This window comes from Mumia sp. zg.B21 (assembly GCF_019550855.1).
Lineage (GTDB): Bacteria > Actinomycetota > Actinomycetes > Propionibacteriales > Nocardioidaceae > Mumia.
On sequence record NZ_JAHWCJ010000001.1, the window covers coordinates 612,109 to 842,794 of the forward strand.

The 230,686-nt window shown below is 69.6% G+C and carries 200 protein-coding genes and 1 riboswitch (1 of these 201 cut by a window edge); of the genes, 105 read left to right on the plus strand and 95 right to left on the minus strand.

Annotation, left to right across the window (positions count from 1 at the left end; translation table 11 throughout):
* Window positions 1-217: 217 nt before the first annotated feature.
* From KV100_RS03085 to KV100_RS19995, 5 genes are all read left to right on the plus strand, one after another.
* Window positions 218-439, plus strand: a complete 222-nt coding sequence (locus KV100_RS03085) for a hypothetical protein (protein WP_220341431.1) — start codon at window positions 218-220, stop codon at window positions 437-439.
* Window positions 440-969: 530 nt separating this feature from the next.
* Window positions 970-2,229, plus strand: coding sequence for a hypothetical protein (locus KV100_RS03090; RefSeq protein ID WP_220341432.1), 1,260 nt, complete (start codon window positions 970-972; stop codon window positions 2,227-2,229).
* 176 nt (window positions 2,230-2,405) lie between these two features.
* Entirely contained in the window at window positions 2,406-3,620 is a 1,215-nt protein-coding gene (locus KV100_RS03095) for a DUF6361 family protein (RefSeq protein ID WP_220341433.1), read from the plus strand.
* Window positions 3,620-5,455 carry a phospholipase D family protein gene (locus tag KV100_RS03100; RefSeq protein WP_220341434.1) on the plus strand — a complete coding sequence of 612 codons (1,836 nt, stop codon included), beginning with the start codon at window positions 3,620-3,622 and terminating at the stop codon, window positions 5,453-5,455. The genes KV100_RS03095 and KV100_RS03100 overlap by 1 nt, the downstream gene beginning before the upstream one ends.
* Window positions 5,452-8,598, plus strand: coding sequence for a helicase-related protein (locus KV100_RS19995; protein ID WP_220341435.1), 3,147 nt, complete (start codon window positions 5,452-5,454; stop codon window positions 8,596-8,598). The genes KV100_RS03100 and KV100_RS19995 overlap by 4 nt, the downstream gene beginning before the upstream one ends.
* A gap of 75 nt (window positions 8,599-8,673) precedes the next feature.
* Here KV100_RS19995 and KV100_RS03110 read toward each other — a convergent pair whose 3' ends face one another.
* The 3 genes from KV100_RS03110 to KV100_RS03120 are packed head-to-tail and all read right to left on the minus strand — an operon-like array spanning window position 8,674 to window position 11,857.
* Window positions 8,674-9,165, minus strand: coding sequence for a hypothetical protein (locus KV100_RS03110; protein WP_220341436.1), 492 nt, complete (start codon window positions 9,163-9,165; stop codon window positions 8,674-8,676).
* Window positions 9,162-9,539, minus strand: coding sequence for a hypothetical protein (locus tag KV100_RS03115; protein WP_220341437.1), 378 nt, complete (start codon window positions 9,537-9,539; stop codon window positions 9,162-9,164). The genes KV100_RS03110 and KV100_RS03115 overlap by 4 nt, the downstream gene beginning before the upstream one ends.
* Window positions 9,536-11,857: an AAA family ATPase gene (locus KV100_RS03120; RefSeq protein ID WP_255565992.1), complete on the minus strand. Its 2,322-nt coding sequence runs from the start codon at window positions 11,855-11,857 to the stop codon at window positions 9,536-9,538. Before KV100_RS03120 ends, KV100_RS03115 begins: the two co-directional genes overlap by 4 nt.
* Window positions 11,858-12,349: 492 nt before the next feature.
* Here KV100_RS03120 and KV100_RS20000 point away from each other — a divergent pair, with 492 nt between their 5' ends.
* From KV100_RS20000 to KV100_RS03150, 6 genes are all read left to right on the plus strand, one after another.
* Window positions 12,350-14,551, plus strand: coding sequence for an ATP-binding domain-containing protein (locus KV100_RS20000; RefSeq protein WP_220341439.1), 2,202 nt, complete (start codon window positions 12,350-12,352; stop codon window positions 14,549-14,551).
* Window positions 14,551-20,049 carry a DUF3320 domain-containing protein gene (locus tag KV100_RS03130; protein WP_220341440.1) on the plus strand — a complete coding sequence of 1,833 codons (5,499 nt, stop codon included), beginning with the start codon at window positions 14,551-14,553 and terminating at the stop codon, window positions 20,047-20,049. Before KV100_RS20000 ends, KV100_RS03130 begins: the two co-directional genes overlap by 1 nt.
* Window positions 20,050-20,164: 115 nt before the next feature.
* Entirely contained in the window at window positions 20,165-22,420 is a 2,256-nt protein-coding gene (locus KV100_RS03135; RefSeq protein ID WP_220341441.1) for a DUF262 domain-containing protein, read from the plus strand.
* 2 nt (window positions 22,421-22,422) lie between these two features.
* Complete coding sequence (locus tag KV100_RS03140) at window positions 22,423-25,176, plus strand: Z1 domain-containing protein (protein ID WP_220341442.1); 2,754 nt, start codon at window positions 22,423-22,425, stop codon at window positions 25,174-25,176.
* A complete protein-coding gene (locus tag KV100_RS03145) occupies window positions 25,166-26,257 on the plus strand; it encodes a PD-(D/E)XK motif protein (protein ID WP_220341443.1) in 1,092 nt (363 codons plus the stop codon). Before KV100_RS03140 ends, KV100_RS03145 begins: the two co-directional genes overlap by 11 nt.
* A 68-nt stretch (window positions 26,258-26,325) precedes the next feature.
* On the plus strand, window positions 26,326-27,702 hold the full coding sequence (locus KV100_RS03150; protein WP_220341444.1) for a DNA cytosine methyltransferase: 1,377 nt from the start codon (window positions 26,326-26,328) through the stop codon (window positions 27,700-27,702).
* On the opposite strand, the gene KV100_RS03155 is transcribed toward KV100_RS03150, so the two are convergent.
* The 4 genes from KV100_RS03155 to KV100_RS03170 all read right to left on the minus strand — a co-directional run bounded on the left by KV100_RS03155 (window position 27,685) and on the right by KV100_RS03170 (window position 37,731).
* A complete protein-coding gene (locus KV100_RS03155; protein WP_220342479.1) occupies window positions 27,685-28,056 on the minus strand; it encodes a very short patch repair endonuclease in 372 nt (123 codons plus the stop codon). The genes KV100_RS03150 and KV100_RS03155 overlap by 18 nt on opposite strands.
* 640 nt (window positions 28,057-28,696) lie before the next feature.
* Window positions 28,697-33,877, minus strand: coding sequence for a DEAD/DEAH box helicase (locus KV100_RS03160; protein WP_220341445.1), 5,181 nt, complete (start codon window positions 33,875-33,877; stop codon window positions 28,697-28,699).
* Window positions 33,878-33,888: 11 nt separating this feature from the next.
* A complete protein-coding gene (locus tag KV100_RS03165; protein ID WP_220341446.1) occupies window positions 33,889-36,915 on the minus strand; it encodes a hypothetical protein in 3,027 nt (1,008 codons plus the stop codon).
* Between the two features lie 270 nt (window positions 36,916-37,185).
* Entirely contained in the window at window positions 37,186-37,731 is a 546-nt protein-coding gene (locus KV100_RS03170; RefSeq protein WP_220341447.1) for a CGNR zinc finger domain-containing protein, read from the minus strand.
* A 26-nt stretch (window positions 37,732-37,757) separates the two neighbouring features.
* Between KV100_RS03170 and KV100_RS03175 the strand changes: the two genes are divergently transcribed.
* Complete coding sequence (locus tag KV100_RS03175; protein WP_220341448.1) at window positions 37,758-37,970, plus strand: hypothetical protein; 213 nt, start codon at window positions 37,758-37,760, stop codon at window positions 37,968-37,970.
* Window positions 37,971-38,030: 60 nt separating this feature from the next.
* Window positions 38,031-38,375: a YciI family protein gene (locus tag KV100_RS03180; protein ID WP_220341449.1), complete on the plus strand. Its 345-nt coding sequence runs from the start codon at window positions 38,031-38,033 to the stop codon at window positions 38,373-38,375.
* Window positions 38,376-38,404: 29 nt separating this feature from the next.
* Here the strand turns inward: KV100_RS03180 and KV100_RS03185 are convergent, their stop codons facing one another.
* On the minus strand, window positions 38,405-39,196 hold the full coding sequence (locus KV100_RS03185; RefSeq protein WP_220341450.1) for a hypothetical protein: 792 nt from the start codon (window positions 39,194-39,196) through the stop codon (window positions 38,405-38,407).
* 183 nt (window positions 39,197-39,379) lie between these two features.
* On the opposite strand from KV100_RS03185, the gene KV100_RS03190 reads away from it, so the two are divergent.
* Genes KV100_RS03190 through KV100_RS03200 form a run of 3 tightly spaced genes read left to right on the plus strand, consistent with a single transcriptional unit; the run spans window position 39,380 to window position 41,850 of the window.
* Window positions 39,380-40,351 (plus strand): hypothetical protein, encoded by a 972-nt coding sequence (locus KV100_RS03190; protein WP_220341451.1) that lies wholly within the window; start codon window positions 39,380-39,382, stop codon window positions 40,349-40,351.
* Window positions 40,352-40,386: 35 nt separating this feature from the next.
* On the plus strand, window positions 40,387-41,208 hold the full coding sequence (gene ppk2 / locus KV100_RS03195) for a polyphosphate kinase 2 (RefSeq protein ID WP_220341452.1): 822 nt from the start codon (window positions 40,387-40,389) through the stop codon (window positions 41,206-41,208).
* Between the two features lie 60 nt (window positions 41,209-41,268).
* Window positions 41,269-41,850 (plus strand): GNAT family N-acetyltransferase, encoded by a 582-nt coding sequence (locus tag KV100_RS03200; RefSeq protein WP_220341453.1) that lies wholly within the window; start codon window positions 41,269-41,271, stop codon window positions 41,848-41,850.
* A 3-nt stretch (window positions 41,851-41,853) separates the two neighbouring features.
* On the opposite strand, the gene KV100_RS03205 is transcribed toward KV100_RS03200, so the two are convergent.
* The 5 genes from KV100_RS03205 to KV100_RS03225 form a co-directional block, all read right to left on the minus strand.
* On the minus strand, window positions 41,854-42,282 hold the full coding sequence (locus KV100_RS03205) for a hypothetical protein (RefSeq protein WP_220341454.1): 429 nt from the start codon (window positions 42,280-42,282) through the stop codon (window positions 41,854-41,856).
* 33 nt (window positions 42,283-42,315) lie between these two features.
* Entirely contained in the window at window positions 42,316-43,254 is a 939-nt protein-coding gene (locus KV100_RS03210) for a hypothetical protein (RefSeq protein ID WP_220341455.1), read from the minus strand.
* The gene (locus KV100_RS03215; RefSeq protein ID WP_220341456.1) at window positions 43,251-43,589 is read right to left on the minus strand and encodes a PadR family transcriptional regulator; all 339 of its coding nucleotides are present in this window, start codon (window positions 43,587-43,589) and stop codon (window positions 43,251-43,253) included. The genes KV100_RS03210 and KV100_RS03215 overlap by 4 nt, the downstream gene beginning before the upstream one ends.
* 84 nt (window positions 43,590-43,673) lie before the next feature.
* Complete coding sequence (locus KV100_RS03220; RefSeq protein ID WP_308291323.1) at window positions 43,674-44,195, minus strand: GNAT family N-acetyltransferase; 522 nt, start codon at window positions 44,193-44,195, stop codon at window positions 43,674-43,676.
* A gap of 41 nt (window positions 44,196-44,236) precedes the next feature.
* Entirely contained in the window at window positions 44,237-47,665 is a 3,429-nt protein-coding gene (locus tag KV100_RS03225) for a helicase-related protein (protein WP_220341457.1), read from the minus strand.
* A 135-nt stretch (window positions 47,666-47,800) separates the two neighbouring features.
* Between KV100_RS03225 and KV100_RS03230 the strand changes: the two genes are divergently transcribed.
* A complete protein-coding gene (locus tag KV100_RS03230) occupies window positions 47,801-50,464 on the plus strand; it encodes a DEAD/DEAH box helicase (protein ID WP_220341458.1) in 2,664 nt (887 codons plus the stop codon).
* Window positions 50,465-50,539: 75 nt separating this feature from the next.
* Here the strand turns inward: KV100_RS03230 and KV100_RS03235 are convergent, their stop codons facing one another.
* Window positions 50,540-53,941, minus strand: a complete 3,402-nt coding sequence (locus tag KV100_RS03235; RefSeq protein ID WP_220341459.1) for a M14 family zinc carboxypeptidase — start codon at window positions 53,939-53,941, stop codon at window positions 50,540-50,542.
* Between the two features lie 158 nt (window positions 53,942-54,099).
* Between KV100_RS03235 and KV100_RS03240 the strand changes: the two genes are divergently transcribed.
* From KV100_RS03240 to KV100_RS03255, 4 genes are all read left to right on the plus strand, one after another.
* Window positions 54,100-55,197, plus strand: coding sequence for an NAD(P)H-binding protein (locus tag KV100_RS03240; protein WP_220341460.1), 1,098 nt, complete (start codon window positions 54,100-54,102; stop codon window positions 55,195-55,197).
* Between the two features lie 143 nt (window positions 55,198-55,340).
* Window positions 55,341-55,808 carry a hypothetical protein gene (locus KV100_RS03245; protein ID WP_220341461.1) on the plus strand — a complete coding sequence of 156 codons (468 nt, stop codon included), beginning with the start codon at window positions 55,341-55,343 and terminating at the stop codon, window positions 55,806-55,808.
* A gap of 82 nt (window positions 55,809-55,890) precedes the next feature.
* Window positions 55,891-56,820, plus strand: coding sequence for a MurR/RpiR family transcriptional regulator (locus tag KV100_RS03250; protein ID WP_220341462.1), 930 nt, complete (start codon window positions 55,891-55,893; stop codon window positions 56,818-56,820).
* A gap of 13 nt (window positions 56,821-56,833) precedes the next feature.
* On the plus strand, window positions 56,834-58,756 hold the full coding sequence (locus tag KV100_RS03255) for a hypothetical protein (RefSeq protein ID WP_220341463.1): 1,923 nt from the start codon (window positions 56,834-56,836) through the stop codon (window positions 58,754-58,756).
* Between the two features lie 27 nt (window positions 58,757-58,783).
* Here the strand turns inward: KV100_RS03255 and KV100_RS03260 are convergent, their stop codons facing one another.
* The 5 genes from KV100_RS03260 to KV100_RS03280 are packed head-to-tail and all read right to left on the minus strand — an operon-like array spanning window position 58,784 to window position 62,455.
* Complete coding sequence (locus KV100_RS03260; protein ID WP_220341464.1) at window positions 58,784-59,413, minus strand: 4Fe-4S single cluster domain-containing protein; 630 nt, start codon at window positions 59,411-59,413, stop codon at window positions 58,784-58,786.
* Window positions 59,397-60,158: a helix-hairpin-helix domain-containing protein gene (locus tag KV100_RS03265; RefSeq protein ID WP_220341465.1), complete on the minus strand. Its 762-nt coding sequence runs from the start codon at window positions 60,156-60,158 to the stop codon at window positions 59,397-59,399. Before KV100_RS03265 ends, KV100_RS03260 begins: the two co-directional genes overlap by 17 nt.
* Window positions 60,139-60,354 carry a DUF2997 domain-containing protein gene (locus tag KV100_RS03270; RefSeq protein ID WP_220341466.1) on the minus strand — a complete coding sequence of 72 codons (216 nt, stop codon included), beginning with the start codon at window positions 60,352-60,354 and terminating at the stop codon, window positions 60,139-60,141. The genes KV100_RS03265 and KV100_RS03270 overlap by 20 nt, the downstream gene beginning before the upstream one ends.
* Window positions 60,354-60,806, minus strand: a complete 453-nt coding sequence (locus tag KV100_RS03275) for a hypothetical protein (RefSeq protein ID WP_220341467.1) — start codon at window positions 60,804-60,806, stop codon at window positions 60,354-60,356. Before KV100_RS03275 ends, KV100_RS03270 begins: the two co-directional genes overlap by 1 nt.
* Before the next feature lie 11 nt (window positions 60,807-60,817).
* On the minus strand, window positions 60,818-62,455 hold the full coding sequence (locus KV100_RS03280; RefSeq protein WP_220341468.1) for an AAA family ATPase: 1,638 nt from the start codon (window positions 62,453-62,455) through the stop codon (window positions 60,818-60,820).
* 98 nt (window positions 62,456-62,553) lie between these two features.
* On the opposite strand from KV100_RS03280, the gene KV100_RS03285 reads away from it, so the two are divergent.
* From KV100_RS03285 to KV100_RS03310, 6 genes are all read left to right on the plus strand, one after another.
* Window positions 62,554-63,303 (plus strand): VOC family protein, encoded by a 750-nt coding sequence (locus KV100_RS03285; protein WP_220341469.1) that lies wholly within the window; start codon window positions 62,554-62,556, stop codon window positions 63,301-63,303.
* Between the two features lie 137 nt (window positions 63,304-63,440).
* Window positions 63,441-66,581 carry an amidohydrolase family protein gene (locus tag KV100_RS03290; RefSeq protein WP_220341470.1) on the plus strand — a complete coding sequence of 1,047 codons (3,141 nt, stop codon included), beginning with the start codon at window positions 63,441-63,443 and terminating at the stop codon, window positions 66,579-66,581.
* A 156-nt stretch (window positions 66,582-66,737) separates the two neighbouring features.
* Window positions 66,738-68,765: a sulfatase gene (locus KV100_RS03295; RefSeq protein ID WP_220341471.1), complete on the plus strand. Its 2,028-nt coding sequence runs from the start codon at window positions 66,738-66,740 to the stop codon at window positions 68,763-68,765.
* 94 nt (window positions 68,766-68,859) lie between these two features.
* Window positions 68,860-69,144 carry a Fe-S cluster assembly protein HesB gene (locus KV100_RS03300; protein WP_220341472.1) on the plus strand — a complete coding sequence of 95 codons (285 nt, stop codon included), beginning with the start codon at window positions 68,860-68,862 and terminating at the stop codon, window positions 69,142-69,144.
* A 246-nt stretch (window positions 69,145-69,390) separates the two neighbouring features.
* Window positions 69,391-71,355 carry a translation factor GTPase family protein gene (locus tag KV100_RS20005; protein WP_220341473.1) on the plus strand — a complete coding sequence of 655 codons (1,965 nt, stop codon included), beginning with the start codon at window positions 69,391-69,393 and terminating at the stop codon, window positions 71,353-71,355.
* 19 nt (window positions 71,356-71,374) lie between these two features.
* Window positions 71,375-72,058 (plus strand): TIGR00266 family protein, encoded by a 684-nt coding sequence (locus KV100_RS03310; RefSeq protein WP_220341474.1) that lies wholly within the window; start codon window positions 71,375-71,377, stop codon window positions 72,056-72,058.
* Between the two features lie 7 nt (window positions 72,059-72,065).
* On the opposite strand, the gene KV100_RS03315 is transcribed toward KV100_RS03310, so the two are convergent.
* Window positions 72,066-72,491, minus strand: a complete 426-nt coding sequence (locus KV100_RS03315) for a hypothetical protein (protein WP_220341475.1) — start codon at window positions 72,489-72,491, stop codon at window positions 72,066-72,068.
* Window positions 72,488-73,453, minus strand: coding sequence for a hypothetical protein (locus KV100_RS03320; protein ID WP_220341476.1), 966 nt, complete (start codon window positions 73,451-73,453; stop codon window positions 72,488-72,490). The genes KV100_RS03315 and KV100_RS03320 overlap by 4 nt, the downstream gene beginning before the upstream one ends.
* Window positions 73,454-73,597: 144 nt before the next feature.
* On the opposite strand from KV100_RS03320, the gene KV100_RS03325 reads away from it, so the two are divergent.
* Window positions 73,598-74,335, plus strand: a complete 738-nt coding sequence (locus KV100_RS03325; RefSeq protein WP_220341477.1) for a D-Ala-D-Ala carboxypeptidase family metallohydrolase — start codon at window positions 73,598-73,600, stop codon at window positions 74,333-74,335.
* 48 nt (window positions 74,336-74,383) lie between these two features.
* Here KV100_RS03325 and KV100_RS03330 read toward each other — a convergent pair whose 3' ends face one another.
* Window positions 74,384-74,773 carry a PIN domain-containing protein gene (locus tag KV100_RS03330; RefSeq protein WP_220341478.1) on the minus strand — a complete coding sequence of 130 codons (390 nt, stop codon included), beginning with the start codon at window positions 74,771-74,773 and terminating at the stop codon, window positions 74,384-74,386.
* Complete coding sequence (locus KV100_RS03335; RefSeq protein WP_220341479.1) at window positions 74,770-75,054, minus strand: type II toxin-antitoxin system Phd/YefM family antitoxin; 285 nt, start codon at window positions 75,052-75,054, stop codon at window positions 74,770-74,772. Before KV100_RS03335 ends, KV100_RS03330 begins: the two co-directional genes overlap by 4 nt.
* Window positions 75,055-75,207: 153 nt before the next feature.
* Here KV100_RS03335 and KV100_RS03340 point away from each other — a divergent pair, with 153 nt between their 5' ends.
* The gene (locus KV100_RS03340; RefSeq protein WP_220341480.1) at window positions 75,208-75,981 is read left to right on the plus strand and encodes a hypothetical protein; all 774 of its coding nucleotides are present in this window, start codon (window positions 75,208-75,210) and stop codon (window positions 75,979-75,981) included.
* A gap of 27 nt (window positions 75,982-76,008) precedes the next feature.
* Here KV100_RS03340 and KV100_RS03345 read toward each other — a convergent pair whose 3' ends face one another.
* The 13 genes from KV100_RS03345 to KV100_RS03405 all read right to left on the minus strand — a co-directional run bounded on the left by KV100_RS03345 (window position 76,009) and on the right by KV100_RS03405 (window position 95,245).
* The gene (locus KV100_RS03345) at window positions 76,009-79,302 is read right to left on the minus strand and encodes an exodeoxyribonuclease V subunit beta (RefSeq protein WP_220341481.1); all 3,294 of its coding nucleotides are present in this window, start codon (window positions 79,300-79,302) and stop codon (window positions 76,009-76,011) included.
* On the minus strand, window positions 79,299-82,421 hold the full coding sequence (locus KV100_RS03350; RefSeq protein WP_220341482.1) for a PD-(D/E)XK nuclease family protein: 3,123 nt from the start codon (window positions 82,419-82,421) through the stop codon (window positions 79,299-79,301). Before KV100_RS03350 ends, KV100_RS03345 begins: the two co-directional genes overlap by 4 nt.
* A gap of 59 nt (window positions 82,422-82,480) precedes the next feature.
* Window positions 82,481-83,050, minus strand: a complete 570-nt coding sequence (locus KV100_RS03355; RefSeq protein ID WP_220341483.1) for a hypothetical protein — start codon at window positions 83,048-83,050, stop codon at window positions 82,481-82,483.
* Entirely contained in the window at window positions 83,047-84,261 is a 1,215-nt protein-coding gene (locus KV100_RS03360) for a heparan-alpha-glucosaminide N-acetyltransferase domain-containing protein (protein ID WP_220341484.1), read from the minus strand. The genes KV100_RS03355 and KV100_RS03360 overlap by 4 nt, the downstream gene beginning before the upstream one ends.
* A 75-nt stretch (window positions 84,262-84,336) precedes the next feature.
* Entirely contained in the window at window positions 84,337-85,188 is an 852-nt protein-coding gene (locus tag KV100_RS03365) for a fumarylacetoacetate hydrolase family protein (protein WP_220341485.1), read from the minus strand.
* Window positions 85,189-85,201: 13 nt separating this feature from the next.
* Window positions 85,202-86,107, minus strand: a complete 906-nt coding sequence (locus tag KV100_RS03370) for a dihydrodipicolinate synthase family protein (protein WP_220341486.1) — start codon at window positions 86,105-86,107, stop codon at window positions 85,202-85,204.
* A complete protein-coding gene (gene lhgO, locus KV100_RS03375; protein ID WP_220341487.1) occupies window positions 86,104-87,327 on the minus strand; it encodes an L-2-hydroxyglutarate oxidase in 1,224 nt (407 codons plus the stop codon). The genes KV100_RS03370 and lhgO overlap by 4 nt, the downstream gene beginning before the upstream one ends.
* On the minus strand, window positions 87,324-88,070 hold the full coding sequence (locus tag KV100_RS03380) for a glucosamine-6-phosphate deaminase (protein WP_301021790.1): 747 nt from the start codon (window positions 88,068-88,070) through the stop codon (window positions 87,324-87,326). The genes lhgO and KV100_RS03380 overlap by 4 nt, the downstream gene beginning before the upstream one ends.
* A complete protein-coding gene (locus KV100_RS03385) occupies window positions 88,067-90,901 on the minus strand; it encodes a sugar-binding protein (protein WP_220341488.1) in 2,835 nt (944 codons plus the stop codon). The genes KV100_RS03380 and KV100_RS03385 overlap by 4 nt, the downstream gene beginning before the upstream one ends.
* A gap of 48 nt (window positions 90,902-90,949) precedes the next feature.
* Window positions 90,950-91,759: a carbohydrate ABC transporter permease gene (locus KV100_RS03390; RefSeq protein ID WP_220341489.1), complete on the minus strand. Its 810-nt coding sequence runs from the start codon at window positions 91,757-91,759 to the stop codon at window positions 90,950-90,952.
* Window positions 91,756-92,691, minus strand: a complete 936-nt coding sequence (locus KV100_RS03395; protein WP_308291324.1) for a sugar ABC transporter permease — start codon at window positions 92,689-92,691, stop codon at window positions 91,756-91,758. Before KV100_RS03395 ends, KV100_RS03390 begins: the two co-directional genes overlap by 4 nt.
* A gap of 35 nt (window positions 92,692-92,726) precedes the next feature.
* A complete protein-coding gene (locus KV100_RS03400; protein WP_220341490.1) occupies window positions 92,727-94,073 on the minus strand; it encodes an ABC transporter substrate-binding protein in 1,347 nt (448 codons plus the stop codon).
* Window positions 94,074-94,087: 14 nt separating this feature from the next.
* A complete protein-coding gene (locus KV100_RS03405) occupies window positions 94,088-95,245 on the minus strand; it encodes a carbohydrate kinase family protein (protein WP_220341491.1) in 1,158 nt (385 codons plus the stop codon).
* Between the two features lie 38 nt (window positions 95,246-95,283).
* Between KV100_RS03405 and KV100_RS03410 the strand changes: the two genes are divergently transcribed.
* The 3 genes from KV100_RS03410 (at window position 95,284) to KV100_RS03420 (ending at window position 98,047) form a co-directional block, all read left to right on the plus strand.
* Entirely contained in the window at window positions 95,284-96,096 is an 813-nt protein-coding gene (locus tag KV100_RS03410; protein ID WP_301022015.1) for a DeoR/GlpR family DNA-binding transcription regulator, read from the plus strand.
* The gene (locus tag KV100_RS03415; RefSeq protein WP_220341493.1) at window positions 96,093-97,430 is read left to right on the plus strand and encodes a 6-phospho-beta-glucosidase; all 1,338 of its coding nucleotides are present in this window, start codon (window positions 96,093-96,095) and stop codon (window positions 97,428-97,430) included. The genes KV100_RS03410 and KV100_RS03415 overlap by 4 nt, the downstream gene beginning before the upstream one ends.
* A gap of 104 nt (window positions 97,431-97,534) precedes the next feature.
* On the plus strand, window positions 97,535-98,047 hold the full coding sequence (locus KV100_RS03420) for a hypothetical protein (protein WP_220341494.1): 513 nt from the start codon (window positions 97,535-97,537) through the stop codon (window positions 98,045-98,047).
* Window positions 98,048-98,121: 74 nt separating this feature from the next.
* On the opposite strand, the gene KV100_RS03425 is transcribed toward KV100_RS03420, so the two are convergent.
* Window positions 98,122-98,472: a DUF4352 domain-containing protein gene (locus KV100_RS03425; RefSeq protein ID WP_220341495.1), complete on the minus strand. Its 351-nt coding sequence runs from the start codon at window positions 98,470-98,472 to the stop codon at window positions 98,122-98,124.
* A 238-nt stretch (window positions 98,473-98,710) separates the two neighbouring features.
* Between KV100_RS03425 and pepE the strand changes: the two genes are divergently transcribed.
* A complete protein-coding gene (gene pepE, locus KV100_RS03430) occupies window positions 98,711-99,430 on the plus strand; it encodes a dipeptidase PepE (protein WP_220341496.1) in 720 nt (239 codons plus the stop codon).
* A gap of 56 nt (window positions 99,431-99,486) precedes the next feature.
* Here pepE and KV100_RS03435 read toward each other — a convergent pair whose 3' ends face one another.
* Window positions 99,487-99,972 (minus strand): nucleoside deaminase, encoded by a 486-nt coding sequence (locus tag KV100_RS03435; RefSeq protein ID WP_220341497.1) that lies wholly within the window; start codon window positions 99,970-99,972, stop codon window positions 99,487-99,489.
* A 106-nt stretch (window positions 99,973-100,078) separates the two neighbouring features.
* On the opposite strand from KV100_RS03435, the gene KV100_RS03440 reads away from it, so the two are divergent.
* Together KV100_RS03440 and KV100_RS03445 are read left to right on the plus strand one after the other, a co-directional pair.
* Window positions 100,079-101,674, plus strand: coding sequence for a flavin monoamine oxidase family protein (locus tag KV100_RS03440; protein ID WP_220341498.1), 1,596 nt, complete (start codon window positions 100,079-100,081; stop codon window positions 101,672-101,674).
* On the plus strand, window positions 101,671-102,336 hold the full coding sequence (locus KV100_RS03445; RefSeq protein ID WP_220341499.1) for a Rid family hydrolase: 666 nt from the start codon (window positions 101,671-101,673) through the stop codon (window positions 102,334-102,336). The genes KV100_RS03440 and KV100_RS03445 overlap by 4 nt, the downstream gene beginning before the upstream one ends.
* Before the next feature lie 102 nt (window positions 102,337-102,438).
* On the opposite strand, the gene KV100_RS19325 is transcribed toward KV100_RS03445, so the two are convergent.
* The 4 genes from KV100_RS19325 to KV100_RS03460 all read right to left on the minus strand — a co-directional run bounded on the left by KV100_RS19325 (window position 102,439) and on the right by KV100_RS03460 (window position 105,172).
* Window positions 102,439-102,561 (minus strand): hypothetical protein, encoded by a 123-nt coding sequence (locus KV100_RS19325; protein ID WP_255559181.1) that lies wholly within the window; start codon window positions 102,559-102,561, stop codon window positions 102,439-102,441.
* Window positions 102,562-102,642: 81 nt separating this feature from the next.
* Entirely contained in the window at window positions 102,643-103,299 is a 657-nt protein-coding gene (locus tag KV100_RS20010; RefSeq protein WP_220341500.1) for a Rho termination factor N-terminal domain-containing protein, read from the minus strand.
* A 307-nt stretch (window positions 103,300-103,606) separates the two neighbouring features.
* Window positions 103,607-104,215, minus strand: coding sequence for a MurR/RpiR family transcriptional regulator (locus tag KV100_RS03455; protein ID WP_220341501.1), 609 nt, complete (start codon window positions 104,213-104,215; stop codon window positions 103,607-103,609).
* Window positions 104,216-104,236: 21 nt separating this feature from the next.
* Complete coding sequence (locus KV100_RS03460; protein ID WP_220341502.1) at window positions 104,237-105,172, minus strand: LD-carboxypeptidase; 936 nt, start codon at window positions 105,170-105,172, stop codon at window positions 104,237-104,239.
* 115 nt (window positions 105,173-105,287) lie between these two features.
* Between KV100_RS03460 and KV100_RS03465 the strand changes: the two genes are divergently transcribed.
* From KV100_RS03465 to KV100_RS03475, 3 genes are read left to right on the plus strand one after another with little or no spacing between them, the layout of a single operon-like run.
* Entirely contained in the window at window positions 105,288-105,788 is a 501-nt protein-coding gene (locus tag KV100_RS03465; protein WP_220341503.1) for a hypothetical protein, read from the plus strand.
* A gap of 26 nt (window positions 105,789-105,814) precedes the next feature.
* Window positions 105,815-107,212 (plus strand): MFS transporter, encoded by a 1,398-nt coding sequence (locus KV100_RS03470; RefSeq protein ID WP_220341504.1) that lies wholly within the window; start codon window positions 105,815-105,817, stop codon window positions 107,210-107,212.
* Complete coding sequence (locus KV100_RS03475; protein ID WP_220341505.1) at window positions 107,209-108,681, plus strand: aminotransferase class V-fold PLP-dependent enzyme; 1,473 nt, start codon at window positions 107,209-107,211, stop codon at window positions 108,679-108,681. Before KV100_RS03470 ends, KV100_RS03475 begins: the two co-directional genes overlap by 4 nt.
* Window positions 108,682-108,684: 3 nt before the next feature.
* On the opposite strand, the gene KV100_RS03480 is transcribed toward KV100_RS03475, so the two are convergent.
* The 3 genes from KV100_RS03480 to KV100_RS03490 all read right to left on the minus strand — a co-directional run bounded on the left by KV100_RS03480 (window position 108,685) and on the right by KV100_RS03490 (window position 111,608).
* Window positions 108,685-109,947, minus strand: a complete 1,263-nt coding sequence (locus tag KV100_RS03480; RefSeq protein ID WP_220341506.1) for a helix-turn-helix domain-containing protein — start codon at window positions 109,945-109,947, stop codon at window positions 108,685-108,687.
* A gap of 436 nt (window positions 109,948-110,383) precedes the next feature.
* Complete coding sequence (locus KV100_RS03485) at window positions 110,384-110,587, minus strand: cold-shock protein (RefSeq protein ID WP_139105401.1); 204 nt, start codon at window positions 110,585-110,587, stop codon at window positions 110,384-110,386.
* 295 nt (window positions 110,588-110,882) lie between these two features.
* Window positions 110,883-111,608 (minus strand): hypothetical protein, encoded by a 726-nt coding sequence (locus KV100_RS03490; protein WP_220341507.1) that lies wholly within the window; start codon window positions 111,606-111,608, stop codon window positions 110,883-110,885.
* An 82-nt stretch (window positions 111,609-111,690) separates the two neighbouring features.
* Here KV100_RS03490 and KV100_RS03495 point away from each other — a divergent pair, with 82 nt between their 5' ends.
* A complete protein-coding gene (locus KV100_RS03495; protein WP_220341508.1) occupies window positions 111,691-112,314 on the plus strand; it encodes a TetR/AcrR family transcriptional regulator in 624 nt (207 codons plus the stop codon).
* Between the two features lie 13 nt (window positions 112,315-112,327).
* On the opposite strand, the gene KV100_RS03500 is transcribed toward KV100_RS03495, so the two are convergent.
* A complete protein-coding gene (locus KV100_RS03500) occupies window positions 112,328-113,365 on the minus strand; it encodes an NYN domain-containing protein (protein ID WP_220341509.1) in 1,038 nt (345 codons plus the stop codon).
* A 65-nt stretch (window positions 113,366-113,430) separates the two neighbouring features.
* Entirely contained in the window at window positions 113,431-113,679 is a 249-nt protein-coding gene (locus KV100_RS03505; protein ID WP_220341510.1) for a DUF2630 family protein, read from the minus strand.
* A 97-nt stretch (window positions 113,680-113,776) separates the two neighbouring features.
* Between KV100_RS03505 and KV100_RS20015 the strand changes: the two genes are divergently transcribed.
* A complete protein-coding gene (locus tag KV100_RS20015; RefSeq protein ID WP_308291325.1) occupies window positions 113,777-114,445 on the plus strand; it encodes a TM2 domain-containing protein in 669 nt (222 codons plus the stop codon).
* A gap of 2 nt (window positions 114,446-114,447) precedes the next feature.
* Window positions 114,448-114,816, plus strand: a complete 369-nt coding sequence (locus tag KV100_RS03515; RefSeq protein ID WP_220341511.1) for a hypothetical protein — start codon at window positions 114,448-114,450, stop codon at window positions 114,814-114,816.
* A gap of 81 nt (window positions 114,817-114,897) precedes the next feature.
* Here the strand turns inward: KV100_RS03515 and sepH are convergent, their stop codons facing one another.
* On the minus strand, window positions 114,898-115,935 hold the full coding sequence (gene sepH, locus KV100_RS03520) for a septation protein SepH (RefSeq protein ID WP_220341512.1): 1,038 nt from the start codon (window positions 115,933-115,935) through the stop codon (window positions 114,898-114,900).
* A gap of 114 nt (window positions 115,936-116,049) precedes the next feature.
* Here sepH and KV100_RS03525 point away from each other — a divergent pair, with 114 nt between their 5' ends.
* Window positions 116,050-116,670, plus strand: coding sequence for a trimeric intracellular cation channel family protein (locus tag KV100_RS03525; protein WP_220341513.1), 621 nt, complete (start codon window positions 116,050-116,052; stop codon window positions 116,668-116,670).
* A gap of 24 nt (window positions 116,671-116,694) precedes the next feature.
* Here the strand turns inward: KV100_RS03525 and KV100_RS03530 are convergent, their stop codons facing one another.
* A complete protein-coding gene (locus KV100_RS03530) occupies window positions 116,695-117,918 on the minus strand; it encodes an MFS transporter (protein WP_220341514.1) in 1,224 nt (407 codons plus the stop codon).
* Between the two features lie 112 nt (window positions 117,919-118,030).
* On the opposite strand from KV100_RS03530, the gene KV100_RS03535 reads away from it, so the two are divergent.
* The 3 genes from KV100_RS03535 to KV100_RS03545 all read left to right on the plus strand — a co-directional run bounded on the left by KV100_RS03535 (window position 118,031) and on the right by KV100_RS03545 (window position 120,398).
* Window positions 118,031-119,164, plus strand: coding sequence for a ferrochelatase (locus KV100_RS03535; protein WP_220341515.1), 1,134 nt, complete (start codon window positions 118,031-118,033; stop codon window positions 119,162-119,164).
* Window positions 119,161-119,991 carry an inositol monophosphatase family protein gene (locus KV100_RS03540; RefSeq protein ID WP_220341516.1) on the plus strand — a complete coding sequence of 277 codons (831 nt, stop codon included), beginning with the start codon at window positions 119,161-119,163 and terminating at the stop codon, window positions 119,989-119,991. The genes KV100_RS03535 and KV100_RS03540 overlap by 4 nt, the downstream gene beginning before the upstream one ends.
* Before the next feature lie 110 nt (window positions 119,992-120,101).
* Complete coding sequence (locus KV100_RS03545) at window positions 120,102-120,398, plus strand: DUF4193 domain-containing protein (RefSeq protein ID WP_220341517.1); 297 nt, start codon at window positions 120,102-120,104, stop codon at window positions 120,396-120,398.
* Between the two features lie 125 nt (window positions 120,399-120,523).
* On the opposite strand, the gene KV100_RS03550 is transcribed toward KV100_RS03545, so the two are convergent.
* Window positions 120,524-120,868, minus strand: coding sequence for a DUF4235 domain-containing protein (locus KV100_RS03550; protein WP_220341518.1), 345 nt, complete (start codon window positions 120,866-120,868; stop codon window positions 120,524-120,526).
* A gap of 97 nt (window positions 120,869-120,965) precedes the next feature.
* On the minus strand, window positions 120,966-121,436 hold the full coding sequence (locus KV100_RS03555) for a DUF3093 domain-containing protein (RefSeq protein ID WP_220341519.1): 471 nt from the start codon (window positions 121,434-121,436) through the stop codon (window positions 120,966-120,968).
* A gap of 53 nt (window positions 121,437-121,489) precedes the next feature.
* Between KV100_RS03555 and dut the strand changes: the two genes are divergently transcribed.
* The 4 genes from dut to KV100_RS03575 are packed head-to-tail and all read left to right on the plus strand — an operon-like array spanning window position 121,490 to window position 123,844.
* Window positions 121,490-121,945, plus strand: coding sequence for a dUTP diphosphatase (gene dut / locus KV100_RS03560; protein ID WP_220341520.1), 456 nt, complete (start codon window positions 121,490-121,492; stop codon window positions 121,943-121,945).
* A gap of 55 nt (window positions 121,946-122,000) precedes the next feature.
* Window positions 122,001-122,708, plus strand: a complete 708-nt coding sequence (locus KV100_RS03565) for a DUF3710 domain-containing protein (RefSeq protein WP_220341521.1) — start codon at window positions 122,001-122,003, stop codon at window positions 122,706-122,708.
* 39 nt (window positions 122,709-122,747) lie between these two features.
* Entirely contained in the window at window positions 122,748-123,119 is a 372-nt protein-coding gene (locus tag KV100_RS03570; protein WP_220341522.1) for an OB-fold nucleic acid binding domain-containing protein, read from the plus strand.
* A complete protein-coding gene (locus KV100_RS03575) occupies window positions 123,116-123,844 on the plus strand; it encodes a DUF3159 domain-containing protein (protein ID WP_220341523.1) in 729 nt (242 codons plus the stop codon). Before KV100_RS03570 ends, KV100_RS03575 begins: the two co-directional genes overlap by 4 nt.
* 3 nt (window positions 123,845-123,847) lie before the next feature.
* Here KV100_RS03575 and KV100_RS03580 read toward each other — a convergent pair whose 3' ends face one another.
* Together KV100_RS03580 and KV100_RS03585 are read right to left on the minus strand one after the other, a co-directional pair.
* Window positions 123,848-124,534 carry a TrkA family potassium uptake protein gene (locus KV100_RS03580; RefSeq protein WP_220341524.1) on the minus strand — a complete coding sequence of 229 codons (687 nt, stop codon included), beginning with the start codon at window positions 124,532-124,534 and terminating at the stop codon, window positions 123,848-123,850.
* Window positions 124,531-125,184, minus strand: a complete 654-nt coding sequence (locus tag KV100_RS03585; protein ID WP_220342484.1) for a TrkA family potassium uptake protein — start codon at window positions 125,182-125,184, stop codon at window positions 124,531-124,533. The genes KV100_RS03580 and KV100_RS03585 overlap by 4 nt, the downstream gene beginning before the upstream one ends.
* 89 nt (window positions 125,185-125,273) lie before the next feature.
* Between KV100_RS03585 and KV100_RS03590 the strand changes: the two genes are divergently transcribed.
* The 6 genes from KV100_RS03590 (at window position 125,274) to KV100_RS03615 (ending at window position 136,211) form a co-directional block, all read left to right on the plus strand.
* Entirely contained in the window at window positions 125,274-127,286 is a 2,013-nt protein-coding gene (locus KV100_RS03590; protein ID WP_220342485.1) for an APC family permease, read from the plus strand.
* Window positions 127,287-127,314: 28 nt separating this feature from the next.
* Entirely contained in the window at window positions 127,315-128,625 is a 1,311-nt protein-coding gene (locus tag KV100_RS03595) for a class I SAM-dependent RNA methyltransferase (RefSeq protein ID WP_220341525.1), read from the plus strand.
* Window positions 128,622-131,183, plus strand: a complete 2,562-nt coding sequence (locus KV100_RS03600; protein WP_220341526.1) for an SCO7613 C-terminal domain-containing membrane protein — start codon at window positions 128,622-128,624, stop codon at window positions 131,181-131,183. Before KV100_RS03595 ends, KV100_RS03600 begins: the two co-directional genes overlap by 4 nt.
* A gap of 15 nt (window positions 131,184-131,198) precedes the next feature.
* Window positions 131,199-131,753, plus strand: coding sequence for a GNAT family N-acetyltransferase (locus KV100_RS03605; protein WP_220341527.1), 555 nt, complete (start codon window positions 131,199-131,201; stop codon window positions 131,751-131,753).
* 214 nt (window positions 131,754-131,967) lie between these two features.
* Complete coding sequence (locus tag KV100_RS03610; RefSeq protein ID WP_220341528.1) at window positions 131,968-134,853, plus strand: aconitate hydratase; 2,886 nt, start codon at window positions 131,968-131,970, stop codon at window positions 134,851-134,853.
* A 116-nt stretch (window positions 134,854-134,969) separates the two neighbouring features.
* On the plus strand, window positions 134,970-136,211 hold the full coding sequence (locus KV100_RS03615) for an ROK family transcriptional regulator (RefSeq protein ID WP_220341529.1): 1,242 nt from the start codon (window positions 134,970-134,972) through the stop codon (window positions 136,209-136,211).
* Window positions 136,212-136,224: 13 nt separating this feature from the next.
* On the opposite strand, the gene KV100_RS03620 is transcribed toward KV100_RS03615, so the two are convergent.
* Window positions 136,225-137,409 (minus strand): winged helix DNA-binding domain-containing protein, encoded by a 1,185-nt coding sequence (locus tag KV100_RS03620; RefSeq protein WP_220341530.1) that lies wholly within the window; start codon window positions 137,407-137,409, stop codon window positions 136,225-136,227.
* Window positions 137,410-137,479: 70 nt separating this feature from the next.
* Here KV100_RS03620 and KV100_RS03625 point away from each other — a divergent pair, with 70 nt between their 5' ends.
* From KV100_RS03625 to KV100_RS03635, 3 genes are read left to right on the plus strand one after another with little or no spacing between them, the layout of a single operon-like run.
* Window positions 137,480-137,998, plus strand: coding sequence for a flavin reductase family protein (locus KV100_RS03625; protein WP_301023017.1), 519 nt, complete (start codon window positions 137,480-137,482; stop codon window positions 137,996-137,998).
* A gap of 38 nt (window positions 137,999-138,036) precedes the next feature.
* Complete coding sequence (locus KV100_RS03630) at window positions 138,037-138,534, plus strand: MarR family winged helix-turn-helix transcriptional regulator (RefSeq protein WP_220341532.1); 498 nt, start codon at window positions 138,037-138,039, stop codon at window positions 138,532-138,534.
* Entirely contained in the window at window positions 138,531-139,778 is a 1,248-nt protein-coding gene (locus KV100_RS03635; RefSeq protein WP_220341533.1) for an MFS transporter, read from the plus strand. Before KV100_RS03630 ends, KV100_RS03635 begins: the two co-directional genes overlap by 4 nt.
* On the opposite strand, the gene KV100_RS03640 is transcribed toward KV100_RS03635, so the two are convergent.
* Together KV100_RS03640 and KV100_RS03645 are read right to left on the minus strand one after the other, a co-directional pair.
* Window positions 139,747-140,976, minus strand: coding sequence for a Fic family protein (locus KV100_RS03640; RefSeq protein WP_220341534.1), 1,230 nt, complete (start codon window positions 140,974-140,976; stop codon window positions 139,747-139,749). The genes KV100_RS03635 and KV100_RS03640 overlap by 32 nt on opposite strands.
* 9 nt (window positions 140,977-140,985) lie before the next feature.
* On the minus strand, window positions 140,986-141,447 hold the full coding sequence (locus KV100_RS03645) for an HIT family protein (protein ID WP_220341535.1): 462 nt from the start codon (window positions 141,445-141,447) through the stop codon (window positions 140,986-140,988).
* A 14-nt stretch (window positions 141,448-141,461) separates the two neighbouring features.
* Here KV100_RS03645 and KV100_RS03650 point away from each other — a divergent pair, with 14 nt between their 5' ends.
* The 5 genes from KV100_RS03650 (at window position 141,462) to KV100_RS03670 (ending at window position 148,099) form a co-directional block, all read left to right on the plus strand.
* The gene (locus KV100_RS03650) at window positions 141,462-142,604 is read left to right on the plus strand and encodes a DNA glycosylase AlkZ-like family protein (protein ID WP_220341536.1); all 1,143 of its coding nucleotides are present in this window, start codon (window positions 141,462-141,464) and stop codon (window positions 142,602-142,604) included.
* An 82-nt stretch (window positions 142,605-142,686) separates the two neighbouring features.
* Window positions 142,687-144,546, plus strand: coding sequence for a 1-deoxy-D-xylulose-5-phosphate synthase (gene dxs, locus KV100_RS03655; protein ID WP_220341537.1), 1,860 nt, complete (start codon window positions 142,687-142,689; stop codon window positions 144,544-144,546).
* A gap of 54 nt (window positions 144,547-144,600) precedes the next feature.
* Window positions 144,601-146,124, plus strand: coding sequence for an amino acid permease (locus KV100_RS03660; protein WP_220341538.1), 1,524 nt, complete (start codon window positions 144,601-144,603; stop codon window positions 146,122-146,124).
* Between the two features lie 92 nt (window positions 146,125-146,216).
* The gene (locus KV100_RS03665; protein WP_220341539.1) at window positions 146,217-147,149 is read left to right on the plus strand and encodes a PAC2 family protein; all 933 of its coding nucleotides are present in this window, start codon (window positions 146,217-146,219) and stop codon (window positions 147,147-147,149) included.
* Between the two features lie 71 nt (window positions 147,150-147,220).
* Entirely contained in the window at window positions 147,221-148,099 is an 879-nt protein-coding gene (locus KV100_RS03670) for an acyl-CoA thioesterase II (protein WP_220341540.1), read from the plus strand.
* 45 nt (window positions 148,100-148,144) lie between these two features.
* Here the strand turns inward: KV100_RS03670 and KV100_RS20020 are convergent, their stop codons facing one another.
* The gene (locus KV100_RS20020) at window positions 148,145-149,035 is read right to left on the minus strand and encodes a MaoC family dehydratase (protein ID WP_220341541.1); all 891 of its coding nucleotides are present in this window, start codon (window positions 149,033-149,035) and stop codon (window positions 148,145-148,147) included.
* A 1-nt stretch (window position 149,036) separates the two neighbouring features.
* Window positions 149,037-150,380, minus strand: a complete 1,344-nt coding sequence (locus tag KV100_RS03680; RefSeq protein ID WP_220341542.1) for a 3-oxoacyl-ACP reductase — start codon at window positions 150,378-150,380, stop codon at window positions 149,037-149,039.
* Window positions 150,381-150,522: 142 nt separating this feature from the next.
* On the opposite strand from KV100_RS03680, the gene KV100_RS03685 reads away from it, so the two are divergent.
* On the plus strand, window positions 150,523-151,824 hold the full coding sequence (locus tag KV100_RS03685) for an acetyl-CoA C-acetyltransferase (protein WP_220341543.1): 1,302 nt from the start codon (window positions 150,523-150,525) through the stop codon (window positions 151,822-151,824).
* A gap of 30 nt (window positions 151,825-151,854) precedes the next feature.
* Here KV100_RS03685 and KV100_RS03690 read toward each other — a convergent pair whose 3' ends face one another.
* Window positions 151,855-152,568, minus strand: a complete 714-nt coding sequence (locus KV100_RS03690) for a TetR/AcrR family transcriptional regulator (protein WP_220341544.1) — start codon at window positions 152,566-152,568, stop codon at window positions 151,855-151,857.
* Window positions 152,569-152,697: 129 nt separating this feature from the next.
* Between KV100_RS03690 and KV100_RS03695 the strand changes: the two genes are divergently transcribed.
* Window positions 152,698-153,339 carry a hypothetical protein gene (locus tag KV100_RS03695; protein WP_220341545.1) on the plus strand — a complete coding sequence of 214 codons (642 nt, stop codon included), beginning with the start codon at window positions 152,698-152,700 and terminating at the stop codon, window positions 153,337-153,339.
* A gap of 9 nt (window positions 153,340-153,348) precedes the next feature.
* A complete protein-coding gene (gene uvrB, locus KV100_RS03700; protein WP_220341546.1) occupies window positions 153,349-155,457 on the plus strand; it encodes an excinuclease ABC subunit UvrB in 2,109 nt (702 codons plus the stop codon).
* Between the two features lie 36 nt (window positions 155,458-155,493).
* Here uvrB and KV100_RS03705 read toward each other — a convergent pair whose 3' ends face one another.
* Entirely contained in the window at window positions 155,494-156,561 is a 1,068-nt protein-coding gene (locus KV100_RS03705) for a hypothetical protein (protein ID WP_220341547.1), read from the minus strand.
* A gap of 210 nt (window positions 156,562-156,771) precedes the next feature.
* On the opposite strand from KV100_RS03705, the gene KV100_RS03710 reads away from it, so the two are divergent.
* Together KV100_RS03710 and KV100_RS19895 are read left to right on the plus strand one after the other, a co-directional pair.
* Window positions 156,772-157,785 (plus strand): TerC family protein, encoded by a 1,014-nt coding sequence (locus KV100_RS03710; RefSeq protein WP_220341548.1) that lies wholly within the window; start codon window positions 156,772-156,774, stop codon window positions 157,783-157,785.
* Between the two features lie 147 nt (window positions 157,786-157,932).
* A riboswitch (cyclic di-AMP (ydaO/yuaA leader) is annotated at window positions 157,933-158,096 on the plus strand.
* A complete protein-coding gene (locus KV100_RS19895; protein ID WP_220341549.1) occupies window positions 158,097-158,558 on the plus strand; it encodes a transglycosylase family protein in 462 nt (153 codons plus the stop codon).
* 31 nt (window positions 158,559-158,589) lie between these two features.
* Here KV100_RS19895 and KV100_RS03720 read toward each other — a convergent pair whose 3' ends face one another.
* Window positions 158,590-160,017, minus strand: coding sequence for an APC family permease (locus KV100_RS03720; RefSeq protein ID WP_220341550.1), 1,428 nt, complete (start codon window positions 160,015-160,017; stop codon window positions 158,590-158,592).
* A 190-nt stretch (window positions 160,018-160,207) separates the two neighbouring features.
* On the opposite strand from KV100_RS03720, the gene KV100_RS03725 reads away from it, so the two are divergent.
* The gene (locus KV100_RS03725; protein WP_220341551.1) at window positions 160,208-160,408 is read left to right on the plus strand and encodes a hypothetical protein; all 201 of its coding nucleotides are present in this window, start codon (window positions 160,208-160,210) and stop codon (window positions 160,406-160,408) included.
* A gap of 10 nt (window positions 160,409-160,418) precedes the next feature.
* On the opposite strand, the gene KV100_RS03730 is transcribed toward KV100_RS03725, so the two are convergent.
* Window positions 160,419-161,327 (minus strand): LysR family transcriptional regulator, encoded by a 909-nt coding sequence (locus KV100_RS03730; RefSeq protein WP_220341552.1) that lies wholly within the window; start codon window positions 161,325-161,327, stop codon window positions 160,419-160,421.
* 137 nt (window positions 161,328-161,464) lie between these two features.
* On the opposite strand from KV100_RS03730, the gene KV100_RS03735 reads away from it, so the two are divergent.
* The 3 genes from KV100_RS03735 to KV100_RS03745 all read left to right on the plus strand — a co-directional run bounded on the left by KV100_RS03735 (window position 161,465) and on the right by KV100_RS03745 (window position 162,613).
* The gene (locus KV100_RS03735; RefSeq protein WP_220341553.1) at window positions 161,465-161,899 is read left to right on the plus strand and encodes a hypothetical protein; all 435 of its coding nucleotides are present in this window, start codon (window positions 161,465-161,467) and stop codon (window positions 161,897-161,899) included.
* A gap of 65 nt (window positions 161,900-161,964) precedes the next feature.
* Window positions 161,965-162,111 carry a hypothetical protein gene (locus tag KV100_RS03740; RefSeq protein WP_220341554.1) on the plus strand — a complete coding sequence of 49 codons (147 nt, stop codon included), beginning with the start codon at window positions 161,965-161,967 and terminating at the stop codon, window positions 162,109-162,111.
* Window positions 162,112-162,172: 61 nt separating this feature from the next.
* Window positions 162,173-162,613, plus strand: a complete 441-nt coding sequence (locus KV100_RS03745) for a GNAT family N-acetyltransferase (RefSeq protein ID WP_220341555.1) — start codon at window positions 162,173-162,175, stop codon at window positions 162,611-162,613.
* Between the two features lie 50 nt (window positions 162,614-162,663).
* Here the strand turns inward: KV100_RS03745 and KV100_RS03750 are convergent, their stop codons facing one another.
* Together KV100_RS03750 and KV100_RS03755 are read right to left on the minus strand one after the other, a co-directional pair.
* Entirely contained in the window at window positions 162,664-163,317 is a 654-nt protein-coding gene (locus KV100_RS03750) for an MBL fold metallo-hydrolase (protein ID WP_220341556.1), read from the minus strand.
* 31 nt (window positions 163,318-163,348) lie between these two features.
* Complete coding sequence (locus KV100_RS03755) at window positions 163,349-164,047, minus strand: maleylpyruvate isomerase family mycothiol-dependent enzyme (protein ID WP_220341557.1); 699 nt, start codon at window positions 164,045-164,047, stop codon at window positions 163,349-163,351.
* Between the two features lie 162 nt (window positions 164,048-164,209).
* On the opposite strand from KV100_RS03755, the gene uvrA reads away from it, so the two are divergent.
* From uvrA to KV100_RS03810, 11 genes are all read left to right on the plus strand, one after another.
* A complete protein-coding gene (gene uvrA / locus KV100_RS03760) occupies window positions 164,210-167,350 on the plus strand; it encodes an excinuclease ABC subunit UvrA (RefSeq protein WP_220341558.1) in 3,141 nt (1,046 codons plus the stop codon).
* A gap of 98 nt (window positions 167,351-167,448) precedes the next feature.
* Window positions 167,449-167,913 (plus strand): Rieske (2Fe-2S) protein, encoded by a 465-nt coding sequence (locus KV100_RS03765; RefSeq protein WP_220341559.1) that lies wholly within the window; start codon window positions 167,449-167,451, stop codon window positions 167,911-167,913.
* Window positions 167,914-167,961: 48 nt separating this feature from the next.
* Window positions 167,962-169,950 carry an excinuclease ABC subunit UvrC gene (uvrC, locus tag KV100_RS03770; RefSeq protein WP_220341560.1) on the plus strand — a complete coding sequence of 663 codons (1,989 nt, stop codon included), beginning with the start codon at window positions 167,962-167,964 and terminating at the stop codon, window positions 169,948-169,950.
* Window positions 169,947-170,831: an RNase adapter RapZ gene (gene rapZ, locus KV100_RS03775; RefSeq protein WP_301022614.1), complete on the plus strand. Its 885-nt coding sequence runs from the start codon at window positions 169,947-169,949 to the stop codon at window positions 170,829-170,831. Before uvrC ends, rapZ begins: the two co-directional genes overlap by 4 nt.
* Window positions 170,832-170,890: 59 nt before the next feature.
* The gene (yvcK, locus tag KV100_RS03780) at window positions 170,891-171,799 is read left to right on the plus strand and encodes a uridine diphosphate-N-acetylglucosamine-binding protein YvcK (protein ID WP_220342487.1); all 909 of its coding nucleotides are present in this window, start codon (window positions 170,891-170,893) and stop codon (window positions 171,797-171,799) included.
* Between the two features lie 169 nt (window positions 171,800-171,968).
* Window positions 171,969-172,955: a DNA-binding protein WhiA gene (gene whiA / locus KV100_RS03785; protein ID WP_220341561.1), complete on the plus strand. Its 987-nt coding sequence runs from the start codon at window positions 171,969-171,971 to the stop codon at window positions 172,953-172,955.
* Between the two features lie 104 nt (window positions 172,956-173,059).
* Window positions 173,060-174,064, plus strand: coding sequence for a type I glyceraldehyde-3-phosphate dehydrogenase (gene gap, locus KV100_RS03790; RefSeq protein ID WP_220341562.1), 1,005 nt, complete (start codon window positions 173,060-173,062; stop codon window positions 174,062-174,064).
* A gap of 50 nt (window positions 174,065-174,114) precedes the next feature.
* Complete coding sequence (gene pgk, locus KV100_RS03795) at window positions 174,115-175,305, plus strand: phosphoglycerate kinase (protein ID WP_220341563.1); 1,191 nt, start codon at window positions 174,115-174,117, stop codon at window positions 175,303-175,305.
* A gap of 5 nt (window positions 175,306-175,310) precedes the next feature.
* Window positions 175,311-176,117 carry a triose-phosphate isomerase gene (tpiA, locus tag KV100_RS03800; RefSeq protein WP_220341564.1) on the plus strand — a complete coding sequence of 269 codons (807 nt, stop codon included), beginning with the start codon at window positions 175,311-175,313 and terminating at the stop codon, window positions 176,115-176,117.
* Between the two features lie 40 nt (window positions 176,118-176,157).
* Window positions 176,158-176,391: a preprotein translocase subunit SecG gene (secG, locus tag KV100_RS03805; protein WP_220341565.1), complete on the plus strand. Its 234-nt coding sequence runs from the start codon at window positions 176,158-176,160 to the stop codon at window positions 176,389-176,391.
* 116 nt (window positions 176,392-176,507) lie between these two features.
* The gene (locus tag KV100_RS03810; protein ID WP_220341566.1) at window positions 176,508-176,861 is read left to right on the plus strand and encodes an RNA polymerase-binding protein RbpA; all 354 of its coding nucleotides are present in this window, start codon (window positions 176,508-176,510) and stop codon (window positions 176,859-176,861) included.
* A gap of 127 nt (window positions 176,862-176,988) precedes the next feature.
* Here KV100_RS03810 and pgl read toward each other — a convergent pair whose 3' ends face one another.
* From pgl to tkt, 6 genes are read right to left on the minus strand one after another with little or no spacing between them, the layout of a single operon-like run.
* On the minus strand, window positions 176,989-177,723 hold the full coding sequence (gene pgl / locus KV100_RS03815) for a 6-phosphogluconolactonase (RefSeq protein ID WP_220341567.1): 735 nt from the start codon (window positions 177,721-177,723) through the stop codon (window positions 176,989-176,991).
* A complete protein-coding gene (locus tag KV100_RS03820) occupies window positions 177,720-178,808 on the minus strand; it encodes a glucose-6-phosphate dehydrogenase assembly protein OpcA (protein WP_220341568.1) in 1,089 nt (362 codons plus the stop codon). The genes pgl and KV100_RS03820 overlap by 4 nt, the downstream gene beginning before the upstream one ends.
* Before the next feature lie 51 nt (window positions 178,809-178,859).
* Window positions 178,860-180,425 carry a glucose-6-phosphate dehydrogenase gene (gene zwf / locus KV100_RS03825; protein ID WP_220341569.1) on the minus strand — a complete coding sequence of 522 codons (1,566 nt, stop codon included), beginning with the start codon at window positions 180,423-180,425 and terminating at the stop codon, window positions 178,860-178,862.
* Complete coding sequence (locus KV100_RS03830; protein ID WP_220341570.1) at window positions 180,422-182,062, minus strand: glucose-6-phosphate isomerase; 1,641 nt, start codon at window positions 182,060-182,062, stop codon at window positions 180,422-180,424. Before KV100_RS03830 ends, zwf begins: the two co-directional genes overlap by 4 nt.
* A 19-nt stretch (window positions 182,063-182,081) precedes the next feature.
* Entirely contained in the window at window positions 182,082-183,206 is a 1,125-nt protein-coding gene (gene tal / locus KV100_RS03835) for a transaldolase (protein ID WP_220341571.1), read from the minus strand.
* Window positions 183,207-183,256: 50 nt separating this feature from the next.
* Window positions 183,257-185,407, minus strand: coding sequence for a transketolase (gene tkt / locus KV100_RS03840; RefSeq protein ID WP_220341572.1), 2,151 nt, complete (start codon window positions 185,405-185,407; stop codon window positions 183,257-183,259).
* A gap of 245 nt (window positions 185,408-185,652) precedes the next feature.
* Here tkt and KV100_RS03845 point away from each other — a divergent pair, with 245 nt between their 5' ends.
* Window positions 185,653-186,597 carry a heme o synthase gene (locus tag KV100_RS03845; RefSeq protein ID WP_374106980.1) on the plus strand — a complete coding sequence of 315 codons (945 nt, stop codon included), beginning with the start codon at window positions 185,653-185,655 and terminating at the stop codon, window positions 186,595-186,597.
* A 138-nt stretch (window positions 186,598-186,735) separates the two neighbouring features.
* Window positions 186,736-187,641, plus strand: coding sequence for a hypothetical protein (locus KV100_RS03850; protein WP_220341573.1), 906 nt, complete (start codon window positions 186,736-186,738; stop codon window positions 187,639-187,641).
* A gap of 56 nt (window positions 187,642-187,697) precedes the next feature.
* Here the strand turns inward: KV100_RS03850 and KV100_RS03855 are convergent, their stop codons facing one another.
* From KV100_RS03855 to KV100_RS03865, 3 genes are read right to left on the minus strand one after another with little or no spacing between them, the layout of a single operon-like run.
* Window positions 187,698-188,630 (minus strand): heme A synthase, encoded by a 933-nt coding sequence (locus KV100_RS03855; RefSeq protein ID WP_220341574.1) that lies wholly within the window; start codon window positions 188,628-188,630, stop codon window positions 187,698-187,700.
* Window positions 188,630-189,403 carry an ABC transporter permease gene (locus KV100_RS03860; RefSeq protein ID WP_301021879.1) on the minus strand — a complete coding sequence of 258 codons (774 nt, stop codon included), beginning with the start codon at window positions 189,401-189,403 and terminating at the stop codon, window positions 188,630-188,632. The genes KV100_RS03855 and KV100_RS03860 overlap by 1 nt, the downstream gene beginning before the upstream one ends.
* Window positions 189,400-190,323 carry an ABC transporter ATP-binding protein gene (locus KV100_RS03865; RefSeq protein WP_301021878.1) on the minus strand — a complete coding sequence of 308 codons (924 nt, stop codon included), beginning with the start codon at window positions 190,321-190,323 and terminating at the stop codon, window positions 189,400-189,402. Before KV100_RS03865 ends, KV100_RS03860 begins: the two co-directional genes overlap by 4 nt.
* Before the next feature lie 88 nt (window positions 190,324-190,411).
* Here KV100_RS03865 and KV100_RS03870 point away from each other — a divergent pair, with 88 nt between their 5' ends.
* Window positions 190,412-192,562 carry an MMPL family transporter gene (locus tag KV100_RS03870; RefSeq protein ID WP_255565903.1) on the plus strand — a complete coding sequence of 717 codons (2,151 nt, stop codon included), beginning with the start codon at window positions 190,412-190,414 and terminating at the stop codon, window positions 192,560-192,562.
* Window positions 192,563-192,566: 4 nt separating this feature from the next.
* On the plus strand, window positions 192,567-193,655 hold the full coding sequence (locus KV100_RS03875) for an ATP-dependent DNA ligase (RefSeq protein WP_220341577.1): 1,089 nt from the start codon (window positions 192,567-192,569) through the stop codon (window positions 193,653-193,655).
* A 9-nt stretch (window positions 193,656-193,664) separates the two neighbouring features.
* On the opposite strand, the gene KV100_RS03880 is transcribed toward KV100_RS03875, so the two are convergent.
* The 5 genes from KV100_RS03880 to ligD all read right to left on the minus strand — a co-directional run bounded on the left by KV100_RS03880 (window position 193,665) and on the right by ligD (window position 197,936).
* Entirely contained in the window at window positions 193,665-194,420 is a 756-nt protein-coding gene (locus tag KV100_RS03880) for a hypothetical protein (RefSeq protein WP_220341578.1), read from the minus strand.
* On the minus strand, window positions 194,417-195,328 hold the full coding sequence (locus KV100_RS03885; RefSeq protein ID WP_220341579.1) for an ATP-binding cassette domain-containing protein: 912 nt from the start codon (window positions 195,326-195,328) through the stop codon (window positions 194,417-194,419). Before KV100_RS03885 ends, KV100_RS03880 begins: the two co-directional genes overlap by 4 nt.
* Window positions 195,325-195,720, minus strand: coding sequence for a GntR family transcriptional regulator (locus tag KV100_RS03890; RefSeq protein WP_220341580.1), 396 nt, complete (start codon window positions 195,718-195,720; stop codon window positions 195,325-195,327). Before KV100_RS03890 ends, KV100_RS03885 begins: the two co-directional genes overlap by 4 nt.
* 74 nt (window positions 195,721-195,794) lie before the next feature.
* On the minus strand, window positions 195,795-196,841 hold the full coding sequence (locus KV100_RS03895) for a DNA polymerase IV (protein WP_220341581.1): 1,047 nt from the start codon (window positions 196,839-196,841) through the stop codon (window positions 195,795-195,797).
* Between the two features lie 3 nt (window positions 196,842-196,844).
* Complete coding sequence (ligD, locus tag KV100_RS03900) at window positions 196,845-197,936, minus strand: non-homologous end-joining DNA ligase (RefSeq protein ID WP_220341582.1); 1,092 nt, start codon at window positions 197,934-197,936, stop codon at window positions 196,845-196,847.
* Window positions 197,937-198,103: 167 nt separating this feature from the next.
* On the opposite strand from ligD, the gene KV100_RS03905 reads away from it, so the two are divergent.
* From KV100_RS03905 to KV100_RS03965, 13 genes are all read left to right on the plus strand, one after another.
* Window positions 198,104-198,934 (plus strand): fused MFS/spermidine synthase, encoded by an 831-nt coding sequence (locus KV100_RS03905; protein ID WP_308291327.1) that lies wholly within the window; start codon window positions 198,104-198,106, stop codon window positions 198,932-198,934.
* A 119-nt stretch (window positions 198,935-199,053) separates the two neighbouring features.
* Window positions 199,054-199,713 (plus strand): helix-turn-helix transcriptional regulator, encoded by a 660-nt coding sequence (locus tag KV100_RS03910; protein ID WP_374226655.1) that lies wholly within the window; start codon window positions 199,054-199,056, stop codon window positions 199,711-199,713.
* The gene (sufB, locus tag KV100_RS03915; protein WP_220341583.1) at window positions 199,710-201,167 is read left to right on the plus strand and encodes a Fe-S cluster assembly protein SufB; all 1,458 of its coding nucleotides are present in this window, start codon (window positions 199,710-199,712) and stop codon (window positions 201,165-201,167) included. The genes KV100_RS03910 and sufB overlap by 4 nt, the downstream gene beginning before the upstream one ends.
* The gene (gene sufD, locus KV100_RS03920; protein ID WP_308290193.1) at window positions 201,164-202,375 is read left to right on the plus strand and encodes a Fe-S cluster assembly protein SufD; all 1,212 of its coding nucleotides are present in this window, start codon (window positions 201,164-201,166) and stop codon (window positions 202,373-202,375) included. The genes sufB and sufD overlap by 4 nt, the downstream gene beginning before the upstream one ends.
* A gap of 4 nt (window positions 202,376-202,379) precedes the next feature.
* Window positions 202,380-202,706 (plus strand): non-heme iron oxygenase ferredoxin subunit, encoded by a 327-nt coding sequence (locus KV100_RS03925; protein WP_220341584.1) that lies wholly within the window; start codon window positions 202,380-202,382, stop codon window positions 202,704-202,706.
* Window positions 202,707-202,736: 30 nt separating this feature from the next.
* Window positions 202,737-203,495, plus strand: a complete 759-nt coding sequence (gene sufC, locus KV100_RS03930; RefSeq protein ID WP_220341585.1) for a Fe-S cluster assembly ATPase SufC — start codon at window positions 202,737-202,739, stop codon at window positions 203,493-203,495.
* Window positions 203,495-204,754, plus strand: coding sequence for a cysteine desulfurase (locus KV100_RS03935; protein WP_220341586.1), 1,260 nt, complete (start codon window positions 203,495-203,497; stop codon window positions 204,752-204,754). The genes sufC and KV100_RS03935 overlap by 1 nt, the downstream gene beginning before the upstream one ends.
* A 5-nt stretch (window positions 204,755-204,759) precedes the next feature.
* Window positions 204,760-205,215, plus strand: a complete 456-nt coding sequence (gene sufU, locus KV100_RS03940) for a Fe-S cluster assembly sulfur transfer protein SufU (RefSeq protein WP_220342493.1) — start codon at window positions 204,760-204,762, stop codon at window positions 205,213-205,215.
* A complete protein-coding gene (locus KV100_RS03945; RefSeq protein ID WP_220341587.1) occupies window positions 205,212-205,592 on the plus strand; it encodes a metal-sulfur cluster assembly factor in 381 nt (126 codons plus the stop codon). The genes sufU and KV100_RS03945 overlap by 4 nt, the downstream gene beginning before the upstream one ends.
* A 2-nt stretch (window positions 205,593-205,594) precedes the next feature.
* Window positions 205,595-206,155 carry an acVLRF1 family peptidyl-tRNA hydrolase gene (locus tag KV100_RS03950; protein ID WP_220341588.1) on the plus strand — a complete coding sequence of 187 codons (561 nt, stop codon included), beginning with the start codon at window positions 205,595-205,597 and terminating at the stop codon, window positions 206,153-206,155.
* 93 nt (window positions 206,156-206,248) lie between these two features.
* Window positions 206,249-206,602, plus strand: coding sequence for a hypothetical protein (locus tag KV100_RS03955; RefSeq protein ID WP_220341589.1), 354 nt, complete (start codon window positions 206,249-206,251; stop codon window positions 206,600-206,602).
* 8 nt (window positions 206,603-206,610) lie between these two features.
* Entirely contained in the window at window positions 206,611-206,919 is a 309-nt protein-coding gene (locus KV100_RS03960; protein WP_220341590.1) for a WXG100 family type VII secretion target, read from the plus strand.
* Complete coding sequence (locus tag KV100_RS03965; protein ID WP_220341591.1) at window positions 206,916-207,224, plus strand: hypothetical protein; 309 nt, start codon at window positions 206,916-206,918, stop codon at window positions 207,222-207,224. The genes KV100_RS03960 and KV100_RS03965 overlap by 4 nt, the downstream gene beginning before the upstream one ends.
* A gap of 34 nt (window positions 207,225-207,258) precedes the next feature.
* Here the strand turns inward: KV100_RS03965 and KV100_RS03970 are convergent, their stop codons facing one another.
* From KV100_RS03970 to KV100_RS04045, 16 genes are all read right to left on the minus strand, one after another.
* Window positions 207,259-207,807, minus strand: a complete 549-nt coding sequence (locus tag KV100_RS03970; RefSeq protein ID WP_220341592.1) for a hypothetical protein — start codon at window positions 207,805-207,807, stop codon at window positions 207,259-207,261.
* Window positions 207,807-209,240 carry a hypothetical protein gene (locus tag KV100_RS03975; RefSeq protein ID WP_220341593.1) on the minus strand — a complete coding sequence of 478 codons (1,434 nt, stop codon included), beginning with the start codon at window positions 209,238-209,240 and terminating at the stop codon, window positions 207,807-207,809. The genes KV100_RS03970 and KV100_RS03975 overlap by 1 nt, the downstream gene beginning before the upstream one ends.
* A 111-nt stretch (window positions 209,241-209,351) precedes the next feature.
* On the minus strand, window positions 209,352-209,900 hold the full coding sequence (locus tag KV100_RS03980) for a hypothetical protein (RefSeq protein WP_220341594.1): 549 nt from the start codon (window positions 209,898-209,900) through the stop codon (window positions 209,352-209,354).
* Complete coding sequence (locus KV100_RS03985) at window positions 209,900-212,248, minus strand: hypothetical protein (RefSeq protein ID WP_220341595.1); 2,349 nt, start codon at window positions 212,246-212,248, stop codon at window positions 209,900-209,902. The genes KV100_RS03980 and KV100_RS03985 overlap by 1 nt, the downstream gene beginning before the upstream one ends.
* Window positions 212,245-212,430 carry a hypothetical protein gene (locus KV100_RS03990; RefSeq protein ID WP_220341596.1) on the minus strand — a complete coding sequence of 62 codons (186 nt, stop codon included), beginning with the start codon at window positions 212,428-212,430 and terminating at the stop codon, window positions 212,245-212,247. The genes KV100_RS03985 and KV100_RS03990 overlap by 4 nt, the downstream gene beginning before the upstream one ends.
* A gap of 172 nt (window positions 212,431-212,602) precedes the next feature.
* Window positions 212,603-213,241 carry a hypothetical protein gene (locus tag KV100_RS03995; protein WP_220341597.1) on the minus strand — a complete coding sequence of 213 codons (639 nt, stop codon included), beginning with the start codon at window positions 213,239-213,241 and terminating at the stop codon, window positions 212,603-212,605.
* Window positions 213,210-215,855: a hypothetical protein gene (locus KV100_RS04000; protein WP_220341598.1), complete on the minus strand. Its 2,646-nt coding sequence runs from the start codon at window positions 215,853-215,855 to the stop codon at window positions 213,210-213,212. Before KV100_RS04000 ends, KV100_RS03995 begins: the two co-directional genes overlap by 32 nt.
* 168 nt (window positions 215,856-216,023) lie before the next feature.
* Complete coding sequence (locus KV100_RS04005) at window positions 216,024-216,572, minus strand: hypothetical protein (RefSeq protein ID WP_220341599.1); 549 nt, start codon at window positions 216,570-216,572, stop codon at window positions 216,024-216,026.
* Window positions 216,573-216,846: 274 nt separating this feature from the next.
* Window positions 216,847-217,167, minus strand: a complete 321-nt coding sequence (locus KV100_RS04010; RefSeq protein ID WP_220341600.1) for a hypothetical protein — start codon at window positions 217,165-217,167, stop codon at window positions 216,847-216,849.
* Window positions 217,167-217,493 (minus strand): hypothetical protein, encoded by a 327-nt coding sequence (locus tag KV100_RS04015; protein WP_220341601.1) that lies wholly within the window; start codon window positions 217,491-217,493, stop codon window positions 217,167-217,169. The genes KV100_RS04010 and KV100_RS04015 overlap by 1 nt, the downstream gene beginning before the upstream one ends.
* Window positions 217,490-218,002: a hypothetical protein gene (locus tag KV100_RS04020; RefSeq protein WP_220341602.1), complete on the minus strand. Its 513-nt coding sequence runs from the start codon at window positions 218,000-218,002 to the stop codon at window positions 217,490-217,492. The genes KV100_RS04015 and KV100_RS04020 overlap by 4 nt, the downstream gene beginning before the upstream one ends.
* 44 nt (window positions 218,003-218,046) lie before the next feature.
* Window positions 218,047-220,542 (minus strand): DUF6571 family protein, encoded by a 2,496-nt coding sequence (locus tag KV100_RS04025; protein ID WP_220341603.1) that lies wholly within the window; start codon window positions 220,540-220,542, stop codon window positions 218,047-218,049.
* A gap of 16 nt (window positions 220,543-220,558) precedes the next feature.
* Window positions 220,559-220,990 carry a hypothetical protein gene (locus tag KV100_RS04030; protein ID WP_220341604.1) on the minus strand — a complete coding sequence of 144 codons (432 nt, stop codon included), beginning with the start codon at window positions 220,988-220,990 and terminating at the stop codon, window positions 220,559-220,561.
* 24 nt (window positions 220,991-221,014) lie between these two features.
* Window positions 221,015-221,524 carry a hypothetical protein gene (locus KV100_RS04035; protein ID WP_220341605.1) on the minus strand — a complete coding sequence of 170 codons (510 nt, stop codon included), beginning with the start codon at window positions 221,522-221,524 and terminating at the stop codon, window positions 221,015-221,017.
* Between the two features lie 152 nt (window positions 221,525-221,676).
* Window positions 221,677-222,228 (minus strand): hypothetical protein, encoded by a 552-nt coding sequence (locus tag KV100_RS04040; RefSeq protein ID WP_220341606.1) that lies wholly within the window; start codon window positions 222,226-222,228, stop codon window positions 221,677-221,679.
* A gap of 168 nt (window positions 222,229-222,396) precedes the next feature.
* Window positions 222,397-223,206, minus strand: coding sequence for a hypothetical protein (locus tag KV100_RS04045; protein WP_220341607.1), 810 nt, complete (start codon window positions 223,204-223,206; stop codon window positions 222,397-222,399).
* A gap of 283 nt (window positions 223,207-223,489) precedes the next feature.
* On the opposite strand from KV100_RS04045, the gene KV100_RS04050 reads away from it, so the two are divergent.
* From KV100_RS04050 to KV100_RS04060, 3 genes are read left to right on the plus strand one after another with little or no spacing between them, the layout of a single operon-like run.
* Complete coding sequence (locus KV100_RS04050; protein WP_220341608.1) at window positions 223,490-223,846, plus strand: hypothetical protein; 357 nt, start codon at window positions 223,490-223,492, stop codon at window positions 223,844-223,846.
* 34 nt (window positions 223,847-223,880) lie between these two features.
* Window positions 223,881-224,174: a hypothetical protein gene (locus KV100_RS04055; RefSeq protein ID WP_220341609.1), complete on the plus strand. Its 294-nt coding sequence runs from the start codon at window positions 223,881-223,883 to the stop codon at window positions 224,172-224,174.
* Window positions 224,175-224,192: 18 nt separating this feature from the next.
* Window positions 224,193-224,555, plus strand: a complete 363-nt coding sequence (locus tag KV100_RS04060; protein WP_220341610.1) for a hypothetical protein — start codon at window positions 224,193-224,195, stop codon at window positions 224,553-224,555.
* 68 nt (window positions 224,556-224,623) lie between these two features.
* Here KV100_RS04060 and eccCa read toward each other — a convergent pair whose 3' ends face one another.
* Window positions 224,624-228,580 carry a type VII secretion protein EccCa gene (eccCa, locus tag KV100_RS04065; protein ID WP_220341611.1) on the minus strand — a complete coding sequence of 1,319 codons (3,957 nt, stop codon included), beginning with the start codon at window positions 228,578-228,580 and terminating at the stop codon, window positions 224,624-224,626.
* A gap of 134 nt (window positions 228,581-228,714) precedes the next feature.
* On the opposite strand from eccCa, the gene eccD reads away from it, so the two are divergent.
* Both eccD and KV100_RS04075 read left to right on the plus strand, forming a co-directional pair.
* Entirely contained in the window at window positions 228,715-230,067 is a 1,353-nt protein-coding gene (gene eccD, locus KV100_RS04070; RefSeq protein ID WP_220341612.1) for a type VII secretion integral membrane protein EccD, read from the plus strand.
* A 13-nt stretch (window positions 230,068-230,080) separates the two neighbouring features.
* Window positions 230,081-230,686: the 5' portion of a hypothetical protein gene (locus KV100_RS04075; RefSeq protein ID WP_220341613.1), read on the plus strand. It continues 582 nt past the right edge of the window; 606 of the gene's 1,188 nt are visible here — the first part of the coding sequence; the start codon lies at window positions 230,081-230,083; the stop codon falls past the right edge of the window.

The following is a 230,686-nucleotide window of genomic DNA, read 5'->3' on the forward strand; positions in this document are numbered from 1 at the left end:
GTCCAAGATTGAGCACGTCGAGGCTTCCATCGGCGATCACGCGCGCGCACTACACCGAGTCCGATCGAATCCGTCGGCGACGTCGATGGTGGCATCAACGCGTGCGCTGAACGATCTCATTCGCTCGGTAGACGGGGAGCGGCGATAGCAATCGACAACATCCTTGGGATGTGCCGGGGTCACCGAGCCAGGGATTCACTCGGTCGATGGGCTGGAGTTGACCGACATCACCGACGCCGTCGGCGGCCGTGGCCTCGCGCCGGTGGTCGGCCATCGTCGCTTCGCCGTCGTAGCGAGCCGTGAGATGTGCACCGGCGAGTTCTGGGGCGGTGCCGTCGACAGAGTCGCGGGCGGACCGGACCCGTACCGCTTCGGGCCGGTCCATTTCGAGGAGGCCGAGCGCGCGGGTGTGGGCGCTCAGACAATGACCTCGTCGTGAATGAGTCGCTGGAACGCCATTGCGCGTAACCATCGGGCAGCAGGCACGCCGTCGCCACGGCCTCGAACCGATCCGACGAGATTGGAATATCCGGCGACCTCGCAGGTCGGAACGCGAGAATCGGGGGAGTCTGCACATCAGCCCGAATGGTGCGGTACAACAAAGTGTGACATCGATCTACGAGTCCTCGACCACCTGCGCGCTAGTGCGCTTTCGGAGGCGGACTAGTCCTACCTGCGCGTCGACCCGGTCTTCGCATGACGGCTACTCCGCGGATCTACAATGACGCCTCCCGCACGAAGGCTGGCGAACTCAACGCAATCGCCGCGTCCATGGAGATCCCGAGATTATGGTCGAGAGTTCCATCGCCTCGAGTTCGGCGAGGCCGTTGAGCGCTACCTCCTCACCGACTACAGGGTCCTCGTGTCGCTGTCGACGAGGAGTCGGTTGCGCGCACCTTCGAGCCTCGAGACGATGGCGATCGCCGGCGCGCTTCCCGCGTTGTCGGCCAGAGAGGACCAGAACCCGGCATGAGCGAGCGCGGCGAACTGGAGACAGCATCGGACGACGCAGGCGCCGAGCTCCTGCTCTTCGCCGACGAATTCGGGCTGATTGTCCAAGGCCCCGAGGACGTAGCTCGGGCCGCCATAGACCGCCTCCTGGATGGGAGCGACCCAGGACCGGGCGCGCGGCGTAGCCTTGGAAAGGCGGACGTCGCCGCGGTTGCCGCCTCCGGACTCGCCGTTTCTGCGGCGTCGGGGGAGTACCTGCGGCTAACTGCCGAGAGCGCGGCGAAGGTCGCACAGTACGGCGCCGAGCTCGACAACGGTGGGGCGCTGCGCGGCTGGGTCAAGGACGGCAACGCATTCGCCGGGCAACTTGTCTTCCAGCCGGTCTCGCTGGCTGCCGAGCAGGCGCTCGCGATCCAGACGGCCGCCGTGTCAATTGCACTGCGCTCGGCGATCGCCGACGTCCAGAAGGCCGTCGAACGGGTCGAGGGCAAGGTAGACCAGATCAAGCAACACCTCGATAATCGCCTTCGCGGAGACGTCATCGGCACCTACCGACACCTGGAGCGGGTCGCCGCCGCGACCAACGCCCGTGGGCGCTTGCTGCAGGCCGACTGGGACGGCGTCGCGGGTATCCAGAACCAGTTGCTCCGGGATCTCGAGACGCTGCGCACCCACGTCACGCACGCAGCGGAGAAGCTGACAAACCGTCAACGGTTGCCGAAGCGAGAGGACATGATCCGGGACTTCGGCGCCAGGCGCGGTGATGTCGGCGACATGCTCCGACTGATCCTCGTGGCCGAGCAGGCTCTTCACCTCTGGGAGTACCTTCGACTCCAGCAGGTCGCCGCACGCGAGTCCGATCAACTCAGCTCGGCGATCGAGGACGCCCGGCAGTCGCTGCGTCAGGAACGTGAGCTGGACGCCTCCATGGTCGAGACCCTGCGGGCGTCATTGGAGCAGGCTCGAGTGATCGAGCCGCTTGAGTACCGGCACCTGATAACGAAGAACGCCCTGTTGCGGGATGCCTCAGCCTTCGACGACCTCTTGCGGGAGTTCGCCGCGAGCGCCCGACTTCGCGAGCTAGAGGTACTCGCGGAACTGACGCAGCCGCGGTTCGTCGACGCCCGCGACGAAGTCGGTCGCCGAGCCAGCGAGGCCGGCAAGGCGGTCAAGGTGCTCGGAGCCGCTGCGGCCAAGGGCGGATCCCAGGCCGCCGCGCGAGGCGGTCGTCGGCTCGGCCAGGCGATCAGACGCCGCTCGCCTGAGGAGGACGAGTGAACCCACAGGGCACGCCTTCGAACTGGCGGCCGGCAGACCCCGGAGTGACCAATGGCCTCGGAACACACATGCGCGAAATCAAGCTTGCGCGCTTCGATAAGCCCTGCCCCATGCAGACACTCCTCGACAAGCTGTTCGGCCCCGTCGATGTTGGTCCCGGACAGTAGGCGACTGCGATGCCCTCGAGCTTTGGCTGGTTGGACCAGGACGACGTTCATCGGGCGGCGATGAACGAAATCGTCAAGATGTTCCAGGATCAGGGAAGCGTCGACGAGCTCGGCATCGGTCCGATCCGTGACGCCTTCTCCAACAGCTTCTTTCCCGGTACGTCGGTCCTGCACACCCGGGTGCGCTACCTGTTGTTCGTCCCCTGGCTGGTCGCGGAGTCGACTCGGAGGGGACACCCCCAAGAACAGGCCGGTCGCGACCTCCGGAACCAGGAGGTACGCCTAATCAAGGCTCTGCTGGCTGGCGGGGAAGACGCCGGGGTCATCGGCAACCGAGCCCAGGAGCGCCTCAAGACCATGCCCAGCCAGGTCTATTGGCCCGCTCTCCAGCGGTTCGGGTTGCTCCGCTGGGAGCTCAGCATTAACGGACACCTTCGGCGCGCGGGCGCGAACGCGAAGCGCGGTACCGACGTGACCGCCGCCGACGCCGCCGACGCTGTCGGTCTCGATCTCGGACTCGACCCGGAGCTGCCGCCCGCCCCGCCGGACCTGCTGTCGACGGCCAGCTTCGCCCTCAGGGCCGAGGAGGCCGCATACCTCCAAGGCGTCTTCGCCCGACTCCCTGAGAGGACCTTGCTGCACTGGATGGCGCGGCAACCTGAGACGGTCACCGGTGAACGGATCTGGTCATCACCGGCGATCGCGAGCCTACCCGACGTCCTGCGCCACCAAGTCGACCATGCGCGCCGCCTCCACCACGCCTGGCACGGCGCTCCGCTGCTGTACAACCTGATGCTGGCCGAGATCGTCAGGGACGACGAGCTCATCGAGCTCTATCGCGCCGAGCTCGACGTATGGCAGGACGAGCTTGGTCACCAGGGCGTGTTCGAGCGCTGGTCCCAGCCGGATTTTTGGAGTCTGGTGCGCGGGCTCAACCCTCGACTACGCGTGCCGACCCAGACCTTCGTCAGCACCTGGTTCGCGCTCGCACAGTCCGGTGGGCACGACTCCGAGCGAGCCCGTGACCTCGTGCGACAACGCGAGATCCTCCTCAAGGGGCGGCGCAGCCGCCTGCTCGATCCCAGAGCCCGAGAGACATGGAGCCCGGGCGCCGGGACCGCTCGACTCGGGTATCGCTGGAGTATCGTCACCAGCTTCTTCGACGACATTCAGGCCGGTCTCGAGCTTGCCGACGACTCCGACTACACCGAGGGAGTCGCCTGATGCTGGACCCGGGGGAGCGACACCTTCTGACCGACGCGCTGCGCCCGCCTAGCGGGTTCAGTGTCGATGCCGCCCTCGCCACCACCTACACCGTCGACCTCAACTCTGTCCTGCTCGCGCCGCTGGCCATGGCCGCCTACGACCACGCCGATTCGACCGTCGACGCCGCCACGCCCGTGGCGCTGCTCGAGTCGATCCGGCGGCACGCGGAGCACACCACCGTCCTGTGCCAGGCCGGCGGCATGCACGTGCCACCCACCTACCCTCGGCTCGCAGCGTTCGCCGAAGGGATGGTCGCCGAGGTCGAGCCGCCGCCGGGGCGCACCTTCCACCCGAAGCTCTGGCTGCTGCGTTTCACCGGTCCCGAGGGTGACTACGTCCACCGATTTGTCTGCATGAGTCGCAACCTCACCGGCGATCGGTCGTGGGACACGGTGCTGGTCTGTGATGAGGACGCCGATGCTTCGCACACCTTCGACGCCGGTCCCATCGCCACCTGGGTGACCGACCTCCTGGGTTCACTCGTCCGTCCGCTGCCGAGGAGACGCGACCAAGCGGTGCGCGACCTGTGCCACGGATTCGAGAGCGCGCGGCTCGCCGTGCCGGAGCCCTTCACGTCCGCCGTACCCGTGCCGTTAGGGACCGCCGGATCCTCCGGATGGCCGTTGCCAAGTACCGCCAAGGCCTGGGTCGTCGTTTCGCCGTTCCTCGAGTCCTCGGCGCTGACGCGACTGCCGCAGGCCACCGGACGCCGGATCGTGCTGTCGCGACCCGACGCCTTCGACCGCGTCGGTCGGCGGGTGTGTAACGGTGCCGAGACCGTCGTGCTTCAGTCGATGACCGACCTGGCGACGCCCGAAGAGGCAATCGACGACGCGACAGGCCCAGAGACCGACGCGGGACGTGGGCGCGGCGGCGTGCCCCGTGGTCTGCACGCGAAGCTGTTCGTCTGGGACGACGGCCAAGGCATCTCCCACGTGATCACGGGCTCGGCCAACTGCACCGGCGCCGCCTTCGGTGGCAACGTCGAGATGTCGGTGCGTCTTAGCGGTCCGACATCGAGCTGTGGTGTCGACGTGCTGCTGGGAGATGACAAGACCGGGCTGCTCCGGATCACCCAGCCACACCACATCGCCGAAGACGAGCCGACAGTGGATCCGACGTACGCCCTCGAACGGCGGGTCGAGGAGTGGCACGTGACACTCGCGGCGAGCCGTCCGGTCCTGCGAGTGGCCGCGCGCGGTGAGGCCTACTCCCTGGGCCTGGAGATCGAGGTTCCACCGGACCCCCTGGGGCTCGCGGTGACGACGGTCGTCAAGCCGGCTGCTGTCCCCAACGCGCCCAGCCGGCCGATCGCCGAGGCTGCGTCGTGGGAGGGCGTCAGTCTCCACGCGCTGAGTCCCTACCTGGTCGTGACCTCTGACGCGCAGGTTGACGGGGCTGTAGTGCGTCGGTCGTGCGTGATCGTCTGCGAGGTCGAAGGGGCGCCCGAAGACCGCCACCGACGCCTCCTGCGCGTCCTGCTCTCCAGACAGCAGGACGTGCTCCGCTACCTGATGCTGCTGTTGGGAGACCTTGGCGCCGACGACCTGCTCGACCAGCTCACGAACGCGGACGGCTCGGACACGGAGAGGGCCAGCGGCTCCTTCGGACGCGGGCTCGAGGACCTGGTGCTGCTCGAGCCGCTGATGCGCGCAGCCGCCCGCGGCGACGACGCGCTCGCGCGCGCCCAGCGCCTTCTGGAAGACCTACGCGACGACGAAGGCAAGCTTCCACAACTGGACGCCGACTTCCAGCAGATCTGGCGCGCCGTGTGGGAGGGAGGACAGCGGTGACCGATCCGGTTGAGCGGCCCGACCTCGAGGCCGAACTCGCTGTGCTCAAGGACTTCCAGCGCCGCACCGTCGACCGCGTGCACAAGCAGTTCTGGCACCCAACCGACCCCACCCGTAGGTTCCTCGTCGCCGACGAGGTGGGTCTCGGCAAGACGATGGTGGCGCGGGGCGTCATCGCGAAGACGATCGACCACCTCTGGGAGACGGTGCCGCGCATTGACGTCGTCTACATCTGCTCCAACGCCCAGATCGCCCGGCAGAATCTGCCAAAGCTCCGCGTCGGCGAGGGCGTCGCCGAGCGCCATCATGCCGATCGGCTAACCCTGCTCGCTTCCGAGCTCCACCACCTCGAGGGACGCAAGCTCAACTTCGTCTCGTTCACGCCTGGGACGTCATTCAATATCAGCAGAACCGGCGGTCGCGTCGAGGAGCGGGTGCTGCTCTACTGGCTGCTGCGGAAGGCCTGGGGCGGAGACCTCGTGCGCCCGGGTCCGTGGACGAGGTTCTTCCGAGGACGGGTCGAGAAGGCCCGGTTCGAGCGGAAGCTGCGAGAGTTCGACCCCGCAGTGCTGTCAGCAGATCTTGTCCGAGACTTCGCCGGCTCCGTCGCAACCATCACGAATCAGACCATCGAAGCGCTCGAGGCAAGCGTTCTCGCGTGTGTCGAGGAGTACCGGGTCCTTGGAAGTAGACCGGCCCCGGACGGGCTGAGCGCACGACGCTACCGGCTCGTCGGCGAGCTCCGCCGAGCGCTCGCCCGCGCCGCGGTGAAGCGGCTCGAGCCGGATCTCGTCATCCTCGACGAGTTCCAGCGGTTCAAGGACCTGATGGCCGATGAAGGCGAGGGCGCCGAGCTGGCGCGCGAGCTCTTTGATCATGGGGACGCGCGCCTACTCCTGCTCAGCGCCACACCGTTCAAGATGTACACGCTTCCGGAGGAACCCGAGGGCGATGACCACTACTGCGACTTCGTGGACACGGTCAGGTTCCTCGCCGGCGGCCAGCGTGCTGATTCGGTGAAGAGAGATCTCGCCAGCCTGCGGACGAGCCTCTACGCAGATGATCGTGCGTCCGCCCGGCAGGCACGGGACCGCGCACAGACCGAGCTACGCCGCATCATGTCGCGCACGGAGCGCCTCGCGACCACCGCCGACCGTGACGGACTCGTCGTCGAGAGGGAATGGTCAGCCGTCGAGCTCAAGCCGGCCGACGTCAGAGACTTCCGTCGGCTGCACCAGGTGTCGCGCGTCCTCTCGGCTCAGGACCCGCTGGAGTTCTGGCGCGCCGCGCCGTACGTCCTCGAGCTGATGGAGAGCTATCAGGTCAAGCAGAAGCTCCAACGGCATCAGCCTGACGACCTCTCGCTTCTCGACGCGCTGAACGTCGACGGTAACGCTCGATTGCGATGGGACGACATCCAGCAGTACGTAGCCGTTGATCCCGGCAACGCAAAGATGCGCGGCCTGGCCGCCGACGTCCTGGAATCCGGGGCGTGGCGACTCGCCTGGCTCCCGCCGTCGCTGCCGTATTACGACCTCGGTGGTCCGTTCGCCGACCCGGGATTGGAGGGGTTCACGAAGCGCTTGGTCTTCTCATCCTGGGCAGTCGCCCCGAAGGCCATAGGCACCGTGATCAGTTACGAGGCCGAACGGCGCATTGCCGATAGAGCCTCCCGGGTGAGCAGCTCAGCCGGCTTCACTCGCTACGACGGCACTCGCCCGACAGGTCGGCTCACCTTCAATGTCACCGACGGACGGCTCGGCGGCATGCCCGTCCTCGGAATGCTCTACCCCTGCGTGAGTCTCGCCGCGGCGGGCGATCCGCTCGACGTGGCACGTGAGCTCGGTGTCCAGCTGCCGATCCCGCGACAGGACCTGGAGAGAGTGATCCGTGGCCGTGTCGCCCGGCTCTTGGACACGCTGCCGCCCGGACCGGCTGACGGAGTCGTCGACGAGAGCTGGTACTGGGCAGCCGGCGTACTCCTCGATCGAGCGCGCGACGTCGATGCTATCGACACCCTGCCATATGGATTCTCCTACGAGGAGGACGACGACCCGACTCGGTTCGATGAGCACACCAAGGCGGCCTCGAGGGTCCAAGCTGAGAGCTTGGGAAAACGTCCTGCGGATCTCATCGAGGTGCTATCAGCACTATCGCTGGGTGGGGCGGGGGTCAGTGCACTTCGAGCCCTCACTCGGTTGGCTCCGTCGGCCGACATCGCCAGCCGTGACATACGCGCTGCCGCGTCCAACATCGCATGGTCACTGCGCAACCTCTTCAACAAGCCCGAGATCATGGGCGTCGTCCTCGACCCGGGAGCCTCGCGGCCGTACTGGCAGGACGTTCTGTCGTACAGCGTCGACGGCGGTCTCCAGAGTGTGCTCGACGAGTACGTGTATCTCCTGGAGCAGGCGGTCGGTGGCAAGAACTCGGCCGAGACCTGGCACGGCGTTGCTGAGCGGTTTGACGAGGCCGCCTCACTGAGGACCGCTACGCACAGCTTCCACGACATCGCGGTTGAGAACGGCTTGGTAGCCATCAACGGCCACCGGACGCGTACGCACTTTGCGGTGCGCTTTGGTCGTGGTGTCGCAGAAGACGACAAGAGCGTCATGCGTGAAGGGCAGGTGCGCGCTGCCTTCAATTCGCCGTTCTGGCCCTTCGTCTTGGCCTCGACCTCTGTCGGCCAGGAGGGCCTTGACTTCCACCACTACAGCCACGCCATCGTGCACTGGAATCTCCCGGCGAACCCTGTTGACCTCGAACAGCGGGAAGGCAGGGTGCATCGCTACCAGGGTCACGCCATCCGCCGAAACGTCGCTGCCGGCTATGGTGCCCGACCCGAAGTCGTCGCGGCGGGCAACGTCTGGACCCGCATGTTCGATCTCGCGACGGCCGATCGGCCCGCTGGGATGAACGATCTCTATCCGTCCTGGGTACCGCCGCTGATGGGGACCGCCCGGATCGAGCGATACGTTCCTGCGCTTCCGCTCAGCCGGGAGACCCACGCTCTCCGCCGTCTGCTGCGAACTGTCGGGGCATACCGGCTTGTGCTCGGACAGCCGCGGCAGAGCGACCTGTTGCGCTACCTCGGAGACAGGGCAGCGGACCTGGGCGATCTCTGCATCGACCTCGAACCCTGACACGGTGGCGCTGAACTGGGACGTCCGACGTCCAGTGGGCCATGCGCGACTGCTCCTCCCCAGCGGATGGGAGTCTCAGAACCGTACGTGGAGGACGTCTGAAGCGCAGCCCATGCAGGTGTCACGTTTGAAAAGGTGCTCCGGCGGTGTGAGGCCGAAACAGTACCGGCAGTATCGGAACGAGCTGCGGCGCCGGCGCAGAAGGTTCTTCACAACGTCTGCGACCAGTTCGGGATCCCATCCGCGGCGCCGGATCGTCTCGCGGCGTTCGGGCATCACCTCAAGGCGATGTCCGAACCATCGCGGTCTCGGGACCGCCAGATCGATCAAGTCGCCGTTGACCCGCAGCATGAGCTGGATCGGCTTGCCTGCCACGTACCAGGGGTCGAACCGATTCTCCAGATCTCCGGAGGGGGCGTCGTCGCAGTCCTGGAACGTGGCTTCGTGCTCTGCCCACTCGTTACCGAAGAGTTCGATGAACTCATCGCGCGGCAACTTCAGCTCACGGGCAAGAACGGCCGTCGCATCGTCATCCTCGAGACTGAAGAGCAGTCCTTGCTCGGTCATGTCGCTCCTCCATTGATTCCCAACCCTGCCACCACTGTGCCCAGATGCCGAGCTTCGGTTACCGTCGGCGCGAGCTCGTAGGCGTGTTTGTGGCACACGCGGGACAGTGCCGCCCACGCGTACTCGGCCTGCGATGCGACGACATCATCATCCGCCGCGTACGCGGACTCAAGGCACGACAGCCGGCTGCGCATGTTCGCCCGACCGGCGTCCCAACCCTTCGCGTCGAGCAGCTCGGCGACGCGTTGCTCGAGCGCGGCACGGGTGAGCCAGCACGCGATCCGTAACGAGTGGCGGCCACCCTGCTCGCTGTCGGCAATCAATCCGTCGGCCTGGACGAGTAGCAGAACACTCACGGTCGGCGGCGCGCTCACTTCCTCCCCGCTTTCACGTCCACGGTCATCTGCTCGACATCGCGGCACGCCGCGAGCGGGTCTCCGGACAGTCCGTTGTGCACGCCCGAGGTGCAGACCCGGAGGGCGCGCCTCCGGTACGAGGCCTTCGTTAGCCAGCCATCCAACGAATGCGCCTCCCCGTATACCGCGAGGGACACCCGACTCCGAGTTAACCGCGCTCCGTCCCACTCCGCTTCGACGTTCGCGTGGCTCTCACCGGCGGCGAGGCGCGACGACCAATACCGATCGTGTGCGGCCGATTCGACCGCCATCCGCAGCAGGCCTGGCAGCGCGCGCCGCAGTGTCACCTCGGGAAGGCCGACGTCCTGCACCAGCGCGAATGCGTCCTGCAGGTATCGGTCGCTCGGGTCGTACGCGTTCGCAATCTCCACCTTCGACTTCGCGAACCGGGTCACCTCCCAGATCTGTGCATCGACCGGTGAACGGCGTACGGCGGAGGCGAGGCGGTCGTCGTGGGAGAACACCACGACCTGCCTGTCCTCTGCGATTCGCGACAGGGTCGCGACGAGTCCGTCAACCTTCGCCGGGTCCATGGCCTGGACCGGATCGTCAAGGACCACGAAGCGGAACGGGCTCGCATCCATCGTCGCCCGTGGAAGGAACAGGGCGAGGGACAACGCATGTAGCTCACCCTGGCTCATCACCGCCAGGGCGCCCGTCTCGTTGCCATCGACTGAGGCGTTGATCGCCACCCGGCGCCGCGTCGCGGTGCCTGCGAGCGTGAGGCCGTCGATGTCGACGTTGCTCTCCTGACGGAGCTCCTGCCAGATCTCTGCCGCCTCGGCGGCGATGGGGGCAAGGCGCTCGTTCTTCAGCTCGACATCGTGCTTCTTGAGCCAGTCGTGCGCGGCTCTTGCGATCTTCGCTGCAGGTTCCGCCGTGTTCCATGCCTCGGCCAGGTCTGCGTGCGCTCCTAGCCGGGACGCGACCGCTGCCCACGCCTCATCGCGCTCGGCGAGGTCAGTCGCGACGGCAGCGAGGAGGGCGGACAGGGAGGTCGAGGCGGGCATCAGCGTCGTACGAAGGTGGTTGGCGAGCTCCAGGTCGGACTCCGGGGCATTCTCCCAGCGCTGCCATGCGTCTCGGGTGGCAGAGATGGCGCCGGCGAGCGCAACCGTCGGCGTGTCGGCGAGCGCGGCGGGTAGCGGACGAGCCAGTGCACGGGCTGTCGTACGGGCGGCACCCAAGCGTGCGCGGGCATCCTTGAGGGCCGCGACCTGTCCGCGTTCGCGCGCGAGCACTTCCCGAGTGGCGGACGCCCAGGCCGCATCGAGCGTCCCGTCGCCGCACACAGGGCAGGCCTGGTCGCCGTCATGCTCGTGCAGATCGAGGGCTCGCGCGCCCAGGTCGATGCGTCGTTCGAGGGCGCTTGTCGCGGCATCACCGGCGGCGGCCATGGCTTCGACGGCGGCCATCAGCTCGTCCGCCGCGGCCGCGACGTCGGTCGGCGCCGGGAGCGTCACCCTTGTGATCGCCTGGAGCCTTTCGGTGGTCCCGTCTGGTGCGGTCGTTCCCGCCGCCAGCGCGCGCAGAGTCGCCACGTCAACCACCCGGTCGGTGAGGAGCCTCTGCGCTTGCCTCGCCCGCTCGTCGTCGACGGTGCCTAGCGCCGCACTGAGCTGGCTCTTCGAGCCGTCGAGCCGCGCCTTCGGTTCCTTGAGCGCCTTGCAGCGGCTGTCCAGGCGGTTGATCGCATCGGTGACCTGCTCCATCCCCAAGATCTGAGCCAATGCGTCGTACAGCTTGCTCGGTCCTCGATTGAGGATCTGGCCGAGCTCTTCGTACGACAGCAGCGGCCGATAGCTCTCCATCGGCGCCGCCCACCCGAGGCTCTCGATGCCGGCTTCGCGCTTCTGGCCGTGGCGCTGCAATGTCGGGTTGGATGCGGTCAGGTCGTCCCCGGCCCACGTCACGCCGACCGTCGTCTTGCCGACGGCCTGCTCAGCGAGCACAACCTCGACCGCAGGCGAGACTGTCGTGTGCAGATTGCGCCAGGCGCTGGCCCACTGCGAAGGCCGGTGCTTCCACCGGTACGAGGTGTGGGTCAGCGCGACTTCGAGAGCCTCGGCGAAGCTTGACTTTCCTGAGCCGTTCCGGCCGGACACGATCGTCAGACCTGGGCGAGGCTGCAACTCCAGCGTCGTACGATCGCCGATGCCACGAAATCCCTGGACGGTGATCGACTTCAGGTACGCGCCGACCGGAGGCGGAGGCGGAGGCGGAGGTGGCTCGGTGTCGCCCGTCCCGCCGGCCTGGACTTTTGAACCAGAAGACATCGCCTCGAGTGCGTCGTCACCCTCGAACGCGGCGACGACCAAGTACTTCGCGTCGTCACCGAGCGAGTCGTCGGCGTCGAGGCGCGCGTCGATCCAAGCGGTCAAGTCGTCCACGCGTGTCTCCCGAGAGCGATGTGCGGCCTTTGCCGCGAGGTGTGTGTGGAGACAGTCTCAGGCGCTGCCGACAAATGCGGGGCCGTTTGTACGGACCCCCCCAGCGACGATGTCATCGACCGTCAACAACGCGGCCTTGAATCGACGAGAGAGTTGACCGGGCTGCCGTACTTGTGAGCCCGGTGCGAGCGCGTTCCGGACGGTCCCGCACACTGAGCGGGTGCCCGGAAAGGCACGGGGACGTACCGATCGGCCGGGTTTTGCTCCAGCTGTGTCCACGCAGTGATAGAGGTGAACAGCGAGCCGTCGGCTGAGCGACAAGATTTGTCGGGGTCGGCCCCGTACGGTCGCACACGGACAGGACATCTCGGAGGTCACGTGGACGCGCCATCTACCGCACTGGAGGCGGAGCAGCAATACGTCGATCGCGCGTACGGGTTTCTCAACAGAGGCCTGGCCGACGCGGAGATCGGCTTCGATCGTCACGGAGGCGGACTCGACCGCCTCACGGCGCGGGCGATGAAGCGAGCACGTGAGATCTTGCAACAATCGCGGGGGAGCGGGCAACTCGTCGTCGGGCGCATGGACACCGAGGATGACTCGCTCTACATCGGCCGCCGTCGCGTCTACGACCAGAACCGCGATCTCGTCGTCATAGGATGGCACGCTCCTGCGGCGATCCCGTTCTACGAAGCTACCCCCGAGGCCCCCGGCGACCTGACACTGAAGCGGGTTTTCCAGGAAGAGAACGGAAAGCTGCTCGGGATCGTCGACGAGATCGTTCGCCGATCCGCCACGGCTCTCGCGACGGGAGAAGCCTCGAACGTCAGCGATGCACTGCTGAAGGAGCTTGAGCGCGCCCGCGACGGGGCCATGCGCGAGGTTGTCGCCACTATTCAGGCAGAGCAGTTCCGCATCATTCGTGCTGATCGCGACAAGGTTGTCGTGGTCCAGGGAGGCCCGGGGACCGGCAAAACCGTCGTCGGCCTGCATCGCGCAGCGTGGCTCGCCTTCAACCATCCGGGGCTTCAGCACGAGGGCATCCTCGTCGTCGCGCCGTCCTCGGCGTTCCTGACGTACGTCTCGGGGGTCCTGCCCTCGCTGGAAGTCTCCGATGTCGACCAGGTCGAGATCGGCTCGCTCTATCCCGCGGAGGTGCGCGGCGCTGAGCCAGAGGAAACCTCCCGGGTGAAGGGGAGCGCGGCCATGGCGCAGGTGCTCCGCCGAGCGCTGGACAGCCGGATCGGCCGCGTGGAAGGCGACCTCACTCTGATGGTTGGCGCCGAGCGCATCGTGGTCCCCGAGCAAGCTCTCGCCACCATGATCGAACGCGTCAAAGAACGCGACATCCCCCACAACGAAGCCCGCGATGTCCTGCGCAACCAGCTCGCGGCTCGAGCGTTCTCGATCCATGAGCACGATCAGCGCGAGGCGCGACGCCCCGTGCGGACGACGGCGGCGATGCTGCGCCGGCTGACGTCGTTCGCCAACGCGCTCGACCGGCTGTGGCCTTCCTACTCCGCGGAGGAGTTCGTCCGCACGCTGTACGGAACCCAATCCTGGTTGACCGATGCGGCCGATGGCGTCTTGACGGTTGACGAGCGGGCTTCGCTCTACCGGTCGCCGGCAGACAGGATCGCGGCCGAGCCGTGGACTCAGGCCGACCTGCACGTGCTCGACGAGGTCTCGTACCTGCTCGAAGGTGACGTCGCCCAGTACGGGCACGTCGTCGTCGACGAAGCGCAGGACCTGTCGCCGATGGCCGCACGTGCGCTGGCGCGACGATGCCCGAGCGGATCGATGACTGTGCTGGGTGACCTCGCTCAGGGCACCGGCGTCTGGCTTCGCGACACCTGGGACGAGCTCACTCGCCATCTCGCCGTCACCGAGGCGGAGATCGCTGATCTGACCGTCGGCTACCGCGTGCCTGCCGAGGTCATCGAGCTCGCATCCCGACAGCTGCGGTTGATCGCACCCGAGCTCAGGGCGCCGAGGTCAGTACGCCACGTCGGCGAAGAGCCCAGCGTCTGCCGCGTGGACGACATTGCCGAAGATGCTCTGTCGTATGCCGAGACGTTGGCGGAGAGCGCCGGCAAGACCGCACTCATCGTGCCGGACAGCATGTACGACGAGATCCTTGCTCGGGGCGGCGACTCGGTCGGCGATGGCCGTGACGGTGACTTCTCGCGGCCGCTGACAATCCTCCCCGTCTCGGTCTGCAAAGGCTTGGAGTTCGACGCCGTCGTGCTGTGCGAGCCGGGCGCAATCGTCGCGGAGTCCACCCGCGGTCACCGCCTGCTGTACGTCGCGATGACGCGGTGCACCCAGCAGCTCCACATCGTCCACCATTGTCCTCTTCCGAGAGGTCTCGACCACCTCGACACCACTCCCGTCTCGGAGCAGCACCCCGTGGACGACGCGGCGGCGGCCGAAGGGCTGGAGGGGATCGAGCGCGCCACTCGTGTCACGGAGCTGATCGCCGGGCTTTCGGACGAAGACCTCTGGTTGGTCGAACAACTGGTGCGTCGCCTGGCCAGCGGCGCTGTGAACGCAGATCTGGATGAGGCTGAGGAGCCCTGATGACCGCCCCCACGAACGACGATCCTTCGTACCGGAGGCTTCACCGTCAGCTCGACGTGTGGCGCGAGGCGCTGGTCGGTCTCGACAGGCGACAGAGGCTCATCTACTTCAAGCACACCACCTCGGGCTCGCTCGAGATCTCGACACCGTCGATGGACGACATCCTGCCGAGGGTTGAGAAGGGGTGCGTCGTCGGAGTCGATCTGGACGCCGCCGCACGACAGATGCTGGAGCCAGAGCTCCGCTACTTGACGGACGCGCCGGTCCGCGCATCGCACAAGACTCCGCAGAAGCTGCGCACGTCGCTGACGCGCCTCTATCAGCAGTCGAACCAGACGTGGGCGGATCGCGGCTACTGGACGCTCTACCTCGGGCTGGGTTGTCTGTCGTGGCGTGACCCCGCCGACAACCGTTCGGTCGAGAGTCCGCTGTTGCTCTGCCCGGTCGAGCTGTCACGCGAGGGGGCTCAGGCGCCGTACGTGCTGACCCGGCACGAGGACGACATCGTCGTGAATCCCGCACTGCGGGTGAAGCTCGAGCGTGAGTTCGACGTGCAGCTGCCCGCCGTCGACAGTGACGTGGTCGACCCGTTGGCGTACGTCGCCAAGGTCGCCGACGCAATTGCTGACAACGACGGTTGGCACGTGCGACCGCGGATCGTCCTCACGCTCTTCTCCTTCCACAAGGAGGCGATCTTCCGCGACCTCAGCGATCATGAGGATCAGGTCCTGGCGCACGATCTCGTCCAGCGGATCGCACTCGGCACCGATTCCCCCTACAGCGAGACTGTGGCGCTCGACTGGGATGCTCGCGTCGTCGACCTGGACACGGTGGCGCCGCCGGAGCGGATGCGAACGATTCTCGACGCTGACAGCAGCCAGCGCGCGTGCATTGCCGCGGCGCGGGACGGCAAGAGCTTCGTCATGGATGGCCCACCAGGGACTGGCAAGAGCCAGACGATCGCCAACATGATCGCCGAGCTGATCGCCCAGGGGCGTTCCGTGCTGTTCGTGAGCGAGAAGGCGGCTGCGCTCGACGTGGTCCACAACCGCCTCGCGGAGGCGGGACTCGGAGACTTCTTGCTCGAGCTCCACAGCCAGCACGCGACGAGGAAAGAGGTCGTCAGCCAGCTGGCCAAGGCATTGCGTCAGCGGTGGAAGCCGCGCAAAGAGACCTCCGACGGAGACCGCACGGCCCTTCAAGGGCTCCGTCAGGACCTCAGCGCGTTCGCCGCAGCGATGAACGAGACGCGGACCGGCGTCGATCGCAGCGTGATGGGGGTGCTGGGTGACCTCATGGGCGTGCTGCTGGACGAGCCGGTGGCCGTCGTCGACCCCCAACGATGGAAGAAGCTCACCGTCGCGCGGGAGCAACGGCTCCAAGCCAAGGCGGAGCAGCTAGCGCGAGCCTGGCGTCCGATCACCGAAGGCGATGACTTCGTGTGGCGCGAGGCTTCGATGCCCTTACCCGCACCGATGAGCGCAGATCAACTCGAGAAGGGGGCTCGTCGGGCGTCCGAGGCGGCGGCAGCGCTCCTGGCGCGCGGGATCGCTGTCGATGAAGATCTCGCGCTGCGGTTCGGGAGCTCCTTGTCCGCACAACAGCAACGCCGTGAGCTCCTCGTCACTCTCGACACTCAGCCTGAACATCCGGACCACTGGTTGACGGCCTCGTCGATCGATCCTGTCGTGCAGCGGCTCGCCGATCTGCGACGAGTCGTCGAGCAGTGTCTTCAGGACGAAGCACGAGCGACCGCGCAGTGGGGCGACCAGTGGGTCGGTGTCGATCCCGAGGCCCTCTCGATCGTTCGGGATCTCGCCGATCGACCGGCGGACGATCGGCATTCCGTGTGGGACGGCGGCCCCGATGCACGTGTCTCGACGGTACGAACAGCTGTGGACGGCCTTCGGCGTGCCATCGTCGACCTGGTCCCCGTCGTCGGCAAGGCACGGCAGCTGGCCGCGATCCTCGGGGTCCCCGCGGACCACCTCACGTTGTCGCGCGTCACCGAGATCATCGAGCTCGCGCGGCTCGGCGGCTCGGCTGCCCAGCCCGAGCGGGCATGGCTCAACCCGGCCCTTCAGAAGGCTCTCGACGAGTCGGCACGCGTGCTCGGCGAGGTCGTCGCCGTCGTGCGTGAGCGTCGCACCCGCATGGCGGAGGTCTTCACTGATGAGGCGCTCGATCTCGATCTTCACGCGATCAACACGCGGTTCAGCATGGACCACAAAGGACTCCGTCGCTGGAGCTCGCAGGCCCGTGAGGATCGCAAGACGCTACGGGCGGTCACCGTGCGCCGCCGGGTCGACAAGGGAGTCCTCGCCGCCCTCGACGAGGCCGTCGCGTGGCAGCAGGCAGAGCAGCGGCTCGAGACCACGGAGAACACCTACGCGGGAAACCTGGGGCGCTACTACCGGCGGACGGATACTGACTTCTCGCGGCTCGCGACAGCCATCGACGTCGCGCACAGTGCCGTCCGCCTCGCGGGCGCAGATCTGAGTGCCGACCAGCTGGCGTCACAGCTATGCCTTGACGCATCGCAGGACCCGCGCCTCTTGTTGCTTGCCGAGCAGCTCGATCCGATCGTGCGACGGTGGCAGGACGACCTGCGCGCGGTGCTGAGGCCCGAGGTCGTCGGTGCGGTGGAGGAGTGGCCCGTCGACACCCTCGCGCAGTGGGCGGAGGACGTCGTCGCCGATCTCTCACCGAAGTTGGAGGCGCTCTCGGCGACCGCTGAGGCGATCGGCCGCGACCTCACAGCCGCCGAAGGGGCCGACCTCCTCCAGACAGTCCTGGAGCTCACTGAATCCCGGGGGAACGTCCTGGACGCGTACGACCACGATGCCGCAACGCTCGGCGATGCATACGCGGCGTTCGACACCGACTGGGAGGAGCTGACTCGGGCCGTTACGTGGGCAGCTCGCGTTCGTGAGCTGGCCGGAGGGGCGGTGTCGGCAGCGGCGGCGCAGTGCATGCGACGCCCGACGATCTCCTCGGTTGAGGTGGCCGACCTCATCGAGTCGTGGGCCACGTCGCGCGATGCGCTGGTCAGTGTCTTTACGCCGACGCGGGGTTCAGAGCTCCGCGCTGACCTCGATAGCGACCTGCGTGATGCCGTCGAGATCCTCGCTGAGATGAGCGACCGGGCCGTCGCCGATCTTGACGAGTGGGAGCGCTTCGTCACGATCACCAAGGATTTGCGTGCCGTCGGTCTCGACCGGGTGATCGACGCACTGATGGCGCGGAGGGTCGGTGCGGACGAGGTCGCTCCGCGGGTCCGCTGGGCGATCCTGCAAGCGTGGGTCGAGGCGACCATCTCGTCGGACCCGCGCCTGAAGGACTACCGTGCTGCGGACCGGGACGCTCTCGTGGAGCTCTTCCGCCAGAGCGACGACGAGCACGTCCGTCTTGCGCATGCCGAGGTGGCCCGACTCTGCAGTGAGGCACGCCCACGGAACGCACAGTCGCACGGCGCGCAGGTGATCATGCGCCAAGCGGAGCTGAAGTCGCGGCACAAGCCAGTTCGGACGGTTCTCGCGGAGGCACAGGAGATCGTCCAGCTGCTCAAGCCCTGCTTCATGATGAGCCCGTTGACGGTGTCCCAGTTCCTGCCCGGCGACATGAATTTCGACGTAGTGATCTTTGACGAGGCCTCTCAGGTCCTGCCCTCTGATGCGGTGAACTGCATCTACCGTGGCCGGCAGCTCGTCGTCGCCGGAGATGACAAGCAGCTGCCGCCCACGTCCTTCTTCCAGGCTGCGGTAGACAGCGAGGATGGCGACGACGAGGAGCCAGACGAGTTCGAGTCGATCCTGAGTGTCTGCAAGGCCGGCGTCCTCCCGCAGCTGCCGCTGTCGTGGCACTACAGGAGCCGCCACGAGCACCTGATCGCGTACTCGAACTATCGTTTCTACGCACCCGACGACCAGCCGTTGCAGTCGTTCCCGGGTGCGAAGTTCGACGCACCTGACCTGGGTGTCGAGCTCGTCGCCGTCAACGGCGTCTACGGGCGCGGTGGATCAGGCGACAACCCGATGGAGGCGGGCGCCGTCGTCGACCGGATCGCACATCATCGGCATCGTCATCCCGACATGACGATCGGCGTCGTCACCTTCTCCTCGAAGCAGGCTGATGCAGTCTCCGCCGCGGTCGAGCGCCGTGCGCAGGACGACCCACTCATCGCATCGATGCTCGATGAGCACGGTCGACTCGATGGCTTCTTCGTCAAGAGCATCGAGAACGTCCAAGGTGACGAGCGCGACTTGATCATCTTCTCCGTCGGCTATGGACCGGACGAGAGAGGCAAGATCACCACGAACTTCGGTGCGCTGAACCAGAAGTCCGGCTGGCGTCGTCTCAACGTCGCCATCACGCGGGCTCGGCGGCGCGTCGAAGTCGTGAGCTCGCTCCGAGCGGGTGACATCCCGCCGTCCTCGAACCCCAACGTCGAGCATCTTCGTGGCTATCTGGCATTCGCCGAGCGGGGTATCTCGGCTTTGGCGCTCGATGTCGACTCGTCCGCAGCGGTCGCCGAGTCGCCTTTCGAGGAGGACGTGTTCAAGGTCCTCAGCTCGTGGGGGTACGAGGTCGTCTCGCAGGTCGGAGTTGCGGGTTATCGCGTCGACCTGGGCGTCAGACATCCCGATCGGCCGGGCGAGTATCTGCTTGGGGTGGAGTGCGACGGGGCGGCGTACTACTCGGCCCGCAGCGCGCGTGACCGCGACCGGCTGCGGGCCTCGGTCCTTGAAGGTCTGGGCTGGCAGCTTCACCGGGTGTGGGGTCTGAGCTGGTACCGCGATCGTCGTACCCAGATGGAGCGGCTTCGATCGGCACTGGATGCCGCCCTTGCTGGGGATGCGGGGGGCGGCTCACCTGCCCGCAGCGTCCGCAGGGCGGTCGAGCTTGAGTCAGAGGATTTCGATCCAGAGGCGCCGCCGGAGTGGGCCGTCCCGTACGAGGTGTACCGCCGCAGAGTGCTCATGGTGGAGGAGCCTCGGTCCGTCGAAGCGCGCCCCCACCTGCGTGCGTACATCACCGACCTCGTGAAGGCGGAAGCACCGATCCACGAGGACATGATTCTCAAGAGGCTCCGCACCGCGTGCGATATCGGGCGCATCGGCTCGGCGATTCGCGAGAACGTCGACCATGTGATGCGTCAGATCAGGGTGGACGGACGCGAGCTTCGACGCGATGGCCAGGGCTTCTTCCACATCGACGGACAGGGGCCGATCAAAGTTCGGGTGCCGCTGGACGAGGCCGCGATCCGGTCTGTTGGCGAGATCGCGTCCGACGAGCTGACGCAGGCCGTGATCTACCTGATCGGAGACTCGGTCACCATCTCTGAAGATGCGCTGGTCGGCGCCGTGATGACTTCCTTCGGTTGGCGTCGGCGCAGCAACGACATCGTGTCTGGTGTGCGACGGGCGATCGAGCGAGCGGTCAGCGAAGGGTACGTCACCACGAACCCCCGGGGACAGCTGACGCTGGCGGCGGAGTAGGAGGCTCGGTCACGGGTGGTGTCGGGGTGGGTCGCTAGTTCCCGCTGCACCTGCAGATTCATTGCAATGTGGTTGCGTTTCGAATCTTTTCTGGCTGGCATTCTCCGATTGGGCGATGGTGGGGACTGTGGTTTCGTATCCAAGAGCAACCTCTAAGGCGCAGGCGACCGCACGGATGTACTGGCTCGCAGGCGTTCCGGTGCAGCCGCTGGGGCCTGGAAGCAAGGAAAAGCGGTCGGCACTCGATGCGCTGGCTATGGCGGTTGGAGTGGACGTCACCACTGTGTCGGGAAAGACTGAGGCTGGACGGCGGATCGCCGACTGGCTTGGTGAGGAGTGGGACCCGAGTTGCTACTCCAGTGGCGACACGATCACTCTCGAGGGCTTGAACCGCTTGCTGGACGCGGCGGTCTTGCGCCTTGCGCGCGCCGGCGGTCCTGCGCTCGTCGAAGAACTTGTCGCCGTGCCGCCGGCCCCGCAATCACACAAGAGCAAAGGAATCCGTGTGTCGCAAGAACGAACCGACCTGCAACAGAGCATCGCCGAATCGATCGCCGAACTGACGGACGCTCGAAGCATCGAGAGACCCCTAGGGGTTGCTGCACCGGTGACGGAGATCGCCGCATCAAGCATCAGATTCGATGACGGTTCATGGCGAGACGCGGTGGCGCAGGTGCAAGGGTGGATGCATCTGAATCATGACATTGACATCGACAGCGGCTCGGCGCATTCCTTCGATCGCTCGCTCGCGGACGCGCTCGGCCTGCCGGTGGAGAGTGCATCCGATCTTCGGATCCTCTTTGGTCGGCTCAGGGAGCGCCTTGAACGTGCAGTCGAACTTCGGCTTCGGTTCCTAGAGGACATGGAGACTGCTGCAGAGGGCGGTGCGACGCTCGAGACCGCTTCGCAGGCATGGGAGGCAGCGTGGCAGGAAGCCAGTGAGGAAGCCGGGTGGACGGAGACCGATGACCTCGACGCGGGGACCGGGCCGATCCTTGCAGAGGCCACGACGTGGCCGATCGTTGAGTTCGTCGAGTACGCACGCGACGGCGAGATGGATCTCAATCCTCCGTATCAGCGAGCGGACGTCTGGCCGACCGCCGACGCGCAGCAACTTATCGAGTCCGTACTTCGAGGTATTCCACTTCCGTCGATCATCATCCTTCAGATGACCGCGGCTGACAAGGTCACACATGAGGTCGTCGACGGCAAGCAGAGGTTGACGTCGATCCTTCGTTTTATCGGGTGGCATCCCGACGCGGTCGCACTCGTCGGGAAAAAGGCAGCGGAATGGGGACTGCCTGACCTTCTGGACACCTTCCAGAAGGACTATCCGGCCTTCAAGAGGCTGTGGAAGAAGCACGAACCCGATAGCCTGACCGCCCAGTTGGAGCGCGTGAACTACTTCCCTTTCCCGCTGCGTGGCGATGTGAAGCCGCTTCGCGGGGAGCTGGAGCAGCTGCAAGGCAGGTACTATTCACAGATCCGTCACGAGATGATCACCGTCGCTGGCGAGCCGCGACCTGTGAGCTACATCTTCGAGCGACGCGGTAAGTACACCATTCCCGTGATCATCTATCAGAAGGTTTCGAGCGCCCAGGTCCACGAGGTCTTCAGTCTCTACAACAAGCAGGGCAAACACCTGAATGCCGAAGAGATCCGGAACGCAACTTTCCACGAGCTCGACCTCATGAGGGCGCTCCTGGTGACTGCGGGAGACTCTGTCGACGTCGAGAACGTCGCTCCGTTTCTCGCGCCTCATTGGGACGACCTTGCATCAACCTCCGCGACGTTAGAGGACTACGGCTTCCCGCGCGCCGGCTACAAGCGCACCAAACTGCTCTCGTGGGTCGCGGCTGTCCTCTTTTTCGAAGGTGACGGGCGCATCGATAGTCGATCGACGTCCAGCCGCATCAACGCATTCCTGAAGCGTGTGTCCGAAGATCGCCGCGATCCGATGCGTGACCCCGACAGGGTTACGCAGGCGATGCTTCTGCTCGATCACGGCATCGATGCGCACGCCGCACTCGATCGGGACGCATGGGCGCCTCGCTTCAGGAACGCTCAGGGAAGGGGCAAGTGGCAGGAGCTCCAACTCGTCGCGACCATCATCGCTCTTGCTGCGGCTAGCGCGACGTTGGGGACGGAACTGAACGACGTGGCCGACGACGCTACGGATGAGATTCGGCGTGCCTCAGAGGCCTGGAACCGTCCAGGAAAGACACAGTCGAAGGAACAGTGGGAGTTCATCGCCCAGGTCGTCTCCGAGCTGCTGAACATACTTGGCGTCGACGGCGACGACGCGGCCGATGAGCTGGAGGATGTTTTTGGATCCACCGGGCTTAGGTCCCTTTTGGCACTGGCGCGCTGACCATGAATGACGATGCCGCGCCGAGATTCGGCACGTCGAAGGTTCGACGTGTCCCGCCGCCGACCGACGAGACCTGGTGGGATGCCTACAGTCAGGCCCTGCGGAGGAGCGGGATCGCCCGGACAAGTCGCGATGTCATCTCAGACGACGCCGAGTACGTCGTGCGGAAGGGGATACTCGGCGTGGGTATGCCGGAGGAGGGACGATGGCCGTCCTCGCGCGAGCGACTCGGACTTGTCATGGGGGCGGTCCAGTCCGGCAAGACCGCGTCGATGCTGGCTGTAGCCGCGAAAGCACTGGATCTCCAGACCAGCGCCGTCCTCATCCTCGCCGGGACCCGTACGGCGCTCTGGCGCCAGACCTTTGAGCGGACCGTCGAGCAGCTGGACACGCTGTCGCGACCTACCGGGCGCCGAGTGATGATTCCCCCGCGGTCGGTTCTCGACGACCTAACCAGCGGGACCGATCTTTCGACCCTTTATAGCGTGACAGCTCAGCGTGCAAGGCGAGCAGTTGAACGCAACCAACCATTCGTCGGGGTTGTGATGAAGAACGTCGCTCACCTCGAGCGGATGGCTCGGACGCTTCACAGCACCATCTATCCCGCCGCCGAGACCGCAGGTCGTCAGTTTCACCTGCTGGTTATCGATGACGAGGCGGACGACTCGTCAGTCATGGACTCCGGTGGCGCGGTCGAGGTCACTCTCGAACAGCGGCAGATTCCACGACGTATCGTCGATCTTTGGGAGTCACGTTCCACTCGAGGCGAGACGTCGAGTCCCAATCTCTTCGCCACTTACCTCGCCTACACCGCGACGCCGCAGGCCAACTTTCTGCAAGATCCGGACAATCCCCTAGCACCGCGCGACTTTGTCGTCAGCCTTCGGACACCAGGCGCCGAGGGCGACCCGTCGGTTCGCAGTCCCTCGTACCGAGTGCCTGAGGGCGTCGACGCCTGGTATACCGGCGCGGAGATGTACTACCGGACTCTCGTCGGGACGCATCTTTGTCAAACGATCGATGGTCGAGCAGCCGACGAGGTACTCAAGGACAGCATCCGCGCCTATTTGATCGCGACGGCGATTCGTCACCTCCGAGACCCGACGAGGCTGGGTCCGGCTTCGAGTCGGACGGAGGTCTTCGCCGATAGGGAAGAAGCTACCAAGCGGGCCGCCAAACCTGCCTCGATGCTCATTCATCCTGGTGCAGGCACGGATCAACACTTCGCGGTGGCGAAGGCAATCATGCGTTGGTCAGCCGGGGAAGACGGTCCTGACATCCCTGACCTCCGGGGCGGACGCACGCTTCGGGTTGCCGGGATCGAGTCTGACATGGATCAGAACGAAGAGCGGTGGCTCTTCTGGTTCTCCTCCTACGAGCGATCAGCGTCCGACATCGAGGCTGAGTTCCAGCTGCCTGAGCCGCGTAGAGTTCCCGCGCGGTCGGAATGGCGGGACATCCGACGCCTCATCCTTGACGAGGTGGTACCGGCGACGGAAGTCGCTGTCATCAACAGCGACGAGAACGCCGACGATCGTCCCGGATTCTCTCCGGTGGAGGTTGATGGCGCCTGGAGGGCGGCCCCTAACCTCTCGACCATCTTCGTCTCGGGAAATGTGATGTCGCGTGGACTCACTCTTGAGGGCTTGACGACGACCTTGTTCACTCGCTCGAGCGACGATCCGCTTGCCGACACCCAGATGCAGATGCAGCGATGGTTCGGATATCGAGGCAGTTATCTCGACCTTTGTCGTGTGTTCTTGACGAGTTCGCAGCTTCACCTGTTTAAGTCCTACCACGAGAACGACGAGGCCTTGAGACGAGAGATCTTGGATGCCATGACGAGCGGGACCACCGCGCCGGACGTCACTGTGCTTCAGGGCCGGACCTTTCGCGCCACGGGCAAGATCTCCGATGCACGAGGCGTCCGGTTGTGGCCGGGGCCGAAGCCGTTCATCAGACATATGAATCCGCCCGGACAAGATGAGCACAACTTGCGCGTTGTCTCCGAGCTGTTCAGTGAGCCAACCCATCCGACGGACCGGCGCATGGCCAGGCGAGGAAGGCTGTTGACACGGACGCTTGATCTCGCAGAGGCGGCATCACTACTTGACCGGCTCCGATATGTCGACCATGGACCGGGACCGGAGAGTGCGGAGGCAGCTCGGTGGAAGTCCGTCGAGCGTCACGCCGGTCTGACCGCGGCAAGCGAGTTCGCCCCCTTGTATCGATCACCTCTCGTGCCTGAAAGCACAGATCTCGGAACGCTCTCTGTGTATTCAATCGCCGCGTACCTGAGACTGTGGGCAGCGGCCCTCGAGCGGAGGATCCCCGGAATGGTCACGACGGACGAGCCACCAGTGTCGTGGAGCCTCATTGATCTGGACGTTCGGTCTGAGCAGCAGCCTCGATTCCGTGTCGGACTGAGGATGGGGACCTTTGAGCCACTGACGACAGGCCCGCTCGCGGGGGTGCGTCCCATGGATCGGGAACTTGTGGGGAACGACCTGAAGGCGACATGGGGTTCACGAAACCGCGCCGAGGGCGGACTTCGGGGGGATGAGCTCTTCGACTACGAGTTGCTCGGCGAGCAGCCACGCCTGACCGGGTCCGGCGCTCGGTCTCCTGGGAGCGATGGCCTCATCCTCTTTCACGTCATCGGGCGACCTGGCGGACAAGCCACGATCGCGGTCGGTCTCGGGCTGCCGCTCGGGGGACCCGACCATGTTCAGGCGAGAAGGAACGATGACAACTGATCGAAACAGAGTTGACCTTCCGTCCTCCTACGAGTGGTTGCGCCACCGCATCCTTGAGCTCGAGCGAAGCCCGTCTGATGAGGTGCGCGAGTTGCTGTGGGCAGACCGTTCGCGCACCCTCGCTGTCTCGCGCAATCCCGCTGGTGCAATCGAGCTCTTCGTCGGCGGACAACCTGTCCGGCCCTCCCTGCGCAATGTCATGGACAGACTCGAGCATGATCGATGGGCCACGGATGAAGGCGAGGAGATCGATGCCTCACGTCTCGTGCTTCCTGTGGCTTCGCACTTTGATTCCGTCGCGGCGTTTCTCTGCGCAGAGCTGATCGAGAATGGTGTGGCCGACGATCCGGCGGATGCGTTTCGGCGTACAGAGCCCTTGATCTCGCTAGCGCTAGAGCGTGCCGAGCTGGGAAATCAAGTTCTGCTCGGTTTGCTAGGCGAACTGGTCTTCCTCGACGCGCTCAGTCGCATGGCTGAGCCGGTGGCGCGTCCGGACGTGGTGAAGGCTTGGGTCGGAAGCTCACCGACAGATCGTGACTTCCAGCTTGCGGAGATCGGTGTCGAGGTGAAATCAACGAGCGGGCCGCAATCGCGGCATCGCATCCAGGGACTTCGGCAGGTGAGCCGCGGGTACGGGGTGTCAGGGCAGCCCGAGACGTCGCTCTTCCTCCTGAGTCTGGGGATTCAGTGGTTGCGACCGGATGAGGCCGGGGGGCGAAACCTTCCCGGTGTGGTTGATGACCTGATCGAACGCGTGCCATCGTGCGCCGACGATCTGCTTGCGAGAATCAAGCAGTATGGGGGAGATGCTGCGGTTGGATACGATCATTGGCGCGACCGCCTGAGGGGAAGGTATGCGCAGCGCTTCTCCCTGAGGTTCGAGCGCCTCTACGACCTGAGCGATCCACGGGTCAGGCTGCCTCGTCCGGCGGACTTCGAGGACATGGAGTATCTGGAGCCTGACTCCGTCGAGTTTGAGGTCAGCTTTCCCGAGCGCATCAGAGGTGACCGGAATCCGGTAGCCGGGCTGACCGCCATCGCTGTCAAGGTGCTGGAGGAGGCCGGGATCCCTCCGTTGTGAGAACGACTTCGCGACGCCCCGGCGGCGCTGAGTGTCTGTGTCTGCACGAACCGGTAGGGTCCTCGAACATGAGCTCGACTGCCTCCTCGTTCACGTTTGCAGACCTCTTCGCCGGCATCGGGGGATTCGCGGCAGCGTTGCGAGCATTCGGCGGGATGCCGGTCTACTCCGTTGAGGTCGATGAGGCTGCCGCCCGCGTGTACGAGCTCAACTGGGGCCATTCCCCGCTCGGCGACATCACGGCCGACGCGAATGACGGCGTGATGAACGTGCCGGCGCATGACATCCTCGCCGCAGGGTTCCCGTGCCAACCGTTCTCGAAGTCCGGCGCACAGCGCGGTATGGATGAGACCAGGGGGACGCTCTTCTGGAACATTCTGAAGATCATCGATGCCCACCACCCTCCAGTCGTGATCCTTGAGAACGTCCGGAATCTCGCGGGTCCTAGGCATCGGCACGAGCTACAGGTGATCATCGAACAACTTCGTGCGGCCGGGTATCACGTCTCGGAGGAGCCGTCGGTCTTTTCGCCCCACCTTCTTCCGCTCGAGCTCGGCGGTCGGCCACATGTTCGAGAGCGTGTCTTCATCACCGCGAGCTACGATCCTGACGGAATGGGTGACCTGGACCCGCCGCCGGCAGTGACGAACCGTTCGCTGCGCGAGGCCGAGGAGTGGTCGCTCGAGGCCGACCTCCCGCTCGACCCTGACCCCCACGCCGCTGGCTGTGACCTCAGCGCCGACGAGGTGCGGTGGATCAACGCTTGGGACGACTGGGTGACGATGATGTGGTGCCTACGTCGCGCGGAGGCCGCTCGTACTGGTGATCCGTTGCGGAAACTCCCAGGCTTCCCGATCTGGTCGGATGCATGGGTGCTCCTGGATAATCTAGAAATCCCGGCTGAGACTCCGGCCTGGAAAGCGAACTTTCTCCGCAAGAATGCGGCGCTCTACACGGATCACAAAGCGGAGTTCGATGCGTGGTACCAGCGACACGGGGTTGCTGGGTTCCCCGTGTCGAGACGCAAGTTCGAATGGCAGGCCCAGAGCGCCGAGCGCTTGTGGGACTGCGTCATGCAGCTGCGGCCATCCGGGATCCGAGCCAAGCGTCCGACGCATTTACCTGCCCTGGTCGCCATCACCCAGACGCCGGTGATCGGACCGCGGAAGCGGCGCCTGTCGCCGCGCGAGGCAGCGCGGTTGCAGGGTCTCCCCGACGGCTTCACGTTCGGCGAGCAGGCGGCTGCGGCCACCTACAAGCAACTGGGGAACGGAGTAAACGTCGGGGCTGTCTGGCACGTCCTACGTGAGCACGTCCGCCGCGACGAAGCGATTCTGAAGCGGACCCCGACTGGCCGCCGAATCCTCCAGACGATCCTCGAGGCGCCGACGAGCCCAGACGAGGTGCTCGATGACGTGGTCAGGGCCTCACAGCGAGGTCAGTAAGTCGACCACTCGATCGGCGGCGACCGACGCAGGTTCGTGCTCCCAGAGCCTGATGACCGTCCAACCTTGGGCAACCAGCACTTGAGTGGTGTCGGCATCTCTCCGCTGGTTTGCCGTGAGTTTCGTGCGCCACCACTCGCTGTTCTGCCTCGGACTCGTGCCGTGCACCGGGCACCCATGCCAGAAGCAGCCGTCGACGAAGACAGCGAGCCGCTTCCTGGTGAAGGCGATGTCGATGGTCCGGCGCCGCTGTCCAGGAATCGGGAAGGCGACCCGATATCGAAACCCGCGGGCGTGGAGCTCACGTCGAAGCGCAAGTTCAGGGGCTGTATCCCGGCGTCTCGCCCGTGCCATGCGTGTCGAGACGGCCTGGCTGCTTGGACCGGGATGGGGCGGAACGTAGAAGCTGCTCACTGGACCTCAAATGTCGGGCAGAATCCCTCGGTGTCGAGCTTGATCAGACTAATTGCCGCGGGCGCCGGTCGGCGGGCGCGGACGCTATCGGAGCATGTGGTCGGTAGAGGGTCACTCGGCTGGATGCTCATGGGTGCTAGCGGGCGTGGTACCCCTGCTCCAGGGCGGACAGATCCTGAAGTGGGCCTGGGTAGAGGCCGTCCCTGAGCGCGGCTATCGCCGTCCGCGTGGCGCACGGACCCGCGATGCCGCAGTGACCAGCAGATCTCGGATCGCCATCTCTTCCCCGTCGACGACGAGGAAGAGCACAGAGGGGTGCACAGTGGCCTGGTCGGTGTTGGGGAAATGGCAGCGGACCGGGGGCCGACATCGCGATGGAACGAGGCTCGCACCAGGAGTTCGACCGTCCGGTTCGGACAACGTGCACGTACACCTCACGCCGGTCGCGAGCGATCGAAGCGATCAACCTGAGACAAGCCACGCTGGGGCCATCGACTCCGATCCGAGTGCGACGTGCGCCGTTTCGATCGCGTGTGCGCCTGCCAACGGCCGGCGTGTCGAAATCTGGTCGTGTGCACGATCAAGGCCGGAGCTCCCGGAAGATCCGCTCTGGGAAGGCTGCTCCCAGGCGCGCGTCGATAACCGTAGCAATCCGTCCTCTTGCGTTCATCGACGCCAAGAACACCCCGCGCGGGGCCGTGACCGTCGTCGTGTCGGGGCGCCAGAGAGGATGGCCCAGGCCAACAACCCGTGGACCATGCGCTACGAAGGGCACGCCCGCTTCCTCACCAACCTCGATTGGCCCCACCGCGTCGCTGAATGCCTCGGCGAACCGCTCGGCCGTGCGCCTGGCGACGAGTATCCACCGATCATTCGTGGCCTGGCGACCGAGCGCCAGTTCGGCGATATCAAGTGCCAGTCGCCAGTCCAGCATGGGGTGGAGATGGCGATTGTCATACGAACGAAGGCAGTCCGGACACGACGAGTCGCATCCCGTGTGGGACGCAGCGGACCAAATGGCCCCGAGGCCGTCGGCGATGCGCGTAACCACCCGCACAAGTCGATCACCCCGGCCCAGTTCAGAGGCGAAGCCGGCTCCGTTCTCGAGTTGGTCCGCCACGTAGATGCCAGCGGTTACCACATCGTCCACCCGGCGCGGCTGGAGTCCGACTGTGACTTCACTTGGGTCGATATCCAGTTCTGCTTGAACTCCTCGACGCAGCGCCTCAGCGAACGAGTAGAGTGCAGCCCGACCGCTCGTCGACTGCCGCTCGAGAATCGGAACGACGCCGCTCTCAAGATCGAGACGGGCTGGCACGATCATCAGCGCGTCGGTCACGCGTATGTCTCCAATGCCGAATCCGCCCGCCGGGGTGGGATCGTCGCGGACGACGTGACTGCCGTCAGGTTGGCGCTCCGTCTGGAACAACCGACCGCCGTTGGTGTTGATCGTCAGTAGCTTGCCCTGGTCAAGAACCCATGTGTTCATCGCAGCGATGGCCGTAGGCGATGCTGGCTCCTCTGCCCAGCCGAGGACTGGGCGCGACGCGCTGCTTGACATCTCTTCGTCGGATCGCCGATCGTCACGCCTGGCGTCTGTGCGGAAACCTAAGGGCTGATGCATCGTCGTTTGCTCGAGCACAGCGCCACAGACGGGACAACTGGATGTGCGCGCGAGGTCTGTGTCGACGACCGAATAGGTGCATTGCTGGCAACGCCAGACGAAGGTCGAGGGACCGAGTGGATTGGCATTCGTGCGGCCGGTCCGTGAGTATGAAGCGAAGCCGTTAGCGGTGTAGACCCAGCCGTCTTTGATGACGTGTGATCCCGGCGAGAACATGGACACGGCTTGTCCGAGCGGCCGGTCCGAGACCTGCTCGGGGCGTCGACCGGCTCCCGGTACGTAGTAGAGCGTTCGAACGCGCGTCGGAAACCCAAACATTGGCAGGATGCCCGCGTTGGCGAGCCGCTCGGAGAGATCCGCCTGCGTCAGCAGTGGGTCACCATACGCAGCGTCGATCTCGCCGATGAGGTCGGTTCGAATCCACTTGCCGATCGCGCTGACATCTGAGCTCGCCACTCCGGTGTAGGCAGCCAGTCGCTCGACCACCGGTCCGACAACAGGTGAGGTTGCGAGAAACCCCGCAATCTCGTTCCTGATCGTCGGCCAGTCGTTGACCTGACCGAAAGACCCGTGAACGGAGGACCGTCCGGCCGGGGGAGTGGCCAATGCTCCGAACGCGCGGCGGAGCACCTCAGCTGTCGCTACCCGACGCAGGATGAGCGGACGACTCGTGTCCAGGAAGGGCTGGGGCGGGCGGTCACCAGTCATCCGTCGCGACTGGACGAAGTAGTAGTCGTCGTGAGACCGGTCGCGACACAGCGTCAAGCCGTACGAGAACGGTTGGTTCGAGCGTCCTGCACGCCCGACACGCTGCTGATAGTTGAAGCGCTGCGGGGGCATGTTGGCCATCACCGTCGAGCTCAAGCTGCCGATGTCGATTCCGACCTCCATGGTGGTCGTCACGCTGAGGACATCGAGTGGAGTGGTGCGCTCGTTTTCCCGTGGCTCCGGAAGAAGAGCACCGCGGAATCGACGCTGCCGAGCGCGAGCCTCGGACGGGGGACTCGTTTGCCCTGTCAGCTCCGCCACGGCCAGTCGACTGGGTTCGAGCTGACTTAGCCGAATGTAGTAGTCCAACTCGGCAAGGACGCCATGCTCAATCGGCTCGAGCGTCCCCACACATGACTCGCGGATACAGGTGCCTGCTGAGTCGTGCAGGTGGCGGGTCGAGCAGGTCGAACAAACCCAAACGGTGCTGCCATGACGACGAAGTATGACCGGCAGATCGCCCTTTTCGAGGCCGAGTGATGATCCGTCCATCGCGGGTTGGAGGTGCGAGCTGACGCGGACGACCAACTCGTCGCCGTCCAGGGAGTTCGCTGCGGCTGCCCGGCGTAGGAAGTCGGTGACGCGCCTGGGCATATTAGCCGCGTCAGAGGCATTACCCGGTGTCCATCGATTCGCGCGTCCGTAGAGCCGAATTGTCGATGCCACCACTGAGTCGAACAGGTCGTCACCGGTCGGCCGGGGACTAAGGTGCGCAACCAGTGCACTTTCGATGTCACGACCGCGGCCACCAAGAAGCGCGTCGCCGATGGCCATGACCAAGTATCGGCGGAATCTCTGTTGGTACTGGTCCCGCGTTGGACCAGGCGGGAGTGGTATCCACTCGCCGGGGGTCGGGGGATCAAACGCGCGATACCAAGGCTCGCCGTCATCGAGCGTCATCAACACAGCACGCTGGCCACCGGGCGGCACTCCTAGCGCGACGAGCTCCCCAGTGAGACTGGCGACGAGGTCTGGCAGAGAGACGCGGCGGAGCACGGCGTTCTCGGCTTCGAAGGACCCGATGGTGGCCAACGCTGCATCGTCAGCTGCGCCTGCTGCGACGAGCATGAACGCCCGCATTGCGTCGGGGAACTCCTGGCCCAACGCGCTCCAGCGGACGAGATCGCTCGGACTTAGACCACCCGGCTTAGGTCCGTCGCGAAGGATACGCACGGTGTCGTTCTCAGCGTCGAAAGCCTTCTGGAGGAGTTGCCTCAACAGGTCGGCGAACCCGTTCTGGGCGAGACCGATGGCCGTCTCTGCTGCATCGTCACGGCTGTCCGTGAATACGATCGTCTTCTCCGGCCGACCGTTGGAAGCGACAGCTCGCGTCGTCTCTGAAACCAGCAACTGGGTGGCTTGATCAGTGCCTTGGGTGTGAGCTCGGATCGGTGAGCGCACAACACCCTGCCGAAAGCGTTGCTGGACGTCGTGATGGCCGCACGAGGGACACCGAGACGGGAGGGCGGGTGGCGACCAGTCGCCCGCGCCCGCGTGTACCAGCATTACACCCGTCGCCTCGGAAGCTGGAGCAGGACGGACATACCCCAGCTTCGCGCTCAGTTCGGCGCTGACAAAGCTGAACCGCACATCGATGGTGCCAGGCCCAGCATGGTTCCAACTTACGGATGGCGGGAGTGTGCCCGGGCGGTACCAGAGGTACCTGCTTGACGGGCGCCGAAACACGACCCTGTCACTGTCAGCGCCCTCGCTGGCTGGTGTAGATGCGACGAAGGTGCCGCCGTCCTCTTCCCCAATAATCCAGCCGCCGAGGCTGACGTCACCGCAGTGGTCACAGTAGAGCAACTCCAGAACGCGGGCGCCGCAGTCACAGAATCCGGTTGGCCTCGAGTGGAGCTTGCCGACTGCCCGACTAGTGCCGTTGACCTCCGGGCACTTGGTGTTAACGCAGGCCCACACCCCCCGCATGGTTCTAACCATCATGTGGCTGCGAAAGGGGATCTGCCCCTCCAAGGGCGTGGAGCCCAGACGGTCGAGCACGTTCGCAAGAAGCGCCGAATCGCCGGTGCCGAACACGCGAGTGGCCACCTCGCCAAGCGGGGTCGCGCGCAGACCGAGCGAGTCCTCGCTGGTGCATGCGGACGCGATCGCTTCATCGAAGCCCGTGAGATCACCGCGTGCCAGTTTTGCCTCGACTTCGTTGGCTCGAAGTGGGAGGTCCGCCGAGACGTTGCGTGGGCGACCGGGAACGGCAACGAAGGCATCTCGGTTAGTTCCAAAGAATCGCTCCAGATACTCGGCACGATCTTCGTCGAGCGATGCGCTGGTCGCGATGATGGCCAGTTGGGGCGAGTCGGGATCGAGACCGAGGCGGTCGCAGAGTCCTCGCACAATCATCGAAACTTCAGCTCCCTGAGTCCCGCGGTAGAGATGCAACTCATCAACGACGAGGGAGATGGAACGGGTTCGGTCAGCGCGCAGCCAGTCGCGGGTCTTCGCGAACATCGGCTGCTCAAGGCCGCGCATGAGCATGACATTCAGCATCGAATAGTTGGTGATCAGGATGTCCGGCGGCGTTTGGATCATGTCCCACCGCGTGACGAGTTCGTTCTGGCGCGGATCACTCATCTGGGATGTCAGATCCTCACCGAGATCTCTGACGCCGTCGATCTCCGTGACCATCTCTCTGACCTCGGATACGACTTGGCTGAGACCCCGGTGCCGCCCGTGCTCCGGCATTGCCGTGCCACCCAGGGTCGCGCCCGTGTAGCGACCGAACCACAGATGCGGCCCACCAAGGTTCACGATCCGGCGCAATGCCCTGCGGAGGCGGGAAACCTGATCCTCGACTAGCGCGTTCATCGGGTAGAGGACGATTGCGCGGACTGCAGCCTCACGCTGTTTTGTCCGCGTCGGCGACCATCGCTCGGGCCGCGCATCCCACCATGCGTTCGGGCGATGGCTCACGCTCCAGGAGCGAGCCTCGAGCAGCAACCGCGCGAGGATCGGGAGCATGAAGCTCTCTGTCTTGCCTGATCCCGTGCCCGATGTGACGACGGGATACTTGCCCGCCATGGAGAGAGTCAAGGCGTCAGCCTGATGCTCGCGGAGCAACATGTCGCGCCCTGCCCAGTCGCCAAAGACTCCCTTTAGCAAGATGTCGATCTCACCGTCGTCCAGACCGACCGATCGGCAGACGTCGAGTGCGGGGCGAACATTGGGATAGGGCAGAACGGGCTCGATGAGAGGATCTTGAAAGAGCACGCCTGCCTCGGAGAGCAGGGCGCGTCTCTCCGCCGCGAGGTCGCGGTCCCGCAGCCAGTAGGCAGTGTCGATGTACGAAAGTACGGCCTCTTCAATGGCAGTGGCGACGCTCGCGGGGGCCGGCATATCGGAACGTGACGGCATCAGAGGTGGTCCTATCGAGTGAGTAAGTCGAAGATGCGGCGTGCAAGTTCTTCCGGGACGCCGCGATAGGCAACGGCTCCCGCTCCGCGAGCGAGTGCAGGCGGCAGGCACGAAGCTGCCGTCAGGGCGCGTCCGTAAAGCCCGGGCAGTTCGGCGCCGACAGGCACCATGAACAGGCGCTGGTCGGGGTCATATGCCACAAGAGGCCGGCCGAGCATGAGCGCGGCGAGATGCTTGCTGAGCTGAACAGGGCACCGTGCGTACGTTCCTCTCTCCAGGTCCTCTGTCGACCGGACGACATCGAGGGTGGCGAACTTGCGGATGCGATAGGCCCCCTGCGCCTCGTAGTTCTCGACACGCTTCCACGAGGCGTCGTCCACGTCGAACCACGAGATGTCACCATCGGCCGACGCGCTCTGTCGGGGCAATCGGTCAAGGAGTGTGCTCAGGGGCGGAAGCGTCATTACGAGCTCACGCCAAGCGTCAGGAACCACACTGATCTCGTACTCGTCGGCGACCGCCTTTGCTTCGCTTCCCAGGTGGGACGCAAAGTATTGGGTCGGTTCCGTGCCCTCGGCCTCGGTCCCGACCCCGTCCACTTCGAGAGCGAGGACGATCTCGTTGAAGAGCCCAGCCGGCCAGTAGCCATTGAATGCCACCTCCCCGGTGGCACATCCGGTCAGTTGGGTCGGGCTGATCTCCCACGCCACCGGGCGGAGGGTCTTCTTGTCACGACGGATCGAGATGTGCCCGAGGGACTCTAGAGTGCGCGAGAACTGGTCTACGAACAGCGCGGTCGGCTCGATCTGAAGTGCGACCTTCTCCAGCGAAGCCCATGGTCCTCCGCCGAGGTGCCGCAACGTATCGAGGGCGACTGTCCAGTTTCGAACGTCGGAGGACGTGGCCACCGGCGTAATCGCGGTGAGGTTGTGAATCGGCTGCGCCTGTGGTTCTGCTGGCTCCGCGCGATTACGTCGTGTCTTGGGCCGTGTCGGATACCGCTTCCGGAGGCCGCAGGTCGTGCAGTGGCCATAGACCCACGATGTCGTCGGACGACCTTTGGAATCGAGTTGCACGGTCTCGATATTTTCCCGGTGCCGTCCTGTTCTGATGCAAGAGTTTGGATCAGCAACGGTGATGCGCATCGGCTGGGTCTCGCGCCGCCTTGTGCCGACATCTGTGGACCATGACGGTCGCCGCGGGGGAGTGTCACCGGCCACGGGCGACCAGTCTGGTGAGCCAAACACCTCATGGCCTTGGACCGATAGCGACGCCGTGTGGGTAGCGACGCCGAGCGCTCCAATGCCTGGCCCGTAGCAGATCGACTCGGCGAGGTGCCACTGCCGCTCGTCACGCGTCTCGCCTGATCGCAGGTGGAGCATCGTGCTGCTCGCCGGGTCCCGCTGACCGATCGGAATTAGTTCAACCCGGTAGTCCGCGTCGGGGAGGTCGAGGCCGCGAAGCGTCTCGATGACCACTCCTGTGCCGTTGTCGGGCCACTCGGCGACCTGTCGTTCTTCGAGTTCATCAGACGAACGATCCAGCTGGACAAGGCGAACGGTGAAACCGTCCGGTGCATCGCTGACTGCACGAATCTCGGGAGACATCGCTGCATGCCACTTGCCGCGAACACTTCCTGGAATGGCGAACCCACCCGAAACCTTGAGCGTGGACGCGGTGAGCGGAATGAGCGCCGACAGATCGTCCAGCTTGTCGGCGGGGATCAGTAAACCTGGGTGGTTCAGGACCTCCACGCCGGTGAACAAGGTCCAGCCATCAGGTTGCCCTTCGTACGGCGTCACCGCTTCCCACCCCGGCCGGGCGACGACCGCCAGGATCTCGGCGACCCGATGTGCCAATCCATCTTCCACGAGCAGGCGCAGGTCGTCCCCAAGCATGACCTGCTGCATCTCCACCCATCGGCGGGACAACTCGTCCTCCCTGAAAGCGACGAGCCGCGTAGGACGCCGTTCCAGAGTCATGCCGGAGTAGTCGTCGCGCACCCGCAGCACACCGGCCAGCACGTCGTCTGCATGAAGGGACGAGCCAGGCGCAAGGCCGAGAGCGCCAGGAACATCGGGGATCAGATCGATTGACGTCGTCGGCGCGGCCGTCAGCAGTTGCACCGTTCGGCCCAACTGAGCCTGAGGGACGTAGAAGAGCGCCGAGACGGTGAACCGCTTCCGTGGAAAGCCGCCCAACTCGAGTGTCAGGTGAATCCGCCCCGGCATCGAAGACTCATCCGGACCGCGGTGGTTGACGGAACCGTCCCAGGAAGAAAGCGTGACGGCTGCCGCCTCGGCGATTCGCGAACGTGCCTGACCGTTGGACCAAAGCCGCGCAAGACTCGCGCTGACGGGGCAATGGGCCTGCTTGATCCAGCTGTCAAGCAGGGGCACGAGGTCGGCCGGCGCAACCTGGCTGCCTGGAGAAAATCCGAAGGATTGAAAGAAGTCCTTCAACTTCTCTCGATCGCTGCTTCGGACCAGCGCTTGGGAGACTGAGAGGCCGACGTACCGATGAGCCAACGAGTAGGCGGTCGGAATCCCGCGCTCGCCTTCTTCCTGGACGAGCCAACGATTGAGTTCGCCCCAGTAGCGCTCGGCGACGCGGCGGTACGCAAGATCAAGGGAAGGGTCGCCGAACCTCCAGCGCAGCACCTGGCGTAGACGCCCGAAGTAGTTGCTGGCCGCCATGCCGTCACCGCCAGCCATCTGCTCAGCGGCGAGGGAGAAGCACGCCAGAACGCCGAGGACCGGCGGTGCCGTCGCGCGCCCACCGCGGATCCATTTGCGCATGCGGGCGTCATGGGCAGCAAAGACTCGAGCGGGACCGTCGGACCGATCCAACGTCGTCCCCACTGCGTCACAGAGCGCGTCGACTGCAGTGGTGCTGGCAAGGCCAAGCATTGCAGCGAGCTCGTCGACGAGGTCATCCTCGAGATCGAGGTAGACGGGACGGACTTCCTCGGAGGGCGCAAAGATCACCTCGGCGATCGCATCGTTCCAGCGGTCGTACTCACTCCAGACATCAGACATGACTTCCACCTCCCAAGATCAATATGGAAGGTACAGAAGCCCACCGACGACCGTGGCGTATTCGAAAAGTGGGGTCTGCGCTGAGGTGGAGGCAGGCGGTCGCAAGGTGTAGAGCGTGGGTCCTCACCACTGGCGCGGGCCTCGATCGTGGAGCATGCGACGACGACGTGAAACAAATAGGAGTCGCCGTTCGCCCAGGTTCTACCTGGTGCGTGCCGGCGTCGACGTCAGACCGCGGCGGAGATAGAACTCGAGCTGACCTGAACTCACCTACCGACCGGCGGTGAGGGCACGGGCGCGGTGGCGGCGTACGGCGGCGCGGTTGGCGCAGCGGACCGAGCAGTAGCGCTGGCGGCCGTTGCGGGTGACGTCGACGACGACGTTGGTGCACGGGTCACCAGGGTCAGTGCCGGCTTCGCAGCGACCCAGCCGGTGCATGCCGCGCGTAGTCAGGTGCAGCGCCGTGCCGACGCTGATGACGGCGCGGAGCACGTGGGGGAGCGACTCGTTGTCGTCGCGGTAGTGCAGGTGCCAGCCTTCGTCGTCGTGGTCGGTGAGTCTCGGGTACGCAGTGGCGACCGCCATCTGCGCGTTGAGCAGCCGCGCGCGTTCGGTGGGCTCGGTGGCGTCGACGATCGCCAGCCAGTCGTCGATGACGCGGCGGGCCCCCGAGTGATCGTCGGGGCCTACGGGGAAGGTCATGGTCATGCCCAGGTCGCGGGCCCGTGCGGCGATGCCGTCGCGGTCGTCGGGCCAGTCGTTGGCGAGTGAGGCGGCCAACAGCACCGCGTACTCGCCGTAAGGGTTGAGATGCATAGGACCATTACACCACTGTTGCGTCTATGAGCACATGCCACCGCACAGACACCACGGCGCAGGCTCCGGTCAGCACCCACGAGCACGCCTGGCTGACGGAGTCCCACCACGCCACCTCCGATGGGATGGTTCGCTACGTCCGGTGCCCGGAGTGCGGCGCGCGGCGGGTCGATCTCCAGCGCCACCCGGACGCGCCGCCGGCCGGGACGAGCCGCGTGGTCGACGCGCGCCACCGATGACTTCTGCAGCCCCACGCCGTCTTCTCACCACCTGAAGAACCGACGAAGTGGAGCCTGGGGATGGCGCGTTATCTGATCTCGTTCGCCGACGGCACGATGAACCTCTCGCCAGACGAGCTCGCGCAAGCAGCCGTCGACTCGCACGCCGTGGTCGATGAGGCGAAGCAGGCGGGGGTGTGGGTCTTCGGCGCCGGCATCGACAGCGGTGAAGTCTCGGGGGTGACCGTCTCGACCGACGGTCGGGCCGTCCCGATCACCGAGCCCGCACGCCGACCGCCCGTCGGAGGGTTCTCCATCGTGGACGTCGCCTCGTACGAGGAGGCGTGCGGGTGGGCCGCCAAGATCGCCGCTGGGTGTCGCTGCGAGCAGGAGGTGTGGGAGCTCATGCCGGACGACGCGATGTAACCGCCGCGTCGCGGGGTGTGTGTCATCCCTCAGGCAGAGTCGTCCATCACGCTTCCGAGGCGACTCACAGCAGTCGAGACAAGACCCGCGAACTGCTGTGGGTCGGAGGGGCCAAGATCGATCAGCGAGACGTACGCGAGGTTGTTGCCCATCCGTACGAACGCCCATCGAAACGTGATCGGGAACCGAACGTCGCGATATATTGCTTTCCCGCGGACGAGGACGTTCAGCTGCTGATCAACGCCGTCAATGGTCATGTCTGTATTCGTCGTCACGTTCCCCTTCAGCGTCACCCCCTCCTCGGAGATCGCAAGCTTCCGGCACTCCGCGAAGGCGTTGGCCATCTGGTCGAGCATCTTCTCGGCGACATCAGGGGTCGACAGCGACGTCACACTGTTGTCGATCTCGCTCGAGCTGATGTCACCGGCCTTCTCGAAGGCGACCTCGACCTCCGGAGCGTCTCCCTCCGGCTCTTCGATCGTGTCGAGTTTCTTGAGGCAGCCGATGTCGCTGGGATCTGAGCCTTCTGAGTCTTCGGACCCATCCGACCTGTCCGCTCTGGTCTTGCGATATCTCGCGCCGACATCCGCACGAGTCAGGAGCGCGGTCTTGAGCTGAGCCTTCGTCAGGGCTTGAGCCTTCTCCTCGGCTTCCCCGCTCGGGCTCGGCTCGCTCTGGGTCGGGTCGCTCTGAGTCTGGCTGCTTGGGTTCGGGTCGCTCGAATCCTGGTCACCGTCGCCACACGCGGCGACCAGGCACAGCGCAGCGCAGACGATGGCGAGCAGCCACGGCGATCGCCTGCGGTTCGATGAGCGGTGCATGGCAGGCAGCGTCGCACGACAGAGGGTCTCGACCGACAATCCAGATCACCCTCGCGCCCCTCAGGTGACCCCGCGCACTGCTAGACATGTGCCGTCCCCGGTGCTGATGGCCTCGTCCGCGAAGGAGACACGATGCTCGACGAACCGCGCACTGACCCTTCGGCCGATCCACGGAGTACGGCCATGATCGTTCGAGGGGTCATCGCCGCACTCGTGCTCCTCATCACCGTGTTCGTCGCTCGCAGTGTCATCAACTCGACCCAGTTCTCGCCGACGGCGCCCGTCGAGGACTACATGGCGGCGCTCGGTCGTGGTGACGCCGAGGCCGCGCTCGCGATCGCGGAGTCGGAGCTGCCCCTCTCGGAGCAGGCAGTGCTGAGCAACGAGGTGTACGAGAAGGTCGAGGGACGTCCGGACGACGTCGAGGTCCGGACTGTCCGACGCGATGGGGACGCGGCCGTGGTGGAGGCCTCCTGGGAGCTCGACGGCAGCACCGTCGAGCAGGAGTTCAGCGTCGTCCGCGACGGCAGCAGCTATGGGATCTTCGACCGGTGGAAGCTGAGCCCGCCTGAGGTCCCCGTCGTCGACCTCACGAACTCGATGGACGGAGGCACGCCTGCTGTCGTGGTGAACGGCGTCGAGATGAAAATGCCCGACCCTGACTCGCCGCGGTTCGCCGCGCTCCCCGGGATGTGGGAGGTGACCCTGCCCGACCGAGCACCGTTGGTCACTGCGCCGACGATCAGGGCGCCTGTCGGGGGCGTCGCGCAGGAAGGACTGCCGGTCTACGTCACCGACACGCTGGAGTACACGATGACGCCCGCCGCACTCGACGCGGCAGAGGCCCTTGCCCGGGCCGAGCTCGACACGTGTCTTGCCAGCCGGAAGCCCGATCCGCCGGGCTGCCCGTTCCGAGACGTGAACGCCCAGGTCGCTGGTGCGCCCCGGGTGACCTGGACCTTGACCACAACGCCGACGATCACCGCCACGGCGTACGACTCGACCACGATCCGTGTGGCGGTGGCGGACGGCATGGCAACGACCAGAGGTGGGGAGGCACAGCCCGATGCGGGCGCGGCGGGCATCGACTACACCGTCGAGTACACGATGAAGGACGGCCGCCTGGTCAAGACCGAAAACTTCGGGGCTTCCTGAGCGCCATCGAAGGCCACCAGCGCTAGTGTCCCGTCATGAGCGCCGCAGCGAAGAAGCATCCCAAGCTCGACAAGAAGGTGTACGAGGCCGAGCTCGCCCGGCTGCAGATCGAGCTGGTGAAGCTCCAGGAGTGGGTGCGCCACAGCGGGGCGCGCATCGTCATCCTCTTCGAGGGACGCGACGCCGCCGGCAAGGGCGGCACGATCAAGCGCGTCGCCGAAAACCTCAACCCGCGCGTCGCGCGCATCGCCGCGCTCCCCGCACCGACCGAGCGCGAGAGGACGCAGTGGTACTTCCAGCGCTACGTCCCGCACCTGCCCGCAGCGGGGGAGATGGTGCTGTTCGACCGCTCTTGGTACAACCGCGCAGGAGTCGAGCACGTGATGGGCTACTGCACCGAGGAGCAGTACGCGCTGTTCATGCGGCAGGCGCCGACGTTCGAGCAGATGCTGATCGACGACGGGATCCTGCTGCGCAAGTACTGGTTCTCGGTGTCCGACGAGGAGCAGCTCAAGCGGTTCCAGTCCCGGGCCGCCGATCCGATCCGACGGTGGAAGCTGAGTCCGACCGACATCGAGTCGATCAACCGGTGGGAGGACTACTCGCGGGCCAAGGACGAGATGATGGCCTACACCGACACGGTGACGAGCCCGTGGTTCGTGATCGAGTCCGACAGCAAGAAGCGCGCACGGCTCAACATGATCGCCCACTTCCTGTCCACCATCCCGTACACCGACGTCGAGCCTCCCGGCATCGAGATCCCCGACCGGCCGGCCGCCACCAGCTCGTACGAGCGACCGCCGCGGGAGCGGGCGACGTACGTGCCGGACCACGTCGCTGACGTGCTCGAGAGCTGACCCTCGCCGTCCCCCGCAGAGGGGTGCGCGTGTCGGTGGGGCGTTCTACGCTCGTGGGCCATGGGGATCGAGGTGCGACCGGCCACGTCGTTCGAGGACGTGGCGACGATGGTGGGGCCGAAGCGCCCTGACGCCAACGTGTGCTGGTGCCTGAGCTACCGGCTCACGACGTCGAAGGAGAACCAGGCGCTCGCCGGCCCCGCCCGGGGTGAGCGGATGCGCGACCTGGTGAAGGAGGACCCGCCGCCGGGTGTCCTGGCGTACGACGGGGACGAGGTCGTCGGGTGGGCGGGCGTGCATCCGCGTGCCGACACGAGCTTCGCGGGCAACCGCAGGATCCCCCACGTCGACGACCTCGACGTGTGGTCGCTGTGGTGCGTGCGGGTGCGGCCGGGGCACCGTGGCCAGGGCATCGTGCGCCCGTTGATCGAGGGCGCCGTCGACTTCGCCCGCGACCACGGCGCGCCGGCGGTCGAGGCCTATCCGGTCGACAACGGCGGCGCGAAGGTCGACCTCACGATGGCGTACGTCGGCACGCTGGCGATGTTCGAGGGAGCAGGGTTCACGAAGGCAGCCGACACGGACTCGGTCCTCAACGGCTTCCCCCGCGTCCTCGTACGCCGCGACCTGCGCTCCTCATGATGCTCAGCGCGATTGCTGCGACGGTGCGCGCGCCGCGAGATACACGGGCCGCACGCGCCTCCTCGCCACCGCCCCGAGCACCGCGAACGCGGCGAGCAGCAACACCAGCGGCAGGTTCCGACCGATGCCGAGCCACCCTGACCCCACGGAGTACGCCGCCCAGGCGTTGACAGCGACGAACCCTCCGAGGCCGACGCGCCCCACCGCCCAGCCCCGAGCGGTCCTCGTGCCGACTGGCAGGACGAACACGATGCCCAAGCACGCCGCGCCAGCCGCGCTCAGTGCGGCAGTGAACCATCCCGCGTGCCAGAGTCCGAGTTCGATGATCAGCCAGCCGAAGTAGACGGTCCACGCCATGGCGACGAGCCCTTCGATGAACGCCACCCCGCTCAACAGGTAGAGGAGGCGTCGCGTGGTGCGGTCCAGGTCCATGGCCGTCATCGTCGCACCCGAAAGGTTCCCTCCTCAGCGACTGGTGCGCCGCGCCTTGAGGACACCGTCAATGACGTCCCACGCGGTGACGACGAGCACCCCGACGAGGATCCCCTGCGTCACCTGCTCGAGTGTCGAGGCATCCCACCCGAGACGCTCCACCAGCTCGGGGTTGAGGAAGTCGCCGCTCTTCAGGACGGGCACCGTCACCGCAGCGAAGGCCACGCCGAACGCCGCGTTGATGCCGGCCGCCGTGCACGTCCATCCCTTGACGTGCACCCAGAGGGTGAACACGATCTCGAGCGCGATCAGGCCGAGCACGATCGGGATCCACGACCCCCACAGAGCCGGGTCGAGTGCCGGGATGCTCTCGCCGTCGAGACGGATTGGCGAGTTTGTCTGCTGCCCGATCAGCAGGAACGCCATGACGGCCAGGAACACGAGGCTCGCGATCGTCTCCGCGTACGGCCGGCCGGAACGGGTCGCGGCGGCGGCCGGCAGCTTGTCCACGGTCCAGCGCTCGGTCACCTCGCTCTCACCGACGCCTGACCATTCCACGAGGGCGAAGACAGCCGTGACCCAGAACGCGACTTGGATGGCGGTGCCGATCATGACGCCGACCGCGCCGATCAGCGTCGTGGCGATGTTGTCGTCGGACGTGACGCCGCTGATGATGTGCACCGTACCGACGATCGGGAGGACGATCACGAGCACCAGCACGAGGAGGCGCAGCCATGGCATGAAGAACCGCGGACCGATCAGACGCGGCTCGCGACCGGTGTACTCCACCGCGACGAGCAACGGATCGCCCATCTCCTCCAGCACCTCGCGCTCGGCGTCGGTGGAGTCGCGGCGCGCCGCGACCGTGTCGGTGATGCGCTCGCGCAGCTCCGCCTCGACCTCGCGCCGGGTCTGCCCCGGCAGCCACCGAGTGGCGGCGCGGACGTAGCTGTCGGTCAGGGCGGTGGTCATGGGGTGCCTCCGGTCGTGAAGCGCGAGAGCGCGGTGTCGATGTCGTGCCAGGCGGTGACGAGGATGTCGGCGAGCCGGTCGCCGTCGTCACTGGTGCGGTAGAACTTCCGGGGCCTGGCTTCCTCGGTGTTCCACTCGCTGGTGAGCAGGCCCTGCTTCTCCAGGCGGCGCAGCAGCGGATAGAGGGTGTTGCCGTCGACCGCGATGCCCGCCTCGCTGAGCGACTCGAGCAGGCCGTAGCCGTAGCCGGGTTGTCGCAGGGAGAGCAGGCTCGCGAGCACGACCGTGCCGCGGCGTAGCTCCTGTAGGTGCTGTTGGATCAGTTCGTCATCCACACGTTGCACTATACAGTACGACGCACACTATATGCACGTCGCACGTTAACGTTCGACGGTCGCGGGCCGTCGGATGCGTCTGGCTCAGAGCGTGATCCAGTAGCGCCGCTTCACGCCGACGTGATTCTCGAAGACACCGCCCTGGCTCTCGATGGTGCGGGCCGAGGCGGTGTTCGACTCGTCGCAGGTCACGAGTACGCGATCGAGCTGACGCTCGCGGGCCCGGTCGAGGACGAGCCCGAGGGCGCGCGACGCATGACCCTGCCGGCGGCGGCTCGGTCGTACGGAGTAGCCGATGTGGCCGCCCTCCGTACGGAGGACGTCGGTCGCGAGCGAGTGACGCAGCGCCATGAAGCCGATCACGGTGTCGGCGGGGTCGGTGATCCAGTAGGTGTCGCAGTGGACCAGGCCTTCGGGCAACCTCCGGCTGGCCTCGGCCTCGGCGGCGGCGATCTCCAGGAGGGCATCGAAGCTCGCACGGTCAGGGCCGAACCCGTCGACCTTCCAGGAGCCGGAGCCATCCAGCCCGTCCCCGTCGACCTCCGCCACGCACTCGGCCCAGGAGTCGTAGAGCGCGGGGGAGGGGATCGTCAGTGTCGTCGCCACCGGGGCATTGAAGCAGAGCACCGCACCGCCGAACGTGCGCTTCAGTGCGGCTCGCGCCCCTTAGCCCACATCTTGTCCCAGCTCCCGCGGTGCCCGGTGGCCTCGAAGCCGCCCAGGTCCACGCCCGCGAAGGGGTCGTCGAGATAGCGGACCTCGTCGTACGCCGCGCCGCGTGGATCGACGCGCACCATCGCGAGCCGATAGCGCGGCGCCGCGTTCTTGCCCGTCACGACCTCGTTGTGCGTCACGAAGAAGTCGTCGGCGCCCGCGATCCGCGCCTTGACCTCGATGCGGAGGGTGTCGCCGTTCGGCTCGGTGCTGAGGACGTCGTACCCGGGGTTGTTGAACGCCTGCTCCTCCGGTGACCTCCCCAGCCGGCGTTCGCACGCGAGGACGAGATCGACGCCCCGTCGCTCGACCTCCTTCGTGGCGACGGCGTGCATCGGCGCGTGGCGGGGGAGGTCGCCGTCCACGAACCCGAGCGGGAGGACGAGCGCGGCGGTGACGATGCGCGGCGGCTTCGTCGACATCGTGGCCTGCTTGTCGAGGGTGGCGAGGCGGCGTTCGAGTCTCGCCTGCAGCTCGTGAGCCTTGCGGCGCAGGCTGTCCGCCGACTCAGCGGGCCTCTCGCCGACGCTCTCGCTCTGCGCGGCCAGGAAGGCATCGCGCTCGAGCCGCTCACACTCGCTCTCGAGACGTTCACTGACCAGCATCCTCGCCCGCGCGAGGTCACGGGCCCGGGCGGGATGGACCTCGGCGAGGTACGAGGGGAGCTGGTGGGCGATGATCCAGCTCATCCCCTTGGCTTCGGCGTCGACGAGCCATGGCCAGCGACGCGCGGTCGAGGTGTCGGCCGTCGGAGGCGCGGCGACGCAGTCCAGGTACGGAGCCGGCCCGGCGGCCGTCACGGCGCCCAGCTCGTCGACGTAGGCGTAGCCGAACCGCCGCGCGACAGAGCCGCCCGTGCCGTCGACGATCTCCTCCACGACTCCGACGAGCAGCTGGGGTCGGTCCAGGGTTGCCGACACGAGCACCGTCCCGCGCTCCAGACAGCCGCTGAGCAGCGTGATCGACTCGGCCATCACCGCGTCGTGGAGCGGATGACCGGGAGCCAGCAGGTCTGCTCGCTCGAGACCGTCCCCCTCCATGCAGGCGAGGTCGAACGTGACGCGGTGGTAGCGCGACGAGATCGGTCCGTGCCCGCTGCTGCGGACCTGCGCCGGCACGTGCGCGATCTCGTACCGGCCCGGCTCCCGGCGCGTGATGCGCCCACCGAGGCGGGTGAATGCGGCGGTGAACGCCAGCTCGATGTAGTGCGGCTGGAGGCGGCGCGCCCGGGCCTCGTCCATCTGCCGTCGCATGGCCGCGACGTCGGCCTCCGTGAGCGAGTTGTCCGCGAGCGCCTGCTCCGCGAGGATCTCCGCGATCCCGTCGGTGACGCGGTGGTCGATGACCTCCTCCATGCTGGCGCGCACCGCAGGATCCTCGCCGTACCGGATGGCGTTCATCAGGAGATCGCGCAGCGGTGTCTCGTCGAAGGCGGCGCCGAGGACGTCGAAGACCTTGCCGCCGTACGCCTTGCGCTGCTCGTCGACCTTGTCGAGGAGGCGCTGGAAGACCTGCCCCTCCCGGGTGTTGCTGGCGACGAGGTTCCAGAGGTGGCAGACCTCCGTCTGGCCGATGCGGTGGATGCGTCCGAAGCGCTGCTCGAGACGGTTCGGGTTCCACGGGAGGTCGTAGTTGACCATCAGATGGGCGGCGTGGAGGTTCAGGCCCTCGCCGGCGGCGTCGGTCGCGAGAAGGATCTGGGCGCGGCTGTTGGTCGTGAACTCCTCGGTGATGCGCCGCCGCTCCGACCGCGGCACGCCGCCGTGGATGGCGAGGACGGCGTCCGGCCTGCCGAACAGCGCAGTGATGCGGCGTTCGAGGAAGGCCAGGGTGTCGCGGTGCTCGGTGAAGATGATGAGCTTTCGCGGACGTCCGTCCGGCGCGGTGGCGAGCGTCTCGGTCTCGAGGATCGTGCGCAGCTCGCTCCACTTGCGGTCGATGTCGGCGTCACGCACCTGCTGTGCGGCCCGCGTGAGTCCGGCGAGCTCGACCAGCTCGGCGTCGAGCTCGACGATGGTGCGGGACGCGGTCGCGGCGTCGACCAGCTCGTCCTCCAGCTCCTCGATCTCGGCGGCCGCGTACTCCTCGTCGTCGGGGATGTCAGGCAGGTCGCCGATGTCGATCTCGACACCCGCCTCGAGCGCGTCCGCGAGGATCTCCTCCTTGCGGCGTTCGAGGCGCGCAGTACGGCGGACGAGGGACTGGTAGATCGCCTCGGAGCTCGACGCGAGGCGCCGCTGCAGCACCGTGAGCGCGAAGCCGACGGTGGTCCGGCGCTTGCCCTCGAGCCGGTCGGCGCGGTTCATCCCGTCGCGCACGTAGGCGGTGACGTCCTCGTACAGGTCGCGCTCGAGCGACGTCAGCGCGTACGGGACGGTCTCGGCGATCCGCTCGGGGAAGAGTCGCTTGCCCTCGAAGCTGAGCAGGTCCTCCTTGACCATGCGCCGCATGAGGCCGGAGGTGTCGCCGGAGTGGGTGCCCTTGCGGAACCTGCCCTCGAACCGGTCGCGGTCGAGCAGCGTCAGGAAGAGCTGGAAGTCCTCCTCCTTGCCCGAGTGCGGGGTCGCCGTCATGAGGAGGAAGTGGCGCGTCGTGCGTGCGAGGCGCTCGCCGAGGAGGAACCGCTTGGTCTTGTGGACCTTGCCGCCGAAGTAGCGGGCACCCATCCTGTGCGCCTCGTCGACGACGACGAGGTCCCACTCGGTGTCGACCAGCTGGCGCTGGAGGCCCTCGTTGCGCGCGAGGTGGTCCATCCGTGCGATGAGCAGCGGGTGCCGCTCGAACACGTTGCCGGCGCCGTACGCGTCGACCGCCTGCGGCGTGAGCAGGTCGAAGCACAACCCGAACTTGAGGAACAGCTCGTCCTGCCACTGCTCGACGAGCCCGCCCGGCACCACGATGAGGCACCGCCTGACGTCGTCACGGAGCAGGAGCTCCTTGATGTAGAGGCCCGCCATGATCGTCTTGCCGGCGCCGGGGTCGTCGGCGAGCAGGAAGCGCAGCGGCGTGCGCGGGAGCATCTCGCCGTACACGGCACGGATCTGGTGGGGGAGCGGCTGCACGTCGCTGGTCGCGACGGCGAGCATCGGGTCGAAGAGACCGGCGAGCGTGATGCGCTGCGCCTCGGCGACGATCGCGAAGTCGGAGGCGGGCGCGTCGAACGGGCGTCCTCCGGCCTCCGCGGACCCGAGCGCGGCCTCGTCGTCGCGGAAGAGCACGCGCTGGGCGAGGCCGCCGGAGCCGAGCTTGTAGGTCACCTCGAGCGCGTCGCCGCCGTGCCACTGCGCCGCGAGGACGAGCACTGCCTCACCAGGCACCAGACCGGCGAGGCGTACGCCGGCGGTGACCTCTTCGAGCGTCAACGACCATGTCCTTCCCGAGAGTGGCAGCCGCCTGACTCTAGCCAGCACCGCTGACACGAACGGGGCCGTCGGACCGTCCGCGCGCGTCACTAGCCTTGCGTCGGGAACCCGCCGACGCACGAGCCGTGAGAGGTCATGAACCGAGACGAACGCAAGCAGCTGCGCGCCCTCGTGAGCGACGTCGAGCGGTGGGGTGCGGCCGCCGACGCCGTCACGCGCCGGCGCGAGGAGATCGACGTGCAGGTGCGCGCGTACGTCGACGACCTCCGTACGCGTGTGGTCACGGTCGCCTATGACGGCCGCGCCGCGTGGCGGGCGATCCCGCTGACGCGCGCCGACGCTCGGCTGGTCGAGCTGCTCGCCCACCGCGCGAACCTGCCGGCCCTCACCGACGCCGATCACGCGATGCTGCGGCGCCTCGACGACCAGCTGCACGTGGCCCACGACGTCGCGCCCCTGGTCTCGGCCCGGCGCTTCTTCGCCGGGCGCGAGCGCAAGGCGGAGGCGGCGGCGTCCGCGGACGTCCTGAGATCACTGCACGCCTGGGGCTCCGCCCTCGGTCTCGGGTCACGGCTCGAGCACCTCGCACGCTCGACGGACATGCACGACGGGACGCGGATGACCGTGTCCGACCTCCTCGAGCCCTCGCTCGGCCTGGCCGACGACCTCGCGCACCTCGGCCGCGCTCCGGAGATCGTGCCCGGCGAGGTGCTGCACCCGCTCGCAGGGGCAGTCGCCGTGATCACCCGCGCCGTCGCCGCGGAGTCGTCGTACAGGGACGCGGCGAAGGAGGCCGGCGAGGCCGTACGAGGCGCCGCGGTCGACCGGCTGCTCGCGGAGATGCCGATCGACGCTCTCAAGGACGCGACGCGAGACCGGCTTCGGCTCGGTCCGCTGCGGGACGCCCAGGTCTCGACCATCGCGCAGGTCCTCGCCGCCGGCCGCGAGCTGGCCTCGCTCCCGGGACTCGGTCCGACGACGGCGACGCAGATGGTTGGCGCCGCCCGCACCCTCTGGCAGATCACGTACGACGAGACGCCGGTGCGCGTCGACGTGGCCAGGCGCGACGGAGAGGCGACACGCCTGCTCGACCACCTGGCGAGCTGGGACGCCGCGCGCGCGACCCGGGGCGCGACCGCCGACCTCGCACGGACCGAGGAGCTCGGGCCGCTGGCCTCCGCCGTGCGCGGTCACGTGACCCACGTGCTCGTGCTGCGTGTCGCAGGGCACGAGGTCGTCGACCTTCTCGCCGGCGCGGACGCGGTCGTACGGAGGGCAGCGATGATCGCGACGGGTGGTCGCGGTCCAGCGCGGCCGCGCGTCACCGACGACCCGTGGGACGACTTCCTGGCACGGCCGGCCGACTACTTCGCGATGCTCGCCGAGCTCGGGTTCCTCGTCGAGGACGACGCCAAGACGCACGGTGACCTCCCGGACGAGATCATCGAGGCCGTACGCGCCCTCGAGCTCAAGGGCGACGCGCTCAACGCCTCGCTCCGCGGCTACCAGAGCTTTGCGGCGCGGTTCGCGCTGGTGCAGCGCAAGGTGATCATCGGTGACGAGATGGGCCTCGGCAAGACCGTCGAGGCGCTGGCGGTCTTTGCGCACCTGCACAGCGCGGGGGAGACGCACTTCGTCGTGGTCTGTCCCGCGGCGGTCGTCACCAACTGGACCCGCGAGGTCGCGAGCAAGTCGACCTTGCGGGCATTTCGCGTCCACGGGCCGAACCGCGACGGGGCCGCCCAGGCCTGGGTACGCCGCGGCGGCGTCGCCGTCACGACGTACGAGACCCTCGGTCGCCTTGACCCGTACCTCGACCAGGTCGACACGCTCAGCTGTGTCGTCGTCGACGAGGCGCACTACATCAAGAACCCAGCCGCGCAGCGCTCCCAGCGGACGGCGGCGCTGCTCGACCGCGCCGAGCGTGCCGTGCTGCTCACCGGCACGCCGCTCGAGAACCGCGTCGAGGAGTTCCGCAACCTCGTCGGCTACGTCCGCCCGGACCTCGTCGTCGACGTCCATGGGCTCGCGCCGCACCGGTTCCGGCGCCAGGTGGCACCGGCGTACCTGCGGCGCAACCAGGAGGACGTCCTCGACGAGCTCCCCGGGCTGGTCGAGGTGGACGAGTGGCTGCCCATGACGCGCGACGACGAGCGGGCGTACCGCGAGGCCGTGGTGGCGGGCAACTTCATGGCGATGCGGCAGGCGGCGATGCTCGCGAGCGACAGCCAGAAGATGGAACGCCTGATCGACGTCGTCGAGGAGGCCGAGGCGAACGACCGGCGCGTGATCGTGTTCTCGCACTTCCGCGAGGTGCTGTCACGGGTCGCCCGCGAGCTCCCCGGCCCGGTCTTCGGACCGCTGACGGGCTCGGTGCCGGCGGCCGCGCGGCAGGACATGGTCGACAAGTTCGCCGCCGCCGGCAACGGTGCCGTGCTGGTCGCGCAGATCGTCGCGGGCGGCGTCGGCCTGAACATCCAGGCGGCCTCGGTCGTCATCATCTGCGAGCCACAGCTCAAGCCCACGACCGAGGCGCAGGCGGTGGCGCGTGCGCACCGGATGGGGCAGCTGAAGTCCGTCCAGGTCCACCGGCTGCTGTCGGAGGACGGCGTGGATCGCCGCATCACCGAGATCCTCGCGGAGAAGCGGCGGTTGTTCGACGACTTCGCCCGGGTCAGCGACACCGCGGAGAGCGCACCGGAGGCCCTCGACATCTCCGAGGGAGAGCTGGCGCGGGAGGTCGTGGCCACCGAACGCAAGCGGCTGCTGACGCAGGACCTCGACACGCCGGGGAAGTGACCGCGAGCCTCCGCCGTACGACGAAGGGCCGACCGCCTCCCGGCGACCGGCCCCTCGCCGTACGTTCTCAGACGGTCATCGTCGGACCTGGATCCGCACCACCTTCTTCGCCGAGGTGAGGTTCGCGTTGCCGAGGTAGCGCACGGTCACCTTCTTGGTGCCTCGCGACAGCCGGGGGAGTCGCACCGACCCCTTGCCCTTCGCGTTGACACGGACGGCGAACGACCGCGTCCCGACCTTGACCAGCGCCGTACCGCGAGCGTTCACACCCTTGGCCCTGACCGTGATCGCGACCTTCGCGCGCCGTGAGGTCGTCACGCGCTTCGGCGTCACCGTGACGCCGACTTTGGCCCTCGCCTTGGTCACCCGCAGCACCACCGGCCCCGCGGTGGTGGCGCCGACGGTGGCCGTCCCGCGATAGCGAGCAGTCACGATCCGCGGCCCCGCCGTACGGAACGGGCCGAGCCTCACGCTCGTACGGCCCTGCCGGTCCAGCGTCCCCGTGCCGACCCGCCGGCCGTCCAGGAATACGTCGACCGTGCCCGAGCCGGCCGTCGTCCGGCCGTCCTCGGTCACCCGGACCCCGACCGCCGCCACGGCAGTCGACCTGCCGGCGGCGATGCGTGTCGGCTTCACCGTCAGCGTCGCCGCAGCGACGGGCACGCTCGTCGCGGGCGTCACCCTGAGAACGACCGGCAAGGACGTGCTCGGCGCCAGCTCCGCACTCCCGCCGTACGTCGCCGTCACGAGGTGGCTGCCCGGCGTCGCGATCGCCGCGAGCGGGACCGTGGCGCGGCCCTGCGCGTCGATCTCCGCCGATCCGGACGCCTCACCGTCGACGTACACGGTGACGACCCCCTCCGGAGTCGGCTGGTCACCGGCACCGGGTGTCGTGACCTGGACCGAGGCGGTGACCCCGGGCTTGCCGGCGACGACCGTCGTACGGTCGAGCGTCAGCGACGTGGCGGACGCGGGCAGCGGCGGCTCGTACCCGACCTCGGCGATCCAGGTCCGGTAGTTGCCCTCGCGGCCCGGCACGAAGTTGCGCTCCACGTTGCCGCGGCTGTCCACCGCGATCCAGCGGATCTCGGCGCCCTTGTCGACCTTGAGGCGTTCGCCGCCTTCACGCAGGCCGGCCGCCGCGTACATCGGCGACCGCAGGTTCGGCACCGTACCGTCGGTCGTGTAGAAGATGCTCGCGGGCTCGTTCGTGGAGAACTCCACGTTGACCTTGCCCTCGACGGTGCTGGAGGTGACCTTCACGTCGCTGACGGGCGGCACCGTGTCGGTGTCGTAGTCCCGCGCGATGCGCAGCATCTCGACCAGGCCGTTGGAGAACTCCATCGCCTCCTGGTGCGCGCCCGGCCCCGTCGGGGTCTCGGCCTCGAACGGCGGCTGGAACGTCGAGCCGACCTCGAAGTCCCACGCGTAGATGCCGTACTTGTACCAGAGCATGTCACCGGAGTTGCCCGCCGCCGAGTAGAGCGTGTCGACGACCCGCCCGGTCCGCGCCGGAGTCACCGACAGACCGCGGTGCCGCTTGATCGCGGTGAGGATCCGCGACGAGGCGCCCTGGAAGAGCGACTCCTCCTCGAGCGTGGGCTCCGGTGCGGTGATCCGCCCCGGCACCTTGTACGCCGCCGGCGACCACATGAAGTAGTTGCCGGAGCTGTGCACGTTCATCGACCACTGGATGTTGGACCGTGCCGCGACCCAGTCGACGTTGCGCGACTCCGGCTCGCTGAGCTCCGACGGCCCGGCGAACGTCCCGCTGGTGCAGACCGGCGAGGCGCCGGAGTAGCCGTCGAACAGGCTGTACTCGTCGTAGTTGCGGTTGACGTCCACGCCCCAGGAGTTGCGGGCGTTCGCGTCGGCGGTGCCGGTCTTGTCGCAGTAGTTGACGAGGTTCTTGCGCTGCGAGTTGAAGTCGTAGAACGAATAGTGTCCGCCGTCGGGGTTCACCGACGGGAGCACCCAGATCTCCAGGTTGTCGAGGAGGTCGCGGGTCGCCGGATGGGTGCCGTAGTTGCGCAGCAGCCGTTCGGCGGTCTCGATCGTGACGAGGGGCGGGACCCACTCGCGTGCGTGCTCCTGGGCGTAGAAGAAGACACCCGGCTTGGACCCGTCGCGCACCTTGCCCATCTTGATCGCATAGACCTGCTGTGGCGCACGCGCGACGGTCGCCGGGGCGTTGAGCCCGTCGGTGAGCGTCGTCGCCGTCGTCGCGGGCACTACACCGGCACCGGCGTTGCCGCGGTAGGTGTACGCCGACACGAGCGCGCTCGCGCCCGTGCTGGCGTTGATGGCCGCGGCGACCTGAGCCGCCGTGCTCGTGGCCGTACCGCTGGCGTCGGTGGCCGAGGAGACGGTGATCGCCTTGTCGGCAACCGTCACGGTCAGCGGCTGGTCGGCCGTCGTCGGGTGCACGACCGTGACGGTGATCCCGTTGCCGCCCTCGGAGCCGAACTGCTTCGAGTCGATCGCCACGCGGCGGTCGTCGTCCGCGGCGGCACCGCCAGCGGGGATGACGGACTGCGCGAGACGCCGGTAGCCGTTGGTCTTGTACGGCAGCTCGACGATCTCGGCCAGCTCCGGGTAGTCCGTCGCGAGCTGCTTGATGCGGTCGTACAGCTGGGTCGGGTCGAGGTAGGAGCTGACGAAGTCCTGCTGGTAGCCCGGACCCTTGAACGGGTCCTCCTCGTCGCCCGTCGGCAGCCAGTCGGTGACCTTGGCGATCGCCACGTCGCCGGTCGGGCTGGTGATCCGGATCCGGTCTGGCCGCGAGGTCAGCGCCTCGGTGCCCGTGGTCGGGCTCGCGCCGCGGTGATAGAGGTAGACGTCGGCGTCGACGAAGCGGCTGATGGTCTGCGTGCCGCCGCTGCCGAACGCCGTGCCGGGGCCGCTGTCGCGCTCGACGGTGAGCGCGTCCGTGGCGTCCTGCCCGTTGGCCCACTTGGCCTCGACCGAGAGGACCGGGATGCCGAACGCCGTGTAGTACTGCGCGCGGGTGATCTTGACGTCGGAGACGTCAGGGTGGGTCGCCTCGTCGGCGAACGCCTCGTTCTCCGCCTTCGCCGCGTCGATCGTCGCGTCGCGCTCGGCGAGCGCCGCCTCGGTGTCCTCCGAGGTGTAGAGGACCTCGCCGGTGTCGAAGCCGGCCTTCTTCAACGTCTTGATCTCGTTCGGCGTGACGACGGCGCGGACCTCGAGGCCGTCGGGACGCTGCTCGACACCGTGGTCGAGGTCGACGCCGGTGGCGACGAGCTGGTCGAGCTTGGCCGCGCTGGGCACGGTGATCTCGACGACGGACGGCACCTCGTCGGGGAGGCGCTCGAGGGTGACGGCGCTGTCGGGACCGGGCGTGGACGGCTCGGCGAAGGCAACCGGAGCGGTGGTGGTGGCGGCGATGAGGCCGGGAACCGTCAGTGCGAGCGTGACGGCGGCGACCTTCCGGCGCAGGGGCGACGATCTCTTCATGCGGCTACGTCCTTGCTTCTGGTGATGAAGAGTGGATGAAGGTCACCGTAAGGTGAAATGCGTCACACCGCTGCTCACCTCCCGGCCGGCCGCTCGGACGCGTGGGAAAGGGCCACGAAACCGGCCCGGCGAGGCGCAATAAGATATACGATTCGCCTATGGCCTACAGCACGATCACCTCCCTCGATACCGACGCAGCCCTCCAGCACAGCGAGGACCTGCGAGCCCGACTGCTCTCCACGTCGTCCGACACCTACGTCACCGGTCCGGCCGGCCAGGGCAGCGGCGAACGCGTGCTGGTGCTCGGGGGCACGGGCTACATCGGCCGGGCGCTGGTGCCCGAGCTGGCTCGCCGGGGCTACCGACCGGTGGTGCTGGCGCGTGACGCGTCGGTGAAGGACGACGCCGAGTTTGCTGAGGCCGAGGTCGTCGCCGGCGACCCGACGCGTCTGGACGACGTCGTGAACGCGGTGGCGGTGGCCCCGACCGCCGTCGTCATCTCCCTGCTCAGCGGGCGCCGCCCGAACGACGCCGAGGAGTGCGAGCTCGTCGACTACCAGGCCGTCGTCAACGGCATCAAGGCCGCCGTCGCCCACGAGGTGCAGCAGTTCATCCAGGTCAGCGACTTCGGCGCCTACAGGCCGGAGCTGATCCCGCAGGTCTACAAGCTGCAGGTCGAGGGCGAGCTCATGGGGCAGCACCACGGGGCGCTGCCGTGGACCATCGTCCGACCGACGGCGTACTACCCCTATCTGTCGATGACGTTCGGCGACGTCAAGAACGGGCTGCCGTACCGGATCTTCGACCACGGCGAGTACAACGTGGTCAACCCGATCGCCCGCGAGGACCTCGCGGAGTTCATCACCAACCAGGTGCTGGCGGCCGACGCGTACGGTCGCGTCCTCCCCGTCGGCGGCCCCTGGGTCGAGGACAACGTGGTGACCCTCAAGGACGCCGGGCAGATGATGTTCGACATCACCGGCCGCGAGCCGCAGTGGGACGTGGTGGCGATGACGACGTGGGACAAGAAGATCGCGCGGCTGCGGCGCATCGGCAAGATGAGCAAGAAGGTCGCGCCGGTGGCCTACTACCTCGAGGCCGCGAAGTACTGGTCGGTCGTCGACCACGTTGCGCCGGCGTACGGGACGCGCACGCTGCGGGGCTTCATGGAGAAGCTGAAGGACCGGGAGTTCCCGACCGGCAGCTTCCGCGAGCGGATGAAGAGCGGCACGGCGATGATGCCGACCGACATCTGAGTCGATGAGTTGAGCCGGGGGAGACCCGCCCGCCGCTCCGAGTAGCTCCGCTGCGTCCGAGCTGCGAAGCTGCGGGGCGTGGTCGAGTACGTCCGCTTCGCCAAGCACGCACTGACCGCCGTCGAGCAGGGTAGCTGGCGGCGGTGGACCCGCTCGCCTCGGACCTGCGGACATACCTGGAGACGAGCGTCGAGGACATCGCGGCCGCCCATGTCTACGGAGCGAAGAGCGCTGCCATCCAGAGTCTGGTCGCGATGCTTCTCCGTACGCGGCTCGGGTTCGGCGAGGAGATCGTGCTGACACCGCAGGACGGCCTCGTCACGCGGGCCCGGCCCGACTTCTTCTACCCGCTCGCGACCGGGCGCGGCGTCATTGCCGAGGTCGAACGGGGCGGCACGGTCACGAACAACCACGACCTCAAGGACGTGTGGAAGACGCATGTCGCGCCGGATGCGCAACACCTCTTCCTGATCGTTCCTCAGGCGAACACGCGCGCCGACGGAACCGTTCGGGAGCGCCCGTTCGTCCGCGTCGCCCATCGGGTCGGTGCCTTCTTCGGCGAAGCGCGGCGGGAGATCGACGTCACCAGCGCGCACGTGTTCGGCTACTGAGAGCGCGGGCGGGCACGGTTGACTTGCTGAGAATCCCTATCGCCTCTTGCGCGTACGACGACGGCGCGCGATAGTCCTTGTCATGACTGTGACCGGCATCACAGGGGCGACAGGCGGGGTCCTCGCCCGGATGCGCATGCTCGTGCCGGACCTGCCCGAGTCGACGCGTCTCACCGCGGAGTGCATCCTCGACGACCCGCACTCCGCGGTAGCGGGAACGATCAGCGATCTCGCCGCCAGCGCCGGCACCTCGACGGGGGCGGTGTCTCGCCTCTGCCGCACGCTCGGTCTCGACGGCTATCCCAGCCTGCGGGTCAGCGTCATCAGGGAGGCGGCCGCGACGGCCTACGGCAGCTGGAACGCCGACATCAGTCGCGAGATCGCCCCCGGCGACTCGCTCGCCGACGTGGCCCGCACCCTCGAGGCGGTCGGCGCCCGTGCCATGCACTCGACCCTCGCGGGACTCGACCTCGACGCCGTCGCGGCAGCAGCCGGAGCGATCAGCGGCGCCAAGCGCGTCCACGTGTACGCGGTCAGCGGCAGCGGGGTGATGGCCCGTGAGCTCGAGCTCCGGTTGAGCCGCATCGGCATCGCGTGCTGGACGTACGCCGATGTCCACGACGGCCTCGTCGCAGCCGCGCAGCTCGGTGACGGGGACGTCGCGATCGCGATCTCGTACTCGGGAGAGACCGACGAGACGCTCGACATGCTCGCCACCGCACGAGACCGCGGCGCGCTCACGGTCGCCGTGACCGCGAGGCCACGGTCCCGGCTGGCCGCACTCGCCGACAACGTCCTGGTCACCGTCGCGGAGGCGACGACCTTCCAAGACGGTCCGCTCGCGTCCCGTCACTCCGAGCTCGCCGTCGTCGAGATGCTCTATCTCGCCGTGGGACAGCACGACTACGACCGCACCGTCCAGCTCCTGTCCGTGACCGAGCGTGCCGTCCGGCCACGCCGACCCGAACGACGCCGCACCCACACCCGCACCGACACGACCGGCCAACACTGACCCAGGGGGACCCATGACCGCAGAATCCGACCCGCCCGCCGACGGACTCAGTCGCAAGTCCTTCCTCGCACTCGGCGGAGCCCTGGTGGCCGCCGGGGTCGCGTCGCCGTTCGGCGGCGGAGCGGCGAGCGCGACGACCGGAGCCACCGCGGCCGCCGCTGGTGCCGCCACCGCGGCAGCCGCACTCGCCCGCGCTGCGTCGGCCACGACCGGCGGCCCGATCATGAACGACGGGCGGTTCCCGATCGGCCTGTTCTGGCCGCCGCCGCCGACCGAGACGACGGTCGAGCGCTACCGCGAGATCGCCGAGGCGGGCTTCACCTATGTCCACGGTGGCAACTACTCGAACTCCGACGTCCAGATCACGACGCACATGCTGCGTGTCGCCGACGAGGCCGGCGTCCACGTCCTCGTCGAGGATCCCGAGATCAAGTGGCTGCTGCAGACCATGAACGTCGGCGATCCGGCCCAGCCGTTCACGATCAGCGAGGACGAGCTGCGCCAGCGGATCACCAACGCCGTCAACCGCTACGCGCCGTCGTGGCGCACGGTCGGCGGCCGCCTGCACGTGCTGCGGGGGAGCGGCAGCGGCTCGATCGGATGGGTCGCGGACGGTGCGGCGTGGCAGGACTACACGTTCGCCTTCGACACCGAGCCGCTTCGTACCGGTGCGGGCAGCTACGCGCAGGCCGGGTGGGCGTTCCGGATCAAGGACGAGGCCAACGCGTACGTGTGGCTGCTCTCCACCCAGGGGAGCAACGGCAAGGCCGTGCTCAAGAAGGCGGTATTCGTCAACGGCACCCCGACCGTCACGCAGGTCGCGCTGCCGTACCAGCTCGAGGAGGGTCGGACCTATCACGTCGAGACGGCGCTGAGCGGATCGACGATCACCACCCGCATCGACGGCGTGCTGGTCGACACGACCACCGACAGCACGCACGCCGCCGGCTCGGCCGGATTCCGCGAGGCGGGCTCGGAGTCGGCGTACTTCGACAACGTCGTGATCACCGGCGCCGGGGGAGCGACGCTGTTCCGCGACAGCTTCGACGAGGGTCTCGGCGCGTGGCGGTTGCCCGCTGGATCGGGGTACGGCGCCTTCGCCGGCCTGCACCTCTTCGACGAGCCAAGCGTGGCCCGCCTGCCGCTGGTGGCGAAGGCGGTGGCGATGGCCAACGACGCGTACGCCGACGCGTTGTCGTACGTGAATCTCTTCCCCGGTTTCGGCGCCGGCTACGAGCAGGCGGCCCGCGACATCGACTCGCCGGTGCTCTCGTTCGACCGCTATCCGATCCTGGCCAGCGGGGAGGACCTGGGCTACTTCGACAACTGGGCGCAGGTGCGGGCTGCCGCGCTCAAGCGCGGGCGTGACCCGTGGATCTACATCCAGAGCGTCGGCTATGCGAACCACGCGATCCCGACCAAGGCGGACCTGCTGTGGCAGATCTCGATCAGCCTGGCGTACGGGTGCAAGGGCATCCAGTACTTCACGTACTGGACGCCGGACCCCGCGCGTGGCGAGGCGTTCACGAACGGCCTCATCACCGTCGAGGGCAGGCGCACCGGTCTCTATCGCGACACGAAGCAGGTCAACGCCGACTATCTCGCACCGCTCGGCAAGCAGATGCTGGAGCTGACCTCCACCGCGGTGCAGGTCGCCGGGCTGGCGAACCCGCCTGCGGGACTCGCGCCGTTCGAGGGCGACGCGCTCGTCTCCGCCGTCAGCGGTGACCCGGTCGTCCTGGGCCGGTTCGTCGATGCCGACGACCGGCTGCACACGCTCGTCGCCAACTACTCACGGCGCGACCGCGCTCGCGTCAGCCTCACCCTGCCCGCCGAGACGGAGGCGTACGACCCCGGCGACGACGACTGGTCGCGTCAGCGCTCTGGTGGTCTGACTCTGCGGGCGGGGGAGGCGCGGCTGCTGCGGATGCGGTGAGCAGGTCAGGCGGTCACGGGCGCGCCGTCATCGTCGCGTCCGCGACTGCCTGCGGCCGAGGTCCGCCAAGATCAGGTCGAGGGTGGCGGTCGGCGCCCACCCGTTCACGCTGACGGTCCCGTCGGCGCTCACGCGGATCTCCAGACGATCGCCGATGCCGTCGAGCTCGTCGACCAGCGTGCGGTATCGCGGTCCGAGCGCGTGGAAGCGCTGATTGCGCGAGCCGACCCATGGCCTCGCACGGTCGACGCGATCCTTGAGGAAGGGCCCGTCGACGAGAAGGTCGGTCTGCGCGATCAACGCGTCGAGGTCGCCGCTCTCCTTCCCCCGGAGGTCGTCGAGGGTGAACCCCGTGAACGTCATGACGCTCTGTCCACGTTGCCGGACCAGGGCTGCGAAGACGGCGAGAGGGCCGGCCTGTTCGAACGGCTCCCCACCCAGCAGCGTGACGCCTTCGACATCGGCGGGAACAGCGTCGAGCAAGGTCTCCGGGGCGACGAGGTCGCCACCGCGCTGGGTCCAGAGGTGAGGGTTGAAGCAGCCCGGGCACTGCAGGGTGCAGCCCTGCACCCACAGCGCGAAGCGGGTGCCGGGGCCTTCGGCCGTCGTCCGGGGGATCGAGCGAGCGACCCGCACGGGGCTAGATGTCGAGGACACGCCCAGGACCCTGAGGTGGTCGCTGAGGGTTGAAGGGCCCGAACGTCACGGAGCCCCGGATCCCGGCGACCTGGTGCGGTTGGAGCTGTGCGGAGGTTGCGAGGTCGTCGAGGTCACGGAACCCGCCCGTGCGAGTGCGGGCAGCGACGATCTGCCCGGCGACCTGGGGACCGATGCGGGGGAGGAACGCGATGGCGTCGGCGGGGGCGGCGTTGATGTCGAGGTAGGCGGGGGGCTGCGGAGGAGGCGCGGAGGTCGGTGGCCCGTAGTAGTCGGCTGCGCTGACTCCGAGGAAGGGCGCCGGGGGAGGTGGGGGCGAGGTCGACCATGGGACCGGCGGCTGAGAACTCCGGTGCTCGGCGACCGCCCAGGCGATCCGGTCCAGCCGGAGTAGGCGCTCCTTGAGGACGGTACGCCAGAGAATCCCTGCGTGGATGAGGCCTCCGACCCACGCCACGGCCATGGCCACGATCACGATCGTGCCCCAGGGCTCGGCCATCTCGTAGGGGTCGGCCTCAGTGCCCGGCGTCGCGCCGATGGCGATGAAAACGGCAATCCCGAGGCTGCTCCAGAGCACTGCCGCCCGCGAGACCACCCGTGACTGCGCGAGCAGTGCCGCCCAGATCCAGCCGACGAAGGAAAAGCACCCGAAGCCCAGCACGAGGACGGCGAGCCAGAGGCTGTTCGCCACCTTCCACCGGGTCGACTGCTGAGCGAGAAGGATGTCACCCGCGTCCTGTGTCAAGGCTCTGCCCCTCCTCTTGGACGTGGTCGGTCTGCCAGTACTCCTCGGTGAAGGAGCTGGAGCTCGAGAGCGCGTCGAGGAGATCCTCGAGCACGGCCACCTGATCCAGGCACTCCGGACCGGTGAACCCGATCGTCTCGGCCGAGACCGTGCCGTCTCGCGCGACACGGACGCGAAGCTGTTTGCGTGGCGCCATCAGTCGCTCCTCACGTCCAGCACGAGGGTGATGGAGTCGTCGTCCACCGACTCCTCGGCGATGGACAGGCCGGCCGCCGGTGCTCGCTCCCGAATCTTGCGTACGACCTCGCGTTGAACGCACACGCGGTAGGCCGTGTCGAGGCCCGTGACGAGACCCAGGGCCTCCTCCTCGGTCCAGGTCTCGTCGAACCGGGCGACCCACAGGCCCTCGTCGTTGCGGTCCATCGACACGGCGCGCGCATCGAAGGACGCACGGATCTCGTCGGGGCTCGTCACGCTCACCGTCGCGTCCAGGTCGGCGAGTGCTGCGGCGACCAGGCTTCCGTCGCTCAGTCGTGACCTGACCGTCAGCTCCCTCGGCCCCAGGCCCCGCGGACCGTCGTCGATCGCTGCCTTGGCGGCGCCGACGGCCGCCATGGCAAGAGGGATCAGCAGGATCTCAAGACTCATGCGCGTCCGTCCTAGTAGTCGATCCGGCGTCCACCGGACTCGAAAGGTGCGGGAATCTCCGGGACGGGGCCGGGCACGACGTCGGGCTCGCGTAGTGCGGTCTGCAGACTGGCCGAGACAGCGCGTCGGCCCGCCCACGAACGCATCGCGGCGACCGCCTCCCGCTGGGTGATGCTCAAGGGGACCGTCCGCTCCACCGCGAGTCTCAGATCGGCTCCCCGGATCGCGCGCTTCTGCGCGAACGCGTCGAAGAGGGACGCGATGACGGCCTCTTCGATCTCGGCACCCGAGAAGTCCTGTGTCGCGTCGACGAGATCGGCGACCAGCTGGTCGTCCGGCGTGAAGGAGGCGTGCGCGGGGGCGTTGCCGATGTGCTTGATCATCTGGAGCCGCCAGATCTCGTCGCGTTCGACCGGATCGGGAAGGTCGACGAAGAAGATCTCGTCGAACCTGCCCTTGCGGAGGAACTCGGGTGGCAGGGACTGGACGTCGTTGGCGGTCGCGATCACGAAGACCGGCGTGGACTTCTCCTGCATCCAGGTCAAGAACGTGCCGAACACCCGAGCCGACGTCCCGGAGTCACCTCCGCCGCCGGACACGCCGGCGAAGCCCTTCTCGATCTCGTCGATCCACAGAACGGCCGGTGCGGCAGCCTCGGCCGCTCGGATCGCGCTCCGGATGTTCTGCTCGCTCGAGCCGACGAGGCCGGCGAACACCTTGCCGATGTCCAGGCGGAGCAGGGGCATCCCCCAGGCGGAGGCCACGGCCTTCGCGGTGAGTGACTTGCCGCAGCCGGGCACGCCGGTGATGAGGACACCCTTCGGTGCAGGCACCCCGTACTCCTGGGCCTCGGCGAGCCAGGAGTCGGCGCGCCGCCCGAGCCAGCGCTTGAGGTTCTCCAGCCCGCCGACCTGCGTGAGATCGAGGTCGGACGGGACGTACTCGAGGACCCCGCTCCTGCGGACGGTCTGTCGCTTCTCCTGGATGACGACGTCGATGTCGCTGGCGTCGAGCTGTCCGTTGCTGGCCATGGCACGCGCGAACGCGCCCTCGGTCTCCAGCTCGGTGAGCCCGAGGGCCGCCTTGATCATCCGGTCCTTGTCGGGCTCGTCGAGGTTGACCTTGATCCTGCCGCCGTCGGCGTTGCTCGCGATGATGCTGTCGAGGATCGCGCGGATGTCGGCTTCTCCGGGGAGGGCAAAGTCGAGGACGTAGACGTCCTTCTCGAGCTCTGGAGGGATCCGCACCACGGGGGAGACCAGGATGAGCGACCGGGCGCTGGTGCCCTGCTGGAAGGCGGCCGCCACGTCACGCAGCCGGCGAACGATCGCTGGGTCGGCCGGCCGGTTCCCGTCGCCCAGGTGCGCGTGGAGGTCGCGGAAGACGAAGACGGCGGGCTGGGTGTGCCGCTGGATCGACTCGAGAGCTCGGGCCGGATCGGTCGTGTTGCCCTGTGCCGCCCCGTCCGGGTCGACGAGTCCGGTCGTGATGCTCCAGCCGAAGACCGGGCGGGCCTTGGGGAGCAGTCCCTCAGGTCCGACAGCCGCGGCGATCTCGTGCTCGACCCGGCGCTCCTCGAACGTCTCCACGTAGAGGATGGCGAACCGCGCCTTGAGCAACACGCTGAGTGTGTCCTGGAACGCGGACATGTCCGACCCCCCTCCGGTGCGCTGCGCACATCTTGCCCGACACACAGGGTCAGCGCGAGAGGTCGACCGGCACGCCGCACCACCGATAGGTTCCGGGCATGGAGAACGCCGGGCGGATCGTCGCTCTCAACCATGTCGGCATCAGCGTCGCCGACCTCGAGGCAGCGCGACGCTTCTGGGTCGAGGGTCTCGGCGCGACCGAGCACGGTGCCTTCGGCTGGCCGGTCGGGACGACCCCTGCGGACGAGTCCCTGGCCACCGAGGGGACAGCGGCCGACGTGGTGCTGCTCCGGACGGACGCGGCGTTCATGGAGCTCTTCGCGTTCTCGTCGCCGACCCCCGCCGTACGGCTTCCTGGTGCGCCCGGCGTCAAGGGTTTCGCGTGGGCGGTGACGGATGCGGACGAGGCGTACGCCCGCGCGGTCGACGCGGGCGGCACGCCCCTGGGCGACCACCGCGTACGGTGCCCCGATGGCACGCCGGTGACCTTGGTCGCCGCAGAGGCACCCACTGGACTCGTGGGTGTCCTCGTCCAGGTCGGGGACGCTGAGGTGCACCCGATGGCGGACGTCCCCGGCCCCGTTACGGTCGAGGTGAGCGGCGGAGCCGACGAGCCGGCCGCGCGTCCGGTCGACCTCGGCGTCAACCACCTGTGCGTGGACGTCGAGGGCATCGACGCCGTACGGGGCAGCCTCGACGCGACGACGTGGCACCACCCGGTCACCGAGTCCAGCGGTGGCATCGCCGCGGTCTGCTACGGCACCACGAGAGACGGTGTCCTCCTCGAGCTCCTGGAGTCGCGCAGCCCCGACGCGTTCCTGTCCCGGACCCGGCTCACCCACCCCTAGGCTCCGCTCGTCCCGCCTGACCGACCGCTCGGCTCAGGGAGTGCACCGCCCGTCTCAATCACCCACGCGGCGACTTTTCATCTGAAAACGGACTGGAAACATCCCGTTGCATCACTCAACCAGCGGAGGAGACAGTGATGCATCCGAGAGTCCCGACACGCTCCCTCACCGTGGGAGCCGCCGCCGTGGCGCTGGTGGCGACCAGCGTCATGGGCGCACAAGCCGATCCGAACGGCGCACCCAAGCCGCGGACGACCACCGTCACCCTCGAGGAGGGGACCAATCTCGCCGTCGCGGCAGCACCGGACGGCAGCATGGTGATGGACCTCCACGGGATGCTCTACCGCGTCCCGGAGGGCGGCGGGAAGGCGAGACGCCTGACCGACCCGCTGCTCGAGACCGCACGTCCCGACGTCGCCTCGGACGGGCGGCTGGTCTTCCAGTCCTACCGCGACGGTCGGTTTCACATCTGGACGTCCGACGCCGACGGCAGCGACACGACGCAGCTCACCACCGGCGGGTACGACGACCGTGAGCCACGGTGGTCCCCCGACGGTCGGCACGTCGTCTTCGCGTCCGACCGCAGCGGGAGCTACGACATCTGGTCGGTGGAAGTCGCCAGCGGCGAGCTGACGCGCTGGACCACCGGTGCCGGCCAGGAGGTGACGCCGTCGTGGTCACCGGACGGTCGACGCGTCGTGTACGTCGCCGACAACGCGGTCACCGCGAGCGACCGAGCCGGTGCGGCGCAGGTGCTTGTCCCCGCCCCGGCCACCGGAACGACCCTCCAGTCACCGGCGATGGCGCCGGATGGTGAGCGCGTCGCGTACGTCGAGCAGCAGGGCACGCGCTCGGACCTGATGGTCGACGGGAAGCCCGTCACCCAGGGGTCCGACGTCTTCCTGTTCACACCGGAGTGGACCGACGGCGACACGCTGCTCTACGCCGCAGACGGCGGCATCCGTGAGGTCGCGGCCTCCGGCGGCGAGCCGTCGGAGATCCCGTTCACCGCTCAGGTACGGCTTCGCGGCGCGGACTACCGCCTCAAGAAGCACGACTTCGACGACCGTCGCCGACGCGACGTCACGGGGGTGCTCACGCCCCAGCTCTCGCCCGACGGCACGAGCATCGCCTTCGTGGCGCTCAACGACCTATGGATCATGCCGATCGGAGGGCGCCCGGAGCGACTCACGAACGACGACTTCCACGAGGTCAACCCGACGTTCTCGCCCGACGGACGTCGGCTCCTCTACTCGTCGGACCGTGCAGGCACCGAGGACCTCTACGTCCGTACGCTGCGCACGGGTGCGGAGCGACGCCTCACCGCGCTGGATTCGGCAGAGGTCTCCGGCGTGTTCTCGCCCGACGGCACGCAGGTCGCTTTCCAGGACCAGCGCGGCGCGACGTACGTGCTCGAGGTCGGCAGCGGTGCCGTACGCGAGCTGGTCCCGTCGCTGTTCGGTCCGGGCAGGCCCACGTGGTCGGCTGACGGGTCGACGATCGCATTCGCTGCCGTGAAGCAGTACTCGCAGCGCTTCCGCGAGGGCACGAGCCAGATCCTCGCCGTCGACGTCGCCACGGGGGAGCAGACCTTCCATCCTCCGGGCCGTACGCACGCCTCGATCTCCACACGCGGGGACGACGGTCCGGTGTGGTCGCCCGACGGACGGCAGATGGCGTTCGTGGTCCGGTCGACGCTGCGCGTGATGCCGGTCCAGCCGGACGGCACGCCCGCGGGGCAGCCGCGTCAGGTCAACGGCGAGGTCGCGGACGCGCCGTCGTGGAGCGGTGACTCCCGCCGCCTGCTCTATCTGAACAACGGCCGGCTCCGGCTCGCCGATGCACGCACCGGCAGGGCGCGCACGATCCGCGTGCCGCTGTCATTCCGACCCGAGCTAGCCACCGGCCGCACGGTCGTCCACGCCGGCGCCTTCTGGGACGGCGAGCGGCGCAGGCTGCGCCACGACGTCGACATCACGGTCGTGAACAACCGCATCCGCAGCATCGCCGCGCACGACCGTCACAACCATCGCGGGGTGCAGGCGATCGACGCGTCGGACCTCACGATCATGCCCGGCCTGATGGACTCGCACGTCCACCAGGAGTACGAGTCGCGGTTCTTCGGCGACCGGCAGGGCCGGATCAACCTCGCGTACGGCATCACGTCGACGTTGTCAGTCGGCGACCAGGCGTACCGCGCGATGGAGGACCGCGACGCGCTCGACGCCGGAGCGCGGATCGGTCCGCGCTTCTACGCGACGGGGGAGCCGATCGACGGCTCGCGGGTCTACTACAACTTCATGCGCCCGACCGAGACCGACAGCGACGTCGCGAGGGAGCTCGCGCGGGTGAAGGCGCTCGACTACGACTTCCTCAAGACCTACGTCCGGCTCCCGGCGGACCGGATGAAGACGGTGGTCGACTTCGCCCACCGGCTCGGGCTGCGGTCGGAGTCGCACTACCTCTCGCCGGGTGCGTTCGTGGGCCAGGACGGGACGTCGCACCTCGCGGCGACGCAGCGCCTCGGTTTCGCCCGGACGATCACGGCGACGGGGCAGAGCTATGCCGACGTGCCGACGATGTACGGCGAGGGTCGGCGCAACGTCACGACCACGCTCTTCACGACCGACTTCCTCTCGCGGGACGAGGTCACGTCCGATCCTCGGCTGCCGCTGTGGCCGTCGTGGAGGAGGGCCTCGCTCCTCGAGAGCGTCGCCGACAACGACGCCGATCCGAGCGATCCGGGCTGCGCCACGGCGCCGTGCCGCGAGGTGCGCACGATGAAGCGCATCGCCGATGCCGGCGGCCTCGTGCTCGTCGGCACCGACGCGCCGATCGACAACCCGGGCATCGGTGTTCACGCGAACATCCAGGAGATGGTCGGCTACGGGTGGACGCCGTACGACGCGCTGCGGGCGGCGATCGTCAACCCCGCGCGCTACCTCGGGGTGACCGAGGACGTCGGCACGCTGGGACGCGGCAAGGTCGCGGACCTCATCGGCGTACGTGGTGATCCGTTGACCGACGTCGACGCGGCCGCACGCGTGGAGCTGACGATGGTCGGCGGGAAGGCGTACACGCGAGACGAGCTGATCGGCCCGTTCACCGGGAGCGCCGGTGGGCGGCGGCCGGCGCCGTCCGGTCCGGCGCCGGCGACGAAGGTCAGCGAGCGTGCCGATCGCGCCGTCACCCGTAAGTACTGGTGGCACGACCCGAAGGTCGTCGCCGAGTCGTACGCCCACGCGTGCGACGCGTACGAGTCGCTGCACCAGCACTGACCGCCCCGCCCGCTGTCCGCCCGCCCTGGGACTCGGGTCCCGGGGCGGGCGCTTGCCGCAGCCTTTCGCTCATCCCGACCGAGAACCTCGACCCCTGACCCCACGCGTCACTAGCCTCGAACGGCTGCACGACTCACCTCGTGCCAGAAGTGAAAGGTGACCACGCCCATGTCGATTCCTGAGGCCTCCGAGCACGTCCCCGAACCCACCCGGCGCACCGTGCTCCGTGGCATCGCTGCGGGTGCTCTCACGCTGACGGTGGCGCCGAGCGCGGTCACCCGCGCGGACGCCGTGACGTGGCGACGCCGGCGGCGACCGAACGTCCTGGTCATCTCGATCGACGATCTCGGCTGGGACGAGATCGGCTGCTGCGGGACGAGCTTCAACGAGACCCCGCACATCGATCGTCTGGCACGCGAAGGCCTGAGGTTCGAGTCGGCGTACGCGGCGGCGTCGTTGTGCTCGCCGACCCGCGCGGCGCTCGTCACCGGCCTCTATCCCGCGCGGACGGGCATCACCGACTTCCTGCGCGGGGAGCCGGCGCCCAGCGACAAGCACCTCTCGACCGACTTCCGCACGGTGCCCGACGTTCTCGGACCGTACGGATATACGACCGGCCTGATCGGCAAGTGGCACCTGACCGAGCGCTACTCCGGCGACTACCGGAACCGTCCCGGCAACCCCTTCGCGCACGGCTTCGACGAGGCGATCGCCTCCGAAGAGCTCTACATCGGCGACGGCGACTACTTCCACCCGTACTCCTTCATGCCGAGCCTCCCGGCGCGTGAGCCCGGCGAGTACCTCACCGACCGGCTGGCGCAGGAGGCCGTCGACTTCGTCACCCGCCACCGCGACGAGCCGTTCTTCCTCCACCTGTCGAACTACGCGGTCCACACGAGCCTCGACGCGAAGCCCGAGCTCGTGGCGAAGTACCGCGCGAAGCCCGGCGCAGACGAGTCGCCCAACCGGCCGGTGCTGGCGGCGATGCTCGAGAGCATCGACGACCAGGTCGGGCGCATCGCCGCGACGCTCACCGATCTGGGGATCGCCGAGGACACTCTCCTCCTGGTCACCGCCGACAACGGCGGCCCGTACCGCGACGCCAACGTGCCGCTGCGCGGCGGCAAGGGCGAGCTGTACGAGGGCGGCATCCGCGTGCCGCTGATCGCCTCGTGGCCCGGGACGATCCGTCCTGGACGTCAGGACACGACGCCCACCAGCACGATCGACATCCTCCCGACCGCGCTCGACCTCGCCGGTGGTCGGCCCGGGCGCGAGTTCGACGGGAGGAGCATCGCGCCGCTGCTCACGGGTCGAGGTCGGCTCCGGCGCGACACGTTGTTCTGGGTCTATCCCCACTTCATCGGACGGACCCATCCGCACGCCGCGGTGCGGCACGGTCGGCACAAGCTCGTCCAGTACCTGCGTGACGGACGGACGGAGCTGTACGACCTCACGCGTGATCCCGGCGAGACGACGGACATCTCCGCCGACGAGGTCGTGACCGAGCGGATCCTGCGCGCGATGCTCCGCGCCCACATGGCCGATGTGGAGCTGCTTCCGCCAGCGCCGTCGAGGCGCGCGTACCCACGCCGCGAGCTCGCCGAGACCTTCGACGGCGACCTGTCGCGCTGGACGACCCTGCCGGTCGGCGCGCGGCTGGGGGAGGTGGCCGTACGGGACGGGCAGCTCGCCGTCTCCGCCTCGCGGCTGACGCACCTCGTCTTCCGCTCCGACGTGTCACCGACCTCCGACGAGGTCGCGCTCGTCCTGGATCCCGGGACGTTCGCAGAGTCGGGCAACCAGGACACGGTGTTCGTCGGACTGGCTGAGGATGCCGACAACTACCTGCTCTTCCGCTACCACAACGGGCTGAACCGGGTCGGCTGGGATCTTCGGGTGGGCGGCACGCTCATCACCGCCGGTGCCGAGCCGCTGGGGAACCTTGACGGGACGGTCGACCTCGCGGGAGCAGGTGCTCGGTACGCCTTCGTGCTGCGCGGCACCACCGCGACCGCGTACGCCGACCAGGGGACCGGGTGGGAGTTCCTCTTCTCCGTCGACGTCGGGGGAGCGATCGACCTCGCGGACCCGGCCGTACGCGCGAGGTTCCGGTACGCGACGAGCATCCGCCTGGACGACGGCACGATCACGCTCGACGGGGTCACCGCGCACCGCCGCTAGGCGAGTCGAGTGTCCACCCAGTGGACGCCCGACTTGAACGGGCCGACATCCCGACGAACGGTGGGGAGATCTGACCGCCACGGAAGGAGAGCTCATGCTCACCCTCACCGAGAACGCCAGCGACATCGTCACGACGCTCATCAACAAGCAGGTCCCGTCCGAGGACGGAGGGCTCCGCATCAGCGGACCGACGGACGAGGGGTTCGCCATCTCGGCGGTCTTCGTCGGAGAGCCGGGCGACACGCTCGTCGAGTCGGGAGACGCCAAGGTCTACCTCGACGGCGCCGCCTCGCAGGTGCTCGACGACAAGATCCTCGACGCCCAGGTGACCAGCGAGGGCGCCGTTCAGTTCCAGCTCGCCGAGCGTCCGGAGCAGTAGGCACGCCGTACGACACCGTCGTACGAGAGAGCCGCCCGCGGCCTCGGCATCCGTCGAGACCGCGGGCGGTTTCGTCTCGTCACGGCCCATGGGGCCGCAACCGGTGGCAGTCCGTCGAAATCCGTTCGACCGTTTCGCGCCTGCCGTGCCAGGGTGCAGACAACCGACCACCAGTGAGAGGCACCACGAGCATGCCAGCAGCGACCACGCCCCGGACCGTCTTCCGTCCAGTCGTGGAGCTGCCCTGTGATCTCGTCCCCACTCACCCTCGGAGTCGTCGCGCACGTTGATGCCGGCAAGACCAGCCTGACCGAACGACTCCTGTATGACGCCGGTGCCGTTGCCGCTCTCGGCAGCGTCGACGCCGGAACCACCCGCACCGATGCCTCCGACCTGGAGCGTCGGCGTGGGATCACGATCCGTGCCTCCGTCGCGACCTTCGCGCTCGACGACCTCGCGGTCACGATCGTGGACACGCCGGGCCACCCGGACTTCATCGCCGAGGTGGAGCGTTCGCTGCTGATCCTCGACGCCGCGGTGCTCGTCGTGTCCGCGGTCGAAGGCGTACAGCCTCAGACGGTCGCCATCTGGCGCGCCCTCCGGCGGCTCGGCGTGCCGACGCTGTTCTTCGTCAACAAGGTGGACCGGCGCGGCGCCGATCTCGACCACGTCGTCTCGCAGGTACGGCGGCGGCTGACGGTCGACGTCGCCGTGCTCTCGCACGTACGGAACATCGGGCACCGCGACGCGAGCGTCGAGGCGGCGGAGTCCGACGACCCGCGGCTGATCGAGGCGGTCGCGTCGGCTGACGACGACGTCCTGGCGTGCTGGGTCGAGGGCCGGCCGATCATGCCGGACCAGCTCGCGGCGGGCCTCCGCGACGCCGTACTCCGACGGGCCGTGACCCCGCTCCTCGCCGGCTCAGCGATCACCGGCGCCGGCATCGATGCCCTGCGTGACGCGATCACGACGCTCCTTCGCCCGGCTCCGGCGGCGAAGGGCCCGACCGGCGGGACAGTCTTCGCGATCGAACGCGACGTGCGGGGCCGTCGCGCGTGGGTCCGATGGTGGTCCGGCACGCTCCGAGTGCGCGAGAAGGTCACCGCGGCCGGTCTCCCCCCGGCCCCCGTGACCGAGATCGCGGTGAGTCGACCCGGCGGCCTGCAGACGACGAGGTCGGTCGAGGCGGGCGAGGTCGCGGTGGTGCGAGGGCTGGACGTCCGGATCGGCGACGTGCTGGGGAGCGCACCGGGACGGACCTCGTACCGCTTTCCTCCGCCGACGATGCAGACCGTGGTCAGCCCGGACGACCCGACGCAGCGGGCGACGATGTTCGCCGGGCTCGCCGACCTCGCCGACGAGGACCCGTTGATCGACCTGCGTGTCGACGAGGTCGAGGGGGAGGCCGTCGTCCGGCTCCATGGTGAGGTGCAGAAGGAGGTCATCGCCGCCGTCCTCGAGGAGCGTTACGGCGTGCGGGTCAGGTTCGCGGAGACCTCGGTGGTGTGCCTCGAGCGGGTCGTCGGCGACGGCGACGCGCTCGAGGAGATCTGCGTCGCCGGCAATCCGTACCTGGCAACGATCGGCCTTCGGGTGGAGCCGGGAGCGCGGGGGAGCGGCGTCGCGTTCTCGGCGGGCAGCGAGCGTGGCAACCTCCCACCGGCGTTCGTGGCTGCGACGGAGGAAGGTGCCCGGGCGGCGCTCCGACAAGGGCTCCGTGGGTGGGAGGTCACCGACTGCCTCGTCACGATGACGACGTCGGGCTACTGGCCTCGGCAGAGCCACGCGCACCAGTCGTTCAACAAGGCCATGTCCAGCGTCGGCGCCGACTTCCGCAACCTCGCGGCGGTCGTCGTCATCGCCGCGCTCGAGCGGGCCGGGACGCAGGTGTGCCAGCCGATCGACCGGTACGAGGTCGAGCTCCCCGACAAGGCGCTGGCGCGCGTGCTCTCGCTCATCGGCCGGCTCGGCGGGACGGTGGCCGGATCGGCGCCTCAGGACGGCTTCACCGTGCTCACCGGTCACCTCCCCTCGGTGGCGGTGCCGGAACTCTCGCGTCGCCTGTCCGACCTGAGCGGTGGGGAGGCCGTGCTGACCGCGTCGCTGGACCACCATGCACCCGTACCGCAGGGCGGCACGCCGCCGACCCGACGACGGACCGGTGCAGACCCCCGAGACCGCGACGCGTGGTTCCACAGCGTAAGGCGGTAGGAGTTGGCACACTGCCCACATGGACATCGATATCACCAGCCGCCCTGGCTACGCCGCTGCCGTCTGCACCCTCTCGCCCGGCGAGTCGGTCAAGGCCGAGGGTGGAGCGATGATGGCGATGTCGTCCAACGTCGAGATCCAGACCTCGACCGGCGGCGGCATGCTCAAGGGTCTGCGTCGAGCGGTGCTCGGTGGCGAGTCGTTCTTCGTCAACACCTTCACTGCGCAGGGTGGGCCGGGCACGATCACCTTCGCGCCCGTGCTGCCCGGCGACATCGTGACGTGGACGTTGAGCGGAGAGACCGTGTTTCTCCAGTCGGGGGCCTACCTCGCCGCCGGACCCGAGATCGAGGTCGACAGCAAGTGGGGCGGCGCGAAGACGTTCTTCGGTGGCGAGGGTCTGTTCATGCTCCGCTGCACGGGCACCGGGCCGTTGCTCGTCGCGAGCTACGGCGCGATCGAGACGATGGACCTCGCGCCGGGGGAGCGGCACGTCGTGGACACCGGTCACCTCGTCGGCTGGAGCGAGGGGGTCGACTTCAAGGTGCGCAAGGTTGGCGGCTGGAAGTCGACGCTGCTCAGCGGGGAGGGTTTCGTCGTCGACCTGACCGGCCCCGGACGGGTCTATCTGCAGACGCGGAGCCAGGATGCGTTCCTCGGCTGGCTGATCCCGAAGCTGCCGCGGGACACCAGCTCGAACTGACACCCGCTCACCGTGCCGGGTCGACCGAGGGAGCAGGACCTCGCGTCTCGGGGTCGGCGTTGACCCAGTCGGTGATCGCGTTGCCGATCTCGTCACCGCGAGGTGTCGTGTTGAGCCAGAAGAGGTCCCACATCTGGGGGTACGGGTCCGCGCGCCGTGCCCACTCGCGCGCGAGGCGGCGGAGGTTCTCGGGCTCGCTTCCGTCCCAGGGGACGAATCGGCTGTCCTTGCCCAGCTCACCGATCTCGATCAACCCGCTCGCGGAAAGCCGCGCGATGACACCGATGCAGAGATCGCGGAGGTCCGCAGGGTCGAGCGCGGACGCGGAGTCGAGATTGCGGGCGATACCGATGACCTCTGAGGCATCAACCCAATCGAGGCAGCCGCTGGAGAGGATCTCTTGATCAAGGGTCAGGCCATCTGCCGACTTCATTGGATATGAACCTTCCGTTTGATGCCGTCCCCAGCGATGACGTCGATCGTGACACCACCACTTCGTGATTCCTCCCGGAGTCCGATGATGATGCCATCTGGGCGCTTGACGGCGATTCCGTCGTAGCGATCGATCTCGGTGGGCAGACCTCGGGACGTGAGGCGACCGTAGAGGTCGCGGAGCTCTTGCTCGGTTGCGACCGTACGAACGTGCCGCCGCCGGCCGTGTGGGAGCTCATCGAGGACGTCGGCGACGTCGTCGACGTAGTTGCTGGTGTCCTTGACGTCGTCGGCATTCTCGAAGGCTTTGAGCAGCTTGCGGAGCTTGAGCAGCTTGCCGATCGGTAGGACCGAGGCGGCCTCGACCAGGCAGTCCGCGACGTTGCCGGTCTCGGGAAGACAGGCGCGTGGATCGCCCAGCAGGACCGTCAGCGCCGTGATCGCGGCGGGGTCGCCGCCGCGCCGGGGCCGTGTCACGGGCGGCGCGTACGAGGAAGGCACGGGCCCGAGCCCGCCGAGCCGTCGCCAGCCGTCGTCCGACGGGCCGGCGTCGAGGAGCCTGGCGAGCTGCCGCGCGGCGTCGTCGAGCGAGCCCTCCAGCACGGCGTGCCGGCGATGAAGGTCGGCGGTCGTCGCCGCGCGAGTATCGGCGGCGGCCACGTCGTACTCCGTGTTGAGCGCCTCCACACCTGCGTCGTAGATCGTCACGCTGACAGCCCAGGCCCGGACGACGGTCGCCGCGTATCGGGAGCGCTCGTCGACCTGGCCACCCAGCGCCATGACCGGCCCCGCCCCCAGCGGGATCGCGGTGAGGAGCGACCCTTCGACGTGGGACGAGGCCGCCACGACCCGGCGGACCGTCTCGTCCACGACGGAGCCCACGGCAGTGGCGCGGCCCTCGATCTCGCCGGCCGAGGCAAGGATCTGCTCGGGTGACGCGGGGTACGGGTCGAACAGCGGCATGCGCCGAACTGTCCCGCGAACCGACCGTCACGCGTCAGCGTTGTCCACAGCCTCCCTCAGGCGGTGCGCCCGCGGTTGGGGGTTGCCAAGATCGACGAGTGCGACGAACCTTGGCACAACGATCCTCACCCCTGGAGGCAGACCGTGGTCCGATCCATCCGTCATCTCGTCGCAGCACTTGCCCTCGTGATCGCCACCACCACGCTCGGCGTGGTCGCCACGGCCGGTCCGGCCTCTGCCGACGCCTGCTACACGTGGTCCCGCACGCTGTCCCAAGGATCGACGGGTGACGACGTCCGTCAGCTCCAGATCCGGGTGTCGGGCTATCCCGGCTCCGGGGGTGTCCTCGCCCTCGACAGCAGCTACGGCCCCGCCACCAAGGCGGCCGTCACGCGCTTCCAGCAGGCGTACGGTCTCACCGCCGACGGAGTCGCGAACGCCCAGACGTACTCCAAGATCTACGCGCTGCAGGACGACGACTGCACGCCGGCCAACTTCAGCTATGCCGAGCTGAACCGGTGCAACAGCACCTGGTCGGGCGGGGCGGTGTCCGCTGCGACGGCACGGGCGAACGCCCTCGTCACGATGTGGAAGCTCCAGGCACTCCGCCACGCCTTGGGTGATCGACCACTGACGGTCAACAGCGGCTTCCGCAGCACGTCGTGCAACAGCGCGGTCGGAGGAGCGTCCAACAGTCGGCACCTCTACGGCGACGCCGCCGATCTCGGTGCCGGCTCCCAGGGGTTCTGCACGATCGCGAAGCAGGCACGCAACCACGGGTTCGCGATGATCCTGGGGCCGGGCTACCCAGGTCACGACGACCACGTCCACGTGGCAGCACCCGCGTCGCGTTTCTGGTCCGCACCCACCTGCGGCATCTGAGCTGCCCGTCTGGCGGGCATCACAGATGCCCGCCAGGCGGGACAGCGCTCACGGGTGGACGATGTCGATCTCGGTGATCCGCGAGCCGAAGTCGCGTCGGTTGATCGTCACGAACTGGTCGGCACCCGCGGTGATCGCGGTGGCGAGGTGCAGCGCGTCGGGAGTCTTGAGCCGGTGCCGGAGCTTGAGGGCGGCAGCCACCACGGCGACGTCCTGAGTGACGGGGAGGAGGGCGAGCCGGCCAAGGATCGCGATCATGCGGAGGCGCTCGTCACGACGGTCGTCGGCGACCGTGAGCGCCTCGGTGAAGAGCAGCGTCGATCCGATCCCGACCGGCACGTCGGGAGACGAGGCATCGATCGCGTCGAGCAGGATCGCGCCCCGCTGGTCGGCGACCGCAGCACAGATGACGACGCCAGCGTCGAAGGCGACCGTCACCAAGAGTCTCGGTCCGCGCGGAGCGACCGGACCGCGGCGTCCGCATCCGCCTCTCGGGGCGCGCGGGGAAGCGGGAGCCCTCGATAGCTGTCGACCTCGTCGGCGATGGCGTCGGCCGCCGCGAAGAGATGGTCCGCGCGTGCCGCTCGTGCCGTGCGGGGAGCGGAGAGGCGGGCCACCGCGCGGCCGTGGCGGGTGATCGTGATCTCCTCGCCAGCCTCGACGCGGTCCAGCAGCGCCGCCAGCTGGGCCCGTGCCTGACTCATCGTGACGGTAGACATGTACAACAACGTACAGCGATGTACACACGGCGGACGTCGCGGGTCGACCGCGCGAGTGGAACGTGGTGTCCGTGCTCCGATACGGTGACGCGCACCCCCGCCCTCCACGGGAACGCTCGACCCCCGTGACTGCCCTCGGCCAAGGACTCCCGCATGCTCGACGACCACGCCACCACGACCGCGACGGGGCGCTCCGTCCCTGAGCTCGCCCTGGTCGACCTCGATGAGCAGGCCTTGGAGAGATGGGCCAGCAACGGCATCCTGATCGAGCGTGTGATGCAGCGCTGCAGCGCGCGCGAGGAGTTCCCCGTGGCGTCCGGGTCGTCGTTGTCGGCCGACGACATCACCAGCGGCCCGTACGCCACCAGCCAGACCCTTCGGCGGTGCCTGACCGCGGGGATCGATCACCTGCATGCCGTGAAGACACTCGTGGTCGACGCGCACGCCCCGCACTCGGCGGCCACCTGGTCGCTCGCGCACGGCGCGTTGGAGAACCTCGCCACCGCCTACTGGATCCTCGGACCCGCCAGCCGCGACGACCGCATCGAACGCACCTTGCGATGGCACGCCCAGGACATCGCCGACTCCGAGGCGGCGACCCGGCACCTCCGCCTGCCGAGCCTTCCCCCCGCCGAGGCGCGGCTGATCTCCCTCGAGATGGTCGCGCGTCGTCGTCGGCTCGACGTCGACGAGGTCCGGCGCGGCTATCGCGTCGAGACAGCCGTCGCGTACGCCGACGCGCAGCTCCCGCGGCCGAGCCTCGGGGTGCTCCTTCCGTGGACGCTGGGCTCTGCCTTCGCCCACGGACGCCCGTGGGCCGCGCTCGGCGCTCCGACCAACGCCCTCCTGCCCGCCCTGGCCGCGCTCCAGCTGCTCGAGGCCTTCCTGGCGCTCTACGAGCAGCGTGCCCGCAACGCGCTGGTCTGACGCGAAGCCGGCGTTGCGACGTCGGGCTCACCGACCGACGGGGACCTCCCACGCCTCACGGCCGACGCCGAGGAAGAGCAGCGACGTCGTGACAGAGGCACCGGTCGCCGCGCGGAGGCACTCCTCGTACGCCGCCACCTGCGGGCGGTAGAAGGCCGTCCGTGCGCCGAGCGCAGCCTGCGGGACGTCGTCGGTCTTGTAGTCGACGACGTGCAGCGTGCCGTCGTCGTCGCGGTAGATCAGGTCGACGAAGCCTTCGATCATCGTGCCGTCCTCGCTGACGGTGCCGACGTAGGACTCCCGCCAGTGCTCCCGCTCAGCGGCACGTCTCACCACCGGCGCCTTGAGCGCGGAGGCTGCGAGAGCGCGAACCTCGGCGGAGAAGTCCGTCACGGCCTCGGCGCGGCACTGCGCAGCGACCGCGTCGTCGAGCCCCGCACCGGTGGCCAGGTCGACCGCCTGCAGCACCCCGTGGACCGCACGTCCGACCGCCGACCCGTAACGACCTTTGCGCCACGGGGGGAGCTCGACGTCGCGCCCACCCTTGGCGCGGCCGGCGTCTGCCGGCGGGGTGTCGAGGAGAACGATCTCCGGATCGGTCCCTTCGAGGCCCGAGGCGCTCTGGACCGCGGTGAGTCGGGTTGCGGCACGTGCGTCGTCCAACAGGGCCTGCCAGGCGGCGGGATCGGGCGGCGGCATGGGAGAAAGGTCACGCCGACGTCCACGAGCGCCTTCGGCAGGAGCGGAGTCGCCGTCGAGGCCGGAAGCGTCGGTCGCCCAGGCGTTCTCTCCTGCACCGGCGTCGGCGAGGATGCACGCGTTGGTGTCGGTCTTGTCGGCCACCCGGTGCAACGACACCACGAGATGGTCGCGCGCTCGGGTCGCACCGACGTACAGCAGGCGCCGACGCTCCAGGGCGTCCATCTGCTCGTCGACCGGGGCCGCTTCCTCGAAGTCGTTGGTCTGGACCTGCCCGACGAGCCGCACCTCGTAGCCGTCGTCGGTCCAGAGCAGCTGGACGCCCTTGCGCCGTTGTGAGCGGGTGCTCATGCCGGAGAGCACCACCACGGGGAACTCCAGGCCCTTGGCCCCGTGGATGGTCATGATCCGGATGGCGTCCACGTCGGTCTCGGGCAGCACCGCCTCGGCGACGCGCGCCGCGTCGTCGGCCTGACGCCTGGCCCACTCGAGGTAGGCACGGAGCCCTCCGTGCTCCACCTCCGACCACGCGCGGGCCTGGTCCACGACGAAGCGCAGGCGTCGCCACCCGTCGCGGGCGCGGGGGCCGACCGCGGCGGTCTCCAGCATCACCCGCTCGGCCACGATCGTCGTAAGGACCTCGCTCGGCGTCATCCAGCGAGCCCGGCGGACGAGGTCGCGCAACGCGTCCAACCCGGCAGCCACCGGATGATTGGGCCGTTCGAGGCGTTCGAGCGTCTTCGTGGTGGGAGCGAGCACGTGGAACGACCCGCCGGCGTGCTTCCAGGACCAGAGGTCGTCGTCGCCGCACCCGAAGAGCGGCGAGCGCAAGGACTGCACGCTCGCAAACTGGTCGCTGGGATCCGCGATCGTCTGTGCAGCCGTCAGGAGGTCTCGGACCTCGGCCGCCTGGTAGACCAGCGAGCTGGACTCGGCCCGGTAGGGGAGGCCCTCGCGGTCGAGCGCGGTCTCCAGCGCCTCGAGCGAGAGGCGGGACGGGATGAGGATCGCCACGTCCGCGAGCACGACCGGTCGCCACCCCCCGGTCCGCTCGTCCCGCACTGTCCAGCCCTCGTCGAGCGCCCGCCGGATGGTGGCGGCCACGTCGGCAGCCTCGAGGGCACGCAGCGCATCTGCTCTGATCGACTCGGTGTGCTCCACGCGACCGAGCACCGTGACCGCCGGTCCGACGGACGGGTGCTCGCTCCGCGCGGGGCCGAGCGGGGCGTACTCCGGTTGGGAGCGGGGTGACGCCTCGATCACGGTCGCGAAAACGTCGTTGACCCACCCCAGAACGGGAGCGACGGTGCGGAAGTTGGTGGTCAGCGTCACGCGGTCGTCGGCTCCGAACCAGTCTCGGGCGTCCAGGTAGAGCGCGATGCTCGCGCGGCGGAACCGGTAGATCGACTGCTTCGGATCGCCGACGACGAAGAGCGAGCCCGGCGGGACGACGACGTCGTGCCAGTCCTCGGCGTCGGCGTCGCGGCCACCGGCGATGCGGACGGCAAGCTCGATCTGGATCGGGTCGGTGTCCTGGAACTCGTCGAGGAGGATGCGCCGGAACTGTGTCTGCAGAGCGGCACGCACGTCCGCGTCGCGGCGCAGCACGTCGCGCGCCAGGACGAGCAGGTCGTGGAACTCGACGCGGCCCTCCGCGGCCCGGCGCTCGGCGTCGGCGCGCACCCGGTGAGCGATCCAGGATGCGAGCGGCCGCAGCGTCGCCTCGGTCACCTCGTGGGCGACGGAGGCGGCGCGAGCCTGGAGCTCTTTGCACGCTGCCTTCAGACCCGCGAGATCGGGCCAGTTCGCGCCGCGCCCGTACGACGTCTTGAGCGTGTCGGCGCGGAGGAGCGTCGTGTATCGAGCGCGATCGTCGACCGCGGTCCGGAGCTCGTCGCCCCAGGCACCGAAGGCGGCCAGACGAGGGAGGAACTTGTCGCTCTCGTCGGTGCACTCGTCAGCCCGCGCCGCGAGTCTGGACGCTGCCTCCCAGAGCGCGGACAGGTCGGGCAGCACGATGGCCGGGGCGCGCTGCGGGACACGGTCGGCGATGAGGTCCCAGTCGGCGTTGAAGGCGCGGGTCAACGAGCGGAGGTGGGCAAGTCGCACGTCGGCGGCGAGGGCGAGGAGCAAGGCCGTGCCCATCGCGTCGTCGTCGAGGAGCTCGCGCTGCATGACCGTCCAGCGCTCCTCGAACGCCACCGAGGACGCGACCTCGTCGAGGACCTCGATCAGCGGAGGGAGACCCGCCTCGATCGGGTGTCGGGTCAGGATGCGCTGCGCGAAGGCGTGCAGCGTGCCGATGGCGGCGGAGTCGAGGTCCTCGAGAGCTTCGGAGGCGCGCGCCTGGCGCTCCGGCATCACCGACGAGCGTCGCGCGCCCTCGAAGGCGACGCGCAGCCGGTCCCGCAGCTCGGCCCCGGCCTTCTCGGTGAAGGTGACCGCGACGATGTGGCGAAGCGGCACGGGCGCCTCGGCGTCGAGCACCAGGAACGTCACCCGGTCGACCAGTGCTCGGGTCTTGCCGGAGCCGGCCCCGGCGTCGACGAACAGGTTGCGGTCGGTCTCTGTCGTAATCCGGTCGCGGGCGGGCTTGTCGTTCAGGGTCGTGAGCGACGTCATGCCAGCGCCTCAGGGTCGACGAGCTCGATCAGGTGCACGAGCGCGGCGTCGCTCCGCTTGTCCTCGTAGCGCTGTCGCGCCTCCTTGTGGCCGAGGCCGCCCGGTGTGCAGAACTCGCACTCGACGAAGCCGTACGCCGGTTGCGCGCTCGGGCGTCCGATGAAGACGCCCGCGGCGATGCCGTCGACGAGCGTCTGGAGCGTCTGGGCGTAGCGCGCCTCGAGATCGTCGTCGAGCGTGACCGGGATCCGCTCACCGGCGTTGCGGCGGACGAACCAGTACATCGCCTCGACACCGGTGACCGGCTTGTCGGCGACGCGCTCACGCGCCGCCAGCGCGTACACGGGGAGCTGGAGCTTTGTCCCGGCGGCGACCGGGTCCTGCCCCAGCTCACGGAACGGGTCCGCCCGGCCGGTCTTCACGTCGGTGACCAGAAGGACGCCGTCACGTGTCCGGTCGACCTTGTCCGCACTGCCGCGCATCAGCAGCCGACCGTCCGGCAGTGCGACAGCGACGGGGTCTCGATCGCTCCCGATGCCGAACTCGAGCTCGCTTCGGACGACCTCGGCGTCACGCCGCGCCCGATAGACGTCGTCGTCCACGAGCATGCGTGCGACCACCTGCCGCAGGGCGTCCAGCTCGGCTTCCCACAGCCGCCGGTGGCCGGTGAGCCCGCGCTCGACGAGATCGATCGCACGCTCGGTGACGAGCTCCTGCAGCCGCTGGTGCTGCGACGCGGTCCAGGGTTCGGCGTACGACGGGAGAGTGCCGGCGCCGGCGCTCTCGGTGATGAGGGCATCCAGCGCGCCGTGCACCAGGGTGCCGATCTCCGCCGCCGAGATCTGGACGATCTCCTCGGGCTGCTCCAAGGGCTCCACGCGGAGCAGTCGCTGGACGAAGTAGGCGAAGGGACACCGCGCGTACGACTCGAGGGCGGTGGGTGAGACCACCTGATCGCTGTGCGCGTAGTCGGGAAGGCCGGCCGCACCGGCGAGGTTGCCGTCGTAACGGGTGAACCGGGTGCTCGCGCGTGCGTCGATCAGGGCACGTGCCGCGGAGAGCAGCGCAGCGGGCTCCGGTGCGAGCAGGGTCCCGCTGGCTGCGGCGCGGATCTGCCACTCCTGCTCGGACGCCGGGAGGTCGGTCGTGAGGATGCCGTCGGCGAAGGAGCGGCTGCCGACGAGGAGTCCGTCGGTGGACGCGCGGTGCTTGTCTGGGCGGTCCCACTCGGTCGCCGCGAGCTCCTTGTTGCCGGTGAGCTCGCGCAGGCTGGGAAGCAGGAACTGGCTCGGGATCCGCGTGGTGCTGCGCCGCAGGTCGCCCCGCGGGAAGGACGCGGTCGACCTCGGCGCCGCGGCCAGCGCAGCGAGGAGGTGGCGCTGCTTGTCGTCGAGGGTCGAGCGGAGAGGATCCAGCTCGCCGGTGGCCGTGCGGAGCGTGTCGCTGAGCAGCGCGTCCTCGTGCAGGCGGCCCGGGAACGAGTCCTCGCTCAGACCGAGCACGAACACCTCGTCGAGGTCCATGCCGACCGCTGCCGACACCGGACCGACGAAGACTCCCTCGCCGTAGCGACCGACGCGGGGGAGCGAAGACTCCAGCTCGACGGCAAGGATCTCCGCGAGCGTCTCGACGTCGACCGGGAGCTCGAACGCGTCCAGCGCCGCCAGACCGTGGATCGCCGACTCGACCGCGACTGCGGCGTACTGCTCCTCGGCAGGGAGCGCGGCCCACGCCTCGGACGTCCCGTACAGGTCGTGAAGGAGGTCGAGCGCCCACGTGCGCAGGTCCTGCCAGCGGCTGATCCGCGCGGCCTCCTCGAACCGTTGCTCGAGGAGGTAGACGAACTCCAGCATCGCGCCGGCGGCGCCGATCTCCCGATCGGCGGCCGCGACAAGTCCCTCGCGCGGGCTCTCCTGCGCGAGCTCCTGGTCCTTGAGCCGCAGCTGGTCGGCGATGAAGGTGGTCGTACGCGTGCGCCAGTCGCCTCGTCCGACGATGCCCGCGCGCCGTGAGATCCGCTCCCACCGCGAGACCGGGACGCGCCGGTCGGAGAAGGCGAGCACCGGTGCCTCGGCGAGTGCGGTGAACGTGTCCGCCCGGCCGAGACCGGTCCGGCCGGCGTCGAGGATGCCGAGGAGACCGCGTGCGATCGCGCGCTCCTGCACGGCGCGGGTCGCCGGGCCGTTGACGGTGAGCCCGCTCGCCTCGAGGTGCTCGTGGAGCTGGCGCGCGTAGGGGACGCGGGCGCCATAGAGGATGGCGACCCGGTGCGCGGGCGTTCGGTCCAGGGTTGCGACGACCTCGCGCACGACGCAGCGGACCTCGTCGTCGGCATCGGAGGCGTGCAGGACCCGAGAGGCGACAGGGCGAGGGACGGCCGTCTCCTCCGGGACAGCGAGCCCCATGAGATCGAGGCTGTGACGGACGGCGGAGTCCGCGCGCCGAACCCCCGTCATGCCCGCGACGACGACGCAGTCGGACGTCCCGGCCAGCGCACGCGCGAGTCCCGACTCGGCCCGGGTGAGGCGTTGGGGAAGGAAGAGGACGACCGCACCGAGCGGGGCGGCGCCCGGGGCGCCCTGCTCCACGAGACGGGTTGCCTCGCGCAGCAGGTCGGTCGCGTCGTACGACACCGGGTCGGTGAGGGCCACCACCTGCTCGTGCAGGCGGATGAGGTCGGCCGAGAGGCCCGTGGAGTCGCGCGCACGGGCGCGGCCGCCCGGGGAGAGGTCGCGGAGCTCTCGATGAGCGGCGACCAGGGCACGGATCGTCGCGGGATGGTCGGTCACCGGAGCGAAGACGCCGGGGTCCTGGTCGAGCGCCTGGCGCCACGCGGCGGCGAGGACCGGCTGCGTCGCCGGCCGTCGAGGGTCCATCCGGGCCGCGGCGACCTGCTCGGCGAGCCGGGGCAGGGTGGTCACGGTCAGCGCGGCGACACCGGGCGCGCCGTCGCGCAGGCCCAGAGCGAGGTGACGCCGCGCGACGATCCCGGCGACGTTGGTCGGCACGAGCACGGTGACGGGCGCCATGGGGTCGGTGCACTTGGCCTCGGCGACCACCGCGGTCAGCGCGTCGAGTGCGGCTCGCCCGTAGGGCGCGGTCAGGACCCGAGTCGACATCCGCCCCCCTCTCGTGCTCTCCCGACCGTAGCGGGGTCAAGGGAGGTTCGGGGCGAACCTCAGCCGCAGGAGTCGCACACGCCGGTCGCCGGCATCTCGAGGAAGCACCGCGGGCAGACGACGCCGGGACGCTCGACCTTGCGGAGCGTGGGCTCCCGGCGCGACGTCCGTGGGGCGTGCGCGGCGACCCGGGAGGACGGTCGGGGCCGGCCGCCGTCGGAGGGGAGCGGCGCACCGTACCGCTGGTAGCACGCGAACCGCTGCGCAGCCGCGTGGCGATCCGGATCGGCGACCGGCGAGCCGGTCACCCGCGCCACGGCCTCGCGGTAGCCGTCGGCGACCGTCCCGTCGGCCCGCACGCACAGCGACGTGATCGCGGGCTCGCCGCGCTCGTGGGCGTCGGCGGCGACCTCGGCGAGGACGTCGCCGATCCAGGTCGCCGACTGACCCTGCGCCTTCACGCCCGTACGCCGTTGCACCTCGGCCGCGAGGTCCTGATCGGTGACGTCACCGCCGTACTCGCGCGCCTTCTCGACGAGCACCTCGCGGGCGCTCTTGACCCAGAAGTGCAGTGCGGTCTCGTACGCGACCGGCTGTCCGTCGCCGATCCGGAAGGTCGTGGCAGTCACGGATCGATCGTACGGCCGCCTCCTCCGACGGCCTGTGCCGCACCCCGGGCGGCGGCTGCGGCGGCCGCCTCGAGCGGCCCGCGGCCGACGTAGCGGCGCCACGGGACCGCGATCAGCGCCGCCACGGTGACGTGGACGAGGAGCGCGTGGTCGATCGTGCGCGGGAGCAGCGTCGAGATGAGGACGACGTGCAGCGAGTAGAGCGTGAACGTCATGCTCCCGATCGCGGCGGCAGGCCAGAGGAACCGCCCGATCACGTGCTCCAGCATCAGCATCAGACCCAGCACGGCCAGCGAGGTCCCGAGGGTGTGGAGGAGGTCCGGCGGCGCGCCGGAGTGCGGTGAGGCGATCCCCAGCCATGCCCACGAGGAGGTGGGTGTCTTCCCCGCGAACCCGACGTGCAGGAGGTTCTCGTCGACGGGCACCCACGCGAGGGTGTCGCCCGTGCCGGCCGCCTTCAGCACCTCGAGTCCGCCTCCAGCGAGCCAGCACGACGAGCTCACCCACGCTGCGATCGCCAGGAGGGTGCCCGTCACCGCGATGCCGGCGGCGACACCGATCCGACCGAGCGGGAGCCTGCCGACGCCCATGCCCACGAGGAGGTAGGCCGTCCAGGTCACCACCGGGTAGTAGCCGGTGAGAAGAAGGTTGACCACGGTGTCGGCGGGATCGGTGACGACCGTGACGATGTCGGGCACCGCCGAATCCAGCGGCACCGTCACCGTGTGGCGCAACGCCTGGCTGATCACCGGCATGACGACCGCGGCGACGAGGCCGAGCCCGATCAGCCAGCCCGCGCTCAGGCGGAGGAACGGCAGCGCGACCAGGAAGAGCACGCCGTAGTAGCAGAGGATGATCGCCAGTCCCGACTCGAACGAGCCGAGGACGAGGCCGACCGCGAAGATCACGCCCGCTCGTGCCGACGTTGCGGCCGCAGCCTGGAGCCACGAGCGCCCGCGCGGGGGCCGGGTGCCGCCGCTGGCGAGCGCGATGCCGACGCCGGCGAGCAGCGCGAACAGGGCGGAGGCACGCCCTGCCGCGAGGAGATGGGCCGTGGACGTCGAGCCGTCCGGCCCGACCCGGGACTCCAGGTGGGTCGCCATCATGCCGATCAGCGCGACGGCGCGCGCCGCGTCGACCCCGAGCAGACGCCGCGTGGCGAGGATGGTCGATCGCTCACGTCTGCGCGTGTCGGCCGCCGGGGAGGACATCGTCGCCCTTGCTCAGACCACGATCACGAGGGTCACATCGCCGGTCATGCGCTCAGCGTACGGCCGGGGGAGCGCTCACCCGACCGTCCTGACCGGGTTCTCCAGGAAGGAGAGCCCATCGCCGAGCTCGCACCGCACGGTGTCGCCCGCCTGGATCGCCACGGCGCCCGGTGTCCCGGTCGACAGGATGTCGCCGGGGAAGAACGGCATGACGTGGCTGTGGAAGCTCAGCAGCTCTGCGGGGGAGAAGGTCATGCCGCCCACCACGTCCTCGCGGTGGACCGCGCCGTTGTGGATCGTTGCGACGCGTAGGTCCTCCAGCGGCCCCTCCGCCAGCACCTCGTCGAGGGTGATCAGCTCGGGCCCGAAGGCGAAGAAGGTGGGGTAGTTCTTGACCCGGGTCAGATAGCGGGGGTTCTCGAGGAGGACCTCCTCGGCCGTCTGGTCGAGCACCGCGACGACCCCCGCGACGTACGCCATCGCCTCGTCGACGCTGACGCGGTAGCAGGGCCGGCCGACGACCAGACCGAGCTCGGCCTCCGAGGTCACCGTGCCGAGGTCGCCGGGGACGACGATCGGCTCGCCGGGCCCGACGATGGTGTGGTCGGCCTTGAGGAACGAGGCGGGCGACGTACGGGGTGCCTCCTCGCCGAGGTCACCCGCGTGCGCCCGGTAGTTGAGCCCGATGCCGAGGATCTTGCGCGGCCGCGTCCAAGGCGTGAGCACCGCTGCTCCGGGATCGACCAGGGCAGAGGTGTCGACGCCGGCAGCGATCGCGCGGGCGAGCTCGCCGAGACGGTCGCCTTCGAGGAGAGTCATCACGTCGTCCGGCGCCCCGGGGAGCACCTGGTCGATCCGGGCGAGTCCCTCGGCGACGGTCACGCACGCGGTCGGTCGGCCGTCGAGCTGGATGGTCGAGAGTCGCACGGGCGGTCCTCCTTCAGAGGGCGGACGAGAGGGGCCCGGACGCCGGGACGGTGGCCAGGTGGCGTTCGAGGAGCGGGACGAGCTCGGGCGGGAGGGCACGCGCGGGCGGACGGACGCGACTGGTGCCGAGGATCCCGCGCCGGTGCAAGAGCTCCTTGCGGATCGACAGGCCGATGCCGACCTGGCCTTCGAAGGTGGCGAGCGGAAGCCACGGCGCCCACTGCGCCCGGGCGTCCTCGAAGCCGGTGTCCCGGTACGACCTCAGGACGGCGGCGAGCGCGGCCGGATGGCTGAATCCAGTCATCGCGCCGGCCGAGCCCGCCATCAGCTCGTCGAGGAGCCCGACTCCTCCCAGCCCACCGAAGACCGGCACGTCCAGGGCAGCCGTCAGGCGGGCGACCGCGAGCGACGTCGGGGGAGTCTCGGACTTGACGCCGACGACGAACGGACACGCCCGGGCGATCGCGACGACCGTCTCGTCAGGGACGGTGATGCCGGAGACCACGGGGTAGTCCTGGAGCAGCACCGCTGATCCTGTCTCCTCGTGCAGCCGGCGCAGCGACGCCGCCACCGACCCGGGATCGGGGTCGTTGATCTGAGCCATCACGGCGACCGGCGGTCGGGGCACCGCGGCGAGCAGGCGGTCGGCCTGTCGTACGACCTGCTCGGGGTCGCGCTCCGACAACCCCAGCACGTACGGGAGGTCGGTGCTCGCCGCCACGGTGCGTGCGACGGCGACCGCCTCGTCGTCGGACAGCGCCGCCGCCTCCCCGAAGACGCCCAGCGCGACCAGGCCGTCGCAGCCGTCGGCGACGAACGACCCGACCTCGCGCTGCAGCGAGGGAAGGTCGAGTGCGAAAGCCGTATCGAAGGGCGTGGCGAGCACGCCCCACAGCCCTGGTTCGAGCGTGACGTTCACAGGTCCTCCGTACGGGTGGATGCGGCGACGAGGCTGCCGACGTGCTCGGCGATGGCGAGGGCGGAGGTGGCAGCGGGCGAGGGCGCGTTCCGGAGGATCACGAGGCCCTCGCGTGCGGTGATGCGGAAGTCGTCGACGAGCCCGCCGTCACGGTCGAGCGCCTGGGCTCGGACGCCTGCCCGCCCGGGGACCACGTCGTCGTCGGCGAGCTCGGGCAGGTACGCGCGGGCGGCGGCGACGAAGCGACGCCGGCTCAGCGATCCGGCCGTCTCTCTCACGCCGGTCCGCCAGTGGTGACGCGCGAACCTCCAGAACGCCGGGCTGCGAGCCACCTGGGCCAGGTCGTGCGCGGACACGGTGCGCCAGTCGTACCCCTCCCTGGCGAGGGCCAGCACGGCGTTGGGGCCGACCAGGACCTCGCCGTCGATGCGGGGCGTGAGGTGCACGCCGAGGAACGGGTAGCGAGGATCGGGAACGGGATAGACGAGCCCGTTGACAAGGCTGCGCCGCTCGGGGCGGAGGGCGTAGTACTCGCCACGGAACGGGATGATCACCGGATCGGGGTCGTCGCCCGCCATGGCGGCGAGCCGGTCGCTCTGGAGACCTCCGCACGCCACGAGGTGGTCGAAGGCGATGTCGGTGGTGCTTCCACCCGTCGCGACCGCCAGGACGACCTCGGCCCCCCGCCGACCGATGGCGGTGACCTCGTGGCCGAGCCGCAGGCTGGCTCCTGCCGCCACCGCGTCGGCAGCGAGAGCTCGCGTCACCTCCGCGAAGTCGACGATCGAGGTCGACGGCGAGTGCAGCGCGGCGATCCCGGCCACGTGGGGCTCGATCTCCCGGAGCTCGGCCACGCTGAGGATCCGCACCCCGGGGACGCCGTTGGCGAGGGCCCGACGCTCGATCCCTGCCAGTCGTGCGCGCTCGTCGTCGTCGAGCGCGACCAGCACCTTCCCGCACGTGACGCGCCGGATGTCCTTCTCCTCGCAGTACGCCTCGAGCAGCGCCACCCCTCGCCGGCACATCAGGGCCTTCGCCGACCCGGGCTCGTAGTACAGCCCGGCATGGACCACGCCGCTGTTGCGCCCGGTCTGGTGCGCGGCGAGCTCCGGCTCCTTCTCCAGCAGGGTGACGTGCGCGGCCGGGTCGCGGCGGAGCAGCTCCCGGGCGACCGCGACGCCGAGGATCCCGCCTCCGACCACGGCGTGACGTGTGGTCACCGGTCCGCTCCTGGCTCACCCGCGGCCGCCCGGTCGGTGACGAGGTAGGAGTCGGGATGCCGCTGCAGCACCGAGGCTGGGCAGGCGGGGTCGACCGGTCCGTGCAGAGCGGCGCGTACGGCGTCGGCCTTGCGCTCACCGAGGGCGATCAGGACGAGGCGCCGTGCCTGCATGATGGTGCCGAGGCCTTGCGTGATGGCGTGGGTGGGGACCTCGGCGAGGGAGTCGAAGAAGCGAGCGTTGTCGCGCCGGGTGGTCTCGGTGAGCCGGACGACCCGGGTGCGGGAGTCGAGCGCCGATCCGGGCTCGTTGAACCCGAGGTGCCCGTTGCGCCCGATGCCGAGGACCTGCACGGCGACCCTCGCCTCCGCCACCTCGCGCCCGTAGCGCTCGGCCTCGGCGTCGGGGTCGGCGGCCTGCCCGTCCGGGCCCCGGACCTCGAGGCCGAGGGCGTCGGCGACCTCGCGCCGGATGACCGACGCGTACGAGTTCCGGTCGCCTACGGGGAGGCCGAGGTACTCGTCGAGGAGATAGCCGCGTCGCGCCACCCGGCGCGGCGCCGTCCCCGCCCTGACGCGTCGGACGATCTCGTCGTACGCGCCGAGCGGGGACGATCCGGTCGCCAGCCCGACCGAGCACTCGTCGTCGCACGCCTCGAGGATCAGGTCGGCGGCCGTCGCCGCCACCTGGTCCGCGTCGTCGCGGACCAGGTGGCGGGCGGTGGCTCCGAGAGGTTGCGTCACCGCACCCTCACCGACGAGCTCGCAGTGCCTTCGGAGCGGTCAGGATCGAACCCGAGGAGCACCGACGTGGGCCGCGCCGTCACCGGGATGCGGACCTGGTGTCGTCCGGGCCGCAGCGCGACCTCGGTCGAGCCGACCTCGCGAGCATCGGCGCCCGCGACCGCGAAGAGGTGCGCGGTGCCTCGCTGCCGCACGTCCACGGTCACGATGGCCGTGCCTCCCCGGACCGTCGCCCGGACCACGCGGGCGGTCCGCCTCGGGTCGAGGGTCGGCAGGCCGGAGAGCCCGACGCCGGAGCGTACGGCCTGCTCGACCGACTGCGGCGAGTCGAGGCTGTCGAGCGCCGGGAAGTTCAGCGTCGGCGGCGTCGTCTCGACCTGCGGCGTCGCACCCCCGCCGAGCTCGACGCGACCCCACCGGTAGGGATCGCCCTGGACGCCACCCCACGTGGACCACCCGAGCCGCGTCTGGCCCGCCTTGTCCTGGGTGTCGGAGTCGTAGACGAACATGTTGAAGCCCATGCGGTCGGGGTCGACCGTCGCCGGCAGCGCCGACAGCGGGATCTTCATCTCGATGACGTAGCCCGTGTAGGGCGCGGTCACGGCTGACGCCATCTCGAACCCTGGCGCCACGTTGCCCGGGTCGAGCGTCGTCTCGTCCGAGCCGCCCTCCCCGGCCATCGGGAACGCTCCGATCGGGCCCTGGCGGTTGTCGGCGTCGCGGGCGGCGCACGACTGACCCTCGGCGGTGAACGGGAGAGCCCCGATCTTGAAGGTGGTGGAGGTGTTCTCCGACGTCCCCGTCGGGTCGATGGCGACCTCGAGGGAGTCGACGCGCCAGTGACGCTTGCAGTCCGACGCCGCGAGCACGGCGCTCTTGACGTCGTCGGTCACCTCGGCGGCGACGTAGAGATCGTCGCCCGCACGGGTGACGTAGCCGGTCGCACTGCAGTCGGCAGGCGAGGTGCAGGCGTCGCCCTCCCACCGCCGCGACAGATCGAGCGTCGAGGCGTACTCCCCGGGGGCGACCGTACCGTCGAGCGTCGGCGCCGCCGTCTCGCCGACCTGTGCCGTCGGCACCAGCTCGAGCGCCGCCGTGGCGGTGGAGGAGCCAGAGGTGCTGGTCGTGGTGATCGTGTAGGCGTAGTCACCGCCGGCCCCGCCCTCGTTGGACGTCGGGAGCGTGTCGTCGGTGTTGGTGACCTCGATCTCGACGCGCTGCGTCGCCCCGGGCGCAAGGTCCTCGTACGCGACGGTGTCGTCGGCCGTCGCGAAGCCGTCGGGCAGGTCCACGGTCACCGTGCCGGACTGCGGGGTGTCGCTGCGGTTGGTGACGTCGATCCCGACCGTACGGCTTCCGCCGCTGGGCAGGGTCAGGACCGGCGCGACCAGCCCACGGAGCTGCGGGAGGCCCACCGTCGGCGCCCAGGCCTCGAACTCTGCGACCTGGGGGAGGAGCTGCTGGGTCCCGGACACGTCCGGGGTCACCGACAGCTTCTGGTTGGTGTAGCCCGTCCGTGAGCCGGAGCGGACGTCGAGCCCGATGAGCGCCCGGGTGTTGGGCGCGGCGTCGGCCGGCGCCGTGACGGTGACCTGGCGGGTGACCGTCCGTCCGCGCGGCACGGTCCCGAACCTGACGGACCGCGTCCCGCGCCACCCCTCGGGGAGGACCACGGTGCCGGTCGCCTGGACCAGGCGGGCGCGCGGGGGAGCGGTGAGGCGCGCGGTGAGCGTCACGCTCTGCCCGGGTACGAGGTCGACCGTCTCGCCGGTGAGCTCGAGTCCGGTGCCGAGCGGAAGCCCGCGCGGAGCCTGGAGCACCGCACCGTGGAGCATCGCTGCCGGGGACGCCGCGGCGGCCGACTGGTCGCCTCGGGCGAACGGCACGCGCGAGGCGACCTGGGTGAAGTAGTCGCACCCGATCGCCTGGGGGTCCGTGCTGGGGTCGGGGAACCCGGCCCAGCCCTGCGAGGCGTACTTGCGCTGCGCCTCGCGCTCGACGAGCGCCCAGGTCTTGCCGCTGGCCGACCGCCCGCCGGCCCACACGCCGTACACGTCGTCGGTCGGGTCGGTCGGGGTGAACGCGCGAGGGCACGACGACCCGGCGGGGCCGGAGCCGCGGGCGGAGTTCAGGAAGAGCTTGTCCGGCGCGTACGCGCGCAGGCCCTCCTTCGTGATCTGCGAGCGGAAGCGCCGCGGGTCGCCGGCGACGGCGTACGCCTCCGCGGCCAGCCGCGCGGCCTGCTGGTGGCCGCCGTGGTTGCCGGGGGTGGGGGCCGGGGTCATCGTCACCACGACGTCGGGACGGGTCTCACGGACGATCCGGACCAGTCGCTCGAGCGTGTCCTCCTCGTCCCACGCCTGCTGGTGCAGCGGCGCGCTGACCGAGTAGTAGAAGTCGACCTTGTCGAGGTTGAACACGTCCTCGACGCCGGCGGTGCCCACCGCAGCGCGCTCCTCACGCTCGCGGATGACGCCGAGCGCAGGGCCCTCCTCGGGACCCACCGCGTTGCCACCGCCCTCGCCGCGGGTGATGGTGACGACGCCGACGCGACTTCCGAACTGCTCGCCCCACTGGCCGAAGGTCGAGAGCCGTCCCGACTCGTCGTCGGGGTGGGCACCCACGAAGAGCACGTCGAGATCGGTTGCCGTCGAGTGCCTCCCCGTGCTGGGCCGGTCGGCGTGACCGGACGACGCCGGTGCCGCGGCGGCCGGGCCGGCGACGAGCCCTGCGCCGAGCAAGGCCGCGGCTGCCGACGTCGTGGCGAGCCTGCGCCATCGTGGTGGTGCGGCACCGCCGGAGTCGATGGTGTTCGTGGTGCGCTGGATCATGAGTCCCCCTCTGGTTCTCGGTCGATCGTCGACGTGCGGCTGAGCGGGTCAGCCCTTGACCGCCCCCTCGGTCATGCCGCGGATGAAGTGCCGCTGCGCGACCAGGAAGAGCACGAGCATCGGCAGCGCCACGATGAGCGCGGCCGCGGCGAGCAGCGACGGCGAGCCGGTGTACTGCCCGCTGAAGAACGTCAGCCCGAGCGGCGCCGTCCGGAGGTCCTCGTTGCTGGGGATCATCACCAGCGGCAGGAGGAACTCGTTCCACGTCCACATCGAGAACAGCACGACCATCGTGATGATCGCCGGACGGCCCATCGGCAGCAGGATCGACCAGAAGACCCGGAAGTGGCCGGCGCCGTCGAGCCGGGCCGACTCGACGAGCTCGCGCGAGGTGCCGCGGAAGTAGGCCCTCATCCAGAACGTGCCGAAGGCCAGCGACTGAGCGACCTGCGGGAAGATCAGCGCCTGGTAGGTGTTGGTCTGGCCGAGGTCGCGGAGCTGGTAGTAGAGCGGGACGACGATGGCCTCGTTGGGGACCATCAGGCCGAGCAGCAGCACGTAGAACAGCACCGAGGACCCGCGGAACCGCATCGTCCCGAACGCGTAGCCGAGCAGGCACGAGAGCGCCGTCGCCAGCACCACCACGCAGACGGTGACGATCACGCTGGAACGCATGTAGGTCGAGAAGTGGCCCTCGTCCCACGCCGTGGCGAGGTTGCTCCAGACGATCCCGGTCTCGTTGGGGTTGTCGGAGACGAACGCCGACGCGACGATCATCGCGATCGGGAAGAGCGCGACCACGGTGCCGAGGGCGAGCACGACGATCGTGACGCTGCGTTCGAGGCGAGGCTCGCTCATCGCTCCTCCCGCTCGGGGATCCGGTTGACCAGCACGGTGAGGAGCATGATGAACGCCGCCAGGATCAGCGCGATCGTGACGCCGGTGCCGACCTCGCCCTGGCGCATCGACTTCATGTAGACCTCGTACGCCGGGACCGCGCTCGCGCCGCCCGGGCCGCCGGAGGTCATGAGATAGACGAGGTCGAACGTCCGCAGCGCGGCGACCATCGTCAGCGTCAGGGCGACGGCGAGCTCGTTGCGCAGCGAGGGCAGGCTGATCGCGAATGTCTCGCGGAAGAACCCGGCGCCGTCGAGACGGGCGGCGTCGTAGATCGAGCGCGGCACCCGCGAGAGGCCCGCGAGGAAGAGCACGGTGCACAGTCCCGTCCCGAGCCACGTCCCGACGACGCCGATGGCGACGAGGGCGGTGTCGGGGTCGCCCAGCCAGCCGCGGGTGAGGCCGTCGAGACCGATCGCGCGGAGGGCCTCGTTGAGCGGCCCGTCGGGGGCGAGGATCCGCTTCCACGCCACCGCGACGACCGTCAGGGCGATCACCTGCGGCACGAACACGACCGCCTGGAAGACGCCTCGGCCGCGGACGGTCGACCGCATCAGAAGCGACGCGGCGAGCAGTCCGAGGAGGACGGGGACGAGCGAGAAGAACACGACGAGGACGAGGGCGTGCCCGAACGGGGCGCGCAACGTCGGGTCGGTCAGCACGTCGGCGTAGTTCTGAAGGCCGACCCAGGTGCCGGGGGAGAGCCCGTCCCACGCGAAGAACGACAGCCACACGGCGTATGCCAGCGGGGCAAGCAGGAAGAGCGTGAGGACGACGAACCCGGGGAGGATGTAGAGGTACGCGACCGCTCGCGGCTCTCCGGGGGGACCGTGGCGCCGCCGACCGCCCGGCCGGGCCCCCACGCTGCGTGCGGGCCCGGCCGGGACGGTCACCGTCTCGTCCGGCGGCACTCGGTCGTGTCCGGGTGTTACGCGTAGGTCTTCTCGATCGCGTCGAGGAACGCCGACGTGTCGACCGATCCGTCGCTGAGCTTCTGGAGCTGCTGGCCCATCAGGTCGCTCATGTCGGGCGTCGCCCAGTCGAGGTACGGCACGAGCGAGTCCTGCTCGGTCACCGTGCCCCAGGCAGCGATGACCTCCTTGGCCGCGCCCTTGGCGATCGCCTCGTCGCCGTCCACGACGGGGAGTCCGCCGTTCGCCTGGATCACCTTCATGGCCTCGGCATCGGTGAGGAAGTCGATGTACGCCGCGGCGGCGTCGGCGTGGTCGCTCGCATCGGTGATCGCCAGCGGCAGTCCCGTGCCGCCGGTGACGGCAGGCTCGCCGACCGGACCCACCGGTGGGAGGGCGAAGCCGAGGTTGTCACCCATCGCCGCCTCGAGGTCGGCCTGGTACCAGGTGCCGCCGATCATGAAGACGCCCTGGCCCTTGGCGAAGTTGCGCCATGCGGTGTCGTTCGGGACGGCGTTGAACTCGGGCGTGAGGTAGCCGTCCTTCACCCACGAGACGAAGAGGTCTGCACCCTCGACGTTCTCCTCCGACGTCCACGAGGCACCCTCGCGCCCGTAGCCGAGCGCACGCGTATCGTCCCGCGGGACGTACTGGTTCATCGCGACGGCATAGTCGTGGATCGCGGGCCAGGCCTCGGCGTTGCCGAGCTGGACGGGCAGCTCGCCGGCCGCTTTCGCCGCCTTCATCGCGTTGTCGAACTCGTCCAGCGTCGCCGGCGGCTTGAGACCGAGCTTGGCCAGCTTGGCCTTGCTGTACCAGAGGCCGACCATCTCTCCGACCTGTGGCATCCCGAAGAGGCTGCCCTCGCCGAACGTCTTGCCGTCCTTGCTGTACGAGGCGGTGCTGCGCACGGACTCCGGGTAGCGCTCGTCCCAGCCGTACACCGCGGCGTACCCGTCGAGCGACTGGATGAGCCCCGCGGCGACGAACTGACCCATGTCGGCTCGGCCGTTGTTGACCTGGACCACGTCGGGCGCGTCGTCGTTGGTGATGGCGAGTCGGACGGTCTTCTGGAGGTCGTCGAACGACTTCGACGTCCGCTTGATCGTGACGTTGGGATACTTCTTCTGGAACGCCGCGTTGAGCGCCTCGATCTGCTTGGCCTGACCGCCGCGAACCTCCTGGTCCCAGACGTCCAGCGTCAGGTCGCCCATGGCGGCGACGTCGGTCTCGATGTCGCTCGCCTTGGCGTCCTTGCTCTCCTGGTCACCTCCGTCGCCGCCCGGCGTGCAGGCAGACAGTGCGAGGACGGCGCTCACCGCGGTGACGGCGAGCACCGACTTCCATGCGGGGCGGTGGGACATGGCGGCTCCTGTGGTCATTCGCCGGTGTCGGCGATACGGAAGTCCCGACGACGAGGCTGGGACGCGTCGTGCCGGGGGTGGTCGTGCTGGGTCCCGACGAAACCGATCGTCGCGACGGCACGACCGTACGTCCTGTGCTCGACGGTGGTCAGAACGTCGTCCAAGAACGCGTAGTCGCGGGCGAGCCAGGAGCCCGGCTCGACGGCCTCCCACCAGTCGCAGACGGCCGCCCAGCCCGGGGCCGCGAGAGCTCCGCCGAAGTCGCGCACCGACAGCGCGGCACAGAGGTTGGCGAAGCGCAGACGCTGGAGCAGCGGCCACTCCCGCAGCGTGCCGGCGACGAGAGCGGCGAGGAAGACGTCACCAGCGCCGGTCGGGTCGAGCGCGGGCACGGTCAGCGCGGGGGCCCAGGCGGTCTCGCCGCTCTCGGCGTCCGCGGCGTACGACCCCGAGCTCCCGGCCGTGACGACGGCGAGCGGAACCCAGTCGCGGATCCTCTCGAGCGCTGCGCCGGGAGAGTCGGTGCGGGTGTAGGTCATCGCCTCGATGGCGTTGGGCACGAAGGCGTGGCAGCCCTCGAGCCGAGAACGCAGCGCGGCGGCGTCCCACGTGTCGGTCGGGTCCCAGCCGACGTCGGCGAAGACCAGGGTGCCGTCCGCGATCGCGTCGTCGACCCAGTCGGGACGCTCGGCGGCGAGGTCGGCGAACGCCGCCCGGGCCCGCGGGCGCGGCGGCGTGCGGTCGTCGGTGCGCGGAGGGTTGTGGGCATGGGTGATCATCGCCCGGTCCTGGTCGTAGGCGAGCGACACCGTCACGGGGGAGTGCCAGCCGGCCCAGCGGCGGGAGGTCGTGAGGTCGATCGCCTCGTCGTCGGCGAGGGTCGACCAGAGGTAGTCGCCGTACATGTCGTCGCCGAACGCCGCGCCGAGCGAGGTCCGCAGGTCGAGGCGCGACGCCGCGACCGCGAGGGTGGCCACGCCGCCGGGGCTCGATCCCATGCCGGACGTGAGAACCTCCCGCCCTCCGACGGGCGCCTCCTGCAGGCCGGTGAAGATGATGTCGAGAAAGACCGGACCTGTGACGAAGAGGTCGAACTCCGCATCTGCCGCCGCCTGAGCCATCCCGTGAGTCTCGCTCAACCGCGCATTCCCGCGCAAGTAGTGATCGGTCATGAGTGCGCATGCGTAAAAGTGACTGTTATGGTCACCGGGTGCGCGCAAATCTCCGCCATGAACGGCTGCTCGACCTGCTCGAGACGAGCGGGCCGGTCGACGTCGCCACCCTGGCGCGTGTCCTCGACGTGAGCGACGCGACCATCCGCAGGGACCTCTCGGCGCTGGAGCGCACCGGCCGTCTGAGACGGCTCCGGGGCGGAGCCGCTCCCGCCCTCGAGCGCGAGGCGCCGTTCGAGCGCGTCGCCACCCAGAACCCGATGGAGAAGCGCGCGATCGCCGAGCACGCGGCGACGCTCGTGCCCGACGGCGCGGTGGTCCTGCTCGACATCGGGACGACGACGAGCCTGGTCGCGCGGCTGCTGCGCGGGCGGACGGTCACGGTCATCACGTCAAGCCTCGCTGTCTACGACGAGCTGCGCGACGACCCGGTCGTCGACCTCATGCTGCTCGGCGGTCTCGTCCGCACCAACTACCACTCCATGGTCGGCTTCATGACCGAGCAGGCGATCGCCCAGGTGCAGGCCGACGTCCTCTTCCTCGGCACGAGCGGGGTCCGCGAGGACGGATCGGTGTTCGACACGACCGCCGTCGAGGTCCCCGTCAAGAAGGCGATGCTGCGGGCTGCCGACCGGGTCGTGCTGCTGGCCGACCACACCAAGCTCCCCGGCGGCGGATACGTCCGCGTGTGCGGGCCGGACCAGTACGACGCGCTGGTCACCGACCGCGACGTCGACCCCGACGCCGCCCGCGTCTTCGCCGAGGCGGGTGTCGAGCTGCACGTCGCTCGCGCGCTCGCCGCAGCCGGCTCGTCGTCCGAGGACCGCGCCATCGTCCAGGAGGCCCTGTGAGACTCACGATCGTCGGCGGCGGAGGCTTCCGGGTCCCGCTCGTCTATCGCGCCCTCGCCTCGGACGCAGGGGCGTCCCGGGTCGACGAGCTCGTCCTCCACGACACGAGCGACGCCCGGCTGCGTCGCATCGCCGCCGTCCTCGCCGACCTCGCACCCGGACTGCCGCACGCGCCGCGGATCAGGGTGACGACCGATCTCACCGAGGCCGTCACGGGCGCAGACTTCGTCTTCTCGGCGATGCGCGTCGGAGGCCTTGCCGGTCGCGTGTGCGACGAACGGTCGGCGCTCGGCGTCGGGCTCCTGGGGCAGGAGACGACCGGGGCGGGCGGGGTCTGCTACGGCCTGCGCACGATCCCCGTGGCGCTCCGGCTCGCTGAGGTCGTACGGCGCGCCGCGCCCGAGGCGTACGTCATCAACTTCACGAACCCCGCGGGCATGGTGACCGAGGCGATGTCGGCGGTGCTCGGGCGCCGCGTGATCGGGATCTGCGACTCGCCGGTCGGGCTGTTCAAGCGCGTGGCGCGCGTTCTCGGGTTGCCGCGGGAGACCATCACCTTCGACTACGCCGGCCTGAACCACCTCGGTTGGCTCCACCGCGCCGTGGTCGACGGCCAGGACGTGCTCCCCGATGTCCTGTCTCGGCCGGACCGGCTGATGCAGATCGAGGAGGGCCGGCTGTTCGGCCCGGAGTGGCTGGCCTCGCTGGGGACCGTGCCCAACGAGTACCTCTGGTACTGGTACTACACCTCCGACGCCGTCGCGGCGATCACGGAGGCGGGCACGACGCGCGGGGAGTACCTGCTCGATCAGCAGGAGCGCTTCTACCGCGGCGACGGTGACGCCCTCGGTGGCTGGGAGCGCACCCGGCTCGACCGGGAGGAGACCTACATGGCCGAGGGACGCGCGAGCACCGACGCCGGTGAGCGCGACGACGAGGACCTGGACGGCGGTGGCTACGACCGGGTCGCGCTGGCGCTGATGGGAGCCATCTCGGCCGACGAAGGGGCCGAGCTGGTCCTCAACGTGCCCAACGACGGCACGCTCGACGCGGTCGACGATGACGCCATCGTCGAGGTGCCGTGCACCGTCGGTGCTGACGGTCCGCGACCCGTGGCGGTCTCGCAGCTCCGTCCGCACGAGCGAGGCCTCGTGAGCACCGTGAAGGACGTGGAGCGGATGACGATCGAGGCCGCCACGTCGGGTTCGCGGTCGGCGGCGCTGAAGGCGCTCGCGCTGCATCCGCTGGTCGACTCCGTCACGCACGCGCGACAGATCCTGGACCGCGAGCGGGAGGCTCTCCCCGAGCTCGCCCGCGTGCTGGTCAACCCCTGATCCCGGGGCGGTGGAGCGTCGCCGTGACGGCTTCCTGCAACGGTGCCGTCCGCTGGCCCTGTCGCGGGCGACAGTGGAGGAGCCCTCGGGGAAGGAGCACCGTCATGAGGACTCAGATCATGACCATCACCGTCGGGATGGCCTGCACCGCAGCGCTCGCCCTGACCGCGTCACCGGCCGGCGCCGACACGCGCGCCCGGACCGACGCACGCCGTGACGCACCGGCGTCGATCGACATCTCCCGGGCCACCTATCGTCACACCGGCAGCCGCGTGTCCACGACGATCCGCGTCCCGCACCTCGGGAAGCGGGGCCGGGCGAGTCTCGCGATCAGCCGGTACGGCATCTTCGAGGCGGGCTACGTCGCCGTGGTCCGCAAGATGCCCGGGCAGCGCGCCAAGGCCCGGTTGTTCTTCTTCGACCACGTCCAGAACAGGCCCCGCGCATGCATGGGTCTGCGAGGCACCTGGAAGCGGTCGACGGGCACGATCACGGTCTCCGTGCCACGCGCCTGCCTCCCGGGTCATCGGACCCGCCGGCTGTACGTCGCCGCCCGCACGATGAGAGGCGACGCGTTCGACGACGCGCCTGCGGTCACGCGCCTTCGTCGAGGCTGACCGGCGTGACGCGTCACATGTCGCGGTCACGCTTCGCCTCGGCGAGCCGTACCCAGCGTCCGTTCTTGCTGCGCTCAGGAGGCGAGGTGGAGGCGACGTCCTGTCGGGCCGTCACCGCGGACGATCCGTACGGCGCCGCCGGCGGCCTTCGTCCGCGGGACGTCGAAGACGACCTTGACCCTCTCCTTGGAGTACGGCGCGACCACGACCTCGTCGGCCGGCCAGAGTGCAGGCACGGCCGGGTCGTGCTGGGTGCCGTCGGCCGCGAGGAAGACGGCCGGGACCGTCGAGACGGCGACCGCACCGTCGCCGCGGTTGCTCACCTCGACCTCCGCCACCACGAAGACGTGGTTGGGGCCGGGTCGTCGTCCGTCGAGGCTCCGCCGTACTGCTGAGCCGGCGACGCTCAGGTCGATGCCGTACACGTCGTGCTCCTTCGCTCAAGATCCGGGAGCAGCCGTCCGAGCGAGCGCTGCTCCTTCACTTCTACAACGTCTGGAGCGATCCCACAGGACGGGGGTCGACGGTGTGAAAACGGTCATACTGGTCTCGGGTCGGTCCGCAGACCCGAGATCGCCGCGCCGCATGAATTCACCAGGCGGTGACTCGCGGCCTCGAGCGTAGAGCGGGACAATCGCCCGAGCCGCTTCACGAGGAGGCCCTGTGCGACTGCTCCTACTGTCCACCTCGACCTTGCACGGCGAGGACTACCTGGCGTACGCGCTGCCGACGATCGCGGGCCACCTCCCGAGCGGTGGGAGGGTCGCCTTCGTCCCGTACGCGCTGGCCGACCGCGACGCCTACACGGCGAGAGCTGCCACAGCGCTGGCGTCGGTGGGCATCACCGTCCAGGGGGTCCATCGTGCGTCCGACCCGAGGGCCGTGGTGGATGCCGCCGACGCGATCTTCGTCGGGGGAGGCAACACGTTCCGTCTTCTGCGCGCGCTGCAGCGGACCGGCCTGCTCGCCACCATCGGCGACCGCGTGCGCGACGGTGTGCCGTACGTCGGATCGAGCGCCGGCACGAACGTCGCCTGCCCGACGATCCGTACGACCAACGACATGCCGATCACCGAGCCGGCGGGACTCACGGCCCTCGGGCTCGTGCCGTTCCAGATCAACGCCCACTACGTCGACGCGGACCCGGCAAGCACCCACATGGGTGAGACGCGGGAGGAACGCCTCGAGCAGTTCCTCGAGGACAACGACGTCCCGGTGCTGGGCATGCGTGAGGGTGCCTGGCTCGAGGTGACCGAGACGACGGCACGTCTGGGCGGGGTCTCCGGATCCCGGCTGCTGCGACGAGGTGCCGAGCCGGTCGAGCTGCCCCCGGGCGCGGACATGAGAGACCTCCTCGAGGTGTCGACCCGCTACGACACGTGAGGAGCGTCGTTCTCCGGTCGCACTGCGTCACGCGGGCTTAGCGTCGTCAACAATCGTCACACCGGCCGGAAGCACCGCTCGTACAGTGCCTCCATCTCGGCGGCGAGCGCCTCGACCGGTCCTTCGACCGCGAGGCCCGGGGCGACCGTCGTGATCGGCAGCGGCGCGACGGGGGAGGGGCCGACGCCCCACTCCTCTAGTAGCGCGGCGAGCCGCGTCGACGCGACGACGTAGACGATGCGGCCGAGGCCCACCCAGGCATGGGCGGCCGAGCACATCGCGCAGTGCTCGCCGGAGGTGTAGACGGTTGCGGACGCGCGGTCCTCGGGCTCGAGGTTCTCGACCGCCCACCGGACGATCGCGAGCTCGGGATGACGGGTGTGGTCACCGTCCTTCTCGCGGTTGTGGTCCTCGAACAGGACGGTGCCGTCTGCGCTCACCAGCACGGACCCGAAGGGCTCGTTGCCCTCGTCGAGCCCGATGGCCGCGAGCGCGACGCAACGGCGGAGGTGGCGGAGGTCGTCGTCGGAGAAGCTGCTCATGCAGGCAGTCTTCCGCGCTCGGTGACCGAAACGAAACACGTGACCGGAGGTGGCGGAAACATGACGTTCCTACGGTCGGCGCAACACCTTCAGCAAGGAGCGCGCCATGCCCCAGACTCGACGCGACTTCCTCAAGCAGGTCGGCATCGCCGGCGGCGCAGGAGTCATGCTTCACTCGATGGGGGCGCTCGGGCTGAGCCCGGCCGCCGCCGCGGAGACCCCACCGTTCACTCCTCCCAAGGCCTCCGAGCTCGCTCGGCACGGCCGCAAACGTGTCCTCATCCTCGGTGGCGGCATCGCCGGCCTGACCACCGCGTACGAGCTGGGCAAGGCCGGCTACCGGTGCACCATCCTGGAGGCCCGTGATCGGCCCGGCGGCCGCAGCTGGAGCGTCCGGGGCGGGACGACGGAGACCGATCTCAAGGGACAGACGCAGAGGGCGCGTTTCTCCCGAGGGCAGTACATGAACGCAGGCCCGGCCCGGCTCCCGCAGCACCATGTGACCGTCGACTACTGCCGCGAGCTGGGGGTGGAGCTCGAGACGTTCGTCAACCAGAACGCCGACGCCTACCTCTATCGGACCGGCGCGCACAACCTGGCAGGGCAGCCGATCCGCCACCGCGCGGCGAAGGCCGACGTCTACGGCTACGTCTCCGAGCTGCTCGCGAAGGCGACCGACCAGGGTGCCCTCGACACCTACCTCACCCAGGCCGACAAGGACGCCCTGATCGCGCTCCTCCGCAACTTCGGCTCGCTCGGGGCGAAGGTCGCCGGTGACCCGTCTGCGAGCTACCGCTACACCGGCAGCGGACGGCGAGGCTACGCGATCGAGCCGGGAGTCACCGCCGGGGAGCCGATCGCGCCGTACGCCTTGTCGGACGTGCTCGCGTCGGGGATCGGCAACTACTTCTCGTTCGAGCTCGGGTTCGACCAGGCGATGCAGATGCTCCAGCCCGTCGGCGGCATGGACCGGATCGCGTACGCGTTCGAGCGGGCGATCGGGCGCGACAAGATCGAGTACGGAGCGGAGGTGTCGGCCTTCGGCAACACGAGCACGGGTGTCGAGGTCGAGTACTCGACGGGCGGCCGCCGCACCAAGAAGGCCACCGCCGACTTCCTCGTCTGCACGATCCCGCCGCACCTCGCGGCGACGATCCCGAGCAACCTGCCGCCCGAGGTCGTCTCGGCTCTGGCGTACGCCCGGCCCAGCAACGCCGGAAAGATCGGGCTGGAGTACGACCGACGCTGGTGGGAGCTCGACCACAAGATCTACGGCGGGATCACGAACGCCGACAACGAGCTGGGCAACGTGTGGTACCCGTCCTCGGGCTTCCACGGAGAGCGAGGCACCATGATCGGCTACTACAACACCGGTAGCAACGCCACCACCTACGGGACGCTCACGCCGCGGGGGAGGCTCGCCAAGGCGCTGGACCAGGGCGCGGCCATCCACGGCGACGTCTACAAGCAGGACCTGCGGTCGTCGTTCTCCGTCGACTGGGCGTCGACGAAGTACAGCGAGGGCGCGTGGGTGGGCTGGCCGTCACGGACCGACGGGAACTACGACAGGCTGCTCGAGCCCTCCGGCAACGTCTACTTCGCCGGCGACCACCTCTCGTACACGATCGCCTGGCAGCACGGCGCGATGGTGTCCGCGCGTGCGGCCGTGGAGTCCCTGCACACCCGGGTGGTGTCGGCATGAGCGCCCGTCGCCGTACGGCGGTCGCCGTCGCCGCGACCGCGCTCGTGTGCCTCCCGGCCAGCGCGATCGCGCACGGCACCTTCGCCAAGCCGCCGAAGCCCGGCACCGCGGTGCCCGCGCTTCCTGTCGGCCAGGACAACCCGATGATCGCCGAGGGCGTCGCGATCGGCGCGAGCACGCCGGTCTACAAGTCCAGCGGGCTCGGCCCGTCGGCGCTGAACGCCGCGGCACCCGCGGGATCCGAGCAGCGCTACGTCGACACGGCAGTCTTCCCCGACGGCGTGCTGCCGCCGGGGGTGACGATCACGGAGGCGCAGGGCATCAACGTGCTGCGCCGCATCGGCGAGAACCTCGCTCGGCAGGGGCTCTCGTACGACGACGTCATCACGATGCGGGTGTTCCTCCAGAACCCGGCGGGGGCCGCCACGGCCGACTTCGCCGGGTGGAACCGGGCGTACCGGCAGTACTTCGCCAACACCAGTCTGTCGACGAGGAAGCCGATCGACGTGCCCCTCGGGACGGCGGCGCCCGCGCAGCCGTTCGTCGTCAACCCGGCACGGCCGTCACGGTTCGCGCTGGAGATCGAGAACCTCCCGGTCGCCGGCTGGCTCGTCGAGGTCGAGGTGGACGCGGTCTATCCGTCCAAGGGACGAAAGCACTGAGAGGCGCCACATGGGCACGCCTCAGACCAGGCCAGAGCGCCGATCGTGACCGGCTGACCTGGTCGACCGACGCGTCTCCCGCTGCAGCGGGGCGGACCCGGCTCAGGCCGTGTCCGCCCCGCCGCCTCGGAGCGAGCGGACGGCGAGCGACGCGACGCCGAAACCGGCGATCGCAGCAGCGACGAAGATGATGATGCGGCGGCGCCGCGCGGGGCCTGAGAACACGTGGGGGCCTTTCGTTTCCCGAGAGAGCTGGCGCGAACGCCGTCGACGAGCCTAGCGCGCGCGAACGAGCCCCCTGAGCGCTCAGCTCCCGAGCCGCGAGACCAGCTCCGACTTCGACATGCCCGAGTAGCCCTTCACGCCCTTCTCCCGAGCAGCCTTGCGGAGCTCGGCGACGGTCATGGAGGCGTACGGCCCGCGGGCGCTCGAGCCGCCGGACGCGGTCTTCTTCGCGGTGGTCTTCTTTGCCGTGGTCTTCTTGGCGGCGGTCTTCTTGGCGGCGGTCTTCTTCGCGGTGGTCGTGCTCGCGCTGCTCTTCTTCGCAGCGGTCTTGCCCGTCGTCCTCGTGGCACCGGTGCGTGACGCCGACGTGTTCGTGTCGTCACGCGGTGCGACCCGGCGCTGCGAGGTGTCGGGTGCCTTCGGCGGGCTCGAGATCTCAGACGGCGCCGCTGAGACGTTCGTCGATGCCTCTTCGGGTGAGCCGCCGAACGGTCCGGGGACGACGGTCTTGCCGAGCCGGGCGAGCTCGTCGCGTGCGGAGTCGACGGTCTCGGCGATCTTGCGCTGCGCCGACTTCGACGCCTTGCGGATCGCCTTCTCCGCGTCGGCGCGCGACCTGTCGGTGTCCTTGCGCGCTCGCTTGAGTCGGTTCGTCGCGTCGTCGAGCGCTCGCTCGAGGTCGGCAACGCGCTTGCGCAGCTCGTTCTCTGCCTTGCTGGGCTTGCTGTTCTTCGCCACGGGTCCTCCTTGCTCCACTGCTCGTGAACGTCACGGCACGGTCAGCGTAGGCGCGATCGCGCGCGTGCGCGCTCTCGCGCGGGACGCGCCGCCGAGGGTTCGCGTGGCGAGGCCGTAGCCACGAGAGGGGCCGCTCTCGCCGGGGGAGACATGAGCGGCGCCCTTCGTGGCGATCCACCGGATCGGGCAGGGGGTCGACATCCCGACCCTGTCACTCTGAATAACGCACGAGGGTGGCCGAGATATCGCACGACGGAGCGTGGTTTCGGTCACGTGTCCAAGAGGAGCGTCACCGACTGCTCGGCGGTCACTCGATGTACAGGTCGAGAACCTCTCCGAGGTGGTCGCGCTGCGCACTTCGGCGGCCGGCGCCCTTGGCGCTCGCCGCCGTCAGCGACGCGATGACGCTGATCACGAGGCTGAGGCTGGAGGGTGACTGGCCGAAGGAGACGCCGGGCGGTGGGACGAGGACGACGTCGGCGCCGAGCTGGGCCAGAGGTGCGTCGGGCGAGTCGGTGATCACCAGCAGGCGGCCGCCGGCGTCGCGGAACGCCGCCGCGATGTCGATCGTGTACTTGCGATAGCGCTGCACCGAGAACGCCACCATCGCGTCCGAGCTCCGCACGTCGCTCAGCACGTCGATCGGCCGGATGATGGTGCCGTCGACCAGGTGGACGTTGGCGAGGCTGGCGCTCAGGTCGAGCGCCAGCAGCGACGCGTACGAGAACGACTGGGTGGCGCCGATGACGAATCGTCGTCGGGCGCCGACGATCTGCGCGGCCATCTCTTCGAGCGTCGGGTCGGTGAGGATCCAGTCGAGCATCGCGTCGAGCTGCGTCCGCTGCTCGTCCACGAGCCGGCGTTTGAGCAGCGCGGCGGATCGTCGCTGCGGACGGGCAGGCGTGCCGTCGCTCATCCGTACTCCTGACGTGAGAGGTCAGTGGATCGTAGCCGTGTCGACGATCGTGAGCGATGGGATAGACGCATCCAGGACCGCACTCACCCCGAGCGGGACGCTCTCCGCCGCGGCGGCGTGGCCGAAGCCGAGCTCCCAGGCGACAGGGATCCCGAGCGGTGCGAGCAGCTCTGCACAGACGGCACGGACCTCCTCGGGCTGGCCGCAGTCGAGCCAGCTGCCGAGGACGACCCCCGTCACGCCGTCGAACCAGCCGGAACGGAGAAGTGACACGAGGAGCCCGTCGATGCGGTACGGCTTCTCGTCCACGTCCTCGAGAAGGGCGACGAACGGCCCCGGCGCGCGGGGCGGTGCGGACCGCGTTCCCGCCGTCATCGCCAACATCGTGAGGGTGCCTCCGATCAGCGTGCCGGAGGCGGTGCCGGGGATCAGCGTCTCCGCGCCCTCGGAGGAGTAGACGCGGGCGCGGAAGGGCTCGACCACCGCGCGTCGCAGGCTCGCCGTGGCCGCCGGGTCGTCGAGCAACGACAGCGTGCCGACCATGGGGGTGAACCAGGTGGGAACACCGACGACCTCGCGCCAGTACTCGTGGAGCGCGGTGACGTCGGAGCTGCCGTAGAGCGGCTTCGGCCGCGCCGACCGCAGCGCGGTGGCGTCGAGGTGGTCGAGGAGACGGACGGAGCCGTAGCCGCCGCGGACGCAGAAGATGCCCTCGATCGAGGGATCGCACCACGCCTCGACCAGATCGGCGGCACGGCCCTCGTCTGTCCCGGCCAGATAGGACGCTCGCGGATGCACGCCGCGCAGATGCCTGCCTTCGACGGGTTCGAGACCCCACGAGCGGAGCAGCGTCGAGGCACGGTCGACAAGTTCCGGCACGACAGGGCCGGCCGGAGCGACCAGGGCGACGCGAGCACCGGTCGGCAACGGACCGAGCGGACGGGCGCAGCTGGTCACGTCGAGCCTCCTACCTGGGGACGACCGTCACGCGAGGGCGCGGCTGTGGACGACCGGACTCCGGCGCTGCTCGCCACCCTAGGTTCGTGGTTCCGACCGACACCGGGAGACCTCCATGGAGACCGTACTCGTCCAGCACCGCCGCCGTGCCCGCCGCACCGACGTGCCCGACGGCCCCGACTCCGATCCCGGTGTCCGCGGCCGCGCCTATTGGAGCCTGTGGCGGCACCGTCACTTCCCGTGGGCCGCGCTCGACGACGGCGTCCGGGTGCTCCTCCTCGAGTCGTGGTCGAGTGGCGGACGCCTGACGTGGTTGGTGGAGGCCCGTGACGTCCTCCGGGCCACGGTCAGCTCTCAGGACGAGGTGGTCGACACGGTCGCGGCGTGGGCGGGGGAGTCGGCCGACGACGTGGCACGGTCCGACTACCTCGTGGCCAGCTCGGTCGAGTCGGGTCTCGTCCTGGGCTTCCGGTCGGAGCCTGTCACGTGGCTGGGTCTCGAGCGACCCGCCGACCTGCGTCTGGACCGCAACGGTTGGGCTCTCGCGCGGGTCGACGAGCTCGCGGAGTGGGGCGTCGAGCTCCCCGAGCGAGACGCGACGACCCTGGACACGTGACCGTGTCGGTGAGATAGAAACGGCGCATGGACTCTGCGCCCTCGTCGACTCCCCTCTCATCCGCCACGGGACGCGGGTACGCCCTGGGGTCGGTGGCGACGGGCACCTTCGCCACCGTCCCCGGTCTGCTCCTCCTGCCGTACCTCACCGACACGCTCGGTGTCGCCGCGGGCATCGCCGGGCTGATGGTGCTCCTCCCCAAGGCCTGGGACGTCGTTCTCAACCCGATCGCGGGCCGCATCAGCGACCGCTCGACGAGCTCCCGGGGACGTCGCCGTCCCTTCCTCCTGCGCGCCGGCGTCCTCCTCGCCGTGACGTTCGCGCTCATCTTCGCCGGCCCGGCCGAGCCGACCTGGCTCGCCGGCACCTGGGTCGTGGTGCTGTTCCTCGCGTGCGCGAGCGCGTACGCGTTCTTCCAGGTCCCCTACGTCGCGATGCCTGCCGAGATGACTCTCGACTACGACGAACGCACGCGGTTGATGACGTGGCGCGTCGTCGTGCTCGCGCTGGCCATCCTCCTCTCAGGGGCGACAGCGCCGTTGGTGGTCGATGTCGTGGGCGACGCGTCCTCGGAGACGACGGGCTACCGGGTGATGGGCGCCTACATCGGGGTGATCCTGCTCCTCGGTGCGCTGGGCGCCTACCGGGGCACACGTGATGCGCCGGACCACGGTGTCGCGACGGCCGGCGGCTCGATGCGTGACCAGCTGCGGCTCGTCGCGCAGTCGCCGGACTTCCGCCACCTCCTGACCACCTTCGTTCTCCAGGCGCTGGGCATCGGCGCGATGCTCGCAGGGGTGGCATACGTCGCCGACCACCTTCTCGACAGCGGCAGCGCGACGACGCTCCTCTTCGTCGCGTTCGTCGGGCCGGCGCTGCTCGTCACGCCGCTGTGGGAGCGGGTCGCCGCGCGCCGGGGCAAACGCTACGGCTACACCGCCGCGACCGGCATCCTCGTCCTCGGGGCGCTGGGGCTGCTGGTGGCGTCGACCGGCCAGGCCCTGGCCGCGTACGCAGCGGCGGCGGTCGTAGGCATCGGCTACGCCGGCGCGCAGGTGTTCCCGATGGCGATGATCCCCGACGTGGCCGCGGACCACGCGGCGCGTACGGGCGCGAACCGCATCGGCGTCTTCACCGGCGTCTGGACGGCCGGCGAGACGTTGGGTCTGGCGCTCGGTCCGGGTCTCTTCGCGGCCGTGCTGTCGCTCGGCGGCTATGTCTCGTCCCGCGAGGGCGAGGACGTCACGCAGCCTGACTCGGCCCTCGACGCGATCGTGGTCGGCGTCTCGGTCGTCCCGGCGCTGCTCATCATCGTCAGCCTCCTGTCGCTGCGCCGATACCGGCTCGACGAGCGACTCCACCGCAACGGCGCCCACGACGCGGACGCCGACCCCACCGCGACGCCGCAGGAGCCCACCCCATGACTGTCCCGCACCGCGATGCCGACGAGATCAGAGCGAGCCTCCTGACCCTGCGCGACGGCGACCTCCCGACGCACGGGGGGAGGACCCTGGCATACGTCTACGACTCGGGGATCGCGGAGGCCGACGACCTCGGCCGGGAGGCGCTCGCCGCCTACGGCTCGACCAACGGGCTCGACCCGACAGCCTTCCCCAGCCTCCTCACGATGGAGCGCGACCTCGTCGCGTTCGCCAAGCCGCTGTTCCACGCACCCCGCGAAGCCGTCGGGACGGTGACGTCGGGAGGTACGGAGTCTGTGCTGCTCGCCGTCCAGACCGCCCGGGACGCACGGCCTGACGTGGCTCGACCGGTGATGGTGGTGCCCAGCACGGCGCACGCCGCCTTCCACAAGGCGGCCCACTACTTCGGCGTCGAGCGGGTGACCGTGCCCGTCGACCCGTCGACGATGCGGGCCGACGTGCCGGCGACGGCGGCCGCGCTGGACGAGTACGGCGACCGCGTCGTGCTGGTCGTAGCGAGCACTCCCTCGTACGCGCACGGCGTGCTCGACCCCGTGCCCGAGCTCGCAGGGCTCGCGCTGCGCCACGGCACCCGTCTGCACGTCGACGCCTGCATCGGTGGGTGGGTGCTGCCGTGGCTCGAGCGCGATGGACGGGTCCGCCATGCCTGGGACTTCGCCGTCGAGGGCGTCACGAGCATCTCGGCCGATCTTCACAAGTACGCGTACGCCCCGAAGGGCGTCTCGCTGCTGCTCCACCGCACGCCCGAGCTTCGCCGTCCCCAGTTCTTCGCCAGCGCTGACTGGCCCGGCTACACGATGCTCAACGCCACCCTCCAGTCCACGAAGTCAGGGGGCCCGCTGGCTGCCGCATGGGCGGTGGTCTCATACTTCGGCGACGACGGCTACCACGCACTGACGCGCGCAGCGTCCACCGCCACGACGGCTCTCGCGGCGGGCGTCGAGGCGACCGAGCACCTCTCGCTCGCCGCCGAGCCCGACACCACGCTGGTCGCCGTGACGACCGACGACGCGTGCGACGTCTTCACGATCAGCGACGCCATGCTCGCGCGCGGGTGGTTCGTCCAGCCGCAGATGGCGTATGGCGACCTTCCCGCGACGCTCCACCTCACCGTGTCGGCGGCGACAGCCCCTCTCGTGGACGAGCTCCTCGACGATCTCAGGGACTCCGTCGGCGAGGCGGTCGCCGCAGGTCCGATTGCCGTCGACCCTCAGCTCCGGGCGGCAGCGAGCGCGATCGACCCTGACACCTTGGACGACGCGGCGTTCGACGGGCTCCTGGCGCTGGCGGGTCTGGCGAACGCGGAGGACGGCGGGGGAGTGGCGCCGCCTGCGCAGATGGCACCGGTCAACGCGCTGCTCGACGTCGCCCCGCCGGCGCTCCGGGAGGCGCTCCTCGTCGCGTTCCTCGACCGACTGACCCGCACCGATCAGCGCGCGTCCGATCGCTGACCCTCAGTAGGCGCGGTGCCGGCCGGCGGGCGTGCCACCGCCGCCGCTGCGGATCTCGGCTGCCAGGTCCTCGCGAGTCCGGACGACCACCGGCGCCGCCGATCCCGGCAGCAGCCGCGCGGCGTCGTCCGGCAGCACGACATCGGTCTTCACCGCCTCGCTGATCCGGTACGGCATCGCGCCGAGCACCCCTCCGAGGGTCCGGCGCAGACGGGACATCTCGGCCCGGACGGTCACCGTTCGTGACGGGTCCGCGAAGAGGTCGTCCGACAGCTCGGAGGCCGAACGGCCCTCGGGGTGACGTACGAGCGATAGCAGGATCTCGGAGTGGCGGGGCGACAGCGCATGGGTCCACGAGCCGCTCGAGCTGGTCACCTCGACGACGGTCGGCGTGGAGGTGAGGTCGAGACGCACGAGCGTCATGGGGTCTCGGTCGGAACCGTCCTCGGAGAGGCGGAGCAGCCAGCCGTCCGGCACCGGTTCGGCGACGACGTTCCCGAGCTGAGGGAGCCACAGCGCGCCAGGTGTCATGTCGGACGGCAGCAGCACCCGCGCGGGAGGCTCGGTGCCGACTGTGGCGGCGGAGATGCCGTCCCGCGTGACTGCGATGGCGGGGCCGCCGAGGCGTGCGAGCATCGGCCCTGCGTGCGTCCGGAGGCGGTCGGCGTTGTCGTGGTAGACCTGCCGCAGCTGAGCCTGGGCCAGCTGCGACGCCATCACCACGTGCGGGAGCGCGAGCGGGTTGACCGCGCGCTGGCGATAGCTCAGGTCGACGACGCCCACCTGCTCTCCGGTCAGCGGGTCACGGACCGGGGATGCGGCGCACGACCAGGGGAGGTGTTCCTCGGCGAAGTGCTCGGCGGCGTGGATGCCGACCGGCGCACCCTCGACGAGCGCCGTGCCGATCGCGTTGGTGCCGACGTTGCCCTCGGCCCACGTCGCTCCCGGGACCATGCCGAGCTCGTCGGCGTGGTGGCGCAGGGGGGCGTTGCCGGCTCGCCACAGGATCGTCGCGTCGGGCGAGGTGATCGCGAGGAGCATGCCCGCCGAGTCGAGCGCGTCGCGCAGCAGCTCAGCGAGCTGGTCGACCAGCGGGCGCATCGCGCTTGCGGAGCGCCCGGCCTCGACCTCTCCCGGTGCAGCCGGCGGTGTGGGGGGAACCCCGTCAGGGCTCAGCCCGTGAGTCCGGGAGCGGTCCCACGAGGCACGGACGACGGCCCGGGGCTGGACCGCGGAGGACCGCCCGGCGAGGACGTCGGAGCGCACGCGGTACAGGCTGCGCAGGTCCACCGACGTCGTCGACGGACGCCTTGTCGCCCCTGATCCCGCCATGCCCCCCGGCCTTCCGGTCCCCGTCGCCCGCGGCGGGATGTCGTTTCCTGCGCCCCACCGTAGACCCGGCGAACCGGTCAGCCCAGGTTTTCTCGCGGCTTTCTCGTCCCTTGTGCGCGCTCACGTGTGCGCTCTCACGGCCGACGATCGTGCCCGGGCGAGCGTTGCAACCCCGTGCAACCCTTGCGCCCGCTGACCCGGCAGGGCTGGGATGGGGATGCGTTCAGGTCGAGCGGGCTCCGCTGCGGGGGTACGGAGCGCGCTCGACCTGGACGGACGGACAAGACATCGTCCGCCAGACGTACGAAGGCCCCGACACCGGTTCCGGTGTCGGGGCCTTCGTCAGAAGTCTCGGGGACGAGACGCCTTCTCAGATAGCGCGAACGTTCTCCGCCTGGGGGCCCTTCTGGCCCTGGGTGACGTCGAACTCGACGCGCTGGTTCTCGGCCAGGGTGCGGAAGCCGTTCCCGGTGATCGCGGTGTAGTGGACGAACACGTCGTCACCGCCACCATCCTGCGCGATGAAGCCGAAGCCCTTCTCGTCGTTGAACCACTTCACGGTGCCTTGCGACATTTCTTGCTCTTTCGTCGAACTGTGGAGCCGACCGTTGTCGACCCCCGTGCAGCGTTGCTCCACCCACACGATGGTCGCGGGGGCGCTTCGGCCCAGATAAGACAAAGGCACCAACGTTGAAACCGTTGGCGCCGACGTACCCACCTGCGCTGAACCGAACAACTACTGCTGGAAGCCTAGCAGGTCCGGGGGCAGTCTCGAGGGTGCGCGGGGCCCGGCGCGTGGCGGCGCTCCGAGGGCCGTGAGGCTCGTCTCGTTCCGCGCCTTCGTCGCCCCGCAGACGGCCGCTGACCGCTCAGCGGCGCTTGGCCGGACGGCTGCGAACCGTGACAGCTCGCGAGCGTGACCGGTCGTGGTACGCGTTGCGGACCGCCTTCACACGGACCTTGCGGGGCGCCGTCCACCGCCATCGCACACGGAACGTCGCGGTGCCGTCCGCACGGGTGGTCCGCACCGGCCCGACGCGTCGCCACGCTCCCCGGTGCCGGACGTAGGCCTTCACCCGGACCCCAGCCTCGGGGAAGAACCCGTACGGCCGGGCGACCCGCACGCTCGTCCCCACCCGCAGCACGGAGCCGACGCGTGGCCTGCGAGGGCGCACCGACACCGACGTCGCTGTCCGCGGCCGCCGCAGGGTCAGCCGCGTCGAGGCGAGCACGAGGGGTGCTCGGCCGGTCGCCGACGACCAGGTGACGCGAGACCGGACCGTGAACGTGCCCGGCCTCACCGCGCCCGCGCAGATCCGGAAGGCACCTCGGCCGGCCGCTCCGGCGGTGCTGGCGACGGTCGTCCGGTCGACCACCCGGCCGGTCCCGGCGACGAGGTCGACGGTCAGAGTCCAACCCGGGGCGACACCGCTCAGGGCGTACGAGAAGGGGTGTCCGAAGCAGTTCCGGTAGAGGGTGGCGCTGGTGCTCATGACCCGTCCCGAGGCGGCATGGGCAGGCGAGGTCAGCCCGGAGGTCACCAGGCACCCGCCGAGGACGGCGACGACGACGGCCAGCAGACGACGGAGGGTCACGGTCCGACCTTAGGCGACCTCGAGGTCTGCGCCACCGCACGCGTGGTTCGGAGGTTGGTACAACGCTGGTACGGTCACCGCCATGGCTCCTCAGCAAGGCCCCGACCGTGACCGTTCGACAGTGCCGCTGAGGGCGCACAACGCGATCCCGCGTGATCGCGTGCTCGACGCGGCGCGCGACATCGTCGAGGAGGTGGGCCTGCGCGGCTTCACCATGGCGGACCTCGCCCGCCGGGCCGACGTGTCACGGGCGACGCTCTACCGCACCTGGCCCAACGGCGCCGGTGTCGTGGCCGACCTCTTCACCCGCGAGTTCCGCAACGTCATGCAGCTCGCGATGGGGCAGGTCTCGGCACACGACGCCCGGTCGGTGCTCGTCCGCGGTTCGGTCGCGATCGTGCAGCACACCCGGCGACTGCCGTTCTTGCGGCGCGTGATCGAGCTCGACCCGGAGTTCATCGCGACCTACCTCCTCCACCGACGGGGGAGCAGCACCAACGAGCAGACCCAGCTCCTCGAGGACCTGATCCGCGACGGGCAGAGCGACGGGTCGATCCGAGCCGGAGACGCCTCGATCATGGCGGCGGCGGTCCTGCTCGACGCCTGGTCGTTCGTCATCACCGGGCCGGTCTTCGTCGGAGAGGACCGTCTCGACCCGTTGGACGAAGAGCTCCTGCTGATGCTGGACCGCTATCTCAGCCCCTGACGAGTCGACGTGCTCAGAGGTGCTTGTCGATCTCGGACCAGAACGCCTCTCGCAGCTGCCAGCGGGTCTCGGTCTGGAGCACGCGGTAGCGGTCGTCGCTGTGTGCGACGAGGTCGTTCAGGAGGGTCGAGTCGACGTCTCCGGGGATCGTCGGGCGGGTGGCGACGAGGTCGCGGAGGTCGGCCTGGTTCGCTGAGTCCAGCCAGTTGCGGACGACGGTGCGGACGACCTCGGGGATCACCGCGCGCAGGTCCGCGTCAGGGTCGCCACGATTGGCGCCACCTTGTCCTGTGGTGCTGCTGTAGGCCAACGACACGGCGGGCTCCAGGCGCTCGGGCTGGCCCAACGGTGGGGCCGGGTGCAACCGTGCGACGTCCGAGGGCGTCGGGATCCTCAACCGCGGCGTCACGGTCGCGGCCGCTTCACCCACCGCGGCGGCGGGGGCCGGCTCGTCAGCGGGGACCTCGCGCGGTCGCGGTGACGGCGTGATCGCGGTGCGAAGCAGCTCGACGGGGATGCGCTGTCGTCCGTCGACCACCCTGGCGAGGTTCATCGCGGTCGCGTGGATGCCGATGCGCGAGTCGTCGTTGGGCACGTTGAAGAGCGTCACGCGCACGCCGTAGTCCTGCGCCATGTCGACCGCCTCGGTCAGGTCGTCGTCGCCGGAGACGAGGAAGATCTCCGAGACCGCTCCCTGGAGCGCGAGGTTGACGAGATCGAGCGCGATCCTCGTGTCGACGCCCTTCTGAGCGCCTTCGTTGTTGACCCGCCCGAGCCGCAACTTGACGTCGGGCAGCAGCGAGATGAGGTTGTGCTCCTCCGACAGAGCCCGTGCCGCCTGCGCGTTGGCGGCGTCGTACCAGAACACCCGGAGCAGCCGGGTGTCGGTGTTCTCGGCGACCGACGTCTTGATGCCCGTCACCAGCCGTTCCCAGCTCACCGCCACCGCCCGGCGCAGCGAGGTGCCCACGAGTACCTGCGCCGACGAAGCGAGGAGGTATCCGGCGTCGACGAGGATGGCGTGCCGGTCTGATCGCGCGAGCCGACTCATCTGGCCAGGCTAGCCCGACCGTGGGCGAGCCCGCCGACCTCGACGCGCGCCGGGCTCACCCGAGATCAGCTGAGGTAGCCCTCGACCTCGTCGGGCGGACGGACCTTGGCCGTCGAGGGGTCGTCGCCGAACTCCTTCTTGGCCCGTCGCTGCCTCAGGAGGTCCCAGCACTGGTCGAGCTGTGTCTCGAGCTCGCGCAGCCGGGCGAGCTCGGTCTCGGGGTCGGTGTCGCCGCGCTCGCGGCGCTCGCGCAAGTCCTTCTCCTCAGCCACCAGCGAAGAGATCGAGCTGAGGATGTCCTGGTCGGTCGTCATGGAGCCTCCCGTGTCGTCGTGCCCACGGTAGTCCGCCGGGACCTCGGCCGGCGACCGCTAAGGTGTGGGCAGCCAAGGACGAAGGAGCGCACCAGACGTGACCGAGGGACCCACCTCCGGGAATCCGGACGACCCGACGCCGGAGCACACGACGCCGGACCACGAGATCCCGGAGGCGACGCCGCAGCAGAGCCCTGAGGACGAGCACGACACCCCGACGGCCGAGCAGCCGTCGGTGCCCGCGCAGGGTGACGAGCCTCCGCCGCCGTACGACCCGCCGGCTCCCGGCGACAGCCCGACGGCCGAGCAGCCGTCGGTGCCCGCGCAGGGTGACGAGCCTCCGCCGCCGCCGTACGATCCGCCGGCTCCCGGCCCGGGGGAGGCGCCGTACGCCCCGCCGCCCGGCCCCGGTCAGCCGCCGTACGCCCCGCCGCCCGGCCCCGGTCAGCCGCCGTACGCCCCGCCGGCCGGCCCCGGTCAGCCGCCGTACGGCCCGCCGCAGCAGCAACCGCCCTACGGCGCTCCGTACGGCTACGCGCCGGAGGCCAAGAGCAAGCTGGTGGCCGGTCTGCTCGGCATCCTGCTCGGTGGCTTCGGTATCCACCGCTTCTATCTCGGCTTCACGACCATCGGCGTGGTCCAGATCGTGGTCACCATCATCACGTGTGGCCTCGGCGCGATCTGGGGCTTCGTCGAAGGCATCTTGTACCTCGTCGGTGCCAACGGCTGGACGACGGACGCCTCCGGGCGCCCGCTCAAGGAGTGAGGGTGAGAGGCCGATCCATCGGGCGTCGGGCGACGGGCGCATTCGGCGCGCTCGTCCTCGGTGCCGTCCTCGTCGCGTGCGGCGGCTCGGACGAGGGTGACCCGAGCGGGTGCCTCGGTTCCGCCAACGGCGGCACGGTCGTCGTGCAGGGGACCAACACGCCCTTGGTCGACGGCGTGAGTGCGGGCGTGGGCTCGATCGACGTCGACCCGGACGAGGCGACGGCGATCCTCACGGTGTCGGAGAGCCAGGAGCCGGCTGGTGTGCGGTCGGTTCCGGTGACCGTCGGCACCACGTTCACGGCCGCCGGCAAGCAGCTCGCCGTCGTGCAGATCTGTCGCGGCTCGGTCACGGTGGACATCACCGCCTGACCCGTGCCGCACCGCTGACAGCGACGTGCGCCCCGACCTCGTGAGAGGGCGGGGCGCACGTGCGTGTGGTCTCGGGCGACGTCAGGCCTTGTCGCCGAACATGATCTCGTCCCACGACGGGACGCGACGTCGTTCGCGTCGCCGGGGTGCGCGCTTGCGCGGCTGCTCACCTGCCGGGTCGTCGTCCGGCGCGCCGGCCTCGGGGACCTCTCCGTCGGGTACGGCCGTCTGCCCGGCCGCGCGCTCGACCTCGGGCTCGCTCTCCCTCGGCGCCGCGTCGGGGGCGTCGCCGAAGCCGCCGCGCTCTCGGGTCGCGTCCTGGCGCGCGGCCACCGCGGCGGCGTCACGCTCCTCGGCGGCGTCGAGCTCGAGCGTGGGCTCTCCGTCGTCGACGCCCGGGATGTCGCTGAGACTCAGCTGCTCGTCGGCCCGCTCGCTCGCCGCTGCGGCGCGCCGTGCGCGAGCCTGCCGCAACGACGTGACGCGCGGGTCCGACTCGAGCTCCACCACGTCGACCTGACGCGTGACGGCGTCGGCGATCGCGGTGTCGCTGGCGTCGGGGACGTCCCCGACCAGCTCGCGCCCGCCCGCATCCTCCGCGAACGTGTAGCGCCCCGCGGGGTCGAAGACGTAGTCGGCGGTGATCCCGCCCGCTCGTACGGTGACCGTCCAGCGGGCGTCGTCGCGCCGGTAGGAGTCCCACGCCGCCGACTCGGGGTCGAGCCCGCGTCCGCGCAGCGTCGTGTCCACCGACTCGCCGAGGGTCAGTGCGTTCGACTGGGCGTGCTTTCGACGGACCGTCGCCTTGCGGGCGCGCTCGGCCATGTGCTCTCGCTCCGCGAGCACGGGGTGGGCATAACCCATGATCCGGTCGACGGGGAGCTCTGCTGCTGCTGCCACCTCCTCCGGCGACTCGCCCCGGCGGATCCGGGCCTGGATGTCTCGCGGACGCAGTGCACTGTCCATCGCTATCTCCAACTGGCCGAGTCGTGCCCGGTCGTTCCTGAGGGTGGCGCGCAACCGGTCGTCGGCAGGGATGCGGAACAGCTCACCGACCGGGCCGCGAAGAACCACGTACCGCTGGTCCTCGCTCAGCCCCACCACGGTGAGGTCTCGCATGTCGTTGCCTCCGCCCTTCGCGCCTCGTACCAGCCCCAGTGTCGACTGCTTGCCCGGTCAATCCAAGCAAGCGCGCCGAGCGCGCGGTCGACCGCACCCCGCTAACGTCGTCTCGTGGCCACCAACTACGTCGTCGTCGATCTCGTCGGGATCGCCGCATTCGCCCTCTCGGGAGCGCTGGTGGCGGTCCGCAAGCCGCTGGACATCTTCGGGGTCCTCGTCCTGGCGGGGGCGACGGGACTCGGCGGCGGCTTCCTCCGTGACGTCCTCATCGGGGCCACCCCACCGGCCTCCCTCATGGACTGGCGCTACCTCATGGTCCCGGTCGTGGCGGGACTCATTGCGTTCCGGTTCCATCCCGTGCTCGGTCGGCTCGAGAGCAAGATCGCCGTCTTCGACGCCGCCGGCATGGGGCTGTTCTGCGTCACCGGTGCGGTGAAGTCGCTCGACTACGGTCTCGAGCCGGTGGCGGCGTGCCTGATGGGCATGGTCACCGCGATCGGGGGCGGTGTGATCCGTGACCTGCTCGCGGGACGCGTCCCCGTCGTCCTCCGCGAGGAGCTGTACGCATTCCCGGCCCTGCTGGGCGCGGCGATCGCGGTCACCGCGGTCCAGCTCGACCTGCCGTACGCCTGGGTCGTCCTCCCGGGCGCGCTCTTCGCCTTCGGCTACCGGATGATCGCCCTGCGTCGCGGGTGGCAGGCGCCGCTCCCGTCCGGGATGGACGGCTACTGAGCCGAGCAGAACGGTGCGGTGGCGTCAGCGCGCCGTTCCTGCGGCATCCGCGGGAGCGCCTGCAGCAGGGGCAGGGGGGCGGACGCGTACGCTCCAGGCCCCGCCCACGGCGAGGAAGCCGGCGAGCAGGCACACCAGGTAGCCCCATGAGGGCGCCGTGCTGTCCACCACCCAGCCGGACAGCGCCGCGCCCGGCGCGACCCCGGTCGCGAGACCGGTGGTGAACCATGCGATCCCCTCGGTGAGCCGCTCGCGAGGGACGCCCTGCTCGACGAGACGGGTGCAGGCGACCATGCTGGGCGCGATCGCGAACCCCGAGACGAACAGGGCGACGGCGACCAGCGGGAGCGCCGAGGTCAGCAGCAGCGGGACGAAGCTCACGGTCAGGACCACCGTGGCGATGCGCAGCTGCGCCAGGGAGGACATCCGCGGGGGACGCGCACCGACCAGCAGACCCGCGATCAGGCTTCCCGCGGCCCAGATCGCGAGCAGGACGCCGGACAGCTCCTTGTGGCCCTGGTCCTCGGCCACCGCGACGGTCACCAGCTCGGCGCCTCCGAAGAGCACGCCGAACCCGACGCCGGCGAGCATCAGGGGTGCGAGCAGCCCGAACGGCAGACGTTCGCGCCCGCCCGAAGGATCGTCCCGACGCCGTCGGGACGGAGGCTCGGTACGGCGCTGCACCGCGAGGAGCAGCGACCCTGCCACTCCTGCCACGCCGGCGACCGCCAACCCGACGTAGGGGTTGATGAGGGTGGCGAGGAACGTGACGACGACCGGACCGACGATGAAGACCACCTCGTCGAGCACCGCCTCCAGGGCGAACGCGGTCGGGATCATCGACGGCTCGGCGTTGTGGGTCCACCGCGCCCGGACCATCGAGCCGGCCTGGGGGAGGGCGAAGCCGGCGAGGGCGGCGCACAGGTGGGGGAGCGGCGTGGGCGCCTGGGCGTGGACGGCGAGGAGCCCGAGGGCGAGCCCGAGACCGAAGAGCGCGCTGGTCGCCGGGAGCACACGGTGCTGGCCGAAGCGATCGGTGAGCCGTCCTTGCACCGGGGCGCCGATCGCGTTGGCGATGACGGAGGCGGCCGAGATGGCGCCCGCCTTCGCGTACGACCCGGTCTGCTCCTGCACGAGGAGGACGAGTCCGAGCCCGAGCATGGAGATCGGCAGGCGTGCGAGGAGGGCGGCTGTGCTGAAGGCCGGGGCGCCAGGGACCGCGAGGATCCGGCGGTACGAGTCGAGCACGGTCTTCCTTGGGAGACGTCGTCGAGGTGACGGTGTGGCGGAGGAGATGCCCTCGGGCGCCCCGACCGGGGTCGCACCTGCAGCCTAACCGTCGACTTGGAAGGATGGCGGCATGGATGGACCCGCGCCCGACACCCGCCCGTACGATGCGTTCCTGCTCGTCTCTTTCGGAGGGCCCGAGAAGCCCGACGACGTCGTCCCGTTCCTCGAGAACGTCACTCGCGGGCGGGGGATCCCGCGCGAGCGGCTGGTCGAGGTCGGTGAGCACTACTTCTCGTTCGGTGGCCGATCGCCGATCAACGACCAGAATCGAGACCTGGTCGCGGTTCTGCAGCTCGAGCTGCGCTCGCACGGCATCGAGCTCCCCGTCTACTGGGGCAACCGCAACTGGGACCCGTACCTCACCGACACGCTCACCCAGATGCGTGACGACGGTGTCGAACGCGCGGTGTGCCTGTTCACCAGCGCCTACACCTCGTACTCCGGCTGCCGTCAGTACCGCGAGAACCTGTACGACGCGACCGTCGCGGTCGGTGACGGCGCCCCCCGGCTCGACCGGGTCCGGCACTACTTCAACCACCCGGGCTTCGTGGCTCCGTTCGTCGGCGGCGCGGTGGGCGCGATCGATCAGCTCGGTCGTGAGGGGTTCGACACCGCGGCGACCCGGCTGGTCTTCGTCACTCACTCGATCCCGGACGCCATGAACGCGGCGAGCGGTCGCTTCGTCTGCGACGGGGAGACACGTGGGGGAGAGGCGTACGTGCGCGAGCACCGGGACGTCGCCGCCCAGGTGGCAGCCGGCGTGGCCGAGAGCACGGGCGTCGAGCGGGCGTACGACCTCGTCTACTGCTCGCGGTCGGGCTCCCCCGAGGTGCCGTGGCTGGAGCCGGACGTCAACGACCACCTCCGGGCTCTGGCCGCCGACGGGGTGGCGTCGGTCGTCCTGGTGCCCATCGGCTTCGTCTCCGACCACATGGAGGTCGTCTACGACCTCGACACCGAGGCCCGGGAGACCGCCGAGGAGCTCGGCCTGGGCTTCGCGCGGGTTCCGACGCCGGGCGTCGACGCCCGGTTCGTCACCGCGATCCGCGAGCTGATCGTCGAGCGGGCGGCCCTGGCGCGCGACGAGGAGCCCGAGCAGAGCGTGGTGGGTGAGCTGCCGCCGAGCTGGACGGTCTGCCCCGCCGGCTGCTGTGCGAACCTCCGCGACCCGCAGCGTCCGGCCCTGCTCGGCTCGGACTCGTGACGCGCCCGTCCGGGGAGGTCCTTGCCACGCTGGCCCTGACCGCCTCGCGCGCCGCGGCGGCGTACGCCCGCACCGCCCGTCCGGCGGGACGGGTCGAGGTCGCCGCGACCAAGTCGAGCCCGACCGATCCCGTCACGGAGATCGATCGCGCGACCGAGCGACTCATCCGTGACCACATCGCGGCCGACCGGCCTGGCGACACCATCCTGGGCGAGGAGGGCGGGGAGGCCCTCGCTGGCGAGACGGGCCCGGCAGGAGACACCGGAGTGCGGTGGATCGTCGACCCGATCGACGGCACGGTCAACTTCGTCTACGGCCTGCCCCAGTCCGCCGTCGCGGTCGCTGCGGAGATCGACGGGGTCGTCGAGGCGGCCTGCGTGATCGACATCACCACCGGGCACGAGTACACCGCCGTGCGGGGCGAGGGTGCCTACCTCCGGGAGAGCCCGGCGCGGCCTTCGGTCCGACTGAGGTCGGTGGCCCCTCCTTCGGCGTCCCAGGCGCTCGTGGCGACCGGGTTCAACTACGTCCCGGAGGTCCGGGCCCGTCAGGCGAGCGCGGTGGCGCGGATGCTGCTGGAGATCCGTGACATCCGTCGCATGGGATCGGCCGCGCTCGACCTGTGCGCGCTCGCTGCCGGACGGTTCGACGCCTACGTCGAGCAGGGTCTGGCTCCCTGGGACATCGCCGCGGGTGGCCTGATCGCCCGGGAATCCGGGGTTGTCGTCTCCGGTCTCGACGGGCCGCCGGACGCGCGGCTCGTCGTGGCCGCACCGGAAGCCTTCGCTGAGGAATTTATGCGGCTCGTCCGCGCTTGTGGCTTTTGAGTTGGGTCGCGCTGATCCGTGTGGCACAATCTGCGCGGCCTGCACGTTATTGAAATGGGATGAATCCGGCCGCTCGGAGGCCCGGATGTGAGAGTCGAAGAGGAGGGTTCATGGCGACTGATTACGACGCTCCTCGGAAGACCGAAGAAGAGCAGTCGGAAGACAGCATCGAAGAGCTCAAGGCCCGCCGCCACGAGAAGAACTCGGGCAAGGTGGACGAGGACGAGGTCGAGGCCGCGGAGTCGTTCGAGCTCCCCGGTGCAGATCTGTCCCACGAGGAGCTCTCGGTCCAGGTTCTTCCGAAGCAGTCGGACGAGTTCACCTGCAGCTCGTGCTTCCTGGTGCACCACCGCAGCCAGCTCGCCCGCGAGAAGGGCAAGCAGCTGATCTGCGTCGACTGCGCCTGAGGCAGTCGCTCGCCGGCATCACGACAGGCTGCCGGCAGCGTCGATGCATGCGAACGACAACGCCCCCGCACCGCACCAGCGGTCGGGGGCGTCGCCGTACCCAGGGGACTGTGCTGCCTCAGGCCTCAGGCCTTGGGGCGCTTCACACCGGGCGGGAGATCTCCGGTCGAGCGCACCCAGTAGTTGACCGCCTGGCGGTTGAGGACCACCTTGATGAGGCCGGCACTCGCCCCGGCCAGGACCGCCCAGGCCACGGCCTCGCGGGTCGCCATCGCCGGATCACGCGACATGTCGTCGGTGGGAGGCTTGCGACCGGTCGCGGCACGCCAGACGAGGGCGGCCGCCTGGGTGGCGATGACACCGGCGGCCACGGTCGCCGTGCGGTCCAGCAGCTTCCAGGCCGCCTTGCCCGACCCCTTCTTGGACTTCTTGCCCTTGGCGGTCGGGGCCTTCTTCGTGCTGCGCGCCACGGTCTTCCTTCCCTTCGTCACGGTCGTACGGAGCCGTCTGGCCCACACGTTATCCGTTCGTCACGGGTCGCAGGTCCGGGCGTGGCGGGTCCGCGCGTCAGCCGCGGGCGCGACGTGCGCTGAGCGCGTCGGCGAGCTCGTGAGGGTGGCGGGTGCCGATCAACCAGTACGGAGTGGGGTCGCGCGAGTCGGTCACCTGGACCTGGACTGCGGTGGCGATGTAGGGCCGGAGGAGGAAGAACGCGCGGGCGTCGGCCTGAGGGCCGTGCAGCGCGCGGGTCTGGGCGGCGTCGAGGGCGGTGACCTCGCCGCAGTAGACCAGCGGCAGGCGAGCCGCCCCGGCGCGCAGGTGGACGTTGGAGACCTCGACGACGGCCCGGCCGTACTGGACGAGACCCGCCGCGACGGCGGCACCGGCGACCGCGCCCGCGCCGAGCGCCACCCACATCGGCGTGGCGAGCACGAAGATCCACCAGACGATCACGGTGAGGCCGGCACCGGCCAGCCACCACGAGACCGGGACGCTGAGATACTCGCGGTACGACGGCGCGTCGGCCTCACGGGTCATGCCCCCAGGTTGCCATGCCCGCACGGGCGGTCCGCCCGGTAGGGTCCTCGTTCATGCTCGAGGTGATGCTGACCCGTCTGGACCCGTCGATCCCGCTGCCGTCCTACGCCCATCCCGGGGACGCGGGGGCAGACCTCTGCACGACCGTCGACCTGACGCTCCAGCCGGGAGAACGCGCGCTCGTCCCGACGGGGATCGCGATCGCTGTCCCGGTCGGGTACGTGGCGCTCGTGCACCCTCGCTCGGGACTCGCCGCCCGGGCAGGACTGTCCATCGTGAACGCTCCGGGGACCGTCGACGCGGGGTACCGTGGCGAGATCAAGGTGTGCCTGGTCAACCTCGACCAGAGCGAGGCCATCGTGCTCGCTCGGGGCGACCGGATCGCCCAGCTGGTGCTCCAGAAGGTCGAGCGGGCGGAGTTCCGTGTCGTCGACGCCCTCCCCGAGTCGGCACGGGGTGACGGGGGGTACGGTTCGACGGGCGGGTTCGCCGTGGCCTCGGGGTCGTGACAACGACCGGGCACGCGAGGAGCCGACCAAGCAGACAGACGAGAGGAGCGCGGTGATGTTCGGTCGTCGCAAGAAGGCGCACGGCGACGCCGCCGCGGAGTCCGCCGAGGTTTCCGAGGCGACCGCGCAGCCGCAGGAGCCCACGTCCGAGACGCCGGAGGAACCGGAGACGGCCGTTCCGGCCTACGACCGGTCGTCCGGACCATGGGACGCCTCCGAGCGGGAGGTTCCCGAGGACGACCCCACCTACGTCGATGTCGGCGCGATGATCGTGCACGGCCGCGTGGGGCTCGACATCCAGATTCCGACCGACCCCGAGTCCGGTGTCGCCACGTCCGTCGTGGCGATGGGGGAGGGCAGCGCGGTCGAGCTGCGGGCCTTCGCCGCGCCCCGCCACGCGGGGCTCTGGGACGAGATCCGCCCCGAGATCGTCGCCGAGGTCGAGCGTGTCGGCGGCAAGGTCGAGGAGGTCGACTCGTCGTTCGGTCGCGAGCTGCGGGTCGAGGTGCCGGTGCAGGCGCCCGACGGCCGCCAAGGCGTCCAGGCCAGCCGCATCATCGGTGTGGACGGTCCGCGATGGCTGCTGCGTGCCACCTTCATGGGCACGTTGGGCGAGACGTCCGATCCGGACAGCCTCCTCGAGCAGACCGTCCGCGACCTGATCATCGTCCGGGGTGACGTCCCGATGCCCCCTCGTGAGCAGATCCCCGTGGTCGTCCCCGCGGGTGCCGTCCGTGCCGAGTCGCCGACCCGCGAGGCCTGAGGCGAGGCGGCGCGACCGCGCGCGGCCTACGCTGGGACCATGACGAGCACCACCGGCACACTGTGGAGCCGCGCGCGTGAGCGCATGAGCGGCTTCGCCGAGCGCGCGGACGACGCCGAGCTGCGCGTGGAGGCCGTCGAGGCGGGGTGCCTGCCCCTGTGCGACCAGCGCGCGGGCGATGTCGTCACCGCCCACGGCGAGCTGCGTACGGTCACCTTCCGTCCCCAGTCGGAGTCCCGGGCGCTCGAGGCGGTGCTCTACGACGGCTCCGGCTCCCTGACCCTCGTCTGGCTCGGACGCAAGCGGGTGCCCGGCATCGAGGTCGGGCGCGTGCTGACGGCGACCGGACGGTTAGGTCTGCGCGAGGGTAGCCGTGTCATCTACAACCCCCGATACGAGCTGAGTCGATGACCGGTCAGACCGCGGGACCCGCCGAGCGTCCCGATGCCCACGTCACCGTCGAGCAGGTCGTGCGGGCGCAGCTCGCCAAGGCGCTCGGTGGCGTCCGAGGCATGCTCGAGGCCGCGGTGCCGACCATCGGCTTCACGGCGAGCTGGCTCATCACCCGCGACCTCAAGCTGGCGCTCGGGATCAGTGTCGGCCTCGCGGTCGTGCTGCTGGTCGCCCGCGTGGTCCAGCGCAGCACCACGCAGTTCGTCCTCAACTCGCTGTTCGGGATCGGCATCGCCGCGATCTTCGCGCTTCGCTCCGGCGAGGCGCGAGACGCCTTCCTGCCGGGTGTCATCTACAACGGCGCGTACGGCGCGGTGCTCCTGCTCACCGTCGTCGTCGGGTGGCCGCTGGTCGGCTTCCTCGTCGGCAGCGTCACGGGCGATCCCACCGCCTGGCACCGCGACCGTGCGCTGACGCGGCTCTGCTCGCGTCTCACGCTGATCCTCGCGATCCCGTGCCTCTTGCGCGTCGCGGTGCAGTACCCGCTGTGGGTCGGCGACCACGTGGCGCTGCTCGGCACCGCCAAGATCGTCATGGGATGGCCGCTCCAGCTCGCTGCGCTCGGCGCGATGGCGTACCTGCTCGGCCGCAACCACACGCCCACCGCCGATCCCGAGGCGGCCGGCAAGCTCTTGTCGCGCGAGGCGCTCGAGATCCAGCCGAAGCTCCAGCCGCGCGACTGACCGTCACCCCTCGCCCGGGTCGCCCTGGTGCTCGCTGGGCGCGAGCAGGTGCTCGAGCGCGCGCTCGGAGTCGATCGCCGCGACGAACAGCAGCTCGTCGCCGGTCTCGAGGCTGCGGTCGGGCTCGGGCACCTGCACGCTCTTGCTCCGAAGGATCGCCACCAGCACCGCGTCGCGCGGCCACGGGACGTCGCCGACCCGGACCCCGACGTAGGGGGAGTCCTCGGGCATGGTCAGCTCGACGAGGCTGGCGTTGGACCCGCGCAGGGAGAACAGACGCACGAGGTCGCCGACGGTCACCGCCTCTTCGACCAGGGCGGACATCATCCGCGGCGTCGAGACCGCGATGTCGACTCCCCACGACCCGCTGAAGAGCCACTCGTTGTCGGGGTGGTTCACGCGGGCGACCGTGCGGTCGACGCCGAACTCCGTCTTGGCGAGCAGGGACACGACGAGGTTGGCCTTGTCGTCGCCCGTCGCGGCGATGACCACGTCGAACTGCTCGAGCTGCGCGGTCTCCAGCGCCGAGAGCTCGCACGCGTCGGCGAGGATCCACTCGGCCTCGGGGACCGCGTGCGAGCGGATCGCTCGCGGGTTGCGGTCGATGAGGAGGATCTCGTGCCCGTTCTCCAGGAGCTCGGTGGCGACCGAGCGCCCGACAGCACCGGCACCGGCGATGGCGACCTTCATGACTCGTCCTCTCGGGGGCCCAGCTCGAGGGCGCTGAAGACGTCCGCAGAGTCGGGGATGGCAGAGAACAGCTGGACGACGTCGCCGTCCTGGAGGACCGTGGCGCCGGTCGGGATCAGCCCTTTGCCGAAGCGCGCGAGACTCGCGACCCGCCCTCCGGTGGCCTTCTCGAGGGCTTCGACGGTTCGGCCGACCCACTTCGCCTGCACCGGGACCTGGTCGGCGCGCACCTCGCCGCTGGGGTCGCGGTAGACGGGGTCGTGGCCCGCAGGAAGCAGGCGACGGAGCACCTGGTCGGCGGCCCAGGTGACGGTTGCGACCGTGGGGACGCCGAGGCGCTCGTAGACCTCGGCGCGTCCGGGGTCGTAGATGCGGGCGACGATGGTGTCGACGCCGAACTGCTCGCGGGCGACGCGTGCCGAGATGATGTTGGAGTTGTCGCCGGACGACACGGCGGCGAAGGCGTGCGCCCGCTCGATCCCGGCTCGTTGCAGGACGTCGCGGTCGAAGCCGAGGCCCGTCACGGTCAGACCCGAGAACGAGGGCCCGAGGCGGCGGAACGCGTCGGCGTCGCTGTCGATGACGGCCAGCGAGTGACCGCGCTCTTCGAGGCGCTGCGCGAGGGTCGAGCCGACGCGGCCGCACCCCATGATGACGATGTGCACGCGACGACGCTACACCGCGCGGGCGGGGCCGAGCGCAGGCCGGGAGGGACAGGTCTACGATCCTCAGAGTGGGGATGGCCGAGCTGGGCAAGCGCATGTTCCTCGGGCGCAAGCTGCGCAGTACGCAGCTCGACGAGACGTTGCTTCCAAAGCGCATCGCGCTGCCCGTCTTCGCGAGCGACGCGCTGTCCTCGGTGGCGTACGCGCCGGACGAGATCTTCCTCGTCCTGTCGATGGGCGGGCTGTCTGCGTACGCGTTCAACTGGAAGATCGGCCTCGCCGTCGCGGTGGTGATGCTGACGGTGGTCGCGTCCTATCGGCAGAACGTCCGTGCCTACCCCAGCGGTGGCGGCGACTACGAGGTGGCGACGGTCAACCTGGGGCCGCGCGCGGGCGTGACGGTGGCCTCGGCGCTGATGGTGGACTACGTCCTCACCGTGGCGGTCTCGATCTCCTCGGGCGTCCAGAACGCCACCGCGGCGCTGCCCTGGCTCAACGGGCACGAGGCGCTGGCGGCGTCGGTGCTGGTGCTCCTCCTCATCGCGGTCAACCTGCGCGGACTGCGCGAGTCGGGGGCCGCCTTCGCGATCCCGTCCTACCTCTTCATGGCCTCGATCATCGGCATGGCGCTGTGGGGCTTCGCCCGCTACGCCCTCGGTGACCTCCCCAAGGTCGCGAGCGCAGACCTCGAGCTCGCCGCGGAGGAGCCGTACCTCGGGGCGGTCTCGGCGGTCGCGATGACGTTCCTGGTCGCCCGTGCGTTCTCGTCGGGCTGCGCGGCGCTGACCGGTGTCGAGGCGATCAGCAACGGCGTCCCCGCGTTCCGCCGACCGAAGAGCAAGAACGCCGCGACCACCCTCGCGCTGCTCGGCGTCATCTCGGTCACGATGCTGATGAGCATCGTCGTGCTCGCCGACCTGACCCATCTGCGATTCGCCGAGGACCCCGCGACGCAGCTGACCCGCGACGGCGTGCCGGTCGGCGACTCCTACGTCCAGGACACGGTGATCGGTCAGCTGGCGGCGGCGGTGTACGACAACGCGCAGCCGCTCTTCTACCTCACGGTCGCCACGACCGGCATCATCCTGGTCCTCGCCGCGAACACGGCGTTCAACGGATTCCCCGTGCTCGGCTCGGTGCTCGCGCGCGACGGACACCTCCCGCGGCAGCTCGACACCCGTGGCGACCGGCTCTCGTTCAGCAACGGCATCGTGCTCCTGGGGCTCGCCGCGATCGTCCTGATCCTGGCCTTCGACGCCCAGGTGACCCGCCTGATCCAGCTCTACATCGTCGGCGTCTTCGTCTCGTTCACCCTCAGCCAGCTGGGCATGCTCCGGCACTGGGGCCGGCATCTCCGGACCGAGACCGATCCCGCCGAGCGGCGCCGGATGAAGCGGTCGCGCTCGGTCAACATGTTCGGGCTGGCGATGACGGCCACCGTGCTCGTGATCGTCCTCGTCACCAAGTTCTTCGCCGGAGCGTGGATCGCGATCTCGGCGATGGTGGTGCTCTACGTCCTCATGCGCGGCATCCGGCGCCACTACGACGAGGTGGCCGACGAGCTCGCGATCGAGGAGTCCGACGTGACCCTGCCGTCGCGCGTGCACGCGATCGTGCTCGTGGGTCGCCTCCACAAGCCGGTCATGCGTGCGCTCGCCTACGCGCGGGTCTCACGGCCCGACGCGCTGGAGGCGATCACCGTCGACCTGGACCCTGCTGCGACCACGCGGCTCACCGAGCAGTGGGACGCCCTTGACATCCCCGTGCCGCTGGTCGTCATCGGGTCGCCGTACCGCGAGCTGGTCCGGCCGGTGATCAAGTACGTCAAGGAGCTGCGCCGGGCGAGCCCGCGCGACATCGTCATGGTCTACGTCCCCGAGTACGTGGTCGGCCGGTGGTACGAGCAGATCCTCCACAACCAGACCGCGCTCCGGCTCAAGAGCCGCCTGCTGTTCACCCCCGGCGTGGTCGTGACGAGCGTGCCCTACCTCCTGCAGTCGGCCAAGCAGCGCGGTCCGGAGCGCGTACGCCCCGTGCCGGGCGAGGTGCGCCAGGGACGGACCTTCAACGAGCGCCGGAAGCCGTGACCTGGGCGGCATGCGTCACCCTGGAGGCATGAGCACCCAGGCAGACGCGACCGACGACCTGACCGGGACCCGGGTGGAGCTCGACATCGGGGCGGTCGCTCACGGCGGGCACTGCGTCGCCCGGTGGGACGGCCGCGTGGTGTTCGTCCGGCACACCCTGCCCGGCGAGAGGGTGGTCGCAGAGATCACCGAGGGCGCCGCGGGCGCGAGATTCCTCCGCGCGGACGCGGTGGAGGTCCTCGAGGCGGCGCCGGGGCGGGTCGAGCCCAGGTGCCCGATGTCCGGGCCGGGCCTGTGCGGTGGGTGCGACTTCCAGCACGTGGACCTCGGTGTCCAGCGCGATTTGCTGGGCGCCGTCGTGAGCGAGCAGCTGAGCCGGCTGGCCGGCATCGAGCGGGAGGTCGTGGTCCGTCCGCCGTTGTCCGACACCGCCGCCGACGGACTCGGGTGGCGGACCCGCGTGACGTTCGCCGCCGATCCTCACGGGCACCTCGGACTGCGCAAGCACCGCTCGCACGAGGTGATCCCGCTCGATGACTGCCCGATCGCGTCCCCTGCCCTGCCGCGGGTGCTCGACACCCCGTGGCCGGCGTCGCGGGTGACAGCGGTGGCCGGGTCCACTGGCGACAGGTTCGTGGCGGCGTACGACGTCACGGGGGAGCTGCCTGACGTCGACGCCGTCGGCCTGATGGCCGACGGCCACCGGGTCCGTGGACGGGGATGGGTCCGCGAGGAGGTCGACGGCCACGAGTTCCGGGTCGGTGGTGCCGGTTTCTGGCAGGTGCACCCGCAGGCGGCCGCCACACTGGTCGACGCCGTCCGGCGAGCGGTGGAGGCCAGGCCGGGGGAGACGATGGCCGATCTGTACGCGGGCGTCGGCCTCTTCACCGCGTTCCTCGCCGAGGAGGTGGGGTCGTCGGGCACCGTGATCAGCGTCGAGGGAGACCCGCGGGCGTCACGCGACGCACGCCGCAACCTGCACGGGCTACCGCAGGCCAGGGTCGTCAACGGCGACGTCGAGCAGGCGCTTCGGCGTGGCGAGGTGGGGGAGCGGGCGGACGTGGTGGTGCTCGACCCGCCGCGGACCGGTGCCCGTGCCCGCGTCGTCCGTCGGATCGCGGCACTCGGCCCGAGGCGGGTCGTCTACGTCGCCTGCGACCCGGCGGCGTTGGCCCGTGACGTCAAGACGTTCGGCGAGGAGGGCTACGTGCTCGGGTCGCTCGAGGCGTACGCGTTGTTCCCGATGACTCACCATGTGGAGTGTGTCGCGGTCCTCGACCGCGTCGTGAGGAGTGTCCTGAGGAGGGTGCCCCCCGCGCACGAGAGACTTCGCGGGTGACCTACGCCGACCCCACCCGTTGCCCGAGCTGCGGCACCGTTGCGAGCGGCTCGCCGCGATGCCCCCGTTGCTCCGTCCAGCTCCGCGGCGAGCGCCCGCTCACCCTCCTCCGCCTGCTGAGCGAGGCCGACACGGTGCTCCGAGAGCTGCAGGACGAGGCGGCCGCCTGGCGAGCGCAGCAGGCTGACGCCCGCCCGCCGGTGGAGCCACCGAGGCCTGCCCCCGCCGGGGGACCGCCGGTAGCGACGCCCGGCCGTCCGCCAGCGGGCGCGTCCCGACGCTGGACGGTGGGCGGCACCCTTCTCGCCCTGGGCGCGCTGTGCCTTGTCGTGGCGGCGTTCGTGTTCATCGCCGTGACGTGGGGACGGGTCGGCCTCACCGGTCGCACCCTGATCCTGCTGGCGTTCACCGCGGCCGCCTGCGGGTCGGCGGTGTGGCTGACGACTCGCCGGCTCCGCGCCTCGGCCGAGACGATGTGGACGGTCACGGGAGTCCTCGCGGCCGTCGACGCCGGTGCAGCGATGTCGGCCGGCCTGCTCGGTCTCGACGAGCTGGACGGCGCCGCGGTGGTCGTCGGGTTCGGGGCCGTCCTGGCCGGTGTCGGTGCCGTGGTGGCCGTCTGGTCGCGCCGATGGATGCCGACCCTCGTCTCGGCCCAGCTGGGTGTGGCGATCGGTGCCGTCTCGGCGGCAGTCGCGCTGGTGCTGCTGATGGAGGTGGACCTGCGCTGGACGCTGACCCCGGTGGCCGCCCTCGTGATCCTGCTCGCGGTGGTGTGCTGGCGCGGCGCACTCCTGGTGGCTGCCTGGGTGACCGCGCTCGGGGGAGCGTCGATGCTGGGGCTCGCCGCGCTGTGGATCGTGACAGGCGTCGCCCTCTCCCCGACCTTCTCCACCCGCTGGTCCGAGGGAGATGCTCCTGCCGCGCTGCTGCACGGCGTCCTCGTGGTGGCCCTCTCGGTCGTGGTCTCGCACGCGTTCTCCGGGCACGTCGCTCGGCTGGCCGTCTCCTTGGTCCGCGGCGTCGCAGGGTTCGACCTCGCGGTGTGCGTCGCCGCTGTCTTCCTCCTCGTCGGCGAGCAGGTGCCGCCCGAGGTGGCGTCCACGACCTGGATCGCGGTGCCCCTGGTGCTGGCCGGCGCGGGCCTCCTGCACGCGCGCTGGTCGCGAGGATGGGAGACCGGCGTCCGCGCCGCACTGGCGGTCGGCGTGCTTCCTCTGCTCATCGGGGTCGTCGTCGCAGGAGTGGGTGCGCTGTCCGCGGTGAGCGACTCGTGGTTGCCGGGGTGGTCCACCGACGTTGGTCTTCGCCTGGCGGCCGACTCCGGGCTGTCGCCCGGCCGGGCGTTCGCGCTGTGGCTCGGAGCCGCGGGCGTCGCCTGTGTCGTGGCGTGGTGGCCGCAGCCGTCGTCGACGCGGCCCCAGCGCGTCGCGCTGCTGGCGACCGCCGCACTGCTGGCGGTGGCAGGAGCCGCGGTGCTGGTCGTCCTGCTGGACGCGCCGGTCGTCGTTCTGGCTCTCGGGCAGCTCGTCGTCGCCGGGGGAGCGGCGGTCTTGTGGATGCTCCTCCGGGAGGACTCGGGCGCATCGGTCGTGGCTGCCGCGACGGCCCTGCTCTGGACTGCCGCGGCCGCGCTGGCGCCGATCGGATCGGCTCCGGCCGCGACGCTCACGTGGACGGTCGGTGCCGCGGCCGCGATCGTCGTCGCCGCGACGGCGTTGGCTCTGCGACCGCGCAGTGCTCAACGGGACGCAGGTGTGGCGGCGGCCGTTGGTGTCGCCGGAGTGCTCGGTGTCGCGGCCGCCGTCGGCTGGGCGGACGTCGCCGGCGCCGATGCGAGGGTGCTGGCGCTGGTCGCCGCGAGCCTCGCGGCGGTGCTGCTCCTCGGCAGCGCCGTACCCCGCCTCCCTGCGCCGGTACGCCTGGCGGTCGAGGTGGTGGCGCCGATGGCCGGGCTGGTCTCCGTGGGTTTCGCCGCGTGGGTCGGGACGGCGTGGTCCAGCCTCGTCTTCACCATCGTGGGGGTGGCCATGACGACGGTCGGCCTGCTGCGTGCGGACCGGCGGGTCTACGCACCGACAGGTGCCGCTCTGCTCGGCCTGGCCTACGTCCTTCGGCTGGTCGCCTCCGACATCGGGGTCGTCGAGGCCTACACGCTGCCGTTTGGGATCGTCCTGCTCGCGGTCGGTGCCGTTCTCGTCGTACGCGACGCCGCGCGCTCGAGCGACGTCCTCTGGCCGGGGCTGACGCTCGCCCTGCTGCCGAGCCTTCCCCAGGCACTGGGCGATCCCGCCTCGCTGCGAGGGCTGCTTCTGGCCCTGGCCGCGGTGGGGGTCCTCGCCGCCGGAGCGTCGCTGCGGTGGCGTGCACCGTTCGTGATCGGCGGCGCGTTGACGACGGTGCTTGTGGTCCGTTGGGCCGGGCCGTTCGTCGGTGACCTCCCGCGGTGGCTTCCGCCCGGTGTGGTGGGAGTCGGCCTGGTCCTCGCCGGGGCGACGTGGGAGGCCCGGGTCCGTGACGCGCGCGCCGTGGTGGCATACGTCCAGCGACTTCGGTGACAGGAGGCATTGCCCGTGAGCGTCGTCACATGCTTGGATACGGGCACCTGCACCGAGCACGGAGCAGGCTGGCGGCGTCGGGTGACCCGGCGACGAGCGGGGGGCGGACGGATGCAGATCGTCGAGCTGACACGTGAGCACGCCGACGACGTCGCGACCTGGAGCTACCTCGAGCCACAGGGTTGTTACGACCTGACCGGCATGCACCCTCGACGCTTCGCCGATCTCTCGCAGGGGTTCTGGGCCCTCCTGCACGAGGGACGGTTCATCGGCTACCGGTGCTACGGCGCCCAGGCGCGGGTCCCGGGTTACGACTACGACGACGACGCCCTCGACACCGCCGGTGGGCTGCGCCCCGAGCTGACGGGCCAGGGGCTCGGACAGGCGGCGATGGCGGTCGGCCTGGAGTTCGCCCGAGAGCGCTTCGCGCCCGCCGCCTTCCGGGTGACGGTGACCGAGTTCAACGTCCGAGCGCTCAAGGTGGTCGACGCTCTCGGGTTCGTGCCGATCGACAAGTTCGAGTCTCCGGACGACGGGCACACCTACGTCGTTCTCGTCTGTCGAGACTGACGCGCCGGCCCGGGCGCCGAGGGCACGCTCGTCTCGTTCGCCCTGCGTGGCCGACGTTTGATACCGTGTATCTTGACATCGAGATAAATGACGAGCGGCGACCAGGCTGTCCTCATTGCGCGCCGCGTTGCTGCGCGCGCGACGATGGACGGCGACGCCGCTCGAGGGCCCGCTTCGCGACCGCGGGTTCCGGCAGGACGGAAGAGGAGAGGCGATGGCCAGCGTCAACAGCTTCAACGCGAAGGAAACCCTGAACGTCGGGGAGACCGCGTACGAGATCTATCGGCTGGGAGCGGTGACGGGCGAGGGCCTGGACGTCGACTCGCTGCCGTTCAGCCTGAAGGTGCTCCTGGAGAACCTCCTCCGCACCGAGGACGGCGCCGACATCACGGCGGACGACATCAAGGCACTCGCCGGGTGGGACGCCGACGCGGACCCGAGCAAAGAGATCCAGTTCACGCCTGCGCGCGTGATCATGCAGGACTTCACGGGCGTCCCGTGCGTCGTCGACCTTGCCACCATGCGTGAGGCGATGGCCGATCTCGGCGGCGACCCCAGCAAGATCAACCCGCTCGCGCCCGCCGAGATGGTCATCGACCACTCGGTGATCGCCGACGTCTTCGGCACGCCGGACGCGTTCGAGCGCAACGTCGAGATCGAGTACGAGCGCAACCGCGAGCGCTACCAGTTCCTCCGCTGGGGCCAGACCGCGTTCGACGACTTCAAGGTCGTCCCGCCCGGCACCGGCATCGTGCACCAGGTCAACATCGAGCACCTCGCCCGTACGGTCTTCACCCGCACCGTCGACGGCGTCCTCCAGGCCTACCCCGACACCTGCGTCGGCACCGACTCGCACACGACCATGGTCAACGGCCTCGGCGTCGTCGGCTGGGGCGTCGGTGGCATCGAGGCCGAGGCTGCGATGCTCGGCCAGCCGGTCTCGATGCTCATCCCGCGCGTCGTCGGCTTCAAGCTCTCGGGCGAGCTCCCGGAGGGCTCCACCGCCACCGACCTCGTGCTCACGATCACGGAGATGCTGCGTGAGCACGGCGTCGTCGGCAAGTTCGTCGAGTTCTACGGCTCCGGTGTCGGTGCCGTGCCGCTGGCCAACCGCGCCACCATCGGCAACATGAGCCCGGAGTACGGCTCGACCATCGCGGTCTTCCCGATCGACGACGAGACGACGAAGTACCTCCGCCTGACCGGGCGGTCCGAGGAGCAGATCGCCCTCGTCGAGGCCTACGCCAAGGCCCAGGGCCTGTGGCACGACGCCGACCGGGAGCCGCGCTACTCCGAGTACCTCGAGCTCGACCTCTCGACGATCGTCCCGTCCATCGCCGGCCCGAAGCGTCCTCAGGACCGTATCGTCGTCTCCGACGCCAAGGAGGCGTTCCGCACCGTCCTCGCCAACTACGTCGAGGACGACCAGACCGGCGGCGACGACCGCAAGCCCGGTGTCCCGCAGCAGGAGAAGCCGTACGGCGTCACCGTCGGCGCCGACGAGGCGTCGGCCGAGTCGTTCCCCGCGAGCGATGCGCCGGCGACGAACGGGAACGGCAACGGTCACGACGACGCCGCCGCGCCGGCCGACTGGCACTCCGCGGCTCCCAAGGACGGGGGTCGCCCGAGCAACCCGCAGCGCGTGACCACCGCGGACGGCACGACGTACGAGCTGGACCACGGCGCGGTCACGATCGCCGCGATCACGTCCTGCACCAACACGTCCAACCCGTCGGTCATGATCGGCGCGGCGCTGCTGGCCAAGAACGCCGTCGAGAAGGGCCTGGAGCGCAAGCCGTGGGTCAAGACCACCCTGGCCCCCGGGTCGAAGGTCGTCTCCGACTACTACGCGCGCGCAGGCCTCACCCCGTACCTCGACAAGCTGGGCTTCAACCTCGTCGGCTACGGCTGCACCACGTGCATCGGCAACTCCGGCCCGCTGATCCCCGAGGTGTCGCAGGCGGTCAACGACGGTGATCTCGCCGTCACGTCCGTGCTGTCGGGCAACCGCAACTTCGAGGGTCGCATCAACCCCGACGTCAAGATGAACTACCTGGCGTCCCCGCCGCTGGTCGTCGCGTACGCGCTGGCCGGCACGATGGACACCGACCTGTTCAACGAGCCGCTCGGCCAGGACCAGGAAGGCAACGACGTCTTCCTGCGCGACATCTGGCCGGCGCCCTCGGAGGTCGAGGAGGTCGTCGCCGGTGCCATGTCGGCCGACACCTTCAAGAGCGAGTACGCCGACGTGTTCGCCGGTGACGAGCGCTGGCAGTCGCTGCCGACACCGGAGGGCGACGTCTTCGAGTGGGACGCCGACTCGACGTACGTCCGCAAGGCGCCGTACTTCGACGGGATGGAGCACGAGCCCTCGCCGGTCACCGACATCGAGGGCGCCCGCGTGCTCCTCAAGCTCGGCGACTCCGTCACGACGGACCACATCTCGCCTGCGGGCGCGATCAAGAAGGACAGCCCGGCCGGCAAGTACCTCGCCGAGCACGGTGTGGAGCCGCGCAACTTCAACTCGTACGGCTCGCGTCGCGGCAACCACGAGGTCATGATCCGCGGCACGTTCGCCAACATCCGGCTCCGCAACCAGATGGCGCCGGGGACCGAGGGCGGCTTCACCCGTCAGCTGAACGAGAACGGTGAGGTCACGACCGTCTTCGAGGCGTCGGAGAAGTACCAGGCGGCGGGCATCCCGCTCGTGGTGCTGGCCGGCAAGGAGTACGGGTCCGGCAGCTCCCGCGACTGGGCGGCCAAGGGCACGGCCCTGCTGGGCGTCAAGGCCGTCATCGCCGAGTCGTACGAGCGGATCCACCGCTCCAACCTGATCGGCATGGGCGTCCTGCCGCTGCAGTTCCCCGCGGGTCAGAACGCGGAGTCGCTCGGCCTCACCGGTGAGGAGACGTTCTCGTTCACCGGCGTCACCGGGCTCAACGAGGGTCGTACGCCCAAGACGGTCAAGGTCACCGCGGCCCGCGCCGACGGTGAGAGCGTCGAGTTCGACGCGATCGTCCGCATCGACACGCCGGGTGAGGCGAACTACTACCGCAACGGCGGCATCATGCCGTACGTGCTCCGGTCGCTCCTCGCCTGAGTGCTCCGATCCTGCGCTAGCCACGCCCGGGCCGATTTTGTTGCAGCGACGACAAAATTGGACCCGGGCGTGCTAGTTTCGCCTCGCTCGGACACCACAGGGAGAGGTACGACGCGGTGCCACTGCAGCAGCAGCGACCGACCGGCAAGGGTGCCAACCAGGAGGCGGTACGCCGCCACAACCTGGGCACCCTGCTCGGCCACGTCCACCGTGACGGGGATGTGTCCCGGGCCGATCTCACCACCCGGATGGGGCTCAACAGGTCGACGATCGCCGCACTTGTCGGCGAGCTGGAGCGCCTCGGCGTCGTCGCCCAGGCGACGCCTGGGGGCGACCGCCAGGGCGCGGGGCGGCCGTCGCTGCACGTACGCCCGGGGGAGCGGCAGGTCTGCGTGGTCGCCGTCGAGCTGCGGGTGGAGAGCATCGAGCTCGCCCGGGTCGGCCTCGGCGGGGCCGTACTCGATCGCGCGTCGTCACCCCTCGCGCCGCAGGTGACGCCGGAGGCGGTGGCCGAGCAGGTCGCGCGCACGACGGCCGAGCTGCTCGTGGACGTCCCGGACGACGCCCTCCTGGTCGGTGTGGGCGTCGGGATCCCCGGCATCGTCTCGACCGAGGACGGACGCATCCACTATGCGCCCAACCTGCAGTGGAGAGATGTGCCCTTCGGAGACCTGCTCCAGCAGCGGATCGGCGGCCGGGTCCCGGTGGTGATCGGCAACGACGCCAACCTCGGTGTGCTCGCCGAGCACACCCGCGGCGTGGCGCGAGGCATGTCGGACGTGGTCTACCTCGCTGGAGACGTCGGCGTCGGTGCCGGCCTGATCACGCGGGGCCGAGGGCTCTTCGGCACGGTGGGGTACGCCGGCGAGGTGGGTCACATGCGGATCTCCTCGGACGGCCGACGCTGCCGGTGCGGCAACCGTGGGTGCTGGGAGACCGAGATCGGGGCGGTGGCGGTCGCCGACGCGCTCGGGACGCCCTCGCACGACATCGCGCACCTCGTCTCGCTGCTCGAGGAGGTGCGTACGCCGTCGCTGCCGCTGCGCGAGGTCGGCTACAAGCTCGGGGTAGGGATCACCAACCTCGTCAACGTCTTCGACCCGCAGGCCGTCATCCTCGGCGGCCTGCTGAGCGCGCTGTATCCCGCGGTCCGCGCGGATGTCGACGCCGAGCTCCGTCATGGCACGCTGGATGCCACCGACCGGCGTACGGAGATCCTGCTGCCCGGCCTGGGGCGCGACTCGGTGCTGGTGGGGGCCGGCGAGCTGGCCTTCGGAGCGATGATGGCCGATCCGCTGCTGGTCTCCGCCGAGGCGGAGTCGGTGGTCGGGCGCGTGCGGTCGACGATCTCGGTCTAGCCCGCGAGGTGCCTCACGCCCGGAGCTCGCGCTCGAGCGGCGTCGGGAAGGAGGCCGTGACGGTCGCGCCGTCGAGTCGCGCGTGGATCTGCGCGGCAGCCTGGTCGACGGCCGCGGTGGCGTCGGCACCGACGTCCTCGAGGAGCCGGTAAACGACCTCGCCGTCGGGCCGGACCGCCCAGCCTCCGACGATCCTGCCGTCCCACCACACCGTGGGCCCGATGTTGCCCATCCGGTCGAACAGACGCTCGCGGTGCTCGCCGAGATACCACCCGCGATGCTTCCAACCCATCGGCGTCGGGTCGAGCGCGGGGAGCAGGGTCGCGCCGGGCTCGGGGGCGTCGGGCATCTCGGTGCCGGACAGGGCGACCCCATGCCCCTCGGACAGCTCGACGTCGACGAGGTCAAGCCCGGCGAGTGCGGCGCGGGTCTGGGTCTTGTTCCAGCCGGTCCACCACTGGAGGTCGTCGCCGGTCGCCGGACCGAAGGCCTCCAGCCAGCGCTCGGCGAGCCGGACGCGGGCGTCGGCCTCTGGGAGGTCGGGGAGACCGCTGGGGAACCACGCCTCCATCGGCGCCCAGGTGTGGTGACGCGACGTCCAGGACCCGCGGGGCTCCGTGCGCACCATGCGACCCTCCGCGGAGAGCAGCGCGAGCGTCGGCGAGGTCACCGTCCGGCGGACGTCCCACGCCTTGTCGGTGGTGGGCAGGATCGCGGTGCGAAGCTCGGGGACGGCTTCGCTGAGCTGTGCGCCGGTCGCCGTCCCTGCCTCTCGCAGGGCGGCGCCGACGGCCTCCTCGACGTGCGCGAGCCATGCGGCCGGGTCGGGGACGGGCGGGTCGGTCGGCAGGGTCGCGAGCTGCTTGAGCAGTCGGGTCCGCAGCATCCGGGCGACGCCGAGGCTGGCTCCCGCGTGGATGACCGGCAGGTCCTCGCGGTCGGCGACGAAGAGGGTGCGGCGCATCGCGAGGACGCGCACCAGCGTCCGTCGCTCGTACATCGCCTCTCGCACGTCGGCGATGGTCAGGGACCCTGCGCGCGCGAGCACGGAGAGGTAGACCGTCGCGGGGTCGGTCGCGTGGAGCACGAGCACGCCGCGCACGATCTCCTCGACCGTCGGTGTGGATCTCGACGGGCTCACACCCACCCGGTGGCCGACCATGAGGCGGTGACGTCGTTGCTCGTCGGTGATGCGCACCGGACCATCCTGGCGTGCCGCTCGGACGTTTCGGTTCGGGCTCGCGCCGCGGCGCTCGTACGCTGACGGCGTGACCATCCACTCCGAGCACCCGTTCCTGCCGCCCGAGGGCGAGCGGGATCCCGTCCGGCGGTTCCGCGGCCGGCTTCCGCAGGCGGTCACGGTGTGCACCGCGGGCGCCGGCCGGTCGCGTGCCGGGTTGACCGTCTCGTCCGTCGTCGTCGCCGAGGGGGACCCGGCTCACGTCCTCCTCCTGGTCGACGAGGACAGCGACCTCGCCGATGCGCTCGTGGTGGGTGCACCGTTCGTGGTCAACGTCGTGGGGGCGCGCGACCGGGCGCTCGCCGACCCCTTCGCCGGTACGGCGCCGGCCCCGGGCGGCCCGTTCAGGCTGGGAACGTGGACGGAGACGCCGTACGGTCCCGTGCTGGCGTCGGCGACCGCGTGGCTCGGCGCGAGAGTGGCGCGCGAGCCGCGTCAGGTGGGCTGGCCGCTGCTGGTCGAGGGAGTGGTGGAGACGGTCGAGATCGCCGACGACGCACCGGCGCTCGCCCATCTCCGGGGGCGGTACGTGGACCTCGGCGGGTGACCTGACAGTGCTTGTATAAGCGCTGTTAGACTTCCGGGATGACCACGAGCGGCTCCCCGGACGATCCCACCGACGTCGACTTCTGGCGGCCGCTGCGAACGCTCCGCGACGCGATGGAGGCCGAGCTCGCCGCGCTCTACCGCGACCGTGGCCTGACGGTCCGTCCACGTCTGACCAAGCCGGTGATCACGCTCGCCCGCACCGGCCCGATGACGATCCGCGAGCTCGCGGACGCGCTCGAGGTGACGCACTCGGCCGCCAGCCAGACGGTCGGCGTCCTTCGCGGCGACGGTCTCGTCGAGACGACGCCCGGCCGCGATGCGCGGACGAGAGTCGTCACGCTGACCGCGCACGGTCGGGCGCTCGTCCCTCTCCTCGAAGCGGAGTGGCGGGCGACCGAGCAGGCGCTGCTCGACCTCGACAGCGAGATCCGGTACCCGTTCCTTGCTGTGGTGGCCGACCTGGCCGCAGCGTTGGAGCGACGCCCGTTCCGGGAGCGGGTGGAGGAGCACCTGTCGGTGACGGTCCCGGCGTGACGGCGGGGTCCCGGCTGCTCGACGTCCGGCCGCTGCGGACGAGCCGGCCGTTCGTGCGCCTCTGGTCCGGGAGCATGCTCGCCGCGCTCGGGGGACAGATGAGCCTGGTCGCGCTCCTCCAGCAGGTCTGGGACCTCACGGGCAGCGCAGTGCTGATGGGCACTCTCGGCCTGGCCCACGCCGTGCCGATGATCGTCCTGGGCCTGTACGGCGGTGCGCTCGCCGACGCGACCGACCGGCGACGCGTGGTGCTGACGACGACCGGTGGCAGTGCGGTGGTCGCGGTGCTGCTGGCCGTCCAGGCGGCGTCGTACGACCGGTCCCTGGCCCTCGTCCTCGGTCTGGTCGTGCTGCAGGCGGGGTTCAGCGCCCTGGGTGCCCCCGCCCGCCGGGCGATGGTGGCCAGGCTGCTCCCGCTCGACGAGGTGGGGGCCGGTGTCGCCCTCACCCACGTCGGCTTCCAGGTCTCGATGCTGGTGGGCCCCGCCCTCGGAGGGCTGCTGGTCGCGCTCGGTGGACCGGCGGGGTGCTTCCTCGTCCAGGCGGCTGTGCTCCTGGTGGCGTGGGGCGTCACCCGCGCGCTGCCTCCGGTGCCGCTGGGAGCTGGCGAGACCGGGGGAGCGGAGCGGCGGGCCGTACGCCGCGGTCTGCGGTACGTCGTGAGGTCGTCGGTCCTGCGCGGCGCGATGCTCACCGACGTGCTGGCCACGGTGCTGGTCATGCCGGTGTCGCTCTTCCCGGTCGTCGTCGACGCGCGGTTCGGGGGTGATCCCGCGGTGACGGGCCTGCTTCTCTCCGCCGTCGGTGCCGGTGGCATCCTCGGAGGTCTCGCGTCGGGGGTGGCGACCAGGTCAGCCCGTCCCGCGCGGGTGGCGATCGGCGCCGCGACGCTCTGGTGCGTGGCCGTCGCAGCGTTCGGAGCCTCGCCGTGGCTGCTGCCGGCGCTCGCGGCGCTCGCGGTCGCCGGCGCCGCCGACACGCTCGCGGTGATCGCCAGGGGTGTGGTGACGCAGCTGGCGACCACCGACCGCTATCGCGGCAGGGTGTCCTCGGTCGAGCACGTCGTGGGGGTCGCGGGCCCCGACCTCGGCAACGTGCGCGGGGGAGCGGTGGCCGGTCTGACGTCACCGGAGGCCGCTCTGGTCTCCGGCGGGATCCTCGGCGCCGCCGGGGTCCTCGTCGTGGCGGCGACGCACCCCGACCTGCGTGCGTTCACCCGCGTGAGGCCCGACCAGCACGCGTAGCGAAGGCGTCGAGCGCCGCGACGACCTCGGGGCAGTGCCAGACCCGGTGACGGACCCCCGAGCCGACCTGGACGAGGATGCCGGCGTCCACGAGCCGGTCGATGGCCGACTGGGCGGCGACGTCGCTGATGCCCAGCTCGCGCGCGACCAACGGGTTGTCGACGGCGGGGTGCCGCACGAGCAGCGGCGGCATCCGGTGGACCGCGGCGTCGCGGCGGGCCACGACACGGCGAGACCACTGGTCGCGCAGCTCGATCAGGTCGGCCACGAGGAGGTTGCCGTTGGCGATGGCGCGCATCGTCGCGCCCGCCATCTCGGCGACGATCGGGGCGGGATCGCCGTCACGGTAGGCGCCGAGCGCCGTGAAGTAGCGGGACGTGTCGGTGAGCAGGCCGGCCGAGATCGGCACGGTGACCCGTTGGGAGATGCCCTTGCTGCGCAGGACGGCGTGGACCAGCGCCCGGCCGGTGCGGCCGTTCCCGTCGGTGAACGGGTGGATCGTCTCAAGCTGCGCGTGTGCGAGCGCCGCCTGAACGAGCACGGGCAGGTCGTCGCGGCGCACGAAGGCGATGAGGTCGGCCATCGCCTCCGGGACGCGGCTGTGGTGCGGGGGCACGAATTCGGCCGCGTGCGGGCTGTACGGGGTGCCTCCGACCCACACCTGCTCGTCCCTCCACCGCCCGGCGCGGCTCGGGTCGCTGTCGGCGAGCAGCGTGCGGTGCAGGGCCAGCACGGAGGCGAGGTCGAGACGGTCGGCGAGCGCGAGCGCCGCGCGCATGGTCGCGACGTTGCGTGCGACCAGTCGGGCCTCGGGCCCGGTGGCCGCTCCGATCTCGGCCAGGGCCAGCTGGTGCGCCCCCGCGGTGAGGTTCTCGATCTGAGACGACGAGGCGGACTCGCTGCGCAGGAGGATCGTGCTCATCGGTCCGAGCTCGGTCAGCTCCGTCGCCTCCGGCTCCGGGTGGTCGCTGAAGGCTCGCGAGACCCAGGTGTCGAACCGGGCGACCTCGACCGCCGCCTCCTCCGCCTCGGCGATCAGCGCCGTGTCGAGGTCGACCTGCGCCGCGGTGATGGCCGGGACGACGGCCGCCTCGTACGGCTCAGGGTGCCGGCGGCGCCGGTGACGGGCGAGCCCGGCGGGCCGGTCGGGCCAGGGCCGCTCCTCCCACCGCACCGCCGGCCACGGAACCTTGTCCATGACCGCACGTTACCGAAGGTTCTCGCCGTTTCCTTCGCTCGCGAGCGCGCCCAGACGCGCCCGGATCCGTGCCGCGTACTCGTCGGCCTCGCCGTCGCCGTACCTGGTCCGCGGCCAGAAGAAGCCGCGCAGACCGTCCCCCTTGGTGCGGGGGACCACATGGACGTGCAGGTGTGGCACGGACTGGGAGACGACGTTGTTGGCAGCGACCCACGTCCCCTGGGCGCCGAGGGCCTCCGGCAGCGCTCTCGCGATCTGCTGCACGACGGCGAAGTAGGGGCCGAGCCGCTCCACGGGCAGGTCAGGCAACGTCACCACGTGCTCGCGAGGGACGACGAGGACGTGGCCCTTGAAGACGGGACGATGGTCCAAGAAGCCGATCGTGTCGGCGTCCTCGTGCACGATGGGGGCTGCCAGCTCCCCGGCGACCACGCGACAGAACGTGCACGACGCGTCGTACGACTCAGACATGGAGGCATCGAACCATGGGCACAGCGCTGTCACAGGACGACCTCGCACTGAGGACCCTCGCCCGCCAGTTCCCCAGGTCCACGGGCACGGCGGTCGACGACCTGGTCTCGTTGTACTCCGCGCTCGGACCGGTCCAGACCCAGGTGCCGCGCGCGGCGTTCGTCTTCGCATCGTCGCGACTGCCCGGCATCACCCACGAGACGGTCGTCGAGGCGTTCGAGTCCTACGCGCTGGTCAAGGGCACGACGCTGCGCGGGACGGTCCACACCTCGACGCCGCTGCACCACGCCTGGTCGGCCGCGGTCACGCGGGGCTGGCTCGACAGGTCGCTGACCAAGGCGTTGTCGCTGCAGACCGTGTCCTCCGACGACGTGCGCGCCGAGACCGCCGCGTACGCCGACCGCTGGCGCGAGCGCGACGACCTCGTCGACCACGTGCTCCAGTGGCTGGCCGAGCACGAGCCGGACGGCCGCGGTGTCGCGGCCGACACCTACACCCGCAACCAGCTGCGCTCGGCGCCCGGGCTCGTCCGTCGTCCGCCCGACCGCCGCTGGCACACCCGCACCGACACCCTCTACCGGACCTCGGGCGCCGTGACCGACGTCGACGACGACGCCCACGACCCCGAGGTCGCCCGCCGTGGGTTGGTGCGGACCCACCTCGCGTCGTACGGGCCTGCGACCCGCCGTGACGTCGCGTGGTGGCTGGGCGAGCGGCTCCGCCCCGTCGACGCGGCCGTCGAGGCCCTGGGGGATGAGGTGGTGCGACGGGAGGGTCCCGGTGGCGCGACCTACCTCGACCTTGTCGACGCACCCGACGGCAGCACGTACGAGGGTGGGGTCAGGATGCTGCCCGAGTTCGACGGCGTCCTGCTCGGGTTCGAGGGGACGGGGCCGGAGCGCGGACGCTTCACCGCGATCGACAACCTGCCCACGATCTTCAACAAGGTCAACGGCATGTGCAGCCCGATCGTGCTCGACGGGACTCGCATCGTCGCTCGATGGAGGATCGTCCCGAGGGGTGCCCGGATCGACGTCGAGGTGCTCCCGCTCCCGGGCGAGCGCCCGCCCGACGAGGCGGCCGTCGCCGACGCGCTGACCGCCGTCGAGTCGGTGCTCGACACCGAGGTCGCCGAGCTCCGCACGGTCGTGGAGTGACCTGGCGCGGGCGACGGTTCCGTGGGTAGTTGGAGGCGATGGCCTAAGATCGAATGACGCCCACCCAGACCCGCGGAGGACCATGAGCACGCTCGATCGCATCAGCCAGCCGAGCGATCTGCGGGATCTCACCGACCCCGAGCTCGACGCGCTCGCCGAGGAGATCCGCGAGCGGCTGATCGTCGCCGTCGCCACGCACGGGGGGCACCTCGGCCCGAACCTCGGGGTCGTCGAGCTGACGATGGCGATCCATCGGGTGTTCGACTCTCCGCGCGACCGGGTGATCTTCGACACTGGTCACCAGGCGTACGTGCACAAGATGCTGACCGGCCGGGCTGCTGAGTTCGAGAACCTCCGTACCGAGGGCGGCCTCTCCGGCTACCCGAGCCAGGCCGAGTCGGCCCACGACGTCGTGGAGAACTCCCACGCGTCGACCAGCCTCTCCTATGCCGACGGGCTGGCGAAGGCGAACATGGTCACCGGCCGGCCCGACCACGTGATCGCGGTGATCGGCGACGGCGCCCTGACCGGCGGCATGGCCTGGGAGGCGCTCAACAACATCGCCGCCAACGTCGACCGGCGCCTGGTGGTCGTCGTCAACGACAACGGCCGGTCCTACCGTCCGACCGTCGGCGGTCTCGCCAACCACCTGGCGCGGCTGCGCACCAACCCGCGCTACGAGCCGACGCTCAAGGCGGTGCGCGAGCGCCTCACTCAGACCAACGCGGTGGGACAGGTGACCTACGAGGCGCTCCACGCGATCAAGAAGGGTCTCAAGGACGCGCTCTACCCGCAGGGCATGTTCGAGGACCTCGGTCTCAAATACATCGGACCTATCGACGGCCACGACCGGCCGATGGTGGAGGAGGCGCTGGCACGGGCGCGGACCTACGGAGGGCCGGCGATCGTCCACGTCATCACGACGAAGGGTCAGGGCTACGAGATCGCGGTGGCCAACGAAGAGGACCAGATGCACCAGGCCAAGGCGTTCGACCGCCTGACCGGTGAGGCGCTGGCCGTGGAGCCGACCTCGTGGACGTCGGTCTTCCGCGACGAGCTGGTCCGGATCGGTGACGAGCGCCGCGACGTCGTCGCGATCACGGCGGCCATGCTGTCGCCGACCGGCCTCGACGCGTTCGCCGACAAGTTCCCCGAGCGCACCTACGACGTGGGCATCGCCGAGCAGCACGCGGTGACCAGCGCGGCGGGCCTGGCGATGGGCGGGCTCCACCCGGTCGTCGCGGTCTACGCGACGTTCCTCAACCGGGCGTTCGACCAGGTCCTGCTCGACGTCGCCCTGCACCGGTGCGGCGTGACGTTCGTGCTCGACCGCGCCGGCGTCACCGGTGACGACGGTCCCAGCCACAACGGCATGTGGGACATGTCGATCCTTCAGGTGGTCCCCACGCTGCAGCTGGCGGCGCCGCGCGACGGCACTCGTCTCCGTGAGCTGCTCCGCGAGGCGGTGGCGGTCGACGATGCGCCGACCGTGGTGCGCTTCCCCAAGGGAGGCGTGTCCGACGACGTCGAGGCCGTCGACGTCGTGGGCCGCAGCGACGTGCTGCTGCGCGAAGGCGCGGAGGACGTGCTCGTGGTCGCCGCCGGCCCGATGGTCCACCAGGCGCTCGACGCCGCCGCGCTGCTGCGGGCGGAGGGTGTCGGTGTCACGGTCGTCGACCCCCGGTGGGTCAAGCCCCTCGACCCTGCTCTCGTCGAGCTTGCCGCGCGACACCGTCTTCTCGTCACGATCGAGGACAGCGGCCGTGTCGGCGGGATGGGGTCGGTCCTCACCCAGATGCTCGCCGACGCCGACGTCCGCACCCCGGTGCGCGTCCACGGCGTCACGCAGGAGTTCTTCGACCACGCCAAGCGTGCCGTCCTCCTCGAGCGGATGGGCCTGACCGGAGAGGCCGTCGCGGCCGACACGCTGGCACGTCTCTGACCTGCCGGAGCCGCGCGCACGCGGCATAGTGTCCCCGAGGGAGAGGGGACCCCGATGGCCAGGAGCGCGCTGTTCCGTACGAAGTCGGTCGAGCAGTCCATGAAGGACACCGACGATCCCGAGACACGACTCAACCGCAACCTCGGAGCCCTCGACCTGATCGTGTTCGGCGTCGGCGTGATCGTCGGCGCCGGCATCTTCGTCCTCACCGGTCAGGCGGCCGCGACGACGGCCGGGCCCGCGATCGCCATCTCGTTCCTCGTCGCGGCTCTCGCCTGCGGCCTCGCCGCCCTCTGCTACGCCGAGTTCGCGTCCACCGTGCCGGTCGCGGGCAGCGCCTACACCTTCTCCTACGCCACCTTCGGCGAGCTGATCGCCTGGACGATCGGCTGGGACCTGGTGCTCGAGTTCACCGTCGGCTCGGCGGCCCTTGCGTCCGGCTTCTCCTCGTACTGGAACAACCTCGTCGAAGGCACGTTCCTCGAGCTCCCCGCCCAGCTGAGCACCGCGGCGGGCACGGGTGTCGTCGACATCCCTGCCATCGTGATCTCGCTGCTCGTGATGTGGGTGCTGATCGTCGGCATCAAGTTCTCCAGCCGGATCAACCAAGTCGTCGTGGCCATCAAGGTCGCCGTCGTGCTGCTCGTCATCATCGCGGGCATCCGCTACATCGACGCGCAGAACTGGTCGCCGTTCGTCCCGCCGTCCGAGCCACCGGCGCCTGGGGAGGGGGGCTGGCTCAAGACCCCGCTCGTCCAGTCCCTCCTCGGGCTCGATCCCGCGGTGTACGGCGTCGCCGGGATCTTCACCGGCGCAGCGATCGTCTTCTTCGCCTTCATCGGCTTCGACGTGGTCGCCACCACCGCGGAGGAGACGCACAACCCGCAGCGCAACGTCCCGATCGGGATCTTCGGGTCGCTCGCGATCGTCACCGTGCTCTATATGGCGGTCAGCCTGGTGATCACAGGCATGCAGAACTTCCACGACATCGACCCGGAGGACGGCGCTCCGCTCGCGACCGCGTTCGACGCCGTCGGGGTGGGCTGGATGGGCGACGTGATCTCGGTCGGCGCCTGCATCGGGCTCGTCGTCGTGGTGATGATCCTCATGCTCGGGCAGACCCGCGTGGCCTTCGCGATGGCGCGTGACGGGCTTCTCCCGCGGTGGCTCGCCCAGACCCACGGCGAGCGCCACACGCCCCACCGGATCACCTTCGTGACCGGGATCGCGGTGGCGGCGATCTCCGGGTTCGTCGACCTCTCCACGCTTGCCGACCTCGTCAACATCGGCACGCTGTTCGCGTTCGTCCTGGTCAGCGTCGGCGTGGTCATCCTCCGCCGTACCCGCCCGGACCTCGATCGAGGCTTCCGCGTCCCGGGCGCCACCGCGGTCGCCGTCGTCGCGGTCATCGCCTGCGTGTACCTGATGCTGAACCTGGTCGGCGAGACCTGGGTGCGGTTCTTCATCTGGATGGCGCTCGGTTTCGTCGTCTACTTCGCCTATGGGCGCAGGCACAGCCGGGTCGGCCGGGCAGCGACGGAGGCGGCCGGCGAAGGGGTCGAGAGCCGCTCCACGTAGGCTTGATGGTGTGCCCCCGGCCCGCCGCGACGCGTCGGACCGCCCGCCCCCGGGGAATGCGGCATGCCCGGTCGACGTTGGGAGGTGTCGTGATGCGAAGGCTTTTCAGCAGGCTGCGGAGGACTCGTCCCGGCTCGGAAGCGCTCGACGGGCTGCCTGAGGGCGTCCGTCCCGCGATGCTCTACGCGTTCGACGGCTTCCTCAATGCCGGCTCGGCCCCGAGGATCGCCGTCGAGCACCTGGAGTCCCGCGACGAGGGTGAGGTGCTCCACGAGTTCGACCTCGACGACTACTTCGACTACCGCGCGCGGCGACCTCCGATGGTCTTCGACCGCGACCGCTACACCGACTACGACCGTCCGTCGCTGGAGCTGAGGCTCCACCACGACGACCACGGCGCGCCGTTCCTCGTCCTGACCGGTCCCGAGCCTGATTTCCGGTGGGAGCAGTTCGCCGAGGAGGTCCACGAGCTCATCGAGGAGTACGGCGTCGAGCTCGTCGTCGGTCTCGGGGCGATCCCGATGGGCGTTCCGCACACCCGTCCGTCGGTCATCACCAACCACGCCAGCCGGCGTGAGCTGCTCGACAGGCCTAACCTGTTCCGAGCGCAGGTCGTCGTCCCGGCGAGCATCCAGTCGGTGCTCGAGCTGCGGCTCGGCGAGTGGGGCCACGATGCGATCGGCTACGTCGCCCACGTCCCGCAGTACGTCGCCCAGGTGGAATACCCGAGCGCGTCGGTCGCGCTGCTGGAGGCCGTCATCAGCGGCACGGGTCTGACGTTCGACCTCGAGGAGCTCAGGCTGCAGCAGGCCGAGGCCGTCGCCGACATCCACAAGCAGGTGGAGGAGCAGGACGGCGGCGACGTGCTTGCCGGGCTGGAGCGCCAGTACGACCAGATGAACCGATCCGCGGTGGAGCCGCTCGTGGCCGACGAGTCCGAGCTGCCGACGGGCGACGAGATCGGTGAGCAGTTCGAGGAGTTCCTCGCGCAGCTCGACCGGCCCGAGTCGAGCTCCGGAGAGTAGTCGGTCACACCCGAGGCGTCCCCGCCTACACCGGCCTCCGACGGCCGGTGCGCCGTGAGACGATGACGTCCGTGCCAGCAACCATCGAACAGCTCGTGGACCTCCTCGACCTCGAGAGGCTCGAGGAAGACCTGTACCGCGGCACCCACCCCGCAGACAGCACGCTGACCCGGGTGTTTGGCGGACAGGTCGCTGCGCAGGCGCTGATGGCCGCGTCGCACAGCGTCCCCGAGGACCGCCCGGTCCACTCCCTCCACGTCTACTTCCTCCTCGGCGGCGACCCGAGCGTGCCGATCATCTACGACGTCGAGCGCATCCGTGACGGGGGATCGTTCTCCACCCGGCGGGTCTCCGCGCGCCAGCACGGCAAGGTCATCTTCTACATGACCGCGTCGTTCCACCGGCGCGAGGACGGCTACGAGCACCAGAACGCGATCCCGGAGGTCCCACCCGTCGAGTCGACGCCGGTGCTCTCGGAGGTGCTCGAGTTCGTCGACCCGCGGGCAGCCGAGCACTGGCGCGCCGAGTGGTCGGCGCTCGAGGTCCGCTACGTCGGCGACAACCGTGCGGCCGACGACCCGGCTCGTGGGCTCGCGCCCTCGATCCAACGGCTGTGGCTGCGTGCCGCCGGAGACCTTCCGGACGACCCGGTCCTCAACGCGTGCGTGCTGACTTACATCAGCGACCTCACGCTCCTGGGCAGCTCGTTGGTGGTCCACGGGCTGACGGTCGGGTCGCCGCGGATCCAGCCCGCCTCGCTCGACCACGCCGTGTGGTTCCACCGCCCGGTCCGTGCCGACCAGTGGATGCTGTACGACCAGGTGTCGCCGTCGGCGATCGGCGCACGAGGGTTCGCGACCGCCAACATCTTCGCCGAGGACGGCGCGCTCGTGGCGTCGGTGGCCCAGGAGGGCTTGATCCGTCCGATCGAGCCGCGTCCGCAGGCCTGACCGCCCCGGGACGGTGACTCCGCCGTCACCGTCCCTGGGACACGGTCAGCGCGGATCGATCCGGGCGACGAGATGTGTGGGAGCGGGCTTGTCCTCCCGCGCGTGCCCGGTGATGCCGAGCAGCAGGCGGTCGCCGTCGGAGGCCGAGCCGAACTGAACCGTGGCCGGGAGCAGGATCGGGCGTCGCAGCTCCGCGACCACCGTGCAGGCGTCGGGCAGCCGGTTGTCGACCGCTGCGAGGGCGCGTGCCTGGCTCCACATGCCGTGCGCGATCTGCCGGGGGAAGCCGAACGCCCGTGCGCTCAGCCGCGACAGGTGGATCGGGTTGCGGTCGCCCGACACCGCGGCGTACCGCCGTCCGAGTCCGGCGTCGAGCCTCCAGGTGGCTGAGCCGCGGGGAGCCTCCACACCCTCGAGCGGCGGGATCTCTGCCTCCGCAGCCCCGCCACCTCCACGGCGCAGGAGCGTCATCGTCTCCTCCCACACGACCTCGTCCCCGACCCGGGCGGTGCTGACGACGTCGATCAGCCGTCCCTTGGGGTGGTCGCGCAGGCCCGTCGCCCGCACGCTCACGTCGTACCGCTCCGTGACCGTGATGGGACGGTGCTGCGTGATGCTGCTGCGGAGGTGCACGAGGCCCATCGGGGCGAACGGGAAGGCGGTGTCGACCATGAGGGCCATCTGCAGCCCGAACGCTGCGAGGTGGGGGTAGGTCACCGGCAACCGGTCCCGGAGCGCGAACCCGCAGACGTCGGCGTACGCGGCCAGGTGGTCGAGGTCTGTGGTGACACCGGAGCGTTCGAGCGTCACCTCAGGGACCGAGCCCGCCGTGTGGCGTACTCCGGGGAGCCCGCCGACGAACGGGATCGCCGGCAGCGCGGCGCGGGCGTACAGCGGGAGGATCGCCGGGGCCGCCTCGAAGTGCCGGACGGTCACCTCAGGCGCCCAGCAGGCTCTGGCCGCAGACGCGGACGACGTTGCCGGAGACGGCGGCGGAGCCCGGGTTGGCGAACCACGCGATGGTCTCCGCCACGTCGACCGGCTGGCCGCCCTGCGACATCGAGTTCATCCGGCGGCCGGCCTCGCGGATCGTGAGCGGGATCGTCTTGACCATGTCGGTCTCGATGAAGCCCGGCGCGACCGCGTTGACCGAGATGCCGTCCTCGGCGACCCGGGGGGCGAGCTCGTTCACCCACCCGATCACGCCCGCCTTCGACGCGGCGTAGTTGGTCTGACCGTTGTTGCCGGCGATCCCGGCGATGGACGAGACACCGAGGACGGTGCCGCCCGAGCGGATGAGCTTCTGGTCGAGCAGCTCGGCGGTGATGCGCTGGGGGGCGTCGACGTTGATCTCGACCACCTTGTGCCAGTTCTCCGTCTTCATGTTGCGCAGCCGCTTGTCGCGAGTGATGCCGGCGTTGTGGACGACGACGTCGACGCCACCGTGGTGCTGCATGACGTAGGCGGCGATCCGCTGGGGCGCGTCCGGGGCGGTGATGTCGAGGACGATCGACTCACCTCCCAGCGCCGCCATCTCACGCTGGAGGTCGTCGGCCAGCGGCGCGACGTCGAGCCCGATCACGGTGGCTCCGTCGCGGTGCAGGGTCTGGGCCATCGCGAGGCCGAGCCCGCGGGACGCGCCGGTCACCAGGGCGACCTTGCCCGTCAGCGGCGCGAGGGGATCGAACGACGGCGCGTCGGTGACGCCCGCGGTGCCGATGCGGACGACCTGACCGCTCACGTAGGCGGACTTGGGGGAGAGGAGGAAGCCGAGCGTGGAGGCGATCGCCCCCTCCGCGCCGCGTGCGACGTACACGGTCTGGGCGGTCGACCCCTTGCCCAGCTCCTTGCCGAGCGACCGCGACACACCCTCGAGCGCGCGCTGGGCGATCGCGCGTCCGGCGGAGTCGGCGTGCTCAGGAGGCGTGCCGATCAGGACGACGCGGCCGCTGGCGCCGAGGTTGCGCAGCACCGGCGTGAGGAACTCCTGCAGGAGGTCGAGGTCGGCCGCGGACTCGAGACCCGTGGCGTCGAACACGATGCCCTTCAGCCGCTCGCCGTCGGCCACGCTGCGGGTGACCGTGACTGCGAGGGTGCCCAGCGCGTCGTCGAGCGCGGTGCCCAGGGTGCTGCCGGGAGCAGAGCCGACGAGGACGGTGCCCGACACGAGCGGATCGCCGGCGCGGTAGCGCTCGAGCCGGGGCGGGTCGGGCAGCCCCAGGTTCTTCACCAAGAACTTCCCGACCGGGGTGTGGACGAGGTCTTGGTAGCGGTCACTCATGTCGTGTGTCCTACCTCTCGAATACTCTTGGTATCTGGATCTGGTGCTCTACTGTAACCTAGAGTTACAGTCCCGACCAGGCTCGTCCAGGTTCGGTCGTACGACTGTGGCCAACGCAACGACGTCCTCCCAAGGAGATCCCATGGCACCCACCACTCAGCGCTCCGCCAGCGGTCCGCGGCGGGTCGCCGTCGTCGGCGGCAACCGGATCCCGTTCGCCCGGTCCAACTCCGTCTACGCGCACGCGTCCAACCAGGACATGCTCACCGCCGCCCTCGACGGGCTGGTGGAGCGCTACGACCTGGCGGGGGAGCGGGTGGGCGAGTTCGCCGCGGGTGCCGTGCTCAAGCACAGCCGTGACTTCAACCTCGCTCGCGAGACGGTCCTCGGCTCACGGCTCGACCCCACGACGCCGGCCTACGACGTGCAGCAGGCCTGCGACACCGGCATCCAGGCAGCGATCCAGGTGGCCAACAAGATCGCCCTCGGCAAGATCGACGTCGGCATCGCCGGCGGCTCCGACACGACCTCCGACGCGCCGATCGCGGTGGGTGAGGGCCTTCGCAAGGCGCTGCTCGAGGCCAACCGCGCCAAGGACCTCAAGGGACGCCTCGCCGCCCTGGCCAAGATCAGGCCGTCCGACATCGTGCCTGCCATCCCTCAGAACTCCGAGCCCCGCACCGGCCTCTCGATGGGCGAGAGCCAGGCGTTGACGACGCTCGAGTGGGGGATCAGCCGCGAGGAGCAGGACGCGCTCGCCGTGGAGTCGCACCACAAGCTCGCTGCGGCGTACGACCGTGGCTTCCTCGACGACCTGATGACGCCCTACCTCGGCCTCGAGCGCGACCAGAACCTCCGCCCGGACTCGTCCCTGGAGCGGCTCGCCAAGCTCAGGCCGGTGTTCGGCAAGGGTGAGTCCGCCACCATGACCGCCGCCAACTCGACCCCGCTGACCGACGGCGCCTCGACGGTGCTGCTCGCGTCGGAGGAGTACGCAGCGACGAAGGGGTGGGAGCCGTTGGCCTACCTCACCGAGTACGAGACCGCTGCCGTCGACTACGTCGACGGCAGCGAGGGGCTGCTGATGGCGCCGGCGTACGCGATGCCTCGGATGCTGGCGCGTGCCGGGCTGTCGCTGCAGGACTTCGACTACTACGAGATCCACGAGGCGTTCGCGTCGCAGGTGCTCACCACGCTCAAGGCGTGGGAGGACCCGATCTTCTGCAAGGAGCGCCTCGGGCTCGACGCTCCGCTCGGCTCGATCGACCGGAGCAAGCTCAACGTCGTGGGGTCGTCGCTCGCCGCGGGACACCCGTTCGCGGCCACCGGTGGCCGCATCGTCGCGACGCTGGCCAAGCTGCTCGCCGAGAAGGGCTCCGGGCGGGGAGTGATCTCCATCTGCGCCGCAGGCGGGCAGGGCGTGACGGCGATCCTGGAGCGCTGACCGGGCCGCGGTCGAGGCCCGTCGGCGCTCTCAGCCGACGGGCTCGTCCGCGATCGCCATCGCGTGCGCCGCACGGATGGTGTGGCGCTTGACGGCCTCCCAGCTCACACGGCGCACGGTCGGGACGCCGGGCGCTCCCTCGCTCACCAGAAGCTGGTTGCGGGCGAACTGCAGCGCGCCCAGCGACTGCGTGTAGAGCATGTTGGCGAGCATGTAGGGGTCGTCGACATGGAAGTCGCCGGACTTGTTGCCGGCCTCGAGCACCTCGGCGAGCACGCCGAGGGGGCCGAGCATGCCGCGGCCCAGCCGGATCATCGCTCCCTCCGAGACGCTCTCGAAGAGCTCCTCGCCGGACTTGCTCAGGAGGTCCAGGGCGCAGTCGACGAAGGCGGGATGCTCGTGACCACGGTCGAGGAAGGCGCTGGCGACCCGCTCGAGGCGTTCGGCGGGGATGCGGCTCTCGTCGTCGGCATCGCGCATCACCTCGGCGAGCTCGTCGAGATAGCCGACCAGGGTCAGCGCGAAGAGCTCCTCCTTGCCGGAGAAGTGTCGATAGATGATGGCGCGGTTGATCCCGACGGACTGGGCGATGTCCTCGATCTGCGCGTCGCGCAGCCCGACCGTGTCGAACAGGTGGCGCGTCGCCCGGATGATGTCGTCCTCGCGAGCGCGTCTCCGTGCGGCCGTCGCTCGCGCGCCGCGCGGCGTTCTCGGCCCAGGTGCCCCGGCGTTCTCATCTCCCACACCCGGAGTCTAGAGGGCGGCCGTGCCTTCTGGTGCGAACGGCTCCGGCGAGGCTCCGATCACGCGGTAGCGTGGTCCGCACGGCACGGATCCGTCATCCGACGTACGACGACAGCGTGAGGGAGCAGGATGCGGCGAGGTGCGGCAGTGGTCGTGGGCGCGGGTCTCGTGCTCGGGTCGTTCCTGGTGTCCGGGCCGGCGGGTGCGAGCAGCTGTGCGCCGACCCCGGTGGCCGAGCAGCTCGATCGTGCCGATGCGGTGTTCGTGGGCACGGTCACTCCGAGCGGCGCCGGCGACGATACCGTCGTCGTGGCAGTGAGTGACGTCTACAAGGGCGAGGTCCCGCGGACGACGCCCGTCGTCGTTCCCGAGGTCGGCCCGCCGCCGTCGTTCGAGGACGACCGGCAGTACGTCTTCTTCGTCGAGGCAGAGTCTGGTGCCCTCGTGTCGAGGGTCTGCGGCGGGACCCGCCCGGTCGCCGACGCCGTCCTCGACGACCTGGAGGCAGCGACGTCGGACCGGTCGGCGTACCGCCCCGCACCGGTCGCCCCGAGCCCGTCCGAGGCCGGACCGTCGGCGGTGGAGGACGGTGGGACCGCAGACGGAGCCGGTGGGGGAGCGAGCGCGACCCCAGAGGACACCTCGGAGGCCGACTCGCCGCCCCCGGTGCTCATCGGGATCGTCGTCGCGGCCGTCGTCCTGGTGGTCGTCGGAGGACCGTTCGTCGTGCGCCGTCGTGCACGCAGGGAGACTGTCGGTCCCACGACGTAGGCTCGAAGCATGCGTTCCGTGAAGGACCTCCAGCGCCAGGTCGCGCCCCTGCGCGTGGTCGCCGACTTCGAGCCCAGCGGCGACCAGCCGGAGGCGATCAAGAAGCTCGCCGAGCGCGTCGAGCGCGGGGAGACCGACACCGTGCTGCTCGGCGCCACGGGCACGGGCAAGACGGCGACGGTCGCCTGGTTGGCCGAGAAGCTGCAGCGCCCGATGCTCGTGATGCAGCCCAACAAGACCCTCGCCGCCCAGTTCGCCAACGAGCTCCGGCACTTCTTCCCCGACAACGCCATCGAATACTTCGTCTCGTACTACGACTACTACCAGCCAGAGGCGTACGTCCCGCAGACCGACACCTACATCGAGAAGGACTCCTCGATCAACGAGGAGGTCGAGCGGCTCCGGCACTCCGCCACCTGGAACCTCCTCACCCGCCGCGACGTGATCGTGGTCGCGACGGTGTCGTGCATCTACGGCCTCGGGTCCGCCGAGGAATACATGAACCGCATGATCCACCTCCAGGTCGGCTCTGAGATGGACCGCGACAAGCTCCTTCGCACCCTCGTCGTGGCTCAGTACGCCCGCAACGACCTGGCGGCGACGCGCGGCACCTTCCGCGTGCGCGGCGACACCCTCGAGATCTTCCCGGTCTACCAGGAGCTCGCCGTGCGGGTGGAGTTCTTCGGTGACGAGATCGAGCGGCTGATGACGTTGCACCCGTTGACCGGCGAGGTGCTCAGCGAGGAGCGCGAGCTCTACGTCGGTGCCGCGACGCACTACACGGTCGGGCCGGAGCGGCTCGAGACCGCCGTGCGAGGCATCGAGAACGAGCTCGAGCACCGGCTTGACGAGCTCGAGAGCCAGGGCAAGCTCCTCGAGGCGCAGCGGCTCCGGATGCGCACCACCTACGACATGGAGATGATCCGTCAGGTCGGCAGCTGTTCGGGCATCGAGAACTACTCCCTCCACATGGACGGGCGCCTGCCAGGCACGGCACCCAACTGCCTCCTCGACTACTTCCCCGAGGACTTCGTGCTCGTCGTCGACGAGTCGCACGTCACGATCCCGCAGATCGGCGGGATGTACGAGGGCGACATGTCTCGCAAGCGGACGCTGGTCGAGCACGGGTTCCGACTTCCGAGCGCGATGGACAACCGGCCGCTCAAGTGGGAGGAGTTCCTCCAGCGGATCGGCCAGACCGTCTACCTCTCGGCGACGCCGGGCCCCTACGAGATGTCCAAGGTCAAGGACCCGGACGAGATCGTGGAGCAGATCATCCGTCCGACCGGTCTGGTGGACCCGGAGGTCATCGTCAAGCCGACCAAGGGGCAGATCGACGACCTCATCGAGCTCATCCGCGGCAGGGTCGAGCGCAACGAGCGGGTGCTCGTCACGACCCTGACCAAGAAGATGGCCGAGGACCTGACCGACTACCTGCTCGAGGCCGGCATCCGCACCCGCTACCTCCACAGCGAGGTCGACACGCTGCGGCGGGTGGAGCTGCTGAGCGAGCTGCGGATGGGCGAGTACGACGTGCTCGTCGGCATCAACCTCCTGCGTGAGGGCCTCGACCTGCCCGAGGTGAGCCTGGTGGCGATCCTCGACGCCGACAAGGAGGGCTTCCTGCGCTCCGGCCGGTCGCTGATCCAGACGATCGGGCGTGCTGCCCGCAACGTCTCGGGGCAGGTCGTGATGTACGCCGACTCAGTGACGCCCTCGATGGAGCAGGCGATCGACGAGACCAACCGCCGACGTGCGATCCAGGTCGCCTACAACACCGAGCACGGCATCAACCCGACCCCGTTGCGCAAGAAGATCGGTGACATCACCGACATGCTCGCTCGCGAGGACGCGGACATCGAGCAGCTCGTCGGGTCGGGTCGGGCACAGTCGCGCGGCAAGTCACCGGTCCCGCTCGTCGGAGCGTCCGGTGACGGCACGCGCGTCGACACGTCGTCGATGGCGGCCTCCGAGCTGGCCGAGCTGATCCAAGGACTCAACTCCCAGATGCACGCAGCCGCGGAGGACCTTCAGTTCGAGGTGGCGGCACGACTGCGTGACGAGATCGGCGAGCTCAAAAAGGAGCTCCGCCAGATGCAGGCCGCCGGCGCCGGCTGATCGGAGAGGCCGGACGGCCCGCGCCACCCCGCGGGCCTACGGTCCCTCCCACGCATCCGCATCGACGGCGTACACCCACCGCATCCCGGGCCACTCGGTCACCGACCACAGCCTCCGCTGCTGCGGCCACGCGGCGATGTCCTCGCACCCCGTCGGGAGCACCTTCTTGTGCCGTCGGAACGCGCCCGGTCTGCCGACGAGCAGGTCGCCGTTGTTGCCCCGGCCCTGGCTCGTGGTCACGTACCACGTGCCGTCGATGGCGGTCGCTCCCTGCATCCTGGCGGCCTGCTCCGGATGGAGCTCGTCGGGTGTCAGTCGTCCGGTGTCAGGATCTCGAACGGGCAGGTGCGTGCGCGGGTCCAGCCGGAACCGCCAGAGCCGCTGGGTCTTTCCGACCCCGCCGTACTCACCGACGACGAGAGACGCTGGGCTGCCGTCCTCCGGGCTGCCGTGCTGGATCGACAAGAAGGAGTAGCGCAGCCGGCTGCCGTCGTCGCGGCTCCACGCCGACAGCTTCGCGAACACCGGCAGGACCAGCTCGTAACCCAGCCGCCTCGAGGGCCCGCCGCGAGCGCCGTCGGGCAGGCGGAGCAGGTCGTCGATCCGCACGACGTAGATGCCCGCGCGGGTCGCGGCCACGTACAGGTACGGGCCGTACCAGGCGATGCCGCCGGCATGGGTCGGGACGGGCCGCGCACGGACGCCCCAGGGGGTTCGTCGCGCCCTGACCAGGAGCACGTGCTGGTAGCGCAGCGTCGCGAGGTCGACGAAGGTCAGCCGGGCGCCGTTGCGTCGTGCGTGGTGGTGGGCGTACCAGCTGACGGCGACGACGTCGCGCCCTCCGGTGCCGCCGGGTGCGTCCCCGGCGGTCGCGTCCGCGGAGGTGGTGACGCCTTGGGGGTACCAGTCCTCGGTGTCGGCATCCGGGCGCTCCCAGGTGAACCCGTACGCCGCGGCCTGTCCCGGCACCTCGACCTCGCGAGCCTGGAGAGGGGCGGTGTCGAGCACCTCGGGGATGGTCGACCTCGTGCCTCGGCGCAGCAGAGCCCGCCTCGCGCCGGGGCTCGTCAGCGTGCCCACCAGGCCTACGTGTCTCACTGCCACGGCGCGAGCCTAGCGAGGTCTGCGACACGAGCACCCGGGGCGCCCTCTGGCACAATGGCGCAGGGAGGGGAGTATTCCTTTCGTCGACCCGTCGTCATCACGGCCAGCGCGCTGGCCCGGCGGGTCGAGCCGTGTCAGGTGCTCCTCGCGCCGGCCCGGCGGAAGAGACCTCCGGCCAGACAACCCATCCGACCGGAGGAACCGAACCGTATGAACGTCACACCCCTCGAGTGGTGGATCACGATCGGCGTCACCGTCGCCGTGCTCCTGTTCGACGTCGTCGTGATCGCGCGCAGGCCCCACGAGCCGTCGATGAAGGAAGCCGGGGTCGCGCTCACCATCTATGTCGGACTCGCGGTCGCGTTCGGCATCTGGGTGACGGGCTTCCACGGCGGTCAGTACGGCCTGGAGTTCTTCACCGGATGGCTCACCGAGTACAGCCTCTCGGTGGACAACCTGTTCATCTTCATCATCATCATGGCGAGCTTCAAGGTGCCCCGGGTCTATCAGCAAGAGGCGCTGATGATCGGCATCATCCTCGCCCTGATCTTCCGCGGGATCTTCATCGGTCTCGGTGCCGCGGCGATCAACAACTTCAGCTGGGTCTTCTACATCTTCGGCCTCTTCCTCGTCTACACGGCGTACGGACTGGTCAAGAGCTATCGCAACCACGACGACGAGGAGGCCGGCGACAACGCCGTCGTGCGGTTCGCCGAGCGGCACTTCAGCGTCGCCGACGAGTTCCACGGCATGAAGATGACCGTGCACATCGACGGCAAGCGGTTCCTGACGCCGATGTTCCTCGTGATCCTGGCCCTGGGCACCACCGACCTGCTGTTCGCGCTGGACTCGATCCCGGCGATCTACGGCATCACCAAGGAGCCGTACCTCGTCCTGACGGCGAACATCTTCGCGCTCATGGGCCTGCGCCAGCTCTACTTCCTGCTGGGCGGGCTGCTCCAGCGTCTGGTGTACCTGTCGCTCGGCCTGTCCGTGATCCTCGCCTTCATCGGCGTCAAGCTCGTCCTCCACGCGTTGCACACCAACGAGCTCCCGTTCATCAACAACGGCGAGCACCTCGACGTGCCGGAGATCCCGACGCTGATGAGCCTCGCGGTGATCATCGTGGTCCTGGCCCTGACCGCGGCCGCCAGCCTGTGGAAGACCCGCCACCAGCCGCAGCCCAAGCGGCCCGACGATCGCGAGGACGTCCCGCCGCGCTGATCGTCGTCCGCCCGGGGTCCGCGAGTCCGCTCTAGGTGGCTTGCGGACTGCCTGGGCTTGTTGTCCAGATTATGTGGGTTAGTCTGACTGAGGTCTTGCTCGACGCCGAATCCTGTCCGCGGGCGAGACCTACCCCGGAGGGTCGGTCAACGGGGGCCGGCGAACCACGAACATGACGGACAGGAGTGGGGAACCCAATTCCGGAGCCACGGCTCCTTGGGGTGAAGCCCGGTCGCGGACTCGTCCGTGACCGGCAGGGCACCTTCGGCCCGAACCCGACAGCTAACCCCGCAGGCGTTGTGAAGGAACACATGAACAACGCCCTTCGCGTCGCCAAGCGCGGCGTCGCCACCACGCTCGCCCTCATGGGTCTGGTCGCCGGTCTGCTGGTCTTCACCAGTACGCCCGCCAGCGCGGCCAAGGACCGGACCTGGGAGCGCCTCGCCAAGTGCGAGGCGGGAGGTCGGTGGCACATCAACACCGGAAACGGCTACCACGGTGGTCTGCAGTTCAACCCAGGAACCTGGCGGTCGTACGGCGGCAAGAAGTATGCGTCGACCGCCTACAAGGCCAAGCGCCGCGAGCAGATCGCGGTCGCGGAGAAGGTCCTCAGGCGGCAAGGGTGGGGCGCATGGCCGGCCTGCACCCGCAAGCTCGGCCTGACCAGCAAGCACAAGCGTGAGAAGTGGCAGGGCTTCGCCAAGAGCGACCGTGTCGCCAAGAAGGGCGCCATCGGACACTTCCCGCGCTGGTGGCGCAAGAAGTTCTGGTGAGCGACCCACCTCACCTCGGACCCCGTCGGGCTCAGTCGAGCTCGGCGGGGTCCTTCACGTAGGTGCGCTCGGCGTAGAACGCGCGGTTGATGATCCAGGTGATGATCCACAGCACCACTCCGAGGCCGAGCAGCAGTCCCGCAACTTCGTACTGCTCGGTGTCGCGACCCGACAGGGGCGTCACGAGATAGAGCGAGACGACGGCGGCGACCACCGGGATGACGGTCGGCGCGACGAAGTGGCGGGTGTCGACGCGGTCGCGGCGCAGCACCAGCACCGCGACGTTGACGATCGTGAAGACCGCGAGCAGGAGGAGTGCGGTGGTGCCGCCGAGGGTGGCGACGGCGTCCTCGCTCGCGTTGAACACGTAGGTGATGAGCCCCAGGGCGAGGAGGGTCGTGAAGAGGATCGCGACCCATGGCGTCTGCCGCCGGCGACCGACGTGGGCCAGCGCCGGTGGCAGCACGTGCTGCCTGGCCATGCCGTAGAGGAGCCGGCTGGCCATGAGCATGTTGATGAGCGCCGTGTTGGCGACGGCGAACATCGTGATGAACGGATAGATCTCGTCGATCGGGAGGTTGGGTGCGCCGAGCTCGACGACGGTGAGCAGTGGCGTCTCCGTCGCGGCGAGCCGGCCGATCGGGACGAGCGCAACGGCGGTGATCGAGACGAGAACGTAGATGAGTCCCGTGATCGACAACCCGGTCAGCATGATCCGCGGGAAGGTCGAGACGGGGTCTTTCGTCTCCTCCGCCATGTTGACCGAGTCCTCGAAGCCCACCATCGCGAAGAACGCCAGCGACGTCGCCGTGGTGACAGCGAGGAAGACGTTCTTGTCCTCGGGCGTGTCGAACGCGACGACGCGGGAGAAGTCGGCGTTTCCCTCGACGACCGCCCAGATGCCGACGAGGAGGACCAGCAGGAGCCCGGAGAGCTCGACCACGGTGAGGACGACGTTGGTGATGATCCCGTGGGCGACCCCACGGAGGTTGACCAGTGCGAGCGCGACCATGAACAGCAGGGCCACGATCAGGATGCCGGTGCTGTCCAGGTCGAGCCCGAAGCCCTGGTCGAGGCTGCGCGCGAAGACACGCGACGCGGTCGAGGCCGACGTGATCCCGGACGAGAGCACCGCGAACGCCACGAGGAACGTGAGGAAGTGGATCCCGAACGCCTTGTGGGTGTAGAGCGCCGCACCGGCGGCCTGGGGATACTTCGTCACGAGCTCGAGGTACGAGAACGCGGTCAGGGTCGCGATGGCGAAGGCGATGAGGAAGGGCAGCCACGCCGCGCCGCCGACCTCGGCCGCCACCTGCCCGGTGAGCGCATAGACGCCGGTGCCGAGGATGTCACCGACGATGAACAGCAGGAGGAGCCTGGGGGTGAGGAAGCGCCTGAGCTCCGTCGGCCGGCCCTCCTCTTGATCGGACGACGTGGACCCGGGCCCGGTGTCGCTCATGACACTCCTCCTCGTACGCCGGCAACGCGTGGGTTTACTGTCGTGCGCCGTGGCGTCGGCCGCAACCCCCCACGCACAGAGAGTGGTTCGAACGCGTGTTCGAACGAGGCGTATCCTGTCCGACGTGGGCGCGAACAGGCGATACGGCCAGGAGGAGCGTGCCGTCGCCCCGCCTCGTGAGGGGGGCGGAGTGAGGCACGTCTGGGTCTCGCTGAGCCGGTACGAGTCCGACGCCTACCCCGGTCTGGTGATCGAGTGGCGTCGCGAGTCGCAGGGCTGGGTTGCCCGAGTCGCGTTCGTCCCGGGCAAGGAGGGGGAGGGGACGTTGGTGGAGCAGTGGGTGTCCGCCAGCCGCCTGCGCCCCGCCGGTCCTCGACCGTCCGCCGGGTGACCGGTAGGGCTCAGCCGAGCTCCACCCGCCCCGCCGCAGCCACCAGTGCTTCCACCACGGCGGAGACGGCCAGGCCGGGCTCGCGCCGGTTCTGCCGGTGCCGGGCGATCACGCGACGCGAGCCCAGTCCCGGGAGCGCGACCACCTCGACGCCGGCGGGAAGGTCCTGGTGGAGCGCGAGCGCCGCCACCATGGCCACGCCCTCCCCGGCGGCCACCAGGGCGTACGCCGTCTCGAAGCTCGTGAACTGGTGGACCATCGTCAGCTGCCCTCCCAGCGTGCGCGCCAGGCGCTGCAGTGCTCGTGCCGCGGCCGTCTGAGGCTCGGCTCCGAGCCATCGGGCGTCCGCGAGGTCGGCGGCCTGGGTCGGCGTGGCGAACGAGGAGGGGATGACGGCGCGCCACGGCTCGTCGAGGAGGATCACGTCGTGAGTCCCGCGCGGCGCCGGTGAGACGGCCTCCTCGTCCTGCTCGACCAGCACGAGGTCGAGCTCGCCGGCCCGGAGCAGGCGGAGGGCGTCGTCCGGCTCGTGCTCCTCGACGGTGACCTCGATGCCGGGATAGGTCTCGCGGACCTGCCCGAGGGACGGGCCGACGATCGCCTGGATGGACGTCTGGAACGCCCCGAGCGCGACGCGCCCGGAGACGTCGCCGCTCAGGGTCGCGAGCGACTTGCGGGCTTCGACCAGCTCCGCCTCGATGCGTTCCGCGGTCTCGGCGAGGACGCGGCCGGCGGGGGTCAGCGTGACGCCGCGAGGACCGCGGTCCAGGACGTCTAGACCCTCCTCGGACTCGAGCCGTGCGATCTGCTGCGACACCGCCGACGGTGTGACGTTCAACTCGTCGGCGGCCGCCAGGATGCCGCCGGAGCGGTGGACGGCGAGGAGAACCGCGAGACGGCGGGGATCGATGGAGGCCATTTAGCAATACTAAACGGCTCATCAAGGATAGGTCGATTGTGCTTAACCCTTGCGCGACGCACACTGAGGGGGTCGCCGCAGTGAGACATCCGGTCGCCGACATCCCCTCATCCACGCACGATCTCTCGGAGCCGCACATGTTCTCCCTCGCCGACTTTGTCACCGCCCTCGGGTGGTTCGGCGCAGTCGCGGGCGCTGCCGCGTACCTTCTCGTCAGCCGCGGTCGCTGGAGCGCCGCCTCGGCGCGCTACCAGTCCGCCAACCTCCTCGGCGCCGGCCTGATGGGGGCGGTCGCGGCGTTCAACGGGATCTGGCCCTCCGCCGCGGCGAACCTCATCTGGGTCGTGATCGGCGGTCAGGCCCTGTGGGTGATCTTCACGAAGAAGCAGGCGACGCAGCAGCCTGCCGCCACCGCGGAGGTCAGCCCTGTCGCGGCTCCGGTCGTCACCGCCGCACCCGCGTACGAGCAGCACGTCCTCGACGAGGTCTGGGACGAGCGCGACCCGACGCTGCAGATGAGCGTCGACGAGCTGACGGTCCTCACCTCGCGGCGCATGCCCGTCGCCGCCTGACCGCTCACCAGCCGCGGCCGCGCCAGTGCAGCCAGCGATGCGACGACGACACCGACTCCTTCTCCGTGGACCACTACCCGCACCCGCTGTCCCAGTACCCGCAGTACGCGGAAGACCCCGGCAACCTGGCCCCCGCCCACCTGCATCGCAACCAGTCGGCAGGCATCAAGAACCCCGCCCCCGACATGGGCGACCCGTCCGAGAACTGGTGAGGTCGAACGCCCTCATCTGCCGATGCCTGAATGTGTCCAGGTGTGCCGATACGGTCGCGCCATGCGCGACGAACGGATAGTGATCGGCAACGCCGACGCGGCACTTGACCAGCGGCTCAACGACGAACTGACCCGGTTCAACGTTGCCGCGACCCCTGGCGTTACTCCGCCTGAGGAACTCACCGTCAAAGCGGAGCACGAAGGTGAGTTGATCGCCGGAGTCTCGGGTTGGACTTGGGGACAGGCGGCTGGCATCGGGATGACCTGGGTTCGCGAGGACCGGCGTGGAACCGGTCTCGGCGCCACGCTGATGGCAGCGTTCGAGAGTCAGGCTGCGGATAAGGGCTGCACGCACGTGTTCGTCACCTCCTTCACGTTCCAAGCACCTGCGTTCTACAAGGGCCTGGGGTACGAGGAAATCTTTCGCTGGGAATGGGTCCCGACATTGGGCCGAGATGACGTGCACATGCGAAAGCAATTGAGACGCCCCCCGTCGTTGTGACGGGCTGCGAGACCAGGCCCCCATGACGTCCCAGGACGGGTCTGGGCCGTCTACCAGCCGCGTTCGCGCCACTGGGCCAGGTGTGGCCGCTCGGCTCCGAGTGTCGAGTCGTCGCCGTGCCCGGGGTAGAACCACGTCTCGTCCGGCAGCTGGTCGAACACCTTGTGCTCGACGTCGCCGAGGAGCGTCACGAAGTCGTCGTGCGAGCCCGTCTTGCCGACCCCGCCCGGGAAGAGCGAGTCGCCGGTGAACAGGTGCGGCATCCCGTCGGGATCGTCGAACAGCAGGGCGATCGAGCCCGGAGTGTGCCCCACGAGGTGGATGACCTGGAGCCGTGACCGTCCGACGGGGATCTCCTCCCCGTCGGTGACGACGACGTCGACGGGGACGCCGATCTCCTCGGCGTCGTCGGCACCGGCGACGGTCCTGGCACCGGTCGCCGCCACGACCGCGGCCAGTGCCTGCCAGTGGTCGCCGTGCCGGTGCGTGGTCACGACCGTGGACAGCCCGGCCTCGCCCACGACCTCGAGCAGCGTGTCGGCGTCGTTCGCCGCATCCACGAGCAGCTGCTCGTCGGTGTGACGGCAGCGCAGGACGTACGCGTTGTTGCTCATCGGGCCGACGGCGACCTTGGTGATGATGAGGTCGGCGAGCTCGCGGACGTGCGGCGTCCCGCCGACGGTGACCTTGCCGGTGTACGTCATCGTTCCTCCACGGTGCGGGTACGGCGCCGGCTCAACGCCACGGTCCGAGCTCGGGCAGGTCGCCGGCGGTGGTCAGGGACGGACCGACGATCCCACGGGTCACCCACGCGAGGAGGTCGGACTGCGTGCCCGACACCGTACGCCCACCGCCGTCGCCGACCCCGAAGCCGGAGTCGGTCGACCGCAGGGCGAGCAGCTCCCCAGCGCGGTCGCTCAGGCCGCGGGTGGCGTCGTGCAGCGCGAGGGAGACCCACCCTTGCGGCCACTTCTCGGGCGTGTAGCCGAGGTCGAGGTCGTAGTGGTGGACGATCACCTCACCCGCCCGGAGCATGGGCACCCACGACCCGGGGACCTCCTTGCCGCCTCGCGCGACGACCGTGCGGCCCCACGCCTCCTCCGGGAGCTGCCGCGCCGTGGTGATCCATCTCACCGACGCCTCCGTGAGGTCGTCCAGGAGCGCGTCGGCGTCGCGGTGGGCGCCGGCCTCGATGTCGGCGTCACGAGCGGCGGGGGAGGCGTACATGGGCGTCTCCTCCCCGGTCCGTGCCCACGTGAGCAGGTTGACGAGCGCGTCGGCGTTGCGGGCCAGGTGGGTGACGACGTGGCCGCGGGTCCATCCGGGGAGGAGGCTGGGCGCCCGCATGTCGGCGTCCTCGAGTGCGCCGAGCGCGAGCAGGAGGTCTCGCGTGCGGGAGTCCACCAGGTCCATCACGTCGTGGGGGGTCGCCATGGGATCACCATGCCAGGCCTGGACGGTGACTGGTCAGCCGATTCCGTCAAGCATTCCTGTCAGGACCCGCCGGTACGATTGCAAGCGTGGGTCGAGTGCTGCCCGGGCGCTGGTCCGCGCCCTTTCTCCTCGACTCGCGCGACCTCCAGGAAGGCTGATCAGGTGGCAGATCGACTGCTCATTCGCGGTGCCCGCGAGCACAACCTCAAGGATGTCTCCCTCGACCTCCCGCGGGACGCGATGATCGTCTTCACCGGCCTGTCCGGCTCCGGCAAGTCATCGCTGGCGTTCGACACGATCTTCGCCGAGGGCCAGCGCCGCTACGTCGAGAGCCTCTCCGCGTACGCGCGTCAGTTCCTCGGCCAGATGGACAAGCCCGACGTGGACTTCATCGAGGGCCTGTCGCCGGCGGTCTCCATCGACCAGAAGTCCACCTCGCGCAACCCGCGGTCCACCGTCGGCACGATCACCGAGGTGTACGACTACCTCCGTCTGCTGTACGCGCGGATCGGGCACCCGCACTGCCCCGTGTGCGGCGAGGCGATCACCAAGCAGACCCCGCAGCAGATCGTCGACCGCATCATGGCGCTCGAGGAGGGCACCCGCTTCCAGGTGCTGGCTCCGGTCATCAGGGGCCGCAAGGGCGAATACCTCGACCTGTTCCGCCAGCTTCAGTCGCAGGGCTACAGCCGCGTGCGCGTCGACGGCGAGGTCCGTAGCCTCGCCGACGACCCGCCGGCCCTCGCCAAGCAGAAGAAGCACCACATCGAGGTCGTCGTCGACCGCCTCGTCGTCAAGCCGACCTCGCAGCAGCGCATCACCGACTCCGTCGAGACCGCGCTCAACCTCGCCGACGGCCTCCTCCTGCTCGACTTCGTCGACCTGCCCGACGACGATCCGGGCCGCGTGCGCCGCTTCTCCGAAAAGCTGGCCTGCCCCAACGAGCACCCCCTCGCCGTCGATGAGCTCGAGCCGCGCTCTTTCTCCTTCAACGCCCCGTTCGGCGCGTGCCCCGAGTGCTCCGGCCTCGGCACCCGGATGGAGGTCGATCCTGAGCTGGTCGTCCCGGACCCCTCGCTGTCGCTCGACGACGGGGCCATCGCTCCGTGGTCGGCCGCGCACGTCGCCGACTACTTCGGCCGTCTGATCGACGCGTTGGCCGAGGAGCTCGACTTCACGACCTCCACTCCCTTCGAGGAGCTGCCGGCAGAAGCCCGCAAGGCGCTGCTCGAGGGACACCCGACGCAGGTCCACGTCCACTACCGCAACCGGTACGGGCGCGAGCGCTCGTACTGGAGCTCCTTCGAGGGTGTCATCCCGTACGTCGTGCGTCGGCACGCCGAGGCCGAGTCCGACACCACGCGGGAGCGCTTCGAGGACTACATGCGCGAGGTGCCCTGTCCGACCTGCGGTGGCACGCGGCTCAAGCCTGTGATCCTGGGGGTCACCGTTGCCTCGGCCACACAGGGCGAGAAGAACATCGCCGAGGTGTCCGCGCTGTCGATCGAGGAGGCCGCCCGATATCTCAGCGACCTCGAGATGTCCGAGCGTGAGAGCCAGATCGGCCAGCACGTCCTCAAGGAGATCCACGAGCGCCTGCGGTTCCTGCTCGACGTCGGCCTCGACTACCTGAGCCTGGACCGCGCGGCGGGGTCGCTGTCGGGCGGCGAGGCGCAGCGCATCCGTCTGGCGACCCAGATCGGCGCCGGTCTGGTCGGCGTCCTGTACGTCCTGGACGAGCCGTCGATCGGCCTTCACCAGCGTGACAACCACCGCCTCATCGAGACGCTGGTGCGCCTGCGAGACCTCGGCAACACGCTGATCGTGGTCGAGCATGACGAGGACACGATCCGGGCGTCCGACTGGGCCGTCGACATCGGTCCCGGTGCGGGGGAGCACGGTGGGCAGGTGATCGTCTCCGGCCCTGTCGAGGAGCTGTACGCGTCGGAGGAGTCGATCACCGGTGCCTACCTCTCCGGTCGTCGTGAGATCTCCGTACCGGCCGAGCGCCGCCCGCGACGCGAGGGTCACGAGCTCGTGGTGCGAGGCGCGCGCGAGCACAACCTCAAGGGCATCGACGTCACGTTCCCGCTCGGGCAGCTCGTCGCCGTGACGGGCGTGTCCGGCTCGGGCAAGTCGACGCTGGTCAACGACATCCTCTACACATCTCTCGCCCGGACGATCCACAACGCGCGCACCCTTCCAGGACGCCACAAGGACATCACCGGCGTCGAGCAGGTCGACAAGATCATCCACGTCGACCAGTCGCCGATCGGCCGGACGCCGCGATCCAACCCGGCGACCTACACGGGCGTCTGGGACCACGTGCGCAAGCTCTTCGCCGCGACGCCCGAGGCGAAGGTGAGGGGCTACCAGCAGGGACGCTTCTCGTTCAACGTCAAGGGCGGCCGGTGCGAGGCGTGTTCGGGTGACGGCACGATCAAGATCGAGATGAACTTCCTGCCCGACGTCTACGTGCCGTGCGAGGTCTGTCACGGGGCGCGCTACAACCGCGAGACGCTCGAGGTGCACTACAAGGGCAAGACGGTCGCCGAGGTCCTCGACATGCCGATCGAGGAGGCCAAGGAGTTCTTCCAGGCGATCCCGGCGATCGCACGCCACCTCAACACGCTGGTGGACGTGGGCCTCGGCTACGTCCGCCTCGGTCAGCCCGCGCCGACGCTGTCCGGTGGCGAGGCGCAGCGCGTCAAGCTCGCCGCCGAGCTCCAGAAGCGCCAGACCGGCCGCACGCTGTACGTCTTGGACGAGCCGACCACCGGTCTGCACTTCGAGGACATTCGCAAGCTGCTCGGCGTCCTGGGCCGGCTCGTCGACCAGGGCAACTCCGTGATCGTCATCGAGCACAACCTCGACGTCATCAAGACGGCCGACTGGTTGATCGACATGGGTCCCGACGGTGGCAACCGAGGAGGGACGCTGGTCGCGGAGGGCACGCCGGAGGACATCGCCGCGCACCCGGACAGCTACACCGGCCACTTCCTCAAGCCGCTCCTCGAGGGCCGTGAGGCGAAGCAGCCGTCCCTCCAGCCGGCGCTCGACGTGACGCCCGGCCGGATCCGTATGGGATCGGGCCGGACCGCGTCCGCGAAGGCGTCGGCCGCCGAGAAGCGTGCGGCGGCGCGCGCCGCCGCGCTGGAGACCGCCGCCGAGGGGGCCCCGACCACGAAGTCAGCGGCCAAGAAGTCGACAGTGAAGAAGCCCGCGGCGAAGAAGCCCGCGGCGAAGAAGACGGTCGCCAAGAAGGCCGCAGCCAAGAAGACGGCGGCCAAGAAGACCTCCTGACGGTTCGCCGTACGCCCATGCAGCAGCGGGCACCATCGACGGGGGCGGACCGTTGAACGTTCTACCGACACGACGACGTCCGACGAAGGGACCGACCGATGAGCGAGGGCACGATGAAGCGACGCACCGTGATCCAGGGAGTGGGCGTCCTGGGAGGTGTCGCCGTGACTGGTGGTCTTCTGGCCGCGTGCGGGGGCGAGGACGCGCCGTCCGGCTCCAGCACGACCAGCGCTCCGCCCGCCGGTGGCGCGACGACCGGTGGCGGCTCTGCGGGTGGCACCGAGCTCGGCGCGACCAGCGAGGTCCCGGTGGGCAGCGCACGCTTCTTCGAGGGCGAGAACGTCCTTGTCACGCAGCCGACCGAGGGCGAGTTCAAGGCCTTCTCCTCCGTCTGCACACACCAGGGCTGCGCGGTGAGCAAGATCGACGACGACCTGATGGTGTGCCCGTGCCACGGGAGCGAGTTCTCGATCGAGGACGGATCGGTGGAGCGGGGCCCCGCGAAGAAGCCGCTCGAGGCCCGCGAGGTCCGCGTCGAGGGTGACACGCTCTTCCTCGCCTGACCTCCCGGCCCCGCGGCCGGTGTCGGCGCCGCCTCGTACGCTTTGTCTGTGGCCGATCCAGCGACGTACCGTCCCGCACCGGGATCCATCCCCGATGCGCCGGGCGTCTACCGGTTCCGCGACGACAACCGGCAGGTCGTCTACGTCGGCAAGGCCAAGTCGCTGCGGTCGAGGCTCTCCTCCTACTTCCAGGACATCGCTCACCTCCACCCGCGCACCCAGCAGATGGTGACGACCGCGTCGAGCGTCGAGTGGACGGTCGTCTCCAACGAGGTGGAGGCACTCCAGCTCGAATACACGTGGATCAAGGAGTACGACCCGCGGTTCAACGTCAAATACCGCGACGACAAGTCCTATCCGTGGTTGGCCGTGACGCTCGACGAGGAGTTCCCCCGGGTGATGGTCGGGCGGGGTGCCAAGCGCAAGGGCGTGCGCTACTTCGGCCCCTACAGCCACGCGTGGGCGATCCGCGAGACCGTCGACCTGCTCCTGCGGGTCTTCCCGATGCGCTCGTGCACCAACGGCGTCTTCAAGCGGTCCGAGCAGATCGGACGGCCCTGCCTCCTGGGCTACATCGGCAAGTGCTCGGCGCCGTGCGTCGGTCGGGTCAGCCCCGAGGAGCACCGCGAGATCGTCGACGACTTCTGCTCGTTCCTGGCCGGCAACACGACGACCTACATCAAGCGGCTCGAGCGAGACATGCGGGCAGCCGCCGGTGAGCAGGAGTACGAGCGGGCGGCCCGGCTGCGCGACGACATCAACGCGCTGCGCAAGGCGCTCGACAAGAACGCCGTCGTGCTCGGTGACGGGACCGACGCCGACGTGATCGCCCTCGCCGACGACCCGCTCGAGGTCGGGGTGCAGATCTTCTCCGTCCGCGGCGGGCGGGTCCGCGGCCAGCGTGGCTGGGTGGCGGACAAGACCGACGACGCGGGAACGGGAGAGATGGTCGAGCGGGCGATGATGAAGCTGTACGACGGCGAGCAGGCCGAGGCGATCCCGCGCGAGGTCCTCGTCCCGACACTGCCCGAGGACGCCGCCGCGGTCGCGGACTGGCTGACGCAGCAGCGGGGGAGCAGGGTCGCGATCCGCGTCCCCCAGCGCGGTGACAAGCGCGCCCTGATGGAGACCGTCGAGCGCAACGCCAGACAGGCGCTCATCCTCCACAAGACCAAGCGGGCGAGCGACCTGACGACCCGTACGCGCGCCCTCGAGGAGCTGCAGGTCGCCCTCGCGCTGCCAGAGGCACCGCTGCGGATCGAGTGCTACGACATCTCCAACCTCCAAGGCACCGAGGTCGTCGCGTCGATGGTCGTGTTCGAGGACGGTCTGCCTCGCAAGAGCGAATACCGGCGCTTCGTCATCCGCGGCGTGGAGGGGCAGAACGACGTGGCGTCGATGCACGAGACGATCACCCGGCGGTTCCGGCGATACCTCGACGAGCGTGCTGCCCTCGCCGCACCGGAGCTCGGGGGCGACGACGAGGCCGAGGGGCCGGCGCTGGTCGACCCCGACACCGGCAAGCCGCGCAAGTTCGCCTACGCGCCCGGACTCGTCGTCGTCGACGGCGGCCCTCCGCAGGTCGCAGCGGCCTACGACGCGATGCGGCAGCTGGGGGTCGACGACATCCCGCTGTGCGGACTGGCCAAGCGGCTCGAGGAGGTGTGGCTCCCCGAGCAGGAGGACCCCGTCATCCTGCCTCGCACCAGCGAGGGCCTCTATCTCCTCCAGCGCGTTCGCGACGAGGCGCACCGGTTCGCCATCACCCACCACCGCGGGCGGCGGTCCCGCACCATGGTGGAGAGTGCTCTCGACGACGTGCCAGGACTCGGCGAGGTCCGCCGCAAGGCTCTGCTTCGTCGGTTCGGCTCACTCAAGAAGCTGCGCGCTGCCACGGTCGAGGAGGTCGCGGCGGTGCCCGGTTTCGGGCCGCGTACGGCGACCGCTGTCGTCGAAGCACTCGCCGGGGACCGGACCACGCCGACGGCCCCCGCGATCAACATGACCACCGGCGAGATCATCGAGGAGGGGTCGTGAGCGTCGAGGCAACTAGTACGTCCGGGGTGGAGGAGCTCGTCCTCGTGACGGGCATGACCGGGGCCGGCCGGAGCACGGTGGCCAAGGTGCTGGAGGACCTCGGCTACTTCGTGGTCGACAACCTGCCGCCCCAGCTGCTCGGCGACGCCGTCGCCCTGTTCGGTCAGAGCCACGCCGCGACCCGTCTCGGCGTGGTCGTCGACGCCCGGTCGCGGCAGTTCTTCTCCGCTCTCGAGGGAGCGCTCGAGAGCGTCCGCAAAGAAGGGCTGCGCTCGACCGTGATCTTCGTGGAGGCCGCGGACGAGGTGCTGGTCCGTCGTCAGGAGGCTGCGCGGCGTCCGCACCCGCTCCGGACCGAGGGGCGGCTCCTGGACGGCTTCCGTGTCGAGCGCGAGCTGCTGCGCGACCTGCGCTCCAAGGCCGACCTCGTGGTGGACACGTCGCGTCTCAACGTCCACCAGCTGTCTGCCCGTGTCTCCGCGGCCTTCGAAGACCCCGACCTGCACCCGCTGCGGGCGACCGTCGTCTCGTTCGGCTTCAAGTACGGCATCCCCGTCGACGCCGACATGGTCGCCGACATGCGCTTCCTCCCCAACCCTTACTGGGTCGACTCCCTGCGGCCGATGAGTGGGCTCGATCCCGAGGTCAGCGAGTACGTCCTCGGACAGCCCGACGCCCTCCCGTTCCTCGACCAGTACGAGGCTCTCCTCGCCACCCTCACCAACGGCTTCGTCCGCGAGAACAAGCGGTTCCTCTCGATCGCGATCGGGTGCACGGGTGGGCGCCACCGCAGCGTCGCGATGTCGGAGGCGCTCGGCGAGCGGTTGCGCGCGCACGACGTCCGTACCCTCGTCGTCCACCGTGACCTGGGGCGCGAGTGAGCGCGCCGCATCGCGGGGGTCTGGGCGTCTCGCCCCTGACGCAGCGCAAAGTGGTCGCGATGGGCGGCGGGCACGGGCTCGCCGCCAGCCTGTCGGCGCTGCGCTACCTCCCGGGCGAGATCACGGCGGTCGTCACGGTCGCCGACAACGGTGGCAGCTCGGGCCGGTTGCGCACCGAGCTGGGCGTCCTGCCGCCCGGTGACCTCCGCAAGGCGCTGGCGGCGCTGTGCGGTGAGGACGAGTGGGGTCAGACGTGGGCCCAGGTCCTCCAGTACCGCTTCGACTCCGGCGGAGAGCTCAGCGGCCACGCGCTGGGCAACCTCCTCATCGTGAGCCTGTGGGACCTGCTCGGCGACCACGTCGCCGGGCTCGACTGGATCGGACGGCTCCTCGGGTCGCGCGGCCGCGTCCTGCCGATGAGCTCGATCCCTCTGGACATCGAGGCGACCGTCCGGCAGGGCGACGGCGGGCTCACGGTCGTCCGAGGGCAGGCGGAGGTCGCGACGGCGCCCGGTGACGTGGTGAGCGTCCGGCTGGAGCCGGTGGACCCACCGGCGTCGCCGCCGGCACCTGTCGCCGTCCGTGAGGCCGACTGGGTCGTCGTCGGTCCCGGATCGTGGTTCACGAGCGTGATCCCCAACCTGCTGGTGCCCGAGCTGTCTCGCGCCCTCCACGAGACGTCCGCACAGCGGATGCTCGTCCTCAACCTCGAGGCGCAACCGGGGGAGACCGAGGGCTTCTCGCCCGAGCGCCACCTCGAGGTGATCGCCGAGCACGCGCCTCGTCTGGGAGTCGACGTCGTGCTCGCCGACCGCGACGCGGTGGCGGACGAGCCCAGCCTCCGTGCCGCGGCCGACGACCTCGGTGCGGAGCTGGTCCTCGACCGGCTGGCGCGTGACGACGGGTCGGCGCGCCACGACCCGCTGCGTCTCGCGGCGGCGTACGACCGCATCATGCGGGTCACCTAGTGACAGTTCTCAGCAGCACGTCGCGCGGGGCGTGGACCATCGGCCGGGAGGCTCCGCGACGAGCGCCCGAACCCCCCTCCAGGTGGGCACGAACGCCCAGCGGCGCGCGTACAGTGGCGCAGGAGGATCCACGTCTGGGCCGGCGAGGACAATCAAGAGGAGTACGCGCATGGCGATGACCACGCAGGTGAAGTCTGAGCTGTCGAGCACAACGGTCACCAAGGCGTGCTGCCGCAAGGCCGAGGTGTCCTCGCTGCTGCGGTTCGGTGGCGGGTTGCACCTGGTCGCGGGCGCGATCGTGGTCGAGGCCGAGATCGATACCGGCGCTGCCGCGCGGCGGCTGCGCAACGACATCGCCGACGTCTACGGGCACGCCAGCGAGGTGCAGGTGCTCCAGGGTGCCGGCATCCGCAAGGGCACCCGGTGGGTCGTCCGCGTCGCGCGCGACGGTGCCGCCCTGGCACGTCAGACCGGACTGCTCGATGCCGCCAACCGCCCGGTCCGCGGCCTGCCTCCGCAGGTGGTCTCGGGCGCGACCTGTGACGCGGTCGCTGCCTGGCGTGGCGCGTTCCTCGCTCGTGGGTCCTTGACGGAGCCTGGCCGGTCCTCGGCGCTCGAGGTGACGTGCCCAGGCCCCGAGGCTGCTCTCGCGCTGGTGGGTGCGGCCCGCCGGCTGGGCATCCAGGGCAAGGCACGCGAGGTCCGGGGAGTCGATCGTGTCGTCATCCGCGACGGCGAGGCCATCGGCGCCTTGCTGACCCGGCTGGGTGCCCACGAGTCCCTGCTCGCCTGGGAGGAGCGCCGGATGCGCCGCGAGGTGCGGGCGACGGCCAACCGCCTCGCCAACTTCGACGACGCCAACCTGCGCCGCTCGGCGCGCGCCGCGGTCGCCGCCGGCGCACGTGTGGAGCGGGCGCTGGAGATCCTCGGGGACGACGTGCCCGACCACCTCAGCACCGCCGGCCAGTTGCGCGTCGAGCACAAGCAGGCGAGCCTGGAGGAGCTGGGCCAGCTTCACGACCCGGCACTGACGAAGGACGCGATCGCGGGCCGGATCCGGCGGTTGCTGGCTATGGCAGACAAGCGGGCGGCGGACCTCGGCATTCCCGACACCGAGGCCTGTCTGACCGACGACATGCTGGCCGACGGCGCCTGATCCACGGCCCCGAAGCCGTGTGCGCGGGCGTCCGGACCCCGCGATAGGGTCGTGGTGATCGTCAGATCCAGTGCCTGATGAGTGATCCTCGAAGGAGAAGCGTCGTGACCGTGCGCGTAGGTATCAACGGATTCGGCCGGATCGGCCGCAACTTCTACCGGGCCGCCTTGGCCTCGGGGGCTGACTTCGAGGTCGTCGCCGTCAACGACCTGACCGACAACAAGAGCCTCGCAACCCTCCTCAAGTACGACTCGATCCTCGGTCGGCTCCCGGAGGACGTCTCGTACGACGAGAGCTCCATCACCGTCGGCGGCCGCACCATCAAGGCGTTCGAGGAGCGCGACCCGTCGGCGCTGCCGTGGGGCGACCTCGGTGTCGACATCGTGATCGAGTCGACCGGCTTCTTCACCGACGCCACCAAGGCCAAGGCCCACATCGACGCCGGCGCCAAGAAGGTCCTGATCTCGGCACCCGCCAAGAACGAGGACCTGACGGTCGTGATGGGCGTCAACGAGAACCTGTACGACCCCGCGTCGCACCACATCATCTCCAACGCCTCATGCACGACCAACTGCCTCGCGCCGATGGCCAAGGCGCTCAACGACGGCCTGGGCATCGTGCGTGGCCTCATGACGACGATCCACGCCTACACGCAGGACCAGAACCTCCAGGACGGCCCCCACAAGGACCTCCGTCGTGCTCGTGCGGCAGCCATCAACATCGTCCCGACCTCCACGGGTGCCGCGAAGGCCGTCAGCCTCGTGCTCCCCGAGCTCAAGGGCAAGCTCGACGGCTACGCGCTCCGCGTCCCCGTCCCGACCGGGTCGGCGACCGATCTGACGTTCACCGCGCCCCGCGAGACCTCGGTCGAGGAGGTCAACGCCGTCGTCAAGGCGGCCGCCGAGGGTCCGCTGAAGGGCTACCTCGTCTACACCGAGGACCCGATCGTGTCGACCGACATCGTCACCGATCCGGCCTCGTGCATCTTCGACTCGGGCCTGACCAAGGTGATCGGCGACCAGGTCAAGGTTGTCGGCTGGTACGACAACGAGTGGGGCTACTCCAACCGCCTCGTCGACCTCACCTCGTACGTCGGTCAGTCGCTCTGAGCGTCTCGCCGACCAGAACCGATCCGAGCAACGTCTCCCCGGGGAGCACAGTGAAGACCATCGACGACCTTGGCGACCTGCGCGGCAAGCGCGTGCTGGTCCGCAGCGATCTCAACGTGCCGCTCGACGGCACCACGATCACCGACGACGGGCGTGTCCGCGCGAGCGTGCCGACGATCCGGCGTCTCGCCGACGCCGGTGCGAAGGTCGTCGTCATGGCGCACCTCGGCCGTCCCAAGGGCAAGGCCGACCCGGCCTACTCCTTGGAGCCGGTCGCGCTGCGGCTCGCCGAGCTCCTCGGCCAGGACGTGACGTTCGCCGGCGACACCGTCGGCGCCTCGGCGCACGAGGTGGTCGCCGGTCTCGGTGACGGTCAGGTGGCGGTCCTCGAGAACGTCCGCTTCAACCCCGGCGAGACCAGCAAGGACGACGCCGAGCGGGGTGCGTTCGCCGACGAGCTCGCCCAGCTCGGCGACGCGTTCGTCTCCGACGGCTTCGGCGTGGTGCACCGCAAGCAGGCCAGCGTCTACGACATCGCGCAGCGGCTCCCGTCGGCGGCGGGCGGCCTCGTGCTCGCCGAGGTCGACGTGCTCAGCCGGCTCACCGAGGACCCCGCGCGCCCCTACGCGGTCGTCCTGGGAGGGTCCAAGGTCTCGGACAAGCTCGGCGTGATCGACAACCTGATCGACAAGGCCGACGCGCTCCTCATCGGCGGCGGGATGGTCTTCACCTTCCTGGCGGCCAAGGGCTACGGCGTGGGTGCCTCGCTGCTCGAGGCCGACCAGATCGACACGGTCAAGGACTACCTCGCCCGCGCCGCAGAGAAGGGGGTCGAGATCGTGCTCCCGACGGACATCGTGGTGGCGCCCGAGTTCTCGGCCGACGCGCCTCCGACGACGGTCGCCGCCGACGCGATGCCGTCCGACCAGATGGGGCTCGACATCGGGCCTGAGTCGAGCGAGGCGTTCGCGCGGCAGATCCGCGGATCTCGCACCGTCTTCTGGAACGGTCCGATGGGCGTGTTCGAGTTCCCCGCGTTCGCTGCGGGCACCCAGGCGATCGCCGGAGCCCTCACCGAGGTCGACGGGCTCTCCGTCGTCGGTGGTGGCGACTCGGCCGCCGCCGTGCGGCGCCTGGGCTTCCGCGACGAGCAGTTCGGTCACATCTCGACCGGTGGCGGCGCGTCCCTCGAGTTCCTCGAGGGCCGCGACCTCCCCGGCCTGCAGGTCCTGGAGGGCTGACGACGATGGCGCACAAGCGCACCCCGCTGATCGCGGGGAACTGGAAGATGAACCTCAACCACCAGGAGGCTGTCGTCCTGGTGCAGAAGCTCGCCTGGGTGCTCCAGGACAAGAAGCACGACTACGACAAGGCGGAGGTGGCCGTCGTCCCGCCGTTCACCGATCTGCGGAGCGTTCAGACGATCGTCGACGGCGACCGCATGAAGATCCGCTACGGCGCGCAGGACGTGTCGGTTCACGACGCCGGCGCCTACACGGGTGAGATCTCGGCCGGGATGCTGGCCAAGCTCGGCTGCTCCTACGTCGTCGTCGGACACTCCGAGCGGCGCCAGCACCACGGCGAGGACGACGCCACGGTCGCCGCGAAGGCGCTCAAGACCCTCGACGCCGGCATGACGCCCATCGTCTGCGTGGGTGAGGGTCTCGACGTCCGCAAGGAGGGCACCCACGTCGCCCACAGCACCTCGCAGGTCGAGGGCTCCCTCGCCGGACTGTCGCCCGACCAGGTCGCCGAGTCCGTCATCGCCTACGAGCCGGTCTGGGCCATCGGCACCGGCGAGGTGGCGACCCCCGAGGACGCCCAGGAGGTCTGCGCCGCGATCCGCGAGCAGGTAGCCAAGACGTGGTCTTCGCAGGCTGCCGAGCGGGTGCGTATCCTGTACGGAGGATCGGTGAAGGCCGCGAACGCGCCTGCGATCATGGCGCAGTCCGACGTGGACGGCGCTCTGGTCGGGGGAGCCAGCCTCCAAGCGGAGGAGTTCGCCGGCATCTGCCGGTTCTACGACCTCCCCGACCTGTCGGGCGTGGCCTGATCCACGACCGACCGTACGCCGCGACCAAAGGACGATCCTCGTGATCCTCACCTTCTCGATCCTGCTCATCCTGTCGAGCGTGCTGCTCATCGTCCTCGTGCTCATGCACAAGGGACGTGGCGGCGGCCTCTCCGACATGTTCGGTGGCGGAGTCTCGAGCAGCCTCGGCGGTTCGTCGGTGGCCGAGCGCAACCTCGACCGCATCACGGTCGGCACCGCGGTGATCTGGGGCATCTGCTGCGTGGCACTCGGTCTGCTCTTCACCTACAGCTGATCGCGCCACTTTTCTGATCGCGGCATCTCGACCCGGGGTGCTGAGCCGTTTACACTTCTGATCGACCCGGCGTGCGCCGGTGGCGATGACTGCGACGAGGGGCGAGGAGTCCACAGGTGTCAGGCGGTGCCATTCGAGGTAGTCGGGTCGGTTCAGGCCCGATGGGGGAGGCCGAGCGCGGGGACACCGCGCCACGCCGGGCGATCTCCTACTTCTGTTCCAACACCCATACGACGGTTCTGAGCTTTGCGATGGAGGCCGCGGTTCCCGATTCGTGGGACTGCCCGCGATGCGGCCTCCCGGCCAGCCAGGACCACGAGAACCCTCCGACGGCTCCCAAGATCGAGCCGTACAAGACGCACCTCGCCTACGTGAAGGAGCGTCGGAGCGACGACGAGGCAGAGCAGATCCTGACCGAGGCTGTGGAGACTCTGCGCGCCCGTCGTGCGCGCGGCGAGGTCATCTACTGAGCGTGGCTCGAGGGGGCCGGGGGGGGGGGGGGGGGGGGGGGGGGGGGGGGGGCGCGGGGGGGGCGGGGGGGGGGGGGGGGGGGGCCCCCCCCCCCCCCCCCCCCCCCCCCCCCCACGGCCCCCTTGTTCAGCGCAGGTGGTCGGGGAGCTCAGACGCAGCTCCCGCGTCAAGCATCCACAGCGTCTGCTCGGTGCCGGTCACCCCAGCCGCTGGAGTCTGGCGGACGTCGTCGCCGGTGAGTGCTCGTGCGACCGCGGACGCCTTGCCGTCACCCGAGACGAGGAACCACACCTCCCGGCCCCGGTTGAGTGCCGGATAGGTGAGCGTGACCCGCGCCGGCGGCGGCTTGGGGGAGTCGCTCTCGCTCGCGGTGTCCCGATCGTCGATGGCGAGCGTGGGCTTGCCGGGGAACAACGAGGCGATATGGCCGTCCGGGCCGACGCCGAGCATGACGACGTCGAACACTCGGTCGCGCACCACCTCGGCGTACTGCTGAGCAGCCTCATCCAGGGACACCGTGCCGTCGTCCGGCGCCATCGGGTGGACCCGTGCTTCGTCGACAGCGACGTGGTCGAGGAGCGCCTCGCGGGCCTGTCGCTCGTTGCGGTCGTCGCTGTCGGCCGCGACGAACCGCTCGTCGCCCCAGAAGATCTCGACGCGTGACCAGTCGACGCGACCGTCCTGGGCTCGCGCAGCGACCGCACGGTGCAGCTTGTCGGCGATCGTTCCGCCGGTGAGGACGATCGCCGGCACCCGGCCCTGCGACTGGAGCGCAGCGAGAGTCGAGACGAGCTGGTCGGCGATGCTGCGGGCGAGCTGGTCGGCATCATTGTCGATGAGGATCTCGGGGTCGTCGTTCACCGTGTCGTGTCCGTCCGCTGGGGGGTGGTCTTGGCGGGCGCCTTCTTGGCCGCCGACTTCTTGCCTGACGCCTTCGTGGCCGCCGACTTCTTGGTCTTCGCCCCCGAGGCCGCCGGGTCGCTGGGCGCGTCGACGGACGGCTTCGAGCGCCCCGACGTCTTCGAGGACCGGCCGACGGCACCGTCCTCACGGCGCAGCAGGCGCTGGACCGTCTCGGCATAGACGTCGTCTTCGTCGAGGCGACGAAGATCCTCGGCCAGGAGCTCGGCTGTCGTCCGACGCTTGAGCGCGACGGCCCGGTCAGCCTCACCCGGCACCATGAACACACCGTGGCGGCCGTCGTGCCGGAGCACCGCGATGTCGCCGATGATCGAGTGCAGACGGACCTCCGTGATCCCGGGGCCCCGAGAGACGGAGTGCTGGACCGGCACCTTGAGCCGGGCCTCGAGCCAGGCGACCAGCAGGTCAGCGCTGGGGTTGCCGCGTTCGGCGACGACCGACCCGCCGGTGACCACCAGCTCGACCTGGTCCAGGGCAGCCGCCAGGAGCGCGCGCCACGGGGTCAGCCGCGTCCACGCGAGGTCGGTGTCACCGGCCTGGTAGGCGCGGGCGACCCGCACGAGAGCGGCGTGGCGGGTGCGTGCGGCGGCGGCATCGGTGATCCGCCGCGTCGCGAGCGAGCCGAGCGGATCCTGCGCGGGAGCCTTGGGCGCCGCACCGGGCCACCAGGCGACGACGGGGGAGTCCGGAAGCAGGAGCGGCAGGACGACCGACTCGGCGTGCTGGGTGAGCTCACCGCTCATCCGGAGGATGATCGACTCGCCGGCGCTGTCGTTGCCGATCCGGACCTGCGCGTCGAGGCTCGCGGGGCCGCGCTTGGACCGCAGGATGACGCCGAGGACGCGCGCGGGGTGCTCGCGCGAGATCACCCGGGCGGCCCGCATCGCGTCGTAGTACCGTGCCTCGTCCGTGACGACGATGAGCGTGAGCACCATCCCCATGGCAGGACTCCCGGCGGCGATGCGCGCCTTCACCAGCGCCGAGGCGACGGCGCTCGCGCTGGTGTCGTTCAGATCGACCTTCATCGCTGTCCTCGCTCTTCGTCGCGTGTCACGGCTGGGGCTGGCGCAACGTCGTCATGGCCGCCGCCAGGACCGCCCGTCCCGTTCGAGCATGGCGTCGGCCGACGCCGGTCCCCAGCCGCCGGAGAGGTACGGCTCCGGCATGCTGATGCCCTCCTCGGCCTGCTCCGCCCAGTAGTCGATGATCGGGTCGAGGATCTTCCACGAGAGCTCGACCTCCTCCTGCTGGGGGAAGAGCGGGGGATCACCGAGGAGCACGTCCAGGATGAGCCGCTCGTAGGCCTCCGGGCTCGACTCGACGAACGTGCCGCCGTACGCGAAGTCCATGTTGACGTCGCGCAGCTCCATCGCGGTCCCCGGGACCTTGGACCCGAACCGCACGGTCACGCCCTCGTCCGGCTGGATCCTCATGACCACGGCGTTCTGGGTGAGCTCGGAGGTGTCGTACTTGGCGAACGGCTGGTGCGGCGCACGCTTGAACACGACGGCGATCTCGGTGACCCGGCGCGCCAGCCGCTTGCCGGTGCGCAGGTAGAACGGCACGCCCGCCCACCGTCGCGTCTCGATGTCGAGGCGGATCGCGGCGTACGTCTCCGTGGCCGATGTTGCCGGGATGTCCTGCTCGTCGAGGTAGCCCTTGACCTTCAGGCCCCCGGCCCAGCCGGCGGTGTACTGCCCGCGAGCGGTGTGGAGGTCGATGCGCTGCGGCGGCCGTGCCTGGGCGAGGACCTTCTGCTTCTCCAGGCGCAGGCTGCGCGCACTGAACGAGACGGGAGGCTCCATCGCGACCAGCGCCATCAGCTGGAGAAGGTGGTTCTGGATGACGTCGCGGGCGGCCCCGATGCGGTCGTAGTAGCCGGCCCGCCCCCCGATGCCGACGTCCTCCGCCATCGTGATCTGCACGTGGTCGACGTAGTGGGCGTTCCAGACCGGCTCGAACAGCTCGTTGGCGAAGCGGAACGCCAGGATGTTCTGGACGGTCTCCTTGCCGAGATAGTGGTCGATCCGGAAGACCGCCTCAGGCGGGAAGACGTCCGAGACGACGTCGTCGAGCTCGATGGCGCTCTCGAGGTCGTGGCCGAACGGCTTCTCGATGACGACTCGGCGCCACGAGTCGCCGGCGGGCTGCGCCAGCCCGTGCTTCTTGAGCTGTCCGATGACCGTGGCGAAGAAGCCGGGAGGGATCGACAGGTAGAAGGCGTAGTTGCCACCGGTGCCGCGCTCACGGTCGACCATCTGGACGGTCGAGACGAGGTGCTCGAAGGCCTTGTCGTCGTCGAACGAGCCGGGGACGAAGTGGAAGCCCTCGGACAGCTGCGCCCAGACCTCCTCACGGAACTCCGTACGCGCGTACTTCTTCACCGACTCGTAGACGACCTGCGAGAAGTCCTGGTCCTCCCACTCCCGCCGGGCGAACCCGACCAACGAGAAGCCGGGCGGGAGCAGACCGCGGTTGGCGAGGTCGTACACCGCAGGCATCAGCTTCTTGCGCGAGAGGTCACCCGTGACACCGAAGATCACCAGGCAGCTCGGACCCGCGATACGCGGCAGCCGGCGATCCTCCGGCTGCCGCAACGGGTTGACGTACGGCGCAGGGCCGTTCCGCCGCTCGCGGGTCACTCCAGCGCCTCCCGCAGCGTGCCGCGTGAAGCCTCCGAGCGGTCGAGGTGCAGCCTCAGCACGGGCCGTCCGTGACCGGCGAGGACTCCGGCGTCGCCGACGGCCTGGGCGATCAGGAACTCGCCGAACGTGAACGGCCGTCCCGGGACGTCGAGGTCCTGGTCGGGATCTCCGGTCACCTGCAGGTAGACACCGGTCGTGGGCCCCCCCTTGTGGTACTGGCCCGTCGAGTGGAGGAACCGCGGCCCCCAGCCGAACGTCGTCGGCCGGCCGGTCCGGCTCGCCAGCACGTCGCGGGCGTCGGCGAGGCCGGTCTCGCGCGTGCGGTCGAGGTAGGCCTGGACGGCGACGTAGCCACGCTCCGGATCGAGCTCGTCCAGCAGCGAGGCCACCGCCTCCCGCACGGTGGTCGTGTCGTCGGGAAGCCAGCCGGAGTAGTCGTACACCGTGACCCCGCCGTCGGAGAAGACGGCCACCGGGCCCTCGGAGGAGCCCTCGAGCATCTCGCGCGCCGCCTGCTTGGCGCTCTCGACGTCGGGCTGGTCGAACGGGTTGATGCCGATCAGGTGGCCGGCGATCGCAGTCGCGTACTCCCACAGGAGGAAGAGAGCACCCAGAGGAGCGTCGACCGCGAAGCCGTATCCCGATGCGGCCTGGGGGTGGTCGTCGCTCATCGGGCCGATCATCCCGACGACCTCGTCACGGGTGCTGGCATCGGCGTTGGGTGCGTCCGGCGGCCCCACGACGACCGGAAGGATGCCCTTGCCCTGCTTGCCGGTCGACTCCGCGACGAGCTGCTCGACCCAGTCACCGAAGCCCACGTTGGTCGAGCCCGCGTCGGCCAGCACCAGCTTGTCGGCGCCGTCGGCGTTGGCGACACCGAGGAGAGCTCCGAGGACCAGCGCCGGGTTGGTGGCGTCGTCGGCGGCGACGTCCTCGGCGATCTCGTCAGCTTGCTCCAGGAGCGCACCGACGTCGGCGCCGGCCAGCCCGCTCGGAACGAGGCCGAACGCCGTCAGCGCCGAGTAGCGGCCGCCGACGTCGGGGTCGGCGTGGAAGACGCGATAACCCTTCTCGGTCGCCTCGACGTCGAGCGGCGAGCCGGGGTCGGTGACGACCACGATGCGGGTGGCGGGGTCGATGCCCGCCACCTCGAACGCGTGCTCGTACGCCCGTCGCTGGCTGTCGGTCTCGACCGTGCCGCCCGACTTGCTGGAGACGACCACGACCGTGCGCTCGAGGTCGTCGTCGATCGCCTCGCGCACCATGTCGGGGTCGGACGAGTCCAGGACCGTCAGGGGCACGCCCGCCGTGGCGCAGATGACCTCGGGCGCCAGCGAGGAGCCGCCCATCCCGCACAGCACGACGCGGTCGAGTCCGGCGCTGCGCAGCTCGTCCCTCAGGGACGTGACCTGCGCGACGAGGGGGACCGAGGTGACGTGAAGGTCGGTCCACGCGAGCCGCTTGCGTGCCTCCTCCTCGGCGTCCGGACCCCACAGGGTGGCGTCGTGACCGGCGACGCGGCTCGCGACCCGGTTGGACACCAGGTCGTCGATGGCCGCGTCGAGGGCCTTCTCGTCGGGATAGGCGAGGCCGAGCTCGAAGCCGGCCGGGGATGCTGCGTCGTCGCTCTGCACCGATTCGCTCCTGAGGTGGTCAGCCGCGGTGTGCGCGGGCGGCGGTCAGCTGGTCCTGGACGGTCCGGACGAGGTCGGTCCACGAGGACTCGAACTTGTCGATGCCCTCCGACTCCAGGGTGTCCATGACGTCGTCGAGGTCGATCCCGACCTCGGTCAACGACCGGGCGACCTGCTCAGCGTCGGCCTTCGTGCCGGTGAGGGTGTCACCGGTCACCTCGCCGTGGTCGGCGAAGGCACGCAGCGTCGCGCCGGGCATCGTGTTGACGACGTTCGGACCGACCAGCTCGGTGACGTACATCGTGTCCGGGTAGTCGGGGTCCTTCACGCCCGTCGAGGCCCACAGCGGCCGCTGCCGGTTCGCCCCCTGCGCCTCGAGCGCCTTCCAGCGGTCGGACGCCGAGAACTCCTCGTACACCGCGTACGCGAGTCGCGAGTTGGCGACGCCGGCCTTGCCCTTGAGCGCCATCGCCTCCGACGTGCCGATGTCGTCCAGCCGCTTGTCGACCTCGCTGTCGATGCGGCTGACGAAGATCGACGCCACCGACTGCACGTCGGAGATGTCGACCCCGTCCGCGAGGGCATGCTCGAGCCCGGAGGCGTAGGCGTCGAGGACCTCGCGGTAGCGCTCGAGCGCGAACAGCAGAGTGACGTTGACGCTGATCCCGGCGGCGATCGTGGCGGCGATCGCCGGGATGCCCTCACGGGTCGCCGGGATCTTGATGAAGACGTTGGGCTCACCGACCTTGTCCCACAGCTTGCGGGCCGTGGCGATGGTCTGGTCGGTGTCGTAGGCGAGCGACGGCTCCACCTCGATGGACACACGGCCGTCGACGCCGTCGGTCGCGTCGTAGACGGGGCGCAGGATCGACGCCGCCTGGCGGACGTCGGTGGTCGTCAGCTCGAACACCGCGCCGGCCACCGTCGTGTCCGGGTCGGCGGCGAGCCCCTCGTCGAGCTGCGGCTCGTAGCGCTCACCCGCCTTCATCGCCGAGGCGAAGATCGTCGGGTTGCTCGTCACACCCACGACGTGGTCCTCGTCGACGAGTCGCTTCAGCTCACCTGTCTCGGTCAGCTCGCGGGACAGGTCGTCGAGCCAGATCGACACTCCTGCGTCGCTGAGTGCCTTCAGTCGGTCTGTCATCGCGCTCTCCTCCGTCTTCGGTGGGCGCCGCGCGCCCGGTGCGGAACCGCTCAGTGATTGGTCTGCGGAAGGATCGTCTGCATCGGCTTGGCGAACACGCCGACGCCACCGGTGTGACCCGAGGCGGCGATGCTCTCCTTGGCCGCGCTCACGACCGCTTCGGCGGTGATGTCGAACTCGTCGTACAACGTCTGGAACGCCGCGGAGGCGCCGTAGTGTTCCAGGCTGACCGTGCGGCCGGCGTCGCCGACCACCTCGCGCCAGCCCTGGGAGATGCCCGCCTCGACGCTGACGCGTGCGCGGACGTGCGGCGGGATGACCGAGTCGCGGTAGGCCTCGGTCTGTCCGTCGAACCACTCGCGGCACGGCATCGACACGACGCGTGCCGCGATGCCCTCCGCCGCCAACGTCTCACGTGCGGCGACCGCCAGCTGCACCTCCGAGCCGGTCGCGATCAGCACCACGTCGGGATCGCCCTCGGTGTCGAGCAGGACGTAGGCGCCCTTCACCGCCTCCTCGGCGGGGGCGAAGCCGTCCTTACCCCGCGGGAACACCGGGAGGTTCTGGCGGCTCAGGGCGAGGCCGGCGGGGTGCGTCGGGGACTCGAGGATCTTCTTCCAGACGACGATGGTCTCGTTGGCGTCGGCAGGACGGACCACGTCGAGTCCCGGGATCGCCCGCAGGGAGGCGAGCTGCTCGATCGGCTGGTGGGTAGGGCCGTCCTCACCGAGCCCGATCGAGTCGTGGGTCCAGACGTAGGTCACGGGGAGCTGCATCAGCGACGCGAGGCGCACCGAAGGCCGCATGTAGTCGGAGAACACGAGGAACGTGCCGCCGTACGGGCGGGTCGGGCTGTGCAGCGCGATGCCGTTGAGGATCGCGCCCATGCCGTGCTCGCGGATGCCGAAGTGCAGCACGCGGCCGTACCAGTCGCCGGAGAACATCTTGGTCGCGTGCTCGGGCGGGAGGAACGACGGCTGGCCCTTGGGTGTCGTGTTGTTCGACCCGGCCAGGTCGGCCGAGCCGCCCCACAGCTCGGGCAGCACCGGTGCCGCCGCCGTCAGGAAGGCGCCGGAGGCGACGCGCGTGGCGACACCCTTGGGGTCGGCCTCGTACGTCGGGAGGTCGGCGTCCCAGCCGTCGGGGAGCTCGCGAGCGTTCAGGCGGTCGAACAGGGCGGCCGACTCCGGGTTGGCCTCACGCCACGCGGCGTACAGCTCGTCCCACTCGGCCTGCAGCTGCTCACCGCGAGCACGGGTCTTGCGGGTGTGCTCGATCACCTCCGGCGGGACCTCGAAGGTCTTGTCGGGGTCGAAGCCGAGGATCTCCTTGGTCTTCGCGACCTCTTCCGCCCCGAGGGCGGAACCGTGCGAGGCCCCGGTGCCCTGCTTGTCGGGTGCGGGCCACGCGATGATCGTCTTCAGCGCGATGAAGCTCGGCCGGTCGGTGACCGACCGTGCCGTCTGGAGGGCCTCCCAGAGGGCTTCGACGTCCTCGGTGTAGCCGGTGCCGTCGTGGGTCCAGTCGACCATCTGGACGTGCCAGCCGTAGGCCTCGTAGCGCTTGAGCACGTCCTCGTTGAACGCGACCGCGGTGTCGTCCTCGATCGAGATCCGGTTGTCGTCCCAGATCACCGTGAGGTTGCCGAGCTGCTGGGTGCCCGCGAGGGAGCTGACCTCGGAGGCGACGCCCTCCTGCATGTCGCCGTCGGAGGCGATCGCATACACGTGATGGTCGAACACGCCCTCGCCCATCGGGGCGTCGGGCTCGAGCAGGCCGTGACGGCGCCGCGCGGCCATCGCCATGCCCACGGCGTTGCCGACGCCTTGCCCGAGCGGACCGGTCGTGACCTCGACGCCCGGCGTGTGACGGAACTCGGGGTGCCCCGGCGTCCGGCTGCCCCACGTGCGCAGCGACTCGAGGTCGGCCAGCTCCAGCCCGAAGCCGGCGAGGTAGAGCTGGATGTACTGAGTGAGGCTGGAGTGACCGCACGAGAGCACGAAGCGGTCGCGCGCCGCCCAGTCGGGGTCGGCGGGGTTGTGCCGCATCAGCTTGTTGTAGAGCAGGTACGCCGCCGGCGCGAGGCTCATGGCGGTCCCTGGGTGGCCGTTCCCGACCTTCTGGACGGCGTCCATCGCAAGGACGCGGACGGTGTCGACCGCCTTGCGGTCGAGCTCGGTCCACTCCAGCTTGGTGCTCACGTCGGCGTGCTCCTCGTACGGTGGTGCGGGGTCCCCGGCGCGGCGTTGCCATGTCGCACGGCGCAGTCGCCGGATCACGGACAGGTCTCGGGTGTGAGCCTACTCGTGCCCCATCGTTCTCGCGGATCGGCTCCCGGTCATGAGATTGCGGGCTGGGACCGTGGTCGCCGTCACGTCACGCGCGGGCACCATGCACCCGCGCGTGCGTCGCTTCGCGACGTGACTAGACTCGCGGCGTGACCGCAATCGACCCCGAGCTGAGCGCTGTGCACCAGCGTTCCTCGCACCCGTCGAACGGTCGTCCCCGTCTCGCTGACGTCGTCACCGCCTACGTCGGCCTGATGAAGCCGCGCATCATCGAGCTGCTTCTCCTGACGACCGTGCCGATGATGTTCCTTGCCGCCCAGGGTGTCCCCGGCCTCTGGGTCGTGGTGGCCACCCTGGTGGGTGGCACGCTGTCGGCGGGGTCGGCCAACGCCCTGAACTGCGTCTTCGACGCCGACATCGACCAGCAGATGCGTCGCACGCGTCGCCGTCCGCTGCCGCGCCACGCGGTGACCACGCAGGCCGCACTCGTCTTCGGTCTCGCTCTCGGCGTGATCTCGACGTTGTGGCTGGGCTTCTTCGTCAACTGGCTCTCCGCGGGTCTCGCTCTCGCGGCCAACGTCTTCTACGTCGTCGGCTACACGATGCTGCTCAAGCGTCGTACGGCCCAGAACGTCGTGTGGGGCGGCCTCGCCGGATGCTTCCCGACCCTGATCGGCTGGACGGCGGTCACCAACGAGCTGGCCTGGGCGCCGGTCGTGATGTATGCGGTCGTCTTCTTCTGGACGCCCCCGCACACGTGGGCGCTCGCGACCCGCTACCGCGAGGACTACGCGCGGGCCGACGTCCCCATGCTCCCGGTGATCGCGCCGGCGACCGTGGTCGGGCGCAAGATGCTCGCGTACTCGTACGCGATGGTGGCGACCTCGCTGCTGCTGTGGCCGATCGCGCCGACCGGCTGGTTCTATCCCGCGGTCGCGGTGGTTCTCGGCGCGGCGTTCCTGCTCGAGGCGCACCTCTTCCTCGCTCGGGCACGGCAGAGCTCGGAGCTGTCGGTGCTCAAGCCGATGCGGCTGTTCCACTGGTCCAACGCCTATCTCGCGCTGCTGTTCGTCGGCGCTGCGGTCGACCCCTTCCTGCGCTGACGCCCTGACGTGCGCTGAGGCGTTGCGGATCGACATCGCGACCACCTCTCGGGCGCAACGTCGATACACAACGCCTCAGTCTCCCCAGCGGCCGGACCGGCGGGGCCCGTACGCGCCCTGAGAACCCACCTGTGGTCCATGACCGACATCACCTCTGCCGTCGTCGACGCGCAGCATGGCGTCCTCACCTCCGCACAGGCCGCAGCGCTCTTCGGCGCAGCCCATGTGCGCTCGCGCGTCTATGCCGACGTCTGGCAGCGACCGCACCGCGGCGTCGTCGTGCTCCACAACGGGCCCCTCACCGCGGAGCAGACCACGATGGTCCGTCTCCTCTCGTGCTCGCCCGGTGCGGTCCTCGCAGGACCGAGCGCTCTGGCGTACGACGGGCTCACAGGGTTCGAGACCGACGCCACGTACGTCTCGGTCCCGATCGGCGCCCGCCGGCCCTCGATCGGCGGGATCGTCGTCCACTGGAGCGCCTACCTCGACCACCGCGACGTCAACCCGGCCCGGTTCCCTCCGCGGACCCGGCCGGCCCGGAGCGTGCTCGACTTCGCGAGCTGGACCGACAACGAGCGCTACGCGAGGGCGATCGTGCTCGCCGCGGCGCAGCAGCGTGTGGTCCGGACGAGCGACCTCCGCGACGCGATGACGCGACGGGGAGCGTGTCGGCACCGTGCCCTCGTGGTGGAGTCGTACCTCGACGCCGCGGGCGGGATCCAGTCGCTGCCCGAGCGTGACTTCGACGCGATCCGTGCGCGTTACCGTCTGCCGCCGCCGGCTCGGCAGCGTGCGGTGGTGCGCAACGACAAGCGCTACTACCTCGACGTCGACTGGGAGGAGTACGGGGTCGGCTGCGAGGTCCACGGCATCCCGCACCTCGACGTGAGGAGGTGGGACGCCGACGCCGGTCGCGGCAACGAGCTGCTGATCTCGGGGCGGCGTACGGCGGTCTTCACGTCCTACGCCATCCGTCGTACGCCCGCCGCGGTCGGGGACCAGCTGAGACGGCTGCTGCAGAGCGCCGGGTGGGACGGGACCTGATGCCGTACGTATCGACATTGCGACCACCTCCTGGGCGCGATGTCGATACGCAACGCCTAAGCGCCCGTGGGGGAGGGCGTACGCGTGGTGGGGACAGGGGCGCGGCCACGCGACTCGAGCGTGGCCCAGGTCGCCGCCGCGGCCAGGATGCCCGCTCCCAGCAGGTGCAGGCCCACCAGCACGATGGGGAGATCGGTGAAGTACTGCACGAACCCGATCAGGCCCTGCCCGAGCTCCACCGCGAGCAGCACGACAGCCGCGCGGACCGCGGTCGCGGGCGCACCGACGGCCTTGTACGCGAGCAGGAGCCCGACCGAGAGGCCGAGCAGGAGGAACACCGCATCGGCGTGCAGCTGCGTCACCGACACCGGGTCGAAGCCGTTGCGGGCCGTGTCCGGGTCGCCTGCGTGGGGACCGGCTCCGGTGACCACCGTGCCGATCATCACGGTTGCCCACATCACGGCGTACGTGAGCCAGCCGAGCACGCGGACCGGCGAGGGGACGAGGTCGGCCGACGGACCGGGCGGCAACGACGTCTCGCGCAGCAGGACGGTGGACAGGCTGACGAGGCCGATCGAGACGGCGAGGTGGATGGCGACCACCCACGCGTTGAGGTCGACGAGCACCGTGATGCCCCCGATGCCGGCCTGCAGGGAGATCCCGAGGGCCATCAGGGTCGCAACCAGCACGGCGTGCGGGCGCCGGGGTCGCCAGGCACGGACCGCGAACCACGTGGCGATCGCAACCGCGACCAGCACGAAGGTGAGCAGCCGGTTGCCGAACTCGATGAGGCCGTGGGCGCCCAGCTCGTCGTGAGGAACGAAAGAAGCGTCGGTGCAGCGCGGCCAGGTCGGGCATCCGAGCCCGGAGGCGGTGAGGCGGACGGCCGCGCCGGTGACGATGATGCCGATGTTGGCGACCAGCGAGGCCCAGGCCCAGCCACGGACGAATCCGTCGGTGGGGTTGCGGAACTTCTCGATCAACGTCATCACTCCCACTTGAACGTCCGAGCGGTCGCTGCTGCGGCGACTCCCGCCCAGACCACGAGCACCACGATGCTGGAGACGGGCGGCGCGCTCCCGTCGAAGACGGTCCGCATGCCCTCCGAGAGCGCGCCGGTCGGCAGCACCGACAAGAAGGTCTGGGCCGCATCTGGGTAGCGGCTCAGGGGGACCAGCACCGCACCGCCCACCAGGAGCAGCACGTAGACCAGGTTCGCGACGGCCAACGTCGCCTCCGCCCGCAGGGTCCCCGCGAGCAGGAGCGCCAGGGCCGCGAAAGCCGCAGTGCCGAGCAGCGCCAGCACCACCATCCAAGCGTACGCCGCAGCGCCCCCGTCGGGCTCCCAGCCGAGCCAGAGGGCGACGAGCACCAGGATCACGAGCTGTGCAGCCTGTACGAGCAGGACCGACCCGATCTTGCCGACGAGGAGGCCCCAGCGGGGGAGCGGGGTGCTGCCGAGGCGCTTGATGACGCCGTAGCGTCGCTCGAAGCCGGTCGCGATGGCCAACGACGTGAACGACGACGACAGGATCGCGAGGGCGAGCACGCCCGGAGTGACGATGTCGATCGGGCGCCCGGGGCCGAGGTCGACGATGCGGGTCGCCTCCGTTCCTGCCACCAGCAGCAGCAGGGGGATGACGAGCGCGAGCAGGAGCTGCTCACCGTTGCGCATCAGCAGGCGCGTCTCCATGACGGTCTGCGCGAGGACCATGCGGGGGACGGGGGCGGCACCGGGCCGAGGCGCGAAGTCGAGGCTCACGAGCGGAGCTCCCGTCCGGTCAGGTCGAGGAAGACGTCCTCGAGCGTACGGCGGCGTACGGCGATCTCGTCGAGCAGGACGTCCTGGGTCGCGAACCATGCCGTCACCCCCTGCAGCAGCGCAGGGTCGACCGTGCCCGAGACGAGGTAGACGCCTGGGCTCTGCTCGACGACCTGCGACCCGGCGGGGAGCGCCGTCACGAGCCCGGCGGTGTCGATCCCCGCCGGCGCGCTCAGGCGGATCGTGTTCTCGGCACCCTCGCTGGTGAGGTGCTTCGGGGAGCCGGAGGCGATGAGACGGCCGTGGTCGATCACGTGGACCCAGTCGGCGAGTCGCTCTGCCTCGTCCATGAAGTGGGTGGTGAGCACCACGGTCACGCCGCTGGCGCGGAGCTCGTCGACCAGCTCCCACGTCGAGCGCCGGGCCTGAGGATCCAGGCCGGCGGTGGGCTCGTCGAGGAACACCAGCTCGGGGCGTCCCACCAGCGCGGTCGCCAGGGCAAGGCGCTGCTGCTGGCCTCCGGACAGGCGTCGGTACGGGGTGCGGCCGACGCCCCCCAGGCCCAGGCGCTCGATCAGAGAGTCGACGTCGAGCGGGTCGGCGTACAGGCGGGAGACGTAGCGGAGCATCTCGTGGGGGTACGCCGCCGACCAGGCGCCCCCGCTCTGGAGCATCACGCCGACCCTCGGACGCAGACGTGCGGCGTCACGGACCGGGTCGAGGCCGAGGACGCGGACCGTACCGGCCTGGGGGCGCCGATAGCCTTCGCAGGTCTCGACCGTCGTGGTCTTGCCGGCTCCGTTGGGACCGAGGACGGCCGTGACCGTGCCGGTCTCGACGGTGAGGCTCAGGCCGTCGACAGCCGTCGTGTCGCCGTAGCGCATGACGAGGCCGGCCACCTCCACGGCGAGGGAATTCACTGGCCCAGTCTAAAGTTCTCGTGTTCGATAGGGGCTGCTGGGGCTGCCGCCGGGGCGTCCCCGGAGAAAGGGCCCTGTGTTCAGCAGGATGGGACGGTACGTCGTCCGGCACCCGTGGCAGGTGATCCTCGCGTGGATCGTGCTTGCGGTCGCGGTGGTGGCGCTTGCGCCGCCGTTGCAGTCGACCTCGGAGGAGGCGGACTTCCTGCCTCGCGAGTACGAGTCGATCAAGGCGCTGGAGGCGCAGGCCGACGCGTTCCCCGAGCTGGCCGACACCGAGCCCGCGGCGATCGTGGTCGTGGACCGCGCCGACGGCAAGCCCCTCACGGCCGAGGACTCGGCAGCGGTCGGCGCCCTCGCCGACGACCTGAGCGCCGCTGACATCGAGCACCTCGCAGACATCCGGGCGAACCCGCCGTCGGAGAACGGCCTCGTCCAGACGATCACCGCGGGACTCACCGAGGGCACCGACCCGTTCGACACCACGCTGACCGACAGCGCCCGGGACCTGCGCGAGCAGGTCGATGGGGCCGTCGAGGACACCGACCTGCGTGTCGGGGTCACCGGCTCGATCGCCCAGAACCTCGACGCCGAGGAGTCGGCCGGCAACGCCGAGGCCGCGGTCGGCATCGCGACGATCGGTCTCATCGTCGTCCTGCTCCTGGTGATCTTCCGCAGCCCGATCATCGCGCTGCTCCCGATCCTCGTGATCACGATCATCTCCCAGGTGGCGACGGGCCTGATCTCGATCGCCAACGAGGCCTTCGGGCTCCAGGCCGACTCGTCGATCACGGTGATCCTGATCGTCGTCCTGTTCGGCATCGGCACCGACTACATCCTCTTCCTGATGTTCCGCTATCGGGAGCGGCTGCGAGACGGGGAGGAGCCGAAGGCGGCGATGGTGCATGCGATCGAGCGCGCGGGCGAGGCCATCGCGTCGGCCGGTGGAGCGGTCATCGTGGCGTTTCTCGCGTTGGTGCTCTCCTCCCTCAGCATCTTCCGCTCGATCGGCCCGGCGCTCGCGATCGCCGTCGCGGTCACGGTCGTGGCCGCGCTCACCCTCATCCCGGCCGTCGTCTCGCTCCTGGGGACGAAGGTGTTCTGGCCCTCGAAGGCCTGGAAGACCGAGCCGAAGAATGCCCGGTTTGCGGCGATCGGCGACTCCCTTGGTCGACACCCGGGGAGGTTCGCGCTCGCCTCGGGTCTGCTGCTGGCGTCACTCGCGGTGTTCGCGTTCGGCTTCAAGCCGTCGTTCGACTTCTCCCAGCTGAGCCTGCCCGACGACGCGGAGTCGATGGTGGCGAGCGAACGCATGCTGGAGGGCTACCCGGCGGGCGCCACGGCCCCGCAGACGGTCATCCTGCGCAGTACGGACGGCGATCCGATCGTGCAGGCTGACCTGGCCCCGTTCGGAGCGGTGCTGGCAGGGGCCGACGGGGTCGCTCAGGTGGCGGACCCGGTCCCGAACGCCGACGGCTCGGCCGCGCTGTTCGTCGTGACGCTCGAGGACGACCCGATGTCGGACGCCGCGATGGAGCACGTCGAGGGGCCGATCCGTACGGCCGCTCACGACGCCGCGCCAGACGGCTCGGAGGCCCTCGTCGGCGGGACGACGTCGATCTTCGTCGACCTGCAGGACGCGATGAGCCGTGACTACTCCGTCGTCTTCCCGGTCGCCGCGCTGCTCATCATGGTGATCCTCGGGCTCCTGCTGCGGAGCCTCGTCGCGCCGCTCTATCTGATGGCGTCGGTCGGGTTGGGCTTCGGGGCGACGCTCGGTGCGACCGTGCTCGTGTTCCAGGTGGCCCGAGGCGAGGACGGCCTCATCTTCATGCTGCCGATCTACATCTATCTCTTCGTGGTGGCGCTGGGCACCGACTACAACATCCTGATGATCGCCCGCCTGCGAGAGGAGTCCCGCCAAGGCCGGGACCCGCACGCGGCCGCGGCCTGGGCCGTACGCCACGCGGGTCCGACGATCGCCGCGGCGGGCCTCATCCTGGCGGGATCCTTCGCCGCGCTCATGCTCGGAGGCAACCCGTTGCTGGTGTCGATGGGCTTCGCGATCTCGTTCGGGATCCTTGTCGCTGCGTTCGTGATGTCGATGTTCTTCACCCCGTCGCTGACGGCGCTGCTGGGCCACACCGCCTGGTGGCCCGGCCACGGCGACGAGGCGCGCGCCGGTGACGCCGATGAGTCGGTCGACGTCGGCTCCGACCGCCTGACCCGAGAGAGGTGACGCGATGCCGCTGCCCGTGATGCCGCCCGTGCGCCCGATGCTGGCGAAGTCGGTCAAGGGAGTGCCCGATCCCAGCAAGGTCCAGGGCGGGCTGTCGTACGAGCCGAAGTGGGACGGGTTCCGCTGCATCGTCTTCCGTGACGGCGACACGGTGGAGATGACGAGCCGCAACACGCGCGATCTGACGCGCTACTTCCCCGAGCTCGTCACCGCGTTCCGGGAGAACCTGCCCGAACGATGCGTCCTGGACGGCGAGATCATCGTGGCCGTCGACGGTCGGCTGGAGTTCGAGGTCCTCCAGGAGCGCATCCACCCGGCGGCCTCACGGATCGCTCTGCTCGCCGAGCAGACGCCCGCGTCGTACGTCGCCTTCGACCTGCTCGCCCTCGGTGACGACGACCTGACGGGGGAGCCGTTCGAGCTGCGCCGCGCCCGTCTCGTCGAGGCGCTGCAGGATGCGAGCGATCCGGTGCACACGACGCGGACCACGCTGGACCCCGCCGTCGCCGAGGAGTGGTTCGGGCAGTTCGAGGGGGCGGGGCTCGACGGTGTGGTGGCCAAGCCGTTGCGGGCGCCGTACGAGCAGAACGCCCGCACCATGCTCAAGGTCAAGCACGAGCGCACGGCGGACGCCGTCATCGCCGGCTACCGGCTCCACAAGACCTCGACGCCGGAGAAGCCCTTGCTAGGCTCGATGCTGCTCGGGCTCTACAACGACGAGGGCGTCCTCCAGCACGTCGGCGTGTGTGCGGCCTTCACCGCATCACGGCGGGCGGAGCTGGCGGCCGAGCTCGACCGCCTCGCGGTGCCCTTCTCGGAGCACCCGTGGGGGCGGTGGGCCGAGGCCGAGGCCCACGAGGCCGGGGACCGGCTGCCGGGAGCGCAGAGCCGGTGGAGCGCCGGCAAGGACCTGTCCTTCGTGCCCATCAGCCCCGTGCTCGTCGCCGAGGTGGCGTACGAGCACATGGAAGGGACGCGGTTCCGGCACACCGCCCGCTTCAAGCGGTGGCGGCCGGACCGCGACCCCGAGTCGTGCACGTACGAGCAGCTCGAGGAGGTCGTCTCGTACGACCTCGGTGACGTGCTGGGCTGAGCCGACCGATCAGCTGCTGGCGGGGTTGCCCTTGAGCGGGATGTCGCGCAGGGTCAGGTAGAGGATGAGCGCCACCACGGCGCTCGCCAGCAGCGAGAGGGACACCAGCAACACGGCCGACAGCGACTCGACGCCCCCCAGCACCTGGGGAGAGGGTCCGCCGCCCATCAGCATGTCGGCGCCGAGGACGAGCAGCACGACGCCGATCGTCTGGACCGTGCCCAGCAGAGCCCCCCACCGGTAGTAGCCGAAGGCGATCGCGGCGCCGCCGAGGAAGTAGCTGAGCCCGCTCAGCGACCACGACAGCCAGATCCCGAAGAAGTCGCCCGAGGAGTCGTAGAGGTGGGCGTCGAGAGTCACGGTCGGCAGGTCGAGAGCATCCAGGACCAGTGACTCCACCAGCATCCCGATCGCGCCAAGGAGGGCGAAGGTGATGCCCAGGCCGACGGCGGCCACGATCGTGCCTCGGAAGAGCGACCGACGTGTCGCGCCTCCCACGACGTGGAGCGTGAGGATCGAGGGGGGCATGATGAGGCCCATCACCCCGAGGAAGGCGGGCGCGGAGCCGAGGAACCCGTCGCCCGTGCTGGACTCGAGGTCGCCCCACCGGTCGATGACGTAGGCGACGGCCACGGTGATCGTCGCGACGGCGATCCAGAAGTAGGCACCGATCTGCCACGTGCCCAAGAAGAGCGTGTACGCGCTCGTGACGGTGCCGCGTTGCTCCTGCGCCTGGGCGGTGACGGGGGAGACGGTGGCGCTCATCGCGCGTCCTCCTTCATGGGATCGGGTTCCTGGCTGAGGTGGATGAAGAGGTCCTGGATGGACACCCGGGCGATCTCGATCCCGGCATCCCGGGCCAGCGCGATCTCGGCGGGCTCGAGGCTGCCTTCGAGCGTGAGCTGCGTGGTGCCGCCGAGGTTGCGCGTCGCCAGGACGCGGTGCTCGTCGGCGAGCTTGCTCACGGCAGTGCTCGGACCCACGAGACTCACCGCACGGCTCCGGAGGGCGTCGGCCGTCTCCGAGACCAGGGTGCGGCCACGGTGGAGCATGACCACGTCCTCGAACAGCCGCTCCACCTCCTCGATCAGGTGGCTCGACACGACGATCGTGCGGGGGTGGTCGGTGTAGTCGTCGAGCAGCGCGTCGTAGAACGCGTACCTGCTTGGCGCGTCCATGCCGAGGTAGGACTCGTCGAAGATCGTGAGCGGCGCCCGGCTGGCGAGCCCGACGATGCAGCCGAGGGCCGACTTCTTACCGCGCGACAGCTTGGCGGGTGTCGTACGGGGGTCGACGTCGAACTGGTCGAGCAGTGCGCGGGCGTAGTCACCGTCCCAGTGCGGGCGGAGCTCGTCGTAGTAGCCGAGCGTCTCGTTGATCGAGGTGTCCCCGAGGACGTCGCCGGACTCGCGGACGAGCTGGACGCCGGCCATGACGACGGCGTCCTCGAACGGATCAACGCCGTTGACCAGCACCGTCCCGGAGGTCGGTCGCCGCAGCGACGCCAGGAGTGACAGCGCCGTCGACTTGCCGGCGCCGTTGCGCCCGAGGAGCCCGGTGATCGTGCCGGGCCGGACGGTGAAGCTGACGTGGTCGAGGGCGGCCTCGTCGGTGCGGCGGCGGCCGTACCTGACGGTGACGTCGGTCAGCTCGGCTCCGTACGGGGTGGTCATCGTGTCTCACCTTCTGCGACGCGAGGGGCGGGGAGGGTCTCCGGGTGTTCGTCGAGATAGGCGATGAGCTCCGAGCGCGGGATGCCGAGCAGGTCGGCCTGCTCGACGGCGGGTCGGAACACCCGCTCAAGGTAGGTGTCGCGGCGCTCCTTGACGAGCCGGTCGTGCGCGCCGACCGCCACGAACATCCCGAGACCGCGACGCTTCTCGATCAGGCCCTCGTCGACGAGGATCGCGAACGCCTTGGCCGCCGTCGCCGGGTTGATGCGGAAGGTCGTCGCGTACTGGGTCGTGGACATCACCTGTGACTCCTCAGGCAGGTCGCCGCTCACGATCTGTGCGCGGATCTGGTCGGCGATCTGGATGTAGATCGGCTCCGGTCCGTCGAACACGCTCCGCTCACCTCCTGTGGTTCATTACTTGACTAATGAACCACACAACCTCACAGGAAGGCAAGGCCTGGTGCTCAGTCGTGGTCGCCGGGCGGGGCCATCTCCGCGGCGACGCCGACGAGGCGTACGGCTCGGGTCCGGTCGGTGCGTTCGAGCAGCGAGGCGGCCGCGTCCGCGATCACTGCGGCATCGGACGTCGGCCCGGCGAGCGTGGTGCTGCGCGTCCGGGTCTCGAACGGGACGTAGCGAATCTTGAGGCGGACCCGGACCGCCGGTCGCCCGTCCTCGACCACGTCGCGCGCTGCGAGGGCAGCGAGCCTGCGGACCTCCGCCTCGACCTCGTCCGGATCACGCAGATCGGTCTGGAACGTGACCTCGTGACCGTGCGACCGCGGCACCCACGGCGTCGGGTCGACGGGCGAGGTGTCGACGCCACGGGCGAGGCGGCGGTACCACGGTCCCATCGTCGGACCCAACGCGGCAGCGAGGACATCCTCGTCGGCGTCCCCGACCTCGCGGACCGTGCTCAGACCGAGTGCGGCGAGCTTGGCCGCCGTCTTGCCGCCGATGCCCCAGACGCCGTCGGCCGGACGCTCACCCATGACCGCCCACCAGGTGTCACGAGTGAGCACGAAGGTGCCGCGGGGCTTGCCGAAGTCGGTCGCGTTCTTGGCGCGGATCTTGTTGTCGCCGATGCCGACCGAGCAGTGGAGGCTGGTCCGGTCGAGGACTCGCGACTGGACCTGGCGGGCGAACGACACCGCCCCGTCCGCGTCTTGGACGGCGTCCGGCACCGCAACGAACGCCTCGTCCCAGCCCAAGATCTCCACGGCCATCCCGACACTGCGGAGGGCGTCCATCACCTCCGTCGACGCCGCGTCGTACGCGGGCTTGTCGACGGGGAGGAACACGGCGTCGGGGCACTTCTTGGCGGCAGTCCGCAGCGGCATGCCGGAGCGGACGCCGTACTCGCGTGCCTCGTACGACGCCGTGGACACCACGCCGCGCTCGGTTGGGTCACCTCGTCCGCCGACGACGACGGGCTTGCCGGCGAGCTCGGGTTGGCGCAGCACCTCGACCGCAGCGATGAACTGGTCGAGGTCGACGTGCAGCACCCACATCGGTCAGCCTCCGGCCGCGTCCTCGTCGGCGTCGGTCCAGTTGGCGGCGTTCTTGCGGCTCGGCTGCACGCGAGGCGGCTCGCCCGGCATCTTGGGGTAGTCGGGTGGGTACGGCATGTCGCCGAGGCCTTGCTCCTCGTCTCGGGCGTAGAGGTCGAGGAGCGGCTCGAGCGAGCACGCGGTGTCGTCGATCGGCGCGTGGAGGTCGCCGAGCTCGGCGAAGCGCTGCGGCACGGTGTGGAGGTTGAAGCCTTTTGGGTCGTCGACGGTCGCCAGCTCGTCCCAGGTCACCGGCGTGGAGACCGGGGCACCTGGCTTCGGACGGAGGCTGTAGGCGCTGGCGATCGTCCGGTCGCGGGCGTTCTGGTTGTAGTCGACGAAGATGCGCTCGCCTCGCTCCTCCTTCCACCACTTGGTCGTCACACCCTCGTGGCGCCGCTCGAGCTCACGCCCGAACGCGATGGCCGCGTGGCGGACGTCGGTGAACGACCAGCGCGGCTCGATGCGGACGTAGACGTGCACGCCGCGGTTGCCGCTCGTCTTGGGGAATCCCACCATGCCGAGGTCGTCCAGCAGGGCACGCGCCTCACCGGCCACGCGTACGGCGTCGGCGAAGTCGGTGCCCGGCTGCGGGTCGAGGTCGATGCGCAGCTCGTCGGGGTGCTCGGTGTCGTCGCGACGCACTGGCCAGGGGTGGAAGGTCAGCGTGCCCATCTGGGCAGCCCACGCGACCGTCGCCAGCTCGGTCGGGCAGACCTCGTCGGCCTCGCGGCCGGACGGGAACTCGATGCGTGCGGTCTCGACGTACGGGGGAGCTCCCTTGGGGATGCGCTTCTGGTAGAACGCGTCGCCGCGGTTGTCGGCACGCGTCGACAGCGTCATGCCCTCGCGCACTCCCTTGGGCCAGCGCTCAAGAGTCGTGGGGCGGTTGCGCAGCGCCCGCATGATGCCGTCACCCACCGAGACGTAGTAGGCGACGACGTCGAGCTTGGTCACCTCGGCCGACCACGGCGTCGCCTCATAAATGACGCGGTCAGGGCTGGTCACGCGGACCGCGCGTCCGTCGGCCTCGATCTCGGCTGCATCGCTTGCCATGAGGTCAACCTAGGGGGTCTCGGAGACAGTCCGCCGAGGTCACGACTGCGTGACGTCCGGCAACTCATCGGTCCCGGGACAGCGACCAAAGTCGGCGGCGAGCTGACCCTCCGACGATTCGACTCTCCTGACGAGACCGACCAGGCGGCACGGCCGATACTGGCCCAGTGAGCGACGACGACAGTGACCGGGGCGCGATCACGCTCGTGCCCGAGCCCGGGCACCACGGCTCCTTCACCCTCCGCGTCGGGGGAGCGGCCCAGTCGCACGTCGATCTTGGCGACCCGACACGGCTGGTCTTCGAGTACGTCCAGCGCATCGCCGACACGTTGGACCACCTGCGCCCTCCGCCAGAACGCCTCACGATCATCCACGTCGGCGGCGCCGGGTTGACGCTTCCCCGGTACGTCGCCGCGACCCGCCCGCAGTCGGCACAGGTCGTGCTGGAGCCGGACACCGCCCTGACCGCGTACGTCCGTGAGCGTCTGCCCCTGCCTCCGCGCAGTGGGATCAAGGTCCGTCCGGTCGACGGGCGGACCGGGCTCGCGGCGCTGCGGGACGCGTACGCGGACGTCGTCGTCCTGGATGCCTTCGCCGGGCCCGTGGTGCCGGCCGAGCTCACGACGGTGGAGGCTTTCGCGGAGGTGTCCCGGACGCTGCGGCCCGGGGGAGTGCTGCTCGGCAACCTCGCCGACCAGGCGCCTTTCGCCTATCTGCGGCGAGTGGTGGCCGCGGCGCGCGGCACGTTCCCGGAGGTCGTCGTCAGCGCCGAGCCCGCCACGCTCCGGGGGCGGAGGCACGGCAACCTGCTGCTCGTCGCCGGCCGCGATGCCCTGCCCCTCGGCGAGCTGCGACGCCGCGCGGCCTCCTCGCCGTTCCCGTACCGGATCCTGGGCGGTGCAGACCTGAGCAGCGCCCTCGGCGGCGGGGAGCCGTTCACCGACGACGACTCCTCACCCTCGCCCGGTCCGCCCGGAGGAGCGACGTTCTTCGAGTGAGGAGGGGTGACCGACGTCACTAAGGACATCCTTCGTTGAACGCGCTTCGGTAATAAGGGCACACTGGTGTTGTGAAAAACGTGCGGGTCACTTCTGCCGAGTCTTCGACTCGTCAGCGCGTGGTGCGCACCATCATGCACGAGGGCTCGTCCACAGCCGTCCAGCTCGCCGAGCGGCTCGACCTGACCCCGGCCGCGGTGCGCCGACACCTCGACGCCCTCCACGAGGAAGGGCTCGTCGAGATCGCCGCAGTCCGTGACCGCGGGCAGCGTCGTGGACGCGGCCGTCCGGCGAAGGCGTTCGCCCTCACCGACGAGGGTCGCGAGGCGTTCGAGCAGGACTACGACGACCTGGCACTGAGCGCGCTGCGCTTCCTTGCCGAGACCGTCGGCGAGGACGCCGTCGTCGCGTTCGCGCGACGTCGCGGCGAGGAGCTCGAGCGTCGCCTCCTGCCGCTCATCGAAGACACTGCGCCGGTGCAGCGCCCCGCGGTGCTTGCCGACGCCCTTGCCGAGGACGGGTTCGCCGCCAGCGTGCGGCGTGCCCCCGGAGGCATCCAGGTCTGCCAGCACCACTGTCCGGTCGCTCACGTCGCGGCCGAGTTTCCCGAGCTCTGCGAAGCGGAAACAGAAGCGTTCGCGCGGATGTTGGGACACCACGTGCAACGCCTTGCCACCATCGCCCACGGCGACGGCGTGTGCACCACCTACATCCCTGACACCCCGGCCGACGTCACGACGACAACAGCCCTCACGACCGACGAGAGGACCACCCGATGACCACCACACCGGACACCGGCGTCAGCGGCTCTGCGCCCAACGCCATCGAGCAGGCCAACCCCGAGCTCGAGGGCCTGGGCCGCTACGACTTCGGCTGGGCCGACCCGGACATCGCGGGTGCCACCGCCAAGCGTGGGCTCAACGAGGACGTCGTCCGCGACATCTCGTCCCGCAAGGACGAGCCCCAGTGGATGCTCGACCTGCGGATGAAGGGCCTCAAGCTCTTCGGCCGCAAGCCCATGCCCACGTGGGGGGCGGACCTGTCGGACATCGACTTCGACAACATCAAATACTTCGTCCGCTCCACCGAGAAGCAGGCGACCTCGTGGGAGGAGCTCCCCGAGGACATCAAGAACACGTACGACCGGCTCGGCATCCCCGAGGCCGAGAAGCAGCGTCTCGTTGCCGGCGTCGCCGCGCAGTACGAGTCCGAGGTCGTCTACCACCAGATCCGTGAGGACCTGGAGGAGCAGGGCGTCATCTTCCTCGACACCGACACGGCGCTCAAGGAGCACCCGGAGCTGTTCCAGGAGTACTTCGCCACCGTGATCCCGGTCGGCGACAACAAGTTCTCCGCGCTCAACTCGGCCGTCTGGTCCGGCGGGTCGTTCATCTACGTGCCCAAGGGCGTCCACGTCGACATCCCGCTGCAGGCCTACTTCCGGATCAACACCGAGAACATGGGCCAGTTCGAGCGGACGCTGATCATCGTCGACGAGGGCGCGCACGTCCACTACGTCGAGGGCTGCACGGCGCCGATCTACAAGACCGACTCGCTGCACTCCGCGGTCGTCGAGATCATCGTCAAGAAGGGCGGCAGCTGCCGCTACACGACGATCCAGAACTGGTCCAACAACGTCTACAACCTGGTCACCAAGCGCGCCATCTGCGAAGAGGGCGCGACCATGGAGTGGGTCGACGGCAACATCGGCTCCAAGGTGACCATGAAGTACCCCGCCATCTACCTGATGGGCGAGCACGCCCGTGGCGAGACGCTGTCCCTGGCGTTCGCGGGCGAGGGCCAGCACCAGGACTCCGGCGCCAAGATGGTCCACGCCGCGCCGCACACCTCGAGCTCGATCATCTCGAAGTCGGTGGCGCGTGGCGGCGGCCGCGCGTCGTACCGAGGCCTGCTCCAGGTCCAGGAGGGCGCTGAGCACTCCGCGTCCACGGTCAAGTGCGATGCGCTGCTCGTCGACGACATCAGCCGCTCCGACACCTACCCGTACGTCGACGTCCGTGAGGACGACGTGTCGCTGGGCCACGAGGCCACCGTCTCGAAGGTCAGCGACGACCAGCTCTTCTACCTGATGAGCCGCGGGATGGAGGAGGACGAGGCGATGGCGATGATCGTGCGTGGCTTCGTCGAGCCCATCGCGCGCGAGCTCCCCATGGAGTACGCGCTCGAGCTCAACCGTCTGATCGAACTGCAAATGGAAGGTGCCGTCGGGTGACCGCCCCCACAACTACGACAACCCGTCCCGCAGGGCCGCTGGCCGGCCCGGTCGAGACCCAGGTCATCAGCCACCTGCACCCGGAGGGGTCGTTCGACCCCGCCGACCACGAGGTGCCCAAGGGGCTGGAGGAGATCTGGCGCTTCACCCCGCTGAAGCGCCTGCGCGACCTGCACAAGGACGCCCCTCTCGACGGTCACGACTACGAGGTCGAGATCGACGCCGCGCCCGAGGTCCGCGCCGAGTCGGTCCTCGTCGAGGACTCGACCGTGCGCGGCACCTCGACGTACGTCCCCGTCGACCGGATCTCCGCCCGAGCTTGGGAGGCGTCTGACCGTGTCTTCACGGTGACGGTCCCCGCGGAGACCGTGGCCTCGAAGCCCACCTGGGTGACGTTCCGTGGCACGGGGTCGGAGAAGGCCGGCGCCGGCCACGTCGTCATCACGGCCGAGCCGTTCTCCCGGGCCACCGTGGTGATCGACTACGTCGGGTCGGCCACCTGGGCCGAGAACGTCGAGATCGTCCTCGGCGACGGTGCGCAGCTGACGGTCGTCGCGGTCCAGGACTGGGACGACGACGCCGTCCACGTGTCGCACCACCACGCCCACATCGGGCGCGACGCCAACCTCAAGCACGTGCTCGTCAGCTTCGGCGGCGACCTCGTCCGGATCAACGCGTCGGTCGAGTACGCCGGCACCGGCGGCAACGTCGACATGCTCGGCCTCTACTTCGCCGACGCCGGCCAGCACCTCGAGCACCGTCTCTTCGTCGACCACAACCAGCCCAAGGGCCGCAGCAAGGTCGAGTACAAGGGCGCACTGCAGGGCAAGGACGCCCACACCGTGTGGATCGGCGACGTGCTGATCCGCAAGGAGGGTGTCGGCATCAACACGTACGAGAGCAACGACAACCTCGTCCTGACCGACGGGGCGCGTGCCGACTCGGTGCCCAACCTCGAGATCGAGACCGGCGAGATCGAGGGCGCGGGCCACGCGTCGACGACCGGCCGCTTCGACGACCTGCACCTCTTCTACCTGCAGAGCCGCGGCATCCCCGAGGTCGAGGCGCGCCGGCTGGTCGTGCACGGCTTCTTCAACGACGTGATCCGCCGTACGGGGGTGCCCGAGATCCAGGAGCGCCTCCTGCAGACGGTCGAGACCGAGCTCGCCAAGCACGTCGGTGTCGCCGACGTGGTCGCCGGGGCGTGAGCCGATGAGCGGCTTCACGCACGCGGCTGAGCTCGCCGACGTCCCTGACGGGGGAGTGCTGGCGGTCGAGGTCGAGGGCCTCGACCTCGCACTCGTCCGTTGCGGTGACGAGGTGTTCGCCGTCCGTGACGAGTGCTCGCACGCCGCGGTTCCACTGTCGGAGGGGGAGGTGGAGGACTGCACGCTCGAGTGCTGGCTCCACGGCTCGCGCTTCGACGCACGGACCGGCGAGGTGCTCAACCTGCCCGCGACCGAGCCTGTGCCGGTCTATCCCTGCAAGGTCACCGAGGACGCGACCGTCCTCGTCGACGTGACCAGCCCCAGCATCTGATCCTCACAAGAAACGACGGAGTCACCACACATGTCCACTCTCGAGATCCGCGACCTCCACGTCTCGGTGGCCACCGAGGACGGCGCCAAGGAGATCCTCAAGGGCGTCAACCTGACCGTGAAGTCGGGCGAGACGCACGCCATCATGGGCCCCAACGGCTCGGGCAAGTCGACCCTCGCGTACTCGATCGCCGGCCACCCCAAGTACGACATCACCTCCGGCTCGGTGACCCTCGACGGCGTCGACGTCCTCGACATGACCGTCGACGAGCGCGCGCGTGCGGGCCTCTTCCTCGCGATGCAGTACCCCGTGGAGATCCCGGGCGTCTCGGTCGCGAACTTCCTCCGCGCCGCCAAGACCGCCATCGACGGTGAGGCTCCGCCGCTGCGCACGTGGATCAAGGACGTCAACGGCGCTCTCGAGCGGATGACGCTCGACAAGACCTTCTCCCAGCGCTCGGTCAACGAGGGCTTCTCCGGCGGCGAGAAGAAGCGCCACGAGATCGCCCAGCTCGAGCTGCTCAACCCGAAGTTCGCGATCCTCGACGAGACCGACTCCGGCCTCGACATCGACGCTCTGCGCATCGTCTCCGACGGCGTCAACCGCTTCTCGGAGCAGGGTGACCGCGGCGTCCTGCTGATCACGCACTACACACGCATCCTGCGTTACATCAAGCCGGACTACGTGCACGTGTTCGTCAACGGCAAGGTTGCCGAGGTCGGCGGCGCCGACCTCGCCGAGGAGCTCGAGGCCAACGGCTACGACAAGTACACCAAGGCCGCCGTCTGATGAGCGTCCCCGGCGGATACGACGTCGAGAAGGTTCGGGAAGACTTCCCGATCCTCGGTCGGACCATGGCCGGGGACCGCCCGCTCGTCTACCTCGACAGCGCGAACACGTCGCAGAAGCCGACGCAGGTCGTCGACGCGATCACGGAGCACTACCTCCGCCATAACGCCAACGTCGCGCGTGCGATGCACCAGCTGGGCGCGGAGGCGAGCGAGGCGTTCGAGGACGCGCGGACGACGATCGCGAGCTTCGTCAACGCCCCCTCTCGCGAGGAGGTCGTCTTCACCAAGAACGCGTCCGAGGCGCTGAACCTCGTGGCCAACGCGTACCGCAACGCCGAGGGTGACCTCGCGCTGCGGCCCGGTGACGAGATCGTGATCACCGAGCTCGAGCACCACTCCAACATCGTCCCGTGGCAGCTGCTGGCACAGCGGACGGGCGCGACGCTGCGGTGGTTCGGGCTGACCGACGAGGGACGCCTCGACCTGTCGACGCTCGATGAGCTGATCAACGAGCGGACGCGGATCGTGTCCGTGTCGTGGGTGTCCAACATGCTGGGCACCGTCAGCCCGCTCGACGTCATCATCGCCCGGGCGCACGCCGTCGGTGCCGTCGTCGTGGTCGACGCGTCGCAGGCCGTCCCGCAGATGCCCGTCGACCTGACCGCGCTCGGTGCCGACTTCGTCGCCTTCACCGGCCACAAGATGGTCGGTCCGACCGGCATCGGCGTGCTCTGGGGCCGCATGCCGCTTCTCGAGGAGCTCCCGCCGTTCCTCGGTGGTGGCGAGATGATCGAGACCGTGACGATGGAGCGTTCGACGTACGCGCGGCCGCCGGCCAAGTTCGAGGCCGGCACGCCGCCGATCGTCCAGGCGGTCGGGCTCGGCGCCGCGGCCGACTACCTCGCGTCGCTCGGCATGGAGAACGTCGCCGCGCACGAGCGCGAGATCACCGCGTATGCGTTGAAGCGGCTCGGCGAGATCGACGGCCTCACCATCGTGGGGCCGACCGAGGCCGTGGAGCGCGGGGGAGCGGTGAGCTTCGTGGTCGACGGGGTGCACCCGCACGACGTGTCGCAGCTGCTCGACTCGTACGGCATCGCCGTACGCGCGGGTCACCACTGCGCCAAGCCGGCCCACCGGCGCTTCGGTGTGCAGTCGACGACCCGCGCGTCGTTCTACCTCTACACGACCCAGGCCGAGATCGATGCCCTGGTCGAGGGAATCGAACGCACCCAGAAGTACTTCAAGGTGGTGTGACGACGATGAACGTGGACGCCCTGTACCAGGAGATCATTCTCGACCACTACAAGAAGCCCCACGGCAGCGGACTGCGCGACCCGTACGAGGCTGAGGTCCATCACGTCAACCCGACCTGCGGCGACGAGATCACGCTGCGCGTGCACCTCGACGGTGACCGGGTCGCCGACGTCTCGTACGACGCCGAGGGCTGCTCGATCAGCCAGGCGTCGGCGTCGGTGCTCAACGACCTCGTCGTCGGCAAGACGGTTGCTGAAGGGCTGGCGGTGCTCGACGAGTTCCAGACCCTGATGCAGGGCCGCGGACAGGTCGAGCCCAACGAGGACGTGCTCGAGGACGGCATCGCCTTCGCGGGGGTGGCGCAGTTCCCCGCCCGGGTGAAGTGTGCGCTGCTGTCGTGGATGGCATGGAAGGACGCGACGGCCCAGGCCGCCGCGCAGGAGAGCCAGGAGACCCGATGAGCGACACCGCACCGAGCCAGACCACCGACGACCTTCCCGAGGTCGATCTCACCCCGGTGGGCAAGAGCGTGACCACGCCCGAGGACGTCAACGAGGCGATGAAGGACGTGGTCGACCCCGAGCTCGGCATCAACGTCGTCGATCTCGGCCTCGTCTACGACGTCGAGGTCGACCCGGCCAACAATGCCGTGATCGACATGACGCTGACCTCGGCGGCGTGCCCGCTGACCGACGTCATCGAGGACCAGACCCGGCAGGCGCTGGAGGGCATCGTCAACGACTTCCGCATCAACTGGGTGTGGATGCCGCCGTGGGGCCCGGACAAGATCACCGACGACGGCCGCGAGATGCTTCGCGCCCTCGGCTTCAACGTCTGAGGGTGACCAGGACCGTCCTCGTCCCGCACGACCGGCTCGCTGGCTGGGTGGAGCGTTTCTCCGCCCGGCACGGGGAGCCGGTCGTTGCGCGTGAGGGCGCCGAGGTGACGTTGACCGCCCCCGACGGAGCGGTCGCCTCGTACGAGGAGGTGCCTCCGCCGGAGGACTTCGGGATCGTTCTGGTCCGCCGAGGCGGGTACGCCGTCGGCTCTGTCGAGGGCGGGGCGCTCGCGGCTCACAAGACCGGGACGCGCTACGTCCAGGGTCAGACCAAGGCGGGTGGCTGGAGCCAGCAGCGCTACGCGCGGCGGCGCGCCAACCAGGCCGACGCGCTGGTGGAGGCGTGCGCCGAGGTCGTACGCCGGATCGTCCCGGAGGGCAGCCTCGTCTTCGGTGGGGGAGACCGGCCGCTGTTCGCGGCGGTGCTCGAGCAGTGCGACGGCCGTACGCCGCTGGTGCCCGCGCAGCGTTGGCTCGAGGTCGGTGACCCCAAGTTCGTCACGCTCCAGAAGGCCGTCGTCGACGCGCGGGCGTACGAGGTGCGGCTCAACGCGCTCGCCTGAAGGCCTGTGGACGACGTCCGCGGGCCGGGAACGGATCTGGCTAGCGTGGCTCCCGTCGAACGAGCACGGCCGCACGGCCAGGACGGAGTGAGCATGAGCAACCAGATCGTGAACCTCGAGGAGGTCGGGCTGCTGTCCCGGTCGGGGCGGGGCTATCAGGCGACAGCCGAGGACAACGTCGGCACCGCGCGGCAGCACCTCTCTCGGATGGAGGGCGCCGAGGCCGGCTTCAAGGGCGCGGCTGGATCGGCCTTCCAGGGTGTCGCGCAGGTCTCTGTGGGCAACCACACGCTGCTGGCGCGTCAGATTGCCGAGCAGGCGCGACGCGCAGTGACCGCCGAGCGCCACGCGGTCGCGGGGGACGAGCAGGCTTCGGCCCGACAGTCGGTGACCCGGTCCTCGACGGAAGCGTTGGCGTCGGCCTTCGCCCGACCGGTCAACGTGTGAGCGCCGCGATGACCTATCAGCTGCGCGTCGATCACGCGGCCATCGAGCAGGCGGGCGCTGACCTCGGGAGCTACGCCGGGACGATCGAGGACTATCGAGACTCGCTTCGCGCAGAGGCGGCGCGTGCTCTGGGCGTCTTCGGAGGCGGCGTCGGGAGCGATGAGCACGAGGCGGCGATGCGCGTCGTCGACCGGCTCGTGGAGGAGCACGTTGCCTCGGTACGCGAGCAGCGCACAGGGGTGGGCGAGGCCGGTGACACGTTCGTGTCCGCGGGGGCCCGGATGCGGGCGGTTCTCGGGGCGGGCGGTCCGCGATGACGACGGCTGCATGGGGGATGCGACCCGACGACCTTCACGGCGCAGGCGCTCGTGTCGCGGCGACCGACGTCGATGCGGCAGCGGCCGCGTCGGCGCTCGTGACCGCCATGGCTGCGGCGCCCCCGGCTGCCCATCACCCCGTACTCCGGGCGGCGCTGGAGCGTTATCAGTCTGTGGTCGCCGGTCCGACGGAGATGCTCCCGAGCACGGTCACCGCTGCTGGGTCACGCCTCTCGACGGCGGCCGTAGACGCTGCGCAGGCGGACGCCGAGGCGGCGCGTGGCCTTCGGGCGGCGGACCGATAGCACCGCGAGTTGCCGGGACGCCGTGACGGCGCGGTCAACCCCTGTCGGCAGCGGGCGTGCAGACCGTCAAAAAGTCCTGGCCGTTCTGGTCGGCCACGTCGGCGGCGTCCTTCCAGCCCACGTCGTCGAAGAGGTAGGCGTCGGCTGGATGCTCCGGTGAGCCGTCGACGACGTCGGACAGGTCGACCACGGATCCCCAGGCGGGCTCGGCGGCGTCGATGACGAGCGAGGCCTTCTCGGCGTCGCGCCAGTCGAAGTCAGATGTCGGCTGCTCGTCAACCGTGAACGCGGGATCAGGCTGCGCGATGTCGAGCTGCTCCACGGTCACACCAGGTGGGGGAGCCGTGAGCACGAGCCGTTGACGCTCACCGTCGGCCGTCGTGAACGTCAGGGCGACGCGAGTCACACCCACGCACGGTGTGCCGGTCCAGATCCTGAGCGTGTCTCCATCGGCGCGGTAGCCGGCCGCACTCGGCAGTGACGGTGCGAACGGAGCGTCCCCGTCGCAGGCGGTCAGGACGGTGGCACCGAGCACGGCGGTGGTGGCCGCGGCGACCCGCCGGCCGGTCGAACCGAGGTGCATCAGTGGTATCCGCCGTCGCGCAGCCCGGCGTCCTGCTCGGTCTCGTTGCCGCCTGTGAGCTGCTCCCGCGCGTACGACCGGATGAAGCCGCCGTATCCCTCCCGCGCCCACTGCTGGGAGTGGCGTTCCTCGTGGTGCAGCAGCCGGTCCAGGTCGAGCTGACCCTGGTAGACGGTTCCGTCGTCGTCGACGTACGACGCGCGCCCCGACTGCGCGACGTCCTTGACGACCTGATCCGGGTCGTCCACGTCATCGATGTTGAGCATGAAGATGTCCCCCCATGCCGTTCCGCCCTTGAGACTGAACATGCCCTGCAGCCAGTTGCCCCCGAGTCCCATGAGCATCCCGTTGGGCGTGGTGACCATGCGTCCGCCGTTGCCGTGGACGAAGCCGACGTCTTGGTCATAGCTCCAGCCGTTGGCGGACTGCCGGTCGATGATCCGCTGGATCTCGGCGGCGGAGTAGGGCGTCTCGGGGAAGTCGTTGTCGGGACTCGCCGCCCCGTAGTCCGTGCCCGCGTTGAGGATGTAGGTCATCAGGACGGCATGGCGTGCGTCGTCGCCGCCGATCCCCGGCGGGAGGAGGAAGAACGACTTGCCGTCGGGGTCGGTCACGCGCTCCATGCCGTCGAACACCTCGAAGTCGTCCGGGCGGACGTCGTGGGTGCGCGCGATGTCGACGATCGTGTCCACGCTGATCCCTCGGCGTGCGGCGTTGGTGAGCCACTCGCGGTAGTAGCCGTCGGGGGCGGGACCGGTCAGGAGGCCTTCGTTGCGGAGGGTGAGCTCCATGACGGCGACCGCGACGACGGGGTGGTTCTCGAGGAACGTCGCGCGCTTGGCCGCCGTCATCGCGGCGAGGTCGAACGGCATCGTCCGCAGCGAGACTCTGGTGAGATCCACGAGGTTGGAGTAGATCGCCGCGGCGAACGACGGCAGCGCGCCGGCGGCGTAGAGCGCCCTCACGTGGTCCGGGTCCAACGGGTCCGACAGCTGTTGCTTCGCGGTACGGGCTGCGTGCTCCAGCGCCTGGAGGATGTAGGGGTACTGGAAGCCGAGCTCTGCCTTCTTGGCCTGCTGCTTCTCCTTGGTCGGCTCCGCTCGGATCTGGCTGTTGAGCCGGTCGATCGCCTGGTTGAAGGTCTCGACCGCCTCCGCGAAGTGCCGGATCGCGCCCGCAGCCACCAGGATTCCCTGGATGAGCGACCGAGCCTTGGTCTTGGTGGCGGTGTCGGCGCCTGTCATGGCATCGGCCACGACTCCGGCGACCCCGTCCTTGGCCGTATTGTGCTCACGCTTGAGATCAGCGTTGAAGTTCTCGACGTCACCGGCCGGCTTGGCCACGGCCTCTGCCTGGGAGGTGAGGGTGGCAGGTGACACGTCGTGCCTCTCGAAGCCTTCGATCAGGAGCGTCGCACCGTGGTCTGGACGCATCCGAGCGGGCCTTCCTGGGAGGACTCATCGAGGATCAGCACTGTATCGACGGCCGGTGTCGGGCGCCAAGGCGCACTGTGGGAGCTCGACCGCGGTGACGCCGCACCGAGATCAGCGCGCGGCGTCGTAGGCGGTGATGTTGGCGTCGACGTTGCGGGCGATCGCGAGCACATCCTCCGTCTTGGGGGTTATCGTCCTATCGGGTGTGCGGGCGTGGACCGCGACCTGTCGGTCGTCGAACACGACGATCACGCCAGTCTTGTCACCGAGTTGCTGGTCCGTGAATCGGCAGCTGTATCCCACGGCGTCCGTGAGGTCGGTGCACCCGAGCGAATCTCTGCTCTCGGTGGCCTTCGCGATCGCCGCGGTGCGGTCGGCCTCGTCTTCGAAGTCGCGCAGGGAGATGTCCAGCAAGAGTCGTCCGTTGCGTCCGACCTCGCATTCGCTGCCCTTCTTCCGCTGAGTCGCCGGTACCATCTCGCCATCCGCGGCGACCACGAGATCACCGGTGATGGTCTCCATCGCCGAGCGGTCCAAGATGCCGCAGACAAGGTCGTCCGCGGTGGCTGGCTCGTCATCGGAGCAACCGCTCAGCACAGTGGTCGCGGCGAGGAGCGCTCCGCCGACGAAAGCAACGCCGCTGTGGCGCCTCCCAGCCATCATTTGCCTCCTCGCAGGGTGGGATCGACAAAGCTCTCCAGGAAGGTGGACTGGTAGATGAACTCCTTGATCCGGTGCCGAGGCTGGTTCTGCGGGTCGGACCAGTCGTGCCACGCCTGCTCGACGGCCGCACGGTTCGGCATGTCCTCGGGCAGCACGGCCCCATCCGCACGATCGTAGAGCTCGGGATGCAGCTGCGGATTGTCTCCACCGGTGAAGAGATCGGGTGAGATGCCGTCGAAGTGGACTTTGTGTGCAGAACCCTCGACGCCGACGGTGATGTCCTGGTCATGGAGGAAGCCGTACTTGTAGAGGTCGGCGAGTGCGGCGTTCTCCAGCTTGTCGGGGATCGAGGCAGTCTCGCGGTCGAGGTACCCGTCGGTGTCTGGCGAGTACTTGACGGCATCCTTCAGCTGGGAGAGCGCCTCGCCTTGGATCGCAGAATAGGAGTTCTTGGCAAGCTCGCTCGCCGTCTCGCCAAGTACGGAGCCCGCTCCGGGGAGGAAGCCGGTCCCGATATCGAGCGCCTTCGACATCAGCTCGCGACGGGCAGTCTCGACGTCGTCCCTCTCGGCACTCATCTCGAGGCCCTGGTTGAACAGGTTGCCCATGACCTCGCCGTGCTGCTGCTGGAGTCCGTGGTAGCCGGAGTTGGCGAGGCCGTCGAGCGTCCTGCTGCCTGCGGGGAACTCGTTGAGGAACGCACCGTTCTGGAGGCGCGTCTCCAGCAGCATCGCGGTGGTAAGGGTCTGCAGACCTGTCTTGTCGTCGCCGCGGCCGATCTCTCCGAGAACAGTCTCGAGCTCGGGACCGGTGAGCACTAGCCGCCCGTCCGCGTCGGCGACGGTGCCGCCGGCGAGCAGCCGGTAGACGTCGTCGGTGTGACCGGAGGCGATCGTGCCCAAGCTGTCGGTCATGTCGGGCCACACGTGCCAGGCATTCTCGTACCACGAGTCCGGGCCGCCGTGACCAGACAGGTCGGCGATCCTCTTGAAGACGTCGGTGGCAAGCTCGGCGCCGAACACCGCATCGCCTCCGGCTCCGATCGTGGCAGCCTCGAGCGCCAGACCGAGGCCGTCGCCTTCGTCGCTGCCGTACCTGGCCGAGAACGTGCGAGCATCGACCTCGTCGCCGTCCTTCTTGCCGATGAGGTAGTCGAGCTTGTCCTTGTCGACGTCCCCGGCCTCGGCCGCGAAGAAGTCCTGAGCGGCCTCCGGCGTCTTCGCCATCCCGGCCAGGAGGTTGGCAAGGCCGTCGTACGGGGTCTGGTAGTGAGCCCTGTCGTCGTACGGGTCGCCGGGCTTGCCCAGGTCGTAGTAGGGCTCCTTGACTCCGTAGCCCTGTCCGAGCCGCTCGTTGAGCGGACCCCACACCGGTCTGCCGTCGTGGCTGCGCTCCCAGTCGTAGACCTGGTTGGTCAGGTCGGCGAGGAACGTCGGGTCGTACGACGCGGTCTTGCCACCGTGCTTGATGAGCATGGTCAGGGCGGCGGCGTTCTCAGGATTCGTCTCGTCGGTGATCGCGCGGAACCACTGGTCGCTGAGGTCCTGCGGCGGCGCATGAGTGCCCACGCCCTTCGTGTACGTCGCGAACGCGTGGCCGGCGCCAGCGAGGAACTCGGCGTAGGCCTTCGCCTTCTCGGCGTGGTCGAGCGGAGGAACCGACGAGCTTGGTGAGAATACGTCGTTGCTGAGGTCGAGGATGGCGTCAGCCATCTGGTTGGGTGTGACGGTGGAGTAGAGACGGTGCGCGAATGCAGCGTCGTCCTTCATCAGCGAGAGGGTCGCGACGGTGTCCTCGTCGATCTCCCTTGCGCGGATGGCCTTCGCAACGGCCTCGGCGACAAGACCCCTCACCGCAGGACTGAGGAGGGCGATGAACTGCGCGTCGAGATCCTTTGCGTGGTCGATGACGTACTTCGCCTGGTCCTCGGCCGACAGGTTCGCCACGTCGTAGGGGAGGGTCTTGAGCTTGACCTTGGACAGGTCGACGACGTTGGAGAACATCGCAGACGCGAACGAGGGGAGTGCGCCCGCCGCGTGGAGCGCGCGGACGTGCTTGGGGTCGAGCGGGTCGGTCAGCTGGCCCTTGGCGGTGCGGGCGGCGGACTGGAGCGTCTCGACGGCGCCAGCGTGCTGACCCGAGAGCGCCGCCTTCTTCTTCAGTTGCTCCTCGCGCGTCTTCTCGGAGCGGATCTGGCTGTTGAGTCCGTCGATCGTGTTGTTGAACGTCTCGACGGCAGTGCCGAAGAGGCGGATCGCGCCGGCCCCGATGGTGATGCCCTGGATCAGGTTCCGGCCCATGTTCTTCGTCGGCGTGTCCGCGCCCTCCATCGCCGTGGCGATCACACCGGCCCGCCTTCGCGGGCGGTGTTGTGCTTCTTGGTGAGGTCGGCGTTGAAGTTCTCGACGTCACCGGCCGGTGCCGCGACGGCATCGGCCTGCGCGGTGATCGTGCCTGGGGAGACGTCATGCCGCTCGAAACCCGCGATGAGCAGAGATGAGGCGCCGCCGCCGTCCTCAACACGCATCCCGAGTCGTCCTTCCTGAGAGGTCACGGACCGTACGGACTGTAGCGAAGTCACAGGCCGCGGTAGACGGGGTCCGGGCCCGTGCACCTGAGCGAGCCGGAGCCGCCGATGGTCGACGGCCGAACTGGGATCGTCGAGCGATTGAGGCGCGTCGCGCGCTTCGCGGAGGGGGTCACCGGGGCGTCGAGGTTTCCCTCGCCGCCAGGTTTCCTCGCGCGTTCTCGATGAGGTCCACGGCAGCCGCTACCACGGCATCGTCGGTGCCGTTCTCCCCGAAGAGCGTCAGATAGACGAAGCGGTCGGGGAGGACGACCCTGGTCTGCGTGCGTCCGTCGGTGCGGCACACGTAACCCGACCCGAGAGCGTCGAGGGTCGGGGAGGTGAAGCAGTGCCCGCCCTGTTCGCCGATCTTCTGCCGGCTGCTGGCCAAGGCGGCAGCCTCGCGTGCCTCCACCCGCGTCTGCTCGGCCTTGTCGGCGATCGGCGACGCAGAGAACCGGACGCGGTGGTCGAAGTCGTCCTCACCCACACCGATGGAGCACTCGATGCGGCCGGAGTCGGGCGCCGAACCGATCTCGGGAACGCCGGTGCCGGAGGCGGTGTAGTCGTCCGACTCGACGACAGCCTCCACGATGTCGACGTCGAACACGCCGCAGACCAAGCCGTCGACCATCTGCACCGCCTCGTCGCCGTCGGCGCGATCGGAGCCGCTGTCGCACCCGGCGAGCGCCAGGGACAGCACCGCGAGGGCAACCACGGCACGGAACCTGCGGCGCATCTCACCCACCGCGCGACTCTTGGTTGCCGTCATCTTCGCGATTCTTGGCGTCCTCAACAGCTTCCTCCTCGGCATTGTTGAACGCCTGGTCCATCGACTCTCTCAAGGTGCCGTAGTTGTTGCCGGCGTCGCTGTCCCACCAGTCGTGCCACGAGGTCGGCGCCGTCCCACCTTCCGCCACGAACTCACGCTTGACGTGGCCGTTGCTGTCGAGGGCATCTCGGGGAAGGTCCTGCCCGTCGTTGCCTGCGGTGTAGCCGTACTGGACGAGCACGTTGGCCAACCCGCCCTGCAGGTTCTCGCGCCACGCGTTGTCCGTGGTGGCGCGGTAGGCGTCCGAGGTCGGTGCCGGAGCGCTCGTGACACCACTCTTGATCGCGTCGAGACCCTGTGACTTCGCGGTGTCGAAGGCCGTCTTGGCGAGCTCGGACGCTCCCTGTCCGAGTACTTCGTTGCCGGGCAGGAAACCGGTCGCGACATCGAACGCCTTCGCCGCCAGCGCCGCCCGGGCCGCCGCTGCCTCTTCGTCATCCATGTCGACGGTGACGGACTGGCCGAGCAGCCGACCGAGCACACGTCCGTTGTCCTCCACCACGTCGGTGAGCTCGCGGTCCGCGCTGTCCTCGGCGAGCACGGACGCGTTCTTGATGTTCTTCATCACCTCGGCAGGGAGCGGCTCGCCCGCGGGATGGTTCGGGTGGGCTGCCCGCCACTCGGCGATCGCCTCGCGCTCGTACTCGGCGATCTCCTCACCCATGCGGTCGTTGCCCTCGATGACGAGCGCCGTGGCAAGCACCTCGATGCCCGACTTGTCGTCGCCCCGACCGATCTCGCCGAGGACCGCGTTGAGGTTGTCGTAGCTGACGGTGAGCTTTCCGTCACCATCGACGCCCTGGCCGTTCGCGAGGGTGCGATAGACGTCCTCGGCGTAACCGGCGCCGATGTTGCCGATGCTGTCGCGCATCTCGCTCCACATGTGCCACTCGTCGCCGATGCCACCGCCCCCGGTGCCCTGCTTCTTGGGATCGAGGAGGTGGTCGGTGTTGCCCGTCCCGCTGTTCTCTCCGATCAGGGTGAACACCTTCGACGCCAGTGCGGCAGCACGCTCGTCGGTGTAGTCGCCCAGCGAAGGGGGACCGCTGTTCTCGCCTGAGCGCAGGTGCCCCGTGGTGGCCGCCTCCAGCGCCTCACCCAGGCCGTCTCCCTCGTCGCTCCGCGTCACTCCCTCGGAGGAGAAGGTGCGTTTGAACATGAGGTACTCGAGGCGATCGTCGTCGACGCCGTCTCCGTCGCTGAAGAATCGCTGGGCGCCCTCGGGGGAGCTGCCCATCGCCCCGAGCAGGTTGGCGAGACCGTCCGTCGCGTGGCCACCCTCGAAGGTGTAGTTGGTCTCGTCTTCGTAGCCGTTGTTGAAGGTGTACTCGTTGAGCGTGACACGGTCGGGATCGCGGATCCACTGCCCGCTCGCCTCGGCCAGAGGACCCCAGACAGCATCGTCTTGGTCGCGCTCCCAGTCCAGGACCCTGCTGCTGAGGTCCGAGATGAAGGCCGCGTCGTACTCGCCGCCGGCTTCGCCGCCCTCACGCAGCAGCAGCGTCAGCGCGGCGGCGTTGGTCGGGTTGTCCCGGTCGGTGATCGCGTCGAACCACGTGTCGGTGAGCTTGTCGGCGTCGACCGTGCGACTGTACGTCGCGAGGGTCACGCCGGCGGCGTCGATGAAGTCGTCGTACAGCGCGAGCTTGTCCTTGGCCGTGCCAGGGAAGGTCGCGCCGTTGCGGTCGGGGCCCACGCCGAAGAGGTCCAGGTTGATGTGGGCGATCGCCTTGGAGAACTCGTCGGGGGTAACCGTGCTGTAGAGCGCCTTGGCGAACGCCGGGTCGTTCTTGAGAGAGCTGAGGACATCGACGGTGGCGCGGTCGATCGCCTTGTTCTTGATCGCGGCGCCGACGTCCTGGGCCACCATCTGCTTGGCCGCGGGACCGAACAGCGCGATCAGCGCGGGATCGAGAGTCGCGGCGTTCTGCTTGATGTAGTCGGCCTGCTCGCGATCGGTCATGTTGGCGAGGTCGACCGGAAGCGCCGTGAGCTTGACCTTGGTCAAGTCGGCGACGTTGCTGAACATCGCGGGCGCGAAGGAGGGGAGGGCGCCGGCGGCATACAGAGCACTGACGTGCTTGGGATCGAGCGGGTCGGTCAGCTGGCCCTTGGCGGTGCGGGCGGCGGACTGGAGCGTCTCGACCGCGCCGGCGTGCTGACCGGAGAGCGCCGCCTTCTTCTTCAGCTGATCCTCGCGCGTCTTCTCGGAGCGGATCTGGTTGTTGAGTCCGTCGACCGCACCGTTGAAGGTCTCGACGGCGGTGCCGAAGTGCCGGATCGCGCCGGCCCCGATGGTGATGCCTTGGATCAGAGTGCGTGCCTGGTTCTTGGTCGGCGCGTCCGCACCCTCCATCGCCGTGGCGATCACACCGGCCACGCCTTCGCGGGCGGTGTTGTGCTTCTTGGTGAGGTCGGCGTTGAAGTTCTCGACGTCACCGGCCGGTGTCGCGACGGCATCGGCCTGCGAGGTGATCGTGCCTGGGGAGACGTCGTGCCGTTCGAAACCCGCGATGAGCAGAGATGAGCTGCCGCCGCCGTCCTCAACGCGCATCCCGAGTCGTCCTTCCTAAGAGGTCACGGACCGTACGGACTGTAGCGAAGTCACAGGTCGCGGTAAACGTCTCCGAGGCGCGCCTGCTCGGCCGGTCGGCGATCGGCGATCGGCGAGGCAGAAACCGGACGCGGTGGTCGAAGTCGTCCTCGCCCCTCAGCCGGGTCGTCACTGGTCGGCGTCGTACGCCTCGAGGTTCGCGTCGATGTTCTCGGCAATCGCGAGCACGTCCTGGGTATCGGGCGGCGGCGCATCGCCGTTGCGTGTGCGCGCGATGATGCGAATCCAGCGGTCCGGGAAGAGTGCGGCGAGGTTCGTCTCGTCCGTGCCGTCGATGCCCCGGCAGACGTAGCCCGCAGGATCGCCGGTGAGGGCGGTGCACTCCGGAGCGCCTTCTGTCTCCTCGGCCAGCTGGGCCTTCATCGCGTCCCAGTCGGCCGGGCCGGTGGTGTCACGCAGCGTGATCGTCAGCAGAGTGTCGCTGCCGGTCGCGGTGCTCACCTGGCAGTCGAGCCCATGGCCTTGGCGTCGCGTCGGGTCGAGGTCCTCGCTACCGAACGTCTTGACGTCGAGGTCACCGACGACAGGCTCGGCCACCTCTGGGTCGAGGATGTCGCAGTAGCGGGACGGCCCCTCGGCCTCGGGGGCGGAGCTGTCGTCACACGCGGCCACCATCGCGAGAAGGGCGAGCGCGCAGGCCGCCACGCGCGCGTTCACGGAGTCGTCCGACGGCGAGTCACCCGACATGGTGCTGGGCGTCCGCGCAGGCGTGAGCGCTCACTGGCGCCTCTCGTCGTACGCCTGGACGTTTGCCTCGACGTCACGGGCCAACGCGATCGCTTCCTCGATCTGCGTGGTCCGCTCTTGCGGCTTGACCCCGCCGAACGGCCGAGGTGACCGATGATCCGACGACGCAGCCGTCGGAGGGACCGTCCCCCAACTGCGAGAGACCAGATGCCCTCGCAGGCTGGCGCGGTGCTGTCTGTTGGACTCAGGACCGGATCACCTCGAGGCGTACGGGGGTTTCGTCCCGGCGTTCATCGAGGACGGCACACTCCTGAGCGCGCAGCGCCCGCTCGTCGGCCGGACCGATCCCGTCGCCGAGGGTGTCGAGGTCACCGTGCCCGACGACGGGCTCGATCACGTCACGAGTGAAGAACCCGCAGGCCGTGCCGTCGACGAGGTCGCGGGCCGCCTGCGCGTCGGGATCATCGTCGGTGCTGCAGGCCGCGACGGCCATGGTGCCGGCGAGGACCAGCGCGAGGCCGCCGACCAGGCGCCCGAGCGCACCGCCGATGCGAAGCATAGGCATCATCCGTCCTTGTTCATCCCGGCGTCGGCCGGCCTCGTCGAACGGTTCACTGGTCCGCGTCGGGCGAGAGCGTTTCCCCGACGTCGCGTCGCGTCGAGGTTCCCGCCGCCGAAACCGGTCAGGTCGGCGTCCCCGGTGATCGCCTCTGCGGCCGTGGGGTCAACCGACTCGCACAGGCGGGACGTCGCGTCGGCCTCCCGTTCGTCCTCACATCCGGCCAGGGTGTCGGCGAGCGCGACCGCCACGCCGCCGGCGAAGACCCGTACACCGATCCGCGTCGCACGCGGGTGCTGGGACGACTCGGGCATCTCAGCGGTCGGGGTCATCGCGGCGCGAACGAGGACGCGTTGACGTTCCCCATGAGCTCCCGAACGGCGGTGCGCAGGTCGTCGGCTGCCTCAGCGACCGACGGCGACTTGCCATGCGGCGTCAGACCGAGAGAGGCGTAGTACACGGGGTCGGTGCCCCAGACGGCGCGGGCATAAGGGGCCGTCGTGCCGTCGACGTCAGGGTCGCCGCACAGATAGCCGGTCGCGCCTTCGACCGCCAACGGCTCGCGCTCCTCGCACTGTCTCGCTGCCGCGCCGACAAGGGCCGCGTCGTCGGTCTCGCCGTGCTTGACCAGGAGAGCCAGGGCCGGACGGGACGTGTCGTCCGGAAGGTAGCGGCACTGAGCCCAGTTGCTCTCGAGTCCTCCGTTGTCGACCGACGTCTCCTCCGTGTCGCGCAGAGCGCCGACGAGCTCCTCGACCGTGACCTCCTCGAGGAGACGGCATGCGTCGAGGCTGAACACCTCTTCCTGCGGCGGATCGTCCGTGCAACCTGTGAGCGCCATCGCGGAGAGGAGTCCCGTCGCTACAGCGAGCCTGAGCCTGCGGTTCATCGGAAGCTGGGGAGGTTCGAGGCGTACGAGTTGATGGCCTCCTGCGCCAGACCTGAAGGCGCAGTCGCGAGCCAGCGGTTGAAGTCGTCCTTGAGGTCGGGATCGACGTCTGCCTTCGGGTCGTAGAGATCGGGGTTGATGATGCGGTTGCCCTGAGTGTCGGTCTGAACCACCCCGGGAGGGATACCGCCCTCGCCCACCGGCAGATATCCGGCGTTGAGAAGCGTGTTGTACATCTGGTGCCTGAGGGAGTCCTTGACGCCCTTGTCGGCGTCCTGCGCCCAGGACTGCGCAGCGCTGTCGGGTTGGGCGGCCAGTTGATCGCCGACCAGCCCGAGCGCCTGGCCTGTGAGCACGCTGCCGACGGGGTTCGCGACCGGCGGCAGGAACTCGGTCGCCACGCCGAAGGCCTTGGCGAGTGCCTCGCGCTGCTCCTGAGTCGCGGCCTCGCCGTCCTTGCCGCCGAGGAAGCCCTCGTTCATGACCAGGGCCAGGGTGCGGCCCGACTTGGAGGATGCGTCGCCGAGCAGTTCCTCGAAGTTGGACGCACTCAGCTCCTTGAGCGTCGTCGGGTGGGAGCCGTCAGGAAGCACCGCGGTGTCCAGGGCGTTCGCGACCGTCGCGTTGTGATGGGTGAGTGCTGCCGTGGTGACGTACTGCAAGCCGGTCTTGTCGTCGTAACGGCCGACATCTTGGAGCACCTTCGTGAGGTCGTCGACGTTCGCTCGCATGCCGAGGGCGACACCGCCCTTTCCGTCGGAGGCGTCGTACGTCCAACCTCCGTCGAGGGAGTCGCCATTGCCCTCCTGTGCCGCACGGTGCACGTCAGGGATGTACGAGGCGAGCATCTTCCCCACGGAGTCGGTCATGCCCTCCGGGACGTGCCAGCCGTCGTCGCCCGGCCACGGGCCGTCGCCGGTGCCCGACTCCTGACCGATGATGAACACCGTCTGGCTGGCGAGCGTCGCGGCACGGGACTGGGCCGTCTCGCCGCCGAGGTCGTCCTTCGAGACGACGTCGCGCGAGTGCGTCGTGGCGCCCTCGAGCGCCACGCCGAAGCCGTCGCCGTCGTCGGTGGGCCACTTCCGCTCGGTGAACAGGTAGTGGAGCTTCTCGTTGACGTCGCGATCGTGGTAGCGCGTGGTGTCCGGGTCGTCGAAGAACTGCTCGGCGGCCTCGGGGGTCTTTGCCATCCCGGACAGCAGATTGGCGAGGCCGTCGTACGGAACCTGGTAGTGAGCCGTGTCGTCGTACGGGTCGCCGGGCTTGCCCAGGTCGTAGTAGGGCTCCTTGACGCCGTAGCCCGTTCCGAAGCTGTCGTTGATCGGGCCCCACACCGGCATCCCGTCGTGGCTGCGCTCCCAGTCGTACACCTGGTCGGTCAGGTCGGCAAGGAACGTCGGGTCGTACGACGCCGTCTTGCCGCCATGCTTGATGAGCATGGTCAGGGCGGCGGCGTTCTCAGGATTCGTCTCGTCGGTGATGGCCCTGAACCACTGGTCGCTGAGGTCCTGCGGCGGCGCGTGGGCACCAGTGGCCTTGGTGTAGGTCGCGAACGCATGGCCGGCGCCAGCGAGGAACTCGGCGTAGACCTTGGCTCTCTCGACCTGGTCAGGCGGGCCGAACGTGCCCGGCGGGAACACCTCGTTGCTGAGGTCGAAGATGGCATCGGCCATCTGGTCGGGGGTCACGGTCGAGTAGAGACGGTGCGCGAATGCAGCGTCGTCCTTCATCAGCGCGAGGGTCGCCGCGGTGTCCTCGTCGATCGCCTTGGTGCGGATGTCCTTCGCAACGGCCTCGGCGACAAGACCCCTCACCGCCGGGCTGAGGAGGGCGATGAACTGCGCGTCGAGATCCTTTGCGTGGTCGATGACGTACTTCGCCTGGTCCTCGGCGGACATGTTCGCCACGTCGAACGGAAGGGCGGTCAGCTTCACCGCCTTCAGATCGGCGACGTTTCTGAACATCTCCGGTGCGAAGGACGGGAGCGCGCCGGCGGCGTAGAGCGCCTCGACGTGCGCGGGTTTCAGCGGGTCGCTCAGCTGGCCCTTGGCGGTGCGTGCTGCCGACTGGAGCGTCTGGACCGCCCCGGCGTGCTGGCCGGAGAGCGTCGACTTCCTCTCGATCTGCTCCTCGCGGGTCGCCTCGGACCGGATCTGGCTGTTGAGGCCGTCGATCGTGTTGTTGAACGTCTCGACGGCAGTGCCGAAGAGGCGGATCGCGCCGGCGCCGATGGTGATGCCCTGGATCAGGTTCCGGCCTATGTTCTTCGTCGGCGTGTCGGCACCCTCCATCGCGGTGGCGATCACACCGGCCACGCCTTCGCGGGCGGTGTTGTGCTTCGTGCTGAGGTCGGCGTTGAAGTTCTCGACGTCACCGGCTGGTCCAGCGACGGCATCGGCCTGCGCGGTGATCGTGCCTGGGGAGACGTCATGCCGCTCGAAACCCGCGATGAGCAGAGATGAGGCGCCGCCGCCGTCCTCAACACGCATCCCGAGTCGTCCTTCCTCAGAGGTCACGGACCGTACGGACTGTAGCGAAGTCACAGGCCGCGGTAAACGGGGTCCGGGCCCGTGCAACCTGAGCGAGCCGGAGCCGCCGATGGTCGACGGCCGAACAGGGATCTCGAGATTGAGGCGCGTCGCGCGCTTCGCTGATGTACATCCAGTTCATGTGCGAGGAGGGGGGCCACCCGGGCGTCGGGGTTTCCCTCGCCGTCAGGTTTCCTCGCGCGTTCTCGATGAGGTCCACGGCAGTGGCTACCACAGCATCGTCGGTCCCGTCCTTCCCGAAGAGCGTCAAGAAGACGAAGCGGTCGGGGAGGACGACCCTGGTCTGCGTGCGTCCGTCGGTGCGGCGCACGTAGCCCGGCCCCAGAGCGTCGAGGGTAGGGGAGGTGAAGCAGTGCCCGCAGTCCGGTACGAACGAGGACTCATCCACGTTCCTCATCAGGTCCCGGACGCATCACTGCTTCTCGTCGTACGCCTCGAGGTTGGCGTGGACGTTGGCCGCGACCGTGAGCACGGCCTTGGGTTCGGGAGGCTCCGCGTTGGCGCGGGCCGTGGCGTCCACGCGTACCCAGCGACGAGGAAAGAGCACAGCGATCTCGGTGGCGTCTGTGCTCCGACAGACGTACCCGAGCGGCTCGTCCGTGCGCATCGCGCAGGTGTCGCTTCCGGTGATCTCGTCAGTGAGCTGCTTCTGCATCGCCGCCCACTCGGCCTGGTCCGACAGATCCATCGTGGTGATCTGAAGGAGGTCCTCGCCACCAGGACCGTCGACGATGCAGGTGAGAGCGTTCCCCGGACGTCGTGTCGCGTCGAGGTTCCCGCCACCGAAGCCGGTCAGCTCGACGTCCCCGGTAATCCGCTCTGCGGCCTCGGGGTCGAGCATCCCGCACAGGCGCGACGTCGCGTCGGCCTCCGGCTCGTCGTCGCATCCGGCGAGTGAGGCGACCAACGCAGCCGCTGCCACGCCGGCGAGGGCCCGTGCACTGATCCGCGTCCCGGATCTGTGGCGGGTCGCCGATGCGGACCTCCTCCGTGACACCTTCGAGGAGCTCGTGAAGGTCGTCGGTCGAACGGTCACCGGAGGTTGTTCTGGACGTCCTGGGGGGGCGTGAGCGCTCACTGGTGCCTCTCGTCGTACGACTTGATGTTTGCCTCGACGTCACGGGCCAGCGAGACCGTGACATGGACGAGCTCGTCGCGGGTGTCGACCTTGTCGGCGCCCCCTCCCTCGGGAAAGTACGAGACCTCGAGGAGCCGGGCCCCGTTGTCGGGCCACACGGTCGCGCGCATGCTCGAGTCGCTCCAACAGACGCTGCCGGTCCAGTCGGCCAGGTCGTCGAGTCGCACGCAGTTGTCGAGGGGTGCAGCGTCGTGACCGGGTCGTGTCGAGGGGGCATCGTGAACCTGGGCCAAGACAACGGTGCGGTTGCCGTCGACGACGGCGCACTCCTGCTCGCGGTCGGCCCGCTCGTCGGCCGGCACGATCTCGTCACCTGCCGCCGCCGCATCGTCGTGACCGACGATCGACTCGATCAAGGCGGGGCTGAGGTATCCGCAGATCTTGCCATCGACGGACTTCGCGTCGGTGGCGGGCGCGGGGTCGTCACACCCCGAGAGGGCGCAGGAGACCAGGGTGGCGAGGCCGAGGCCAACATGACCGAAGTGCATCCCGAGTCGTCCTTCCGGAGAGCCCACGAACCGTCCGGACTGTAGCGAGGCCCGCCTCGCGGCGAAAGGGTTACCGCCGCGCCGACCGCGACGACGACGTTCGCGACGCAACCCGGAGGCGTCAGCCGGGACCAGCGCGCCCAGCGATCTCACGGCGCGATCGGATGGTCAACGCGCAGGGCGGGCAGCTCGCTCCTGGGTGATGGCATCGGCGACAGCGTGCGCGCGGCCCCACGAGATCTCGTAGAGGTGGCTCTCGTCGGCTGTTGCGACGACGAGCCTCCGGCACCACGGACGGTAGAGAACGCCTGTGCGCACCCTCCCGTCGGCGCCTGCGCGAGCGGGAACAACCCTCACATCCGTGATGTGCGACCACCGCACGCCGGTCGAGGCGCGGCCGGACCAGGTTGTCGGCGCACCGGTCGCCTGGAACCAGAGCCCGCCTTCGCCAAGGCGTACGATGCCCGCCACCGTGCCCCGACGCGACGCCGCATCCGGCCGCTCCCGAGTGTCCGGATCCAGGACACGGCCCCCGCGCCAGGATGCGATCGCCCGGCCGAACCATCGCGGCTCAGGAGCGGCGGCCGTCGATCCTGAGCCGAGACGGCCGGCGAGCGAGGAGAACGGGTCGGAAAGAGCGTCCCACCGGCCCTTCGCGGACTGGCTGGTGTACCAGCGCGGGCCCCACAGGCGCTGCGCTGGCCACCAGAGGAGGCCGACGCCGGTGACCAGGAGCCCGAGGACGAGCGACAGCGCCCCGAGGATCGCAAGAACGGAAGAGAGACCGGAGAGCGAGCCGATCTCGGCCAGCCCGGCACCGAGGAGGACGAGCCCGAGCGAGGGGAGGAACGCCAGCACGAGGAGTTCGCCGCCCGTGCGTCGGGTCCACCACCGTGCTGCCCGGGTCCGACCGCGCCAGGACCATCCGGAGAGGACGACCAACGTCAGGCCCACTGCACCGATCACCAAGGAGAACATCGATACCAATCCTGAAACTCAGCGCATCGCCGACGTCGGTGAAGCCCTCGATCAGCGGCGATGAGCTGCCGCCGCCCTCCTGACCGCGCATGCCGAGCCGTCTTCCTGAGAGGTCACGGACTCTAGCCAAATCACAGGTCACGGAAAAAAATGAGGTGCCCCGGCGGCGGCGAGATACGCGGCGCCACATTCCGGGACAGCGGCCGTTTCTCCCTTGCCCCGGTGGCCCCCGTACGTCGTATGGTCTGTACTGACTCGTCGTCTGAGGAGAGGTTTGCCCACCATGGGTGCTAACTACTGGGGTAACGAAGAGCTCGGCTCGTTGTCCAAGGCCGCCAAGAGCGGTCACGGCACCGCGAGCGAGGACGCGTCGTCGTCCGCGACGCGCCACCTTGGCCGTACGCAGGCCACCGAGGGCCTCAACGTCGGCCCGGCCGGCAACGCACAGCGTTCCGCCCACACCGCCCTCGCGTCGGCGAAGCAGGCCAACGCCAACAACGTGGCCACGGTCGGCACCAACATCAACCGTGGCGAGCAGTCGCAGGCGCAGACGACCGAGGAATCGAGCTCCCTGCAGAAGGTGTCCGCCACCGACGGCGAGTCGACGGCGACGTCGCTGCGCCGAGACATCCAGGCCTGACGGTCCGAGAGCTCGTAGGAAGAGGGAGCACGACGTGAAGATTCGTTACGACAAGTCCGCCAGCGAGGACATCAACGCCTCCGGCAAGGAGTTCGCCGGCGGCGCGCAGACCGACCAGGACTCGGTCGAGACCGCCGCTCGCCAGATCGCGGCCAACCTGTCGGGTGCCGGCAGCGAGGAGGCCCACGCGGTGCATCGCACCGCCTACGAGCGTGCCGACGAGCTGCACCAGGCCTCGCTCAAGTCCAACCAGACCGACCAGAAGACCCAGGACATCAACGACTCCGCGATCCCGCGGATGCAGTCCTTCTTCGGCAACCGCGCCTGACGCAGCCCAGGAGACCCGATGGCCCCGTTCTACGAGGTCGCCGACACGACCGCGACCCACGCTGCAGGTCAGCGTCTCGCGGGCCTGTCGGGCGACGTCCAGCAGGCCAAGAGCACGCTGGTGACGGCCCTCGAGGCCGTCACGCCCGGATCCCGGCACGGCGTCGGTGATGTGACCGTCGGCGTCGATGCGTTCCAGACCTGGGCGGTGGAGACCTCCAACGCGGTCGCCAACGGCGTCAGCAACCTCGGCAACAACACGTCGAACGGTGCCAAGACGGTGGCCCAGACGAGCAACGAGACCACCGCCCTCCAGAATCAGCAGTCGGCTCTGAACCGTGACGTCAACTCGGGTTCCCGACAACCGGTCACAGCCGGCTAGCACGAGCCGCACCAGACGACGAGCCTCCTCCGCCCACGGCGGAGGAGGCTCGTCGTCTCACGAGCCCGTCAGGCGTGCTGCTCCGGCACGAGACCGGTCTGGACCTGACCGATGAGGCCGTTGCGGTTGACGTAGAGCGCGCGGCCCGTCGGCAGGCGCGTCGGTGCGACCCCGCCGACCAGGCGGCCCTCGAGCCGGTCGCCGGAGAACATGAAGCCTGCCGTCGAGACGTCGGTGAGTCGCTGCAGCATCGGCTCGAACTGGGCGCGCGCGAGGCCGTTGACCCGTCGTGACGCGACGAGGTGGAAGCCCAGGTCGTTGCCCTGCGGGACGTACTCCACCAGAGGGTCCAGCGGGTTGCCCGACGAGGTGGCCACCAGGTCGTAGTCGTCGACGACCACCAGCAGCTCCAGGCCCTTCCACCAGGAGCGCTCGCGCAGCTGGTCGGAGGTCACGTCGGGCCCCGGGAGCCGCTGGTGCAACGACCCCGCGAGCTCCGCAGCGACCTGCCCGGTCTGCTCGCGGTTGGTGCAGTAGGCGACGAGGTACTCCTCGGGGACGACGTCGAGCAGCGAGCGGCGGAAGTCGACGAGGACGATGCCGAGCTGCTCGGGCGGCATCAGCTGGGTGTAGCCCTTCAGCAGCATCTTGAGAAAGTTCGTCTTGCCCGTCTCCGGGTCGCCGTAGACGAGCAGGTGCGGGTTCGAGCCGATCAGGTTCACCGAGACCGCACGCAGGTTGCGGTCCAGCACTCCGACGGGGACCCCCGCGTACGACGGGTCGACCGGAGGCAGCTCCTCGAGGTGGACCACCGGCGCGAGGGTCTGAACCCGCTCCACCGCGATGCCCTCCCAGCGCTTCGTGATCGCCGTGAACAGCTCCTTCTGCGCCTCGAAGACGTCCTCGGTCTCGCAGACGCCGTCGATGCGGGGGACTGCTGCCTGGAAGATCCGCTCGCCTTCCATCGCGCCGCGTCCCGAGATCTCCTTGGGGATCTGCTCCATCACCTTGCGGCCGAACTGCGAGTCGTACACGTCGTTAAGGCGCAGCTCCAGCCGCCCGCCGAACGACGGCTGCATCCGCATCCGGATCTGCATGCTCTGGGTGACGGTCAGGACGACGTGCACCCCGTACGCACCACCTCTCGCCGCGATCTCGTCCACCGCGTAGTCGAGCGCGTCGTACTCCTCGCGGAACGTCGCCCACCCGTCGATCACGAGGAAGACGTCGCCCGGCGTGTCGCGCGGGATGCGTCCCTCCTCGCGGGCCCGCCGGTAGTCCTGCATGCTCTCCAGGTCGTAGCGGCGGAAGAGCTCCTCGCGCTCGTCGAGCACCGCCATGACCTCCTGGACGGTGCGGTTGATGCGCTCGGGGTCGTTGCGGGTCGCGACGGCAGCGACGTGGGGGAGGCTGCGAAGGGCCTGCAGCGTGCCGCCGCCGTAGTCGATGCAGTAGAACGCGACCGTGCCCGGCGCGTAGCGGAGCGCGAGCGAGGCGACCATCGTGCGGAGCAGCGTGCTCTTGCCGGTCTGCGGGGCACCCGCAAGCACGAGGTTGCTCCCGGCACCGGTGAAGTCCCACTCGAGCGCGTACTGCGCCTGCTTGGCCGGCTCGTCGACCAGACCCAGCGTCGCGCGCACCGTCGCAGGGGCGCCCGGCTCGTCGACGGTCTGCACACCGTCGAGGGTGAGGACCGGTGGCAGCGGGTCGAGCCACACCGGGCGCACCGGCGGCGCGCCGGCAGCGGTCATCTGCTCGCAGAGCACGTCGAGGACGGTGGGGCCGCCCTTGCGTGCGGCTGCCTCCGCGGCGGCCTCGCCGAGCGAGGCCTCGCGCTCGGCGGCGGCCCGGTCGGCGATCCAGGCGCCGATGCCGTTCACCGCGACGTACGGCACGACGGGGACCGACGTTTTCGGGCCCTCGGCCGGCGGGACGTACGGGCTCGAGACCAGCGCCGCCTTGAAGCGCTCGAACACCGTCGTGTCGACCTTGAGGTAACCCGAGCCGGGCTCCGGCGGCAGGTGGTAGGCGTCGGGGACGCCGATGGCGTCGCGGCTCTCCGACTCCGAGAACGTGCGGAGGCTGATCCGGTAGGAGAGGTGCGACTCCAGACCGCGGATCTTGCCCATCTCCAGCTTCTGCGTCGCGAGCAGCAGGTGGACGCCGATGGATCGCCCGATGCGCCCGATCGCGACGAACAGCTCGGCGAAGTCGGGCTTGGCCGTCAGCAGCTCGGAGAACTCGTCGACGATCACGAGCAGGTGGGGGAGCGGCTCGAGCGGCTCACCGGCGTCGATCTTCTCCTGGTACGCCGTGACGTTGGGGAGGTTGCCGGCGGACTTCAGGACCTCCTGACGGCGCTGCATCTCGCCGTACAGCGCGTCACGCATGCGGTCGACCAGCGTCAGGTCGTCCTGGAGGTTGGTGATCATGCCGGCGAGGTGCGGGATGTGCTCCATCGCCGCGAACGTCGCGCCACCCTTGAAGTCGACCAGCATCAGCGCGAGCCGGTCGGGGCCGTGACCGACCAGCAGGGAGCTGACGAGCGTACGGAGCATCTCGGACTTGCCGGAGCCGGTGGCGCCCACGACCAGGCCGTGAGGTCCCATGCCGCCGTGCGCGGACTCCTTGAGGTCGAGCAGCACGGGCGAGCCCTGCTCGGAGATGCCGATCGGCACCCGGAGCAGGTCACGCAGCGCGCGAGGACGCCAGGTGCGACGGGTGTCGAGGTGTGCGGGGTCGCGGACGCCCAGGATCTCGGCCAGGCCGACCGAGCCCTCGAGCCCGTTCTCCCCGGCCTCGTCGGCGCTGAGCCGCAGGCCGGAGAGCGTGCGAGCGACGGTGCTCTCGGTGCCCTCGTCGAGAAGGTCGGCGCGGAACGGTGACGGGTGGACCGCGGTGACCAGCGAGCCGTCAGGCCCGATCTCGACACGGACGTCGAGCGGTCGCGGCTCGTGGCGAGGCGACGGCAGAAGCGAGACGACGTGGATGCCGAGGGCCTGGAGCGGGATCGCCGGGTCGGGAGACTCCAGGTGACCTCCGCTGCCACCGTCGTGGTCGACGATCACGACGAGGTGCGACCCGACGACACCGGCGCCCCGGCTGCGCTGGTAGCGGTCGAGCCGCTCCTCGAGCTCCGCGCCGAGCAGCTCGGTGAGTGCCGCGACGGACGTCGCCACTCTGCGGGCAGGCACCTCCCCGTCGAACGTCCGGCTGCTCTGCGCGTGGGGGAGCCACTTCACCCAGTCCCACGCGGCAGCGGCGTCCTCGGGACGGACCACCGCCACGTCGAGGTCACCGGGGGCGTGCAGCGTGACCAGCTGGGCGAGCATCGTCCGTGCGACCGCCCGTGCGGCCGCCGGGTGACCGATCATCGCGATCTGACCGTACTGGCGCAACGGGAGTGTGATCGGCTGCTCCGACAAGGTGGCGTAGCGCTGCTGGAGCTCTTCGGCGGCGTTCAGGCACAGCGGGTCGAACTCGTTCAGCGGGCCGGTGTCGACATCGAGAGCGAGCCCGCTCGACAGGGGGACCTCGCCCGTCCCCAGGCGGACCGAGAGGAAGTCACCGTGCGACGGGCGTCGCTCCCACCGGCGTGCACCGTCACCCGCGATGCCGATCAGCTCGTCGGGTCGCGGGAACCGCCAGGCCTGCTCCGTGCGCTGGGTCGCGACCCGCTCGCGGACGGCCAGCCGCATCTCCTCGAGATAGTCGAGGTAGCGCTCCCGGGACTCCCGCATCTGCCGCCGCGCGCCACCGCGCTGACTGACGATCATCACGACGCCGATGGCGATCGAGCCGATGAGGACGAGGAAGCCGGCCACGACCAGGATCGGCCGGTCCTTCTGGGTGAGCGCCATCGTCAACGACCCGGTGCCGCTCATGATCGGCATCATGAGCATCGTCATCCCCGCGGCCGGCGTCGGCGCCTGGGTGCGGTGCGGTGGCTCGTGGATGCTGAGGGGGGCGTCGTCGACGCGCGGAGGGGCCGTGCGTGGGGGCCGTCTGACCAGCGTCGTACTCATCGCCGTCCTCGTGGTCGGAGCAGAGGCGTTGTCCTCGCAAACGATATGCTCCACGGCGTCCACGCCGAGCGGTGGCCGCGCACGCCGCGACCGCCGCGGACCGAGCCACTCGCACAGGGGAGAGGAGTGCGCCGGTGCTCACCGCTTACAGCAGGGTCACGGTCGTCACCGAGGAGAGACGGGTCGACCTCGCGCTGCCGAGCGCCCTGCCGCTCGCCGACGTCGTCGCGCAGGTGATCCGCTACTGCGGCGGCGGCGAGGCGCCGCAGGCCGGCCTCGCCCTCGCGCGCGTCGGAGGCTCTCCGCTCGGGCTGGGACAGACCCTCGAGGAGGCCGGAGTCCTCGACGGGGACGTGCTCGAGCTGCGTCCCCGTTCGAGCGGCGTCGAGCCCGCATCGGTCGAGGACGTCCGCGATGCCGTGGAGGACGCCACCGAGTCGGCGGGCGGCGCCTGGACGCCGACGACGACGCTGACCTTCTCCATCGTCACCACCGCCGTCGCTCTCGGCGTCCTCGCCCTGTGGTGCCTCGGTCTGCTGGAGCGGCTGGTGCCCGGCTGGCAGGTTCCCCCCGCCGGGGCGGTCGCCGCGGGAGGCCTCGCGAGCGCGGTCGCCCTGGCCGCTCTCTCCGGGTGGGCCGCCCGGGCGGCCGCACCGTGGTCGGTGCGGCCCGTCCTGGTCGCCGCACTCGTGTGGGCGTACGTCGGGAGCACGGCCCTCGGCTCGTGGGCTGACTGGAGAGGGTCGCTGACGGTGGTCGTGGCCTTCGCGACGGCCGCCGTCGTCGCGGGTCTCGGTCGCGCGATGACCCCGCTCGCGACGCCGTACCTCGCCTTCGCCGGAGTCCTCCTCGTCGTCGCCGGTGCGTTCGCGCTCACGGACACCTTCGCGGTGGAGCCGCTCCAGACGCTCCGCGTGGTGGTCGTCGTGGTGCTCCTGGCCGTCGGTGTCGCGCCGAGGGTCTCGCTGTCGGTCGGTGGTCTCGCCAGCGCCGACTACCGGGTGCGCAACGTCGGCACGATGTCGCGGGAGGCCATCCAGGCGCGATACCGCGAGAGCAACGGGCTGCTCGTCGGGTCGCTCGCGGCGGTCGCGCTGGTGGCCGGTGTCGGTGGTGCGGTCCTCACGTTCTCCGACGGACGGTGGGACCGCTGGCTCGCCCTCGCCGTCGGGCTGCTCGCCCTGTCGCGCTCGCGGATCTTCTCGCGCGTCGCTCACATGCTGCCCCTGCGGATCGCCGGTCTCGTCGTGCTCGGTGCCCAGCTGGTCCGCGAGGTCGCCGAGGTCGACGCGACCCGCTGGCTCGTCGTCATCGTGCTCACCCTGGGGGTGATGGCGGTGGCGGTCGCATCGGTGCAGATCTCGGGCATCAGCCGCGCCCGCGTCAAGCGGCTGCTCAACCTGGTCGAGCTGCTCCTGGTGATCCAGGCGATCGTGCTGGCCTGCGGGGCGACCGGACTGTTCGACCGTCTCTCGAGCATGGTCTGAGGAAGGACGCGCGATGACCGACGACCGTCAGCCGCCGGAGGGCGCCGAGCCCCGTACCGATCGAGGGCGTCGTTCGGAGGCGCAGGGTGCTGCCGCCGACCTGGCTCGCATGGGCATCGACCCGCGAAGCCTCGGGCTCGACACACCGCAGTCGCAGGCGCCCGAGCGTCGCTGGACCCAGGAGTCGGACCACGCCGTGCCCCAGCGTCCGGCCGACGACGCCAACGTGGTGGCCCTGCGCCCCGAGTGGGCGTCGCAGGCGCGCGGGCACGCCCAGCCCGCACCGCCTGCCGTGCCCCCGTCGGCGACCGTGCCTGGCTCGATCGAGCACCCCCCGACCGTGGCCCACGAGGTCGTCTCGCGCACCGTCTCACCGGCCCCGGAGCGGGTCGGAGGCCCGTCGTGGGTGCGCGCCGCCGCACGCGGCATCGTCACGCTGGACGGAGCCGCGGCCGCCGATGCCGAGCGCGCCCTGGTCGCGGGGGTCCGGCGCCGGCAGTCGGGCCGACGTCTGGTGGCGTTCCTGTCCGCGCAGGGCGGCGTGGGTACGACGACGGTCGCGAGCGGTGTCGGCGCCGTGCTCGCCGCGCTCCGGGACGACCGTACGGTGCTTGTCGAC

What these genes read in the sequence shown, in the direction of transcription:
- KV100_RS03090 (WP_220341432.1), top strand. Translation starts at nt 970, where the DNA reads ATGAGCGAGCGCGGCGAACTGGAGACAGCATCGGACGACGCAGGCGCC.
- KV100_RS03095 (WP_220341433.1), top strand. Translation starts at nt 2,406, where the DNA reads ATGCCCTCGAGCTTTGGCTGGTTGGACCAGGACGACGTTCATCGGGCG.
- KV100_RS03100 (WP_220341434.1), top strand. Translation starts at nt 3,620, where the DNA reads ATGCTGGACCCGGGGGAGCGACACCTTCTGACCGACGCGCTGCGCCCG.
- KV100_RS03110 (WP_220341436.1), bottom strand. Translation starts at nt 9,165, where the DNA reads ATGACCGAGCAAGGACTGCTCTTCAGTCTCGAGGATGACGATGCGACG.
- KV100_RS03120 (WP_255565992.1), bottom strand. Translation starts at nt 11,857, where the DNA reads ATGTCTTCTGGTTCAAAAGTCCAGGCCGGCGGGACGGGCGACACCGAG.
- KV100_RS03130 (WP_220341440.1), top strand. Translation starts at nt 14,551, where the DNA reads ATGACCGCCCCCACGAACGACGATCCTTCGTACCGGAGGCTTCACCGT.
- KV100_RS03135 (WP_220341441.1), top strand. Translation starts at nt 20,165, where the DNA reads ATGGTGGGGACTGTGGTTTCGTATCCAAGAGCAACCTCTAAGGCGCAG.
- KV100_RS03140 (WP_220341442.1), top strand. Translation starts at nt 22,423, where the DNA reads ATGAATGACGATGCCGCGCCGAGATTCGGCACGTCGAAGGTTCGACGT.
- KV100_RS03145 (WP_220341443.1), top strand. Translation starts at nt 25,166, where the DNA reads ATGACAACTGATCGAAACAGAGTTGACCTTCCGTCCTCCTACGAGTGG.
- KV100_RS03150 (WP_220341444.1), top strand. Translation starts at nt 26,326, where the DNA reads ATGAGCTCGACTGCCTCCTCGTTCACGTTTGCAGACCTCTTCGCCGGC.
- KV100_RS03155 (WP_220342479.1), bottom strand. Translation starts at nt 28,056, where the DNA reads ATGGCACGGGCGAGACGCCGGGATACAGCCCCTGAACTTGCGCTTCGA.
- KV100_RS03160 (WP_220341445.1), bottom strand. Translation starts at nt 33,877, where the DNA reads ATGCCGTCACGTTCCGATATGCCGGCCCCCGCGAGCGTCGCCACTGCC.
- KV100_RS03165 (WP_220341446.1), bottom strand. Translation starts at nt 36,915, where the DNA reads ATGTCTGATGTCTGGAGTGAGTACGACCGCTGGAACGATGCGATCGCC.
- KV100_RS03170 (WP_220341447.1), bottom strand. Translation starts at nt 37,731, where the DNA reads ATGCATCTCAACCCTTACGGCGAGTACGCGGTGCTGTTGGCCGCCTCA.
- KV100_RS03175 (WP_220341448.1), top strand. Translation starts at nt 37,758, where the DNA reads ATGAGCACATGCCACCGCACAGACACCACGGCGCAGGCTCCGGTCAGC.
- KV100_RS03180 (WP_220341449.1), top strand. Translation starts at nt 38,031, where the DNA reads ATGGCGCGTTATCTGATCTCGTTCGCCGACGGCACGATGAACCTCTCG.
- KV100_RS03185 (WP_220341450.1), bottom strand. Translation starts at nt 39,196, where the DNA reads ATGCACCGCTCATCGAACCGCAGGCGATCGCCGTGGCTGCTCGCCATC.
- KV100_RS03190 (WP_220341451.1), top strand. Translation starts at nt 39,380, where the DNA reads ATGATCGTTCGAGGGGTCATCGCCGCACTCGTGCTCCTCATCACCGTG.
- ppk2 (WP_220341452.1), top strand. Translation starts at nt 40,387, where the DNA reads ATGAGCGCCGCAGCGAAGAAGCATCCCAAGCTCGACAAGAAGGTGTAC.
- KV100_RS03200 (WP_220341453.1), top strand. Translation starts at nt 41,269, where the DNA reads ATGGGGATCGAGGTGCGACCGGCCACGTCGTTCGAGGACGTGGCGACG.
- KV100_RS03205 (WP_220341454.1), bottom strand. Translation starts at nt 42,282, where the DNA reads ATGGACCTGGACCGCACCACGCGACGCCTCCTCTACCTGTTGAGCGGG.
- KV100_RS03210 (WP_220341455.1), bottom strand. Translation starts at nt 43,254, where the DNA reads ATGACCACCGCCCTGACCGACAGCTACGTCCGCGCCGCCACTCGGTGG.
- KV100_RS03230 (WP_220341458.1), top strand. Translation starts at nt 47,801, where the DNA reads ATGAACCGAGACGAACGCAAGCAGCTGCGCGCCCTCGTGAGCGACGTC.
- KV100_RS03235 (WP_220341459.1), bottom strand. Translation starts at nt 53,941, where the DNA reads ATGAAGAGATCGTCGCCCCTGCGCCGGAAGGTCGCCGCCGTCACGCTC.
- KV100_RS03240 (WP_220341460.1), top strand. Translation starts at nt 54,100, where the DNA reads ATGGCCTACAGCACGATCACCTCCCTCGATACCGACGCAGCCCTCCAG.
- KV100_RS03250 (WP_220341462.1), top strand. Translation starts at nt 55,891, where the DNA reads ATGACTGTGACCGGCATCACAGGGGCGACAGGCGGGGTCCTCGCCCGG.
- KV100_RS03255 (WP_220341463.1), top strand. Translation starts at nt 56,834, where the DNA reads ATGACCGCAGAATCCGACCCGCCCGCCGACGGACTCAGTCGCAAGTCC.
- KV100_RS03270 (WP_220341466.1), bottom strand. Translation starts at nt 60,354, where the DNA reads ATGGCGCCACGCAAACAGCTTCGCGTCCGTGTCGCGCGAGACGGCACG.
- KV100_RS03275 (WP_220341467.1), bottom strand. Translation starts at nt 60,806, where the DNA reads ATGAGTCTTGAGATCCTGCTGATCCCTCTTGCCATGGCGGCCGTCGGC.
- KV100_RS03280 (WP_220341468.1), bottom strand. Translation starts at nt 62,455, where the DNA reads ATGTCCGCGTTCCAGGACACACTCAGCGTGTTGCTCAAGGCGCGGTTC.
- KV100_RS03285 (WP_220341469.1), top strand. Translation starts at nt 62,554, where the DNA reads ATGGAGAACGCCGGGCGGATCGTCGCTCTCAACCATGTCGGCATCAGC.
- KV100_RS03290 (WP_220341470.1), top strand. Translation starts at nt 63,441, where the DNA reads ATGCATCCGAGAGTCCCGACACGCTCCCTCACCGTGGGAGCCGCCGCC.
- KV100_RS03300 (WP_220341472.1), top strand. Translation starts at nt 68,860, where the DNA reads ATGCTCACCCTCACCGAGAACGCCAGCGACATCGTCACGACGCTCATC.
- KV100_RS03310 (WP_220341474.1), top strand. Translation starts at nt 71,375, where the DNA reads ATGGACATCGATATCACCAGCCGCCCTGGCTACGCCGCTGCCGTCTGC.
- KV100_RS03315 (WP_220341475.1), bottom strand. Translation starts at nt 72,491, where the DNA reads ATGAAGTCGGCAGATGGCCTGACCCTTGATCAAGAGATCCTCTCCAGC.
- KV100_RS03320 (WP_220341476.1), bottom strand. Translation starts at nt 73,453, where the DNA reads ATGCCGCTGTTCGACCCGTACCCCGCGTCACCCGAGCAGATCCTTGCC.
- KV100_RS03335 (WP_220341479.1), bottom strand. Translation starts at nt 75,054, where the DNA reads ATGTCTACCGTCACGATGAGTCAGGCACGGGCCCAGCTGGCGGCGCTG.
- KV100_RS03340 (WP_220341480.1), top strand. Translation starts at nt 75,208, where the DNA reads ATGCTCGACGACCACGCCACCACGACCGCGACGGGGCGCTCCGTCCCT.
- KV100_RS03345 (WP_220341481.1), bottom strand. Translation starts at nt 79,302, where the DNA reads ATGACGTCGCTCACGACCCTGAACGACAAGCCCGCCCGCGACCGGATT.
- KV100_RS03350 (WP_220341482.1), bottom strand. Translation starts at nt 82,421, where the DNA reads ATGTCGACTCGGGTCCTGACCGCGCCCTACGGGCGAGCCGCACTCGAC.
- KV100_RS03360 (WP_220341484.1), bottom strand. Translation starts at nt 84,261, where the DNA reads ATGTCCTCCCCGGCGGCCGACACGCGCAGACGTGAGCGATCGACCATC.
- KV100_RS03385 (WP_220341488.1), bottom strand. Translation starts at nt 90,901, where the DNA reads ATGATCCAGCGCACCACGAACACCATCGACTCCGGCGGTGCCGCACCA.
- KV100_RS03390 (WP_220341489.1), bottom strand. Translation starts at nt 91,759, where the DNA reads ATGAGCGAGCCTCGCCTCGAACGCAGCGTCACGATCGTCGTGCTCGCC.
- KV100_RS03400 (WP_220341490.1), bottom strand. Translation starts at nt 94,073, where the DNA reads ATGTCCCACCGCCCCGCATGGAAGTCGGTGCTCGCCGTCACCGCGGTG.
- KV100_RS03405 (WP_220341491.1), bottom strand. Translation starts at nt 95,245, where the DNA reads ATGACCGATCACTACTTGCGCGGGAATGCGCGGTTGAGCGAGACTCAC.
- KV100_RS03420 (WP_220341494.1), top strand. Translation starts at nt 97,535, where the DNA reads ATGAGGACTCAGATCATGACCATCACCGTCGGGATGGCCTGCACCGCA.
- KV100_RS03435 (WP_220341497.1), bottom strand. Translation starts at nt 99,972, where the DNA reads ATGAGCAGCTTCTCCGACGACGACCTCCGCCACCTCCGCCGTTGCGTC.
- KV100_RS03440 (WP_220341498.1), top strand. Translation starts at nt 100,079, where the DNA reads ATGCCCCAGACTCGACGCGACTTCCTCAAGCAGGTCGGCATCGCCGGC.
- KV100_RS03445 (WP_220341499.1), top strand. Translation starts at nt 101,671, where the DNA reads ATGAGCGCCCGTCGCCGTACGGCGGTCGCCGTCGCCGCGACCGCGCTC.
- KV100_RS03455 (WP_220341501.1), bottom strand. Translation starts at nt 104,215, where the DNA reads ATGAGCGACGGCACGCCTGCCCGTCCGCAGCGACGATCCGCCGCGCTG.
- KV100_RS03465 (WP_220341503.1), top strand. Translation starts at nt 105,288, where the DNA reads ATGGAGACCGTACTCGTCCAGCACCGCCGCCGTGCCCGCCGCACCGAC.
- KV100_RS03470 (WP_220341504.1), top strand. Translation starts at nt 105,815, where the DNA reads ATGGACTCTGCGCCCTCGTCGACTCCCCTCTCATCCGCCACGGGACGC.
- KV100_RS03475 (WP_220341505.1), top strand. Translation starts at nt 107,209, where the DNA reads ATGACTGTCCCGCACCGCGATGCCGACGAGATCAGAGCGAGCCTCCTG.
- KV100_RS03485 (WP_139105401.1), bottom strand. Translation starts at nt 110,587, where the DNA reads ATGTCGCAAGGCACCGTGAAGTGGTTCAACGACGAGAAGGGCTTCGGC.
- KV100_RS03495 (WP_220341508.1), top strand. Translation starts at nt 111,691, where the DNA reads ATGGCTCCTCAGCAAGGCCCCGACCGTGACCGTTCGACAGTGCCGCTG.
- KV100_RS03500 (WP_220341509.1), bottom strand. Translation starts at nt 113,365, where the DNA reads ATGAGTCGGCTCGCGCGATCAGACCGGCACGCCATCCTCGTCGACGCC.
- KV100_RS03505 (WP_220341510.1), bottom strand. Translation starts at nt 113,679, where the DNA reads ATGACGACCGACCAGGACATCCTCAGCTCGATCTCTTCGCTGGTGGCT.
- sepH (WP_220341512.1), bottom strand. Translation starts at nt 115,935, where the DNA reads ATGCGAGACCTCACCGTGGTGGGGCTGAGCGAGGACCAGCGGTACGTG.
- KV100_RS03535 (WP_220341515.1), top strand. Translation starts at nt 118,031, where the DNA reads ATGGATGGACCCGCGCCCGACACCCGCCCGTACGATGCGTTCCTGCTC.
- KV100_RS03545 (WP_220341517.1), top strand. Translation starts at nt 120,102, where the DNA reads ATGGCGACTGATTACGACGCTCCTCGGAAGACCGAAGAAGAGCAGTCG.
- KV100_RS03555 (WP_220341519.1), bottom strand. Translation starts at nt 121,436, where the DNA reads ATGACCCGTGAGGCCGACGCGCCGTCGTACCGCGAGTATCTCAGCGTC.
- dut (WP_220341520.1), top strand. Translation starts at nt 121,490, where the DNA reads ATGCTCGAGGTGATGCTGACCCGTCTGGACCCGTCGATCCCGCTGCCG.
- KV100_RS03565 (WP_220341521.1), top strand. Translation starts at nt 122,001, where the DNA reads ATGTTCGGTCGTCGCAAGAAGGCGCACGGCGACGCCGCCGCGGAGTCC.
- KV100_RS03570 (WP_220341522.1), top strand. Translation starts at nt 122,748, where the DNA reads ATGACGAGCACCACCGGCACACTGTGGAGCCGCGCGCGTGAGCGCATG.
- KV100_RS03575 (WP_220341523.1), top strand. Translation starts at nt 123,116, where the DNA reads ATGACCGGTCAGACCGCGGGACCCGCCGAGCGTCCCGATGCCCACGTC.
- KV100_RS03580 (WP_220341524.1), bottom strand. Translation starts at nt 124,534, where the DNA reads ATGAAGGTCGCCATCGCCGGTGCCGGTGCTGTCGGGCGCTCGGTCGCC.
- KV100_RS03585 (WP_220342484.1), bottom strand. Translation starts at nt 125,184, where the DNA reads ATGGGGTGCGGCCGCGTCGGCTCGACCCTCGCGCAGCGCCTCGAAGAG.
- KV100_RS03590 (WP_220342485.1), top strand. Translation starts at nt 125,274, where the DNA reads ATGGCCGAGCTGGGCAAGCGCATGTTCCTCGGGCGCAAGCTGCGCAGT.
- KV100_RS03595 (WP_220341525.1), top strand. Translation starts at nt 127,315, where the DNA reads ATGAGCACCCAGGCAGACGCGACCGACGACCTGACCGGGACCCGGGTG.
- KV100_RS03610 (WP_220341528.1), top strand. Translation starts at nt 131,968, where the DNA reads ATGGCCAGCGTCAACAGCTTCAACGCGAAGGAAACCCTGAACGTCGGG.
- KV100_RS03630 (WP_220341532.1), top strand. Translation starts at nt 138,037, where the DNA reads ATGACCACGAGCGGCTCCCCGGACGATCCCACCGACGTCGACTTCTGG.
- KV100_RS03640 (WP_220341534.1), bottom strand. Translation starts at nt 140,976, where the DNA reads ATGGACAAGGTTCCGTGGCCGGCGGTGCGGTGGGAGGAGCGGCCCTGG.
- KV100_RS03645 (WP_220341535.1), bottom strand. Translation starts at nt 141,447, where the DNA reads ATGTCTGAGTCGTACGACGCGTCGTGCACGTTCTGTCGCGTGGTCGCC.
- KV100_RS03650 (WP_220341536.1), top strand. Translation starts at nt 141,462, where the DNA reads ATGGGCACAGCGCTGTCACAGGACGACCTCGCACTGAGGACCCTCGCC.
- dxs (WP_220341537.1), top strand. Translation starts at nt 142,687, where the DNA reads ATGAGCACGCTCGATCGCATCAGCCAGCCGAGCGATCTGCGGGATCTC.
- KV100_RS03660 (WP_220341538.1), top strand. Translation starts at nt 144,601, where the DNA reads ATGGCCAGGAGCGCGCTGTTCCGTACGAAGTCGGTCGAGCAGTCCATG.
- KV100_RS03665 (WP_220341539.1), top strand. Translation starts at nt 146,217, where the DNA reads ATGCGAAGGCTTTTCAGCAGGCTGCGGAGGACTCGTCCCGGCTCGGAA.
- KV100_RS03680 (WP_220341542.1), bottom strand. Translation starts at nt 150,380, where the DNA reads ATGAGTGACCGCTACCAAGACCTCGTCCACACCCCGGTCGGGAAGTTC.
- KV100_RS03685 (WP_220341543.1), top strand. Translation starts at nt 150,523, where the DNA reads ATGGCACCCACCACTCAGCGCTCCGCCAGCGGTCCGCGGCGGGTCGCC.
- KV100_RS03695 (WP_220341545.1), top strand. Translation starts at nt 152,698, where the DNA reads ATGCGGCGAGGTGCGGCAGTGGTCGTGGGCGCGGGTCTCGTGCTCGGG.
- uvrB (WP_220341546.1), top strand. Translation starts at nt 153,349, where the DNA reads ATGCGTTCCGTGAAGGACCTCCAGCGCCAGGTCGCGCCCCTGCGCGTG.
- KV100_RS03710 (WP_220341548.1), top strand. Translation starts at nt 156,772, where the DNA reads ATGAACGTCACACCCCTCGAGTGGTGGATCACGATCGGCGTCACCGTC.
- KV100_RS19895 (WP_220341549.1), top strand. Translation starts at nt 158,097, where the DNA reads ATGAACAACGCCCTTCGCGTCGCCAAGCGCGGCGTCGCCACCACGCTC.
- KV100_RS03720 (WP_220341550.1), bottom strand. Translation starts at nt 160,017, where the DNA reads ATGAGCGACACCGGGCCCGGGTCCACGTCGTCCGATCAAGAGGAGGGC.
- KV100_RS03730 (WP_220341552.1), bottom strand. Translation starts at nt 161,327, where the DNA reads ATGGCCTCCATCGATCCCCGCCGTCTCGCGGTTCTCCTCGCCGTCCAC.
- KV100_RS03735 (WP_220341553.1), top strand. Translation starts at nt 161,465, where the DNA reads ATGTTCTCCCTCGCCGACTTTGTCACCGCCCTCGGGTGGTTCGGCGCA.
- KV100_RS03745 (WP_220341555.1), top strand. Translation starts at nt 162,173, where the DNA reads ATGCGCGACGAACGGATAGTGATCGGCAACGCCGACGCGGCACTTGAC.
- KV100_RS03750 (WP_220341556.1), bottom strand. Translation starts at nt 163,317, where the DNA reads ATGACGTACACCGGCAAGGTCACCGTCGGCGGGACGCCGCACGTCCGC.
- KV100_RS03755 (WP_220341557.1), bottom strand. Translation starts at nt 164,047, where the DNA reads ATGGCGACCCCCCACGACGTGATGGACCTGGTGGACTCCCGCACGCGA.
- KV100_RS03765 (WP_220341559.1), top strand. Translation starts at nt 167,449, where the DNA reads ATGAGCGAGGGCACGATGAAGCGACGCACCGTGATCCAGGGAGTGGGC.
- yvcK (WP_220342487.1), top strand. Translation starts at nt 170,891, where the DNA reads ATGGGCGGCGGGCACGGGCTCGCCGCCAGCCTGTCGGCGCTGCGCTAC.
- whiA (WP_220341561.1), top strand. Translation starts at nt 171,969, where the DNA reads ATGGCGATGACCACGCAGGTGAAGTCTGAGCTGTCGAGCACAACGGTC.
- tpiA (WP_220341564.1), top strand. Translation starts at nt 175,311, where the DNA reads ATGGCGCACAAGCGCACCCCGCTGATCGCGGGGAACTGGAAGATGAAC.
- KV100_RS03820 (WP_220341568.1), bottom strand. Translation starts at nt 178,808, where the DNA reads ATGAAGGTCGATCTGAACGACACCAGCGCGAGCGCCGTCGCCTCGGCG.
- tal (WP_220341571.1), bottom strand. Translation starts at nt 183,206, where the DNA reads ATGACAGACCGACTGAAGGCACTCAGCGACGCAGGAGTGTCGATCTGG.
- KV100_RS03850 (WP_220341573.1), top strand. Translation starts at nt 186,736, where the DNA reads ATGACCGACATCACCTCTGCCGTCGTCGACGCGCAGCATGGCGTCCTC.
- KV100_RS03855 (WP_220341574.1), bottom strand. Translation starts at nt 188,630, where the DNA reads ATGACGTTGATCGAGAAGTTCCGCAACCCCACCGACGGATTCGTCCGT.
- KV100_RS03870 (WP_255565903.1), top strand. Translation starts at nt 190,412, where the DNA reads ATGGGACGGTACGTCGTCCGGCACCCGTGGCAGGTGATCCTCGCGTGG.
- KV100_RS03875 (WP_220341577.1), top strand. Translation starts at nt 192,567, where the DNA reads ATGCCGCTGCCCGTGATGCCGCCCGTGCGCCCGATGCTGGCGAAGTCG.
- KV100_RS03880 (WP_220341578.1), bottom strand. Translation starts at nt 194,420, where the DNA reads ATGAGCGCCACCGTCTCCCCCGTCACCGCCCAGGCGCAGGAGCAACGC.
- KV100_RS03885 (WP_220341579.1), bottom strand. Translation starts at nt 195,328, where the DNA reads ATGACCACCCCGTACGGAGCCGAGCTGACCGACGTCACCGTCAGGTAC.
- KV100_RS03895 (WP_220341581.1), bottom strand. Translation starts at nt 196,841, where the DNA reads ATGTGGGTGCTGCACGTCGACCTCGACCAGTTCATCGCTGCGGTCGAG.
- ligD (WP_220341582.1), bottom strand. Translation starts at nt 197,936, where the DNA reads ATGGCAAGCGATGCAGCCGAGATCGAGGCCGACGGACGCGCGGTCCGC.
- sufB (WP_220341583.1), top strand. Translation starts at nt 199,710, where the DNA reads ATGACCACCACACCGGACACCGGCGTCAGCGGCTCTGCGCCCAACGCC.
- KV100_RS03925 (WP_220341584.1), top strand. Translation starts at nt 202,380, where the DNA reads ATGAGCGGCTTCACGCACGCGGCTGAGCTCGCCGACGTCCCTGACGGG.
- sufC (WP_220341585.1), top strand. Translation starts at nt 202,737, where the DNA reads ATGTCCACTCTCGAGATCCGCGACCTCCACGTCTCGGTGGCCACCGAG.
- KV100_RS03935 (WP_220341586.1), top strand. Translation starts at nt 203,495, where the DNA reads ATGAGCGTCCCCGGCGGATACGACGTCGAGAAGGTTCGGGAAGACTTC.
- sufU (WP_220342493.1), top strand. Translation starts at nt 204,760, where the DNA reads ATGAACGTGGACGCCCTGTACCAGGAGATCATTCTCGACCACTACAAG.
- KV100_RS03945 (WP_220341587.1), top strand. Translation starts at nt 205,212, where the DNA reads ATGAGCGACACCGCACCGAGCCAGACCACCGACGACCTTCCCGAGGTC.
- KV100_RS03955 (WP_220341589.1), top strand. Translation starts at nt 206,249, where the DNA reads ATGAGCAACCAGATCGTGAACCTCGAGGAGGTCGGGCTGCTGTCCCGG.
- KV100_RS03960 (WP_220341590.1), top strand. Translation starts at nt 206,611, where the DNA reads ATGACCTATCAGCTGCGCGTCGATCACGCGGCCATCGAGCAGGCGGGC.
- KV100_RS03965 (WP_220341591.1), top strand. Translation starts at nt 206,916, where the DNA reads ATGACGACGGCTGCATGGGGGATGCGACCCGACGACCTTCACGGCGCA.
- KV100_RS03970 (WP_220341592.1), bottom strand. Translation starts at nt 207,807, where the DNA reads ATGCACCTCGGTTCGACCGGCCGGCGGGTCGCCGCGGCCACCACCGCC.
- KV100_RS03975 (WP_220341593.1), bottom strand. Translation starts at nt 209,240, where the DNA reads ATGCGTCCAGACCACGGTGCGACGCTCCTGATCGAAGGCTTCGAGAGG.
- KV100_RS03980 (WP_220341594.1), bottom strand. Translation starts at nt 209,900, where the DNA reads ATGGCTGGGAGGCGCCACAGCGGCGTTGCTTTCGTCGGCGGAGCGCTC.
- KV100_RS03990 (WP_220341596.1), bottom strand. Translation starts at nt 212,430, where the DNA reads ATGCGTGTTGAGGACGGCGGCGGCGCCTCATCTCTGCTCATCGCGGGT.
- KV100_RS03995 (WP_220341597.1), bottom strand. Translation starts at nt 213,241, where the DNA reads ATGACGGCAACCAAGAGTCGCGCGGTGGGTGAGATGCGCCGCAGGTTC.
- KV100_RS04000 (WP_220341598.1), bottom strand. Translation starts at nt 215,855, where the DNA reads ATGCGCGTTGAGGACGGCGGCGGCAGCTCATCTCTGCTCATCGCGGGT.
- KV100_RS04010 (WP_220341600.1), bottom strand. Translation starts at nt 217,167, where the DNA reads ATGCCTATGCTTCGCATCGGCGGTGCGCTCGGGCGCCTGGTCGGCGGC.
- KV100_RS04015 (WP_220341601.1), bottom strand. Translation starts at nt 217,493, where the DNA reads ATGACCCCGACCGCTGAGATGCCCGAGTCGTCCCAGCACCCGCGTGCG.
- KV100_RS04020 (WP_220341602.1), bottom strand. Translation starts at nt 218,002, where the DNA reads ATGGCGCTCACAGGTTGCACGGACGATCCGCCGCAGGAAGAGGTGTTC.
- KV100_RS04025 (WP_220341603.1), bottom strand. Translation starts at nt 220,542, where the DNA reads ATGCGTGTTGAGGACGGCGGCGGCGCCTCATCTCTGCTCATCGCGGGT.
- KV100_RS04040 (WP_220341606.1), bottom strand. Translation starts at nt 222,228, where the DNA reads ATGCACTTCGGTCATGTTGGCCTCGGCCTCGCCACCCTGGTCTCCTGC.
- KV100_RS04045 (WP_220341607.1), bottom strand. Translation starts at nt 223,206, where the DNA reads ATGTTCTCCTTGGTGATCGGTGCAGTGGGCCTGACGTTGGTCGTCCTC.
- KV100_RS04050 (WP_220341608.1), top strand. Translation starts at nt 223,490, where the DNA reads ATGGGTGCTAACTACTGGGGTAACGAAGAGCTCGGCTCGTTGTCCAAG.
- KV100_RS04060 (WP_220341610.1), top strand. Translation starts at nt 224,193, where the DNA reads ATGGCCCCGTTCTACGAGGTCGCCGACACGACCGCGACCCACGCTGCA.
- eccCa (WP_220341611.1), bottom strand. Translation starts at nt 228,580, where the DNA reads ATGAGTACGACGCTGGTCAGACGGCCCCCACGCACGGCCCCTCCGCGC.